This window comes from Klebsiella sp. HN106, assembly GCF_051209435.1.
Taxonomy (GTDB): Bacteria; Pseudomonadota; Gammaproteobacteria; order Enterobacterales; family Enterobacteriaceae; genus Klebsiella; species Klebsiella oxytoca.
Map to the genome: position 1 here is coordinate 635500 of NZ_JBLURD010000002.1, position 230686 is coordinate 866185.

The window sequence follows — 230686 nt, forward strand, 5'->3', positions numbered from 1 at the left end:
ATGTCGCCCGGCAGGCCGCGAGCGCTCAGTCGACGTTTTCAGCGCTATAGAGGATAAACTCGACCTTGCCGTCACGAAAGAGATGGGGCTGATAGCCGGTTTCCAGGTGGCGCAGGGCCAGCTCCACCGCCAGCCTGGCATGCTGATGAGGATTTTGATCGACCGTCAACGCCATCCCACCCTGCGCCAGCTGTTCGCGGGTGGTGCTATAGCGTTCATGAGTAATCCAACAGCACTTACCATAACGGCGATGGCGGGCCAGCGCCTGCGCCACCAGACTATTGCCCAGACCGGTATTGTAGATGCCCACCGCGTCGCGGTTACGGTTCAGAGCTTCTTCCAGCAAACGGTCGATCCGCTGCCGGTTATCCTCACCCGCCAGCACCTCACCAAGCTGCAGATGCGGAAAGCGCTGGCTTATCACCTCGCGAAATCCCTGAATCCGCGAGCGGTGGGCGCTGAAATCCTGACGACCGCTGAGCATCAACACTTCCCCGGGCTGATGGGCCATCAGCCCCATCATCATGCCCGCGGTACGTCCCGCCTGCTGCTGATCGATTCCCACGTGGCAAAGCCTCTGCGCGCCGGGCAGGTCGGTGACCAGCGTAATTACCGGTACGTTTGCTTCGCGACACTGGCGCAGGGCTTCGTAGACCAGCGGATGTTCGTTGCCGAAGACAATTATCGCATGGCGCTTTTTACTGCTGCGAAGAAGGCTTTTCGCCAGTTTTTCCGGGGAGGATTCCGCCACCAGCGTGCGGTGCAGCGTCAGTCGGCGATAGCCAAGGCTATCCGCCACGTCGGCGAAATCCTGCGTCAGGCGAGAGAAAAAGCGCGAGTCGTTAGCGCTCAGGAACACTTCGATTTGCCACGGCAGACGACGTTCTTCCGGCAAAATACGCTTTAAACCGGCTTCACGCGCCGCCTGCAGCACCCGGCGCGTGGTTTCCGGCGACACGCCGCCGCGTTCGTTAAGCACCCGGTCAACCGTCGCCACGCCCACGCCGATCCGTTTAGCCAGCGCCGCCAGTGAAATGCTTTTCATCGTTCCCCTCACCCATGATGGAAATCCATCAAAACGCCCGTGTTGGTCAGTGTAGCAAACAGATTAATTTGGCAACGCTAAATCCCTCTTTCTGGAGAACAAAATGACCTGCATTCGTTTTGCGTTATTAGGCAGCGGTTTTATAGGCCAGGTTCACGCCGCCAACCTCGCTCGCCATGAGCGAACCGTTCTGGCCATGGTGGCAGACGCCGAGCCCGAGCGGGCGAAAACGCTGGCCTCCCGCTACGGCGCGCGGGCAACCACCGTCGCCGAGGCCATCAGTAGCGATGCCATTGATGCGGTGCTCATCGCCAGCTCGACCCCTTCACATGCGGAACTGCTGGAGGCCGCCGCGCGCGCCGGGAAGGCCGTTTACTGCGAAAAACCGATCGACCTTTCGCTGGCCCGCGCGCGCCAGGTTGTCGACAGGGTTTTGCCGCTCGGCGTGCCGGTGACCGTGGGCTTTAACCGCCGCTTTGACGCCAGCCACCAGCAGCTGCGTCGCCAGGTCGAGGCTGGCGTTATCGGTAAAATTGAACTGGTGCAGATGGTGTGCCGGGCATCGGTTATGCCGCCGCTGGCGTATCTGCGCAGCTCCGGCGGCCAGATGCGCGACCAGGCAATCCACTTTTTCGATCTGCTGCGTTTTCTTACCGGCGATGAAGTGACAACGGTTGCCGCCATGGGAGAGGCGCTGGCGCTGCCGGAACTCGCCGGGATCGGCGATGTCGATACCTCCATTCTCATGCTGCGGATGCGCGGCGGCGCGCTGGCGCAGCTGGACAACACCCGGCGCACCGGCCACGGCTACGATGAACGCATCAGCCTGCTCGGCCCAGAGGGCGTGCTGGAGTCCGGCAGTCAGGCCTCGCGCGGCGTGACGCTGTGGCAGGGAGCGCGCTGCATTCAGCCCGGCCTCTATCCGGACTGGTTCAGCCGCGTCGAGGAGTCGTACTACGCGCATCTGGATGCTTTTGTCCGCTCGCCAGGCGGAGAAGAGGAGCCGGACCTGCCGGGGCTGCTGGACGGGCTGCGGGCGCAGGCTATCGCCGAAGCCGCCGTGCTTTCCCTGCAGCAAGGGCAATTTGTCAGCGTCGAACCGCTGGCGTAAAAAAGCCCCGTATGCGGTCGGCATACGGGGCAACGGCGCGCCGTTAACGCTCCTCGTTAAATATTACGCCAATCTGCCGCCGCACTTCATCCATGACGCTCAGGTTTTCCAGAACTCTGGTCAGCGGGCGAATCGGCGAATCCGTGAGCCCTTGCCCCACGCACCAGGCAAAATGTTCGGCCTGATAAAACAGCTGGTCGTAGCGGTTACGCGGCTCTTCCCAGCGCAGTACCTGTCCCCCCTGGCTGGCGGCGAGGGTAAAATTCCCCGGCGCATAGAATTGCCCGTCAAGGACCAGGGTCGCGTCGCGCCCGGCCACCACCGCGCCGCCCGGCGTATTGCTGAATAGCGTGGTGTTGAGCAATCCCTGTAAGCCGTTTTCCCAGTTAAACAGCATCGAAATTTGCCCATTGATGCCCCTTTGGGCGGGGCGCCCGCGGGCGACAATGTCCTGCGGCACGCCGCCGACCATCACGCTGAATGAGGTCAGATAGCTGCCGAGATCCATCATCGGTCCACCGGCAAGATCGGCATTAAAAATGCGATGATCCGGAGTAAAATATTCACCGTGATCGGCGAGCAGCGTATGCAGATCGCCCAGCACGCCGTCATCCAGCAGCTGGCGAATCACGTCATATTTCGGTGCGTAATCGCACCACATCGCCTCCATCGCCAGCTTCCCCTGTTTCAGGGCTTCTGCTTTTAGCGCCGCGCCTTCCCGCCGGTTCAGCGCAAACGGCTTTTCAATCAGTACATGTTTGCTCGCCTGCAGAACCCGCAGCCCGTCCGGGAAGTGGTGGTTATGCGGGGTGGCAACGTAAACCGCATCAATATCCGGCCGCGCCAGCATCTCATCCACCTGAGCGTAAGCCTGCGGGATCCCCCAGCGGGCGGCAAAGCTGTCGGCCTTTTGTTGCGTCCGCGAGGAGACGGCAACCACCCGCTGGCGGCTGAGCTCTTTTAACGATTTCACAAAGCGCTCGGCAATCCAGCCGGGGCCAATAATGGCCCAGCGCAGCGAGGGGATCGCCGCAGCGGCAGGATGGCGCGGTTTCGGTAACTGTGACGGGAACATAGCGGCTCCTTATTTTTATGGGTCTGGCGAGACACTATAAGCAGGCGCTGGAAGGACAAATATCGAATTGATGATGGAATTCCATCATCAATAAATTGCTTGTCAAAATAACGGGAGTCGCAGATAGTCCGCTGCGACTTATCACTCTCAAGGAATCAGAAATGATAAAAAGTTCGTGGCGTAAAATTGCAATGCTAGCCGCCGCCGTTCCACTGCTGTTGGCGAGCGGCGCACTGTGGGCCAGTACCGATGCTATCCATCAGAAGCTGACAGATCTCGAGAAGCGTTCAGGCGGCAGGTTGGGCGTGGCGCTAATCAACACGGCAGATAATTCTCAAATCTTATATCGCGGCGACGAGCGTTTTGCCATGTGCAGCACCAGTAAAGTGATGGCCGCCGCCGCGGTATTAAAACAGAGCGAAAGCAATAAAGAGGTGGTAAATAAAAGGCTGGAGATTAACGCAGCCGATTTGGTGGTCTGGAGTCCGATTACCGAAAAACATCTCCAGAGCGGAATGACGCTGGCTGAGCTAAGCGCGGCGACGCTGCAATATAGCGACAATACGGCGATGAATCTGATCATCGGCTACCTTGGCGGGCCGGAAAAAGTCACCGCCTTCGCCCGCAGTATCGGCGATGCCACCTTTCGTCTCGATCGTACGGAGCCCACGCTGAATACCGCCATCCCGGGCGATGAGCGTGATACCAGCACGCCGCTGGCGATGGCTGAAAGCCTGCGCAAGCTGACGCTTGGCGATGCGCTGGGCGAACAGCAACGCGCCCAGTTAGTCACCTGGCTGAAAGGCAATACCACCGGCGGGCAAAGCATTCGCGCGGGCCTGCCTGAAAGTTGGGTGGTCGGCGATAAAACCGGCGCCGGAGATTACGGCACCACCAATGATATTGCGGTTATCTGGCCGGAAAATCACGCTCCGCTGGTATTAGTCACCTACTTTACCCAGCCGCAGCAGGATGCGAAAAACCGCAAAGAGGTGTTAGCCGCAGCGGCAAAAATCGTGACCGAAGGGCTTTAAGCCGGGAACAGGCCCGTTCTGCAACACTCTGTACTCTGCTCCCGGGGGCGGCGCTCAACGCGCCTTGCCCGGGCTACGGGTTCATTACCGTCTGCGGGCCGGTAACCACCACGATTTACCGACGTCTGCCGTTGGGTAGCCCGGACAGATGCGCAGCATCGCCTCCGGGAAATTCAGCCACTCCGCACTCTGCTCCCGGGGGCGGCGCTCAACGCGCCTTGCCCGGGCTACGGGTTCATTGCCGTCTGCGGACCGGGAGCTTCCATGATTCACCGCCGTCTGCGGGCCGGTAACCACCACGATTTACCGACGTCTGCCGTTGGGTAGCCCGGACAGATGCGCAGCATCGCCTCCGGGAAATTCAGCCACTCCGCACTCTGCTCCCGGGGGCGGCGCTCAACGCGCCTTGCCCGGGCTACGGGTTCATTACCGTCTGCGGACCGGTATCCCCCATAATTCACCGCCGTCTGCGGGCCGGTAACCACCATGATTCACCGACGTCTGCCGTTGGGTAGCCCGGACAGGCGCAACGCGCCGCCTCCGGGACAGCCTGAACAGACAGCCGCCAAATATTAGTCGGTGATTTTAAACGTCAGCGCATAACCGCTGGTTTTACCTTCATCACGCGCGCCGCCCATCTGATAGACCCGCACCGTATATTGACCGCTGACGGCCAGACGCTGCTCAAAGGTATCTCCGCTCATTGAACCGTTATAAATGGCATTATTATCAGGCGCGATAACATTAAAATAAGGATGCGGCCACGGGCTCGTCATGCTGATATGCATCATCTGGCCCGCTTTCGCCACCAGCGTAAAATCATTGACATCGTTCCCGGTCACGGTACTTTTTATTATCGTACCGCTGCTGCCTTTATCAAAATGGACGGCATTACTGTTTATTTTATCACTTGCCATTGATAACACTGACGCTAATAAATAACTTGCACAGATCACGCTGCCAACAATTAGCTTTATTTTTTTCATTTAATTAACACCTTATGTTTTTTATGCGCGCTGTTATAGCATATAAGATGCATGGAGTAAGCTACTTCTAAATAGAGTCCCGTATTTAAGATTTAAAATCCGGAGCGGTATTTTAAAAAATCGCTATGCCTGTTCATCAGAAAAGGGGGGAAATTTCGTACGTAATACAGCCTCGGAGATCGCTGCGATAGTTTTCCTAATCGGAGTCCTGCTCCCTTATAACCTGCTGTAAGGCAGCGGGTTAACTCTTGATGAAATGCGAGTGCAGGATGAAAGTCGCTTTGTAAGTGCTAAAAAACCCCGGCAGGCCGGGGTTTTGCTTTCACGCCACGCAATCACTTCTGCGGGCGCATTGCCGGGAACAGGATCACGTCGCGGATGGTATGGCTGTTGGTAAACAGCATCACCATGCGGTCGATACCAATGCCCAGGCCAGCGGTCGGCGGCAGGCCATATTCCAGCGCGGTGACGTAGTCTTCGTCATAGAACATCGCTTCGTCATCCCCCGCCGCTTTGGCGTTGACCTGATCCTGGAAACGCTGCGCCTGATCTTCCGCATCGTTAAGCTCGCTAAAGCCGTTGCCGATTTCACGCCCACCGATAAAGAACTCGAAGCGGTCGGTGATTTCCGGGTTCACGTCGTTACGGCGCGCCAGCGGCGAAACCTCCGCCGGATACTCGGTGATAAAGGTCGGCTGGATCAGATGCGCTTCCGCGACTTCATCGAAAATTTCGGTGACGATACGCCCCAGTCCCCAGCTCTTCTCAACGTGAATACCGATGGATTCCGCCAGCGCTTTTGCCGCATCGAAGTTATCCAGATCCGCCATCTCGGTTTCCGGACGGTATTTCTTGATCGCTTCGCGCATGGTCAGTTTTTCAAACGGTTTGCCGAAGTCGAACACCTGGTCGCCGTACGGCACTTCGGTTTTACCCAGCACGGTCTGCGCCAGCGTGCGGAACAGAGACTCGGTCAGTTCGATCAGATCTTTATAATCCGCATAGGCCATATAGAGTTCCATCATGGTGAACTCTGGGTTATGACGTACGGAAATACCTTCGTTACGGAAGTTACGGTTGATCTCGAATACCCGTTCAAAGCCGCCGACCACCAGCCGTTTCAGATACAGCTCCGGCGCGATGCGCAGATACATATCCAGATCGAGCGCATTATGATGGGTGATAAACGGACGCGCGGAAGCGCCGCCGGGGATCACCTGCATCATCGGGGTTTCCACTTCCATAAAGCCGCGCGCAACCATGAACTGACGCATGGCGGCGAGGATCTGCGAACGCACCTTGAAGGTGTGGCGCGACTCTTCGTTGGAAATCAGATCCAGATAGCGCTGACGATAGCGCGCTTCCTGATCCTGCAGGCCGTGAAACTTGTCCGGCAGCGGGCGTAATGCCTTGGTCAGCAGGCGCAGCTCGGTACAGTGAATGGAGAGTTCGCCGGTTTGGGTTTTAAACAGCTTACCGCGGGCGGCGATGATGTCGCCGAGATCCCATTTCTTAAACTGTTCGTTGTAGACGCCTTCCGCCAGATCGTCGCGCGCGACGTACAGCTGAATGCGGCCGCCGACGTCCTGTAAAGTAACGAAAGAGGCTTTACCCATAATGCGGCGAGTCATCATGCGGCCAGCCACGGAGACCTCGACATTCAGAGAGGTGAGCTCGTCGTTTTCCTTACCATCGAACTCCGCATGAAGCTGGTCAGAAGTGTGGTCACGGCGAAAATCGTTCGGGAACGCCACGCCCTGCTCGCGCAGCGCGGCCAGTTTTTCACGACGGGTTTTCAGTTCATTATTAAGGTCAATTGCCTCATCGGCACCTTGTGCTTGTTGTTCAGACATGTTGGTTCCTCATAACCCTGCTTGCAAACTTGCTTCGATAATTGAACCAGGTGCTATCCAGCGCGGCCTGTCCCGGTGACGACACCAAAGAATAATCTTCAGGAGCCTGGCTTCAATTCCGGCTGATTTCACTCAGCCATCGCTTCAGTAACACTTTTTTATCTTCGGCTTCCGCGCTCGCCAGAATATCCTCCTCCTGTTCAGTAAAGGGTGCAAGGAGCGGCTTGTCGCTCCGCTGTTGAGGTTGCCGATCCCCGGCTCGCGGCGTAAACGCCTTAGCCGGGCTACCAGGCAGCACAATTTTGTCGCCCCGGTAAGCGCAGCGCGACCGGGGGGAGATTTCCCGCAAAGCCGCATCTGTCGCCAGCCGAAGGCTAGGCGCCGCCTCCGGGAAGCTCACCGGCGGCCGCGCGGCGTTTGCCAACGCTGAACGCGGCGGCGAAGGCGACGACGACAATGATCGCCACGCAGCCCAGCGTCCATTCGCCCATCTGCGCAAAGAAGTGCTGATACGCGGCAATTGCCGTATCGCTGATTTGCGACTCGGTGGTCTGCTGGGCGACGACGCCCGCCAGCCAGTTAGCGACCGCGCCGGTCGCCAGCATATAAATGCCGGTCAGCATGCCGGTAACGCCGGGCATATTGAGGCGGGTGATCTGCGCCATCGCCACCGGGTCAATAAACAGTTCGGCAAAGCCCATCAGCGCCAGTCCTGCCACCATCATGCCCATCGATGCCTGCCCTTGCGCCGCGCCGTGGCGTGCGTTAAGCGCCAGCAGCATAAAGCCGCAGCCCATCAGCACCAGACCAAAGGCGAACTTCAGCCATACGCGCAGCGCCGAGCGCACGGAACCTTCCGGACGCATCAACCACGCCAGTACGACGCCCGCCGCCATCACCGCCACGGCGTTAACCGACTGGAAGAGCGCGGTCGGCACTTCAATATTCAACAAGCGGCGGTTCACAAAGTGGTCGATGAACAGGCTAATCGAGCTCCCGCCCTGCTGCGCCAGAACCCAGAACAGGGTACCGGCCAGCATCAGCAGAACGATCTGCCACAGCGCGCGGCGATGTTCCGGGGATTTGACCATAATGCGGGCTACCATCTGGGCGGCGAACACGCAAACTATCGCCAGCAGATAGCCGGACCAGTTATTTTCCAGCAGCAGCGTAAAGAACACCGGCGCAACGCAGAGCATCACCACCAGCCAGCCCCAGGTCGGCAGCACAAACTTCACCGTCCGCAGCGCCTGTTTATCGACACCGCGGGTATCACGGAAGTAGCGGCTACCGCTGAGGAAGATCATCAGGCCGACAAACATGCCGATCCCCGCCAGCGCAAAACCGATATGCCAGCCGTACCACTGCGCCGCCAGCCCGCAGGCGATGGGCGCGGCGATGGAGCCGACGTTACCGGCGGCGTACAGCAGCGAGAAACCGCCATCGCGGCGCCGATCGTCAACGGCATAGAGTTCGCCCAGCAGGCAGCTAATGTTGGATTTGAACAAGCCGTAGCCGCAGATAATGATCGCCAGCGCGAGATACAGGCTCCAGGTGGAAGTGGATTCGACGCCCAGCACTACGTGGCCAAGCGTCATTAACAGCGCGCCGGCAATCACCGCCGTGCGGTTGCCGAGCAGGCGGTCGGCAAGCCAGCCGCCGAGAATAGGAGTGACGTACACCAGAGAGGCGTAAGCGCTGAACAGGCTGATGGCATGGCTGTCATCAAAGCCGAGCTGATGGGTGAGATAGAGGATAAGCAAGGCACGCATGCCGTAAAAGCTGAAATATTCCCAGATTTGGATCGCAACGATGTAATAAATCGCGCGCGGCTGTGAGGGTGTTTTCATATGTTCTCCTTGCAGCGTGAAAAAAAGGGAAGTGGCAAGCCACTTCCCTGTTGTGCATCGATTATTTGTTGTTTTCTTCTTTCAGCACTTTAACGGTGTAACGACCATCCGCCTGACGATAGGCGCCGTGGATATCGGTTTCGAAGCCCGGGTAGTGGGCGCCGATTTCGCACAGCATCTGCAGGAACTCCAGCACCGGACGGCTCTCTTCGGTGATCATTTCACCCGGCATGACCAGCGGCACTCCCGGAGGATACGGCAGGATCATGTTGGCGTTAACGCGACCCACCATCTCTTCGAGATACACCTCTTCGGTCTGACCGTGCAGCTCTTTCTGGAACGCGGCGTACGGCGTGATCACCATGGTCGGCAGCACTTCGAACGCGCGGAACATCAGGTCCGGCAGGTTGTGATGCTCAATCAATTTGTGAATGTTCTGCGCCAGTTCCTGAACGCGCATGTTTTCGTAGAATTCAGGATCTTCACGATACAGCGACGGCAGCATGTTTTTCACCCGCAGGTTCAGGTCGAACGCGCGTTTGAAATCGGTCAGCGCGCGCAGCAGGCTCAGCGCTTTGGTTTTATCGATACCGATACTGAACAGGAACAACAGGTTGTACGGGCCGGTTTTTTCGACCACGATACCGTGCTCGTCGAGATACTTCGCCACGATGCTGGCCGGAATACCGAACTCATCCATGGTGCCGTCTTTCTTCATCCCCGGGGTCAGCAAGGTGACTTTAATCGGGTCGAGATACATGTGCTCGTTGTCGATGTTTTTGAAACCGTGCCATGCGCTGTCGGAACGCAGCGGCCAGCATTCAGGACCATCGATATGTTCCGGCTGCCAGACGTCGAAGAACCAGCCGTCGGACTCGCCTTTCAGACGTTTGATCTCTTTACGGAACTTGATAGAACGTTCGATAGAGCCGTCGATCAGGCGCTTACCGGCGTTGCCTTTCATCATCGCCGCCGCGGTTTCCGTAGAAGCCACCACGCCGTAGTGCGGAGACGTTGTGGTGTGCATCATGTAGGCTTCGTTAAAGGTTTCTTCGTTAACGTCGCCTTTGACGTGGATCATCGAAGCCTGAGAGAACGCCGCCAGCAATTTGTGCGTGGACTGGGTTTCATAAATCACTTTGCCTTCAACGCGGCCGCCGCTCATCCCGCATTTGCCTTCATAAATCGGCGAGAAGTTGGTGTAAGGCACCCACGCGGAGTCAAAGTGGATGGATTTCACATCCAGGGTTTTCTTGATGTAGTCCGTGTTGTACAGCAGACCATCATAGGTGGAGTTGGTGATCACCGCGTGCACCGGCCAGGTCGCGTTCGGGGTTTCTTTTACGCGCTTCGCGATGGTCGCATGCTGGAATTCGCTCTGCGGAATACCGCCGAGGATACCGTAGGCGTTACGCGTCGGGCGGAAGTAGATTGGCGTAATGTCGCTCATCATCATCAGATGGGTCAGCGATTTATGGCAGTTACGGTCAATCAGTACGGTGCTACCTGCTGGCGCAGAGTACATCCCGACGATTTTGTTAGCGGTAGAGGTCCCGTTCGTCACCATGTAGCTGCGTTCCGCGTTGAAGACGCGAGCGATGTACTCTTCCGCTTCTTTGTGCGGGCCGCTGTGGTCCAACAGAGAACCAAGTTCAGATACCGAAATGGAGATATCGGATTTCATGGTATTGGAACCAAAGAAATCGTAGAAGATGCTGCCGACCGGGCTTTTCTGGAACGCGGTACCGCCCATATGGCCTGGCGTACAGAAGGTATATTTGCCTTCACGTACGTATTTAAACAGCGCTTTGGTCAGCGGCGGCAGAATGGTGTCGATATACTCGTCAGTATTCTGTTTGATTTTGTTCGCAATATCTTCCGCGGCGCCCAGCGCATATTCGAAGAAGCGAACCTGCATCCGCAGATCGTTGAGACTGACGTCCAGCGTTGAGTAAGTATTTGCAAAGGCATACAGCGGCATATATTCGTTCATTTTGCTGATGTCTTCGCACAGTTCGAGATTGTATTTATCCCAGTCGAAGATAACGCCGCACAGACGCGCATTGTTTTCGATAAGTTTTAATAAGTCTTCACGGTCGTTCGGGTAGACAATACGGAAGTCCAGGCGTTCGAGGGCGCGATGCAGTTCACGGATGGGTTCTTCTTTGAAGTAGACACCCATGTGATTCATGATTGCGATAACGTTCATAGTCAAATCTCCAGATAAAGAAAGCCCCTCCCGCCACGTCGTGACAGGTGATGGAAGGAGCCTCAGGAATAGGGTTGCTGATTAATGCGCGCTGGCGGTGTTGCTATCTGCTGAGTTGTCGTTGTTCTGGCGCTGGTGCATTTTGCGACCGTAGAACATCAGGATAATCAGGCTGACGATAAAGGTACCGGCCAGTTCGAAGGAGCTTGCCCCCATCAGGGCAATGAAGCAGAACGCGCAGCCGAGTACGGAGCAAATCAGGCTGACGAAGTTGCGTACATTGATGCCTTCGAAGCGAATCAGGTCAACGCAGGAGTAGAAGTAAGGCAGCATAGTCAGCAGTACCGCGATACCGGTCAACTCGCCGAACAGGTCAGAAGCTTTGCCGCCGGTAGAGTTCATCAGGGTAATCAGTACCATCAGCGCGGTCATTTTCACCGCGGCCAGCAGCAGGCCTTTTTTCGGGATCCCGTTGCTGTCGACTTCGCCATACACTTTCGGGAAGTTACCGTCATTGGCGGCACGTACGCCGGCCTGACCCACCAGCATCATCCACGAACCGAGCGAAGTCAGGCACGCAAAGGCGGTGAAGGCGGAAACCATCGGCGCAGCCCAGCCGCCGAGAATAGTGGAGGCGCTCACTGCAAACGGCGCACCGGATGCGGCCATCTGAGAAGCAGGATACATACCCGCAATAACCTGAGTCGCTGCGATGTAGACGATACCGGCCATCGCAGTGCCCAGCATGGTAGCCAGCGGCACGGTGCGTTTCGGGTTTTTCACCATTCCGGTACTGACGGCGGCGGATTCCACCCCGACAAAGGCCCACAGGCAGAGCAGAATACTTTTGATTACCGCATGACTGTCAGTGGTGCTGGAGGTGTTCCAGTTTGCCTGATAGGTTGCGGCATCAAACCAGTGCCAGCCGACCACGGCGGTCATAACTACCGGAATAAGTACCAGCACCAGGCCAATGGTTGTCAAGCGGCTAACCCAGGTCCCGCCGAGCATATTCACGAAGGTGAATATCCATACGATGGCAATACAGGCAATACCTGCCGGCACCGGGTTATTTAAAATTGGGAAGAACGTTGATAAATAAGAGACGGCGGTAATACCAATTGCCAGATTACCGATCCAGTTGGCGTGATAATAAAGCACACCGGTCTGGAAACCGAAGGCCGGAGATATTTCACCGGCGTAGGCAATAGGGCCGCCCTGCTGCGGGTTCTTGGTCGCCAGTCGGGCATAAACATAAGCCAGAGACATCGCGCCAATAATAGAAATCACCCAACCCCAGATGGCAATACCACCGATGCTAGCGAGGTTTGCAGGTAATAATGCGATACCGCTCCCCATCATATTACCGGCGACGACGCCGGTACAGGCAAATAGCCCGATCTTCTTGGCAGAACTCATGTTTGCTTTTCTCCTAAGTTTATTTGGGAGGTACAGATCATGATGATGAACCTTTTATTGACCCGACCAACTGCCAACAAGATTACGGATTAGTACGAGATAAGTCCTAAAGATAAAGTGAAATAACTGCAAACATCAGACAAATGATATTTTGACCTTTTTCGTGCAACATATCAGGATGACATGTTGATATCAGGAAAAGATAAATAAAGTTATTTTTCAATAAGTTGTGAACTCTAAATCGTGTTGAAAAGGTGTTACATGCGGGACCGGACTGGTTATAAGATATAACAATCTGGCGGCTCATGAGAAACATAATTTTAACCTCATCACGGCCAAAACCATGGCCGTGATGAGGGTTTACTTATTCTGAAGCGAGGAAATTATCGAGATACGGTACCACTCGGGTTACGGAGGTCTGGAATACCGCGTTTTCAATCCAGTAAAACGTATTTTCTCCCGGCCGTAAATTAAACGCCGTCAGATAGGCATCGGCAGCTTCCCGGTTCTGTCCTTTCATTTCGTACACTTTGCCCAGCAGCACATAGTTCATCCACGACATTTCCAGATCAATCCCGGAATTAATCGCGCTGTAGGCTTCATCGACTTTGCCTTTACCCAGCATGTCTACCGTTTTAATTTGATAAAATATTGCCATATCTTTAATCCCCGGCATATTACCCACCCGGGTTATTTCGCTGTAAAGATCGGCCAGTTGTTTATCATCTAACGGCTGTTGGGAATGGCGTAATACGTCCACCAGCGCCTTTTCCGCCCAGGCGTAGGTAAAGTCCGGCGACTGCTTATTCACATCGGCAAGCAGGCTACTGGCTTTGCCCAGCGAATCGACGTCTCCGTTCATTAATAACTGATGTGCCTGATAGAAATGCGTGAGCGCGATACTTTGCGACGGCTGATACTGCTTAAGCATCTCCTGCATTCGCGCCGGCCATGGCTGCTTAAGCGCGTCCGACAGGCTACTCAGCAGGTCGTTTTGAATCGACAGCTGGTTGTCGCTGGTCACGAAGTAGCGCTTGTCCATCATCGTCGATCCGTCGGCATTATCCACCACTTTGACCGACATAAAGCACTGCTGCGCGCGATAGTGCCGCTGGTTGACGAACTCGATGGTCAGGGTTTTTCCGGAACTGCTCGGCTCATTGATGTTGTAGTTGGTTTTATCATGCACCATAAAGGTGGAGAACGTGTTCAGCGAGGTGGTAATCAGGCTCCCCAGGCCGATGGCATAGGAGTGCTGCGATGACCAGTTGTTACAGGTATTGCCGCTGAGCAGGTGGATATCAACATCCCGCGGGTTGAGCAGTATGCGGGTTTTTGTGACCGGCGGGCGCGACTCCAGGGTGGATAATGCCACCAGCGCCACGCAGCTTGCGAGCGCCAGCAAAAACAGGCCCCAGACGATAAAGGTACTCAACCGCTTACGTTTTTCCGGCTTCGCCACCGGCGCCATCTCTGGCGCAGCCGCCTCAGGCTGCGGGGAAACCGATGGCGCGTCCACGGCGACCGTCGGCGTTTCTGCAGGAATAACCGGCGTCAGTTCCTCCCCCTCTTCCGTACACCAAATCACCGGCACCGTTAGCTTATAGCCGCGTTTAGGAACGGTAGCGATATATTCCATGCTGCTATCGTCGCCATCTTTCAGCGACTTACGTAGCTCAGAAACGCTTTGCGTGACGACGTGACTGGTCACAACGTTGCGGGTCCAGACGTTGTCGATAAGCTCATCCCGACTCAGTACTTCATCAGGATGGCGGGCAAAGAAAACCAGAAGATCGATTAAGCGCGGTTCGAGAGTTAGCTGACGCCCCTTGCGGCTAATTTGGTTAACAGAGGGAGTAACCAGCCATTCTCCAACGCGAACAACAGGTTGTTGCATAAAAAAGAGCCCCAGGACGAAAAGGGAAAGGCGGGATGATAACACATTTCCCCTACCTATTAATGATAGGGGTCATGACCATGAATGCAATATATTCTTCTCCGTTTTCGAAGCGTGACAAACTTTCATTTGCTAAAGACTTTCCTTTGATTCACCGCGATGTTCCCTGGGGATACGAAAGTCTGCCCTTTTTGACCTTATTTTCGCCGAATGTGTGACCTGAGCAAAGCTTAGGCACGACAATCGTCGCCCAACCGTGGGGATATGCTATTTTTAGGTCGCCCGGCACAGATCGGACCGCCGAACAGATGGCCGAAAAACAGCGCCTCACCCGCAGCGTAAAGGAATGTCGACGATGAACTACAAATTAGATAAGCAAATTGTGCACAATGACGTTTTAAGAAATAGCTTCATTGATCTTGCGATTAAAACCTTCGATCTCTCCTTTAAAGAGTGGTACCGCAAAGGATACTGGACCGACGCCTATATTCCCTACGCCCTCGTCAGCAACAATAAAGTGATTGCTAACGCCTCCGCCAATATTATCGATCTGGTCTGGCAGGATGAACCCCGCCGCTATATTCAAATCGGTACCGTGATGACCGATGTCGATCATCGTAATAAGGGCCTCGCCGGTCAGCTCGTGAATGCCATTCTGGCGGACTGGCAGGATAAAGCCGATGCTTTCTTTCTGTTCGCTAACCCAAACACCGTTGATTTTTATCCAAAATTCGGCTTCGAGCGCACCGAGGAGCATCAGGCTATCCTGCCGGTAATGCCGGCGGCGGGCGACTTCCGCAAGCTCGATATGGATCGGCCGGAGGATGTCGCGCTATTACAGCGGTATTATGAAAAATCGAATCCCTTTTCGCAGCTGCGCGTACAGAATAACTTCGGTTTATTGATGTTTTACTGTTCCGCGTTTATGAAGCACTTCGTCTTTTATTCCGAGAAAAATCAGGCTATCGCCATCGCGATGCAAAACGGACCGGCGCTGATCTGTTTTGATATTTTTTGCGACAGCGACCGTTCTTTGTCGGCCATTATTAATGAGCTCGCCGATGAAAATACCTATCAGGCCGTGCTGGGCTTTACTCCTAAGGAGAACCGGGTTGGTGAGTATGAAAAAATTGAAGGCGAAGATCTTCTGTTTATCTACGGACAAAAAGAAAATATCTTCAAAGCGCATAAGCTGATGTTCCCGCTTTTATCCCACGCCTGACCGAGACCAGGGCCCGCGTTCGGGCCTTATTGCGCCAGTAGCCACTGTTCAAACGCCTGTAGCGCCGATTCATTGATCCCGGGCTCCAGCGGTTTAACCAGACAAAAGCGCTTGCTCAGGCTGCGAGCCAAAGGCCAGGGCGCAACCAGCGTCCCGTTTTCAAGCTCTTTTTCAACGTACACGTGCGGTACCAGCGCAACGCCCTGCCCGGCCAGCGCGGCGGCTATCGCCATCTCATGCAGATCGTAGCGCACGCCCCGCGCCGGATGATCCAGCGCGATCCCACACTCTTCAGCATAGCGCGGCCAGGCGTCGGGGTTTTGCCGTCGGTGAATGCGCGGTAACAGGTTCAACTGGCTCAAGGCTTCGCCTCCCGTGAACAACGCAGAATGGCATACCGGCACCAGCCGCTCCTCAAACAGAAATTGCCGGCGCATTCCGGCCCATGCGGGATGCTCAAAGTGCACCGCCGCATCAAAACCACTGCCGGTAAGAATAAACGGCTCGGTTCTGACCGCGATGTTCAGCATGATGTCCGGGTAGCGGCGATGAAAATCCCCCAGACGGGGAATCAACCAACGGCTGGCAAAGGTCGGGGGGGAGGCGATTTCCAGGCTTCGGCTGCCGTCCGCGACGCCCATCAGATACTGAGCGTCGCGTTCCAGCCGCTCCAGCGTCTCGCGCACATGGTGCGCATAGCGCGCGCCGTTAGGATTCAGCCGCACCCGGCTTCCCGTCCGTTCAAACAGTTTGCAGTTCAGCAGCGATTCCAGGCGGGCGATTTGCCGACTTATCGCCCCTTCGGTAAGCGACAGCTCTTCCGCCGCGCGGGCAAAATTACCGTGCCTGGCGGCGGCCTCAAAGGCCTGCAGAGAGGCGCTGCTGGGGAGTTTTTTTCGCATACGGGTATCCGGTTTACGCGGTGCATTGATGACAAAAGATCATTGAAGGATGAAATAATATCGTTTCAGGCGGCTCAGTGCAGCACGTAGGATGATTAAACGTCAATATCACCCTTCAATCATGCAGAGGCTTGCCCATGCTATATATCGTTGAGTGCAGTTACGCCGATCCGGAAAGCGAAGCCAGCTGGAATACGTTTTACAGCCAGCACAAGCTGCCGGCGCTGGTTTCCGTCGGCGGTTTCCGCGCCTCGCAGCGCTTTCGCGCCCTTTCCTCCCGCAGCCCGCTGTATCTGGCGATTCATACCATTACCGATGCAGCCGTTATCGCCAGCGAAGAGTATCGGCTTAAAGGCGGCGGCAACTTTTCGCGTTGGCAGGCGCATATTTGCGACTGGCGCCGCAACCTGTATCGGTACGACGGTGTATTTCCGCAGGTCTCACAGGATGAGGTTCTGCTACTCAGCCCGGCGCCGCTGGACTTCATTGACGCAGAACTGGGGTATCCGCCGACAATACTGCACGCTGCCGGGCTGGATAACAATCCACCGCAGCGCGTGGCCTACATTCTGCCGCGTCGGGAGGCCAGGCTGCTTGCGGGACAGGAAAAATACCGCCTCTACGAGACCATGGGCGCTCAGCTGCTCAGCTCCCTTGATAATCAACCTGATGCACGCTAAGAGGCCATGATGCGCAATCCCGCTTTTATCTCCCGCCAGATTGGCGACTTTCAGGTGATGGCCCTTAGCGACGGCAGTATGGCCGCCAGCCTGACGCTGCTGTCCGGTATCAATAGCGATGATGCTCTGGAAATCCAGCGCCATGCCGGCATCATTGCGCCGGATGATATCGACATTAATGCCTATCTTATTCGCGGCCAGGGAAGGACGATTCTGGTCGATGCAGGTACAGGAGGCGGCACGCTTGCCGCGAGTTTGCAAGCGGCGGGGGTTGGAGCAGAAGAGATCGATACCGTACTACTGACCCACGGCCACCCGGATCACATTGGCGGCCTGTTGGATGCTCACGGCGCGCCATGCTTTCCCAACGCCCGTCTTCATCTGCATCCTCTGGAAGCGGAGTACTGGCAGGATGACGGTATGTTGAATCGGGCAAATGAGCGGGGACAGCGCAACTTCGCCCTCGCCCGCCGAACCCTGGGCGCGTGGGCCCGCCGCCTCAGCTTTCTCGATGAGAGAGAGGTCGTCCCGGGTATCCGCCCGCTTTGGCTACCCGGACACACGCCGGGCCATTGCGGGTTTCGCATCGACTCCGCTCCGCAAAGCCTGCTGATTTGGGGGGATATTGTCCATTTTCCGCATGTTCAGACCGCCCGGCCCGCCGCTGCCATCGCTTTTGATAGCGACCCCGCGCAGGCCAGAGCGACGCGGGAATCGCTCCTCGCCCGGGCCGCAAGCGAAAACCTGCTCGTCGCCGGTATGCATCTTGGCGGCTCGGGATTTGCACATGTGCTACCGACCTCCTGCGGCTATCGTCTCGATTATGCCGCGCAGTAACAGGAAATCTGGCCAGCGAGGTTTACTTCTGGCCGCGTTTCTCTTATCCAACCCACATTTATTTAGCATCTGCTGAAAGATTGAGCTGACTCGCGTTTATTTTCCAAAGCAAATATAAAATAGAATTTCACTATAAATGAATTATTGTTTTGTTTTCCCATGAGATATGACATTAAGGAAAATATATGCGCAATACCTTCCGACCTTCACGCCCTATGCTGGCGCTGACTATCGCCCTGGCCGGACTCGCAGGCGGCTGTAATGACAGCGGCGTAAACCGCGATAACCCGGCGGAAGCGCCCGCCTCCGCGCCGCAGAACGTCATGGTTCCCGTCCTGTCTGCTGATGAAAATAGCCTGGTGCTGGTTTGGGAAAAGCCGGAATCAGAGACGCAGCAGGTGGTGGACTACGCGATTTACCGCCAGGGCGAGCGGCTGGGTCTGGCGCGCGAAAATCAAAACCATTTTTCACCGGCCAAACCCTATATTGATAACTTCTATCAGCGGATTGCCAGCGACGGCTGGCAGCAGCCAATCGATTTGCGTACCTTTACGGTCACTCACCTGCAGCCGGATACGGAATATGCCTTTACGGTGCGCGCGGTCTACGCCGATGGCCAGGAATCTCCGGACAGCGCGGTGGTTAAAGCGCAAACCCGCAAAACGCCGCACGTCATCGAAGCCAGAACCTTTGGTGCAAAGGGTGATGGCACTACGCTGAATACCCAGGCGCTGCAGCAGGCGATCGATAACTGTACGGTCTCGCACTATCCTCAGGGCTGCAAGGTGCTGATTTCCGGCGGCATATTCAAGAGCGGCGCGCTGTTCCTGCACAGCGATATGACCCTGGAGATTGCGGCTGACGCCACCCTGCTGGGTTCAGACGATCCGGCCCAGTATCCGCTGGAAAAAGGCTATTACCTCTATCCCTACAGCGATCATCCGCAGCCCCGTCGCCCGCCATCATTAATTAACGTGCTGGAAGCGGACGATAAGGGCGAGTCTCCGGCCGGGACGTTTCGCAATATTCGCCTCGTCGGTCAAGGTACGATTGACGGCAACGGCTGGACCCGGGGCGTCAAAAGCGGCGGCGAGGCCACAATTATCGATGAAATGGGCAATGAACTGCCGCAGTACCGGGCCAGTAATGCCAATAAAGTTGGCGCAGACGGTATTCTGGCAAAGCATCAGACCGAAGCGGCTATTGCGGAAGGCATCGAAAGCAATAGCGCCTATAAAAATCGCCGCTCCAGCCTGATGACTCTGCGCGGCGTGCACAACCTCTATCTTGCCGGGCTGACAATCCGCAACCCCGCGTTCCACGGGGTAATGGCGCTGGAGTCAAAAAATATCACGCTCAATGGCCTGGTTCACCAGACCTTTGACGGCAATAACGCCGACGGCGTGGAGTTCGGCAATAGCCAGAATGCGCTGGTTTTCAACAACTTCTTTGATACCGGGGATGATTGCGTCAATTTCGCCGCCGGGTTTGGTAAAGGCGCGGAAACTTTTCATCAACAGCCGCAAAGCGGGGCGTGGATCTTTAATAACTATTTCCGTAAAGGCCACGGCGCCGTGGTGACCGGTAGCCATACCGGAGCATGGATCGAAAAAGTTCGCGCCGAGGATAACGTCATGTATATGACCGATGTCGGCCTGCGCATGAAAAGCCGCCCTTACTACGGCGGTGGCGTAAGGGATGTGCTGTTCCGCCATAATGCGATGAAAGATATCGCCAAAGAGCCGTTCGTTTTTACTATCAAATACAGCGCCGACGTGAATGATACGACCCCTGCCGACGAGCCCGCTCAGTTCCGCGACGTTCAGGTGCAGGACCTCACCGTCGATGGTACTTCGGCTAAGCACAGCATCCTGATTGACGGCATGACGGTAGCCGAAATGGCAGAATCATTTGGACTGACCTATTCTCGCGATGCCTACCACCAGAATCTGCGTTTTTCCAACGTCAGTTTCCGTAACACCAAAGCGACCAGTATCTCCTTCCTGCGCGACAGCCAGTTTGATGAGGTAACGTTCGCTAATACACCGCAGGCCTGGGCGTTTTTCGCCGTCAATGACGTGACGCTCGCTGACAGCCTGCATCAGCAGAGCATCACCCGGGGAGAAAAGGACAAACTTATCCTTGAGGGGGCAATAAAGTAATGGCGTTCCCGGCGGCGTCAGTCGCCGGGTTTTATCAGCGCTTCTGCCTCGACAGAGATCTGTCGCTCAGTGATCCAAAGTAAAGACGCAGGTCATAACCGGCGTATTCAGCGTTCCCCAGACTATATAATCCCGATTTTTAGCAAAGATAAAAATGGGTGATTTCCCGGATAAGCCCATGATATCATAAAGTGGCATTACAAGATCATCAGGAACATCTCCATATTTATTAGTACCTTGTTTACCTGGCAATAATTTATACCGGCCCTCACCCACCGCCATGTAGTCAAAGTTGATGTCCTGTGACAGATAGTAAGTCTCATCGCCATCGACTATTTTTCCGGACAAGGAAACATAACCAGTGTTATTATTCATATCAAATAAAACATGACCATCAAATGTATATGAATCATTTAAGGATGATATATTATAGTATACATTGGCCTCACATGTTTTCATTTTGCTTTTCTTACTGAATAAGCACAACACATAAATAATCAGAACAATGATAGCGCAGCCTAATAAACCGCAGGAACGGTAGAGCACGTTGTTAGTCATGCTGCCTCCATTGACTTACATAAACGTTATTACAATAAATTATTTTCTTATTTACACTATCCATAGGGCAAAAAGATGAAAATATCCCCCCAGACTTACCCTGCAAAACGTTTCTTTGTGCATATATTATCAACCTGGCTGGACTGCTTTGGCAATGTTCAAGTAACCCAGGATGGTGCCTAACCAAAATATTAAGTAATTTTTCCTGCATACTTTCAGGGATCTGAACATAAGATCTTATTTGACACTTACCGATTTCTTCCAGGTTATTTGAACTCTTAGCCAGAATCGATGTTGCGGCCACTTCATACCTGGCAAAAAAAACAATAATCAAACTGGCTATCAAAGCTACCACGCCTCCGTGTTTTAGGTAACGAAATCGTTGCTGACGTAATTTTTCTGAAGGTAGTCCTTCCTGGCTTGCGTCATCATACCGTTTGACCTTGATGTCTTTCGAGAGATAAAAACCAACGCCGGGGCTTGTCAATATGATATTATCTTTTCTTATCAGGAATGATAATTTCTTTCTGAGGATACTAATATATTGGTTTAAAGATGAATTTGATGCCTCGTGTCCACGGGATTCCCAGACTTGCTCTAAGAAACTTTGTCGAGAAACGACCTTCCCATGTGACGCCATCAGTATAGCCAGAATATGGTTAGCCGTTTTGGTTAACTGGTGTTTCTCCGTTACACCGATATCAATATAAATAAGCTCACCAGACTCAGCGTTATAAAACAATTTGCTTTCAATTAAGTACTTCATATGTTATCTGCATCCTGTGAATAGCAGGGTATGCTGATAAAAGGCAAGGAGCTATTGGGCCCTACAGCATCCCGGAGAAAGTGAAGTATTGTCAACACGTTGTGCCAGCTTTTTAGAGGCTTATAGCTCATCAGTGGAGCCCTGATGTTCGCTCTTCGACACCCGCTCATCCCTGCTAACGGCGCATACATCACAAAACTACTCTTTAGCAGTAAACCAATAGTAACAACAAAAACATAATAAATGTTATCACCATTTTTTATTTAATTGGATTCTGTGTGCCGTTTCAAATTCTTTGCGCCAAATGAAACAACAACCAATACTTTTGAATGAACTAGAAATAATCTATAACAAAAAATTACATCATGCATTAATTAACCATGCCCGATACCTATTAAATTTATTTAAAAAAACTTTAAATCTCGCACAAAAATCGCTTTTAAAGTTAAAACAATGGTTATAAGAAAATGATAATTAATTTCTTACGCCTGATATGTTTATAATTATTGATTAGTAAATCTTCCATTGCAGTAATCCTTGCCTCCTTATATATTTTAAAAAGTAGTTTCCCGGCACTCAAAGCGAATAATATGTAGATTTTAATTTAATGATTAAACAATAAGTAATAAGAGGCATATCATGTACAGCTATCGTTGGGCCAAATTCCTGGTTGCTGGCGCAAAATATAATGACAGTCATTTCCTGCTGGTAGAGTTTTATATTCATCACGAACTCGATGGCGTCATTAAACCAGGCATTTGCAGAAACAGACAATGGGTATTAAGCCAATTAGTTAATGGTTCTACTTTATTTACTTTAAATCAAAACAATAATAAATGGGAAAAGAAGGATAGAATAATTCTCAACCAAGTTGCTGGTAGATATTATATTAGGACGAATCCCTCTCCTCATCCCGGCGATGATATAGGCTATCATTTTACTCAAGGCTGTATGATATAAATGAAAAACTTGTTTTATCAACTACAGGTATAATGACAATGTGGAAAATATGTTCGATTCTGGATATTATTCGCAGTAGCAATGAGAAACCATTGATAATAATTGTTAACGACAGTATGCATCTCCGACTTATCAGACCCTCTCTCTCATGTGAGCAAATCAGGAAGATAAGCATCGAACAACTTGAGGAGATCATCATCAGAGAATTGTAACGTACTGGGCTGACGCTAAATTAGCGCATTAATCATTTTAATTCCTCATTTTCACTATCATTACGCTTACCAATACACCCGATATCGGGTGTATTGGTACCGCCAACGTGAAAGAGAACCAGCGGCCACATAATTTACATTTTTATACTAATCAATGTTCAAGGGCAAGCGCGCAGACATGCTCAACATGAGACAGATCGTGGTATAAGTCAGGTAAGGTCATTTTCTGGCGAATAACCATTTTCAAATTAACCTCAATCTTTCCCTTTTTAAGGTCTCTAATCGTAATATTCTCGATAATATTTTTTTGCTGATGGATACGGCTTATCAGCTTTTCAAGGGCCCCTCGTTCATCAAGAACCACCCGTACTTTCACTTTTCCGGGGAACTGATTTTTAGTTTGCAGGAATATAATGAACGGGCTTAATTTTATCGCCAATAAGAACAAACCCGTGGCGAAAAAAGCATGAAAATAAAAACCGGCGCCGCAGGTAATTCCAACCCCGGCTGATGCCCAGACAATGGCCGCCGTCGTCAGGCCTGAAATAGCATCGTCGTGTCGATGCAGAATCACTCCCGCCCCCAGAAAACCGACGCCGCTGATAATCTGGGCCGCCAGGCGCATCGGATCGCTACGAATGTTCATCGAAATTTCAGCATAGTATTCCGCCGACTGTATTGAAACGATGGTTAACACACAGCTGGCGACAGACAAAATGACGCAGGTTTTGAATCCGACAGGTTTCCCTTTCGATTCTCTTTCCAGGCCAATGATGCCTCCCAGAATAAACGCAATGCTGATTTTGACGATGGTCAATAACGGAAACCATCCGTGATCGACGATCGTGGCGGCCAGATTATTCATATCATTACCTTAATGAAAGATCCGTTATCAATCAGGAGTTCGCTTTCTTCAATGCGAGATCCGTTTTGCGTTTTGACAGATCGTCGCGGAAGAAAATCAGGAAGAAGACGCTCACTACCGCGGCGACACCGGCTGAAACTAACCAGAATGTTTCCCATTGCGGTAACGCTTCCGGCCCTTGCTCTGTCACGGTACTGTTAAAAATCTGCCCGCAAACGGTAGAAGCAAACAGCAGCCCGACGCCGTTGGAGACGATAAACCTCAAGCTTTGCGCCTGCGCTTTGATCTCTGGCGCGGCTTTGCGGTCAACATAAATATCGCCGACGGTAAAGAAAAAGTCCCAGCAGAATCCCTGTAACATCAGGCCAATCAGCACAAACATCATGTTGGCATCCAGCGAGGCATGAGCAAACAACAGCGTGCGGATGATCCAGCAAACGGCCCCCAGCATCAGCGTGATTTTAAAGCCGGCTTTTAGTAAGAAGAACGAAAGCAGGAACATGAAAATCACTTCGCAGGCAATCCCGATCTGCATCATTGATGCGGCATTTTCGAACCCCAGCGCTTTCAAAAAGACCGGAATATAGGCGGAATATGCGGTTTTGGGGATCATTAAGACAAAGATACTCAGCATCAGCACGCTGAAGCTACGATCTTTGAAGAGTGCCAGAGCATCGAGACATAACAGATCGCGCAGCACAAAAGCGTTTCCTTTTGCTTTTGGCGGCGTATTCGGCAATGTGAAGCAATATAAGCCCAGGACGACGCCGGAAGCTGCCGCAATATACCAGGTAACGGTGTTGCCGGAATAGCCCATTTCACCAATGATAAAGCCGATTGCCATAAAGCCGAAGGTGCCAAAAACGCGGATGAATGGGAAATATTTAACCCCATTGATATGGCTGAAACTGATACTGTTAGCCAGCGCCGTTGTCGGATAAAACAGCAGACCGACCAGGAAAATCATGGTCAGCGTCATGCCGGTATTTTGCGCTTCAATAAATTGCGGAACAAACAGCAGAACGCCAGCATTGACTAAGTGCAGGATCGCCATGACCTTTTGTGACGCAAAGAAGCGATCGGCCACCATACCAATAAATAACGGTGAAATAATTGTCGCTAATCCGAGCAAGGCATAGGATGAGCCGATTATGGTCGCCATTCCATAGGTACTTAATACCAGCCCCATGGTCATATTCCAGGCGCCCTGCATAAAGTACTGTATGAACATCATAATTAACAGGCGTGGTGTTTTATTAAGGTCCATATTGCATATCCTTTATTGGTTAATGCTCAGGTTAAGCCCGTCCCAGGCGACAAGAATGTTCTCTTTATCGCATGCTGCTACTAGCTCATCGTGCAGGAGACCGCCGCTGTGTGAAATATGCGAGACGATAAGTTGACTTGTTTTCTTCAGGCAGCCCAGTTCCGCCAGTCTGTCTCTGGCAGCGAACACCGTTTCCAGACTCATATGGTTATTGGTACGATTTTCTCCATTAAAGCCGTAAGTACACTCCAGAACGGCCAGATCGATTTTTTTGCCTTCCAGCCACTGCCAGGTGAGCTCAGGAAACCAGCCAGAGTCATGACCGTAAAATATTGACTGGCCCTCTTTTTCGATAAACCAGGTATAACAAAGCTCCCATTTAGCATGGTTAGCCAGCAGCGGAGTTATCCGATAACCACGGGTTTCTACGGTGACGAAGGGCACCAGGCAATGAAAGGCAAAGCGCTCTGCGCTAAAGCCCGGCAAAACCTCTGCCGCACCGTTAATCGCACGATCGTTACCAAAGATATTCAGCGGATGGGTAATCTCAAATCCGTAACCCTCCATTCGGCTGAAAAGATCGCCGACGTTGAAATGATCGGGATGAGTATGGGTAAACAGAAGCGACCTGATTTCAGTTGCGTCCATGTCGTCGCGCAGCAGCTGCTGGCTAAATTCCGGCGCGACGTCAATCAACAGTTGATCATCAATAATCGCGGAAGAGTGTGTACGAATGTCTTTTCCCTTACGTATACGGGCTTGCTGACAATGCTCGCAGCGGCAAAACGGGTTAGGTATCCCTTCAGACGCTGCCGTTCCCAGAAAATGGATCTTCATGATTTCCTCTTATCACTAACAGGTTGCTGTTTTTATCATCAGAAATGTAATCAAACGTAATTGGAACGTGTCAATTATGATTCTGCCGTTTAACAGGAACAACGATCTTTTTTCCCAGAAGTGATCCCCTTCAAAAACTTATTGTATTTATCTTAAATTTCAACAAATTGTCATTTCTACTACATGGTTACTCGTCTCAAGCCGGAAAAGATTAATATTTTTAATGTCTATAAATCACACAAAATTATTTTGTAACGTTCAAATAACACCGGCAACGATAGTTTTCAGCGGTATGCCGTGCTAGCATCAACGCATGAGGGTAAGGATTAAAATATGCCAACAATCAAAGACATAGCAAAGATAGCCGGTGTGTCACACGGCACTGTCTCGAACGTACTTAATGGCAGAGGAAATGTCAGCGTTGAGAAGATTGAAGCGGTTCAACGAGCGGCTAAGGAAGTGGGCTATCAGTTAAATGCGCAGGCGCAATCGTTAAGAGCCAGTAAAAGCCAGGGGGTGGCGCTGCTGCTGCCAGACATTAATGCGGAGCAGTATTACCAGCTTTACCGGGGCTTACATCAGGTGTGTCAGCCATCATTAAGCGAACCGCTGGATCTTTACCTGACCAACGATCTGCCCAACCTGGAACTGGAGATTCTGCAAACGCTGGCGGCAAAATCTTACCAGACCATTGTTACCGTCAGCTGCCTGAGCAATAGCCAACCTTATTATGAAATGCTCAAGCTGCCCGCGGAACAGATCCTTTTTGCGTACCGACAACCTGCCGGAGCTGACAACTATTTCAGCCTCGATTACGTCACTGCGGGTGAACACCTTGCGAGAAGAGCGCTCGCGCAGCGGCCGGGCCATATCGGTATCTTCTGCGAACCCCTTGAATATGCTCATAGCGCATGTTTTATTCAGGCGATACAGGAGACCTGCCGGACAGTCAGTCCGCAGACTAAGCTCACCGTTTTATCCTCGCAGGCGGGCGAGTCTAACACCGTAGCGTTTGATTTTTTCCGCGGCGTTGCCCCCGATATTTTCATCACTCAGGATAGTGATAAAACGCGAGCCGTGACGCAGGCAGCCTGGTTTGGTAGCGCGCAGTCATGTCCACCGATACTGCAGTTGAGTGATAATCTTCCGGCAGCCTTCGACGGCGTCACAAACTACCAGATGGACTATGGTCGCCTGGGTACCGCCATCGCTTCCCATATTCGCCAGCCTAAAAAACAGGTAACGCATCGAATTCTGACAAATAGCGGATTTTCATTAGATGGCCAATCCGTCCAGCCGCCTGAGACCGAGGCGACGCTGAATATGTTAATTTTGCCCAGCCCCTCAACCGATGCGCTGAAAAAACTGTTACCTCACTTTTATCGTCAGACCGGTATCAAGGTAAATCTTGCGGTTTATCCTTATGATGAAGTGTTTGAAATTCTTTCCCATCTTCATCTGCATCCCTATTACGATCTCCTGCGCATCGATATGGCCTGTTTTCCCTGGTTTGCAGAAAAAGCGTTATTGCCGCTGGAGTCGATTTCCCCTGCGCTGCCGCAGCTGCTGACTCATTTTTCTGACCAGATTCGACAGCACTTCAGCATGGTGAATGGCACCGCGTGGGCCATCCCCTTTGATGCCAGTATGCAGCTCCTGTTTTACCGACGCGATCTCTTTGAAGATGCGACGATAAAACGGATGTTCTACGAAACGACGGGAAAAGAGTTAACGCTACCCGAAAACTTTGCGCAATTTGATGAGTTAGCGGCTTTCTTCAGTCGCCAGCATCAGCCGGATAACAGACTGCGCCCGATGGGCACGGCGGTGACCTTAGGCAGCTCAGGGCTTATCGCCACGGAATATCTGCTGCGTTACTACGCGCTCGGCGGACGTCTGGTTCGCGAAGGCGAACCGGTTCAACTGGAGACTTCGCTTGCCGCTACGGCGCTTGAACAGTACCTGCAACAGCTCTCCGTCGCCGTGAATCTCTCAGGAGAATGGTGGAGTGACGCCGTTAAGCAGTTTGAGCGCGGCAACCTCGCCATGTTGATCATGTATCTCAATTTGTTCAATGACGTCGCGCATAGCCCTATCGCCCCCACTATCGGCTATGCTTCAGTCCCGGGACAGCTTCCACAGTTGGGAGGGGGATCCATTGGGATGTCCCGCTACAGCAAAAAGAAAAAACAGGTTGAGCAGTTCTTCAACTGGCTTTATTCCGATGAAATTGCGCGTCATCTGGTTCTGCTCGGAGGAAACTGCGCCTGGTCACGGGTTTGTCACGATCAGAACGTCCTTAACCTCTATCCATGGTTTAATTTATTGAATGAAAAGGGCATGGTCGGGATAAGAGAGTCGCAGGGTACGCAGGGTAAGCCTTTCAACCTGCGCCAGGCAGAAATTATTATCGGCCAGGGCGTGACGAACGCGATAAATGGGATTATGGATGTCTCTCAGGCCGTGGAATACATTAACAGGCGAATAAAAAATGAAACCGGCGCCTGAGGCCAGGAAAGCGAGCGTGCCTCTGCCCTTTTTCCAGAGAGTCTGCGTGTTGCTGGACTCTCTGAAACCAGATTCCAGCGCAAACTACCGTTGCGTTTCCAGCGGAGATAAATCTCTATATTTGTTGAGATTGACGCCAGCGTTTAATCATCTCTTGAGTGACTTCTTTCTTATAACATACTGGCGCATAGCCTCCTGCTTTACTCCAGGCACTGCGCCTGCCGCAGGCGCTGCCGTTTCTCGCCCGATTAAACGGACAAGCGCAAACACCGGGGTAAGAAGCGATAGAAGCCTCAATAATTTGCTGCTTAACTTGATCATCAGTTAATTGCGGTGTTTTAGCAGCAGCAGCGCCGACGATAAAAGTGCACAGCAACGCTAACACGGCGGTAACGGGTCGTTTAACGGCCATAATGATTGCTCTTGTGAGAGAGGACATCTCAAATTACGCGGCAGCAAGAAACAGCATATTGATCTTTCTCAATAGTGCCGAATATCTCTGAAAGTATTTTTGGTAACGTCACAAGAAATCGTTATGCAGTCGATCTGCCTGCAGCTTGCACGCAGATCCTGTACTAAAAAGTGCCTCAGCTCGAATCTTATTCCGCGCCTATTCATGGCCTTTAGCTTGAATATATTCGCCAATCGTCATTTTCGAATCGCGAATCCGATCGGAAATTTTACGGAAGCTATCTTTCCATTCTGCAGGTAATTTTTTTATCTGAGCTATCTTACAAGCTACACTATAAGGAGTGCGCCCAAGCTTTTCAGCCAGCCAGAAGAGATGCTCTCCTATCTCCTCCTCCGGAATAGGCTCTAATACTTCCCGTAGCATGGACTCATCATTGTCATTCCAGGGTATGCCAGCGTTTGGAAACCGTGGATCAATAACCTTTTCTTTCTTTTCTCCACTCTTTTTTATCGACGAAGATTTTTGTGAAGACACTATAGCAACACGTGCTTTCATCGCCCCGATGGCGGCAACAGCCCGGACCAAATCAAGGCGTTCCGTGCGTGTTAACAAATTTTCATCGCAAATTAAATCATTCAGCAAATCAATTATTTCATTGAGATTATCTTCAGTTATCTTCATATTCTGTCCTTAGCGGCATGTTCCATGATTGAATGCTATAGCATCCTCATAGTTTCATATATTTCATCCGACCCGGCATGTTATGTGATTCAATGGCGAATATACTAACTCAAATATTTTAGACTGTATCTGCTTATATTACTGCGCATCCCTCAATCAACGAAAGACCTACTGCTGTAGCCAATCGATGCAATTCGCCACCATTAATGAGTTGGTATTATCTCTCATTTGGCTCTGCCGATCCTTTCTTTGGTGGATTGAGGGCTATGAGCCCCTATTCGCCTGCATGAAATAAGCCTGTAAAAGTCCTCTGCACCGCCCTGATTCGTTTACACCTGCGTCGGTTTCGATAAAGCCAGTGATAGAAAAGGACTCATTCCAGGGAGTAAAAAGGTAAGGGAAGAGGATTGGGCAGAGGATGCTTAACGAAAAAAATGGTACGCCCTACAGGGTTCGAACCTGTGACCTACGGCTTAGAAGGCCGTTGCTCTATCCAGCTGAGCTAAGGGCGCATTGAGAAGCGGGAGCTTCGTGATGTGCAATCGCCGGAATTATACGGTCCACGCCTGATGAGTCAATGTATTTTGCCGCGAAACTGCGGTTGTCTGCGCAACCTGCCTGGTTTAGCTGCGAAAGGAGTATAAAGTTTATTCAACCTTATGTTTATGCACGCTAACTTTGCTTTCGACTCCATGCGCTTTTTGGCTCCGCTCGCGGCAGGATTATGCAGGGATTGCAGCGGTCGCCTTACCAAAGCAAGATAAAATCTTAAACGAAGACTGACAGCGAGGCTGGCTTCTGACAAAATATCGCCATCCCCCTTTCGTAAAGATACAGATGGAATCCTCTCTCTGATGGCAGCAAAAATTATTGACGGTAAAACGATTGCGCAGCAGGTACGCTCTGAGGTTGCGGAAAAAGTGAAGGCTCGCGTGGCGGCCGGATTTCGAGCACCAGGCCTGGCCGTCGTGCTGGTCGGCAGCAACCCGGCATCGCAGATTTATGTCGGCAGCAAGCGCAAAGCGTGTGAAGAGGTAGGCTTCGTCTCCCGCTCGTACGATCTCCCGGAAACCACCAGCGAAGCAGAGCTGCTGGAACTTATCGACACCCTGAATGCGGATAGCGCTATCGACGGCATCCTGGTTCAGCTGCCGCTGCCCGCCGGCATTGATAATGTCAAAGTGCTGGAGCGCATTTCGCCGGACAAAGACGTTGACGGTTTCCACCCGTATAACGTTGGCCGCCTGTGCCAGCGCGCCCCGCGCCTGCGTCCATGCACGCCGCGCGGGATCGTCACGCTGCTCGAGCGTTACAACATTGATACCTACGGCCTGAACGCGGTGGTCATTGGCGCCTCCAACATCGTCGGACGCCCGATGAGCATGGAGCTGCTGCTGGCAGGCTGTACTACCACCGTAACCCACCGTTTTACCAAAAACCTGCGTCATCACGTTGAAAACGCCGATCTGCTGATTGTGGCTGTAGGTAAACCGGGCTTTATTCCGGGCGAGTGGATTAAAGAAGGCGCGATCGTGATCGATGTCGGGATTAACCGCCTGGAAAGCGGCAAAGTGGTTGGCGATGTCGTTTATGAAGATGCCGCCGCGCGCGCGTCGTACATTACGCCGGTTCCCGGCGGCGTCGGCCCGATGACCGTAGCCACGCTCATTCAGAACACGCTGCAGGCGTGTGAAGAGTATCACGATATTCAGGAGGCCTGAGATGGCGAATTTTTCTTTAGGCAAACACCCGCACGTTGAACTGTGCGATCTGCTGAAGCTGGAAGGCTGGAGCGAAAGCGGCGCGCAGGCTAAAATCGCTATCGCCGACGGTCTGGTCAAAGTCGACGGTGCGGTGGAAACCCGTAAACGCTGTAAAATCGTCGCCGGTCAGACGGTCAGCTTTGAAGGTCAGAGCGTTACCGTTACCGAGTAAAACGTTCAGGCGCCGCAACCGGCGCCTGTCCCCCCATCCCGACAGATGGTCTCTCGTTTTCCTGCACTTCAGTCAGCGCCGCCATCTTCCGATACCACGTCCTTTGTAGCACAGCCGGTCCCCTGGCGGCCTCCGGCAACCTGCACTTCCGCCTGACACCACTTCTCCCCGACGAACGCTTCAGCCGCTGGTTGGGAGCGTGCGAAGGCGAAATCAGGACCGCGCTTCGTTTCTTAGCCTGAGTCAGGGCAAAAAAATGCCGGGGATGGCCCCGGCTAAAAAGAGAGAATGAGACTACTTACGGCGCCAGGTGGTACCCTGCGGGCCATCTTCCAGCACGATGCCCATCTCATTGAGACGGTCACGCGCGGCATCCGCCGCCGCCCAATCTTTCGCTTTACGCGCGTCCAGACGTTGCTGAATCAAAGACTCGATTTCCGCCACTTCCCCGTCGTCCGCCTGCGCGCCGCTCTGCAGGAAGGCATCCGGCTCCTGTTCGAGCAGACCGAGCACCGCAGAGAGCTTACGCATATGCGCCGCCATCGCGTTGGCCGCGGCGGCATCTTCGGTTTTCAGGCGGTTAACCTCACGCGCCATATCAAACAGCACGGAATAAGCCTCCGGAGTATTAAAATCGTCGTCCATCGCTTCAATGAAGCGCGCTTCAAACGCTTCGCCGCCGGCCGGCGCTGCGGTTTTATCGGTTCCGCGCAGCGCGGTATACAGACGCTCCAGCGCGGAACGCGCCTGTTTTAAGTTCTCTTCGCTGTAGTTCAGCTGACTGCGATAGTGGCCGGACATCAGGAAGTAGCGAATGGTTTCCGCGTCATAGAACTTCAGGACGTCGCGCACGGTAAAGAAGTTGCCCAGCGATTTTGACATCTTCTCGCGGTCAACCATCACCATCCCGGAGTGCATCCAGTAGTTCACGTACTCGCCGTCGTGGGCGCAGGTGGACTGGGCGATTTCGTTTTCATGGTGCGGAAACATCAGATCCGAACCACCGCCGTGAATATCAAAATGGTTGCCCAGCTGTTTGCAGTTCATCGCTGAACACTCAATGTGCCAGCCTGGACGGCCCGCGCCCCACGGCGACGGCCAGCTTGGCTCGCCCTCTTTCGACATTTTCCACAGCACAAAGTCCATTGGATTATGCTTGACGTCAACGACATCAACGCGCGCGCCGGCCTGCAGCTGGTCGAGATCCTGACGCGACAGCTGGCCATAGTTCGGATCGGTTGGGACATCGAACATAACGTCGCCGTTGTCGGCAACATACGCGTGGCCTTTAGCGATCAGCTGCTCGGTAATCTCAATAATTTCCGCAATGTGATGAGTCGCTCGCGGCTCCATATCCGGGCGCAGGATATTCAGCGCGTCGAAGTCTTTGTGCATCTCGGCAATCATGCGGTCCACCAGCGCAACAAAGCTCTCGCCGTTTTCATTGGCACGCTTGATGATTTTGTCGTCAATGTCGGTGATGTTGCGCACATACTTTAGCTTGTAGCCTAAAAAACGCAGATAACGCGCAACCACGTCGAAGGAGACGAAGGTACGGCCATGGCCGATGTGACAGAGGTCGTAAACGGTAATACCACACACGTACATGCCAACTTCCCCGGCATGGATAGGTTTAAATTCTTCTTTTTGGCGCGTCAGTGTATTAAAAATTTTTAACATCGAAGATTCCGTGTAGACGTGTGTGGATATAAGTCGCGTATTCTAACCTTAATTCAACCCCGAAGCAGCACACATTGCAAGGTGATCCAACCTCGCGGTTATGCTATAACAGCCCCCTATATCTCACCCGACACCGGGTGCAGGCACCACAATCATCGGAACAGGATGCAAAAATGGTTACTTTCCACACCAATCATGGCGATATCGTAATCAAGACGTTTGACGACAAAGCGCCGGAAACAGTTAAAAACTTCCTGGACTACTGTCGTGAAGGTTTCTACGACAACACCATTTTCCACCGTGTCATCAACGGTTTTATGATTCAGGGCGGCGGTTTTGAGCCGGGCATGAATCAGAAAACCACCAAATCTCCTATTCAGAACGAAGCTAACAACGGTCTGAAAAACACCCGCGGCACCCTGGCAATGGCCCGTACTCAGGCGCCTCACTCCGCCACCGCGCAGTTCTTCATCAACGTCGCCGATAACGACTTCCTGAACTTCTCCGGCGAAAGCCTGCAGGGTTGGGGCTACTGCGTATTCGCAGAAGTCGTTGAGGGTATGGACGTGGTCGACAAAATCAAAGCGGTCGCCACCGGCCGCAGCGGCATGCATCAGGATGTGCCGAAAGAAGATGTTGTGATCAAAAGCGTCACCGTCAGCGAATAATTCGTGGCGACACTTTTTATTGCGGATTTACATCTGCAAACGGAAGAACCGGCGATTACCGCCGGTTTTCTGCGCTTTTTACAGGGGGAAGCCCGCAAGGCGGACGCCCTGTATATCCTCGGCGACCTGTTTGAAGCCTGGATCGGCGATGACGATCCCAACCCGCTGCATCGGCAAATCGCTTCAGCGCTGAAAGCGCTGGTCGATTCCGGCGTCCCCTGCTACTTCCTTCACGGCAACCGCGATTTTCTCGTCGGTCAGCGCTTTGCCCGCGAAAGCGCCATGACCCTGCTGCCGGAAGAGAAGCTTCTCGACCTCTACGGGCGCAAGGTGCTGATTATGCACGGCGACACCCTCTGCACCGACGATGCAGGCTATCTGGCGTTTCGCGCGAAAGTGCACAATCCCTGGATCCAACGCCTGTTTCTGGCCCTACCGCTGTTTATCCGCCGCCGTATCGCTGCCAGAATGCGCGCCGACAGCAAAGCGGCTAACAGCAGCAAGTCGATGGAAATTATGGATGTGAATCCGCAGGCGGTCGTTGACGTTATGGAAAAACATCACGTTCAATGGCTAATTCACGGGCATACGCACCGTCCTGCCGTCCATCCGCTAGAAGCCAACGGTCAATCCGCATATCGCGTGGTTCTGGGCGCATGGCATCACGAAGGCTCCATGGTCAAAGTGACGGCCGAAAAGGTCGAACTGATTCAGTTCCCCTTCTGAGTTCCAGCAAGCACTATTCCGAAAATACTCTTCAGGCAGCAGAATGGCTGTCCTGACGTTTAACCCCAGGTTAATTTTCCAGCAAACCACACTCAAGGAACGAGCATGCAAAAATGGAGTCAGCCCCTAATTTGGGGCATGGTTATCGCCGTCATCGGCCCGATTACCGCCAGCTATTTTGGTCTGGTGTTTATCTACTTCGGTTCGCTGACCGTGCTGGGAATCGCAGCGCTACTTTGGATCCTCTATTTTTACGCAATTTATCTGCTTTGTACGCGGCCGCACGATGAGCGCTTTGTGCAAATCTACATGCTGGTCATGAGCATTCTTATGCTGCCCTGGGGAGTGGTGCTGGTTTTTACCTTTTTTGCCAGCGCGACCACCGCCCATAACCGGCGCGTTGCCCCCAGTCACGACGAGACAAAAGAGGGCTAGCCATGCGCACGCAACCGTTTTCCTTGCCGGGAGTTCATGCTATTCTCTGTGGCCTCTAAAGCAGTGTGCAACACACCCACAGGAGTTTTAAGACGCATGTCTTCCCGCAATAATTCGGCGCGTATCGCCATCGTGATGGGGTCCAAAAGCGACTGGGCTACCATGCAGTTTACCGCAGAAATCCTTGATGCCCTGAACGTTCCGTACCATGTCGAAGTGGTCTCCGCCCACCGCACCCCCGATAAACTGTTCAGCTTCGCCGAAGGCGCGCAAGGCAATGGTTTTCAGGTGATTATTGCCGGTGCGGGCGGCGCGGCGCATCTGCCGGGCATGATTGCGGCGAAAACGCTGGTGCCGGTGTTGGGCGTGCCGGTGCAGAGCGCAGCGCTGAGCGGCGTAGACAGCCTCTACTCCATCGTTCAGATGCCGCGCGGTATCCCGGTTGGTACGCTGGCTATCGGTAAAGCCGGTGCCGCCAACGCCGCCCTGCTGGCGGCGCAGATCCTCGCCCAGCACGATGCGGAACTGCACCAGCGCCTCAGCGCCTGGCGCCAGGCGCAAACCGATGAAGTGCTGGATAACCCGGATCCGCGGGGTGCGGCATGAAACAAGTTTGCGTTCTCGGTAACGGCCAGCTAGGCCGAATGCTGCGCCAGGCTGGCGAACCGCTGGGTATTGCGGTCTGGCCGGTCGGTCTCGAAGCCGACCCGGAAGCGGTGCCGGTACAGCAAAGCGTGATTACCGCAGAGATTGAACGCTGGCCGGAAACGGCGCTGACCCGCGAGCTGGCGCGTCATTCCGCCTTCGTCAACCGCGACGTTTTTCCGGTTATCGCCGACCGTCTGACGCAAAAGCAGCTGTTCGATAAGCTGGAGCTCGCTACCGCGCCGTGGCAGCTTCTGGCGGAGAAAAGCGAATGGCCGACGGTATTCGCCCGTCTCGGCGAGCTGGCTATCGTTAAGCGCCGCGTCGGCGGCTATGATGGCCGCGGTCAGTGGCGTTTGCGGGAAAATGAAACCGCGCAGCTGCCGGATGATAACTACGGCGAGTGTATCGTTGAGCAGGGGATTAACTTCTCCGCCGAAGTGTCGCTGGTCGGCGCACGCGCCCGGGACGGCAGCACGGTCTTCTATCCGCTGACCCGCAACCTGCATCAGGACGGTATTTTACGCGCCAGCGTCGCCTTTCCGCAGGCCAACGCCCGTCAGCAGGCGCAGGCCGAGCAGATGCTGTCGGCGATCATGAATGAGCTGGGCTACGTTGGCGTGATGGCGATGGAGTGTTTTGTCACCGCTGATGGTCTGCTGATTAACGAACTGGCGCCGCGCGTGCACAATAGCGGCCACTGGACGCAGAACGGCGCGTCCATCAGCCAGTTTGAGCTTCATCTGCGGGCGATTACCGATCTGCCGCTGCCGCCGCCGGTAGTGAACAGCCCGTCGGTGATGATCAACCTGATCGGTACCGATCTCAACTATGACTGGCTGAAGCTACCGCTGGTGCATCTGCACTGGTACGACAAAGAGGTGCGTCCGGGACGTAAAGTCGGTCACCTGAACCTGACCGACAGCGATACCGATCGCCTGAGCGCGACGCTGGAAGCGCTGAAGCCGCTGCTGCCGCCGGAATACGCCAGCGGTGTATTCTGGGCGCAGGCGCAGCTGGCGTAATCCAGCTCTCCATAGTCCCGGAGGCGGTGCTGCGCACCTGTCCGGGCTACCTCTCTGGCATAATCCTTCGCCAGAATCCCGGCTTGCGGCGCGCTTCGCCTTAGCCGGGCTACCAGACCAACCATCATTTGCCCCGTAGCCATTCAACCAAATCCGCAAACCGCACGAACATGTAGCCCGGGCAAGGCGCGTCGAGCGCCGCCCCCGGGGAAAGAGCGCAGGATATTTCAGCGTCTGCTTCGCCGCGTGATTTTATCTGTGCATCAGGGCTTAATGCAGGTTCCCGCCAGCCCGGCAAGGGTGTCATCGATACGCGACAGCGCCCCAATCCACGCCCGCTTGCCCCGACGGCGCACGTAGCCGCTTACCGCCGCGATTTTCGGCCCCATCGCGCCGTCGTCGCGGACAAAAGGCGCCAGCTCTTCCGGCGTCGCTTCGCGGATCGGTCGCTGCATGGGGGTGCCCCAATGTTCATATACCGCATCCGCGTCGGTCAGGATCGCCAGGCCATCGGCATCAATCTGCTCCGCCAGCAGCGCGGCAGCGAGGTCTTTATCAATCACCGCCTCTGCGCCATGCCCGCTCTCAAGCACCGGAATTCCGCCGCCGCCGCAGCATATCACCACGTGCCCCTCACCCAGCAGACGCTCAATCGACTCGCTCTCCTCAATCCTCACCGGCGTCGGCGAAGGAACCACCCGACGCACATATTTACCGTCGCGCTTCATCCTCCAGCCGTACTCATCTTCCAGCCGTTTTTGCAGCTCCGGATCGTAAACCGGACCAATAAACTTCTCCGGCGCCGAAAAGGCCGGATCGTTTGACGAGACTGTAATGCGGGTCATCACCGTCGATACCGGCGGCATGAGTGATTCCTGCGCCAGGCGCTGGGCCAGCATATAGCCAATCATGCCCTGGCTCTCCGCGACCAGCACGTCCAGCGGATAGGGCTCAACGTCGCCGTAGGCCAGATTTTGCAGCGCCAGCAGACCCACCTGCGGCCCGTTGCCGTGCACAATGGCCAGCCGATACGTCTGCGCCAGACGCGCCAGCGCGGGAACCGCGCTATCGATATTGCGGTACTGATTTTCTACGGTCAGCGCTTCCCCGCGCTGTAATAAAGCGTTGCCGCCAAGGGCAACAACCAGCGTTTTCATAAAAAGTCCTTAGATAAGATGTTGCGCCAGCCAGAATCCCAGAAGCGTGTCGGCGCCGGAGGTATGCCCCATCGCCAGCAGCGCTTCGACGGCGGGCTCGAGACGTCGTCCACGTTGCAGGGCGCAGGCAAAATGCATCAGCGGCGAAGCGAAGCGCCCCTCGCTGGCATAGCGTAAATAGTTGACGCTCACCTGAGTGGTGGCCGCGCGCAGATCGCCGGAGGCGCGAAAAAATGCCCTTCCGCCGCAGGGTGACATACGCCCCGAGCGCCACGCCGCCAGCATCATGCCGATCAGCATGTCGTCCAGGCTGGGCGTCAGGCCCGGCCCCTTGCCCAGCCACAGCCGCCAGTCGACGGCGTTGCCGGCCAGCGCGGAGGCAAAACAGTGGCGAAGCTGGCGCAGCTCGGGATGCTGCCGCAGCTCAATAGCCTGCGACAGCGGCCCGAACAGCCCGGTCTCCTCCGGTCGACTCATCAGCGCTGGCGGGAGATAAGCGTTTACGGATTGACAGCGGAGCCGCAGGGAGCAGCGCCTGCGCGGCGGCATCAGCAAAAGATCGCCGACCTGAATACCGTCATTCCGCGCTATCGGCGACGCCCCCGTCCGCAGCGCCGCGTGCAGCCGGATAAAATCGCGATGACGAACAACCCATCCGCCGGGGCTCACGCCCTGCCCCCGATGATGCAGCGTCAGCAGCGCGCCGCCTGCAACGTAGAGGTTAATGGTGCGCCGCCAGAGGCCGCCGGTTCGCCACGGTTGGCGATGATCCGGCGCATCGACGCTGCCTATCAGCGGACGAATCCTCTCCATCGCGCTACCTCAGCTCACGCCCAGTTCGTCCGCCAGCGCTTCCAGCGCCTGCTCGAAACAGGCCAGCGGCGCTCTGACGGTTCCGGCGCCAATCTGGCCGATCCCCGCTTCTTTATGGGCGATCCCGGTGTTAATGAGCGGCGTAATGCCGGTTTCAACCACCCGGCGAATATCCAGTCCGAGACAGGCGCCCTGGAAATCCCAGCCAGGAATCTGCAGCTGCATATTGCGCTCAAGGAAGATTTCCGCCATCTCCTCCGAAACGGATTTTGCCGCCTCCATTCCGCCAGCGCCGACAAAGCGGGTCACCCCCGGCGCCGCAATCATCGCCGCGCCGCCGATGCCGAAGGTTTCGGTAATGGCGCTGTCGCCCATATCCGGGTTGGCCTGTTCCTGAGAGAAACCGGTAAAGAACAGCCCCTGCGGCGTATTCACCGGTGCGGTAAACCAGCGGTCGCCCAGTCCGCTAACGCGAATACCGAACATATCGCCATTGCGGGTCATCGCGGTGACAATACTGCCGGCGCGGATCTGCGCCCCGGCATCCATCGCTGATTTGCAGTAGGCCATCGCCAGGTTGAGGAAGAACTGATCGGTGATGGCGAGAAAATCCATCACTTCGGCGATCTGTTGTTTGTCGTGGTCGAGTCGCGCCAGATGCGGTGCCAGCGTGCGCATCAGCAGCGCGGAGGTGGCGATATTGCGCTGGTGGAACTCATCGCCCATGGTGATGCCCTGCGCCATCATCGCGGTGAGATCAATGCCGCGCGTCATCTGTTTCAGCGCCGCACTGAGAACGGGCATCAGCACATCGCGCATCCAGCGCAGGCGCTGCTGCACATCTTCGCCGTAGGCGCCGAAACGCATCACCTTGCCAATGCCTTCGTTCAGGTTGCAATACGCGCGGTTACCTTCGGCGATGTTCTCCACGACCAGCATCGGCATATTCGGCGAAGTAATACCGCCCATCGGCCCTACGGCATTAACGTGGTGGCAGGGAATAAAGGTAATCTCGCCGTTTTCCAGCATCGCGTGGGCCGTTTTCTCATCCTGCGCCCAGCCTTCGAACAGGCAGGCGCCAATGCAGGCCCCTTTCATCGGACCGGTCATCTCCTGCCAGCGCATCGGCGGCCCGGCGTGGAGCAGCGTTTTGTTTTGATTCAGCGCCCCGATTAAAGAACCCGCCGGCTTCACATCCAGCCAGTGCGGACGTGCATTACGAATTCGTTCTATTACTGCGTCATTGGCCTGCGCCACTGATGTAAACATAGAGACCTCTTATTGCAAACGTTCTAATAAACGAGCCAGTTTCTTATTCCCACCGGCAATCGGCGCCCACTGATAGTGAACAACCGGCGTTCCGGCGGTCTGTAAATCGAGCGCAAAGCTGCGCAGGCCAGCATTAATCACCGACACGCCGTCCAGCAGGCCGGCGCGCGGGGCAGGAGCGGCTTTCCGCGGCGGGCTAATCAGCGCGGCGGCAAGCAAGGTGGCTTCAGGCAGGCTATCGACCACGGCGATCCCCGCATCTTCAAGGACTGAAATCTGACGGGAGCGGCACTGCGGATCGCTTTCGGTTCCGGTCACCGTCGCGATAACGTGCAGCGGACTATCGTCGGCTCTGGTCGCCCACGCCCGCTGGCATGCTTCGACCAGCGAGCCGGCCGGATCGGCGGTGGCGCCGTAGCCAATCACCACGTCCAGCAGTAGTACGCCAACCTGAGTTTCCGCGCCAAGTTCGGCAATCAGCTGGTTGCGCAGGGAGGGGTCGATCATCGGATGCGGACGGCCGACAGTGTAAAAATCGTCACCAAGATCGACGACCCGGTGCCCCTGCGCGTCGAGCATCATGCCCTGCGGGTGATGCGCATCAGGGGTAATGTTCAGCCGTTCTGCCAGCAATCCTGCGGATTCAGCAGCCAGCGTACCGCCGGTGTATAAGCCGCGAATCTGCTTGCCCGCCACCGCGGGAAGGCTTGCCTGACGCCGCCCCACTCGCGCCAGCAGGCAGGCCAGACGCCCGGCCTCGTCAAGCGTGCGGGCGAACCAGACGTTTTCATCGCGGGCGATCGGCGGCGTATAGCCGAGAAATAGCGCCACCACCGGTTTCGCGCTGCGCTTCATGGCGGCGATGATCTTCAGACGCACCGCTTCGGCGGGAGGTTTAGAAACAAAGGCCAGCACCTGGCTCTGCGCATCCTGGGTCAGCATTTCCAGCGCCGTTTGCGCGCTGATGCCGCCCACTTCGGCGCTCAGATCGCGGCCGCCGAGACCGATCGCATGGCTGATCCCTTCGCCGCCGAGGACAATCTGCGAGACCAGCTCCTGAATACCGGTGCCGGACGCGCCAATAACGCCGATGTTGCCTTCCGGCGTAACGTTGGCGAAAGCCAGCGGCGTGCCGGCAATCATGGCGGTGCCGCAGTCCGGCCCCATGACCAGCAGCCCTTTGTCGCGGGCGCGGGTTTTGAGCGCGATTTCATCTTCCAGCGTGACGTTGTCGGAGAAGATCATGACGTTTTTCTCGCTGCTGAGCGCCTGATGGGCAAGCTCCGCGGCGTACTCCCCGGCAACGGAAATTAAGGTCATATTGGCCTGCGGTAGCTTCTGCGTTGCGCTTTGCCAGCGGCGAACCACGCTCAGGCTCTGACTTTGCCCGCTCCCCTGCGCCAGGGCGGTAAGGGCCTCATCAAGACGGGCGGCGATCATTTGCGTAACCGACGCATCCGCGCAATCGGTGCGGATCGCCACGCAAATGTCATTTGGCGTCGCGCTGGCAAAATCGTCGTGCCAGAACCCGGTCGTTTCCAACAGCGATTTATTTGCCGGTGTGCCCATCATGACTGAAACATCATCGACATTTTCCGACTCGCTCAGCTTGCGTGAAATAATCCTTAAGCTGACCGAATCCTGGAAACAGCCCTTTTTAATAAAGGCATGGATCATAATAACTCCCCAATAATTGCACCCATTGCAATTGAATGAGCATGGTTAATCTGCCATCAGGCTAACGGGATAAAATTATCGACGGCGTGACCGGAATCACATGAGAATTATTACAAGACGCTTTCAAATAAAGCCGAAGGCATTAGCCCGAGTTTTTTAATGAATAGATTAACCGGGTCCCTTCTGACAAACCCACGGTGATTATTAAATAAAATCTAACTAACTATTTTTACCAATACAGATCACAATTTAAGTTTATTTTCCCCGTATTTTATTTGGCAGTCAGGCTCTACACCGTCGTTAAAAGGAAGACAGATGAAAGTCAGTCGGGAAACACTTCATCAGCTTATTGCCAATAAGCTGAATACAGCAGGGCTTACTCGCAATCATGCGGATATCATTGCCGATGTACTGGTTTATGCCGATGCCAGGGGTATTCATTCGCACGGCGCGGTTCGCGTTGAATATTATGCGGAACGTATTTCAAAAGGCGGAACCAATCGTCATCCCACCTTCACCTTTGAAAAGAACGGCCCCTGCAGCGGTATTTTGCATGCCGATAATGCCGCCGGTCAGGTGGCCGCCAAAATGGGCATGGAGCACGCGATAGAATTGGCCAGGGAAAACGGCGTGGCCGTGGTCGGCATCCGGCGTATGGGCCACAGCGGAGCGATCTCTTACTTCACCCGGCAGGCCGCCCGCGCCGGGCTAATCGGGATTTCGCTGTGCCAGTCAGACCCGATGGTCGTGCCTTTTGGCGGGGCGGAAATCTATTACGGAACCAACCCGCTGGCCTTTGCCGCGCCCGGCGAGGGCGATGATATCATCACCTTCGACATGGCCACCACGGTGCAGGCATGGGGGAAAATTCTCGACGCCCGCTCGCGCCATGAAACCATTCCCGATAGCTGGGCGGTGGATAAAAACGGCGCGCCGACCCGCGATCCTTTTGCCGTTCACGCCCTGCTTCCGGCAGCCGGCCCGAAAGGCTACGGCCTGATGATGATGATCGACGTCCTCTCCGGCATTTTGCTCAATCTCCCCTTCGGCCGCCAGGTCAGCTCTATGTACGACAACCTGAGCCAGGGACGCGAGCTGGGCCAGCTGCATATCGTCATCAACCCGGCATTTTTCTCCTCCAGCGCGCTATTCCGCCAGCATATCAGCGACACCATGCGTGAATTAAACGCCATTACGCCAGCGCCCGGATTTAACCAAGTGTATTACCCCGGGCAGAACCTGGATATCAATGAGAAAAACAGCGCCGTCAACGGTATCGAGATCGTTGATGAGATTTATGACTATCTGGTTTCGGACGCTTTATATAACCGCTCTTATGAAACCAATTCCCCGTTTGCTCAATAAATTAAAATACAGGAGTTGCGTATGGCTCATTATTTTCGACAGGCAATAGAAGAGACATTGCCCTGGCTTTCCTCTTTCGGCGCCGACCCGACCGGGGGCATAACCCGCCTGCTCTATTCGCCAGAATGGCTGCAGGCGCAGCAGGCATTCAAACAAAGAATGAGCGAAAGCGGACTGGAAACGCGCTTTGATGAAGTGGGCAATCTCTATGGTCGCCTGCCCGGCACGCGCTTTCCCGATGAGGTTATCCTCAGCGGTTCGCATATTGATAGCGTCGTTAACGGCGGCAATCTTGACGGCCAGTTCGGCGCGCTGGCGGCCTGGCTGGCGGTTCGCTGGCTAAAAGAGACCTACGGGGCGCCGCTGCGCACCGTGGAAGTGCTGGCGTTAGCGGAAGAAGAAGGTAGCCGCTTCCCTTACGTCTTCTGGGGCAGCAAAAATATCGTCGGCATCGCTAATCCAGCGGACGTACGCGAAATTAAAGACGCTAAAGGCGTGGCGTTTATCGATGCCATGAAGCAGTGCGGTTTCAGCCTACCTGCCGCTCCGCTGGCGCCGCGCCGGGATATTAAAGCCTTCGTAGAGCTGCATATTGAGCAGGGTCGCGTGCTGGAAACCAACAAGCAGTCTATCGGCGTGGTCAACGCCATAGTCGGACAGCGTCGCTACACCATCACCCTCACCGGCGAGTCTAACCATGCCGGCACGACGCCAATGGGCTACCGTCGCGATACCGTCCACGCCTTTAGCCGTATCTGCTGCGAATCTATCGCCAAAGCAAAAGCCCACGGTGACCCGCTGGTGCTCACCTTCGGTAAAGTCGACCCGCAGCCGAATACCGTCAACGTGGTGCCGGGCAAAACCGTCTTCACTATGGACTGCCGCCATACCGATGCTCTGGAGTTAACGGCATTTACTGAGGTCATTGAGGCCGATATGCGGCGGATCTGTCAGGAGATGGATATCGGCATTGAGATCGACCTGTGGATGGATGAGGCTCCGGTTCCCATGGATAAGAAGCTGGTGGCCCAGCTCACCGCGCTTTGTGAAAAAGAGAAGGTGAATTTCCGCGTGATGCACAGCGGCGCGGGACACGACGCGCAGATATTCGCTCCCTGCTTCCCGACCTGCATGATCTTTATGCCGAGCATCAAAGGCATCAGCCATAACCCGGCGGAAAGTACGCATATCGAGGATCTGGCGGAAGGCGTAAAAACGCTCGCCTTAATGTTGCATCAACTGGCCTGGACTGAATAAGGAAACGATCATGGGTTATTTAAATAATGTGCTTGGCTATCGCGATGATTTACTGGCCAGCCGTTCCATCGTGCGCCACGGCAATTACGCGCTGCTGACGCCGGACGGTCTGGTCAAGAACGTTATTCCGGGTTTTGAACATTGCGATGTGACTATTTTGTCAACGCCGAAATTAGGCGCCACCTTTGTTGATTATCTGGTCACGCTGCATGAAAACGGCGGTCATCAAAGCGGTTTTGGCGGCGAAGGCATCGAGACCTTCCTGTATGTGATTAAGGGAGAAATCATCGCCGGGGCTCAGGGTAAATCCTTCGCGCTGACCGAAGGCGGTTATCTTTACTGCCCGCCGGGTGAGCGGATGACTTTCAGTAATAACCATTCAGCCGATAGCCAGCTCTTCCTCTATAAGCGCCGCTATATTCCGACAGAGGGCCATGCGCCTTATCTGGTCACCGGCAACGTCAGCCAGCTGGAGCGTATTCATTATGAAGGAATGGAAGACGTTATTCTGATCGATTTCCTGCCAAAAGAGCTGGGCTTCGATATGAATATGCATATTCTCTCTTTCGCACCGGGGGCCAGCCACAGCTACATTGAAACCCACGTCCAGGAGCATGGCGCCTATATTCTCTCCGGCCAGGGAGTGTATAACCTCGACAACAGCTGGGTTCCGGTCAAGCAAGGCGATTATATCTTTATGGGCGCTTACTCCCTGCAGGCGGGATACGGCGTCGGACGGGAAACGTTCAGCTACATCTATTCAAAAGACTGCAACCGCGACGTTGAGATCTGATGGCTGACAAGCTGCAAACCTTACTATTGCCCGCTGGCGCGGGCCTACGGATTCAGTACAACTTTTTGCTATCGTCAATTTCGTAGGCCGGGTAAGGCGCCAGCCGCTAAAACGCGGGCGCAGTGTTCAAAACAGGTTGGTTATCAAACGCCCAGAATTCACTTTTTTGTTTAGCTATGTTGGATTTTGCCACGGTGTGAACCGTGGCATTTTTTATTCAGGCAGGCAGCGTCTGGCCAAGCTTGATGGCGCAGGCGATATTGCGCGCGCAGGCGTAAAGATTCTGCTCGCCGCGATCCAGCACCTCGGCCAGCGGCGCCAGCGCGGGAAGAATGCTAAAGACCGCATCAATACCATGCTGATGCACCGCTTCGACGCCGTCACCCAGCACGCCGGCGATGCCGATAACCGGAATGCTGTGCTTTTTGGCGATCCGCGCCACGCCAACCGGCGCTTTGCCGCCGACGGTTTGCGAATCCATACGCCCTTCGCCGGTGATCACCAGGTCCACATCGCGCAGCGCCTCCTCCAGATGAACCGCCTCCAGCACAATATCGATGCCCGATTTCAGCGTGGCGTTAAGGAATACGCGAGCCGCCGCGCCCATCCCGCCGGCCGCGCCGCCGCCGACCATCGCCGTCACATCCTGACCGGTTGCCGCCAGCAGCACCTGAGCGTAATTTTCTAAACCGCGCTCCAGAACGGCGACCATGCCTGCGCAGGCCCCTTTTTGCGGGCCAAAGACCGCCGCCGCGCCGCGTTCGCCGAGTAGCGGATTATCCACATCGCAGGCTACGTCAATCCGGCACTCGCGAAGTCGCGGGTCGAGATCGCGTAAATCAACGTTGACCAGCCGCTCTAACGCTCCGCCGCCGAGGCCGACGCTCTCGCCGCGTTCATCAACAAAGCGTGCTCCCAGCGCCTGAGCCATCCCCATTCCGCCGTCCACCGTGGCGCTGCCGCCAATACCGAGAATTATGTGACGGACGCCGGCGTCCAGCGCATGGCGAATCAGCTCACCGGTGCCGTAGCTGGTGGCCTGCAGGGGGTTGCGTTCGTCGGGGGGAACCAGCATGAGTCCGCTGGCCGCCGCCATCTCAATAAACGCGGTGTGTCCGTCGCCGCTCAGGCCATAGAAAGCGCCGACAAAATCGCCCATCGGCCCCATGACCGGCAGCATCACCATTTTACCCTCGGTGGCCTCAACCATTGCCTCCACCGTCCCCTCGCCGCCGTCCGCGATCGGCAGACAGATGCACTCCGCCTGCGGGAAAATAGAGGTAAAGCCCGCCTTAATCGCCTGGGCGCAGCGGCTGGCGCTTACGCTTTCTTTGAAAGAGTCCGGTGCAATAATTATTTTCATGGTTCATCCTTTTTAATGTCATTACTTAATACGATCCCAGGGAATGAGATTTTCCATCACCACCGCCAGCAGCACGCCGATTAATAAGCCGTTGCCTAATAGCGGTCGAATTGTCAGGGGCAGCGTCTGGAGATAGACCGGCGGCAGGCCCATTAAAAAGATGCCGATAAATAACGGCAGCGCCAGCCGGTAGATATTTCGTGCGGTGAAGGTGATTTGTTTACTGAAAGATAAGCTGGAATATAACAACGGAAGATAGGAGACCAGCATGACCGCGCTGCTAATCGGCAAAGGCAGCGTGGTAAAAAAGTGGGTCAGCGGCGTAAATAGTCCCACCAGCAGACAGCACAGGCAGCCGATAATAAATGGCTGGCGCGAAGTCTCTCCAGTTTGGGTTAATAAACCTATCGATGAAACAAAAGGCGAAAACGGCACCACGCTGAGCGGAACCGTTATTAAGGTCATCAGGCCGGAGATAATAAAGCTTCGTCGGTAGCGGGTATTGCTGGCGCCCTGCTGGGGATAAAAAACGTCGCTACCGCGAATTGCGCCGTAGGTATTCGTAATATTCACCAGCCCCGCCAGCAGCGCCGTCAAAATAATGCCGGGGCGTAACTCCCCGCCGTAGCCAAGTGGAAACCACTGCCAGTGAATCGGCCCGGATGCCATCGTGGCGGGCGGAGTGCGAAACAGCAGGTACCAGCCAGCCCAGCCTACGAGGGTGCCAAACAGCAGGGCATAGCGAGCAATGCCGTCCGGAAGAAAAATGATCATCCCCAGCACCAACAGCATCACCGCCAGCGCCAGGCTAAACGGCGCCAGCTGAACGCCCACGTTAGCCTGGGTCGAACTGAAAGGCAGCCCGAGCATGCCTTTAAAAAAGATCGTGGTGAGCTGCGCGCCGAGCAGCAGCATAAAAAAGACCATGACCGTCGGGCTGAAGAGCTTCGCCAGACGGTGACCGATGCCGCTCACGCCGATGATGATGGTGAATATCGCCGACAGAGAGATGCCAACCGCCAGGCTTGACGCAATGCTGGCAAATGGAGTGCCGCGCGCGGCTTCACCGACGGTGACGGTCAGGATAGTGCTCCACCATAGTCCCGTAGGCCCTTCCATAATCGCCCGACGATGGCCCAGCAGCGCCTGCGCCAGGCAGGCCAGCCCGGTGGTGATAAAACCGTACTGAGTCAGCGTAATCAGCGCGCTGGCGGGCAGCTGAAAAGCAGACTGTAACGTCGGCGGTACCACGACGGTGTTGCAGAAAATAAAGAAGAACCATTGAAATCCCGCCAGGGTGTTTCGTTTATTGAGCGGAAATACCACCATGATTGAATCCTGAAAAAGCGCCTGCCGTTAAACAGGCGCTGAGCATGGAATGGGGCAAGTGATTCCCCGGGTCGCTGCTTGCGCCTTATCCGGGCGACAAATCGGCTCGTAGACCGGAGAAGGCGTTTACGCCGCAAGCCGGGAATTCACCGGATCCCCGTTACTGCTGATGCTTAAGGATAAATTTCCCCTTCGGCGCGTGCGAGAAGCCCTGCTCGCTGTCATAGATCACATCGCCGCGCAGGAGGGTTCTGGCGATCCGCGCGCCAATCGTACGGCCGACGTAAGGGCTGACTTTATGGCGATATTCAAGGTCTTCCGCCTGCAGAACGTAGCTGCTGTTCGGCTGAATAAACACCAGGTCAGCGTCTTTGCCCGGCGCGATGCGACCCTTATGCTTCAGGCCGAAAATATCCGCGGCGTTGGTCGCCATCAGGCGAGCAAACTGCGGCAAAGGCATACCGCGCTTCTGCACCGCTTCATCGAACATGACGTCCATACAGTTTTGCAGACCGGCAATCCCGCCCCAGGCCTGCATGATATTGCCCGCCTTCATTTCCGGCGGGCACGGAGAGTGGTCGGACACCAGGCAGTCGATCTCACCGTTGAATAGCTTTTCCCACAGCCCTTTCTGATTTTCCGCGTCGCGGATCGGCGGAGAGCATTTCGCCAGGGTGCCAATCTTTTCAAACTGTTCGGTATCCAGTACAAAGTAGTGCGGGCAGGATTCGCAGGTGACATCCTGACCTTCCTGACGGGCGCGCGTCACTTCGGCGACCCCTTCCGGGCTGCTGACGTGGCACACGTGCAGGCGGCAACCGGCGACCTTCGCCAGATACAGAACGCGGCGGATCGCCTCAACTTCGGTGAATACCGGACGGGAGGCGACGTAATCATGGGCGGTCACGCGCCCTTCTCTTTTCGCCTCTTCGCCCAGCTCATCGCAGATCAGCGCGTTTTCGCAGTGCACCAATACCGTCTGCTTCATCTCGGCCAGCTTTTGTACGCCTTTGAAGAACTGCCAGTCGTTAACGTCGCGGAAGTCATTGTCAATCCCGCGATCGCCGCAGGTTGCGACGAAGCATTTGAACCCCACCACGCCCACTTCATCCAGCTCGTGCAGCCGGTCAAGGTTATAGGAGACCAGGCCGCCAAGCTGCGCGGCATCGATGGTCAACTTGCCTTTCGCGGCGTCGAATTTCAGCTCAATGGTCTCTCGATCGACGGTGGCCGGCAGCTGGTTCAGCGGCATTTCGATCATCGTAGTGATGCCCCCTTTTGCCGCCGCGCGGGTACCCGTTTCGTATCCTTCCCAGTGGGTACGACCCGGCTCAGAGATGTGCGTATGCGCATCGACCATCCCCGGCGAAACGATCAACCCCGTGGCATCCATGATCTGCTTCGCGTCCCCCAGGTTTTCACCGATAGCGGCAATTTTGCCGTCAGCAACCGCGATATCGACCACCCGGGATTCGTTTTCCAGAATGACGGTGCCGTTTTTAATGATTAAATCAAAAGACATATAAAACTCCTTGTATGTGTACAGACGATTAAGCCGCCATACTTCTGTTTGCAGCCACGTACACCGCAATACCAATGGCTTTGGCTCTTGAAGCTTCATCCATGAAATAAACTTTCCTGGTTGTAATAAAATCAATTCACAGCATTGGGGCGCGCCAGGTTATTCGGCTGGGCCCGTTTTTTCAGCAAGGCGTAGGCGGCAAAAGCGACAATAACACCAACAAACCACGACACGCGGGAGAACGGTTCGAGCAGCGGGATAAATTTTCCGCCGAGCGATAAAATAACCGCCACAATCGTTACCAGGAATGCGGTAACGTTAAATCCATTATCGAAATATTTATAATCTCCAGGCGCGGTGTAAAGTTCATCAAGATTAATTTGCCCACGCATGACGATAAAATAGTGCGCCATCATTACGCCAATAACCGGACCCAGCATGCCGCCGATAATATCGAGAAAAAGATAAATACTGTCCTGATTTTCCATTAATTTCCAGGGGCAGATCAGCAGGCTAATAATACTGGCAATCAGCACGCCGTTTTTATAGGTCAGTTTCGTGGGAGCAATCGCCGCAATTTGATAGCCCGCAGGAATAATATTACCGGTGGCGTTGGTGGAGATCGTGGTCATTAATATCACCAGCACCGCAAAGAACGAGGCAAACAGGCTGTCCCATTTCTGCACAATATCCAGTACGTTCCAGGTATCCATACCGTAATGGATACTGGCGCCGGCGATAATGCACACTCCGGCCACCGCGAACAGAATATAGGCCACCACTAAGCCAAGGGTTTGCCCAACGGCCTGCTCGCGAAACGAACGCGCGTTCTGGGTAAAGTCCGAGGCGCTCACCGCCGGCGCGGCCCAGACGGCAACGACCGCATTGATAACGACCAGGAACAGGAAGCCGGTATGCTCCGCTTTCGCCACCCCGGTCGGCAGATAGTCTAGGATCGGACCGATCCCGACCAGCGAGATAGCCCAGATAGCCATGCCGCCGAAGACAATATAGATGCAGGGATTGAGGATTGCGGTAAATTTATTGAGAACTTTTCCGCCGCCGAAACCAATCGCCACATTAATCAGCCAGAAAACCAGAAAGGCGATCATCCCCGGCAACGACAGTCCCAGCAGCTTAAAATCACCGCCGAGCGTCAGAAACTCGGGCCACAGTTTGCCTAATAAGATCAGGAATGCCAGCGAGCCGGCATAGCATTGCAAACCAAACCACATAATTGCCGCAATGCCGCCTCTGAGCAGGCCGGGTAATAATGCACCACGCACACCATAAGAAGCTCTTAATATCATTGCGAAGGGGACACCGTATTTACTTCCGGCAGCACCATTAAACACCATAACCAGGGCAATAATAAAAGCACTCAATATTATCGCCATCATTATACTAAACGTTGATAGCCCGAGAATAAAAAAACCACCAACCATTACATAATTAGGCACGTTGTGTACGGAGCCCATCCATAAGGTAAAATAGTTAAATGTTTTCCAGTTACGCTGCGAGGCTACTTTGGGCAGCAGATCGTCGCTGTAACCCCTGGCTTTGTACAGGTCTTGAGTTTGTTCCATAATTCCCTCTTAATACGCATCGGATTACGTTTGTAGGTTTAGCTATGTGGAACAACAAATTTTAATTATTTATTTTTTATTATACTGGGATTGTCTTTGACTGTATTTTGTTCTTACGCAAGGTAATTAGCGCAAACAGTATCGTTCCGGTAATAACCAACCCGGCAGACATCACAAAACTAATTTCTTTTGAACCGGTCAGGTCGGAAATAAAACCGGTGAGCGTCGGTGCGACCACCGCCGAACTCATGCCAAAGAAATTAAACAAGCTAAAGGCGCGGCCTAATGTTTTCGCTGACGCCTGCTCGGAAACGAACGAGATAAGAATCGGGTCAACGGCCATTTTGCCCAGTAGTCCGTACAGCACCAGGCTAATCATCAGCATGGTGGTATTCGGCGAGAGAACGGTAAACATCAGCATGGCCGCAGCGACAATCTCCAGCCCGAGAATCACTTTGACTTTACTGTCGCGGAACTTATCCGAGAGATGGCTGAAGAACAGCGCGCCCGGCACCCCGACCACCGCCACCAGCGCGGAAGCAAAACCAATGGCGCCGCCGTCAAAGCCGCGTTCGGTCTGAAGATAAGAAGGCAGCCAGGTGACGATCAGGTAGTAGCCGTAGCAGGTGCAGAAATAGAGAAAGTAGACGCTGCACAGCAGCGGCGAAAACAGCGGCGCCGATTTCTCTTCAGCGACCGGAGCGGCAGTCGCTGCGCCAGGCTTATTCTCCGCTACGGCGGGCTCTTTTAGCTTGCGGCGAATCACCAGGGTAAACACGCAGAGCATCACCACCAGGATCGCGGCGACGATAAACAAGACATTTTGCCACGCCATATGCATGCTTTTGACCAGAATGCTTGAGCCAATCAGGCCAATCCCCATGCCGATGGCGGAGCCGCTGTTGATGATGGCGTTCGCCAGCGCCCGGCGTTCCTGCGGCACATTGGCCGAGGAGAGCGAATAGGCGGAGCTAAAAAACGACGCGCAGCCAGCGCCGGCCAGCAGCGAGCCGATATAAATCAGCGTCAGGTTTCCCGCATTAGCAATACTCAACGTACCAATAATAAACAGCGAGAAACCGCACATCAGCATAATTTTTTGTCCCAGCTTATCGACCAGAATGCCGCAGGGGATCTGCATTCCGCAATAGGCCAGAAAATAGAAGCTGGCAATCGCGCCGATTTCAGCATTACTGACGTTACCTAAGGACGCCTGAATTTCCGGATAAATAGGTGTTAATACGGTACGATAAATCCATATTGCCACCCAGCCCAGACTCATGACCACGACTATTTTCTTCCAATAGTCGATACCCGTTTTATTGATAGTATCCATAAATTCACCCGTGAGGTTTAAAAAACGCTGCCGGAACCGGCAGCATTTTCTTATTACGATATTTTATGATTGGCCATTAATTCCAGCGCCTGAACTAAAGACGAGTGGTCTAATTCACTACCACCGTTGGCGGCACAAGTGTTAAATAACTCCTGACAGGTTGCCGTATTCGGTAAATTAAGCGCCAGTGCTTTCGCGCTCTGCAATGCCAGATTAAGATCCTTCTGGTGCAGGGAAATTTTAAAGCCGGGATTAAACGTCCGGTTCAACATTCTTTCGCCATGCACTTCCAGAATACGCGAGGAGGCAAAGCCGCCCATCAGCGCCTGACGCACGCGAGCGGGATCGGCTCCGGCTTTAGACGCGAAAACCAGCGCCTCGGACACTGCTTCAATATTCAGCGCGACGATAATCTGATTGGCGACTTTACAGGTCTGACCGTCGCCATTACCGCCTACGAGGGTGATGTTTTTACCCAGAATATCAAACAGCGGTTTCACGCGGGCAAAGACGTTTTCATCGCCGCCGACCATAATTGAGAGCGTGCCTTCACGCGCGCCGATTTCGCCGCCGGATACCGGAGCATCCAGATAATCCGCGCCCAGGTCGCGCACCTGCTGCGCAAACCGCTTAGTTTCAATCGGCGAGATAGAGCTCATATCCACGATGGTTTTCCCCTTCAGCGCCGCTTTGGCGCAGCCGCGCTCGCCAAACAGAACGTCGGCAACCTGTGGGGTATCCGGAACCATGATGAAAATAATCTCCGACTGCGCCGCAACCTGCTCGGCGGTAGCCAGATGCTGCGCGCCTTGCTTAAGCAGGTCGTCAGCAACCGGGCCGATGGTAGTAACGTGCAGAGCGTGGCCTGCCCTGGCAAGTCGGAGCGCCATCGGGGTGCCCATAATACCCAGACCAATAAATCCCAGTTTCATAAGTTTCCTCTCAGAATTTCTGTTTCGATTTACCCGGGCAATAGTTATCCCTTCCTGTTGTCAGGAAATAAAACCCCTGCGTCTGGAATAATAAATACTGCCCAAAGATAAATTAAAAATTAGCGGTAGTGATTAAACCATGTCAAACCCGCTTCGGTGGTGGTCAGCGGTTTATATTCGCAGCCCACCCAGCCGTCATAGCTTGATCTATCAATAAATTTAAAAAGATAATCGTAATTAATTTCACCGGTCCCCGGCTCACCGCGATTCGGATTATCAGCAATCTGTAAATGACCAATACGGTTAGCATAAGTTTGCATCGTATGGGTTAACTCTCCCTCCATCCGCTGCATATGATAAATATCGTACTGAATTTTCAGATTATCGCTGCCGACCTCATCAATAAGCGCCAGCGCCTGATGAGTGGTATTCAGATAAAAGCCCGGCATATCGAAGTAATTAATCGGTTCGATCAGCAGCAGAATACCTTCCTGCGCCAGTGCGGCAGCGGCAAAACGTAAATTCGCCACCAGCGTGGAACGAATATGATCCTCGCGGTAGCCAGGCGGGGTTTTACCCACCAGGCAGTTGATTTTGCGATTGCCCAGCGCTTTGGCATAGCGGATTGCAGCATCCACGCCTTCGCGGAACTCCGCTTCGCGACCGGGAATACAGGCTATGCCGCGCTCTCCCGCCGCCCAGTCGCCGGCGGGTAAGTTATGTAAGGTATGCTCCAGCCGGTTGTCGCTCAGCTTTTGCTTTAATACCTCGGGCGCATAATCATACGGGAACATAAACTCAACGGCGCGAAAACCGCAGGCCGCCGCTTTCTCAAAACGATCCAGAAAATCATATTCCAGAAATAACATCGAAAGGTTGGCTGAAAAGCGCAACATAGGTTCACCTCATTTATTCATATTTCATAAAGCAGGTTTCGGTTGGCGCATCGATGGCGCTATCGGCAACATCTTCAAACTCCATCACGTTATCCAGCTCGCTACCCATGGAGATATTGGTGACCCGCTCAAGGATCACTTCCACAACAACCGGTACGCGATACTCTTTCATCCAGACATTCGCCTGCGCCAGGGCGGGCGCGATATCCTCCGGCTTGAAGACGCGAATCGCTTTGCAGCCGAGACCCTCGGCAACCTTGACGTGATCGACGCCGTAGCCGTTCACTTCGCTGGAGTTGATGTTTTCGAACGCCAGCTGGACGCAGTAATCCATATCGAACGCGCGCTGCGACTGACGAATCAGGCCCAGATAGGCGTTGTTTACCAGCACGTGGATGTAAGGAATATTGAACTGCGCACCCACCGCCAGCTCTTCAATCAGGAACTGGAAGTCAAAGTCGCCGGAGATGGCCACCACGTTACGCTCCGGATCGGCGGTGCAAACGCCCAGCGCGGCAGGAAGCGTCCAGCCCAGCGGCCCGGCCTGGCCGCAGTTGATCCAGTGGCGATCTTTAAATACGTGCAGCATCTGTGCGGCGGCGATTTGCGACAGCCCGATGGTGGTGACGTAGCACACGTCGCGACCAAAGGCTTTATTCATCTCTTCATAAACGCGCTGCGGTTTGACCGGCACGTTATCGAAGTGGGTTTTACGCAGCAGCGTACGCTTGCGCTCCTGACACTCGGCAACCCAGCGCTCGCGACGCGGCAGCCGGCCCTCTTTTTGCATCTGCTGCGCGATATCCACCAGTTGAGCCAGCGCCGCTTTCGCATCGGACACAATGCCTAAATCCGGGCACAACACGCGGCCAATCTGCGTCGGTTCGATATCGATATGGATGATTTTGCGACCTGCGGTGTACTTCTCAACGGAACCGGTATGACGGTTAGCAAAGCGGTTACCGATGCCGAATACCAGGTCGGAGGCCAGCAGCGTGGCGTTACCGTAGCGATGCGCGGTTTGTAGGCCGACCATCCCGGCCATCAATTCGTGGTCATCCGGGATGCAGCCCCACCCCATCAGCGTTGGGATGACCGGAACTTGCGTAATCTCAGCAAATTGCTGCAGCAGCGCTGCGGCATCGGCATTAATCACCCCGCCGCCGGCGACAATCACCGGACGCTCCGCCATCAGCAGCATCGCCAGCGCGCGTTCGATCTGCGGACGAGTCGCCACGGGTTTATAAGCCGGGAGCGGCGCGTACAACTCGGGGTCAAATTCGATTTCCGCCACCTGAACATCATAAGGCAGGTCGATCAATACCGGTCCCGGTCTGCCGGAACGCATCAGATGGAAAGCCTGCTGCAGCACGCCCGGTACCAGCGCCGCTTCGCGCACGGTAACCGCCATCTTGGTCACGGGCTTAGCAATGGATTCAATATCGACCGCCTGGAAATCTTCTTTATGCAGACGCGCGCGCGGCGCCTGGCCGGTGATGCACAAAATAGGTATCGAGTCCGCGGAGGCAGAATAGAGCGCGGTGATCATATCCGTTCCCGCCGGGCCCGATGTCCCCAGGCATACGCCGATATTACCGGCTGCGGCACGCGTATAGCCTTCGGCCATATGGGACGCGCCTTCCACGTGGCGAGCCAGAATATGGCGGATCCCGCCGTGCTTACGCATGGCGGAATAAAAGGGGTTAATCGCCGCGCCAGGCACGCCGAATGCGGTGGTAATCCCTTCTTTTTCGAGTACATACATTGCCGCGTCGACGGCTCTCATTTTTGCCATTTTTTACTACCTCACTATATTGGAAAATTTTTCCAAACTTGAACAAAGCCTAAAAATTCCCGCTCCTCAGAGCGGGTCGGTTCGGCGATCACTCTGCCTGGGGTTTCAGTCCCAGCGCGGTGCTGATATTCCTTGCCGTCTCCCTCACCAGCTCTCCCTGGCTGACAAAACGGTCCGGGGTTAAGCGGGACGCTGGCCCGGAAATCGAAATTGCCGCCACTACGGATCCGACATCATCGTAAACCGCTGAAGCAATACAGTTTAATCCTGTCACGTGCTCCTCCTGGTCAATGCTGTAGCCGCGGTCGCGCGCCTCATCCAGGTTTCGCTGCAGGACCGGTAAATCGACGATCGTCGACGGCGTAAAGCGCTGCAGCCCGGTCTTCACAATCACATCCACCAACTCATCCGGGGACAGCGGGTACAGCAGCGCCTTTCCGGCCCCAGAAGCATGCAGCGGCAGCCGGCTGCCGAGCGGCGCGCACATCCTTACCATCGATTTGCACTCCTGCTGGCCAATCAACACCGCTTCGTTGCCGTTACGAATCGCCACGTTTACCGTTTCCCCTGACATCAGCATCAGCCGCCGCATGAAAGGTCCGCCGACGGATAAAACATCCCGGTTATGGATGTACGCCGAGCCGACATTGAATGCGCCAAGCCCGATGTGCCACCAGCCTAGCTGCGCGTCCTGATAGACAAAATCCGCGCCCTCCAGCACTTTAAGCAGGCGAAAAGTGGTCGATAACGGTAAGTCCAGATTCAGGGAAATATCGCTGACCGACGAGCTGCCGCCGCTCTTTTCAAGGTATTGCAGTATCGCGATCCCTCTCTCCAGCGCCTGTGCGCCTTTTTGCGCGGAAGGCTCCTGCTGGCCCGGCCTTCCCCGCCTTCTCACTTCTGTCATACCTCGATTATCTCCGGCTCAAAACCTGAGCATAAATAGTGTGTAAGCGCCCACATGTTATGCAAGATAATCGACAGCGTCACGTGCAACCTCACGCAAAGCTCAGCTCCACGGTCGGGATCTCCACGACATCGCAGTTATCTTTTCCACCGCGATCGACGGTTAAAAAATCGGTTTCGCTCTGCCAGGCAAACAGCGGGTGATGCCAGACATTGCGATGATAATTTACCCCCTGGCGGCCATTGGAGATAAACGCGCGCAGCGTGGTCATGTCCGGCTCATCGCCTCCTGCCGCAACCACCACCACAAAGGCTTCGCCGTTCATCGGCACAAACGCCTGGGTGCCCAGCGGATGACGTTCCAGCTCGGTGACGACAATCGGCAATACCGCCGGCTGGGCCCGATTAATGCTGATTAGCGTGCGATCCTGCTGCAGGGTCTCCACCATGGCCAGATCGTGAAAACGCTGCACTTTGCCATCATTAATATGAAAAAAATCCTGCCCTTCCGTTTCGATAACGTCCCCATAGGGGCGGAATGCTTCGCGCGTCAGCGGCAATACCTCTAGCTTCATTGCAATATTCCTTAGTCATTAAAAACCGTCGCCCTCCTCATACCTTGAGGGTGATCGATGTCCCGGTCAATTCATGGCCATCTCAAAGTGGTATCAACTATAAGTTGGAATAATTTTCCAAAACCTGATTTAAGCCACATAATTGAGAAGGTTATTATGAAAAAATACTTAAAAATCATGGGCGAATTATTAAATTACGAGGAATAAGGCGATGCTAGACCCCGAAACACTACGTACCTTTGTCAGCGTCGCGGAGACCGGCAGCTTCTCCAGAGCAGCGGAAAAACTCTATAAAACGACCGCCACGATTAGCTATCGCATCAAACTGCTGGAAGACAACACCGGCGTCGCGCTCTTTTCGCGCACTACGCGCAGCGTCCTGCTGACTCCTGCCGGAATGCATCTCCTGGCGCAGGCCAGAGAGTGGCTGGGCTGGATTGACAGTATGCCCGGCGAGCTGCAGCAGATTAACGACGGCGTGGAGCGCCAGGTGAATATTGTGGTGAATAACCTGATGTATGACCCTCAGGCTATTGCGCGGCTACTGGCCTGGCTCACCCAGCGTTACCCTTTTACGCAATTTCATTTTTCACGACAAATTTACATGGGCGTCTGGGATACGCTCCTGCACGATGACTTTTCGCTGGCCATCGGCGTCACCGGCACCGAACCGTTAGCGGAGAATATTGCCGTCGCCCCGCTGGGTGAAGTCACCTGGCTGTTCGTGATGTCGCCGAATCATCCGCTAAGCCAGCAAACCGACCCCCTGTCGGAGGCCCAGCTACGCCGCTATCCTGCGGTCAACATTGAAGACAGCGCGCGGAGATTAACCAAACGTGTTGCCTGGCGCCTGCCGGGTCAAAAAGAGATCGTGGTTCCCGATATCGAAACCAAAGTCGCCGCCCATATCGCCGGCGTCGGCATCGGCTTTTTACCCGAGCCGCTGTGTCAGCCGCTTATCGCGCGCGGCGAGCTGGTTTCCCGGCAGATACCGACCATGCGTCCTCCCTCTCCTCTGAGCCTCGCCTGGCGTAAAGATCATCATGGTAAAGCGGTGCAGGATATCACCTCGCTATTCGGTCACTCCGCCCCGGAAATCCAGGGATTCCTGACGCTATTCAGCGATACACCGTGAAAAATCAATCCAGCCTGCCGCTCACCGCGTACAATAGGAGGATTATCGCGTCGAGCGACGCGTCTGAATGGCTTAACGGTTTAAATGATGGAATTAGTCCCACAAAATATTCGGCAGATTCTTGCCAGCGATACGCCGCTGATTGACGTCCGTGCCCCGGTTGAATTCAGGCAAAGCGCCATGCCCGCAGCGATCAACCTGCCGCTGATGAACGATGACGAGCGCGCTGCCGTCGGTACCTGCTATAAGCGTCAAGGGCCGGAAGCCGCTCTCGCACTGGGCCATCAGCTGGTGAATGGTAAGATTCGCGCCAGCCGCCTCGCCGCCTGGAAAGAGGCCTGCGCGCGTTATCCAGAAGGCTACCTGTGCTGCGCTCGCGGCGGCCAGCGTTCGCATATCGTCCAGCAGTGGCTGAAAGAAGCTGGCGTGGATTACCCTCTGATCGTCGGGGGCTATAAAGCGCTGCGCCAGGCCGCCATACAGCTTACCGAAGAGCTGGTACAGCGCCCTATCGTGCTGATCGGCGGCTGTACCGGCAATGGCAAAACTCAGCTGGTCTGCGCTCAACCTGACGGTATCGATCTCGAAGGGCTTGCCCATCACCGCGGCTCTTCATTCGGTCGCACCCTCCAGGAGCAGTATCAGCAGGCTACCTTTGAAAACCATCTGGCCGTGGCGATGCTTAAAAAGTCCGGGCAGCAGACGCGCTGGGTGCTGGAGGATGAGGGGCATATGATCGGCGCCAATCACCTGCCGGAGTGTATGCGTCTTCGCATGGCGCAGTCGCCGCTGGCGGTAGTGGAAGATCCGTTTGCTATCCGTCTTGAACGACTGCGGGAAGAGTATTTTGCGCGCATGCATCGCGATTTCCTGGCGGCCTACGGCGAAGAACAAGGCTGGCAGGCGTATAGCGAATATCTGCATCATGGCCTGTTCGCAATCCGCCGCCGCCTCGGGCTACAGCGTTTTGCCCAGCTCACCGCCAGGCTTGATGAAGCGCTGCTTGAACAGCAGCGAACCGCCGACACCGAAGCGCACTTCAGCTGGCTGGTTCCCCTGCTGAATGAGTATTACGATCCGATGTACCGCTACCAGCTCGGCAAAAAAGCGGAGAAAATTATTTTCCGCGGCAGCTGGCAGGAAGTTGCCGCCTGGCTGGCGAAGTAATCACATCCTCTCTTGTCCCGGCTTGCGGCGTAAACGCCTTAGCCGGGCTACGGGTCCGCAGACGGCGGTGAACCTGTAGCCCCGGCAAGCGCAGCGTCACCGGGGAATGGTTACCGCTTAGAAGTCGTAGCGCAGACGCACCAGGTTCATATCGCCCAGGTTGTCGGTGCTCGACGTGAAGACGTGTTCATAGTCAACGCGGAAACCATAATCCAGCTGGAAACTCACGCCGACGCCGTTATCGATACGCTGATAGTTGCGACCGTTCACGTACTGCAGGCGGTCGCCCATAAAGTATGGCTGAATAGATTTCACCGCATACTGGCCAATCGGGAATTTATAACCGGCAAAGTACTCAATCCCCCAGGCATCGCCCGCGAAGTAGTTATGGACATCGGTTTTTTTGGTGGTCAGGAAGTTCTGATACCAACCGCCGCCCAAGGAGAAGGTCCAGTTATCCGGCGTCCAGCTAAGCGCGGTACCAACGATATTCTGATCGTATGATTTGCTGTCAGAACTGGACGGGTTACGCATATCGGCGCGGGTATAGTTCCACGCGGCGCCCCAGGTCAGATCTTTCATAATGTGATAATCCGCGCCGATGGAACCGCCGCCTTTACGTTTATAGCGCAGACCGTTGCCCGGCAGATATTCGCTGTCCTCAAACAGATAAGAGGCATAGAGATCGACATCGCCAACGGTTTTCTTATATTTCAGCATATTACGTGAGCGATAGGAGCCATCGTAGTCGCCGTTAATGCCGTTACCCGGCGCCTGGCCAATCATGTCGTAATCCCAGATATCGGTTTTTACCCCGACCACGTCGTAATAAACGCTGTTCTGCTGACCGTAGGTTAACGTCCCCCAGGTATCGCTTTTCAGGCCGGTATAGAGCATACGGCGGCTGGTGTTATTCGCGCCTTCGGCATAGTGGTTATCCCAGTCGAAAAGTGCCGGAATATTGACGCCCAGCTCGTAATAGCTGATCCAGCTGATATCATCAAACAGATAGTAGTCGGCCGCGAAGCGGAAACGGGTTCCGCCATCGAAACCGTTACGTTTATATGAGCCTTTGTCGCCATCGCCGGACATCATGTTGAACTGGGGACGGATACTCCCGCCGACGGTAAAATTAAGCCGGCTTAACGGATCGCCCGCCTGCGGATCTTGTTTTAAAAGCGTAATTTCCGCCTGGGATGCAAAAGAGGTTAACGCCAGGGCTGCACCGATCGTTATCGCCAGCGCTTTTATTTTATGTGCCATACTTTTTCCTTGATTAATAAGCAACCTTATATTTTCCAGTTGAATATTAACTGCGATTGAGTATGGCGTGTTGCTGAGTTTTTAATGTTTTGTGCGGTTAAAAATCAGCAACTTATCATTTTGTGCCCTTAAATAATCTGTGGTTATCTTTTCATCGCCATGTCATTAAAATGGTCTATTACCGCGCAAACATCATCCATGGAGGAAGTATGTCGAAAAAACTACTGCAGCTGCACTTTGCTTTTAACGGTCCCTTCGGCAGCGAGATGTCCCGTCAGCTCGTGGAGCTGGCCGAGTCCATCAATCAGGAACCAGGGTTTATCTGGAAGGTCTGGACAGAAAACGAAAAAAATCAGGAAGCGGGCGGGATCTACCTTTTTGAGAATGAAGAAACCGCGCTCGCTTACCTCAACAAGCACACCGCGCGCCTCAAATCGCTTGGCGTAAACGAGGTTATCTGTAAAGTTTTCGACGTTAATGAGCCGCTCACCGCGCTGAACCACGGCCATTTGTAATAGCAACTCGCATCCGTGGCCCGAAGCCCTCCCGGGTTGCGGCTAACGCCTTACCCGGGCGACTTTCCCGCAGACGGCTGAGAAACGGTAGCCCGGCTAAGCGCAGCGCGAGCCGGGTGAAAACCCCGGGTTGCGGCTGACGCCTTACCCGGGCTACATAACTCACTCTATCCCTGGCTAAACTGGCGGAACAGCGCTTTACCTTTCAGCAGACGCAGCCCCAGCCAGCCGCCGCACAGCGACAGCAGTATCGCCCCGCACAGCGGCAGCATCACCCACAGCCGCCAGTCCGGAGACCACGGGAAGTCAAAGATTTTGCTTTGCAGCAGCGCCAGCGCAACCTCTGCGCCAATCGCCGCCACGACGCCGGATACCACGCCCAGCAGCGCGAACTCCGCCCACAGCGTGGTGCGCAGCAGAGACTTACCGGCACCCAGCGTGCGCCAGACCACCAGCTCCTGGTAGCGCTGACGCATCCCGACCTGTACCTGCGCCAGCAGCAGCAAAACGCCGCAGGCGGTGACCAGAATCACCATCACCTCAAGCGCGCGGCTTACCTGGGTCAGCACCTGGCCAATCTGTTGCAAAATCGCGCCGATATCCAGCAGGCTGACGGTGGGGAATTCGCGGTTGAGCTGCGTGAGCATCCCGTTGCCATTATCCCAGCGGAAGCTGGTCAGCCAGCTTTGCGGCTGGCCGTCGAGCGCCCCCTGCGGGAAGATAAAGAAGAAGTTCGGCCGCAGACTTTCCCAGTCGACTTTACGCACGCTGGACACCTTCGCGCTAAAGTCCTGAGTATCCCCGGTAAAGGTCACGCTATCGCCGAGCTTCACGCCCAGACGCTGCGCCAGCCCCTCTTCAATCGACACCTCACCCGCTTTTGGCGGCCAGCTACCGGCAACCAGCGGATTATGATCCGGACGCTCGCGGCTCCAGGTGAGGTTAAGCTCCCGGTTCAGGGCTTCATCTTTATTGCCCTCCGTTGCCTGGCCGTTAATTTGCGTCAGGCGCGCGCGCACGATGGGATAGAACTCGGTGGCGCGGGTCTGATGCTCGGCGAGGAAGGTTTTCACCGGCACCACCTGCTCCGGTGCGATGTTAATCAGGAAATAGTTAGGACTTTCCGGCGGCAGCTGCTGCTGCCAGCGGTCAAGCAGATCGCCGCGCAGCACCAGCAGCAGAGCCAGCAGCATAAACGACAGCGAAAAGGCCGCCAGTTGGCTCAGGGTCGACCACGGCTGGCGCAGCAGACGGTTCACTGCCAGGCGCAGCGGCAGCGCTTTTAACGTCAAACGCTTCAGTAACCACAGGACGCCCCATCCCGCCAGGCCGCACAGCAGCGCCAGCACTACGGCACCCGCCAGAACCGCCCACAGCAGGGGGCTGCCGCCCATCAGCAGCGCCAGCAGCGTCACCACCACCGCGCACACGATCGGGATGTAGAGCTTCAGCGGCCAGACGTTGGCGACGACGTCCTGGCGCAGCACCCGCAGCGGCAGCGTCGCCAGCAGTAGCCGATAGGGACGCAGCCCGACCAGCAGGGAAATCACCACCATCGCGCCGATCGCCCACAGCCACGGCCAGCCGCTCGCCGCCGGCAGCGCCGCAGGGAGCACCGGCTTAAGCATCGCCAGCAGAATATGCTCCAGCCCGACGCCCATCGCCCCGCCGGCAATCACCGCCAGCGCCAGCAGCATCAACCACTGGCCGACAATCAGTTTGCGCAGCTGCGCCCGTCCGGCGCCGAGGGTTTTGAGGATCGCCACCAGATCGTAACGACTGCGGCAGTAATGGCTCATCGCCACCGCCACCGCGGCGACCGCTAACAGCAGCGTTAACAGCGCCGACAGCAGCAAGAACTGCTGCGAACGTTGCAGCGATTTACCCAGCGCGCTGTCGTCCTGCTCCATGCCAATCCAGCGGTGCTCAGGCCCCAGCTTCGGCAGCAGCCACTTTTCGTAGTCCGCCAGTTGCTGCGGGGTTCCGGCATACTTATAGCGCCAGGAGACGCGGCTCCCGGGCTGCACCGCGCCGGTTTTCGCCACATCGGCGGTGTTCATCATCAGCCGCGGCGCCATCTGGAAGGGATTAAATCCGGCATCCGGCTCCTGTATTACCTCTCCGGCAATGCGCAGCGTGGCGTCGCCCACGTCGATGGTGTCGCCGGTTTTCAGATTCAGCAGCGCCATTAATCGCGGCGCCAGCAGCACGGTGCCGGCGTGCGGCTTCAGCCCCGGCGGCTGAGTTTGCAGCTGGCCATATAGCGGATAGGTGTCGTCAACCGCTTTGACATCCGCCAGCTGCGGCGTATCGCCGGAAAACGTCATGGTGGCAAAGCTCAGCTGCTCGCCGACGGTTAAACCAAGGCGGCGCGCTTCATCAATCCATGCGCCAGGGACGTCGCGCGAACTGCGCAGCGTGCGGTCGCCGGCCATAAATTCCCGGCTTTGCTGGCTAAGTCCTTTCTCCATGCGGTCGCTTATCGAGCCCAGCGCCAGCACGCAGGCCACCGCCAGGCTCAGCGCCAGCCAGACGATCAGCAGCGACGGCGAGCGCCATTCGCGCCAGAACCAGCGGGCAATCATGCTTCCTCCCGCAGCTGGCCATCAACCAGCCGCAGCCGTCGGTCGCAGCGCGCCGCCAGCAGCGGATCGTGAGTGACGAGGATCAGCGTGGTGCCGTGCTCACGGTTCAGCGAAAACAGCAGGTCGGCGATTTTATCCCCGGTGTGACGGTCGAGATTGCCGGTGGGTTCATCGGCAAACAGCAGCTCCGGGCGGCCGTTGAACGCGCGCGCCAGCGCGACCCGCTGCTGCTCGCCGCCGGAAAGCTGTACCGGCAGATGGTGCAGGCGCTTACCCAGCCCCAGTTGCTCCAGCAGTGCCCGGGCGCTGCCGCGGCTCTGGCTATCGCTTTCGCCGCGCAGCAGCGCCGGAAGCTCGACATTTTCCAGCGCATTGAGGGTGGGTATCAGCATAAAAGATTGAAAAACAAAGCCGACGTGCTTAGCGCGCAGCTTAGCCCGCGCCTCTTCGTCCATCTGATGCAGCGGTTGTCCGAGCAGCGAAACCTCCCCGCTGCTGCCATCGTCCAGCCCGGCGAGGATCGCCAGCAGCGTCGATTTACCGGACCCCGACTCGCCAATCAGGGCGATGGTCTGCCCCTGTTTGACAACCAGCTCAACTCCGGTAAGGATGGAAAGCTGATGCTCACCCTGACCGACGGATTTCTTAAGATGATGAACTTCAAGTATGTTTTCCGCTGGCATTTGCCTTTCCTGTTTCTGGTCCTGTTTACCTGCCGCGCCATGGCGGCCGACACGCTGTTGGTTCTCGGCGACAGTCTGAGCGCCGGTTATCGTATGGCGGGCAATACCGCCTGGCCTGCGCTGCTAAACGATAAGTGGCAGACAAAAACGCCGGTAGTTAACGCCAGCATCAGCGGCGATACCTCGCAGCAGGGGCTGGCAAGGCTGCCGGCCCTGCTTAAGCAGCATCAGCCGCGCTGGGTGCTGGTTGAGCTCGGCGGTAATGACGGGCTACGCGGTTTCCCGCCTCAGCAGACGGAACAGACGCTGCGTACCATTATTGAGCATATCAAAGCGGCGGACGCCCAGCCGCTACTGATGCAAATTCGCCTGCCCGCCAACTATGGCCGCCGTTATAATGAAGCCTTTAGCGCTATTTATCCGGCACTGGCCAAAGAGTTTGATATTCCTCTGCTGCCCTTTTTTATGGAAGAGGTTTATCTGAAACCGCAGTGGATGCAGGATGATGGAATTCACCCGAATCGCGACGCTCAGCCGTTTATTGCCGACTGGATGGCGACGCGCCTGGCTCCCTTAGTTAATCATGACTCCTGATAACAGCGAGTCATTTGCAGGTAAAGTTATGCAAAAATCGGTTTTAGTTACAGGATGTTCCAGCGGAATTGGTCTTGAAAGCGCCCTGGATTTAAAGCGCCAGGGCTTTAACGTGCTGGCCGCCTGCCGCAAAGCGGAAGATGTCGCACGGATGCAGGCGCTGGGGCTGACCGGTGTGTTGCTGGATCTTGACGATCCGCAGAGCGTTGAACGTGCCGCCGCCGAGGTGATTGCCCTGACCGACAACCGCCTGTACGGCCTGTTTAACAACGCGGGCTACGGCGTCTACGGCCCGCTGCCGACCATCAGCCGCCGGCAGATGGAGCAGCAGTTTTCCGCCAACTTTTTTGGCGCTCATCAGCTAACGATGCTACTGCTTCCGGCCATGGAGCCGCACGGCGAAGGGCGTATCGTGATGACCTCATCGGTTATGGGGATTATCTCCAGCCCGGGACGCGGCGCCTATGCCGCCAGCAAATATGCGCTGGAAGCCTGGTCCGATGCGCTGCGTATGGAGCTGCGCCACAGCGGCATTAAGGTCAGCCTGATTGAGCCGGGCCCCATCCGCACCCGCTTCACCAACAATGTCAACCAGACTCAGGCCGATAAGCCGGTGGAAAATCCCGGTATCGCCGCCCGCTTCACGCTCGGACCGGAAGCGGTGGTGGAAAAAGTGCGTCACGCTTTTGTCAGCGATAAACCGAAGCTGCGCTATCCGGTAACCCTGGTGACGCACGCGGTCGCCCTGCTTAAGCGGCTGCTGCCGACCCGCGCGATGGACAAAATTATCCAGGGCTGAGTTGAAGCACCTGCCGCCGTCCCCATATATCTATACAAATATCGATTAAAGAGACTTGCTCATGTCCGCACAGAATATCGTCAATATTACCGAAGCTAATCTACACCAGACGCTGCAGCAATCCGCGACAACGCCGGTGCTGTTTTATTTCTGGTCCGCGCGCAGCCAGCATTGCGAGCAACTGACGCCGGTACTGGAGAGCCTCGCCACCCAGTACAACGGCCTGTTTACCCTCGCTAAAGTTGACTGCGATGCCGAACAAATGCTGGCTTCGCAGTTTGGCCTGCGCGCTATCCCTACGGTTTACCTGTTCCAGAACGGTCAGCCGGTCGACGGCTTCGAAGGCCCGCAGCCGGAAGAAGCGGTTCGCGCGCTGCTGGATAAGTTCCTGCCGCGTGAAGAGGAGCTCAAAGCGCAGCAGGCGCTGGCGCTGATGGAGGAAGAGAACTACGCCGAAGCGCTGCCGCTGCTGAAAGACGCCTGGCAGATGTCGAATCAGGAGAGCCAGATCGGCCTGCTGCTGGCGGAAACGCTGATTGCCCTCCATCGTTCCGATGAAGCGGAAACGGTACTGAAAACCGTGCCGCTGCAGGATCAGGATACCCGCTATCAGGGGCTGGTGGCGCAGATCGAGCTGCTGAAAAAAGCCGCCGACACGCCGGAAATTCAGCAGCTGCAGCAGCAGGTTGAGCAGAACCCGGAAGATGCGGCGCTGGCCTCCCAGCTGGCATTACAGCTGCATCAGGTGGGGCGTAACGAAGAAGCCCTGGCGCTGCTGTTCAGCCATCTGCAAAAAGATTTAGGCGCCGGAAACGGCGAGGTTCGCAAACTGCTGCAAGAGATCCTTTCCGCACTCGGCACCGGCGACGCGCTGGCCGCGAAGTACCGCCGCCAGCTCTATTCTCTGCTTTATTAATGATAATCACCCGGCTCGCGCTGCGCGTAGCCGGGCTACAGGATGGATGTTCTCGTGGCCCGGACAGGCGCGTTCAGCGCCGTATCCGGGAAAAAATCTTACGCGCGTTTTTTCAGCTGCGTCACCACCAGCTGATGGCGCGCATTGAAGAACTTCAGGTAGGTCAGATACCCGGCGATAATCGTTGACAGGCTGGCGGTCGACAGCAGCATAAACGTCACCATAATCTGATACTTTATCGCTTTTACCGGATCAATCCCGGCGAAAATCAGCCCCGACATCATCCCCGGCAGGCTCACCAGCCCCACCGTTTTCGCCGAATCTACCGTTGGGATCAGCGCGGCGCGAATGCTATCGCGAATAAGCCTTGCAGACGCCATCTTCGGCGTTGCGCCCAGGCTCAGCTTTTCCTGAATCTGCTGCTGCTCGCTGCTAAAACGCTGCCCCATATTGTTGTAGCAAAGTCCAACCGCCACCATCGCGTTGCCGGCTACCATCCCGGCAATCGGAATCACCTGCATCGGCACAAAAGCAATCGATCCGGAAACAACCAGCACCGCCAGGGTTAACCCAGCGCCGGTCGTTATCGCGATAAACGAGGAGACAAAGGCTTTGTCGATATATTTGCTACGCTTTTTCGCATTCCACGCGGCGTTAAAGCAGATAAACAGCACCATCAGCAGCGTCAGCACGGCGTGATTAACGTTAAAGATATATTTCAGCACATAGCCGACAATAATCAGCTGCACTATTGCCCGACAAATGCTCCAGATAATCTCTTTTTCCAGCGCCAGCTTTTCCCGGTAGCTAACCACGATCGCTACCAGTACCAGAACCATAGATAACGCCAGCGACTCATTGGTAATATTATGCCCGTTCATTTTTTTTCTCCTCCTGCGCTCTTCCGCCAGCAGGCTTTAGCGTAATCACTTCATCCGCATGGGCAATTTCATTGCTATCGTGAGTGACCCACAGAACGGCGATGTCTTTTTCGCTGGTGTAGCGATGAATAATCTCATTCACATTGGTTTTATTGCTTTCATCCAGCGCGCTGGTAATTTCATCCAGCAGCAGCACCTGCGGCAAAAACTGCAGATTGCGAATCAACGAAACGCGCTGCTTTTCCCCGCCCGAAAGTTCATTGATTGACTTTTCCAGCGTATTTTCCGCCAGCCCAAAGCGCAGCAGATCGGCGACCAGCGCTTTGGGTTCAGGCTGTTTATTACGAATCTGCCACGGGAAGATCAGATTGTCATACACCGAATCGCCAAACAGCGCCGGGGTTTGCGCGCAGTAGGAAACCTGCTGGCGATAGGTTTCCGGCGTCAACGTGTTGATATCTTTACCCGCGAAGAGAATTTTTCCCGACGTCGGGCTCAGCAGCGAAGCGATTATTTTTAATAAGGTGCTTTTCCCGCACCCGGAAGGACCGGTAATTAGCTTAAATTCCCCTGCCCTGAGCTGAAAACTTATCTCATTAAGGATGGTGACATCATCGGCCTGAAACCCCACGTTCTCCAGGCGCAAAATAGCGTTACTTTCGGTCATTATTATTCCCAGTTTTTCAACAACGCCTCTAGTTTACTCCACTTTCCTTTCACCCGGATGCGCGGAAAGATATACTCTGGTTAAACGCGCGCCACTCTCCCGGCGCATCAACAGGCAACAAGACAGGAGGTTTTTGATGCTGATTTTTATCCCCATTCTTATTTTCGTCGCGCTGGTTATCGTCGGAGCGTCGGTAAAAATTGTTCCTCAGGGCTACCAGTGGACGGTAGAGCGCTTTGGCCGCTATACGCAAACGCTGCAGCCGGGTATGAGTCTTGTGGTTCCCTTTATGGATCGGATCGGGCGCAAAATTAATATGATGGAGCAGGTGCTCGATATCCCTTCACAGGAGGTGATTTCGCGCGATAACGCCAACGTCACCATTGATGCGGTGTGCTTTATTCAGGTTATCGATGCGCCGAAAGCCGCCTATGAAGTCAGCAACCTCGAGCTGGCGATCATCAACCTGACCATGACCAACATTCGTACCGTGCTGGGCTCCATGGAACTGGATGAAATGCTCTCCCAGCGCGACAGCATCAACACCCGTCTGCTGCATATTGTCGATGAAGCGACCAACCCGTGGGGCATCAAAATTACCCGCGTCGAGATCCGCGACGTACGCCCGCCGGCGGAGCTGATCGCCTCAATGAACGCCCAGATGAAAGCCGAACGAACCAAGCGCGCCTATATTCTGGAAGCCGAAGGGATACGTCAGGCGGAAATTCTCAAAGCCGAAGGCGAGAAACAGTCGCAGATCCTCAAAGCCGAGGGCGAACGCCAGTCGGCATTTTTACAGGCAGAGGCGCGCGAACGTTCTGCGGAAGCGGAAGCGCGCGCTACCCAGATGGTGTCGTCCGCTATCGCCTCCGGCGACATTCAGGCCATCAACTACTTTGTCGCGCAGAAATATACCGATGCGCTGCAGCAAATTGGCGCGGCGAACAACAGTAAAGTGGTGCTGATGCCGCTGGATGCCAGCAGCCTGATGGGCTCCATCGCCGGGATCAGCGAACTGATTAAAGAAGGGGCTGGCGCCCAGAAAAAATCATGATCGCGCTGATTCTCACCCACCCGCATATTTTCTGGCTCAGCCTTGGCGGGCTGCTGCTGGCGGCGGAAATGCTCGGCGGCAACGGCTATCTGCTGTGGAGCGGCATTGCCGGCGTCGTAACCGGGCTGCTGGTCTGGATGCTACCGTTTAGCTGGGAGTGGCAGGGCACGCTGTTCGCCGTGCTGACCCTGCTGGCGGCCTGGCTGTGGTCGCGCTGGCTGCGTAACCGCGTAAAACGCCAGAAGCCGGCGGACGCTCAGCTTAATCAGCGGGGACAGCAGCTGCTTGGCCGCCGCTTTACGCTGGAAACGGCGCTGGTTAACGGCCGAGGACACGTCCGCGTGGGCGACAGTTCATGGCCGGTAATAGCCGATGACGACCTCATGGCGGGCAGTAAGGTTGAAGTCGTCGCCGTCGAGGGGATTACGCTGCGGGTCAGGGAGCTCCCTAACGGCCGCTAGGCCTGGACTTTGCGGTGACAGCAGCCCGAGAGATTATCGATGATCGGGCAGTCCGCGCTGTCATCGCCTGGACAGGAGTCCGCCAGCGCCAGCAGCTGCGCGCGCATCCCCTGCAGCTCGCTGATGTGGCGCTCAATCTCCGCGACTTTCTCCAGCGTCCGGCGCTTCACGTCGGCGCTGTGCCGCGACGGATCGTTGAACAGGAATATCAGCTCGCGACACTCTTCCAGATTGAACCCCACCTGACGCGCCTGGCGCAGCAGGGTCAGTTCATCCAGATGCTGTTGGCTGTAGCTGCGGTAGCCGTTTTCGCTACGCAGCGGCGGCGTTACCAGTCCCTTCTCTTCGTAAAAACGGATCGCTTTACTGGTTAAGCCGGTTTTTTTCGCCACATCGCTAATATTCATGTTTCCCCCTTGACCTTCCCCTTGCTGGAAGGTTTAACCTTGCTAATACTCGATGAAAGAGTGTGTTCGGTCAATCATTAACCGGAAATTTATTCAGGAGTTATTTATGTCTAACACTATCGACCTCGCGCTTGATGGCCTCTCCTGCGGCCACTGCGTTAAACGGGTGAAAGAGAGCCTGGAGCAGCGTCCCGACGTTGAGCAGGCGGAAGTTACCGTTACCGAAGCCCACGTCACGGGCAGCGCCAGCGCGGAAGCGCTGATTGAGACCATTAAACAAGCCGGATACGGCGCGGAGCTCAGCCACCCAAAGGCTAAACCGCTGGCAGAATCATCAATCCCGCCGGAAGCACTGACAGCGGCCACCACTGAGCTTCCGGCAGCCCGTGACGAAGATGACAGCCAGCAGCTGTTAATCAACGGCATGAGCTGCGCCAGCTGCGTATCCCGGGTACAAAACGCGCTCGCCGCGGTGCCGGGCGTCTCGCAGGCGCGGGTCAACCTGGCGGAACGCACTGCGCTGGTATTGGGCAGCGCGTCCGCCGCAGAATTAGTCCAGGCCGTAGAGAAAGCGGGCTACGGCGCGGAGGCTATCGAAGACGACCTCGAACGCCGCGAGCGTCAGCAGGAAACCGCCATCGCCACGATGAAGCGCTTCCGCTGGCAGGCTATCGTCGCCCTGCTGGTCGGGATCCCGGTGATGGGTTGGGGGATGATCGGCGACAACATGATGGTCAGCGATGATAACCGTACCCTGTGGCTGGTTATCGGCCTTGTCACGCTGGCGGTGATGGTATTTGCCGGCGGCCATTTTTACCGCAGCGCGTGGAAAAGCCTGAAAAACGTCACCGCGACGATGGATACGCTGGTGGCGCTGGGTACCGGCGTCGCCTGGCTCTATTCGATGAGCGTCAATCTGTGGCCGCAGTGGTTTCCGCTGGAAGCCCGCCACCTTTATTATGAAGCCAGCGCGATGATTATCGGTCTGATTAACCTCGGCCATATGCTGGAAGCCCGTGCACGTCAGCGCTCTTCAAAAGCGCTGGAAAAACTACTCGATTTAACCCCACCGTCAGCGCGGGTGGTCACCGACGAAGGCGAAAAAGATCTGCCGCTGGCGGAAGTTCAGGCGGGAATGACCCTGCGTTTGACCACCGGCGATCGCGTTCCGGTCGATGGCATCATTAGCCAGGGCGAGGCCTGGTTCGATGAAGCGATGCTCACCGGTGAGCCGGTGCCGCAGCAAAAAGGCGACGGTGACGCCGTGCATGCCGGGACCGTAGTGCAGGACGGCAGCGTACTGTTTACCGCCAGCGCCGTCGGCAGCCAGACCACCCTGGCGCGTATTATCCGCATGGTGCGTCAGGCGCAGAGCAGTAAACCTGAAATCGGCCAGTTGGCGGACAAAATCTCCGCCGTGTTCGTCCCGGCGGTCGTGGCGATAGCCCTGTTCAGCGCCGCGATCTGGTACTTTTTCGGTCCGGCGCCGCAAATTGTCTATACCCTGGTGATCGCCACCACGGTGCTGATTATCGCCTGTCCATGCGCCCTGGGGCTGGCAACGCCGATGTCGATTATCTCCGGCGTGGGCCGCGCGGCGGAGTACGGAGTTCTGGTGCGCGATGCCGATGCGCTGCAGCGCGCCAGCACCCTGGATACGCTGGTCTTTGATAAAACGGGTACCCTCACCGAGGGTAAACCGCAGGTGGTGGCGATAAAAACCTTTGCCGCCATCGATGAAACCACCGCACTGCGTCTGGCGGCGTCACTGGAGCAAGGCTCCAGCCACCCGCTGGCGCGCGCCATCCTCGACAAAGCCGCAGATCAACGCCTGCCTGCGGTAGATAATTTCCGCACCCTACGCGGACTGGGGGTCAGCGGTGAAGCCGAAGGCCACCGTCTGCTGCTCGGCAACCAGGCGCTGCTTAATGAGCAAAAGATAGCAACGGCTGAAATAGAAGGCGAAATGAACGCCCAGGCGTCACAGGGCGCGACGCCGGTGCTACTGGCGGTAGATGGTCAGGCGGCGGCGCTGTTCGCCATCCGCGATCCGCTGCGTGAAGATAGCGTGGCGGCATTAGCCAGGCTGCACCGCCAGGGTTATCGTCTGGTCATGCTGACCGGCGATAACCCAACCACCGCCAACGCTATCGCTAAAGAGGCGGGCATTGATGAGGTGATTGCCGGGGTTCTGCCGGACGGTAAAGCCGATGCGATTAAGCGCCTGCAAGGCCAGGGACATCAGGTGGCGATGATCGGCGACGGTATCAACGATGCGCCCGCGCTGGCGCAGGCCGATGTGGGGATCGCCATGGGCGGCGGCAGCGATGTCGCTATTGAGACAGCGGCGATTACCCTGATGCGCCATAGCCTGAACGGCGTCGCCGATGCGCTGGAGATCGCCAAAGCCACGCTGCGCAACATGAAGCAGAACCTGCTGGGGGCATTTGTTTATAACTCGCTGGGCATTCCGATTGCCGCCGGGATCCTGTGGCCGCTAACCGGAACGCTGCTCAATCCGGTGGTGGCGGGCGCCGCCATGGCGCTCTCTTCGATTACCGTCGTGAGCAACGCCAACCGCCTGCTGCGCTTTAAGCCAAAATCCTAAGCCGGAAGCCTAAGCTCCTGTCGTTTCAGCCGCCGTGCGGTTGGATTCCCGGCTGGCGGCGTCAACGCCTTAGCCGGGAGCACAACCGCAGATGACCGTGTACCCGTGCGAGAAAATAACCAGACGCCGACGTTCAGTCATTCTGCTCGTTCCGGTGAGTGCTCCAGCCGATAAACCAGTGCCTGCGCGCAGACGCTTTCCCTGGACTTTCCTTGCGCCGTTCTTCCCCAGGCGCTAGCATGAAAGCTTCACACTACGGAGCACGTATGGGCCTGTTAAACCGAATAAAAATGCTGTGGCAAGCCGCCCTCGGCTCGTCTTATTCCTGGCCCGCGCTGGATATCACCCTTCCCGGGGAACGCTATCTGCACCTGGTCGGCAGTATTCATATGGGCACCCGCGATATGTCGCCGCCGCCCGCCCGGCTGTTAAAAAAGATCCGTCAGGCCGATGCGCTGATTGTGGAAGCGGATATTAGCGGCAGCGAAACGCCATTCAGCAACCTCCCCTCCTGTCCGCCGCTGGCGGAACGCCTGAACGCCCCCCAGCTTGCTGCACTGCAAGAGCGAGCGGCAGAAATGGGCCTGTCTGTCGCGCTGTTCGACAGTCAACCGCTGTGGCAGGTAGCGATGGTACTGCAGGCAACTCAGGCGCAAAAACTGGGGCTCAGGGCGGATTACGGCATTGATTATCAACTGCTGATGGCGGCGCGCGAGAGCCATATCCGCGTGATGGAGCTGGAGGGAGCCGACAGCCAGATTGCGCTGCTGCGGGATCTGCCCGATGGCGGTCTGGCGCTGCTGGAGGATACCCTCACCCACTGGCGCACAAATGCGCGTCTGCTGCAGGTGATGATCGGTTGGTGGCTCGATCAGCCGCCGTCAAGAGGGGCTACCTCGCTGCCGACAACCTTTAGCCAGTCGCTGTATGACGTTCTGATGCACCAGCGCAACCTCGCCTGGCGGGAAACGCTGCTGGCGCTGCCGCCGGGACGCTACGTGGTTGCCGTCGGGGCGCTGCATTTATACGGCGAAGGGAATCTGCCGGACATGCTGACGTAAAAAAATGGCCAATATTGCTATTGGCCCGTCAAAGAGGAATTTCATCATTATTATTATTCCGGGGTTCGCGCCCCGGATCGTCTGATTGTCGCTCAAAGTGACCATCACTGCCAATACTATTGCGCAAGATGATACTATTTTTTAGACAGCCGTCGGGCGTATGCTTATGTCACATTTAATCGGTTGGTAAGAAGGATAACGATGACTCCCGCCGTAAAATTACTCGAAAAAAACAAAATTAGTTTTCAAATCCACAGCTACGATCACGATCCGAACGAAACCAATTTTGGTGACGAAGTGGTGCGTAAGCTGGGACTGAACGCCGACCAGGTCTACAAAACGCTGCTGGTTGCCGTTAACGGCGACATGAAGCATCTGGCCGTTGCAGTGACCCCGGTTGCGGGTCAGTTGGATCTGAAAAAAGTGGCGAAGGCCTTAGGCGCAAAAAAAGTGGATATGGCAGACCCGATGGTCGCGCAGCGGGTTACCGGCTATCTGGTGGGGGGTATCAGCCCGCTCGGGCAAAAAAAACGTCTGCCGACGGTGATTGACGCACCGGCCCAGGCGTTTGCCACCATCTATATTTCCGGCGGCAAACGCGGGCTGGATATTGAGCTGGCGGCCAGCGATCTGGCGAAAATCCTTGAGGCAAAATTCGCCGATATCGCGCGGCGCGATTAATTGACGGTTTTGCGTCAGAGGATAATCCCGGAGGCGGCGCTGACGCGCCTTGTCCGGGCTACAAAATCCAAAACCGCTGAGACCTGTAGCCCCGGTAGCTACGCAACCGGGGTTTGGCTCAAACGTTACTGCCAGCTTACCTCGCCTTTCGGTTCATAAGCTGCCGCATCCAACGGTGAGTTTTTCTGGATATACTCTTTCAGCACTTCGGCATCGATAAAGCCGGTATTAACATAGCCGGGCTTCGTATCGATATGCGGATAGCCGTCGCCGCCGGTGGCGTTAAAGCTCAGGGTCGCCATACGATAGGTCTTTGCCGGATCGACCGGTTCGCCTTTGATGGTCAAATTATTGAGCTTGCCGTCTTTAGCCACAAAACCGACGTTGGCAAACTGCGGATAGGCGCCGGAATCGGGCTTCATCTGCGCCACGGCGGTCAGATACTCGGTCACTTCCTTACCGCTCATATCGACATAGACCAGCACGTTGCCGAAGGGTTGCACCTTCATCACATCTTTATAGGTGATATCACCCGCTTCAATCGAATCACGCACTCCGCCGCCGCTCATCACCGCGAAATCAGCATTGCTGCGCGCCATCTGCGCCGCCAGCAGCAAACGTCCCATATTGGTTTGCACGAAACGAACTTTGCTGCGATCGCCCTCCAGATGCGCGTTTACGCTACCGATTTTCACCTGTAGCTGCGCTTTGCCTTTATTCTGGAAAGGCGTCAGCAGGGAGAGCATCTGCGGATTTTCGGGGATTTGCGGCGTATAGAGCACGCGCTCGCTCTCGCCGTTGTCCCAGGTGACCTTTTTCTTCAGGTTGACCGGGATCAGCTGATAGCGCACCAGCTTCATGTCGCCGTTGCGGAATTCAAAATCGGCGCGGCCAACATATTTACCCCACTCATGGGCCTGCACAATCCAGATACCGTTCTGCTTGTCCGGCGCGCACGGGCTACCCGGAACGTAATCCACCTGCTTCTTGTTCTCCGACGCCATGCATACCGGGTCCTGCGAGTGACCGCCGACGATCATCGCCAGCGCTCCCGCAGGCATGCTGCGTGCCATCTCAACATCGCCCGGCGCGTTCGAACCGTGAGCGCCATTGTCATAATGGCCCATGTGGGTAGTAGCCAGAATCACGTCCGGCTTTTCATTCTGCTGCAGCTCCTGGATAACGAGTTTGGCCTCTTCCGCCGGTTTACGGAACTCGATATCGGTAAAGAACTCGGGATTACCAATTTTAGCCGTATCGTCGGTCGTCAGACCGATAACCGCAATATTCAGCCCGCCGCGTTTGAACAGCGCCCACGGCTTAAACAGACGCTCGCCGGTGCTTTTCTGATAAATATTCGCCGAAAGGAAAGGGAACTTCGCCCATTTTTCCTGCTGACGGAGTACGCTAAGCGGATTATCAAATTCATGATTACCCACCGCCATTGCATCGTAGCCAATCAGGTTCATCCCGCGGAAATCAGGTTCCGCGTCCTGTAAATCGGATTCCGGCACGCCGGTGTTGATATCGCCGCCGGATAACAGCAGCACGCTGCCGCCTTCTGCCGCCACCTCTTTGCGAATACCGTCAACCAGCGTTTTTTGTGCGGATAGCCCATATTCGCCGTAGTCGCTACGCCAGAAGTGGCCATGATGATCGTTAGTATGCAGGATGGTTATTTTGTAAGTTTTATCCTGCTCATAAGCCTGCGCTGACAGGCTCCCCAGCGATAGCGCCGTAAATAGCGCCAGCGCAACGCCTTGCTTCATAAAGTGCATATTTCTCTCCCTGACGAAGTGACAACTGCCGAAAGTATAGCGAGTTGGCCGATTAGACAAATATGTTTTCAGAATTGCGACTTCCTTCAAACCTTAGGGGCAGGTATGTTAGGCAGATAATAATTCCACCTGCATCCTCTATAAAAAACACTTAAGTGAACCTATGGCAATGAATCAGACCGCACAACCCTTATCCGGCCCTGCTGCTGCGCCGCAAAAAGCACGCACCTCGTTTCGCATTCTCGGCGCCATCAGCCTCTCCCATTTGCTAAACGATATGATCCAATCGCTTATTCTGGCTATCTACCCGCTGCTGCAGGCCGAGTTTTCGCTGACCTTTGTGCAGATAGGTATGATTACCCTCACCTTCCAGCTGGCCTCATCGCTATTGCAGCCGGTCGTCGGCTATCTGACCGACAAACATCCGATGCCGTGGTCGCTGCCGATAGGCATGTGCTTTACCCTGAGCGGTCTGGTGCTGCTGGCGATCTCGGGGAGCTTTGGTATGGTTCTGCTGGCAGCCGCGCTGGTCGGCACCGGGTCTTCGGTCTTTCATCCGGAGTCTTCACGCGTGGCGCGTATGGCTTCCGGCGGTCGCCATGGCCTGGCGCAGTCGATATTTCAGGTCGGCGGCAACTTTGGCAGCTCGTTAGGCCCGCTGCTTGCGGCCCTGATTATCGCTCCTTACGGTAAAGGTAACGTTGGCTGGTTTGTCCTGGCAGCGCTGTTGGCGATCGTCGTGCTGGCGCAAATCAGCCGCTGGTATGCCGCTCAGCATCGGATGAATAAAGGTAAACCGAAGGCGCTGATTGTAAATCCGTTGCCAAAAAACAAAGTTATTCTGGCGGTCAGTATCCTGTTACTGCTGATTTTCTCGAAATACTTCTATATGGCGAGCATCAGCAGCTATTACACCTTTTATCTGATGCAAAAATTCGGATTGTCGGTGCAAAATGCCCAGTTTCATCTATTTGCCTTTCTTTTTGCCGTCGCGGCAGGAACGGTGATTGGCGGGCCTGTCGGCGATAAGATTGGGCGCAAATATGTTATTTGGGGCTCTATCCTTGGCGTAGCGCCGTTCACCCTTGTTTTACCCTATGCATCCCTGGAATGGACCGGGATTTTAACGGTGATAATTGGTTTTATCCTTGCCTCAGCCTTTTCCGCCATTCTGGTCTATGCCCAGGAGCTATTACCGGGGCGGATCGGCATGGTTTCTGGTTTGTTCTTCGGTTTTGCTTTTGGCATGGGTGGCCTTGGCGCCGCGGTACTGGGGCTCTTAGCTGACCATACCAGCATCGAACTGGTCTATAAAATCTGCGCTTTCCTGCCTCTAATCGGCATCCTGACGATATTTCTACCTAACAACCATCAAAAGTCATGATTCTTCGGTAGCCAAAGTGTAACTTTGGCTACCACAATCCCTTACCCCACCAGCATTACCCCGCATAAGCTGCTGCCATTTTGCGCTCCGTGCTTTTTTGCACGTCAATTGCATTTTTCTGCAAAATTCAACGATTATTCATAAACAAAACCGCTGAAAGTGTCATAAACTATTATTCGGTTTTTTGGTTTTATACCCTAATTCATTCAAGTTGCAGGACAAGCCACTTGTGCCTTGAACAGCGCTGGCGCTGGCCCCCAAGGGCGAGGCTCATGGATGAGCTAAGTAATAAAGCCTACGCCCATGCAAATTGAAGCATGACGGGTATGTACCGAAAATGGATCAGCTCACCACTGCAAGGAGACGGAATGCACCACGCAACACCGCTAATCACCACCATTGTCGGCGGCCTTGTGCTCGCCTTTATTCTCGGCATGATTGCCAATAAGCTACGTATTTCTCCTCTGGTGGGATATCTATTAGCGGGCGTGCTGGCCGGACCTTTTACCCCAGGTTTTGTTGCTGATACCAAGCTGGCACCGGAACTGGCCGAGCTCGGCGTGATCCTGCTGATGTTCGGCGTGGGTCTGCATTTCTCCTTAAAAGATCTGATGGCGGTTAAGGCCATCGCCATCCCGGGCGCTATCGCCCAGATAGCCGTAGCGACCCTGTTGGGTATGGCGCTCTCTGCCATGCTGGGCTGGTCGTTAATGACCGGTATCGTTTTTGGTCTGTGTCTTTCTACCGCCAGTACCGTGGTGCTGCTGCGCGCGCTGGAAGAACGGCAGCTTATTGATAGCCAGCGGGGGCAAATCGCCATCGGCTGGCTGATTGTTGAAGATCTGGTGATGGTTCTGACGCTGGTGCTGCTGCCGGCGGTTGCCGGCATGACCGAGAAAGGCGACGTGGGCCTGGCTTCTCTGGCCCTCGATATGAGTATTACCATCGGCAAAGTCGTCGCCTTCATCGCCATTATGATGCTCGTCGGCCGCCGCCTGGTGCCGTGGATTATGTCGCGCAGCGCGGCAACCGGTTCACGCGAGCTGTTTACGCTGTCGGTACTGGCGTTAGCGCTCGGCATCGCTTTCGGCGCCGTTGAGCTATTTGACGTCTCCTTCGCCCTCGGCGCCTTTTTCGCCGGTATGGTGCTCAATGAATCCGAGCTCAGCCATCGCGCGGCCCACGATACGCTGCCGCTGCGCGACGCCTTCGCCGTGCTGTTCTTTGTCTCCGTCGGAATGCTGTTCGACCCGATGATTCTGCTTGAGCAGCCGCTGGCGGTACTGGCGACGCTGGCTATCATCATTTTCGGTAAATCGGCTGCCGCCTTCTTCCTGGTGCGGATGTTCGGCCACTCGCCGCGCACTGCCCTGACCATTGCCGCCAGTCTGGCGCAAATCGGTGAATTCGCCTTTATTCTTGCCGGTCTGGGAATGGCGCTGGATCTGCTGCCGCAGGCCGGGCAGAACCTGGTGCTTGCCGGCGCCATTATCTCCATCATGCTCAACCCGGTCCTGTTTACCCTGCTGGAAAAATACCTCGATAAAACGGAGACGCTGGACGAACAGACGCTGGAAGAAGTGCTGGAAGATGAGAAACAGATCCCCGTTGATATCTGTAACCATGCGCTGCTGGTCGGTTTCGGTCGCGTCGGGAGCCTGCTTGGTGAAAAACTGATGGCTCAGGGGATACCGCTGGTAGTTATCGAAACGTCGCGCACCCGCGTTGACGAACTGCGCGCGCGGGGTATTCGCGCAGTTTTAGGTAACGCCGCCAATGAAGAGATTATGAATCTGGCGCATCTGGACTGCGCGCGCTGGCTACTGCTCACCATCCCTAACGGTTACGAGGCCGGAGAGATCGTGGCCTCAGCGCGCGAGAAGTGCCCGAATATCGAGATCATCGCGCGCGCGCATTACGACGATGAGGTGGAATATATTGTTGAACGCGGCGCCAACCAGGTAGTGATGGGCGAACGAGAAATCGCCCGCGCCATGCTTAAGCTGCTTGAAACGCCGCCAGCCGGCGAGCTTATTACCGGTTAATGCTTCCGGCCCCGACTCCCCGGGGCCGACTTTATTTACCGGCTTAACGATCCCAGTAGGCCTCTTCCAGACTATCTTCACGCTCCGGCAGGCCGCGGGTCAGACGCGGTGAATGCTGGTTCAGCACCTGATAGCTCACGCGGTTAGCGTATTTACACACCTGCGCCAGCGAGGAATAGGTCAGCCATTTGCATTTGTGCTTGCTGGAGTTCGGCACGTTATTGCGATGATAATTATTAGCGGTGATGTCGTGCAGCAGTGCCGCCAGCGCGCCGTCGCCGGCGCCGTTGGTGTTCATGATCTTCTCCGGCCCGCCCATATAGGGTGCGATATGCGAATAAATACGCAGCGGATTCTCGCAGTCCTGGTGGCGCATCGCGCGGCTGAATTCATACTGGTTAAACTCGGCAATCGCGCCCGGCAGCAGCGGATGCTGCGTTTTGCGCTTAGCCTCATCCTCGGTAAAACTGGCCATATACAGCCCGGCGGGCCCGGCGGTGCACAGTACCAGGTCAACCCACTCCAGCGCTTTGTCGGAAGCCAGCAGCGGATCGGATAGGCCGGTCAGCGCTTCCGCCTCCTCTTCGTTCATCGCCAGAATAGAAACGTGTTCTTTGAGAAACGCCTGCCACCACGCCGGATTATCAGCGATAACGTATTTAGTCCCCAGGGTCAGGACCACCGGTACATCGTGCTTTTTCGCATATTTGATGGCCTGCATCGTCGCATCCGGCATCGGCTCACCCGGCTTGCAGCGGACGAGGTAGGAGGTCAGCACCAGCGCGGAAGCGCCGGCGATCACGCTTTCCGGAATGCTTTCCGGGCGGAGCTTATTCATATGACCGGGGCTGATCGCAAAGGTGCGCTCGCCGGAGTCGCTAATAAGGGTAAAGCAGCGACCAATCGCGCCATCCACGCCTTGCAGGTAGTTCAGATCGGTACGGCTGGAGGTGTTGCACAGGTAGCGATAGGCGTAGCCGCCGATTTCAATATTGCTGCACATGACGCCAAGCAGAACCGAGCGGTCATCCGCCAGCACCGAGTAGTTGTGCATGGTGTTTCCGATGGTACCACCGGCAAACTGGTGGGTAATCAGATCGTTGCGGACCAGTTCCTGGTACAACGCTTCGGCGACATCATCCTCAATCACCAGCGAATGCCCGGCGCTCAGGCCGTAGCGTACGATAAACGCCTCATCCACTTTCGCTTCGATATCGACCAGGGTTTGATCGATGCCGACAACCCAGGCGACGTTAGACTCATTGTCCGGCTGAATTTGTTGCAGCAGCGGATCGCGAGCGTTGACGGGAAAATAGTGTTTGGATTTGCGTTTACCGGGAAATTTCATAGTGGCGATTTATTGACAGTGAACAAGCGGGGAATAGTAGCATACTCCCCGCCGCACGCGCGATCAGCGATATTTCGCCGTCAGGTTGACCATCATTTCAATATGCGCGGTGTCCGCATTAAGCGCCGGTATGTACTCATATTGCTGGCCGCCGGCTTCAAGGAAGATTTCCCGGTTTTGCACCGCGATCTCCTCCAGCGTCTCCAGGCAATCGGCAGCAAAGCCGGGGCAGATAACCTGAATATGCTTCACCCCTTTCTCACCGAGCATTTTCAGCGTTTCGTCAGTATAGGGCGTCAGCCACGGCTCACGACCAAAGCGCGACTGAAAAGTCATCATGACCCGGTCAGGCGACAGGCCAAGGGCTGAAACCAGTTCACGAGTGGTATCGCGACAGCGCTGAGGATAGGTATCCCCTTGCTGAGCGTAACGCTGTGGAATCCCATGATAGGAGAGCAGCAGTAAATCCGGCTCGCCGTGCACCGCAAACGAAGCGCGTACGCTGGCGGCCAGCGCGTGAATGTAGTCCACATCATCGGCATAGTCGCGAATAAAAGAGATGCCGGGAATCGCGCGCTTTCTGGCGAGGATACGCCCCAGCTCATCCCAGACCGCCGCCACGGTAGAGCAGGAGTATTGCGGATAGAGCGGTAGCACCACGATGTGGTCCACACCCTGCGCCAGCAGTTCATCCACCGCGCTCTCCAGCGACGGCGAGCCGTAGCTCATCCCCAGCGCCACCGGCGTATCCGGAAGCCGCGCGGCCAGCGCCTGCCGCTGCTGCTGGCTATAGACCATCAGCGGCGAGCCGTCTTCCATCCAGATGGACTGATAGAGCTTAGCGACCCTGGGGGCGCGCAGGGGCAGTATCACGCCGCGCAGCAACGGCCACCACAGTAGACGGGAGGTATCCACCACGCGCCGATCGCTAAGAAACTGTCGTAGATAGCGCTTAACCGCGTCGGGCGTGGGCGCATCGGGAGTGCCTAAATTGGCTAATAAGATACCTGTTTTCGTCTGATGCATTACCGCCTCTTAACCATTTGAATCGCTGACAATTGTAGCTGAAATGGCGCTAAACGGAACCAATCATAGAAAAAGGTAAAATGAGAGGAGTTCTCACCCCGCCGCTGCGGGATGAGAACTAACGGAATTAACCGAGGATTTTTTCCAGTTCGGCGCGAACGTCCGCCACCGCTTTGGTGCCATCAACTTTCGCGTATTGGGTATTGCCCGCTTCGGCTTCTTTCTGATAATAGCCGATCAGCGGAGCCGTCATCTGATGATACTCAACCAGACGCTTACGCACGGTCTCTTCCTGGTCGTCTTTACGGGTGGTCAGCTCTTCGCCGGTCACATCGTCTTTGCCTTCGACTTTCGGCGGATTAAATTTGATGTGATAAACGCGGCCGGAAGCAGCGTGAACGCGACGGCCGATGATGCGGTCAACGATCAGTTCATCAGGAACATCGAATTCCAGTACGTAATCTACGGCAATGCCCGCTTCTTTCATGGCGTCAGCCTGAGGAATGGTGCGCGGGAAGCCGTCCAGCAGGAATCCGTTGCGGCAATCTTCCTGAGTGATACGCTCTTTCACCAGGGCGATAACCAGTTCGTCGGTGACCAGCTTACCGGCGTCCATAATATCCTTCGCCTTTTTGCCCAGCTCGGAGCCTGACTTCACCGCGGCACGCAGCATGTCGCCGGTGGAGATTTGCGGAATACCGTATTTCTCCATGATGAACTGAGCCTGAGTTCCTTTACCCGCGCCCGGAGCGCCAAGCAGAATAATACGCATTACGAAAATCCCCTCAAAAGTTGATTCAATATTTCAAAAAACGCTAAACCATACCACCAGAACGCGGATGGCTCAAGGAAGGCGGGGCGGCTGAAACGGTTAATGGTGAGATATTTTACGTAGAGTGCGTTTTGTTGCCCTCATTCCGCTCCTCTCCCGCAGGGCAAGGAAGAAAACACGCGCCGGAGCCAGCAGGGGAACAGGGAGAAGCAGGCTAAACGATGACAGCCTCCGCGCCAGCATGTCAATGCCGGGCAAGTCCCCTCTCCCTGACAGGGAGAGGGTGAGGCTGAGGGGAAAGATTACGACGCCAGCAGCTGGTTCATGCGGCGAATAAACTGGTTCGGATCTTCCAGCGTACCGCGCTCGGCCAGCAGCGCCTGATCGAGAAGCAGCTCAACCCACTCGCCGAATTGCGCATCATCCTGAGTGTCCGCCGCGCGTTTTACCAGCGGATGCAGCGGGTTCAGTTCGAAGATGTACTTCACTTCCGGCGCGGCCTGGCCCGCAGCGGCAAACAGTTTCGCCATTTGGGTGCTCATTTCATCCGCGTCGGTGGTAACGATGGCCGGCGTATCGGTCAGACGATGGGTCAGGCGAACCTCTTTCACCCGGTCGCCGAGCAGCGTTTTGGCTCGCTCAACGAACGGCTCCAGCGCCTTCTCAGCTTCTTTTGTGGTTTCATCCACTTCGTCCGTCAGCTTATCCAGCGACTCATCGGCTTTCGCCACCGACTGGAACGGCTTACCGTCGAACTCGGTCAGATAGCTCATCATCCACTCGTCGATGCGATCGGAAAGCAGCAGCACTTCAATGCCTTTCTTACGCAGCAGTTCCAGATGCGGGCTGCTCTTCGCGGCGGCGTAGCTGTCGGCGGTAATGTAGTAAATCTTCTCCTGCCCTTCTTTCATGCGGGAGACGTACTCTTCCAGCGACACGGTCTGCGCGGCGGAATCGGTATGGGTACTGGCGAAACGCAGCAGTTTAGCAATGGTCTGTTGGTTAGCGTGGTCTTCCGCCGGGCCTTCTTTCAGCACCAGGCCAAACTGCTGCCAGAAGGTCTGATATTTTTCCGCGTCGTCTTTCGCCAGTTTTTCCAGCATCTGCAGGGCGCGCTTGCTCAGCGCAGTGCGCAGATTGCGGGTCACGCTGCTGTCCTGAAGGATTTCACGCGACACGTTCAGCGGCAGATCGTTGGAGTCGACCAGGCCGCGGACGAAGCGCAGGTAGTTCGGCATAAACTGCTCAGCGTCATCCATGATGAAAACGCGCTGTACGTACAGCTTCAGGCCGTGTTTATGGTCGCGATTCCACATATCCCATGGCGCCTGCGACGGGATATACAGCAGGCTGGTGTACTCCTGCTTGCCTTCAACGCGGTTGTGGCTCCAGGTCAGCGGATCGCTGTAGTCATGGGCAATATGCTTATAAAACTCGTTGTACTCGTCGTCTTTGATTTCCGACTTATTGCGCGTCCACAGCGCCTGGGCTTTGTTAATTTTCTCCCAGGTAATGACGGTTTCACCGTCCACTTCTTCGCGTTTTTCAATTTCCACCGGCAGCGCGATGTGATCGGAGTATTTGCTGATAATCGAACGCACGCGCCAGTCGTTGAGGAAATCATCCTCGCCTTCGCGCAGGTGCAGCGTGATCTCGGTACCGCGATCGGCTTTGTTAATGTCGGCAACGGTATATTCGCCTTCGCCAGCGGACTCCCAGAATACGCCATTTTCTGCGCTGTCTCCCGCCGCGCGGGTACGTACGGTGACTTTATCGGCGACAATAAACGCTGAATAGAAGCCCACGCCGAACTGGCCAATCAGTTGGCTGTCTTTCGCCTGGTCAGAGCCCATGGACTCAAGGAATGCTTTGGTGCCGGACTTAGCGATGGTGCCGAGATGGTCAATCACTTCATCGCGGTTCATACCAATGCCGTTATCGGCAATGGTCAGGGTGCGGTTGTCTTTATCAAATGAAACACGCACGCGCAGTTCGCCGTCGCCTTCATACAGATCCGGCTGGGACAGGGCGCGGAAGCGCAGCTTGTCGGCCGCATCGGAGGCGTTGGAAATCAGCTCACGCAGGAAAATTTCTTTGTTGGAATAAAGAGAATGGATCATCAGGTGCAGAAGCTGCTTAACCTCTGACTGAAAACCACGAGTTTCTTGTCCTTTCATCTAAATCAACCTCAACAATGCCATTGTTAATGGTAAAAAAACCGTTGAGGGTGAGATGGGGACAGAGGAAGACGTTTTCAAGCGGAGGCCCCGAAAAGCGCCTCCGTTTGATTAAAAACGAATCTTATGCCGTCCGGCAAGAGAGTGTGACAGCGTTGTGCCGTCAACCATTTCCAGCTCGCCGCCGACCGGTACGCCATGAGCGATACGGCTCGCCTCTACGCCATACTGCGCGCAAAGCTCGGCGATATAGTTCGCGGTCGCCTCCCCTTCAACCGTTGGGTTGGTTGCGAGGATCACTTCCTGCATCGATTCGTCACGCAGACGCTGCTCCAGGCGATCGAGCCCAATGTCATCCGGCCCGATGCCGTCAAGCGGCGACAGATGGCCCATCAGCACAAAATAACGACCGGAAAACTGCCCGGTCTGCTCGATAGCGTAGATATCCGCTGGGCTCTCTACCACGCAGATCTGGCCGTTTTCCTTCCGCCGAGGGTTGCTGCAAATATTGCATACCTCCTGCTCGGTGAATGTGCGGCAATCGGCGCAGTGGCCGATTTCCGACATCGCGCGCGTCAGCGCCTGCGCCAGGCGCATCCCGCCGCTGCGATCGCGCTGCAGCAGGGTAAACGCCATGCGCTGCGCCGACTTCGGGCCGACGCCCGGCAGGCAGCGCAGTGCTTCCATAAGCTGCGTTAACAGCGGACTGGTTTGCATCAGAACGGCATCTTAAAGCCTGGCGGCAGCTGCATACCGGCGGACACAGACGCCATTTTTTCTTTCTGCGTCTCTTCGATGCGGCGGGCGGCATCGTTAAACGCGGCGGCCACCAGATCTTCCAGCATCTCTTTGTCGTCTTCCAGCAGGCTCGGGTCGATCTCAACGCGGCGGCAGTTATGCGCACCGTTGATGGTGACTTTGACCAGGCCTGCGCCGGATTCACCGGTCACTTCCAGTCGAGCGACTTCTTCCTGCATCTGCTGCATTTTTTCTTGCATCTGCTGGGCCTGCTTCATCAGGTTACCCAGACCGCCTTTTCCACCAAACATAGGCTTCTCTCTCAGTAGGTCATCGTTAAGGATGCTGACCACAAGTCAGACTTGCAATCAAATGGGGCGAATACTCTCTTCATCCAGGTCCGCATCGAAAAATCGACGCAGCGTCTGAATGTTATTATCCGCAATAATCGCTTCACGCGCCTGCGCGAGCTTTTCTTCATAAATTGCCTGCCGCCACTCAAGCGGCGTGCGCATCGCGGGATTATCATCTTCCACGATGGTCAATTCAACCGGCGTACCGTACAAAATACCGAGCGCTTCCGCCAGCTTTTGCTGCGCGCCCGCCGAATTCAGGTGCCGCTGGCTCGGGCGAAGATGCAGGCAGACGCGGTTGCCCTCCTGCTCTTTCCAGGCATTGAGGGCGACCTGCTCCACCAGCTTTGGCACCGCAAGCCGGCTGACTTCCGCCGCCCAGCTATCGCGCTCGACCGCTTCAATAGCCAGTTTTGCCGCCAGTTCCGGCGTTTTTTCATGCTCCAGCGCTTTTTTCAGCGCCTTCGGCGTCGCCACTTCTTCTTTCACGGTTTCAACAACCGTCGTCGATTTCCAGCGATAAGCTTCTTTTTTCGCTGGCGCTTTTTCCAGCGCAGCAGCAGGCGGACGCGCCTGTACGCGTTCAGTAATCGAACTCAGTCGTTCCAGCGCAGCGTTATTCACCGGCCGCGCGCGGGAAGCGGCTGCCGGTTCACTCTTTTTTGGGGTGGGCGCTCCCTGGCTGCGCTGCAGTTGGCTGCGTGCCGCCAGCACCTGGCTGGTGGTCTGCGGCAAATTCTGCGGCGGCGGCGGCGGTGGAGCGGATGCCGGGGCGGACTGCTGTGCAGGGGCGGCCTGAATAGCCTGCGCCGGCGGCGCCTCCGGTTCCGGCAGCGGCATACGCGGATGGAACGCCAGCGCACGCAGAAGCGTCATCTCAACGCCCATCCGGCGATCCGGCGCGTATGGAAGCTCTTTACGGCCAATTAATAACGTTTGATAGTACAGCTGAACATCGGTAGGCGGCACCGTCCGCGCCAGCTCGCGCATGCGTAGCTCTATCGCGGCCATATCCGCCCCCAGCGCCGACGGCGACAGCTGAACCATTGCAATGCGGTGCAACAGGCTCTGCATTTCCACCAGCAAAGCCTCCCACTCCACGCCGCGAGCGGCAGCTTCATTGACGCCGGCCATGACGCGTTCGCCATCGGCGGCCACCAGCGCTTCAATCAGCGAGAGCGCCTGATCGTCGTCAAGCGTACCGAGCATGGTGCTAACGGATTCAGCCGTCAGACGGCCGTCGCCGCTGGCGATAGCCTGATCGGTCAGGCTTAATGCATCGCGCAGGCTGCCATCCGCCGCGCGCGACAGCAGCTGCAGCGCGCGCGGTTCGAAAGCGATCTGCTCGACGCCGAGGATATGCTCAAGCTGATGGCGAATCTGTTCGACATCCAGCGCCTTAAGATGGAACTGCAGGCAGCGGGAAAGAATGGTCACCGGCAGCTTCTGCGGATCGGTGGTCGCCAGCAGAAATTTTACGTGCGCCGGCGGCTCCTCCAGCGTTTTTAACAACGCGTTGAAGCTGTGGCGCGAAAGCATATGGACTTCATCGATCAGATAGACCTTGAAGCGACCACGGGCCGGCGCGTACTGAACGTTATCCAGCAGATCGCGGGTATCTTCGACTTTGGTGCGCGAAGCGGCATCGATCTCTATCAGATCGACAAAGCGCCCCTGTTCTATTTCACGGCAGTTATCGCAGACGCCGCATGGCGTGGCGGTAATACCGGTTTCACAGTTTAATCCTTTTGCCAGCAGGCGTGCGATAGAGGTTTTACCCACGCCGCGGGTGCCGGAAAAGAGATAGGCATGATGAATGCGCCCTAACGACAAGCCGTTCGCCAGTGCGGTCAGCACATGTTCCTGGCCGACGACGTCAGCAAAGGTTTGTGGGCGCCATTTACGGGCTAAGACCTGATAACTCATGGGCTGGCTCTGAAACGCTGGAAGGTGAAATCACGAGGGGGTCATGCTATCACAGCCCCGCTCAATCAGCGAGGCTATGTGGAGGGATTTGCTTAGTGACCCGGGAAAGGGACCAGGCTATAGCAGTTAATTCCCAGTTTTTCCAGACGCTGCTCGCCGCCCAGATCGAACAGATTGATAATAAAAGCCGCATCGTGCACTTCACCGCCCAGGCGACGGATAAGCTTCACGGTGGCGTCGATGGTGCCGCCGGTTGCCAGCAGATCGTCAACCACCAGGACTTTATCGCCTTCTTTGATCGCATCGACATGGATTTCCAGCTGATCGGTGCCGTACTCAAGCTCGTAGCTTTCTGCGATGGTCTCACGCGGCAGCTTACGCGGCTTGCGTACCGGAACAAAGCCTACGCCCAGCGCCAGCGCAACCGGTGCGCCAAACAAGAAGCCACGCGCTTCGGTGCCCACCACTTTGGTAATACCCGCGTCTTTATAACGCTCGGCCAGCAGTTCAATGCTGAGCGCATAGGCCTTCGGGTCTTCCAGCAAGCTGGTGACATCACGGAAAAGGATGCCAGGTTTCGGATAGTCCTGGATGCTTTGGATGCTGTTCTTCAGATATTCAAGCTGCTGTGCTGTTGCGGTCATAAGTGTATGCCTGATTAAAACGGTATTACTCACGGGCATGCCAAATGGGCCAAAGAAACATTTGTTTAACCTTTGACCAGGCTTACCCGCGCTCGAAAACGCCAGAATTTACTGGCTGTCAGCGACAATTGCAACCATCATTATTGCGCATCAGTGCTTTTGTTGCTTTGCATCAACCACCGGAATGCGCCACATAAATATCAGCAGACAGGCCAGAATGATCAGCAGCAAGATGCGCACCCAGGTAAGATTAACCAGCCACAGGGAAATAGCAAAGGTCAGCAAAATCATCGCTATCGCGCGCGGCTTCGCTCCCGGCGGCATGGCGCGGTATTTCTGCCAGTGACGCAGGTAACCGCCAAACCATGAGCGGTACAAAAGCCAGTGGTGAAAACGCGGCGACGAGCGCGCAAAGCACCAGGCGGCAAGCAGGATAAAAGGCGTCGTCGGCAGTAGCGGTAAAAATACGCCCAGCGTTCCCAGCGCTACCGCCAGCCAGCCAATGATGATCAAAATAATACGTGGCATAATGCGAATCGTTATCAAGAAGATAACGCTAATGTAGCACAGTTGCTTATCAGGGGATGGAGGAGTTATTTGAAAACCACCCGGCTTTTACATTCGCTGGAAAATCAGCTTGCGGAGCTGGCCGCCCGGGTAGCGCCAATGGCGAATCACGCGACCCTCAGCCCGCGTTTCGATCGCCAGCTGTTTCGGACCCGCAGCACGCAGATGCAGGCTTATCTCAATGAGGCCAGCGATCGTTTAACGGAATTAAAGCTGGCGGTCGAACGCCAGCAGCTCCCCCAGGTTGCCTGGCTGGCGGAACATCTTGTGGCCCAAATCGCCGCCATTAGCAGGGAAACGGCCACCTGGTCGTTACGCGCCTGGGATAGCGCTTCGCCGACGCTTAGCCGCTGGCAGCGCCGGCGTATCCAGCATCAGGAATATGAGCGGCGTCTGCTGGCCATGCGCAACGATCGCCAGAGACAGCTGGCGCAAGCCACCTCTCTTGAGGAACAGCAGCGGCTGGCAAAAGAAGTTGACGCCTACGCCGCACGCCTTGCCCGCTGTCGCGACGCGCTGGAAAAAATTGAAAACAGGCTGGCCCGATTAACACGTTAAGTGGAGGAAGAAAGATGTCGCTGGAAAATGCGCCTGACGAGGTCAAGCTGGCCGTCGATTTAATCATGCTGCTTGAGGAAAATAATGTCCCTGCGCAAACCGTGCTAGCTGCGCTGGAGATTATCCGTCGCGATTATGAAAACAAAGTAAAAAGTGCGGAAGAGGCCTCGCAAAACGCGCCGGAGTAGCCTGTTGCCGGATCGTTGGGGGTGGCAGAGTCATCGCCTGCCCTTACCAAAACGGATAAATGCTCATGGAAATATTCTCACGTACGCCGCACGATGCCATTTTTCGTCAAATGTTGACTCAGAAAGAGGTCGCCCGCGATTTCTTACAGCTTTACCTCCCGGCGCAGTTTTTAAGTATCTGCGATCTTAGTACGCTGCAGCTGGATTCAGGCAGTTTTATCGAAGAAGACCTGCGCTCCAGCTACTCGGATATACTTTACTCTCTGCAAACGCGGCACGGCGCCGGATATATCTATGCGCTGATTGAACATCAAAGCTCTCCGGACAAGCTCATGGCTTTTCGCCTGATGCAATATACGCTCGCAGCCATACAGCGTCACCTTGATGCTGGCCACGATACGTTGCCCCTTGTGGTCCCCATTCTGTTTTATCACGGCGCCGTCAGTCCCTGGCCGCATACGCTCAACTGGCATCATCTCTTTGACCATCCTGAGCTTACCAGCGCGCTGTACGGCGGTGATTTTCCACTGGTGGACCTGACCGTTATGCCAGTTAATCAATTCATCCTCCACCAGCGTATGGCGATGCTGGAACTGTTGCAGAAGCATATCCGCCAGCGCGATCTGGCCGAATTGCAACCGATACTGATTGCGCTGCTGGCGATTGCCGAATGGCTGGAAGAGAAAGGTCGTAAAAAAGGGAGAAGAGAAGGCAGACTGGAGAGTCGACAGAAAGGCCGTAAAGAAATCTCGCACAGCATTGCGCTGAAAATGCTCGCCAGCGGGCTGGATCCTAAGATGGTGATGGAGCTGACGGGTCTGAGCCCGGAAGAACTCTCCTCGCTCAGCCGTTAAAATCTGCGGGGCGGGTATTTACCGCCCCGCCATGCTTAGCTCATCGCCGGAGTGGCATCGTCGCCTTTATCCCGCTTCACCTCGGTGACTTCATCGCCCTTCTCATTGCGAAGATGAACCTCCAGCTGGTTAAAGGCGATATCAATATTGTTCTCACGACACAAACGATCGATCGCCCGGTTAAGCTCATCCACTGCATAGCTGCGATCGCGAAGTTCGCGCACGTATAGTCGTAGTTCATGATCGAGCGTACTGGCGCCGAAAGTGGTAAAGAAAACCGACGGCGCGGGCTCCTGCATCACTTTCGGATGCTCGTGCGCGGCCTTAAGCAGTACTTCTTTAACCTTATCCAGGTCAGAACCGTACGCGACGCCAAGGCGGATGACAACGCGGGTGACGGTATCGGAGAGCGACCAGTTAATCAGACGCTCAGTCACGAAGGCCTTATTGGGGATAATCACCTCTTTACGGTCAAAATCGGTGATGGTCGTGGCGCGAATGCGGATTTTGCTGACGGTGCCGGAGAAGGTGCCAATGGTCACCGTATCGCCAATGCGCACCGGGCGCTCAAAGAGAATAATCAGACCGGAAACAAAGTTACCGAATATTTCCTGTAAGCCGAAACCTAAACCAACCGACAGCGCCGCTGCCAGCCACTGTAGTTTATCCCATGAGACGCCCAGAGCGCCAAATACCGTCATCGCGCCAATAACAATAATGGCGTAATTAAGGATTGTCGTAATGGCATAAGACGCACCCTGGCGCATATTTAGTCGGGACAGCACCAGCACTTCCAGCAGTCCCGGCAGGTTGCGAATTAACGCCCAGGCAACCATCGAAGCGACAATCGCGAACAGCAGGCTCCCCATGGTAACGCTTTTCACGGCGCTGACCCCGGCTTCGGTACCGTTGTAATGCCACAGCGTAATACTATCGAGATAGGCGAAGACGGTGATGAGATCCGACCAAATCGCCCAGAACAGGACCGCAAACAGCGCGATCATCACCAGCATCGTAATACGCAGCGTTTGCTGGTTAACCTGCTCCAGAGCAATTGTCGGTTCTTCCTGCGGCTCGGCTCCTTCAGCCCCCTCTTTAACCAGATGCTGACGACGCGCCAGCGCGCGGCGCCAGGCAATACGCCGCGCGGCCACGCTCAGGCCGCGCAGCACGGTCTGATACAACAGGTTCCACAGCATCACCAGATAAACGGTTTCAATCCAGCGGCCGGCCAGACGCAGCGTCGTATAGAAATAGCCGGTTGCCGTCAGCACCATCAGGGCGATGGGAACGATCGATAGCACGGTAACGGTGATAAGGCGCAGGCTGTGAGATTCTTTATCACGCCAGCTTTCGCGGCACATCGGCAAGACCAGCACCGCGATCAGCAACAGGTTGAGGAAAATAACGAACTGCCCGAGAACGTCATCCATCAGGTGCAGCGGCGACAGTTCCGACATCACCGACCAGAAGTTGAGCGGCAGCAGCGCAAGGCTCACGCGAACAATCTGCCGCCGCCAGTGGCTGGTCAGCTGTGACGGCATATTAAAGTGGCTCACCGCCACGCCGTCTTTTTCCAGCACTTTCCAGCACAGGCCAAACACCAGCCAGAATAGCGCCAGCTTCTTGCTATAGGCCCACAGAAGGTCGCTAATATTCAGCTGCATCGTCAGCAGAATCAGACCGACGGCGAGTATGACCAGCACCACAGGCAGCGCCCGAATCAGATCGATAAGAATCGCTTTCGGCGTGTGGAGCTGCGTATCGTTGCGCAGTTGCCCCACCTGCGACGCCAGCTTAGCCTGATACGCTTTCAGCCAGTTCAGACGCCAGCGAATCAGACCGGCAATCAGCAGCAGCGGCAGGCCGGCCAGAAAAGCGATAAATACCGCAGGCCAGGCCTTTTCCCAGTTTACGGTGATTTTCATCGCCTTAAACTGTCCTTTCAGCGCCTCCGGGAAGGCTTTAAACCACTCCCAGTCCATCGGGCGGTTGCTATTTACCCAGAAAATCTGCTGCGTCAGGATGGCTTTCAGGTTGGTTGACACGCTCATTAGCTGCTGCTGATTGATTTGCAGGTTAATCGCCATCATCAGCTGGTTGCCGAGCTGTTTATTAAACTGATCGAGCAGTTCCCGGCGCATATCAACAATCTCAAGAAGTGCATCATGCACTTCGGGATTCACCTCGCTGCTATGCCCCTCCTCCAGCTTCGCGACATACGCATCGCTCTGGAATAGCGCATCGCGCTGCTGGTTGACCTCGAACTGCTCAAGGCGCAGGTCGGCGATGCGGTTGGTCATGTCGCTTAGCTCCTCCGCAGAGGGCAGCGTTTGCTGTTGCTGATAAAGGATACGCGACAGCAGCAGGCTGCCTTTCAGCACGGAAATCTGCTCTTTAATATCGCGCTCGGATTGCAGAGCACGATCGAGCCAGGTCTTCACTTTAATGTTGCGCTGAACCAGCTGATTACCCGTTTCCGTTGCCGAAATGAGCCTTTCGCTCAACTGGTGATTAATGTCCAGCTCCTGCTTGACCAGCGGGTTTGCCTGAATACGGGCCGTTTCGTCCGGAGAAACCGCTTCCTGAGCCGTCTTTTCCGTCAGCGTCAGGCGCTTGCTATTCACCGCTTCCTGCAACAGCTGAAGCTGATGCTCCAGTCGATTGCTGTAAGCGGTGATGTAGTCACGCTGCTTTTGCAGGGTATCCTGCAGCACCGTGTTGCCTTCCAGGCTTTTACGCTGTTGATCTATCTGTGCATTCAGCAAGGCCTGCTGCGCCAGCAGCAAATTCTGCTGGGTAGGACGTAGCGCCTCTTCGCCCGTAGTCGTGCCATTCAGACGATTACGGATCTGCTGCAGCTGCTGAGAGGCGGAATACATCGCATTCTGCACGCGTTCCGGCTGCGTCTGTAGCGAAACAAGCTGACTATTATAAGTCGCCAGATCGTTTTGCGCGTTTTGCAAATCGTCCAGAGTCTGAGAGACGCGCGATTCCAGCTGGCGCAGCGACAAGGTGCTCAGCGTTTTACGCGTCGCCTCGTCGTTGGGGACATCGCTTAGCGCGTTCAGGCTATCGATAGCCTGATTCATTTTCGCAGGCGCCTGAGCGACCTGCTGGCGCAGCTGCGTCGTTTCCGACTTTATGCGCTCAATTTTATCGAGCGTTTCCAGCGTCTGAGTCAGGTCCTGCTGAACCAGCTTATCCTGGGGAGTCAAATCTTTTTGCTTGTTCAGGGTCGTGAGCTGGCTCTGGACCTCGGAGCGTTCAGGTAAATCAGCCGCCAGCGCCGAATTAACGCTAATACAGCCGATAAAAAGCATCAGGGTAAGAACTACAGCAGAGAGGGCATTTCGCCAACGGATAGTATGCAGCATAGTGTTAACATGAGTGATTGCAAAAGCCGGAGAATACCGGGGGTCGTCGCAGCGCGAAGAATAGCACTTCTGTTATCACTAAAATAGCGGCGGACAGCAGGAATCATTCCTCTGGTGTCCGCTAGCCGGGTTAAGCGTCCAGTCCTTCAGAACTGCGCAGAGAGGGGCAAAATTGATACATTTCCAGCAGGACTTCGACATAATCCCGCGCTTCTTTTTGCAGATCAAAGGCGTTCGGCGCCAAAAGCCAGTTCTCCATCAGGCCGGAAAGATAGCTGCGCATGAGGATCGCCGCCCGGCGGGTTAATAAATTGGCGGGTAGCATCTTCGCGACAATGCACTCCTTTAATGTTTGTTCGATACGGTCGTAGCTCTCAAGGCAAAGAATGCGCTGCGCTTCTTGCAGCGTGACCATCTCACCGACGAATTCACATTTATGAAAGATGATTTCCATCATCAGCCGTCTGCGTTTTTCTGTCACAGTGGCTTCAAGGATATACACTAAGATCTCTCGCACAACTGACAGTGGATCGTTGGGGAATTTTGCCCGATACTCAACTTCGAGATCGTTAATATTGGCTTCTGACAGTACCCATATTTCATTAAATAAGTCCGATTTATTTTTGAAATGCCAATAGATAGCCCCCCTCGTCACACCGGCAGCTTTTGCAATTGCGGCCAGCGAGGTGGATGATACGCCTTGCTGCGAAAACAAACGCAGAGCAACATCCAGAATATGTTGCCGGGTCTCAAGCGCCTGTTGTTTGGTTTTTCGTGCCATAGGTCGATGAGTTTACAGAGGTTACGTTTACATACATTTGTGAATGTATGTACCATAGCATGACCATAATAGAAACACAGCAGTGGGTTTGTGGTCGATTGAGCCACTGAACAATTTGAAATTGGACACTCGAGGTTTACATATGAACAAAAACAGAGGGTTAACGCCTCTGGCGGTCGTTCTGATGCTCTCAGGCAGCTTAGCGCTAACAGGATGTGACGACAAACCGGCTCAGCAAGGAGCCCAGCAAATGCCGGAAGTCGGTATTGTGACGCTCAAATCCGCTCCTCTACAAATTACTACTGAACTGCCGGGCCGTACCAGCGCCTATCGCGTTGCGGAAGTTCGTCCTCAGGTCAGTGGCATTATTCTGAAACGTAACTTCACCGAAGGCAGCGATATCCAGGCTGGCGTGTCTCTTTATCAAATCGATCCGGCAACCTATCAAGCCACCTATGAAAGCGCGAAAGGCGATTTAGCCAAAGCGCAGGCTGCCGCCAATATGGATCAGCTGACGGTTAAACGTTACCAGAAACTGTTAGGCACTAAGTACATTAGCCAACAGGATTACGATACTGCCGTAGCCACGGCCCAGCAGAGCAACGCTGCCGTCGTCGCCGCTAAAGCCGCGGTTGAAACCGCGCGCATCAATCTGGCCTACACTAAGGTGACCTCCCCGATCAGCGGCCGCATTGGTAAATCCGCGGTCACGGAAGGCGCGCTGGTGCAGAACGGCCAGACTACTGCCCTGGCGACCGTGCAACAGCTTGATCCTATCTACGTGGATGTGACTCAATCGAGCAACGATTTTCTGCGTCTGAAACAAGAGCTGGCTAACGGCAAACTGCAGCAGGAGAACGGTAAAGCGAAGGTTGAACTGGTCACTAACGACGGTTTGAAATACCCGCAGAACGGTACGCTGGAGTTCTCCGACGTTACCGTTGATCAGACCACCGGTTCTATCACGCTGCGCGCGATTTTCCCGAACCCGGATCACACTCTGCTGCCCGGCATGTTCGTTCGCGCGCGCCTGGAAGAAGGCGTAAATCCTGATGCGATTCTGGTTCCGCAGCAGGGCGTAACCCGTACCCCGCGCGGCGATGCCAGCGCGATGGTTGTCGGCGAAGGCGATAAAGTCGAAGTTCGCCAGATTACCGCCACTCAGGCGATTGGCGATAAATGGCTGGTCACCGAAGGGCTGAAAACTGGCGATCGCGTCATTATTAGCGGTCTGCAGAAAGTCAAGCCAGGCGTACAGGTAAAAGCGCAGGAAGTCGTTTCTGATGAAAAACAGCAAGCCGCAGGCAACGCTCAGTCAGAACAAACCAAGTCTTAACTTAAACAGGAGCCGTTAAGACATGCCTAATTTCTTTATCGATCGCCCCATCTTTGCCTGGGTGATCGCCATCATCATTATGCTGGCTGGGGGGCTCTCGATCCTCAAGTTGCCAATAGCGCAATATCCGACGATTGCGCCGCCGGCAATTTCCATCACGGCCATGTACCCCGGTGCCGACGCAGAAACCGTGCAGAACACCGTGACTCAGGTTATCGAACAGAACATGAACGGTATCGATCACCTGATGTACATGTCTTCAAATGGCGACTCCACCGGTACAGCAACCATCACTCTGACCTTTGAATCCGGTACCGATCCGGATATTGCTCAGGTACAGGTTCAAAACAAACTGGCGCTGGCGACACCGCTGCTGCCGCAGGAAGTACAGCAGCAGGGTATTAGCGTTGAAAAGGCATCCAGCAGCTTCCTGATGGTTGTCGGCGTTATTAATACTAACGGCACCATGAATCAGGATGACATTTCTGACTATGTTGCCGCCAACATGAAAGATGCGATTAGCCGTACCAGCGGCGTTGGTGACGTGCAGTTGTTTGGTTCCCAGTACGCTATGCGTATCTGGATGGACCCAAACAAACTTAATAACTTCCAGTTGACGCCAGTTGACGTTATCAGCGCCCTGAAAGCGCAGAACGCCCAGGTTGCAGCAGGACAGTTAGGCGGTACGCCCCCGGTGAAAGGCCAGCAGCTGAACGCCTCCATCGTGGCGCAGACTCGTCTGACCAATACTGAAGAGTTTGGCAACATTCTGCTGAAGGTTAACCAGGATGGCTCCCAGGTTCGTCTGCGCGATGTCGCGCGCATTGAGCTGGGTGGTGAAAACTATGACGTTATCGCGAAGTTTAACGGTCAGCCAGCTTCTGGTCTGGGTATTAAACTGGCGACCGGCGCGAACGCGCTGGATACCGCAAACGCCATTCGCGCCGAACTGAAGAAAATGGAGCCTTTCTTCCCTTCTGGCCTGAAGATTGTTTATCCGTATGACACCACTCCATTCGTGCAGATCTCCATTCACGAAGTGGTAAAAACGCTGGTTGAAGCCATCATCCTGGTGTTCCTGGTAATGTATCTGTTCCTGCAGAACTTCCGCGCCACCTTGATTCCGACGATTGCCGTGCCGGTCGTACTGCTGGGGACGTTCGCCATCCTTGCGCTGTTCGGTTTCTCGATAAACACGCTCACCATGTTTGGTATGGTGCTCGCCATAGGCTTGCTTGTGGATGACGCCATCGTGGTGGTGGAAAACGTCGAACGTGTAATGGCAGAGGAAGGGCTACCGCCGAAGGAAGCCACGCGTAAATCGATGGGCCAGATTCAGGGCGCGCTGGTAGGTATCGCGATGGTGCTTTCTGCGGTGTTTATCCCGATGGCCTTCTTTGGTGGTTCCACCGGTGCGATTTACCGCCAGTTCTCGATCACCATCGTCTCCGCGATGGCGCTGTCGGTGCTGGTCGCTCTGATTCTCACCCCGGCGCTTTGCGCCACGATGCTGAAGCCAATTCAAAAAAGCAGCCATGGCGCAACCACTGGCTTCTTCGGTTGGTTTAACCGCATGTTTGATAAGAGCACGCATCACTATACCGACAGCGTAGGCAACATCCTGCGTAGTACCGGTCGCTATCTGGTGCTGTACCTGATCATCGTTGTGGGAATGGCCTGGCTGTTCGTTCGTCTGCCAAGTTCGTTCCTGCCAGACGAAGACCAGGGCGTATTCCTGAGCATGGCGCAGCTGCCTGCAGGCGCAACTCAGGAGCGTACCCAGAAAGTACTGGATGAGATGACCAATTACTATCTCACCAAAGAGAAAGATAACGTTGAATCGGTATTCGCCGTAAACGGTTTTGGTTTCGCTGGTCGTGGACAAAACACCGGTATCGCGTTCGTCTCTCTGAAGGACTGGAGCCAGCGTCCAGGCGAAGAGAACAAAGTTGAGGCGATTACCGGCCGCGCGATGGGCTATTTCTCGCAGATCAAAGATGCAATGGTCTTCGCCTTTAACCTGCCGGCAATTGTTGAACTCGGTACCGCAACGGGCTTTGACTTCCAGCTGATCGACCAGGCTGGCCTGGGCCATGAAAAACTGACCCAGGCACGTAACCAGCTTTTTGGAATGGTTGCGCAGCACCCTGACGTATTGAGCGGGGTTCGTCCAAACGGCCTGGAAGATACTCCGCAGTTCAAAGTGGATATCGATCAGGAAAAAGCGCAGGCGCTTGGCGTGTCTATCAGCGACATCAACACGACGCTTGGCGCGGCATGGGGTGGTAGCTACGTCAACGACTTCATTGACCGTGGCCGCGTGAAGAAAGTGTATATCATGTCCGAAGCGAAATACCGCATGCTGCCGGAAGACATTGGCAACTGGTACGTACGCGGTAGCGATGGACAGATGGTACCGTTCTCCGCCTTCTCAACCTCGCGCTGGGAATACGGCTCGCCGCGTCTGGAGCGCTACAACGGTCTGCCATCGATGGAAATCCTCGGCCAGGCGACACCGGGTAAGAGTACCGGTGAAGCGATGAACCTGATGGAAGAGCTGGCGGGTAAACTGCCTGCCGGTATCGGCTATGACTGGACGGGTATGTCATATCAGGAACGTTTGTCAGGTAACCAGGCGCCAGCGCTGTACGCTATCTCGCTGATCGTCGTCTTCCTGTGTCTGGCGGCGCTGTACGAGAGCTGGTCAATTCCATTCTCGGTCATGCTGGTCGTTCCGCTCGGTGTTGTGGGGGCGCTGCTGGCTGCCACCTTCCGAGGATTGACTAACGACGTTTACTTCCAGGTTGGTCTGTTGACCACTATCGGCCTGTCGGCGAAGAACGCGATACTGATCGTTGAATTCGCCAAAGACCTGATGGATAAAGAAGGCAAAGGCCTGATTGAGGCAACGCTTGAAGCCGTTCGTATGCGTCTGCGTCCGATTCTGATGACCTCCCTGGCGTTTATCCTCGGCGTAATGCCGCTGGTTATCAGCTCCGGCGCAGGCTCCGGCGCGCAGAATGCCGTAGGTACTGGCGTAATGGGCGGGATGATTACCGCGACGGTTCTGGCGATTTTCTTCGTGCCGGTATTCTTCGTGGTCGTGCGTCGCCGCTTCAGTAGGAAAAATGAGGATATTGAGCACAGCCATCCGGTTGAGCATCATTAATCTCTCCATTAAGGGCCGCATTCGCGGCCCTTTCACTTTGTCTCACTTTAAAACGCACGGATTGTGATTGTTTATTTTATAACCTGAGATATAATATTTAATGATGATTACCGCTGCTTATCTATGACCTTTTTTCACTGACTTTACTCCCTCAACTCCACACTAAGAATATTCTCAATCACTGACATTATGTATGGTTGTATCAACGTATCAGCTAAACGCACGGGCTAACCCGATGATATATAAGGTCAGTCTTCGATTTTTCCGTTGTAGTTAAAGGCACGATATAATAAAGACCGAGGCATTTAAGATAAATTGACCGCGTTAATTGTAATTTTTCGTAATAGCACGATGAAATCTTTTTAAGAGTGGATTATAGTTAAAGAGCAAGATTACAATGTATGTGTCAGGTCTGTTAGTCGTGTTCATCCCACAACGGTGTCGATAGTCGTCGTTAAACCACTAAAAAGGGGGATGCGTTATGGACGAATACTCGCCAAAAAGACATGATATTGCGCAGCTTAAATTTCTCTGCGAAACCCTGTATCATGACTGTCTTGCAAACCTGGAAGAGAGCAACCATGGCTGGGTTAATGACCCAACCTCTGCTGTCAATCTTCAGCTTAATGAATTGATCGAGCACATTGCCGCGTTCGCACTTAATTATAAAATTAAGTATGCTGAGGATAATAAGCTGGTGACTCAGCTTGACGAATATCTGGATGACACTTTCGTGTTGTTCAGCAACTACGGCATTAACACTGCAGATCTGCAGAAATGGCGTAAATCAGGCAACAGGTTATTCCGCTGCTTTGTGAACGCCAGTCGGGAAAACCCGGCCAGTCTTTCTTGTTAATATTATTACAATCAAAAGGTGAATTTATGTCTGATAAAACATTAACCAAAATAGACTATTTGATGCGCTTACGACGTTGTCAGACAATTGATACGCTGGAGCGCGTAATTGAAAAAAATAAATATGAACTTTCTGATAATGAACTGGCGGTATTTTACTCAGCAGCCGATCATCGTCTTGCTGAACTGACGATGAATAAACTGTATGACAAGATCCCGCCATCGGTCTGGAAATTCATCCGCTAATTATTTCAAATGAAAGCCCGAACTCTTGTGCCGAAAACGCCCTTCCCTCATGCTGCTAATAAATGCGACACCGGTCACAGAAGCTGTTTCCGTACCTATATGAAACCGGTTTCTTTTTTATACTGTGGCGGCCTACAATGAGGAAATAAGGGAAGCCTCCATGAGTGAAGAAAAACAAAAAATGATTGCCGGTGAACTGTATGTGTCAGGTGACGCTGAGCTAAAGGCCGACCGTCTACTGGCCAGACAACTGTTGCATCGTTACAATCATTCAGCGCCTGAAGAGCGTGAATTAAGAAAAGCATTACTGACGGAACTGCTAGGCCACGCAGGCGACGCTTATATCGAACCCACTTTTCGCTGCGATTACGGCTACAATATCTTCCTCGGGAAAAATTTCTACGCCAACTTTGATTGCGTGATGCTGGATGTGTGTCCGATACATATTGGCGAAAACTGCATGCTGGCGCCGGGTGTGCATATTTATACCGCAACGCATCCCCTTGACCCTGTTGAACGAAATAGCGGTAAAGAGTACGGAAAACCCGTCACTATTGGCCACAATGTATGGATTGGCGGCCGGGCCGTAATTAATCCTGGCGTGACTATCGGCGACAATGCCATCGTGGCTTCCGGTTCCGTAGTGGTGAAAAATGTGCCAGCCAACGCCGTCGTCGGCGGAAACCCGGCTCAAATCATAAAAATGGTGGAGAGCGAAAAACGGTAACTGTTATGCTTTTCCGCAACCAATCTGTTACTTTTCCCACGGATTTACGCAACATAAAATAGCCTTCAGGCTGAGCCCAACGCGCATCTGTTCGTCGCGTCTGCATAGGGGCTCATGGCAGAATTTGGGGAATAAAATGACAGAAATACAGCGGCTGCTGAAAAGCACCATTGATGAGCTTAATGTGCAAGAGAAGCGCGATAACCGTCCGCGCTTTAGCATAAGCTTTATTCGCAACCATCCATGGCTTTTTGTCGCGATGTATGCGGCTTTCCTGGCAACACTCATCGTGATGCTGCGTTCTGAAACGCTGGTAGATTCGGTCTGGCTATTAATCGTACTATTTGTTCTGCTGAACGGCTTCTTTTTCTTTGACGTTTACCCGCGCTATCGCTATGAAGACATTGATGTTCTGGACTTCCGCGTTTGTTATAACGGGGAGTGGTACAACACTCGATTTGTTCCCGGTCAGCTCATCGACCGAATCCTGCAGTCGCCGCGCGTCGATGGCGAGCAGAAAGCTCAGTTGCAAAAAATGATCGCCACCAAAGGCGAACTCTCATTTTACGATGTCTTTTCCCTTACCCGCATCGGTGCTGCGCAATAAGGCGATCCAGCGTCCGTATCGCAGAAGGAAAGCGTGATGCGGACGTATTACCGTAGCCCAGAACAAAGCCGCTTCTCGCCTTTTTTTCATTCAGATAAAAACGGCTTAATGCGCCGGGCGCGAGCTGAAACCGCCGGGCCTGCTGCACAATAGCTTCATCATCAACGTCTTCGACGACGACAGTCAGGTGTAACCCCCCCTCGCCGCCTGATATTTCATAAGGGTGAGTAAGCTCTGCCGCCAGCGTTTCCCGCAGCTGCTGCTGGCGTTTGCGATACAAGCGGCGCATAGCGGCAAGATGACGCGCGTAGTGCCCCTCTTCGATAAACAGCGCCAGCGCCCGCTGTTCAGCACGATGACCGCCGCGTAACAGTGAACCAATCGCGCCTCTTGCGGCATCCGCCAGCCCCTCCGGCATCACCATAAAGCCAATACGCAGCGCGGGAAAAAGCGTTTTGCTGAATGTCCCCAGATAAACTACCGGCGCCTGCCTGACCATTCCCAGCATGGCGGGAATCGGTTCGCCGCTATAACGAAATTCACTATCGTAATCATCCTCGATAAGCCAGGCATCATGACGGCGGGCATATTCCAGTAAAGCCAGTCGCCGCCCGGCGCTCATCACCGAACCGCAGGGGTATTGATGGGACGGTGAAGTAAAGATTAATCGCGGTGCTGCGCTATCATCATCGGTATCGAACCGCATACCCTCTCGATCGACGGGTATACCCTTGATGTGAAGCCCGGCTTTAATAAACATGCTTTTTGCCCCTAAATAGCCGGGTTCTTCCACCCATGCCGTCTCCCCGGCAACGCTCAGCAGATGCGTACATAAATCAACGGCTTCCAGCGCTCCTTCCGTAATCACAATTTGCCCGGCTTCGCAGCGAATGCCCCGGGAGAGCGCCAGATGACGGGCAATCGCTTTGCGCAATGCAAGTTCCCCCTGCGCATCGCCGTAGCCCAGCAATGCGCTTCTCTCCTCGCGCAATACCCGGTCAAGGAGTCGACGCCAGATAGCAAGAGGAAAGTAGTTAACCGCAGGCATTCCCGGCGTAAAGAGCAGCGTGGGCGAATCACGACGCGTGGCGGCGGGTAATCCCTGAAGGTACTCAGGGAGCACAATCACGCGCGCCGCAACCTCCTCTTCACCCTGCGACTTCAAAAGCGCGGCGTATGTCCCCTGGCGGCTACGCAGCAGATACCCCTCCATCGCCAGCTGCTCCAGCGCGCCGTTGACGGTATTGCGCGATAGCTTCAGACGCTGCGCTATAGCCCGTGAACCTGGCAGGCGGCTACCGCCCGCCAGCGTACCTTGCAAAATGGCCGCTCGCAGACGGAGATAGAGCGTGCGCTGCAGGGTTTCACGCCCTCTGTCGCACAGCGCCTGCTCCAACAGAGTAAAAAAAGCATCATCAGGAATATTCATTTTGGCTCCTCGTGGTACTACGAGAACATACTCTGATGGCCCTTTTTATGGAACCAATAAGCGCTTAATCTCACAGCATTCGTCCATAGAAGGAAATCCTGATGAGCCATCTTAATCAATACGATCAGCCCGTTGGCACCGCCCTGCCCGACTGGCAGCCCTGTCCACATCCTGAAAGGGTGAACCTGCAGGGCCGCTTTTGTCGGCTAGAGCCTTTGCGCTCCACGCATGCCGGCGCGCTGTTTGACGCCCACCGCTTAGCCCCGGATACCCGAAGCTGGACATGGCTGCTGCGTGAACCGGACAGCAGCGTAGAGGAGTACCGCGCATGGATTGAGAGCGTTTCCGGGCAGAACGACCCCATTCACTTCGCGGTGATCGATAAGCAAACAGACCAGCCCGTGGGCTCACTGGCGCTGATGAGAATTGACGCTAACAACGGCGTTGTTGAAGTCGGCCACGTTCACTTCTCGCCTTTACTGAGCCGGACCGCAATGGCCACCGAGGCCCACTGGCTGCTGATGGATTACGTCTTTGATACGCTCGGCTATCGGCGCTACGAGTGGAAATGTAACAGTCTCAACGAACCGTCACGCCGGGCGGCGCTGCGGTTGGGATTTCAGTATGAGGGGCAATTTCGTCAGGCGCTGGTGATAAAGGGCCACAACCGCGATACCGACTGGTTTTCCATTATTGATTCCGAGTGGCCACAGATAGACAGGGCAATGCAGCAATGGCTGGCCGCCGACAACTTCAGCGCCGACGGCCAGCAGTTACGTACGCTGGGGAGCTTTCGTTAACGTCTTTTCTTGCGTCCCTGTACGGCTTTAAAGCGGGGATTGCTTTTGCAAATCACGTATAGCCGCCCCTTGCGCTTCACGATCTGGCAATCCGGGTGGCGTTGTTTCGCGCTACGCAATGAGTTTAGCACCTGCATTATTTGTCCCTCTTCGCATCAATAAAGCCGCCAAAGCGCTGACGGAAACGCGCGGTACTACCTTCGTTGTTGAAGGCCTTCTGCTTACCGGTGTAATACGGATGCGATTTGGACGATACATCAAGCGTCACGTAGGGGTACGTCTCGCCCTCCAGTTCGATCTCACGCTCGGTTCTGATAGTAGAACCGACCTTAAAGTATTCGTCGGCGCTGGTATCGTGAAAAACCACCGTACGATAATGCGGATGAATATTGGGTTTCATAGCGACCTCAATCATTATGTTATAACATAACAATACCGTACACCGTGTAAAGACAAAGATCAACCCTGAGAATGAGAAGGATGAAAGGGCGGCGAGAGCGCCCTTTGCAGATTAAGGACTTAGCTGATGCGCCAGAGCCCGGAGCTGCTCAGCAATAGACTGCAGATTTTTGCCAGGCTCCTTTTTTGGCCCGGTAGAATGGCGTACAACCAGACGAGCCGGAAGGATAGAAGACGTATGTGATGTTTCGTTATCGCCGCTGTCGAGAATGCGCCGAACGGCCTCCTTCCCTTGCAGATCAAGATCCAGCGAAACCGTGGTTAGCGCCGGGTAGAAGAACGAACTCTCATAAGTGTCATCATAACCAATAACCGACTTTTCTCCCGGAATCGGTACCTGGTGCTGGTGAAATGCGCTCAGTACGCCCAATGCCATCTGATCGTTACCTACCAAAACGGCGGTAAAGTTTGGCGTCTCCCGCAGCATTTGCAGCGCGCCAGCGTAGCCGCTTTGCGCGTCCCAGTTGCCGCGAATCACCGTTACCGGCTCCAGCCCGTAACCCTCCAGGGTTTCTATCCAGCTTTTCAGACGCAGTTTGGCCGATACCGAACTTTCAGGGCCGGCCAGCAACGCGATTTCCCGATGGCCCATCTCATAGAGATACTTGACGCTGGCCCGTGTACCGTCCGCCGGATTAAACGAAACGTTAAACACCGAGCTGTAGGGGTCGACATCTAAAAAAAGACAGACGATGTCATCGTTATCAGCGGCTATTTTTTGGGCCTGTTCAGTCTCCAGCGGCACGTTGATGATGACCTTATCCACCAGTTGAGACTTCAGTTCATTAATAGAGTCCTGGATACTTTGGTTGACGCTCTCATCAATCATGGAGATGAGCACCTGATAACCTTCCACGTTCGCATAGCGTTTTACCGCCGCAGCCACCTGGGATGGGGCATGCAATGCAAGGGAAATTGTGACCAGGCCCACGGTACGACTTTGCTTACCTACCAGCTGTTGCGCCAGGCGGTTCGGGACATAGCGCAGCTCCTCAATGGATTTCTCCACCTTGCTGCGCGTGGCTTTGGATACATTAGCAGATTTGTTCAGTACCCTGGACACGGTCTGATAGGAGACGCCCGCATGGCGTGCAACGTCTTCTAAGGTCGCGCTTTTAGACTTCATGGTCCGGTTCCTTGTGTTGTTATCCCTGAATTGTAACAGGGGCAATGTGAAAAAACGCTCATTGCCGTATTCCTCCTCCAACCATAGCCATAAAAAGTATTACGCTCACAATACTACAAATTGTGAATGGACTCACTTTGCGTAACAAAACTCGCCTTTTTATTTGCAGTTAATCACACTATGGCGATCATTCAATTGCCTGATTTCAGGTTTAGGCATTTTATGACATCGGTTATGTGAACGTAATACAAAACAATAAGAGGATAGACATGAACACTACGCTGCGCACACTTTCCGTTGCGTTGGCCGCTGCGCTGATTTCACCATCCGTGTTTGCTGCTTCCGCCACCCTCCCGGGTATCGACTTTCATGGCTATATGCGCGCCGGGGTTGGGGTCTCCGGCGACGGTAGCCAGGCCGAATGGCAAAAAAATAAAATTGGCCGTCTGGGTAACGAATCTGATACCTACGGCGAGCTGGAGCTGGGATCGGAGGTCTACAAGAAGAATGACGTTAGCTTCTACCTCGATAGTATGGTCAGCATGGTATCTGACGGCTCAAACGATAATGAAACCACGCTTGATGACGATGCGCAGTTCGGCCTGCGGCAGCTAAACCTGCAAATTAAAGGTCTGATCCCCGGCGATCCAAATGCAGTCATCTGGGGCGGCAAACGCTACTATCAGCGCCACGATCTGCACATTATCGATACGAAATACTGGAATATTTCCGGATCCGGCGCCGGGATCGAAAACTATACGCTCGGTCCGGGCGCCGTTTCATTTGCCTGGATCCGCGGGGATGCCAATGACGTCGACTACCGCGTCGATGGCGATAGCAACGTCAATATTAACTATCTTGATTTGCGCTATGCGGGCTGGAAGCCGTGGGCCGGATCCTGGACCGAATTTGGTATCGACTACGCGATGCCGAATACCACTAAAAAGCAGGATACCTACGGCGGACTCTATGATGCTGAAAACGGCGTCATGCTAACCGGTGAAATCAGCCAGGATATGCTGGGCGGTTACAACAAAACGGTTCTGCAATACGCAAACAAAGGACTGGCGCAGAACATGGTGTCCCAGGGGGGCGGCTGGTATGACATGTGGAACTACGTCAATGACGCCACCGGCTACCGCGTTATCAATACCGGTTTAATTCCGATTACTGAAAAGTTCTCTATTAACCACGTCCTGACCTGGGGCTCCGCGGATAACATCACCGATTACACGGATAAAACACGCATGCTGTCGCTGGTGGCGCGCGGGCAGTATCAGTTCACCGAATATGTGCGCCTGATTGGCGAAGTGGGCGGCTTCTACCAAAAAGATAGCTACAAAAATAATACCGATTACAAACAAGCCGGTGAGAAATACACCATTGCGCTGGGCCTGGCCGATGGACCTGACTTTATGTCGCGCCCGGAACTACGAATTTTCGCTTCATACCTGAATGATTCCGAAAATGGTAAGCCGTTCGAAGATCGGACCGCCAATAATACGTGGAACTTTGGTGTACAGGTCGAAGCCTGGTGGTAATAGCCGTTTAACTGTTTTATCGCCAACTGTAAAGTTATTAATTACCCTCCGGTAATGATTATTGCCATTGAATGCCTGTTATATTTTCGGGATAACTCATTATTGCGTTATCCCGTTTTATTTTATTTCCGGCTGGCAAAGTGCTCATCAAGTAATTGCCGTAAAGCATCCGACTGCTTACCGAAAATAGCATGCACCTGTTGCCCCAGAATAATAACCCCAAGCGCTCCCTGCTGCTGTAAGGCCTGAGAATCAACTATCGATAGATTATTGACCGTGACGCGTAAGCGGGTAATGCAGGCGTCAACGTTAATAATATTCCCTTCACCACCAAACGCCTGAATTAAATAATCAATCTGTTGTTGCTCCGCATGACTTAAAGGTACCGCCGCACGAGGCTGCGAGAAGTAATTCAGAAAGGATTTTAAACTCACCATACCAGACTCCTGATTAGCAGATAAAAAAACGCCTGCTCGCAGGAGCAGGCGCGGGGAGAGAAAAATTACGCGCGACGACTGAGGATACGGCAATCCCATGCATTTAAGACCAGCGGCGTATTCAGCGCCGTACCGGTGAGACAGTCCAGATAGCCTTGCGGCAAAACCACGCTATGCTGCTGCGCGCTGTAGTTTTGCAGGAAAACGTAGGCGGTTTCACCGTCCGTGCGTGCGGTCGCTACTACGCCCGGCGGGAAATCAGCCTCAACCGCGCGCGGCAGAGAGAGTTCTTTCATCAGGCTGCAGAAGAAGTCCCGCTGGAAGGCCAGATCGTTGCGCGACGCAACGTGCCATGCCTTGCCATTACCAAAGTGATTGACGGTGACCGCCGGTCTTCCTGCATAAAAATCATCGCGATAGGTAGCCAGCGGCTGCGCGCTTTCAGCATGAATCAGTTCACACAAATGGCGTACCTGGTACGGCCCCTGCAAGCCAGCTTCATTACCCGCCAGCCCCTGTACCAGGTTGCGTTCGCCGTCGTTCAGGCAGTCAATTTCTTCCGCCCAAATGCCCAGCAGTTTACGCAGCGGGCCCGGGAAACCGCCGAGATGGCAGAGGTCGGACTCGTTCACTATCCCTGCCCAGTATGTTGTAACTAAATGACCGCCGTTAGCCACAAACGCTTCGGCGCGTTCGGCAAATCCCTCACGAACCATATACAGCATTGGCGCAATGACCAGTTGATAAGGACTCAGGTCAACGTCAGCATCGATAACATCAACCGCAATCCCCTGCTCCCAGAACGGACGGTAATGTTCGTTGACGGTATTTTCATACTCCATGCCGAGATTACGCGGCCCCTGAGCATCATCCAGCGCCCAGCGATTTTGCTGATCGAAGATAATCGCCACTTTCGCATCCGTCCGGCAGCCCACGACGCCAGGCAGCTGGCTTAACATCTCGCCGAGCTTCGTCACTTCGCGGCCCACGCGCGTATCCAGATGACCGACATGATCGATAATCGCGCCATGGAACTTCTCCACCGAACCGCGGCTTTTACGCCACTGAAAATACTGCACCGAATCCGCGCCGTGCGCCACCGCCTGCAAAGAGGAGAGAATATGCATTCCCGGCTTCTTAAGCTTACTGGTTGGCTGCCAGTTAGTCGCACTGGGAGTGGATTCCATTAATACAAACGGCTTACCGCCCTTCAGGCTGCGCATCATGTCGTGATACATCGCGGTATAGCAGGCCAGCGTGGTTTCATCTCTATCGCGATGCCACATGGGGTAGCTGTCCCACGAGATAAAGTCCAGCGTCTGCGCCAGCTGCCAGTAGTCGTAATCGTAGAAATACTCCATGAAGTTGGTGGTCACCGGCAGTTCGGCATTCGCCGCTTTCAGCGGAGCAATCTCATGGCGGCAGAAGTCGGTCACCTGGGCGGTATTAAAGCGATGCCAGTCAAGGTTGAGACCATGAATTGAGACTTCTCCCTGCGGCGCCGGAGATTCGATCTGCGACCAGTCGCTATAGGTGTGGCTCCAGAAGGTACTCCACCAGGCGTGATTGAGATTATCCAGCGTTTCATAGCGCGCTTTCAGCCAGTCGCGGAAACGCTCCTGACACAGGCTACAGTGACACTCCCCGCCGTATTCGTTGGAGATATGCCAGCCCAGCACCGCCGGATGCTGCGCGTAACGTTCCGCCAGCAGGGTATTAATCTTCAGGGTTTTCTCACGATAGACCGGCGACGACATACAGTGGTTATGCCGTCCGCCGTGCAGGGCTGGCACCCGATCGCGACCAACGCGCAGCACCTCAGGATATTTCTGCGACATCCACGCCGGGCGCGCACCGCTTGGCGTAGCAAGAAAGACATGAATTCCGGCGGTATACAGTTTTTCCAGAATACTGTCCAACCAGCCAAACTCAAATACGCCCTCCTGAGGTTCAAGCTTCGCCCAGCTGAATATTCCTACCGACATCACATTGCATTTTGCCTGCTGCATCATGGCAATATCTTTGTCGATAATATCCGGATAATTCTCCCATTGCTCCGGGTTATAGTCGGCGCCATGCAATAGCGTATTAACCTTCGGACTCAAAGGCGCAAATTTTTTCATAATAAACATCCTGAAGTGTAAAACTGAATAATTAATTAAATACCTTCATCGACGGCAATGCTTTTCCCTGGCAATCAAACAGCGCCTGATTTTCCCGGGCATTACCCTCTTTCCACTCATCGTGGATATATTTCATTCCGGCAGGCGTCGCCCAGGTATTTCCCGGCACGGCAATCCACGTCGGCTCCCAATAAAAAATACCTTTACCGCGATGCTGCGGAACATCGGCAACGGCCTGCATTAAGTCGTGAATATAATTATATTGTCCCTGGACGGTGGCGGGGTAACCACCATCTTTTTCTTCTTTCGCCTGGAAGCTATTTTCCGCATTGTCGCAGTTATCCAGGGTATAAGCGTAAGCGGCCTCCACCACTATCACGTCTTTGTTATAGCGTTGGCTGATATCGTCCATATTGGCTTTCAGCGCGCTAATCGGGCCATTCCAGTAGGTGTACATCGACAAACCAATGATGTCGTAAGGGACGTTACGCTTGCTGATTTCATCAAACCACCAGCGGAAGGTGTCGTTTTTCGTGCCTTCGGCCAGATGAAGCATAATTTTAACCTGCTCACCGCCGGTGAGATTTTCCTTCAGTCCATCGATGGCGGCATTCAGCAGCCCAGCAAGACGATCGAACTCGCCGCCGCCCTGCCCCCAGCTTTTACCTTCCGGCCACAGCATACCGCCGTTGATTTCGTTGCCGATCTGCACCATATCCGGCAGCACGCCCTCCTGCTTAAAGCGGGCAATCGTGTCGCGGGTATAATCGTGGATCGTGGTTTTCAGCTGCGGATAGTCCAGCTTCTCCCAGGCTTTCGGTTTGAACTGCTTACCCGGATCGGTCCAGAAATCGCTGTAGTGGAAATCAAGCAGCAGCTTCATCCCCTGCGCTTTTGCCCGCTTCGCCAGCGCCAGCGTCGTCGCCAGATCGTTATCGCCGCCGCCGTAGCGCTGGCCTTTAGCATCTTTGGGATCCACCCACAGGCGCAGACGAACGTAGTTCACGCCATCGGCCTTGAGGATCGCGATCGGATCCTGCTGCTGATTGTTGTGATTAAAGAACTTCGCGCCGTGTTTTTCCGCATCCAGCAGCGTAGAGATATCCGCGCCTTTAATAAAATCAGCGGGCATATTGCTAAACGCCTGCGTTTGCAGCGCATCTGCCGCCAGCGTACCGGCGGAAAAACAGCATGCCAGAGAAACAGCAAGCCACGCGGGTGTTAATCTTTTCATGGGGTTATCCTTTTGTACTGCCTGAGGTGAGGCCGGAAACAAAGTATTTTTGTAGCGCCAGATAGAGAATCGCCACCGGGACGGCAATCAATACCGCTCCCGCCGCGTAGGTGGTGTAGCTGGCGCCCATCTTCTGTGCGACCAGGTTATACAGGCCAATCGGCAGCGTGTACTTATCCGGGGTACGCAATATGGTGCTGGAGAGAATGAAATCCCCCAGCGGACCGGTAAATGAAAACAGCGCCACCACCGCCAGAATAGGCTTCGACAACGGCATAATGATCTCGAAAAAGATACGGAAGCTGCTGGCACCATCCATCCGCGCGGATTCATCCAGATCTTTGGGGATCGCGTCCAGATACCCCTTCATGAGCCAGGTATTCATCGGGATCATGCCGCCCACGTAGATCAGTACCAGCGCCAGATGACTGTTGATTAGCCCCAGCAGCTGAGAAAGGACAAAGATCGCAATCAGCGCCGAGAACTGCGGAATCATCTGCAACAGCAGGAACAGCATCAGTCCGTTCTGCCGCCCTTTGAAACGAAAGCGGGAGAACGCATAGGCGGTGAAGCTCACGCTGACTAGGGTCAGAAGCATGGTCATGAAGCTGATTTTCATCGAGTTCCAGTACCAGGTGAGATAATTCACATTGCCGTTGAACAAATCCGCGTAATGCTGGAACGACAGGTTTTCAGGAATAATCGACGTACTCAGCAGACTGTTCCCGGCGTTCAGCGACGCCCCTACCGTCCAGACCAGCGGGTAAATAATGATCGTCGAGACAAAGATGACCACCAGCCAGGTGAGTGACAGGCGAATCCACTTTTCGCGTTTAATACTCGGTGATTTAGCCATGTTGCTTCCCTTACGCCATATCGTCATTTTTAAAGGATTTTGTGGCGCGGAACTGCCACAACGCCAGGCCGACGACGAAAATCGACAGCAGGATCGTAATAGTGGCCGCGATAGCGTATTGCGAAGACGACATGGTGAGTTTGTAGATCCACGACACCAGAATATCCGTACCGCCGGCATTCGACCCCGCCACCGCAGGCCCGCCGTTGTTGAACAGATAGATGATATTGAAGTTATTAAAATTGAAGGTGTACTGAGTAATAATAATTGGCGCAATCGAGTACAGCACCAACGGCAGAGTAATGGTCCGCAGCCGGGTAAACGCGCTGGCACCATCCATCGTGGCCGCTTCATAGAGATCGTCCGGAATCGCCTGCAGTACGCCGGTGGTCATGGCGAAAACAAACGGGAAGCCCAGCCAGGTTTGCATCATGATCAGCGCCGTCTTAGTCCAGAACGGGTCGGTCAGCCAGGCCTTCGGACTGATGCCGAAGAAAGACAAAATGGCGTTGTTAATGACCCCGAATGAATCATTGAACATCCCGGCAAAAACCAGAATCGTCACAAACCCCGGCACCGCCCACGGCAGAATAAAAATCGTGCGGATCATTGGCTTGAAACGCAAATCCTTCTGGTTAACCAGAATCGCCAGCAGCACACCAACGGTGCATTGCAGGGTTGTCGCCAGCAGCGTCCACACCACCGTCCACTGCAGGACATCAAAAAAGGTCGAGCGCCAGATGGATAATGTGAAGATGTTGATGAAGTTTTTGAACCCCACCCAATCGACCAGCTTCGCGGGCGGCGTGTGGTAAAGGTTGTAGTTAGTAAAGGCGATCGCAAAGCCAAACAGAATCGGGAAGATGACCACAAACACCAGCAGAATAAAGCCCGGCGTAATCATCAAATAGGGAAAACCGTCGCTGAGCAGCATCTGATATTGCTTGCGTACGCTGTTCAGCGCCATACCCTCATCGCGCTTTTTACCGTTAATCCAGGCATCGCGCAGCGAGAGGAAATAGACTAACAAACCAAAAGCGATAATCAGCACGCTGATTATTCCTTCCGCCAGCAGGAAGATAGAGTTATCCCGCGGGACTTCTTCGCCTAAGGTGTATAACCCCCACAGGCCTTCGCTGAGAAAGTCATAGAAAATGCTCATAAAACTGCTCAGCAGCACCAGGAAGACAATCCCCTTCAACCACTGGCGGTGATAAAACTGACCAAAACCCGGCACGATAGCCAGCAGCAGGCCGCACCACGCGTGGCGTCCTGCGCCACGCGCTTCGGCAATATTTTCGCTGGGATTGATAATCACACACGACTCCTTCTGAAAACGGGAGGGCCTCCTCCCGTTCTGTTACTTCACCTGATTACTGATTGCTGGCCTGCATGGCTTCGATCTGCATCTTGATCTGCTTCTCGGCGTTATCCAGCGCTGCCTTCGGCTCCTGTTTACCGGTCAGGCTCAGCTCCAGGGCTGCGTTCGCCGGGCCCCATACCTCCCCCATTTCCGGTATTCCTGGCATTGCCGTCGCCCGTGCTGACTGCACCGCCACCGCGCTGGCCTTCTCGTCATTCTTAATCAGCGGATCGTCAATCATTGCCTTCAGCGGCGGGATTTCGCCGGTCGCCACATAGCGTGCTTTCACATACTGAGGCTGGTTAATAAACTCAATAAACTGCTGCGCCAGCGCTTTATCTTTACTCCACGTCGAAACCACGTAGCCTTTCACGCCGAGGAAGGAGCTCATCGGTTTGCCGTCCGGCAGCGTCGGCAGAGGCGCAACACCATAATTAATGCCTGCCGCTTCGTATGGCTGGAAAGCCCACGGGCCGTTAATCACCGCCGCCGCTTTCTTCTCGGTGAACAGGGAATCGATGGCGTTCAACCCGTTGTCACCGAGGATCCCTGCCGGGAAAACCTTATCGGTATAGAATTTTTTCAGGAAAGTGACTGCTTCCACTGCGCCGGGTTTGTTGAGACCGACATCCTGCGGGTTGAAGCCCCCTTTATCGTTTTTGCCAAAGATATAGCCGCCCATTGGACCGATAGCGCCCCAGCTGTAATAAATCTGGTCGAACTTCGCCAGCAGACCGTATTTCCCCTCTTCGCGCTGCTTCTTCGAATAGTCGAACCACGCCTGCAGGCTATCCAGCGGCTGGTCGATCAGATCTTTGTTGTAAATCAGTACCAGGGTTTCCACCGCTTTAGGTACGCCGTAAAGCACGTTATCCATATGGAAAGCGCTGATTGACGCAGGCGTAAACGCCTCCTGCTTCTCCTGATCCAGAGTCAGTGGAGATAGCAATCCCTGGACAACCGCTCCGCCTAGCTGGTCATTAGGGATCACCAGGACATCCGGGCCGATGCCCGCCGGACCATCAAGACGCAGCTTTTCCAGCTGTTGGGCGTACGGCATCTCCTGCACGTTCACCTTAACGTTGAACTGCTTTTCAAAATCACCGACTGCGGCTTTGATGCCAGCGGATTTTTTGATGTCTTCCCAAACGTTGAGCTGCCCGGCCGCGTGCGCCTGCAGGCTCGTTAGCTGCCCGGCAGCCAGAGTGGTAAGGATCAGTGCAGCAAGAGTGTTCTTTTTCATTATCAACCTCATGTGAAGGTATAACAATTTAATGGTTTTTATTAAGTAATGTGACTTCAGCAAATCTCTTAGCAAGTTGATTAACGGCAGTTCATAAACAAAACATCCGTCATGTTTGATTTGTTATACGCTACGCTTTGAAGGCTGATAAAACTACTGGAAGCTACTCGTTGTGTGATCATCATTGCAGAAATGAAACATCGTTGTATGGCGCTAAAACCGTGGAAGTTATAGTCGCTGCATGATTTTAGTGTCGTTGAGCATCGTTCGGCTGAATTGTTACACGTTATACAAATTCCGCATCGCAGCCCAAATCCCAACGGCAAAAATGGCTAACAATCCGGGGAGTGTTGATGTCCAATATACGACTGAGGAATGTCACCAAACGGTTCGGCAGTACGGTGACGCTGCATCAGGTAAATCTTGATATTGAAGATGGTGAATTTGCGGTGTTCGTCGGCCCGTCCGGCTGCGGTAAATCGACGCTACTGAGGATGATTGCCGGTCTTGAAGAGGTCAGCGAAGGTGAAGTGCTAATTGGCGATGAGGTGATGAATGATGTCGTTCCTGCCCATCGCGGCGTCGCTATGGTATTCCAGTCCTATGCACTCTATCCGCATATGACGGTGGCGGAAAATATGGGCTATGGCCTGAAAGTGAACAAAGTACCAAAAGATGAAATTCGCCGTCAGGTTGAAATGGTGGCGAAAACGCTGCAGCTCTCTCATCTGCTGGATCGTAAGCCTAAGCAACTTTCCGGCGGTCAACGTCAGCGCGTTGCCATCGGCCGCGCTATTGTACGTAATCCACGGGTGTTTATGTTTGATGAACCCCTTTCTAACCTCGATGCCGAACTGCGCGTTGAGATGCGCCTGCATATCGCCAAACTCCATCACGAGCTCAAAACGACCATGGTTTATGTTACTCATGACCAGGTTGAAGCGATGACTCTCGCCGATAAAATCGTGGTGATGAACTACGGCAAAGTTGAGCAGATGGGATCGCCGATGTCGCTGTATTACAACCCGGTGAATAAATTCGTCGCGGGATTTATCGGTTCGCCGAAAATGAACTTCCTTCCCGCGACGGTTACCGCATGGCAGCCGGGCCAGCTTAGCGTGAAGATGGCGCAAGATCATAATCTGACGCTCAATATCACCACCTCACCGCTGCAGCCCGGCGCTGCCGTCACCCTCGGTATTCGTCCTGAACATCTCTCTACCGATGTGAATATCGGTACCGTGGTTGAGTTTCAATGTGAAGTGGTCGAGAGACTGGGTAATAATACCTATCTATTTGGCCAGTGCTACGGCCACGATAACGTCAAAATTCTGCTGCCAGGCGACGTTCACTTTCGCCCCTGGCAGAAAATCAGCGTTGCCTTCGACGATCGCTACTGCATGGTGTTCGACGAAAACGACCTGCGGATTAGCACCGACATCGCCGCGCCGGATGCCCACTAAACGCAACATCTGGCTGTCATGATTGCGCTTTAGAATATGAACCTGTGCTGGCGATGCTTATTGGCTGCCAGCATACCAGCCCTCGTTTTTCTCCGCGCCGTTTACAGCTTCGGGCGTCGCGGATCATCCACTGTTAGCCCGAATTCGCTGCTCTCTCGCGGTTCGGGCCTTTTTATCCCGTTTACCTAATCGTCCTTTTTATCTTTCGCGTATACTCATCGCACCCCTTAATAAATTTAGGAAATGCTCATGACGACCCGGCATCAGGTGAGCCTGGTTACAGGGGTACTGATACTGGCCATTATTTTGCCGGTGGCGCTGAGTATTTGGTTGGCAATGCAGCAGGCCAAAGCGCAGTTTTATACCGGACTGGACAACTTTTCCGTTCGGGTACTGGCTCGCGTTCAGCAGGTAGCCGATCAGGCAAGAGAGGCGCTGAACGAAGCGGATGCCGATACCGCCGCGACCTGCAGTCCGCAGCATCTGCTTAATATGCGGCGGATTGCCTACACCCACCGCTACGTGCAGGAAGTGTTGTGGTTACATGGAGGTATTCCGCAATGCTCTTCTCTTGAAGATCATCGGGTATCAGTAACGTTTCCTGCTCCCGACCATATTACTGCCGACGGCTATCGTACCTGGCTCACCTCGGTTAGCGATCTCGGGCTACAGCATAAAATGACGGCAATGGGCAGCGAACATCATGTGGTGATGATCGATCCGGTTTCATTTATTGATGTGATTCCGTCAGGCCAGGAAGAGATTCACACACTCTTGTTTGGCACGAAGCGCGATCAAATTATCATCAGCAGTAAACCGCTCGACGCCGCCGCCTGGGAGCACATTAAGCGTCTGGATGTCGAAACCTTGACGCTTGATAGCACCGTTTATCGCCTCCGCCGCATCCCTGAACTAGGGCTGGCGATCGCAGCCTGGTCATCAACATTACCGCTCCAGCAAAAACTACATCAACAGCTAATGCTGTGGTTGCCGATTGGTTTATGCACCAGCCTTCTGGCCTCATTCCTGCTTCTTCGCCTGCTGCGAAGGCTGCGCTCTCCGCGTTACGGGATGCTGGACGCGCTGAACTCCAATGCTATACAGGTCTATTATCAGCCTATTATTTCGCTACAGACTGGCAAAATCGCCGGCGCGGAAGCACTTGCCCGCTGGAGGCAGCCTGACGGTAGTTATTTATCGCCGGATATTTTTATCCCGCTTGCCGAACAGACCCGGCTGATAACCCGGTTAACCGAAGATATCGTGCGGAAAATTTTCGCCGATCTCGGAACCTGGCTGCGCCAGCGCCCGGAAGTGCATATTTCGATCAATTTATCTGTCGATGATTTGCGTTCGCCAACGCTGCCGATACTCCTGCAGGAGCAGCTCCAGCACTGGGGTATCAGCGCTCAGCAGATCATCCTTGAAATTACCGAGCGCGGCTTCGTTGACCCGCAAACCACTCTGCCCGTCATCGCCGGCTATCGTCAGGCCGGACACCGTATATCTATTGATGACTTCGGCACCGGCTACTCCAGCCTGAGCTATTTACAAAAACTGGACGTCGACACTCTGAAAATCGATAAATCGTTTGTCGATACGCTGGAGTACAAACCGCTGACGCCGCATATTATTGACATGGCGAAAGCGCTTAATCTGGCGACCGTCGCCGAAGGCGTCGAAACCGAAAGCCAGCGCGACTGGCTGCGCGTTCACGGCGTGCAGTACGCCCAGGGTTGGCTTTATAGCAAAGCGCTGCCAAAGGAGAAATTTATCCTGTGGGCTGAAAACAACCTGAAAGCGTATTCAACGCCGCCTGCGAAAAATACCTACTGAGCCTATTTCAGATAAGATTTAATCACCTGCATGACCACTTCAAGGTCAGCTTCACGCTGGCCTTCTTCCGGCTCTTTGACGACATGATCCGTTAAATGCCCCTGAATAACCTGCATCATCATGCCGTTTACCGCACCGCGAATGGCGGCCAGCTGCTGGAGAACCTCTGCGCATTCATGTTCGCGGTTGAGCATTTTTTCCAGCGCAGCGCTCTGCCCTTGAATTTTCTTCAGTCGGGTCAATAACATCTTCTTGTGACGAACAGTATGTGACATTACGCGCTCCACTCTTTGATGACTCGATCGTTTCCATTAACGACCCCCGTATGTAACAAGGCCAGCATACCATGCTCTACTCCCCGGGAGTATTTTTCTACCAGGGGGTAGTATTTATATACTAGGGGGGAGTAGCATGAGATCACTTTTGGCAAGGGACCACGTTATGAACGATTTCACTTCACTGCTGCAACAGGGGAATGCCTGGCTATTCATTCCCAGCGCGATCCTGCTCGGCGCGCTGCACGGTCTGGAGCCCGGACACTCGAAAACCATGATGGCGGCATTTATTGTGGCAGTGCGCGGAACGTTGAAGCAGGCTGTACTACTGGGGCTAGCGGCGACGGTATCGCATACGGCCGTGGTCTGGCTGGTAGCGATGGCAGGCCTGTGGTTTGGCCGCGGTTGGGATGCGCAAACGTCAGAACCCTGGTTTCAGCTGATCTCAGGGATCCTTATTGTGCTGATTGCCTGCTGGATGCTGCGGCGTACCTGGCTCGAATCTCGTACACACCAACGCGATCGTGATCATAACCATAACCATAACCATAACCATAACCACGACCACGACCACGACCACGACCACGACCACCATCATGCACACCATCATCCGCATCAACACCATCCTCACGCGCATCCGCTGGTGGCCACCGCAGAGTGGCAGGACGCCCATCAGCGCGCGCATGCGGAGGAGATCAACCGCCGCTTTAACGGACAGCGGGTCACCACCGGACAGATCGTTTTGTTTGGGCTGACGGGCGGGCTAATCCCCTGCCCGGCGTCAATTACCGTATTGCTTATTTGCCTCCAGTTGAAAAAGGTTTCGCTGGGAGCCACGCTGGTGATGAGTTTTAGCGTTGGGCTGGCGCTCACCTTAGTGGCTTCAGGCGCAATTGCCGCCCTGAGCCTGAAGCACGTCGCCAACCGCTGGCCGGGACTAAACGATCTCTCACGGAAAGCGCCGTGGATTTCCGGTGCGCTGATTATTGTGGTGGGTTGCTATATGCTGCTGCACGGCTGGCGTAATCTGTAGGGCTTCTATCGCCATCCCCACCGACTATGGGGATGGCAAAGATGCATTACTCATCGAGGAGCGGGGAAAACCCGCCGTATATCATTCGTTTTCCATCAAATGGCATATTTTCGCCAAACTCTTTCATCCGCGGGTCAGCCATCATTTTAGCGTTGGCGGCATCGCGCGCCTCTTTAGAGGGGTATTCAATCCAGCTGAATACCACCTCTTCATTATCTTCAGCTTTTACCGCCAGACGAAAATCGGTCAGCTTGCCATCCGGGACATCATCCGCCCAGCACTCGACCACGCGTAGGGCGCCAAACTCTTTAAATAGCGGCAGCGCCTTTGCCGCCATCGCGCGGTATACCTCCTTATTTTCCGCCGGTACGGCAACAACAAAACCATCAACGTACTTCATGAGTATGCTCTCCGAAGTGAACAGTACCGCCGGACAATCCGGCCGTATCTGCAGTGATAAGTTTAGTCTCCAGCGCGGATAGCAGCTTAATATCAGGAGATGGCCTCGCCCGGTTTCGCCAGCGCCTTACGTGCAGCCGACTGATGAAACCACGGCAGGCAGAGCTGAATCAACGGCCCAATGGTTATCGCATAGAGTACGGTTCCCACGCCAAATTTGCCGCCCATCATCCAGCCAATCAGCAGAACGGAAAGTTCAATCGCCGTGCGAATGCCGCGCAGCGACCATCCGGTACGTGCATGCAGTCCGGTCATCAGCCCATCGCGCGGACCGGGGCCGAAACCTGCGCCAATATACATTCCCGTCGCCAGCGCATTCAGTACGATAGCCCCAGCCAACAGCAGGCTACGCGCCACCAGCGATTCTAACGGCGGCAGGATAGCCAGAGTGGCGTTTGCCGCCAGGCCCAGCACAATCACATTGCTTACCGTGCCCAGCCCCGGCATTTGTCGTAGCGGGATCCACAGCAGCAGCACCGCCGCGCCCGTCAGAATCATCACCGTTCCGAAATCAAGATTGAACTGTTTGCCGATCCCCAGATGAAAAACATCCCACGGATCGGCCCCCAGATTGGCATGAACAAACAGCGCGGTCGACACGCCGTACAGGACCAGACCAATATAAAGTTGCAGCAAGCGACGTACCATTTTCCACCTCAGGACAATTGCGATTCCCCTCATCATCAGTAAAAATGGATTGATAATTAATGGCCAGTTTTAAAAAAGTGGATTGCTATGTCATCTCGTCGCTTTGGTTCACAATCGCTGGTGCGCCTGCTCGGTCACTGGCAGGAATCCGGTTCCCGCATGCCGCTCTGGCGTCAGCTGGCGGAAGCGCTGCGCCTGCTGATTCTCGATGGCCGCCTTGCGCTGGAAACCCGTTTGCCCGGCGAACGGGAGCTGGCGGCGGCGCTGAATATCAGCCGTACTACGGTTGCCAGCGCGCTTGGACAGCTACGGGAAGAAGGCTATCTCTACAGCCGTCAGGGAAGCGGTTCGCGGATCGCTTTGCCGGAGCGGACGGTGGAGATCAAGACCAATAAACCGGACTCGCCGTCGGTCAATCTGGCCGTCGCCGCGCTCAGCGCCGGGCCTGAAATTCATCAGGCTTTCAGCCAGGCCCTGAAAATCATGCCGCAGCACTTAGCCAATACCGGTTACGATCAGCAGGGTCTGCCGCTTCTGCGTGAAGCGATCGCCCACCGCTATAGCGAACGCGGCCTGCCAACCCGAAGCGATGAAGTAATGATTGTTAACGGGGCACTTAGCGGCCTGGCATTGGTTTTGCGCTTATTTACCGGGCCCGGCGATCGGGTGGTGGTGGATGCGCCGACTTATCCTATGGCGATTAGCGCGATTCAGGGAGCATCATGCCGCCCGGTCAGCGTGGCGTTACCGCAGCAGGGATGGGACTGCGACGGTTTAGCGGCGACAATTGCCCAAACGGCGCCGCGGCTGGCATGGCTGATGCCGGACTTTCATAACCCTACCGGTCGCTGTATGGATAGCCCCACGCGCCAGCGGGTAGCAGAGATCGCCGCGCAAACCCGCACCACGCTGGTAGTAGATGAAACGATGGTCGACCTATGGTACGACGCCCCGCCGCCGCCGCCTTTAGCATCGTATAATCCTGATGCTCCGGTGATAACCATCGGCTCTGCGGGAAAAAGCTTCTGGGGCGGTTTGCGCATAGGTTGGATCCGCGCATCCTCGCGCACCATTGCATCTCTGGTTCAGGCGCGGGACTCCCTCGATCTCGGCTCCCCGCTGCTGGAGCAGCTGGCCTGCTGTTGGCTGCTGGAGAATGAGAAAATGCTGTTGCCGTCGCGGCGCGCCATGCTGGCAACCCGTCGGGATATGTGCGGCGCGCTGATGGCGGAGTATTTTCCCCACTGGCGCTTCACGCCGCCGGAAGGAGGACTCTCTTTTTGGGTTGAGTTACCCGGGATGCTGGCAACGCTGTTTTCCGTTCGCGCGGAAAGCCGGGGAATTCACATCGGAACAGGAACGCGATTTGGCCTGGCGGGCGCCTTTGACCGCTATTTACGCTTACCGTTTACGCTTGCGGATGATGAACTACGTCACGCTTTTAATATATTGCAGCCGTTATGGCATAGTCTTACGGAGCAGAAAGAGAGCTTCCGCCCACGGAAAATTATTTAATAAAATATCGACGGGCTGGAGCCAGCCCGTCAAAAGCCATCATCCGTGATGCATATGAGATGTTTTTATAAAATTGCGCTTCAAGTTTGTCTTCGTGTTGTGTCAGTCCGATGACAAAAATGAAATATTTTCATTAATGCTGTCGCGGAATCGGAAAACCTTTAAGGGAAATAATAAAACCGTCTTCGTCTTTTTTAATTTTTGCGCCCGTATCACACCAGTCGGAGGCAATGCGAAAGAACTCATCACTACCGATATTCCAGTTCAGGCGTACATGCTTCACATAGCCGGAACGCAGCATGGCGCACGCTTCGCTATAGTTGCTGGCTGTAGAGAGTTGTTGTTTCATTTTTTCTTCTTCAGGAGTTTACGTAATGCTTTGATTTCTTTAGGGGTTAATGGAGATGCTTCCTCTTCGGTGTGCTGGCTATCAATATCTTCTTCCGAAACCCCCACCTCGTCTGCTGATTCCGCTACCTGGAAGGCCAGCAGCAGCAGTTTCTCCGTAGCTGTTCCTAAATTTTCGTTATTTTCTTCCGCATACTGACGCAGCTTTTCTTTTAACTCACTATCAATTTTGACGTTCAGAACCACAGTAGTCATAGTCACGCTTCCCGTGAAATATAATCATCATATAACTAATACACGAACTTAACATGCTGATCCAGAGATATATTTTTGGCTTATATCTAACAACAGTTTCCCATCAGTAATCTGCACCTGATATATGACATTAAGATGACAATAATATTTCACTTAAATTTCAAATTTATGACGTAGTGAATTTTTAGCATAAAAAAATGGAGTTTTAGAAACGAAATAAATTCACACTTTAATTAAGGATATTAACCATGAAGGGGATATGAAGCAGCTGATTTGTGCGAATCGCGCCAGGGATACGCTGAAATGGGTGGGGGCCCTGCCAGCTACATCCCGGCACACACGTCGTCTGCTCTGGCTGCTTCCTTCCGGACCTGACCTGGTAAACAGAGTAGCGTTGCGGGAGAACCAACAGAGCCCCCATTGAGAGCGCTAGTTACCTAACGCGCTGGCGCATTATCCCTGCTGAATCCTTGAATTGCAAGCCACCGCCGATCGGGTGCTGGTTTATTGTGCAAAGTCGCGTCTCCACAGGCTTTTCACGGTAAATGATCCCGCGCCCCTCAAGAGATTGCGAGCACACTCTCAGCGAAAATCCTTTCCGGCAGCCATAATGTGGATTATTCACCGCCCCTTTTATCATCAAGGCACGATCTCAACGGAATATAAATGAGTGAATCACCGCGTTCATCACCACCCTGACAATGCCGCCCATTCCTGAAGTGTCTGTGCCCTTCCACGGTTTACATTTTTTGCGTCCGGGACTGCTCATTGATTTTGTCACGATTAGCGCTAATCAGCTGCTGGCCGTCCCCCCGGTTGCGCTGCTCTACTCAACTTCTGGCGTCCTTCAGCACGCTGAATTACGTAAACTTCCCATCGAAGCCAGCGGTCTCGTGGTGTATCCGATATCACCCCTTAAGCTCCCGGCCACGCGCGCCAAACTGATGATTAACGCCCAAAGTTTCTTGAAGCCTTGCTAACCAATACGCCGCATGAAAATGCCCATAGTATGCTAGGTCTGGCGCTGGAATTCACCGTAGTAAACCCGGCTTAATCCACCCGCTGTACAGCCCATGATGTAACGCTTATTCTGAACTTTTACCGGCAACAGGACCTTCCATGGATTCTCACGATACTTTTCCGCAGCGCGTCTGGCAAATTGTCGCCTCAATACCAGAAGGATGCGTGGCGACCTACGGCGACGTTGCTCAGCTGGCGGGTTCACCGCGCGCGGCGCGTCAGGTTGGTGGGGTATTAAAACGTCTGCCGGAAGGTTCCACTCTCCCCTGGCATAGGGTGGTCAACCGTCACGGCGATATCTCTCTCACCGGGCCGGACCTGCAGCGTCAACGCCAGGCGCTATTAGCGGAGGGAGTCCAGGTGTCAGGCAGTGGGCATATTGATCTACAGCACTACCGCTGGATTTATTGAAGACAAAAAAATGCCCCTGAGAAGGGGCATGATGTGGAGTTACTGCACGGGCGGAACGTTGTTGTTCGCCACCGGTACCGCCGTTTGTTGGACCGGCACCAGCACCAGATCGGCACGGTTGCCGCCCTGGTTAATCACCGTCTGTACGGTATCGGTAATGAACATCAGCTGACCGTTAACGGTAATCGCCGCGCTGAGAAGAATGCGGGCATTAGGCTGGATTTGCGCCTGGTTATAGGGCAGAACAAAATTAAACGGCGCCTGCTTCCCTTCGGTCCTGACCGCTTTTTGCGCCAGCACGTGCGCAGGCGCATCGGCCAGCGACGCATCCGACAGAGTTACGGTCAATACTGCGTCCGGCGGTAACGCCACGCGCTGGCGAATATTGATAGTCCCGGATACGTTAGGCTGCTGCTGCGAGGAGCTTAGTGAAGCAATGCCATAAGGATCGGGCGCCGCCTGGTTCGCTGCATTGCTGTTGTGATTATTCGCACAGGCAGACAACGTAGCCGCTACGGCTATAGCACTTAACATATAGGCAAATTTCATTCTTTTCTCCTTTCATCCCTTTGAGCATGTTCGACCGCAATGCAATGCGGCGAAACATTTTCACCATGAATAAGTGTGGCACAGTTCTCAATTTTCGCCCGGAAAAGCGCCATATTCAGATTATTACTGCCTGCAACGTCCCGGCAGCAAAAGTGATACGGTGAGCATAATGCCGCTTTCTGGGGATCCTCTGTCGGCCGGAAACAGGGGTTATTACCACCTGCCGGAAGCAGTTAAAAGCAAATGAATCATCTCGTCTGGCGCGTAGCCTCGGCTCACAAGAGTGAAGATGGCGCCTCTTCCCCGTTTACGGGTTGGCCGCCACGAAAGCTCGCGCGGGGTTCTGAAACCAACAGGCGATGAATAGTTGCAACCATCCATAACTAACAATCCCGCAGCCTGGGAGATTTACGTCGGAAAAAACGTCCCTATTCAGTTTATTGCACCCATCGGACCACTTACGATTCCAGGTTATACTTTGCCTCAATAACGCGCTGCGCAAGGCAGTCATCATTGATTGAGGGTAATTATGAGTCAGGCATTAACCAATCTGCTGGCATTGTTAAATCTGGAAAAAATCGAAGAGGGATTGTTCCGCGGGCAGAGCGAGGATCTGGGATTACGTCAGGTCTTTGGCGGCCAGGTGGTCGGTCAGGCACTATATGCGGCAAAGGAGACCGTCCCCGCAGAACGCCTGATCCATTCGTTTCACAGCTACTTCCTGCGTCCCGGCGACAGCCAGAAACCCATCATCTATGATGTTGAAGTCCTGCGTGACGGCAATAGCTTCAGCGCCCGCCGGGTGGCGGCGATTCAGAACGGGAAGCCGATTTTCTACATGACCGCCTCATTTCAGGCGCCAGAACCCGGCTACGAACATCAGAAAACCATGCCAGCAGCCCCCGCGCCGGATGCGCTGCCCTCTGAAACGGACATCGCCCGCAAGCTGGCCCATCTGCTGCCGCCGCAGGTCAAAGAGAAATTTCTTTGCGATAAGCCGCTGGAGATTCGCCCGGTTGAATTCCACAACCCGCTGAAAGGTCACGTTGCAGAACCGACGCGTCAGGTCTGGATCCGCGCCAACGGCGCTGTACCGGAAGATCTGCGCATCCATCAGTCTCTACTGGGCTACGCTTCTGACTTCAATTTCCTTCCCGTTGCGCTGCAGCCGCACGGCGTCGGTTTTCTGGAACCGGGAATGCAGGTGGCCACCATCGATCACTCAATGTGGTTCCATCGCCCGTTCAACATCAACGACTGGTTGCTTTACAGCGTAGAAAGCACCTCCGCCTCCAGCGCGCGCGGTTTTGTCCGCGGCGAGTTCTATACGCAGGACGGTACGCTGGTGGCGTCGACAGTACAGGAAGGTGTCATGCGTAACCGAAGCCTTTTCCCAGCAAAATAGGCGCTTCCGCTGGTAAGCGCCAGGCTTAGCGTAAACCGCCAGCTTACTGGTCCGCCGTACATTGCGCTGACTGGTACTGCTGGCGGCCGGTAAGGTCCCGGGTATAGTTTATAAATCCGCGTAAAAGGTTATTTTGAGTATGCCGCCGCCAGCACAAGGTTAAGGTGGTTGTTGCATACGCTTCTTCCAGCAGACAGTAGCTCACGTCCGGCATGAGTACAGAGCTCTGCGTTTCAGGCACCAGCGCAACGCCCATGCCCATTGACACTAAACCGATAGCTACCGATACATCACGCGTATACTGAATTTTCTGAGGAGTGAACCCGGCCTCCCGGCAGGCGCTAACCGCCGACCAGCCTAACCCTACGCCGTAGGGATCCTTTTGCACAAAAAATTGCTCTTCGCGCAGCGATGCCAGAGAAATTTTTCGGCGATTGCCCAGTTCATGATTACGCGGCAAGACGGCAATAAGTGAACGAGTAGCGATATTCATATATTCCAGCTGTTCATATTGCGGTATCGGTGAGCGAACAAAAGCAATATCCAACCGTTTATCCAATAATAATGTTAATAAATCATGTGCGTTATGTTCTTCAATTATCAGATCGGTCTCGGGTTTCTTATATCGGTAATTTTTAATTAACAAAGTTAATGCCGGATCGAGAATAGATGAGCCAACATAACCCACTTTTAACTGTCCTTGATGCCCGCGACGCAAACTGTTTACACTTTCAAGAAACCTGTCGCAGTGGCCCAGAATAATCCGCGCTTCGTCAAGCAAAAATAGTCCCTCCGCGGTCAGTGAAACATGCCGCCGATCGCGAACAAACAGCATTATGCCGAGCGTGTTCTCAAAGTTTTTAATCTGCTGCGTGAGCGCAGGCTGCGTCACGTTCAGCCTCAACGCCGCCTGCCCAAAATGCAGCTCTTCAGCCAGAACCACAAAGGCATGTAGTTGCCGATAATCCATAGCGTCCTCCTTGAAGTCACTAATAATAGATCCTTATTAAAACAATGGGTAATGTTATTGGACTCTTATTTCTATTTATCGAAAATTAAACCTGTCACGATGATTAAAAATCAGGGTCGGCGCTATATAGCCGCCGCTATCATCGTTTAGTAATACTTAAAGGAGAATTTAATGGTTAAGGAACAGCAAAAAGTGACCGATCTGCGTTCCGCATTGGCTGTATTAAGCCACTACGATGATGAACTGATCTATACCGATGAACCCGTTGATCCAATCGCAGAATTATCTGGCGTATATCGCTACGTCGGCGCACATGGCACCGTTCAGCGCCCCACACGAGTTGGCCCGGCCATGATTTTTAACAAAGTCAAAGGATACGATGATGTCAAAGTCTTGATCGGCTTGCTTTGCTCGCGCAAGCGCGTCGCCCGCCTTTTTGGCACCACGCCTGAAAACCTGGCTTTTATGCTTAAAGATTCCGTCGCCAATCCTATTGCGCCGATTGTTATTCCACGCGACCAGGCCGTATGTCAGGAAGTTATCCACCTGGCGACCGATCCTGACTTTGATATCCTGAAAATCTTGCCCGCGCCAACCAATACCCCGGAAGATGCTGGCCCGTACTTTACGCTGGGCATGTGCTACGCCGCTGATCCAGAAACTGGCGAGCATGACGTCACGATCCATCGCTTGTGCGTCCAGAGCAAAGATGAAATCTCAATGTATTTCGTTCCGGGACGCCACCTTGATACTTTTCGCCAGAAAGCGGAAGCCGCCGGAAAAGCCCTGCCTATCTCCATTAGTATTGGCGTCGATCCGGCAATTGAAATCGGTGCCTGCTTCGAGCCCCCGACAACGCCTTTAGGTTTTGACGAGCTATCAATTGCCGGTAGCTTGCGCAACCAGGCAGTAGAACTCACCGATTGTGTCAGCGTGAATGCACTGGCTATCGCTAATGCCGAAGTCGTCATCGAAGGCGAGCTCTTGCCTGACGTGAGGGTTCGTGAAGATCAGAACACTGATACAGGTAAAGCCATGCCAGAGTTTCCTGGCTATACCGGCAGCGCCCAGGCGCAGGTGCCGGTCATCAAAGTCAAAGCCATTACTCATCGCCGTCATCCAATCCTGCAAACCTGCATCGGGCCAAGCGATGAGCACACCAATCTGGCCGGTATCCCAACGGAAGCCAGTATTTTACAAATGGTTGAAAAGGCACTGCCCGGCTTCGTGCAGAACGTTCATTGCCCCTCGCCGGGCACGGGCAAGTATCTCGCCGTTTTACAGGTAAAAAAACGCGGACCAGCAGATGAGGGCAGGCAGCGTCAAGCCGCACTTCTCGCATTTTCAGCTTTCTCAGAATTGAAGCATGTCATGTTGGTTGATGAGGATGTTGATGTATTTGATATTAACGATGTGATGTGGGCAATGACAACGCGTTACCAGGGGGATGTCAGTACTATTTTTATTCCCGGAGTACGCTGTCACCCGCTCGATCCTTCATCCGACCCAGCATTCAGCCCGTCAATACTCGGCCACGGAATCGCCTGTAAAACAATTTTTGACTGTACCGTTCCCTGGAACCTGAAAGAGAATTTTCAGCGCAGCAAATTCCTTGAAGTGGATGTCAATCGCTTTATTCCCGGCTTCAAAAAATAGTCGCTCACTTTTGGCAGGTTCGCAATCCGCAAAACCTGCCGGAAAGTGAGTGCGTTTGCGGTCCGACAACAGCAAGCGATATTTAGCAAATACTAACAAGGAAAAACAATGATTGGGCCAATCATTAACTCTACTTCAACGCTTATCGGCGGGATCGTCGGCGGCTTAATTGGGGATCGATTAAGTGATAAATTCCGTACCGCGCTGCCTCTGACTTTTGGCGCAGCCTCCATGGGAATGGGGATTACGGTTATTATCAAATTACATGCACTACCCGTTGTTGTCGCCTCGTTACTCTTCGGCGCAATTATCGGTGAAATATTTTCTATCGAGAGAAACATTGGCCGTGGCGCATCAAAACTACGTTTTATCATTGATAAAATTGCCCCACAGAAAAGCGGCAGCACGTTATCGCAAGAGGAGTATCTCGACAAATTCGTTGGAATTCTGGTGCTCTTCGTGGCTTCGGGAACGGGCATCTTTGGCGCTATGCAGGAAGGAATAACCGGCGACATATCGATACTGTTAACTAAATCATTTCTCGATATCCTGACTGCCGGTATTTTTGCCACCCTGCTTGGTCTTTCGGTCGCCACTATCGCGATCCCGCAATTTATCGTCCAAATGATTCTGCTCTTAATCGGGCAATCAATAATGCCAATGCTAACGCCTGATATGGTTGCTGATTTCTCCGGGTTAGGCGGATTTATTATGTTTGTGACGGGTTTGAGAATTTGCGGTATTAAATCATTCCCGGTCGCCAATTTACTGCCAGGTCTGATCATCGTCATGCCCCTCTCCTGGCTTTAGGTCTCAACGCTATTGCCCTGGATCCAATCGATTAGCTAACCATGCAAAAAGCGGAGCCTGGCTCCGCTTTTACGATTAACAAGGTAACGATGAATCAGGCGTTGTAGGCGTTTTCGCCGTGGCTGTTGACGTCCAGACCTTCACGCTCTTGATCTTCCGGTACGCGCAGGCCAACGGTCATATCGGCGACTTTGTAACCAATAAAGGCGACCACGCCGGACCAGACGATGGTGATACCGATACTTTCCAGCTGTACCAGAACCTGGTGGCCCATGGTCACGCCTTCCGCATAACCGACGCCGCCCAAAGAAGTCGCGGCGAAGATACCGGTCAGGATGCATCCGACGATACCGCAGACACCGTGGACGCCAAACACATCGCACGGGTCATCAACGCGCAGCCAGCGCTTCAGTACGGTGACACCCCACAGACCCGCCAGACCCGCGGCAATCCCCACGATCAGAGACCCGCCGACGCCGATGTAACCACAGGCCGGAGTGATGCCGACCAGACCGGCAATCGCCCCTGAACAGGCGCCCAGCAGAGACGGCTTGCCGCGGGTTGCCCACTCGCCGAAAGTCCACGCCAGGATAGCCGCCGCTGTGGCAACCACGGTGTTAACGAAAGCCAGACCGGCAATTTCGTTCGCCGCGCTAGCTGAACCCGCGTTAAAGCCAAACCAGCCAACGTAGAGGATAGCGGTGCCGGTGAATACCATCGGCAGATTATGCGGTTTGAACGCTTCTTTACCAAAGCCCACGCGTTTACCCATCATATAAGCGCCCACCAGCCCGGCAACCGCGGCGTTAATGTGTACAACCGTTCCGCCGGCGAAATCAAGCGCGCCGTGGGTAGCCAGCAGACCACCGCCCCATACCATATGGGCGATCGGGATATAAGAAAGCGTCATCCACACCACAACAAAAATCAGTACCGCAGAGAAACGAATACGTTCCGCCAGCGCGCCGACGATCAGGCCGACGGTGATACAGGCAAACGAGCCCTGGAAAGCAACGTGGATGTATTGATAGAAGCTGCCCATCAGCGCTTTCAGCTCAATATTCTTCAGCAGCACCCAGTCGAAGTTGCCGAAGAAGCTGCCGCCGGTACCGAAAGCCAGCGTGTAGCCATAAACCACCCACAGCACGCAGACCAGTGCAAAGGTGACGATAACCTGCGTCAGCATGGAAAGAACGTTTTTACCGCGGATTAGCCCGCCGTAGAACAGCGCGATGCCCGGAATGGTCATAAACAGCACCAGCGCGGTGCAAATCATCATAAAGGCGTTGTCGGCTTTATCCGCTACCGCCGGTGCGGCCATCGCCAGCCCCGGAAGAAGAGCCAGCGCTCCCAGACCTGTCTTCATTGTTGCTATCTTCATTGTTTCGTTCCCCATCACTGTGTGGTCTGAAAGTTACAGTGCCGCTTCGTCAGATTCGCCGGTACGGATGCGAATGACGCGCTGCAGCTCGGCGACAAAAATTTTGCCGTCGCCAATCTTTCCGGTGTAAGCCGCTTTACTGATGACATCGACGACTTCATCCAGCTGATCGTCGGCAATCGCGACGTCAATCTTCACTTTCGGCAGAAAATTGACGCTATATTCGGCGCCGCGATAGAGCTCCGCGTGGCCTTTCTGACGGCCGAACCCTTTAACCTCAGTGACCGTCAGGCCCTGAATCCCCATTGAAGATAATGCTTCACGCACGTCTTCCAGTTTGAATGGTTTGATTACCACGGTAACCAGCTTCATAAGTCCCCTCCAGTCAGAATTCGGTAATGGCCGCAGCTAACACGAATCTAATAAAGCAAGGGCTATGCCAGAAATGAAAAAGGGCCGCCAGGCGGCCCTTTTTGAGGAGGAAAAAGAAGAATCAGGCGGAAACGAAGCGGCAAAACGCCGCTTTAGCCTTAAATTGCACCATTTCAGTGCGCGTTCTGTGACGTTTTTGCACCACCGGAAACCGCAAAGCAGAAGCTGCCTGTTTATGGTGCATCAGGCGATAAGCGACTCTTCCTGCGAGCTGGCGGCCAGTTCTTCGCCCGCCAGCTGCAGCTGATACATCTGCCAGTAGCGGCCTTTGGCCGCCAGCAGCTGCTGATGGTTGCCGCGCTCGACGGCCTGCCCCCGATGCAGCACCAGGATCGTGTCAGCCTCAACGATAGTCGATAAGCGGTGCGCAATGACCACCAGCGTCGTATGCTCGCGCACCCGTACAAGCGCCTGCTGAATCGCCTGTTCGGTGCCAGAATCAATATTAGCCGTCGCCTCATCAAGTATCAGCACCTGCGGCGTATCGACAAGCACCCGCGCCAGCGCAAGCAGCTGTTTCTGCCCAACGGAGAGATTGTTCCCCTGCTCGCCCAACTGAGTATAAATACCGTTTTCCATTTCACGGGCCAACTCCGCCAGCTGTACCGCCTCCAGCGCCTCCCAGACCTGCTCTTCGCTGATGTCTCGACCGAGGGTAACGTTGGCATAGAAGGTGTCAGCCAGCACCACCGGATCCTGCTGCACCATCGCAATCCCCTGACGCAGCGCGCTGTGGCTTAAGGACGACAGCGGACGACCATCGATGCGAATCTCTCCCTGAGTTAACGGGTAGTAGCCCATCATCAGGCTGGCCAGGGTGCTTTTACCGCTCCCGGTATGGCCGACCAGCGCCACAAAGCTGCGCGACGGTATGTCGAGATTGATATCCTGCAACACCAGGCTATCGTCACGGTAGGCAAAAGAGAGATGCTCGATAGTAATCGAGCCGCTGCGCAACGGTTCGCTATCGTCGCCCCACGCCTGACGCGGTTTGTCCATCAGTTCGAAAACGCGCTCGCCCGCGACGACCGCCTGCTGCAGCATTGATTGCTGGGTCGTCAGTTCGATCAGCGGCTCGTTTAGTCGTCCAAGATAGCTAATAAAAGCGTACAGAACCCCAACCTCAATCGTTCCGCTGCTGCTGAAACCAAACAGCATCAACAGACCGCAGAGAATTAACGAAGAGAACAGGCTCAGCAGCGGGCGCAGCAGGAAACCATCAAGGCGCAGAGTTTGCATACGCGCCAGATAGTGCGCGTAGCTGGCCTCGCGCATCCGTTCGCCGAACCGCGCCTGCTGACGGAACTGCTGAATAACGCCCATTCCGTTAATCACTTCATTAAAACCGTCGTTGATATCCGCCAGCCACGCGCGAACCCGCCTGACGATGGGCGTACTGTAGCGTTGATAAATCATCATCACGATCAGTACTGCCGGGAAAATAGCGATAGCCACCAGCGCCATTCGCCAGTCAAGGCTGAACATCGCCACCAGCATCGCGCCAATCAAAGCCGCGCTACGCAGGACGGTAGCCACGACGGTCACATAGAGATCGCGAATCACTTCGGTATCGTTGGTCACCCGCGAGATGAGCTGCCCGACCGGCTGGGTATCAAACTCGCTGAGCGGCTGACGCAGGGCGGCGTCCATGACGTCGCTGCGAAGCTGTTGCACCACGCCCACCGCCGCGCGGTTAAACAGCAGCGCCTGGCAGTAATGCAGACCCGCGGCGAGGAGTTGCAGGCCGATGTAGGCTGCGGCCAGGCCGCAGACCAGCTTCAACGGCAGCGAGTTCTTCGCTACCATATTGTCGATAAAGTAGCTGATCAGCAGCGGGCCGCTCACCTCCGCCACCGCCGCGACCCACATGATAGCAACCGCTATCGTTAACGGTTTACGCCACGGAGAGCCGTAGGCCAGCAGGCGCTTTAATGTCGGCCAGAGTTCAGTAAAACTACGCACCGGCGACCTCCTCATCTTCCAGCGGAACATCATCCAGCGCCGCTTCCAGCTGCTGATAACGGTACATATCGCGATACCAGCCCGGCTGCGTCGCCAGCGCCTCATGACGACCGCGCTGGGCAACATGCCCATGCTGCATTACCAGAATTTCGCTGGCCTCGGTCAACGCCGACAGGCGATGAGCGCTGATAATTACCGTCCGCCCCTCACCCCACTGGCGCAGGTTGTGCAATATCTGATGCTCCGTTCGACCATCCACCGCCGACAGCGCATCATCCAGGATCAGGATCTCCGCCTCCAGCAGCAGCGCGCGGGCGATGGAAATACGCTGTTTTTGCCCCCCGGAAAGCATAACGCCGCGCTCGCCGACTTCGGTGTTATACCCCTGCGGCAGGCGCAGGATATCCTCATGCACGCTGGCGAGCCGGGCAACGCGTTCGATTTGCTCCTGCGTGGCGTCCGGTTTACCGAGAGCAATATTGCTGGCGACGGTATCGGAGAACAGGAACGGCGTCTGATTGACTACCGCCAGCCTGGCGCGCCAGCTATCCAGCTGCAGTCGGGTCAGGGGAACGTCATGAAAGCGGATATCGCCATCGGTAACGTCAAAATGACGCTGAATCAGTGCCAGAATCGTACTCTTACCGGAGCCGGTTGGGCCGCAAATTCCCAGCATTTGCCCGGGCTGGAGCGTAAAGTTAACTTTTTCCAGCGAGGCCTTGTTCGCCTGCGGATAGATAAACTCGCGCACGGCGACGCTAAGCGTACCGCGCCCTTCCGGCGTCGGCTCGCTGCCGTCGTTCACTACCGGCGCCTCCTCCAGCATGGTGCGAATACGCGCGTAGGCCGCGCTGCCGCGCTCCACGATGTTAAACATCCATGCCAGAGCCAGCATTGGCCAGATCATCAGGCCGAGGTACATCACAAAGCTGGTGAGCTGACCCAAGGTCAGGCTGCCCTGGATCACCATCCAGCTGCCGCCGCCGATAGCCAGCAGGTTAGCGGTCCCGATAGCGATATAAATCGTCGGATCGAAGCGAGCATCAATGCGCGCCACGCGCATATTTTTCGCCCCGGTATCCGCAGCGTCGGCAGCAAACTGCGCCGACTGTCGGTCTTCAAGACCAAAAGCTTTGATCATGCGAATGCTGGTCAGGCTCTCCTGGGTGCGGTCATTGAGGCTGGAGAAGGCCGCCTGAGCGACGCGAAAACGCTCGTGTAATGCATCGCCGTTACGCTTAATCGCCAGCGCCATCAGCGGCATCGGCAGCAGCGCCAGCAGAGTGAGCTGCCAGCTGATTTGCGTCGACATCACAATCAGCACCGCGCAGCCCATCACCAGTGAATCCACCAGCGTCAGCACCCCCTCACCGGCGGCGAACACCACCCGATCCACGTCGTTGGTTGCGCGAGCGATGAGATCGCCGGTACGGTGGCGCAGGTAAAAGGCCGGATGCTGGCGGCTGAGCTGGCGATAGAAATCCTCACGTAGCTCGACGGCCAGCTGATACGATGCGCCGAACAACAGCACGCGCCAGACGTAGCGCAGCAGATAGACCATCACCGCAATAACGACCAGCAGGCCAATCCACATCCACACCTTTTCCGCGGTGTAATGTTGTTTTGTTACGCCGTCAACCACGATGCCCACCACTTTCGGTGGCACCAGTTGCAGGATGGCAATAATAATCAGCAGAGCAATAGCGCCGAGGTAACGGCGCCACTCCCGGCGGAAATACCAGCTAAGTTGGGCAAATAATCGCAAGCAGTTAAATCCTGAGTGTGTAATTCGTAGCGGCTGCTGCCGTTAATCAATAGGCAAGGCTGTAGTGTATTTTATCTGTTCCATGGCAAAACTCGAAGTGACATCCGAGAGTCCCGGCACGCTGTTAACCAGACGTTTATAAAAATCATCATAGTTCTTCATATCCGCCACCTGGACCCGCAGCAGATAGTCATACTCGCCGGCCATACGCCAGAAGCCGAGGACTTCCGCCATCTGCGAGACCTCGCTGACAAAGCGGCAATACCAGTCGCTACTGTGGTGCTGAGTCTTAATCAGTACAAACGCCGTCAGCCCAAGCCCGACCTTTTCCGCATCCAGCAGCGCGACGCGCCCGCGAAGAATACCTTCGTCTTCCAGCCGCTTCAGCCGCTTCCAGCAGGGCGTGGTGGTCAGATTAACGGCATCGGCCAATGCCTGCAAAGAGAGGGTGCAGTCGGTTTGCAGTAAAGAAAGCAGCTTACGATCAATTTTATCTAACATTGGGCGCCTCAGGAGAAAAATTTACTCCTTTTATTGTAATTGAAAGGCTAAATGGCAACAATTTTTCCTTCGATTTCCGCTAAGCTGGGCACAAAATGACAAACAGGAATTTGAGATGAACAGCGCCTGGGTAAAACACGCGATTAGTGAAATTAATGCCGATTATCAGCGTTCCGCCGACACGCACCTTATACGTCTGGCGCTGCCGGCGTTCCCTGGGATCCAACTCTATCTGAAGGATGAAAGCACCCATCCAACCGGTAGCCTGAAGCATCGCCTGGCCCGCTCGCTGTTTCTGTATGGCTTGTGCAACGGCTGGATTAAAGAAGGAACGACGATTATCGAATCCTCTTCCGGTTCGACCGCCGTCTCTGAAGCTTACTTCGCTCGTCTCTTAGGCCTGCCGTTTATCGCCGTGATGCCTTCCTGTACGGCAAAGCGTAAAATTGAACAAATTGAGTTTTACGGCGGTCGCTGCCATTTCGTCGACAGCGCCTGTGAAATCTATGCCGCCTCCGAAACGCTGGCGCGCGAGCTGAACGGTCATTATATGGATCAGTTTACCTTTGCCGAACGGGCTACCGACTGGCGAGGGAATAATAATATCGCCGACAGTATCTTCCGTCAGATGAGCCATGAGCCGCATCCGCAGCCGTCGTATATTGTGATGAGCGCGGGCACCGGCGGTACCTCTGCGACTATCGGACGCTACATTCGCAGTCAGGGTTACGATACGCAGCTGCTGGTGGTTGATCCGCAAAACTCCGTGTTTTTGGACTACTGGCAAAGCCGCGACGCCAGCCTGCGCAGCCCGGTCGGCAGTAAAATTGAGGGCATTGGCCGGCCGCGCGTCGAACCATCGTTTATTCCCGACGTGGTCGATGAGATGCTGCGGGTACCGGATGCCGCCAGCGTCGCCACCGCGCTATGGCTGGAAACGCTGCTTGGGCGCAAGGTCGGCGCCTCAACCGGCACCAACATGTGGGGCGTACTGCAGCTGGCCGTACGGATGCGCGAAGAGGGACGCACCGGCTCTATCGTCACGCTGCTGTGCGACAGCGGCGAACGTTATCTGGAAAGCTACTACAACCCGCAGTGGGTGGCGGCCAATATCGGCGACGTCTCTCCCTGGCAGGCGCAAATTGCGCAAATGCTGCAGGCAAAATAAAAAAAGCCAGATATCACAGGATATCCGGCTTGCTGGCAGGGTCTCTTTATTCGGGGGAATAAGGAAGATCAGGATAATCCAGCCAATGAGTCAAAAAATGGGAAACGGCCTGATGACGGCAGTCGCCAATAACCGGTAGATGCGGAAGTTCAAATTTCAGCTGATCCATCGCGTTGCCCATGATCACGCCGTGCCCGACGCTGCCAAGCATTTCCCGATCGTTCATGGCGTCGCCGAACGCCATGCAATCCTGCAACGTCAGGCCCAGATGCTGGCTTAATACCGCCAGCGCCGCGCCTTTGTTACAGCCCCCGGGCAAAACTTCCAGACAATCCATCGCTGAAAAACAGAGATCCGCTCGGCCGCCGAGCGCTTCACTTAGTTGCAGCCTTAGCCGCCGGAGATCGTCATGATCGCCGCAGAAGCAGATTTTGGTGACCTGATGCGCCGGCATTCGCTTTGGATCGTATAGCTGATAGCGAAAGCCGCTAAAGACGTGCGCTTGCAGAATTTCTGGAATCTCCTGCCCGGTATACCAGCCGCCGTCGTTGAAAAAATGCATACTCGCCGCGGTATCCCAGGCGCTATGCAGCACCTCTTCCGCCACATCAGGGGCCAGATCGCGACGATACAGCTCTTCACCTTCCAGGGAGTGAATGCGCGTCCCGTTGCCGGTAATTAAAAACGCATCCAAAGAGAACTCGCCGATAACGTGGCGCATCTCCAGAGCATGACGGCCGGTAGCAAATGTCAGGGTGATGTCGCGATCGCGCAGGCGTTTTAGCGTCGAAAGCGTTTTTTCTCCCAGACGATGGTCAGGCATCAGTAGCGTACCGTCCATATCGAATGCAGCCAGTCTGGCCATGTCCTGTTCCCCCTATCGTGGTGGATTTTGCTTGTGTTGCAGTATTGCCTGAGATATACGGAAGTAATAGTGAATAGATAAATTTTATTGTTCCGGGTTTATCATCTACCGCAGGACTAAACAGCGATGAGGCTATTAAACCGTCTGCATCAGTATCAGCGACTCTGGCTACCCTCTTCCGGCGAGCCGCAGCAGGTGACCGTCGGCGAGCTGGCCGAGCGCTGCTTTTGCAGCGAACGACATATCCGAACCCTGCTGCGCCAGGCGCAAGAATCCGGCTGGCTAAGCTGGAAGGCTAGCTCCGGTCGCGGAAAGCGCGGGCTACTCCAGTTTTACAAAGCGCCGGAAACGCTGCGCAATGAAATGATGGAGCAGGCTCTAAATAAAGGACAGCAGCAGAATGCCCTCGAACTGGCGCAGCTGGCGCCTGTAGAGCTTAAAGCGCTGCTTTCCCCCTTTCTCGGCGGCCAATGGCAGAACGATACGCCTACCCTGCGTATTCCTTATTACCGTCCGCTGGAGCCGCTGCGCCCGGGTTTTATGCCGGGACGCGCGGAGCAGCACCTGGCAGGGGAGATATTTTCCGGCCTGACCCGTTTCGATGCGCAAAGTACCTGCCCGATAGGCGATTTAGCCCATCACTGGGAGGTGTCGCCTGACGGTCTGCGCTGGCACTTTTATATTCGTTCCACCCTGTTCTGGCATAACGGCGATCCGATAAAAACCTCACAGCTGCAGCAGCGCCTTCTGATGCTGTTGCAGCTCCCCGCGATGCGTACGCTGTTCGCCAGTATCAGCGAGATTAGCGTCACCCACTCTCAGTGCCTGACTATCACCCTGCACCGCGCCGATTACTGGCTACCGTTCCGCCTTGCCAGCTACTGCAGCGTGCTGGCGCATCCGGACGATCCGGCGATCGGCAGCGGGCCATTTCGCCTGAAACTATTTACTCAGGAACTGGTGCGGCTGGAAAACCATCAGCGTTATCATCTCACCCATCCGCTGCTGCAGGCCGTTGAATTCTGGATCACGCCGCAGCTGTTCGAACAGGATCTGGGCACCAGCTGTCGTCATCCGGTACAGATAACCATTGGCGACCCTGATGAGCTGACCAGACTGCGCCAGGTCAGCAATAGCATCAGTCTTGGATTTTGCTATCTGACGCTACGCCAGAGCCCCCGCCTGAATAAAGCGCAGGCCCAAAGACTGGTTTCGCTGATTCATCGCTCCGGTCTGTTAGAAACGCTGCCGCTGGATGAAGACCTGATCGCGCCGAGCAACGAAGTATTGCCGGGATGGACTATTCCGCAGTGGCCAGAAAATGGTGATACACCGCTGCCCGAACGGCTAACTCTGCTCTATCACCTTCCCGTAGAGCTACACGCCATGGCGGAGCGCCTTCGGCAACGGCTGGCAGAACTCGGCTGCGAGCTGACGATAATTTTTCATGACGCGAAAAACTGGGATGGTTGCCAGCAGTTTGCGAAGGCGGACCTGATGATGGGCGATCGCCTGATTGGCGAAGCGCCGGTTTATGCGCTGGAGCAGTGGCTACGCTGCGATGCCCTGTGGCCTAATTTGTTGACCGGGGCGCAATATGCGCATCTTCAGGCAACGCTGGATGCCGTTCAGGTATTACCGGACGAACGCAGCCGCAGCGAAGCTTTGCGCAACGTCTTTAACACACTGATGGACGATGCCATCATGACGCCGCTGTTTAATTATAATTATCGCATCAGCGCACCGCCTGGCGTCAACGGGCTGCGCCTGAACGCGCGAGGCTGGTTTGATTTCGCCAGCGCCTGGCTACCGGCTTCGACGCCGTGACGGGGCTGGTGGTCATCTTCATCAGGCGCTACCATATGCGCTTCACTTCGATTGTCAGGAATTACCATGAAACGCGCCGTAGTTGTCTTCAGTGGAGGACAAGATTCGACGACCTGCCTGGTGCAGGCTCTGCAACAGTATGATGAAGTGCATTGCGTCACTTTTGATTATGGCCAACGTCATCGCGCGGAGATTGACGTTGCTCGCGAACTGGCGCTAAAGCTGGGCGCCGTTGCCCACAAAGTCCTTGATGTCACGCTGCTTAACGAACTGGCGGTCAGCAGCCTGACACGCGATAGCATTCCGGTTCCGGATTATGAACCGGACGCCAGCGGCATCCCCAACACTTTCGTGCCCGGTCGCAACATTCTGTTCTTAACCCTGACGGCCATTTACGCGTATCAGGTTAAAGCGGAAGCTATCATCACCGGCGTTTGCGAGACCGACTTTTCGGGCTACCCGGACTGCCGCGATGAGTTCGTCAAAGCCCTGCACCAGGCCGTCAGCCTGGGAATGGCGAAAGATATTCGCTTTGAGACGCCGCTGATGTGGCTGAATAAAGCCGAGACGTGGGCCCTGGCCGATTATTGGGGCCAGTTGGACCTGGTACGCCATGAAACCCTGACTTGCTATAACGGCATTAAAGGCGACGGCTGCGGGCAGTGCGCCGCCTGTAACCTCCGCGCCAACGGGCTGCGCCAGTATCTGGGCGATAAGGTTGGGGTGATGACTGACATGAAGCAGAAAACAGGACTGCAGTAGCCGGTTATTTCCCGGCGGCGTGGCGGGATCGCAGGCGGCTCACGATGCATAGCCTGGTCTGATACGCAGCAGCGCCTTCGGGGATAGTTCTGCCCCTTTCTGTGCGCTTGCTCCCGGGGGCGGCGCGATGCGCCTGCCCGGGCTACCGGATCGCAGGCTGCTGAGGACGCGTAGCCCGCGTTACCAGATCGCAGGTGGTTGTGGAGAAGTAGCCCGGACAGGTGCGCAGCACCGCCTCCGGGACATCCCCCTCCGGCTGGCCTGTTAGCGAGGCTCCAGCTGCTCCAGCTTTTCGCGCAGTTCGCCCTCAAGCGGCAGCGCTTTCTGCGTTTTTAGATCAATGCAGACAAAAGTGATAAGCGCATCGGCGACCACCTCGCCGTTAGGGTTAAGGGTAACCACCTGGCTTAGCGTCCCGCTTTTTCCGTTCAGCTGTTCGAGCTTGCTGGTGACGGTTAATACATCGCCCAGTACCGCCGGTCGGCGATAGTTGATATTGATATTGACCACCACAAAGGCGATGTTGCGAGCGGTCATCCAGTGAAAGGCCGGGCTGCTTTCCAGGCCATCCCAGCGCGCCTCTTCGAGAAACTCCAGATACCGCGCGTTATTGACATGCTGATAGACGTCGAGATGATAGCCGCGAACTTTGATTTGTGTCTGCATAGCGCAAATGCCTTATCTTTAATTGTTGTTTTGAGGTCAGAGGTCACACCACTGGTGTGACCTCTTCAGTCTGGCAAATAATAACGACTGTGCAAACTTGTGAAGAAAATTTACAGCTTCAAATGTGACAGATTTCTCTCTACCAGCGAATTGCCCATCCCCGGCACCTGCTTAAGATCGTCAACGGTTTTAAATGGCCCATATTCTTCACGATAGCTGACAATAGCCTGCGCCTTCTTCAGGCCAACGCCGTTCAGCCCCTTCGCCAGTTCTTCGGCGCTGGCGTTATTGATACTCACCCTGGTACCTTCGCTATCGGGCGCGTTCAACGCATCAGGTGCCTTTGCCTGCGGCGTCTGCACGCTCTCCTTTGTTGCCGGCGACGTTTTCCCGCTGGAAGGCGCGGCAAAAGCGCCCTGACTTCCCGCTGCGCAAACCAGTACGGCGACGGTAAGAAGCGTTTTCAATCCTCGTTTCATGCTGTTATCTCCTTGTTTGTAGACAGCAAGGTCACGATAGCGATGAGGGAAAAAGAGTACAAAAGGCAAAATGCAGAAATGGAAAAGGCCGCGAAAGCGGCCTTTGATAATTGCATCACGTTACTTGCTTTTGCGAAGCAGCACGTAATTATTGTTGCTGATCGATAATGTCGCCGAGCTTAATTTTCGCCGCTTTACGCAGGTTACTCATCAGCGCTTCGAAGGCGATCTGTGCGTTATTCTGGGTGATGCCCTGAATCATCGCCTTTTTCTGCTCTTCCGGCATCGTACCCGCTTTCACTTCATCCAGCGCCAGCAGTACTACATTACCCTGCATGTCCGTGCCCACGCCGTAGCTGGGCTTACCCGCCTGCGGCAGCGGTAGCGCAAAGACAGACTGGATCAACGCTTCCTGACCGGTACGCGACAGCGTCTGCGGCGCTCCGAAGCTCAGGCCCGCCGCTTTCATCGCTTCATCGCCTTTACCCTCTTTCAGGGCCGTCAGCAGCTTATCGGCATCCAGCTTCGCCTGCTGCTCCGCTTTGTTGTGCTTAACAATATCGCTCACCTGCGCTTTCACCTCCGCCAGCGGTTTGACCGCTTCCGGTTTATGCTCGCTGATGCGTAGAACAAACGCGCGATCGCCGTCGACGGTGATGATATCGGAGTTGCTGCCCGGCGTACCGTTTTCGCCAACCAGACCGCCGTTGAAGATAGCGTCAGAAACCGGTTTGAAATTCAGCTCCTGCGGCAGGTTATCGCGACCAAACCAGCCGGTTTCAACCACTTTCAGACCGGCAACCTGAGCCGCGCCAGCCAGGGATTCGTTATCGTTGCTCGCCGCGTCGCTGACTTTTTGCTGCAGCGCATAGTAAGCATCCAGAGCTTTCTCCTGCTTCACTTTCGCCGCGATATCATTGCGAACGTCAGCCAGCGGTTTTACCTGAGCGGGCTGAACGTCATCCAGACGCGCCACCAGGAAACCGACGGAAGATTTAATTACGCCTGAAAGCTGGCCTTTTTCTTTCAGACCGGCCTCTTTCAGTTCCGGCACAGTAGCCGCATCTTCCAGCCAGCCCATATCACCACCGTTGCGGGCAGAGATGATATCGGTTGATTTTTCTTTGGCCAGCGCAGCGAAATCAGCGCCTTTTTTCAGTTCATCAAGCACCGCCTGAGCATCCGCTTCGGTTTTGGTCTGGATGATGCTGTAGCGATTACGCTGCGGCTGAGTGAACTGATCCTGATGCTGGTCGTACCATGACTGAATTTCCTGGTCAGAGACGTTTTCCTGCATGCTCGCAGCATCCATCTTGATGTAGCTGACGCGGAACTGCTCAGGCGCCATAAAACGCGCCTGGTTCTGCTGGTAAAACGCGTTGATTTCATCGTCGGTGGCGGTTTGCTTCGCCGCCAGCGCGTTTACGTCAATCGTCGCTTCACGGACGACGCGCTGTTGCGACACCAGCGCCGCCAGCTGGTCGGATTCGCCCGGCAGCATAAAATCGGTACCGGCAACGGCGTTAATCAGTTGCTGAGTCGTCAGCTGATTACGTAATGCCTGAGCGTACTGGTCCGTCGTCATCCCCATTTGATTAACGATACGGCTGAAGCGCTCGTTATCAAATTTGCCATCCGCCTGGAAAGCCTGGGTCTTGAAGATAGCCTGCTTGACCTGGTCGTCGCTGATATTAAGGCCCAGTTCACGGGCGTACTGATCGAGCAGCGCCTCGTCAATCAGACGGTTCAACACCTGCTGACGCATGGTCTTCATGTAATTTTCATTGGCCGCCAGTTCAGAAAACTGATCGCCAAGCTGCTGCTGCATGCGGTTACGCTCGCTGGCAACGGCATTTTCAAACTGTGCGCGACCAATCTCCTGGTCATTAACTTTTGCGGCATAGTTGTTTCCACCGCCAATCAGGTAACCACTCACCCCGGTCAAAATGAACGAGACGATAATGATACCGAAAATAATCTTGAGCACGACGCTGTTGGCGGCCGTGCGTAGGTTGTCCATCATGGTGTAACAACGCTCCGCTGTAGATGACTTTTGCTCGCGCAGCATAGCATGTGATGGCCGCCGCGCGTGAGGACGTATTTTGACAAGAAAACGGGGTGATTGTCAGCCCACAAGTGCGTATAAAGTCACATTAAGTCTCATTCTGGCAAATAAAAAAGGCACATCTTGCGATGCGCCCTTGTACTTCGTCACAGACCCCAGTGGGGAAGTCGATCAGTTTACCGCGTCTTTCAGCGCTTTACCTGCACGGAAACCCGGTACTTTAGCAGCAGCGATGGTGATTTCTTTGCCTGTTTGCGGATTGCGACCGGTACGGGCAGCGCGCTCTTTAACAGCAAAAGTACCAAACCCTACCAGCGCAACGTCATCCCCAGCCTGCAGAGATTCAGTAACAGAAGCGATTAAAGCATCTAACGCACGTCCAGCTGCGGCTTTAGAAATGTCCGCACCGGCAGCAATTTTGTCAATCAGTTGAGATTTATTCACTGTTCTCTTCCTCTCTTTATAATTTATATCGCACCAGAATCCTTCGTGGCGCGACCGCGCAGCAGTTATATCAGGACTGTCATGCCCTTACAACAGAGTTGTAATTGACCCCCCTGCCAGCGATCTAAGTTAGCTACACAAAAAAAGGCTGGCAAGTACGAATTTACTTACCAGCCCTATTTTTCTTAGCGCTATTTGCGCGAAATCACTATTTTGCCGTGACGACTTCCATACCAAACGGCTCGTTCTGCAGTGCAAGTGCCAGAACTTCCTCGATTCGTTTCACCGGATGGATATCTAAATCGGCGATAACGTTATCTGGAATTTCTTCAAGGTCACGTTTATTTTCATCAGGAATCAGAACAGTCTTAATGCCGCCACGGTGTGCAGCCAACAGTTTTTCCTTCAGACCACCGATTGGCAACACCTGACCGCGGAGGGTGATTTCCCCGGTCATCGCCACATCGGCGCGCACCGGATTACCCGTCAGGCAGGAAACCAGTGCGGTACACATCGCAATACCGGCGCTTGGGCCATCTTTCGGCGTTGCGCCTTCCGGTACGTGCACGTGGATATCGCGTTTTTCATAAAAGTCTGAGTTAATACCCAGCTTATCCGCACGCGAACGCACCACGGTCAGCGCAGCCTGGATAGATTCCTGCATAACCTCACCCAGTGAACCGGTATAGGTCAGCTTGCCTTTACCCGGAACGCAGGCGGTTTCAATGGTCAGCAGATCGCCGCCCACTTCCGTCCACGCCAGGCCAGTCACCTGACCCACGCGATTTTCACTATCCGCACGGCCATAGTCGTAGCGCTGCACGCCCAGGAAGTCATGCAGGTTGTCGCCGTTAATCTCAATATGCTTCAGCGACTTATCCAGCAACAGCTGTTTGACCGCTTTACGACACAGTTTCGAGATTTCGCGCTCCAGACCACGCACGCCCGCTTCACGAGTGTAGTAACGGATAATGCCGATAATCGCGCTGTCATCAACCGTCAGCTCGCCTTTTTTGAGCGCATTACGCTCTATCTGTTTTGACAGCAAATGGCGTTTGGCGATGTTCAGCTTCTCATCTTCGGTGTAGCCGGAGAGGCGAATCACTTCCATACGATCCAGCAGCGGCGCCGGAATATTCATGGAGTTAGAGGTCGCGACGAACATCACGTCGCTGAGATCGTAATCCACTTCCAGATAGTGGTCGTTGAAAGCCACGTTCTGTTCCGGATCCAACACCTCCAGCAGCGCCGATGCCGGATCGCCCCGCATGTCCGAAGACATTTTGTCGATCTCATCCAGTAAGAACAGCGGGTTTTTAACGCCCACTTTGGCCATTTTCTGGATCAGTTTGCCCGGCATTGAGCCAATGTAGGTACGGCGGTGACCGCGGATTTCCGCTTCGTCACGCACGCCGCCCAGCGCCATACGCACGTACTTACGTCCGGTTGCTTTGGCGATAGATTGACCCAGCGAGGTTTTACCAACCCCCGGAGGCCCAACCAGGCACAGGATTGGCCCTTTGAGCTTGTTAACACGGCTCTGCACCGCGAGGTACTCAAGGATGCGATCCTTCACGCGCTCCAGACCGTAGTGATCGGTGTCGAGGATCTCCTGAGCCTGACGCAGGTCTTTTTTAACCTTGCTGCGGGCGTTCCATGGTACCTGCACCATCCAGTCAATGTAGCCGCGAACGACGGTTGCTTCCGCCGACATCGGGGACATCATTTTCAGTTTTTGCAGTTCCGCTTCGGTTTTCTCTTTTGCCTCTTTCGGCATTTTCGCCGCGTCGATCTTACGCTTCAGCGCTTCGTTCTCGTCAGGGGCGTCGTCCATCTCGCCGAGCTCTTTTTGAATGGCTTTCATTTGCTCATTCAGGTAGTACTCGCGCTGAGATTTCTCCATCTGCTTTTTCACGCGGTTGCGAATGCGCTTCTCAACCTGCAGCAGATCGATTTCTGACTCCATCATCGCCATCAGATATTCCAGACGTTCGTTAACGTCGGACATCTCCAGCACGGACTGTTTGTCCGCCAGCTTCAGCGGCATATGGGCTGCGATGGTATCCGCAAGGCGCGCCGGATCGTCGATGCTATTCAGCGACGTCAGCACTTCCGGTGGGATTTTCTTGTTCAGCTTGATGTAGCCTTCAAACTGGCTGATAGCGGTACGAACCAGCACTTCCTGCTCGCGTTCGTCAATCGCCGGCGATTCGAGATATTCAGCTTTCGCCGAAAAATGCTCGCCGTTATCAGATAGCGCAGAGATGCGCGCGCGCTGCAAACCTTCGACCAGCACTTTGACAGTACCGTCCGGTAGCTTCAGCATTTGCAAAATAGACGCCACGGTCCCGACGGTGAAAAGATCGTTTACACCCGGCTCATCCGTCGAGGCTTCTTTCTGCGCAACCAGCATGATTTTTTTATCATGATCCATGGCTGCTTCGAGACAACGGATAGATTTTTCCCGCCCTACAAACAGGGGTATGACCATGTGCGGATAAACCACCACATCGCGCAACGGCAATACGGGGATTTCAATGCGTTCAGAACGCTCAGGATTCATAGAGCTCTCTCTTAGTTTAAAGTCCGCCAGGTAGCCGACGACGCAACTCAACGACGCGTCGCCGTTAATATGTAAACCAGTATATGGGGATGTATTCCATACATTCAACGGCGGGAATGCAGGAAAAATAAAAGGGGAGATAAAATCCCCCCTTTTTGTTAACTGCTTGAGCAAATTGGTTAATTATTCACCAGATGCCTGCTGCGCTTCCGGTTTGCCGTAAATCAGCAGCGGCTTGCTCTGACCATCGATAACCGAGGCGTCGATGACCACTTTTTCCACATCTTCCATTGACGGAAGATCGTACATGGTATCGAGCAGCGCAGCTTCAACGATAGAACGCAGGCCGCGAGCGCCGGTTTTACGCGCCATCGCTTTCTTAGCGATAGCATCCAGCGCTTCGTCGCGGAACTCCAGCTCAGCGCCTTCGAGGCTGAACAGCGCCTGATACTGCTTGGTCAGGGCGTTTTTCGGCTCTTTGAGGATTTGAATCAGCGCTTCTTCGCTCAGCTCGCTCAGGGTCGCCACCACCGGCAGACGCCCGATGAACTCAGGAATCAGACCAAACTTAATCAGATCTTCCGGTTCAACCTGAGACAACAGCTCGCCTTCGCTGGCCTTGTCGGATTTAGCCTTAACCGTCGCGCCGAAACCGATACCAGAACCGGTTTCAACACGGTGAGAAATGACCTTATCCAGTCCTGCAAAGGCGCCGCCGCAGATGAACAGGATCTTAGAGGTATCAACCTGCAGGAACTCCTGCTGCGGATGCTTACGCCCGCCCTGCGGCGGAACCGCGGCAACGGTGCCTTCAATAAGCTTCAACAGCGCTTGCTGCACGCCTTCGCCGGAGACATCGCGGGTGATCGACGGGTTATCCGATTTACGGGAAATTTTGTCGATTTCATCAATGTAGACGATACCGCGCTGGGCTTTCTGTACGTCGTAGTCGCACTTCTGCAGCAGCTTCTGGATGATGTTTTCAACGTCTTCACCCACGTAACCGGCTTCGGTCAGAGTGGTGGCATCCGCCATGGTGAAAGGCACATCCAGCAGGCGCGCCAGCGTTTCCGCCAGCAGCGTTTTACCGGAACCGGTCGGTCCGATCAGCAGAATGTTGCTTTTACCCAACTCTACGCCGTTGCTGGTGTCGCCATTGCGCAGACGTTTGTAGTGATTGTATACCGCCACCGCCAGCACTTTTTTCGCCGGCTCCTGGCCGATAACGTAATCGTCCAGATGGTGGCGAATTTCGTGCGGAGTCGGCAGCGCGCTGCGCTCGCGATGCGGCGCGACTTCTTTAATTTCTTCGCGAATGATGTCGTTACATAAATCAACGCATTCGTCGCAGATATACACGGATGGCCCGGCGATTAGCTTACGCACTTCATGCTGGCTTTTGCCGCAAAAAGAGCAGTACAACAGTTTGCCCGAACCATCTTTGCGTTTATCTGTCATGAGTCCAAACCTCTTATTAAGTTCTTTGTGCCGCACACGACGACGCAAATGCCATTCTCAGGCGCAAACCGCTATGAAGCGTTGTGCCGCCCTCTTACAACCAAGTATAGCGGCACCCTTGCGCCAGGGGCATCAATTACGATGAGTCAAAATGGAGTCGACGAGGCCGTATTCCACTGCTTCTGAGGCAGACAGGAAGCGATCGCGCTCGGTGTCACGCTCGATCTGCTCAAGAGATTGACCCGTATGATGTGCCATCAGTTCATTCATGCGACCTTTCACCTTCAGGATTTCGCGGGCGTGGATTTCGATATCCGTCGCCTGGCCCTGGTAGCCGCCCAGCGGCTGGTGAATCATCACGCGTGAGTTCGGCAGGCAGAAACGCTTGCCTTTCGCCCCGGCGGTGAGCAGGAATGCGCCCATAGAGGCCGCCTGGCCCATACAAATGGTGCTCACGTCTGGTTTAATGAACTGCATGGTGTCATAGATAGACATCCCGGCGGTAATCACGCCGCCCGGAGAGTTAATGTACAGATAGATATCTTTTTCCGGGTTTTCCGCTTCCAGAAACAGCATCTGCGCCACGATCAGGTTAGCCATGTGATCTTCTACCTGGCCGGTCAGAAAAATGACGCGCTCCTTGAGCAGACGGGAGTAAATATCAAATGAACGTTCGCCGCGTGAGGTCTGTTCAATGACCATCGGCACCAGGGCCATATGGGGTGCAAAGTTGTCTCGTTCGCCACTGTATGACATTTCCGTCTCCTGGATTAATTTGAAAAAAACCGCTGCACTGATTGTAACCTTACGGACGGATTATCAGCCAGAATTTCTGCTGTCGGGCAGAAGTGCATAGATGCACGCTTCATTACGGCGCATGATTATGCCAATGCAGTTACGTCTCCCGGTTATGGGGATGACGTCGCCATAATTCAAGCATAACAATCTTTTGCCGTAACGCTATCACTGAAATCGCCTTTTCGCACTCATCCTAAGGCTATCATTGCAATAAAAAAACCCGCAGCCTTTCGGCAACGGGTTTTTACTCAAACCTTAAACCTGGAGGCGAAATTACGCCTGCTGGTTCATCAGTTCGCTGAAGGAAGTGGCTTTTTCAGACACTTTAGCTTTCGCCAGCACGGCTTCAACGGCCTGCTCTTCCAGCGCAACGTTGCGCATGTTGTCCATCAGCTCTTTGTTCTTGCTGTAGAACTCGACCACTTCTTTCGGATCTTCGTAAGCGGAAGCCATCTCTTCGATCAGACCTTTTACGCGATCTTCGTCAGCTTTCAGCTCGTTGGTACGAATCACTTCGCCCAGCAGCAGACCAACAACAACGCGGCGTTTAGCCTGCTCTTCGAACAGCTCACGCGGCAGTTCCAGAGCCTGTTTCTCGTTACCGCCAAAACGCTGAGCAGCCTGACGACGCAGAACGTCGATTTCGCTGTCGATCAGTGCAGCCGGTACGTCGATATCGTTAGCTTTTACCAGGCCTTCGATAGCCTGAGACTTAACGCGGTTACGCACGGCGCCTTTCAGCTCGCGCTCCATGTTTTTACGCACTTCAGCGCGCAGACCGGCTACGGAACCATCTTCAACGCCGAAACGTTTGATGAACTCTTCAGTCAGTTCTGGCAGTTCACGTTCTTCAACTTTTTTCAGGTTGATAACGAACTTCGCCGCTTTACCTTTCAGGTTTTCAGCGTGGTACTCTTCCGGGAAGGTCACGTCGATGGTGAACTCTTCGCCAGCTTTGTGGCCTTTGATACCCTCTTCAAAACCCGGGATCATGCGGCCCTGGCCCATCGCCAGGACGAAGTCGGAGGCTTTGCCGCCTTCGAACTCTTCGCCGTCAACGGAACCAGTGAAGTCAACGGTAACGCGGTCTTCAGCATCAACTGCGCCGTCTTTTTCTTTCCAGTTAGCCTGCTGCTTGCGCAGAGTATCCAGCATGGTATCAACGTCGGCGTCGGTCACTTCAACAACCGGTTTTTCAACTTCGATCGCTTCCAGACCCTGCAGCTCAACTTCCGGATAAACTTCGAACTCTACCGCGTAGGTGAAATCTTCACCCAGCTTGTATTCGCCCGGAACATAGTTCGGCGCGCCGGCCGGATTAATTTTTTCTTTGATGATCGCGTCAACGAAGTTGCGGCTCATCAGATCACCCAGCACGTCCTGGCGAACAGATGCGCCATAACGCTGAGCAACAACATTCATCGGCACTTTGCCTTTACGGAAGCCGTCAATGCGAACTTTTTTCGCTACGTTGACCAGCTCGCTTTTGACAGCATTCTCGATGCTGTCAGCGGCGATAGTAATCGTTACACGGCGCCCAAGGCCCTGAGTGGTTTCAACTGAAACTTGCATCTTGTTACCTCAAAAAAATCACAGTGCTCGGTCAACTCTGGAAGCGCGAACTGGTTGCTTCGCAGAACCGGGATGCCCTCTTCAAATCAGAAACACATTCCCTGTCGTCAGAATCATCCCGAAGACATTCATAATAAAAGACGCGGCATTATAGCGGCATCACTTTTGTGAGTCGAGAACGGTTGTCGCCCACTGCTGCGGCTTTTTTCACATTTCCCGAGCAAATTTGCCTGCCAAAATGCGCGCATCGCACAATTTTCAGGCAAAACAAAACGGCCCGCAGGCCGTTTTCTCATAAATCTCCACGCAACATACTGGAAAAGCTCCAGCGGTTGCAAATGTGATTTCTACGCGATACTTCCAGCTCCGCGACAAGGAGGAGAAGCAAAGACGGTATCCTGTAGCCCTTCCCACTCTTTGATTGTGTAGGTATGCAACGCCAGAGCGTGCACGGTGCTTGATAGTTCCTCAGTCAACGTTCCGTAAATCATACGGTGACGATTAAGAAAACGCTCGCCAAGGAAGCGATCGCTTACCAACACCACTTTAAAATGACTTTCAGAGCCCGCAGGAACGTTGTGGCGATAGCTTTCATCCACGACTTCAAGATACACCGGGTCGAACGCTGCCCTAAGTTTTGCTTCGATCTGTTCACGTATCATCATGAATTTTCTCCTCCGACAACGCTGTATTGCCGCCATTCCCTTTAAATGTTAGCCGCTTTTACCGCTTCCATTGGGCGAAAACAACAAAAAATTAGCATTCCTCTGATATTTTGCGGCAAAAGTATCAGGTTTACTGATTCTGTCTCGCTGAAGCCCCGTCCGGATGGCGATAACCGATATGGCAAGGCCAGAAAACGCACAAGACGATGAATTTACATGCGTTGCCACTTCCCCTTGCCGTTGGCGATGTTATGATGGCGGGAATTTTCCTCATTACCACTCCACCATGCGTTGAGACCCTGAACATGTTTAAGAAAATTCTCTTTCCTTTGGTCGCGCTGTTTATGCTGGCCGGATGCGCCACTCCGCCGACCACTATTGAGGTATCGCCGAAAATCACGCTGCCGCAGCAGGATCCGAGCCTGATGGGCGTGACCGTCAGCATTAACGGCGCCGATCAGCGTCCGGATCAGGCGCTGGCGAAAGTCACCCGTGATAATCAGCAGGTTACGCTAACCGCCTCCCGCGATCTGCGTTTCTTGCTGCAGGAAGTGCTCGAGAAGCAGATGACCTCGCGTGGCTACATGATTGGTCCAAACGGCGCGGTTGACCTGCAAATCATCGTCAACAAACTGTACGCCGACGTTTCTCAAGGCAACGTACGCTACAACATTGCGACCAAAGCGGATATTGCGATTATCGCGACCGCCGCCAACGGCAATAAGATGACGAAAAACTACCGTGCCAGCTACTCTGTTGAAGGCGCCTTCCAGGCCTCGAACAAAAATATTGCCGATGCGGTTAATAGCGTCATGACCGACACCATCGCCGACATGGCGCAGGACACCAGCATTCACGATTTCATCAAGCAAAACGCGCGTTAATTTGAGTTGCAGACCCGGCCTCGCGTCGGGTCTGCACGATATGCTATGTCCAATCATTATTTACGCATTTTCACGCAGCCAAAATCAGCTATCCTGCTGATTCTCGGTTTCGCCTCTGGATTACCGCTAGCCCTGACCTCCGGCACGCTACAGGCGTGGATGACCGTTGAAAACATCGATCTCAAAACCATCGGTTTTTTCTCGCTCGTCGGGCAGGCCTACGTCTTTAAATTCCTCTGGTCGCCGGTAATGGACCGCTATACGCCGCCGTTTCTTGGTCGTCGACGCGGCTGGCTGCTGGCGACTCAGATCCTGCTACTTATTGCCATTGCGGCGATGGGATTCCTTGAACCTTCCACGCAACTACGCTGGATGGCGGCGCTGGCGGTCGTTATCGCCTTTTGCTCCGCCTCGCAGGATATCGTGTTTGACGCGTGGAAGACCGACGTGCTGGCCGCTGAAGAGCGAGGCACCGGGGCGGCAATCAGCGTGCTGGGCTATCGTCTGGGGATGCTGGTTTCCGGCGGGTTGGCGCTATGGCTGGCCGATCGCTGGCTGGGATGGCAGGGAATGTACTGGCTGATGGCCGCCCTGCTAATCCCCTGCATTATAGCTACTCTGCTGGCCCCGGAACCCAGCGACGTCATTCCGGTGCCGAAGACGCTGGAGCAGGCCGTCGCCGCACCGCTGCGCGACTTCTTCGGCCGCAATAATGCCTGGCTTATTCTCTTGCTTATCGTCCTTTATAAGCTTGGCGACGCGTTTGCCATGAGTCTGACCACCACCTTCCTGATTCGCGGCGTCGGTTTTGATGCGGGCGAAGTGGGCATGGTCAATAAAACGCTCGGCCTGTTCGCCACGATTGTCGGTGCGCTTTATGGCGGCGTGCTTATGCAGCGCCTGACGCTTTTCCGCGCGCTGCTGATTTTCGGCCTGCTGCAGGGGGTATCCAACGCCGGGTATTGGCTGCTCTCAATTACCGATAAACACCTTTTCTCCATGGCGACGGCGGTGTTTTTCGAAAACCTGTGCGGCGGAATGGGCACGGCGGCATTCGTTGCGCTGCTGATGACGCTGTGCAATAAGTCATTTTCAGCCACCCAGTTCGCTTTGCTCTCAGCGCTCTCCGCCGTTGGGCGCGTATATGTGGGGCCTATCGCCGGCTGGTTTGTCGAAGCTCACGGATGGCCTGCTTTCTATCTCTTTTCCGTTGTTGCTGCGGTTCCGGGGATTTTGCTGCTGTTAATTTGTCGCCGTACGCTTGAACATACTCAACGTTCGGAGAGCTTTATGCCGCGCACGCTTTTTCCTCAGGCCTACGGGCTGGCATTAGTTATTCTGGCGATTGGCTGCCTGATACTGGCGATATGGCTACTGCTGCTGGTCCTCAACGCGCTGGATTACACCACCTTTTCCTTCCTCGCGGGCCTGCTTGAGGTTGCCGTTCTTACCGCCGTTGCGGGTATTTTGCTCGGCGCGTTCCTTGACTACCTCGCATTGCGCAAAACCGAGTTGATTTAAATCAGCGCAAGAACGTAAATGGACGTTGTAATTACTAAACGTAATTATAACGTCTTATTAACGATTCTATATTCAATGTACCTGATTTGTTGTTTTGTGCGTTTTAGATTTCTGGAAATTATTGACAATTTTTATGCGAATCTATAAATAATTTAACCGATTCAGCTCAGCTGGTTTTATTTTCGGCTTTTATGATGTCTTTAATTTGATAATTAATTGTTAATTATTTGTGTTGTTTTGCAGGTGGTTATGCTCATTCTCTTATAAACCCTTTCATTCTTATCCCTTTCGTTATCAATCCCGCGTAAATCAAGGTTTGCAAGCTATAATGTCACACTCCGTAACATATGTGACAAGGCAAGCAGAAGCCGCTAACATAGAACAGACACAGCTCCAACTATGTTTACAGTAATGCAACCTTCCCGTAAAATGCCCGTACACTTTAAGCGCCACCAGATTCCGTGGAATTGAGGTCGTTCAATGAGACTTAGGAAATACAATAAAAGTTTGGGATGGATGTCATTAATCGCAGGCACTGTATTACTCAGTGGTTGTGATTCTGCACTCCTCGACCCAAAAGGACAGATTGGACTGGAGCAACGCTCTCTGATTCTGACGGCCTTTGGCCTGATGATGATCGTCGTTATTCCAGCCGTCTTGATGGCAGTAGGATTTGCCTGGAAGTATCGTGCGAGCAATAAAGATGCGAAGTATAGCCCGAACTGGTCACACTCCAACAAAGTTGAAGCTGTGGTCTGGACGGTTCCTATTCTGATCATCCTGTTCCTGGCCGTTCTGACCTGGAAAACAACTCACGCATTAGAGCCGAGCAAACCGCTTGCTCACGATGAAAAACCTATCACCATCGAAGTCGTTTCGATGGACTGGAAATGGTTCTTCATCTATCCGGAACAAGGCATTGCTACCGTCAACGAAATCGCCTTCCCGGCGAACGTACCGGTACACTTCAAAGTGACCTCCAACTCCGTGATGAACTCGTTCTTTATCCCACGTTTAGGTAGCCAGATTTACGCAATGGCCGGGATGCAAACTCAGCTGCACCTCATCGCGAACGAACCTGGTACTTACGACGGTATCTCCGCCAGCTATAGCGGCCCGGGCTTCTCAGGAATGAAGTTCAAAGCTATCGCCACGCCGGATCGTGCAACCTTCGATCAGTGGGTAGCGAAAGCCAAACAGTCTGCGAACGCTATGGACTCCATGGAAACGTTCGACAAACTGGCTGCGCCTAGCGAATACAACAAAGTGGAATACTTCTCTAACGTGAAACCTGATTTGTTTAAAGATGTGGTGAACAAATTTATGTCTCACGGTAAGAGCATGGATATGACCCAACCCGAGGGCGAGCATGCAGCGCACGAAGGAATGGAAGGCATGGACATGAGCCACGCGGAAACCGCTCACTAAGGGGCCGAGGAAGAAAACGATGTTCGGAAAACTTACACTGGATGCAGTGCCCTACCATGAACCCATTATTGTGGTTACGGTGGCTGCAATTATCATTGGGGGGCTGGCGCTTCTGGCTGCCATCACTTACTTCGGTAAGTGGTCCTACCTTTGGAACGAGTGGCTGACTTCGGTTGACCACAAACGTCTCGGTATCATGTACGTTATCGTAGCAATCGTCATGTTGCTGCGTGGCTTTGCTGACGCCGTTATGATGCGTAGCCAGCAGGTGCTGGCCTCGGCCGGGGAAGCAGGCTTCCTGCCGCCTCATCACTACGATCAGATCTTTACCGCCCACGGCGTTATCATGATCTTCTTCGTAGCGATGCCGTTTGTTATCGGTCTGATGAACCTGGTGGTTCCGCTTCAGCTCGGTGCACGCGACGTTGCCTTCCCATTCCTTAACAACCTGAGCTTCTGGTTCACCGTTGTGGGCGTGATTCTGGTTAACCTTTCTCTGGGCGTCGGTGAATTCGCGCAGACCGGTTGGCTGGCCTATCCGCCGCTATCGGGAATTGAGTACAGTCCGGGCGTCGGGGTCGATTACTGGATCTGGGCTCTCCAGCTATCCGGTATTGGTACAACGTTAACCGGTATTAACTTCTTTGTTACGATTATCAAGATGCGTGCCCCTGGCATGACCATGTTCAAGATGCCGGTATTTAGCTGGGCATCTCTGTGCGCCAACATCCTGATTATCGCCTCTTTCCCAATTCTGACCGTCACCGTCGCGCTGCTGACCCTGGACCGCTACCTGGGCACCCATTTCTTTACCAACGATATGGGTGGCAACATGATGATGTACATCAACCTGATTTGGGCCTGGGGTCACCCGGAAGTGTACATTCTGGTTCTGCCGGTATTCGGCGTCTTCTCCGAAATCGCCGCAACCTTCTCGCGTAAGCGTCTGTTTGGCTACACCTCGCTGGTATGGGCAACAGTATGTATTACCGTTCTGTCGTTCATCGTTTGGCTGCACCACTTCTTTACTATGGGTGCGGGCGCGAACGTAAACGCCTTCTTCGGTATTACGACCATGATCATCGCTATCCCGACCGGGGTTAAGATCTTCAACTGGCTGTTCACCATGTACCAGGGCCGCATCGTCTTCAACTCAGCAATGCTGTGGACGATTGGCTTTATCGTTACCTTCTCCGTAGGCGGTATGACCGGCGTTCTGCTGGCGGTACCGGGCGCAGACTTCGTGCTGCACAACAGCCTGTTCCTGATCGCGCACTTCCATAACGTCATCATCGGTGGCGTGGTGTTCGGTTGTTTCGCAGGTCTGACCTACTGGTGGCCGAAAGCCTTTGGCTTCACGCTGAACGAAACCTGGGGCAAACGCGCTTTCTGGTTCTGGATCATCGGTTTCTTCGTGGCGTTTATGCCGCTGTACGTGCTGGGTTTCATGGGTATGACCCGTCGCCTGAGCCAGCAGATTGACCCGCAGTTCCATCCGATGCTGGTTGTTGCAGCCTGCGGTGCGGCGCTGATCGCCTGCGGTATCCTCTGCCAGCTGATTCAGTTCTACGTGTCTATCCGCGATCGCGAGCAGAACCGCGACCTCACCGGTGACCCATGGGGCGGCCGTACGCTGGAGTGGGCAACCTCTTCTCCTCCGCCGTTCTACAACTTCGCTATTGTTCCTGTCGTTCACGAGCGTGACGCGTTCTGGGAAATGAAAGAAAAAGGCGAAGCGTATAAGAAACCGGCTGGCTATGAAGAGATTCATATGCCGAAAAACAGCGGCGCGGGCATTGTCATTGCAGCTTTCGCAACGTTGTTTGGTTTCGCAATGATCTGGCATATCTGGTGGCTGGCGATTGCAAGCTTCGTCGGCATCCTGGCGACCTGGATCATTAAGAGCTTTGACGAGGACGTGGATTACTACGTGCCGGTTGCAGTAGTCGAAAAACTGGAAAATCAGCATTTCGATGAGATTAACAAAGCAGGGCTGAAAAATGGCAACTGATACTCTTGCGCATAACGCCCACGCGCACGAACACGGGCACCATGATACAGGACCGATGAAGGTATTCGGTTTCTGGATCTACCTGATGAGCGACTGCATTATCTTCGCCACTCTGTTCGCTACCTATGCCGTTCTGGTGAACGGCACGGCGGGCGGTCCGACCGGTAAAGATATTTTTGAACTGCCGTTCGTTCTGGTTGAAACCGCGCTGCTGCTGTTCAGCTCCATCACCTACGGCATGGCGGCTATCGCCATGTACAAAAACAACAAGAGCCAGGTCGTTTCCTGGCTCGCGCTGACCTTCCTCTTCGGGGCAGGATTCATCGCGATGGAGCTCTATGAATTCCATCATCTGATTGTTGAAGGTATGGGTCCGGATCGCAGCGGCTTCCTGTCAGCGTTCTTCGCGCTGGTCGGCACCCACGGTCTGCACGTGACTTCAGGTCTGATCTGGATGGCGGTGCTGATGGTTCAGGTTTCCCGTCGTGGGCTGACCAGCACTAACCGCACCCGTATTATGTGCCTGAGCCTGTTCTGGCACTTCCTGGACGTCGTGTGGATCTGCGTGTTCTCTGTTGTTTATCTGATGGGGGCGATGTAATGAGTCATTCTACCGATCATAGCGGCGCTTCTCACGGCAGCGTGAAGAGCTACATGACAGGATTTATTCTGTCGATCATTCTGACGGTTATCCCGTTTGCAATGGTGATGAGTGGCTCCGCATCGCATGCGGCAATTCTGGGAACCATCCTGGTTACTGCAGTTGTGCAGATTGTGGTACACCTCGTGTACTTCCTGCATATGAACAGTAAATCGGACGAAGGTTGGAACCTGACCGCATTTATCTTCACCGTAATCATCATTGCTATCGTAGTCGTTGGCTCCATCTGGATTATGTGGAACCTGAACTACAACATGATGATGCACTAAGAGCGGCGAGTATGTTTAAGCAATACCTGCAAGTAACGAAACCAGGCATCATTTTTGGCAACCTGATCTCCGTGATTGGCGGTTTCCTGCTGGCCTCCAAAGGCCACATCGACTATCCGCTATTTCTCTGGACGCTCCTCGGAGTATCCCTGGTGGTCGCCTCGGGTTGTGTTTTCAACAACTATATCGACCGTGATATCGATCGTAAGATGGAACGGACGAAAAACCGGGTGCTGGTCAAAGGGCTGATCTCGCCAGAAGCTTCGCTGGTATACGCCACCGTGCTGGGTATTGCTGGCTTCATGCTCCTGTGGTTTGGCGCTAATCCCCTGGCCTGCTGGCTGGGGGTGATGGGGTTCGTGGTTTATGTCGGCGTTTACAGCCTGTACATGAAGCGCCACTCCGTCTACGGCACGTTGATTGGTTCTCTCTCCGGCGCTGCGCCGCCGGTGATTGGCTACTGCGCGGTTACCGGTGATTTTGACAGCGGTGCCGCGATTCTGCTGGCGATTTTCAGCCTGTGGCAGATGCCCCACTCCTACGCTATCGCGATCTTCCGCTTTAAGGATTATCAGGCAGCGAATATTCCGGTTCTGCCGGTGGTGAAAGGCATTTCAGTCGCCAAAAATCATATTACCGTTTACATCATCGCCTTCACCGTGGCTACGCTGATGCTCTCTCTGGGCGGCTACGCCGGATATAAATATCTGGTTGTCGCTGCGGCCGTGAGCGTCTGGTGGCTCGGTATGGCGCTGCGCGGCTATAAAGTGGCGGATGATAAAGTCTGGGCGCGTAAGCTGTTCGTCTTTTCGATTGTCGCCATTACCGCGCTGTCGGTGATGATGTCCGTTGACTTTATGGTGCCGGATTCACATAGCCTGCTGGCAATGGCGAGATAACTCGCAGGTCAGCTATCGTTCTACAGCCTCCGTTCGTAAGATCGGGGGCTGTTTTTTTTATCTACCCTTCCTTCTAATTCACATTATTTAAAGAAACTGGCCATTCGCTTCATTTTCTAACAGGTGAATGATGTACATCATATGTATTAGATTCATTAAAAATTGATAGAAAAATAAGCATATCCCTCAGCCTGGCATCTGGTTTCTCTCTTTCCCATGGTGTTAGCCTTTCGCTCGAGCAAGTAGCTCGCAATTTACAATATGTCCAATAAGGGAATAAAAAATGAAAGAATTAAATATTTGCGAAATGGAATGCGTTTCCGGTGGTTTCAACCTCGTCGATGCTGCCACGAGCTTTACCAATTTCGTGGTCAACTCGGGAGTTGGTTTCAGCTCTTTTGTCGCGACCTCCGGCGCAGCCTTCGCTAACTTCGTGATCGATAGCACGGTACAGTTTGGCAAATTCCTCAGCGGTCAAGTGGACTGGAACGCTTTTGTCTCCGCAGGTCTGGATAACTGGAATGGCTTCGTTAATACGGCCTCTAACAGCTGGTCAACCTTCGTTAACAACGCAGGTTCCGACTGGAACAGCTTTATCGACGTCGCGAAAGCGTAATTATGCGGGCAGGCTATCAGCCTGCCCATTTCTACTCCGCGCTGCGACGCGGGTTAGCCCACCAGCATCGCCTGGGCGCTATAGAGTAAATCCAGATGATCGCGACACAGCGCCTCCAGCGAGGTTCTCGACTGATGGCTGGTTAAGCTCAGCGCCCCCCAGTAGAGCCCTTCCCTGTCGGACAGCGGCACCGCCAGCACCAGCATGCCAATTTCAAACTCCTGCTCAATCGCGGCATAGCCCTGCCGACGCACCTGAGCGATCTTTTCCATTAAAGCCGCTACGTCCGTTACCGTATAGGGCGTGCGCTGTTCGCGGCGGATCCGCTGCAAAACGGTTTCACATTCATCTTCCGCCAGCGAAGCCAGCCAGAGCCGCCCTCCGGCGGTACAGTAAATCGGCACCCTTTCTCCCAGACGCACTGAAGTCGAGTTAAACGGCGTATGCTTGCTGCGGGCGATATAAACCAGCTCATCGTCATCAATCACACCTACCGAAGCATGCTCTTCCGTTCGGCTGGCGATGTACTCCACGATCGGTCGCACCATCCGCGGAAACTGCGCCGAATCCACATACGCCTGCCCCAGCCTTAACGCTTTGGGCGTCAGCCAGTAGTGACGTCCGTCGGTCTGCAGATAGCGCTCATGCAGCAGCGTGAGGAAAAAACGGCGTGCGGCGCTAGGCGTCAGACCGCTCATTTTCGCCGCCTGCGGCACCGTGAGACGCGGAAACTCTTTCGAAAATAGCTGGATCAGCGCCAGCCCCTTTTGCAGGCCGACGATTAGATCGCGGGAATGAATCTGGTTTTGCATAGCTGTTCACACTTTCGCAACAATATGATCAGTTTAGCGCGATTATCGCAGTGGTGGTGCGATTAACAACCAGTATGGCCGAATTCTGCGTTGTCGCTCTCAGCTTCCGCTGAAATACTTTCACAACATTCATTTAACAAAATGAGGTTGGAAATGGTCAGTGGATTCACTCAGGTCGTCGCCGTTATCGGCCACCCGATTACCCAGGTTAAATCGCCGGAGAACTTCAACCGCTACTTTGCCGAACGACAGATGGATAGCGTCATGATCCCGGTGGATATCGCTCCGCATGCCGTTGCTGATTATCTCAATACGCTACGCGGCTGGCACAACATGAGCGGCGTGCTGGTTACCGTTCCGCATAAACAGCGTGCCGCTGCCCTGGTTGATGAGTTAACGCCGCGAGCCCGACACCTGAATGCCGTCAATGTCATCCGTAAGCTGGCCGATGGCCGTTTGCAAGGCGATATGCTGGATGGCGTCGGCTTCCAGCTTGCCGCAGAGGCGCATGGATTTAATGCCGCGGGTAAAAAGGCGCTGCTCTCCGGCTGCGGCGGCGTCGGCAGCGCAATTGCCTGGGGATTATGCGAAGCGGGCATCCTTCAGCTGGCCCTGCATGACCAGAATCCCGCTACCCTTCAGCAACTGCATAACCGACTGGCAGCCCATTTTCCCCACGTTCAGCTCAGCGACCTGCCCGCTACCCTTACTGGTCTGGATTTAGTGGTGAATGGCTCTCCGGCGGGAATGACCGGTTTCGCTTCTTTACCGCTGCCGCAGGCGCTGCTGGAAACCCTTCCCGCAGCAACGCATGTCGCTGACGTGGTAACCGCGCCGATCGTCACCCCGCTTCTGGCCTTCGCCCGCGATCGCGGCTGCACTATCCAGACCGGGCCGGAGATGGCGCTGGCGCAGATGAAACTCATGGGGCAGTTCATTGGCGCCATTCCGCAGGAACAAGGAGCGGCAGCATGAAAAGCTGGGATGTCATCGTTATCGGCAGCGGCGCAGCAGGCTTTGCCGCGGCGGTGACCGCCTGCTGTAAAGGACTGTCGGTGCTGATGCTGGAAAAAGCACCGCAGTTTGGCGGCACCTCCGCCATTTCCGGCGGCGCGGTATGGATCCACGATAGCGATCAGGCGCGAACAATGACTACAGACGATAGTCAGCAGGCAATCAAAACCTATCTGCGGACCATCATCGGCGAGCCCAACTATCGTCAGGATCTGATCGAAGCTTTTATCTCTTCGGGACGCGAAGCGCTGGCGTTTCTTGAAAAAGAGGGGGCGGTGAAATATAGCCTGCGTCCGCTTTCTCCGGATTATTACCCGGATGAACCCGGTGCCGTCGACGTCGGCCGGGCGCTGGAGGTGGTGGAGTTTGACGGGCGCAAGCTAGGCGAATATTTCCGCGATCTCCGTTCTCCTCCGCCGGGGATGCTGCTATTTGGCGGAATGATGGTTAATCGGGTCGATATCCAGCACTTTCTCGATCTGCGCCGCTCCCTGCGCTCTATCACCCACTGCGGCAAGCTGCTGCTGCGCTACGGCCGCGATCGGCTCAAATACCCTCGAGGAACACGGCTGGCGATGGGTAACGCGCTGATAGCGCGCATGGCGACGCTCGCCTTTCGCAAAGGAATGCAGCTCAGGCTCAACGTGAATGTGCTTTCGCTAAGCGAACGCAATGGCGAAATAACCGGCGTGGAAATCGAGAACGATGGGCAGCCACAGCTCCTCAAAGCCCGCTGCGGCGTGGTGCTGGCGGCGGGAGGTTTTGCCGCAGGCAAACTGGCTGAACGCTATCGCCCTGCTACTCGCGAGCACTACACCATGTCGCCCGCCGCCAACGACGGCGCCGCGCTGCGCCTTGCCGCCGCGGTCAATGCCCGCGAAGGCGCCGATCTGCCGTCTAACTTTTTCTGGGCGCCGGTCTCGGTTTTACGGCGTCCCGACGGCACGCAAGAGCGCTTCCCTCACCTGGTCACCGACCGCGCGAAACCCGGCGTCATTGCCGTTAACCAGCGAGCGGTTCGCTTCGTGAATGAATCAAATTCTTATCACCATTTCGCCAGCGCCATGCAAAGCCGGGCAGAAAACGCCCCCTGCTTCCTGATTTGTGATGCTCTGGCCATGAAGCGCTATGGCCTGGGCCTTGCGCGCCCTGCTCCGGTGAATAACGACGCGCTGGTGAAGGCGGGCTATCTGCACCAGGCCGAAACGCTGGCGGAACTGGCGCAACAGCTCGGGCTGGACCCGCAGACGTTGGCAGAAACGGTGGCACGCTATAACCGCGATGCCGCCCAAGGCCACGACCCGGAGTTCGCCAAAGGCGGCAACAGCTATAACCGCGCGATGGGCGATCCCGGCCATCGGCCAAACGCCTGTAACGCTCCGCTGACCAGCCCGCCGTTTTACGCCATTACCCTCTATACCGGCGATCTCGGCACCTCGCGCGGCCTGGTCACTACCGCCAATGCTCAGGTCATTAACCAGCAGGGGCGCCCCATTAAAGGGCTCTATGCCGTCGGTAACGATATGGATTCGATTATGGCAGGCACCTATCCCGGTCCAGGCATTACTCTCGGCCCGGCGCTCACCTTCGGCTATCTCTCAGCCAGCCATATGGCGCAACAACACGCACTCTCAACAGGAGAAAATTATGATCTATGAAAAACGTACCTACACCATTAATCCGCTGAAAATGGCCGACTGGCTGGCGTTATATAAAAGCGATGCTTACGCCGTACAAACCGAACATCTCGGCAAACTCATCGGCTTTTTCTTTACTGAAATTGGGGTGGTTAATCAAGTGGTGCATATCTGGGCCTATGAAAGCCTGGACGATCGCCTGGTGCGTCGGGCGCGCATGGCGCAGGACGAACGCTGGCTGACGTTTTCACGCAAGAACCGCGAACTGGCCGCCGTTGAGCGCCTGGAGTCGGTTCTTCTGCGCCCTACTGATTTTTCACCGCTGCAATAAGGAGTCGGTTATGAGCGGGCAGATGAACGTGGATGTTCTGGTGGTCGGCTCCGGCGCGGCGGGGCTCTCCGCCGCCGTCACTGCCGCCATTGGCGGCGCCAGCGTGCTGGTTGCGGAGAAAGAGTCGGTGATTGGCGGCACCAGCGCCTGGTCCGGCGGCTGGCTGTGGATCCCGCATAATCCGCTGGCGCGTGAAGAGGGGATTAAGGAAGAGCCCAACGCACCGCTGGTTTATTTGCAGCATGAAATGAACGGTGAACCGGCCGATGCGCGCCTGCTTGCCTACTTACGGCACGGACCGGAGATGATTGACTTTTTCCGCCGCCATACTGCCGTGCAGTTTCTTTCCGGCAGCAAAATGCCCGATTTTCATCATTCGCCGGGATCGGCCGCCGGAGGGCGCTCGGTCACGGCGCAGCCTTTCGATGGGCGGCTGCTCGGCGACTGGCTGCATCGCCTGCGCCCGCCTCTGGAGACTATCAGCCTCGCGGGGATGGGCATTGCCGGCGGCACGGATATGGCACACTTTTTCAACGCCACTCGCTCGCCGCGATCGGCGCTGTATGCCAGCCGTCGCCTGCTGCGCCACGGCTGGCAGCGACTGCGCGCCGGACGCGGACAGCATCTGGTTAACGGCAACGCTTTGGTTGCCCGGCTGCTGCGCTCGGCGCTGGATGCAGGAGTGACTTTTCAGCTTAATGCGCCGGTTGAACGGCTGCTCGCATCCGGAAACGGAGTAAAGGGCGCGATATTACGCAGCGACGACGGCCGGATAGAGGTTCGGGCCGGTGCGGTGATCCTCGCCTGCGGCGGCTTTCCTCACGACAGACAGCGCCTGGCCGAAAACGTGCCGCACGCCGCCAGCGGCTATGGCCACTTCTCCGCCGCGCCTCCGGGTAATCAGGGGGAGGGCATCCGCCTTGGCGAAACGGTCGGCGGCCAGTTTGATACCACGCTCAGGCATGCGATGGCCTGGGCGCCCGTTTCGCGCGTGACGCAGGCCAGCGGTCTGCAGCTGGTCTTCCCACATCTGGTTGAACGCGCCAAGCCCGGCTTTATTGCCGTACTGCCCAACGGTAAACGCTTTACCAATGAGGCTGATTCCTACCACGATTTTATCGCCGCGCTGCTGGAGGCCACGCCGCCTGGCGAAGCGCCACAGGCGTGGCTGATTGGCGATAGCCGTGCGCTTCGGCGCTATGGGTTAGGCCATGCCCGCCCTTTTCCTTTTGCCCCGGAGTCCTGGCGACGCACCGGCTATCTGTACGTCGGCGAGACGCTGGAAGCGCTGGCGAAAGCATGCGCTATCGATTCGCAGCAGCTGGCGGAAACGATCGCCCGTTTTAACGGTTTTGTAGACCAGGGAGAGGATAAGGATTATCAGCGCGGCGCGTCGGCATACAACCGCGCGCAGGGGGACGCCAGCCGTTCCCCTCACCCTACGCTTGGGAAACTCAGCCGCGCGCCTTTTTATGCGGTACGCATTCTGCCCGGTTCGCTGGGCTCCTTCAGCGGTTTAATTACCGATGAGAATGCGCGGGTTCTCAACGCGCAGCAGCAGCCGATTCAGGGCCTTTACGCCATCGGCAACGATATGTCGAGCGTGATGCGGGGATTCTATCCCAGCGGCGGTATCACGCTTGGTCCGGCCATGACCTTTGGCTACATGGTCGGTAAAAAACTGGCAGAAAACATTAATAAAGCAACGCAGTAAAGCATTTTACCAGGGACGGCAATACGCATAACAACAATCACCTGCAACTGTACTGGAGTCCTTTATGAACATGCGAACCCTGTCACTCGCCGCGCTTACCCTACTCGACGTCCCGCCACCGCAACAGGTGCGGATCGCGGCCCAAACCGGATTTACTCACGTCGGCCTGCGCCTGCTTCCCGCCACGGCGACCGACCCTGACTATGGCATGCTGGGCGATACTGCCGCTGTCCGCGATACCCTGGCAGCGCTGATAGAAACCGGTATTCGCGTCTCGGACGTTGAGATAGTCCGCCTGACGCCAGATTTTTCGCTGGACGCTCGTTTGCAGCTCTTTCTCCATACCGCCGCGCGTCTGGGCGCCAGACAGGTTTTAGTCGCCGGAAATGATGACAACCGCGCTCGCAGCGCGGAAAATCTGGCCCGGCTTGCCGAAGCTGGCCAGGAGTATGGTTTAACCATGAACCTGGAGCCCATGCCCTGGACACAGCTGCGCACCATCGCCGAAGCCCAGGCGCTTATCGCCGCCAGCGGCCGCCAGGATATCGGTATTTTGATCGACGCGATTCATTTCTGGCGCTCAGGCGAGTCGCTGTCTACGCTCGCCGCGCTGCCGAAAAACTGCCTCAACTATATGCAGCTTTGCGATGCCTCGCCGCAGATCCCAGCAGATGAACAGGAGCTGATTTACCAGGCCCGCGCCGCGCGTAAGGTGCCCGGCGAAGGCGGGCTCGATCTGCATGGACTGATGGCGGCGCTTCCGGCGACGCTGCCGGTTTCTATCGAGGTTCCGCTAAGCGGCGAACGCGGCGCGCTGCCGGCACTCACTCGCGCTCAGTTGCTGTTTAACGCCGCGCAGTCCTACCTGCGCCCTTGCGCATAAGGAGCATCCCATGACACAGACTCAACGCCTGGACGTCAGGGAGTTAATCAACGCCAATCCGCTCAGCCGCTTTCAAAAACTGGTGGTGTTTTTAGGCTTCTGCGTGATTGCGCTGGACGGCTTTGATATCGCCATCATGGGATTTATCGCCCCGACGCTGAAGCAGGAATGGGGAGTAAGCAACCATGAACTCGGTTTTGTCATCAGCGCCGCGCTGATAGGCCTTGCGCTGGGCGCTATATTCTCCGGGCCGCTCGCCGACTGGCTGGGGCGGAAAAAAATCATCATCAATAGCGTCTTCTTCTTCGGCTTCTGGACCATTGCCACCGCCCTTTCGCAAAACATCGAACAGATGGTGCTTTTTCGTTTTCTGACCGGGCTCGGATTAGGCGCCGCCATGCCGAATATCGGCACTCTGGTGTCGGAGTATGCGCCTGAGCGTCAGCGCTCGTTTCTGATTACGATTATTTTTTGCGGCTTCACCTTTGGCGCCGCGGCGGGAGGATTCTCCGCCTCATGGCTAATCCCGAAGTTTGGCTGGCACTCGCTGATGCTGCTCGGCGGCATCCTCCCGCTGCTGTTCGCGCCGCTCCTGATCTGGCTGTTACCGGAATCGGTGCGTTTTCTGGTGGTTAAGCGCGCGCCAGCCCGACGTATTCGGCTGATTTTGCAGCGCCTCTATCCGGGCCAAATCGCCGATGATGCCGAGTTCACTCTCCCAGCCCAGCCCGTGCAGGCAAATGCGATGCGTATCGTTCTCTCCCGCCAGTATCGCTTCGGTTCGATGATGCTCTGGCTGGTCTATTTTATGGGGCTCTTTCTGGTCTATCTTCTCGGTAGCTGGTTACCGACGCTGGTGAAAGAGGTGGGATTAACGGTTGGCCAGGCGGCGGTGATGACCGCAATGTACCAGGCGGGAGGAACCATTGGCTCGCTGTTTGCGGGCTGGTTGATGGACCGGATTAATCCGCATCGGGCGCTCGGAATGATTTACGCCGTTGGCGGCCTGTTTACGATGGCAATGGGATATGCAGCGGCAAGCTTTGCGCTCATCTGCCTGCTGGCGTTTATCAGCGGAGCCTGTTTAAACGGCGCCAATACCGGTATGAATGCGCTTTCCGCCCGCTACTATCCTACCGAAGCGCGGGCTACAGGTTCCAGCTGGATGCACGGCGTGGGCCGCATGGGCGCCATCCTCAGCGCTTTTGCCGGAGCTGAGATGCTGGCGCTGAATATTAGCTTCGAAAGCGTTTTTCTGATCCTTGGCATCCCCGCCGCGATCACCGTCGCCGGGCTCGCGGCCAAAGGAATTTTCGCGGCTGATTCGGCGCCAAAATCCACCTCCTCCACCGCCGCGTTCGGCAATACCGGTTAAATGCGTTAATCAGTCGGGCATGCTGCAGCATGCCCGACCACAAAAAAAGAAAAATTAATTTCAATTTACATTAATAATGAAAAATAAAAACCTGATGCCTTATCGATTCACTTCACAAAATCAGCACTCAAAATCACAAATGGCATATACAAGATGAATCAATGAGCGTCAAAAAAGGCAGCAAATAACCTTATTAATCAGAATGACTTGATGATTCCCCGAGCCACATCGGACGCACAATCTTTTCTATTTTTCGATCCGCCTCTCATATACAGAAGTTAAATTTCATATAACCATTGAAACGAAACAAACATTTCCTTATGTTCTGGCTGACATCAGGATAAGGTAGTGCCGGTGGAACTGGCGCTGAGGTCCTTACTTGTCCCCCCGACAAAGGAATAGACCATGAGTGAACAGCAGATCCTTATTTCTCCCGTAGCATCACGCGGCGATAAGTTAACCTGGACAACCCGAATAGCCTATGGTGGAGGCGATACCGCCTGTAACGTCGTTTTCGGCATGATCGGCACAGTTTTAACGCTTTTCTATACGGATTATGTCGGCATTAGTATCGCCACGGTCGGTCTGGTAATGCTGATCTCACGTCTGTTTGACGGTGTTTCCGATGTCATTATGGGTCTGATGGTTGAGCGCACAAACTCTCGCTGGGGAAAATCACGCCCCTGGCTGCTGTGGATGAGCGTCCCCTACGCCGTATCGGCGATTCTGCTGTTTACCGTGCCCCAAACCACCGGAACGCTGCAGTTTCTCTACCTGCTGGTAGCCTATAACTTCTGTACCACCGTGTGCTACACCGCGATCAATCTCCCCTATGGCAGCCTCTCCGCGATGATGACCCGGACCTCCTGGGAAAGGGATATGCTTAGCATCACCCGCATGTCGATGTCGCCATTTGGCCGCATCCTCGCCGTAGCTTGTACGTTGCCGCTGGTGAAATATTTCGGCGACGATCAGGCAGCATGGATTAAAACCATGGCCATCTGGGCTTTTCTGGCGCTGTTGTTACTGCTGTTTTGCTTCTACAAATGTGAAGAAAAAGTGGTTATCAAAGCGCGTGAAAAGCAGGGAAACGTAGCGGTAAAAACGCAGCTTTACGCCCTCTTCCGTAACCAGTACTTCTGGGCCAGTGCGATCCTCTGGACAGCCCAGAGCGTTTATTACACCGTGGTTGGTATCGCGCTACCTTACTACTGCCGCTACGTGCTAGGCGACGATACTTTCTACAGCTCCATTTTCGTGGCCGAAACCGCCTGCATCATTATTTTCACCTTCCTGAGTTCCGTCCCCATTCGAAAATACGGTAAACGCAATGTGGCCCTTTGCGGCATTGTGCTGGCGACCATAGGCCAGGTGCTGTTTATGTTTAATTCTGACGACTACCACTGGGCGCTGGCCAACGCCATTATTCGCGGTATCGGCTTCGCGCCGCTGAATGCCGTGCTATTCGGCTTCTGCGGCGACGCCGTCGAATACGGCCAGTGGAAAACGCGCGTCCGCCAGGAGGGAATGATCTTCTCTGCGGGGTCTGTCGGTACGAAGCTCGGCGCAGGCATTGCCGCCGCGGTTATCTCCGGCCTGTTAAGCCTCTCGGGCTACGTCAGTTCCAGCAGCGGATCCGGCGTTCAACCGCAAAGCGCTATCGACATGATTAATAACGTTTATCTCTACGGCTCGTTCTTCCTGTGGATTGTGGTCATCATCACCCTGCTGTTTTATCGGCTGGATAAACAGTACCCACAGATTATGCAAGAGCTGAAAGAGCGCGAGGCGCGTGGAGAAATGTAAAGCCCGAAACCCGGTCCGCGCTCTCCGGGTGCGGGCTATCCAGAAGAACATCTGAAATCCGAAGTCTCTATTTAGAGGAGTGCATCATCATGTTAAACGGCATGAAACCCTTATCTCGCTCCCTGCGCTGGGGAATGGTCGGCGGCGGCGGCACCAGCCAGATTGGCTACAGCCACCGCTGTGCAGCGCTGCGCGACAATGTCTTTACCCTGCTGGCCGGCGCGCTCGATATTGATGCCGAACGCGGCCGTCAATTTGGCGAGCAGCTCGGAATCGCCCCCGAGCGCTGCTACGCCGACTATCAAACGCTATTTGCAGAGGAAGCCAAACGCCCTGACGGCATTGAAGCCGTTTCGGTCACTACGCCGAACAATACCCATTTCGCGATCACCAAAGCAGCGCTGGAAGCGGGGCTGCACGTTATCTGCGAAAAACCGCTGTGCTTTACCGCCGCCGAGGCCCGCGAGCTGCTGGCGCTGAGCAAAAAGCAGAACAAAATAATCGGCGTTACCTACGGCTACGCCGGGCACCAGATGATTCAGCAGGCGCGGCAGATGATCGCGGAGGGTATGCTCGGGGAGATCCGCATTATCAATATGCAGTTTGCCCACGGTTTTCATAATGAAGCCGTTGAACTGCAGGCTGAATCTACCCGCTGGCGGGTAACGCCCAAATATGCCGGCCCTAGCTACGTGCTGGGGGATCTGGCGACTCACCCGCTATTTATTGCGGAAACCATGGTGCCAAATCTGAATATCACCCGGCTGATGTGCGCACGTCAGAGCTTCGTCAAATCGCGCGCGCCGCTGGAAGATAACGCCTTCGTGCTGATGGAATATAATAATGGCGCCGTCGGTTCACTGTGGACCAGCGCAGTCAACAGCGGCGCTATGCACTCACAAAAAGTCCGCGTCATTGGCGAAAAAGCCAGCCTTGAGTGGTGGGATGAGCGCCCAAATCAGCTCAGCTATGAGGTGCAGGGCGAACCCGCGCGCGTTCTGGAACGTGGAATGCCCTATTTAAGTCCGCAGGCGCTGGCAGACGACCGCATCGGCGGCGGCCACCCGGAAGGGCTGTTTGAGGCATGGGCCAACCTTTACCGCCGTTACGCCATCGCTATCGATGCAATGGATCGCAGTGACCAGGCGTTTCTGGATAACTTCTGGTATCCGGACGTCGAAGCCGGGCTCCACGGGGTCTACTGGGTTGAGCAATGCGTCAAATCCGCCGATGCAGGCGGCCAATGGGTTGATTTTAACTGCCAATAATCTCCGCTAGCCGGCGGAGCCCGCTCCGCTGGTTTCTTTTTGTCTACCGCCCTCACCTCATCGTGCAACACAGCAGTAATATCTGTTAAACAAACATCTATTTACGCTTCTGGCTCCCCCCACTACACTAGGCGCAGTTTTTAGATTGAGGTGGTAATGAACGATAACAAAATGACGCCAGGCGAACTGCGCGCAACCTGGGGTCTGGGGACCGTTTTCTCTCTGCGCATGCTCGGCATGTTTATGGTCCTGCCGGTTCTGACCACTTATGGCATGGCGCTCCAGGGCGCAAGTGAAGCCCTTATTGGCCTGGCTATAGGCATCTATGGACTGGCGCAGGCAATATTCCAGGTTCCTTTTGGCCTCCTCTCCGATCGCATTGGCCGTAAACCGCTTATCGTCGGCGGCTTGTTAATCTTCGTTCTCGGCAGCATTATCGCCGCGCTTTCCGAATCGATCTGGGGCATTATTCTTGGCCGCGCGCTGCAAGGCTCCGGAGCGATTGCCGCAGCGGTAATGGCGCTGCTTTCCGACTTAACCCGCGAACAGAATCGCACTAAAGCCATGGCGTTTATCGGCGTCAGCTTTGGTATTACCTTCGCCATCGCCATGGTCCTCGGACCTATTATCACCCACCAGTTAGGCCTGCACGCCTTATTCTGGATGATTGCCGCTCTGGCGATGCTCGGGATTCTGCTTACGCTGTGGGTTGTGCCAAATAGCCATAATCACGTGCTTAACCGTGAATCCGGTATGGTGAAAGGCTGCTTTAGCAAAGTGCTTGCCGAGCCAAAACTACTGAAGCTCAATTTCGGCATTATGTGCCTGCATATTATGCTGATGTCCACCTTTGTTGCCCTGCCGGGTCAGTTGGAAGCTGCCGGTTTTCCCGCAGCTGAGCACTGGAAAATCTATCTGGTCACCATGCTGGTCTCTTTTGTTGCCGTGGTGCCGTTTATTATTTACGCCGAAGTAAAGCGCAAAATGAAGCGCGTTTTTCTGCTCTGCGTTGCCATTTTACTGATCGCCGAGATCGTACTTTGGGGAGCGGGAGGCTATTTCTGGGAACTGGTTGCCGGCGTTCAGCTATTTTTCCTCGCGTTTAACCTGCTCGAAGCGTTACTGCCTTCGTTAATCAGTAAAGAATCACCTGCCGGCTACAAAGGAACAGCGATGGGGATTTACTCTACCAGCCAGTTTCTTGGAGTCGCGATTGGCGGTTCGCTAGGCGGCTGGGTAGACGGCTTTTTTGATTCACAAACCGTTTTCCTGCTTGGCGCCCTGCTGGCAATGCTGTGGTTACTGGTGGCCAGCACCATGAGCGAACCGCCTTACGTTAGTAGCCTGCGGGTCGAGATCCCTGCCGACGTGGTGGCGGATGAAATGCTACAGCAACGGCTACAGGCTCAAGCAGGAGTTAAAGAGGTACTGGTAGTTAACAACGAACGTTCGGTGTATATCAAAATCGACAGTAAGGTGACTAACCGCTTTGAGATTGAGCAGGTGATTAAGCAGGGGGCAGTTCAGACCGTTCCCGCGTAAAGTGGTTAAGCAGCCAGGGACATGGTACGTGGCAGGTATGATGTCCCTGCTGCGTACTGGCGAAAGCTTGCGTGACGGTCTCCCCTCCCAATTATCTTCGCCGCTTTAAGCGTTGGTTTAGCGTTATCCCTCTCATCTTCTTTAAGCTAACGCTACGTTTCAAATCCCCACTTCACCTCCCCATAAGAGGGCTGAGCCCAGGCAGACAAGCAGAAAGCGGCATGAGATGCTTCGCAATAAACGCACCGGGAGGATAGCAGCGCCGCTCAGTCTCTGGGATTATCACCGTGCAGCTGTTCTGACCTGGTGATAAACATCAAAAACAACTTTTTTGAAATAGGTAAAGGACAAACATGAACTGCCTGAGGGATTATCTATATTAGAACGAAGAAAGCGACGGTGAATTATAGATAGCTTATTTTTATGGATAGCAGTATAGGGCCATTCACATAAAACAATCTAACATCACTATGTGAATTCATAATACCCGCAGCATAAAATTTAAAAATTACGTTCTAAAAATGCCACATAGCGATTACTTTCAGTAAGAGAGATAAAAGATTGGTAGTAAACCCATATCCATAAAATATAAAATCAATCAATTATAAAAAACGCAATTATTCGGAATTTTTATTAGAAGCACGAATTTATCATCACGTTAACTATTCATAATGAATTACCGGTTCATTTAAATATTCACTATTATCAAAACAAAGCCCTGGTTAATATTTACGAGGGTGTACTCAGCTTGCCCGCAACTAAGTAATTATAAATAGTAATAGCACAGGAATAAAAAATGAAAGAATTAACACAATATGAAATGGAAAATATCTCGGGTGCTGGCCTCTTTGACCTGCCTTGTGCCCTGGTTGATTTCACTATTCAATCCGCACTTGGACTGATGAAAGTCGGCTTTGATGGCTCCCTTACCATTGCCAAAACGGCGCTGGAAACCTCTCTGGATATGCTTAGCAACTTGCTGAGTGGCTCCCCATCCAGTATTGGTAGCATACTGGCAGATCACCTGAATTCAATGATGTATGAAAAATCAGGTATCTGGTCAAACTTCGTCTATGATGCAGCGACGAACTGGGGCGACGTAGTTTCTTCTTTACAGAAATAAAAAACCAAGCCAGTCAGGGAACTGACTGGCTTTATCCATTCAACAATACATCTTTTCAGATTAACATTCACATATAATCTACATCCGCTCATTCAGGATTGTAAACTGCAATGCTGTCGTGCATATCTCCTTAGTAAGTTTTATTTCATTTTAACGTTCAATTCGATCGCAACGAAAATACATATCACATGCGACGATATAATCATTATGCCAATGCCAGTAAGCATGTAGATAGAAATAAAAAAATGAAGGCAGAGAGCAGGATAAAAAATAAAATTCAAAATAAATACTCAATCCCGAAAATGCCAAAATGACATTGAGCAATACAATCCAAATAAACTGAGTGATTAAAACCATGAATAATCTAAGCCACATCGCTTTATTATAGAGCCATGGCCAGGGGATTGACTTTGATAGATGGAAGTCAAATTCCCTCAGGAACAATCGCCCGAGAAAAATGTAGCGTTTCGATGGACGGATGAAGATCATATCTAAAAACAAAACAATAACGCAAAGAATAAACATCGCTATCATTAATCTGGCTGAAAAAAAACCATCCGCCAAAGAAAAATCATCCTCATTTGCTAACGGGCTGACTATCAAGCTATTCATTAAAAAGGTGATAAAAAGATTAAAACCGACGTAATGATGTAGATTGCGCCAGACTACCTTTTGGGCAGTAAAATCCTTCATTCGCTTCACATAGCTATAACGTGCATATTTAAACGCCAGGTAAATAGCCAATGGCGAAATAATAGCAATACAAAGTAGTGCATGACCCGATGACATAAACGACAGGCAGCTCGTAATGAGAAGATAAAAGATCGCAAAGTATGAGAAGGTAACCACTGCCGGATGCCACAAAAACGCCTCATACGAGGATATAGCTTTCCCCTGAAAACAGGAAAAATCTATATGCTTCATGACACATTTATAACCCCAATAGTTTTTCAGCTCGTAAATAAAAGAAAAGACAATTAATGCCAGGATAACGCTCAGGCTCAATACATTACTTGGCAGTAAGTTATAACCATTGTTTTTCCAGAAAAGGAAAAGTAAAAACATAGTTAAAAGATAAAGATAAATAATCACTCGTTTATCCTGATAACGAGTAAATGTTAAATAGTCAGGGATCATAGCGCCTCCATTACAAGCCAATCAGCTTTCTACAATGCACGACATTTTCTGGCGCGAAACGCCGGAAGTCATAAAGGAGTTGTCCTAAATAAGCTTTATTGCTGAACTCCAGAAAAGTTACCGGCTGAGAATTCTGTAAATGAGCCGTAAGAGATTTTGACCATTGCACCGTATGCGTCAGATGTAGAGCCAGATTTTCTTTGATCTGCTCAGGAAGGAATTCTGCTTGCCCGGTAACATTCATCAGCACGCTGTATTTAGGCGAACAAATATCGATTTTTTGCAAAAAATCGCGCATCATCTGAACACCATCGGCCATCAGACGCGTATGCCATGCGCCGCTAACCCCCAGTTTAACCGCCTCTAAACCGGCACCATAAAGGATCTGTGAGATACGGCCCAGATCAGCAGTCGTGCCACCGATAACCTGCTGACGACAGCTGTTATCACAACTCACCTCGACAGGTATACCAGATGCGGAAATCATGTTAGTTAAGGTTTCAAAATCAGCGCCCTTAACCGCGAGCATAGCTCCTTTATGAATTTTACTTAAATCATTCATAATCTTTGAACGGGTATGTATCATCCTAAAAAGCGCCTCCAGGTTAAATGCACCCGCAGCGAAAAGCGCGCTGTACTCGCCAACGCTATGCCCGCAAGAACCCACGATTGGCAAATCAGGCATTTTTTCCAGACAGAGGCAATAGAGCGTCACGTTAATAGCCGTAACGGCAACTTGCTGAGCCGTTGTCTGGACCAGGCGACTCATCGGCCCGCGCTCGCATAAACGGCGAATATCAATTTGGGTAATATCGCTCGCGCAGTCCCAAATATTTTTTGTGACTGCATTCAGATCCCACAAATCAGACCCCATTCCAATAACAGGGTTACCTTGTCCTGCAAAGATAAGAGCGACAGAAGGTGTTGATAGCTGTGATACCATAAAATATCCTTATAAATAGTATTTAAAACCGACATAAATGCTTAGTGTTTCACCAAATAGCGCAAACTCTGATTCAGAACCTCCCAGGGAGCTGTATGCGCCGGCATATAACTCAAACGGCGCCCACTTACCTTGCAAGGGTTTAATAAAATGGGCCCCAAATAATACGCTGCCATCCGCTATATTTATCATTGCATAGGGTTGCAGGGTGGACTGGTCATTATTACGCAGACTAAAATAGGTATTAAAGTAATGTTTGGATAACAGCATGCCTTTATTTGAAGTGTTACCAATCTCTGAGGCCATAAGATACTTATAGCTATCAAACGCCCGGTCTAAAAAATCGTAGCCAGTCCTGTATCCCATCAAGCGAATGAAATCAATCTGCTCCTGCCAGGCCTTTTTCGAATATCCCTCACTCTGAAAATAGTATTCTAAGCCGAATACGCTAAAGCTATCAGTTGTATACTGCCCGCCAAGCGCAAACTCAACGCCTTGTTTATCCTCCACAGAATAGAGTGAGGATGGAAATGAGCCAGCCAGTACGGCCTCTTTTTTATCATTTGAGAAGTGACGCCACTGCTGGCCTTTATGCCAGGAAAACTCAGCATTAATTAAAAACTGTGATGTATAATTATATAGTTCTGATAATGAAAACGCCGGATTATCGCCTAATAGTAAATTAGCGGACAGGCGATGACTAGCTAGTCGGTAATCATTATAAGTTAATAGGTAACGCTCTTCACTATTTGAGCGTTGTGCTGCAGACCAGTTGCCTGATGATTCATAGTACTTATCGATACTGCTCAATCTGGGAGCTAGCGTAAGTAAAAAATTATAATCCTGATACTCTTTAGATAATGTGCCCCCCCAAAATGATTCGCTATAAGCTGATTCCATTGCTGGCCCATATATTCGGTTTGTTTTAAAACCGGAATAATAATTTGTCAGCAATGTAGCGGGGGATCTTAAGAAAAAGGCCCCTTTTGAAGGTCTCAGCTTCCCTCCTTCCAGGCGTGTTGTATCAGATAAAGCATAGGTAAAACGCAGTCGATCTATCATTATCCTTGCACGATTTTTATCTTTTTCAAAGACTCCGGGACTGCGAATCGGATAATAACCTAAAGAATAAAATGAAAAATCCATATTGAGATTATTATCCACTAGATCGCACTGACCTTTTATGCCTAACGCAATATCATTATAAACATTGTCGGCCACGTACGGATTGCGACCATCAATTTTCCAGATTGACGGTTCTTTATTTACATATGAAATCTGCGCTGCCAAAGTAACATCCATATTATCTTGCAACACACTTGCGGACAGACAGTGTCCCTGAACCAGGGTAGAGACTAAAGTAAAAAAGGGAATAAGGACGTAGAGAGATATTTTCATTGCCCCCCCCTTAACATCGCCTCTTTTGTAAAAAAATACTCAGGTAATTTTTCCAGTCTTACGTTACTATATTTCATCACTGAATAGCCTTTTGCATATCGAGCACTCTGTACGACAATTTCAGATGGCCGATATTTACCTAAAATTTTCTGGTAATTTTTATAGGAGACTTTTTTGAGCAATTGGTTATCAAGGGAGTAATAAGATGCCTGGTAAGGCCTGAAATCATCTCCTTGTTCTACAAGGTATATCACCTTTGGATAAGTTACCTTATCCGATTTGCGTATCAGTGATAGTCTATAACAGACTTTCTGTCCGCAAGGTTCAGTACCTTCGATTGTAGAATCGTAGGCGTACTCAAAATTAGTGACGATAACGTCTGCATTTGAGATTTGCCCACTCAGCCTTTGTGCCGGTGAAATAGGTATCGGTTTTCGTAGTTCAGGTGTATAAAACCAGAGATCGTACCAATCAGAAAGCATAATCTTCCCTTTATCCCGTGGAGGATAAATAAACCGGACTAAAGAACGCGCATCTGCCCGCGAGCCATTTTCAGGTTTCATAAAACGCATTGACACATCGAGAATTTGTTTACTCTCCGGCTGCTCGCCACCCTCTTTATATTCAAGAACAGTTACCGTATAGCGGAAAGGTACATTAGGCGAACGTATATCATCAGCCAAACGTATAATATCTATAGCCTGAGGTGCCGGAGTCTCGGCTATTACCCAGGATGAAGAAAAAAAAGTAATAAGAATAAGTAAGCGCAGTTTCAGGTGTTTCATACTCATTCCTCAGGAATATTTAAACGCCGCAGAAATATTGAGCCGTGATGCGCGATACGAAGGAAGAACAGACGCAAGAGCTGACGTTAAAATCGGTAAAACCAGCGTAGTCCAGAAAAGCTCGACATTATCAATCTTAATAAACGCAGTATATCCTATCGATTGACCCGGGGATGGCGGCATAGCAATCCCATAAACATTGATCATCGCAGCTAAACAATATCCCACCAAAACACTCCCCATGGCACCAAACACGCCAATAAAAACACCTTCCAGCCAAAATAATAATGTCACATGGGAGGCCTCAAGACCAATGGCTCTCAGGGTGGCTATTTCACGCGTTCTCTCAGCAATATTCATCGTTATTGAATTACCAATCATAAACACGACAATAAGCGCGACAATAAGTTTGATAAAGAAATATATGCCTGAGAGCATTCCCTCGACCTGTTGATAAAAAATAGATGTTTCTTTCCAGTCCTTCACAACCAGCGGCAACTTATTGTCAACAATATATTTATTCAACTTAACTATAAATTCATCAACATTATTATTATTCAGCAATATAAGTACTTTACTCACGCCATCTGTGCCCATAATCCTTTGTGCTGTATCTAGCGGAACCTTCAATGCTACATCATCATAATCTTTAATACCGGATGCAAATATCCCACGCAATTTTAACGATAAAGCTCCCTGGCCACCTGATGTATTAACTACCATCACATCAAGCCAGTCGCCATAACCCGCGGCAAGAGTTTTTGCCAGCCCGCTGCCTATTGTGATTTCATTACGTTTTGCGCGCGATAAATCACTGCCTAAAATGATTTTATCAAAGGCACCCAGTTTCAAGGCAGGTAAAGGCTCGACCCCCTGAGCAGAAAAATAGCTTGAGGTTTCATTTTCATATTGAGAAATAACTCCTGTAAACTCAAGCTGCCCTGAAAGGGTGGATATATCATTAGCTAGCGAAGAATTATGCATAATATCATTTTTTAGAGCAGCATAATTATTGATGAGATGTTTACTCTTGTTTGCAGTATCAAAGTACTCCTTGTTATAAACTTGTACATGACCAATGTTTGTGCGGATTGTTTGCTGCTGGAGAATCCAGAAAGAATAATTAATAAAGCCGCCATATAAAAATATGGCAACACCACCAAGAATTATCGCACAAATTGTTGACAAAGTTCTTCTGCGATGCCTTAATAAATTCAAAAAAGAAAACTTAGCATCACGGAAGCGGAAAACGACACAATAGATGATAAATAAAACAATTATAAGCACAAAACCATTTACAAAGATCATATTCATTGACATTTATTTGGCCCTCATAAGGGGTATAATAATTTGCGTAACTTCATCAAGTTCCCAGGTAGATGAACCGTTATAAGCCATATCAATTTTTTTATTTGGATTATCCACCTGTAATATTGATAATAATTGGCCAGCCTGTTGATAAAGTTTACAGTTATAAAATGCTCTGTAGCGCATATCATTGACGTTATCTCGAATTCTGCTACTTAATTCTTGTTTTAGCAGTATGTCTGTGTCCTCGAGGGTAATAACGCAGCGTCCCAACTCGGCGGGTAGGTACGCATCGACCTTGGCACGCAGATATCTGATGAGTGGTATGTTTTGATTTAAATCCACAGCTTCATCGAGATAAAAGAAGCCTGTTTTAGCATACTCTGAAGCCTTAATAATATCATTAGTGGCCAAAAAATAGTTTGCTTGCCTCAACATCCCGTAGGCATAAAAAACCAGCGAAGCAATATTTCCGGTCTTTTTGAACTCATCGGATAGAGATTGAGTAGTTTTTGCTAACACGTCAGGCTGAGTTGGAAACCCATTATGGAGTATGCTTTCAACTACAGGCGTATAAGTGGGAGCCGCCGTGGCGGCTACAATAACCAGAGACAGGCTCAGGCACAGTAACCTGAAGAAATTATTCATATGAATCATAAGCTAATTCTCCATCACGGATTTCCACCACTCGGCGCGCACGTTCCGTTAGCTGGGTGGAGTGGGTCGATATAATAAAAGTGGTGCCCGTTTGATGATTGATATCTAGTAAAAGATCCAGAATTGCGTCTCCCGTCGCCAGGTCGAGATTTCCCGTAGGTTCATCTGCAACGACAATCTGAGGTTCATGTGCGAGTGCTCTTGCTATGGCGACACGCTGTTGTTGCCCGCCAGATAGCTGCCCCGGTTTCCGGTCTTCCAGGCCGGATAAACCCACGCTATTCAGAAAATGGAGGGTTCGCTCCTTTGCAGTTCTGGCATCGAAATGGCCATTAAGTATCAATGGATAAAAAACATTATCAAACACGTTAAGTACCGGGATTAAATTAAAGAACTGGAAAATAAATCCCAGATGCTTACTACGTATTGCTGCCAGATTTCTCTCTGACAATGCATTCATATTTTTATTGAGAAAGAAAACATGCCCTGCGGAGGGTTTATCAATTCCGGATAATATATTTAACAATGTGCTTTTACCACTCCCAGAAGGCCCACATAAAGCCATAAACTCGCCAGCAGCGATATCAACATTGATATTTTTAAGTGCAACAACCTCGTTCTCGCCCATTCCATAATTTTTATAAATACCATGCAAAGAAATAGCTGGCAATTCTTTAATATTAGCTCTCACTGTGGCCTCATGGTTAATACCAGGTATCAAAATAAGTTAAGCCGCCATTATAATCGGGCAAGATTGTTCTCATGCGACCACCCTTAAAAGCGTGCTGAAAAATATGATGCCAGCTCAAAGCAGGCGTTATGCAACCACTAGAACCATATTTCTTTTCAAGATCGAGTAATTTTACAGGATGGTTAAAAAATGGCGTTATCGAACTGGCCCTGCCGGAAAATGCAACCAGATCAATATCTGATGCATAATTTTTTTGATACTGTGATGAGTCTGCGCTAAAATAGGGCCCGCAGTTTACTTTTAGATCACCAGTTGTTTGACTGAAAATAAAACATCCTACGCGTTCGATTGATAAATTCATCCCAGGAATTTTTCGAGATTCTTTCATTTTACTACGAGGATTAATATTTGTTGCGGTAAACGCTAACAATGGTATGGCACGATAACCACCACAAACAATGACAAAATCAAAGATATCCCAGCTTAAATAGTCTTGCGCCAGGCGCATTGCCTGAATCAGCGCATTTTTTTCACCGCGGATTTTGCATGTCACATTATCTACAGAAAACTTTTTTACTAAATTTTTTGGTAGTGTATCAATGGTAGATAAATGCAGCGTACTTATATCATATTCAAAGCCAGCCGCTTCTCCCCATGAGTCAACATAGATAAAAGCAGTTCGTGATTTCATCAATAGCATACGTTCCTTCTGAGGCAACGCCTGCATTGCGACATCGGATACTTTTTCTAACGCAGAGATATACGCCATGTAATTAGTTCTGTTCACTACTTCTTTGTCATAGGCATCTGCGCGAGTACCAAATCGTTTAAAAGCCCAGCTATTTGTATCGGTATTTTTCAAAGCTATATCATAGGAATGTGCTTCCCAAACATTTAGCCAACTGGGACTGTATAAAAATAAAGGTGCCTCGGGCTCCATAAGAGACAACGATAATAAATGCATAGCATCATCCATTTAGCTAGCTTCCCTGGCGGTATTGGACAGCAAAGCTGCGATAATAGAACCATCTACCCCTAAGCCGGTTTTAAGCAAATGACTCTTGTGATGTTTTATTACTCCCGGCCCGGTAAGAAAGTGGTGAGCTATACCATTAACAATGGGTTCATTAATTACCGGTTTTATTAACTCATGACAACTTACTGAATGATGACCAATTATTAAATCTACCAATCCTGAACCAGTAGCGGTATAACCTATTTGCCCTTTGTAAGCGAGGACTGGTAGCATATTCTCCCCTGCCAGAATAGCAATAGCTTTCGCTTCAATGCTGTCACTGAACGCTGTACCATTACCATGAGGGATAAAAGCGCACACGTCCTCAATTTTAACTCTCGTATCATTCAAGAGTTGGTTGACTAGTTTTAATATACAGGTACTCTGCCAGTAAACATCGTTACTTCTACTGGCATTAATCTGTTTATAAGCCGTCTTGATACTCACTCCATCAACAAGTTGTCGAGCCAGGCGATGATGGTCACTTTCAAGTACCAGAACGCTATAACCTTCAGCAAAGATCACCCCTTTGCTATTTACACCAAACGGTTGAACAAGATCCGTATCCAACATTGATTGAGTTGAGAGAAACCAAATATCCTGAGATTTTACCTGGGATATATTAATAATGAGAGCAAGCTCTATACCACCGCGCTCAATTGCATGGCTTGCCAGATGAACGGCTGTAAGCCCGGAGTTACTGGTGCAATTAATATTCGGTGGTAGATACCGCAAACGATATTTTTTAGCCAAAAGCTCTGCAATTATATCCTGAGACATATTTTTGGCGCATAAATTGGTTATTGAAGGAGTCAGCGCGAGATCTTCAATATCATTATAAGTAGCGAAAGAACGATAATCTATAGCATCAACTCGAGGCCCTATACCAGTAATATAGACTCTGATATTATCTTCTCGAAGACAATTCTCATCCAGCATTGACTGCCTTAAGGCCTCATCAATTAGGCGATAGAGTAATTCAGGAATGCTATCATTACTATATTTCATCTTTGCAACATTGACATTACCACGAAGCCCACATTTAATAGCTTCATCATTCGACTTGAACCAAGGCGCGGTTTTGACACGCTTTCCCTGTTTCAGATTTGCAATGAGCTGTGAACCATCATCGGCAAATGGTAAATGAACGCTATAACCAGAAATAATAGACTTCCTGTCCATCGTATTATCCTTTGATAATAATTGCGTAATAGTTGCCGCCTTCCGTCGCCCCTACCAGCAATACATATTTAATTTTGATATTCAGAGGCTGACGCACAAAATTTATACGCTGATCAACAAAGTCACTGGTATACGGTATAGCAGGAACTGCCTGCTTTTTAATACAATCAAGAAGTATGATCAGATTCAACAAGCCTGCACACGAAGCCACGAAGCCAAAAAAGGCGTTGTAGTTGACTACCGGGACTATTGGATTAACCTGACGAAATGATTCATATATGGCATTCAACTCAATTGTTGAATTCTCAATGCTTCCGTTGCTGGTGCCACACACCAAATCGATATCTCTGGCACAAATTCCTGCATCATTTAGCGCGCGTTCGATGGCTAAGGCCATTGCGCTGGATTTTTCATCAATTTGAGTAACATCAAAATAGCTGTTGTTGCATGATTTACCATACCCGACAACTTCCGCTAAAACCTCAGCGCCGCGCGCAGCGGCCGCAAGCGGATCTTCGAGCATTAACATACAGGCGCCTTCGCCAGGTACGTAGCCCTTCGCTTCTTTAGCATAGACCTGATAGTCCCTGACATCAGATGCCGCGTGAATCTTCTGCGTCACCCCATCCATGTATAGAGACATGGAAGGGAAATACTCATCAGCGCCCCCGACAATAACTTGCGGCTGAAGCTGCTGGCGAATGATCTCATAACCATAAGTTAATGCGCCAAGAGCCGCATTTTCACCGGTTGCAAGAGTAGTGGTGTACCCTTTTACCCCTTCAGAAATACCGCAAAAAGTTGCAATCGCATTCATCAGTGAACCAGGAAACTCCGACGTACGTACCTTTCCAGGGTCTGGCTTCAGACTCTGCAAATATTTATAAGTTGTCTCTTGTGGCCCGCGCGCCATGCCCATAACCAGACCGAGTTCTTCTCCATCGCGCTTAATACGTCGCTTAGCCATATTTAGCGCTTCCGTAAGCGCAATTAGCGCGAAGGTACCGCCGCGAGTAGCCTTACGCGAATCGAAGCGACGCAGGTGTTTACGCGGCTCAAGCCCTTTGACCTGGAAAGTTTTAAAGGTGGATGGTTCATGCGATGCTTCACAGCTGGCAATGCCATAATTTGCCCCAAAAAGCTCCTCAAACTGCCTGCTCTTTATTAAAACATGCAGCAGCTCTTCAGCTTCAATTAATACATCTTGAGGGAAAATGATCTCCTCAAGCTCGACGGCGCTGCTTTCAATTTGACTAATATTCGTAAGTATTTCATTGATACGATGCCCAATAGCGGATACAGCTCCTATGCCAGTTATCGCTACCCTTTTGGCCTCATATGAAGTCACCGGAACCGAGCCCGGCCTGGTGCTTACAATCATGCAGCAGTTGTTACCCCCGAATGCATAGTTATTCTTCATAAAGATATTAATATCTTTTTTTACGAACTCATTCGGGACGTAATCCAGATCGCAGTTAGGCCGTGCCTCAGTGAAATTAAGGGTAGGTAGTACCTGTTGGTCAGGCAAAGTGACCAGGCAAGCTATAAGTTCAACGATTCCGGCAGCGCCAATATTATGGCCAAAGTAGGATTTCGTAGAACTGATCGGAATATTTTCAATGTCGCGAAACACTTTTTTCATCGCCAACGTTTCGATTTGATCGTTAGCTTCAGTACCTGTTCCGTGCGCATTAATATAATCAACCTGATCGGGTGTAATCCCCGCATTAGCCATGGCCTTTAACATAACTTGTACTGCTCCGCTGGCTCGCGGATCGGGCCCTGTTTCGTGGTAAGCGTCGCAGGATGTGGCATAAGAAAGAATCTCGCCATAGATGGTAGCGCCGCGTGCAATGGCGTGTTCATACTCTTCCAGTACAATAGCCCCCGCCCCCTCGCCAATTGACATACCGGATTGGCCAGAGAAAGGTGAACAGGATACGGGATGCATGACATTGAGAGCATAAAAGCCAGCAAAGGTCGGTAAATAGATCGGCTCCGTCCCAACTGCCAGCATAGCGCTACTCTTGCCATTCTGAATATAATCGAATGCCATACCTACGGCATTAGGGCTTGCTGTACAGGCCGTGGCAACAAGTTCGACTCCACCTTTCAGCCCTAACAATGTCGAAACGCTGGAACAGCAGGAAGAGAAGCCACCGGAATACATCGCCTTACGTAAGGAAAAATCCTGAATTCGCTGCTCAAAAAGCGGCAGGAAGGCTTCTGTACCCGCAGAGGAAACGCCAACTATTAAGCCCATCTCATCAAGGCAACGAGGGCAGTTAACCAGGCCGGCCTGTATCAACGCGTCCCTGCCAACCTTATATGCCCACAGCGCAGCGTTATCGAGCGAGGCAATAATCTCCTCAGATAATTCAGGACAATCGATTTCATGTAGTACTTCGGCCGCCCGTGCGTTTTCAAACCATTCTGAAAAACGTGCGCTATCAGTAATACCATTTTCCTTCTGTAGCAGGGCTAGCCTGAAATCCTCAATATTATCCGCAAGAGATGACAGGATGCCCATCCCTGTAATAACTACTCTTTTCCTGTTTGTTTTCATAATATCCGGAAAACCCTTGATTTAAACAGCAAATAAAAAATAACGACCGTGTTTAGCAAGTTAACTTTAATACTCTATGCTTTATAAAACACTTTTCGCTTTCGATGGATCAATATAGCTATGCGTTGTCGGGTTAACCAGCAAACTGAAATTATATATAAATGGTAAAGTTTTAGTTTTTGCCGCAATATCACCGTGCGCTGTTTTTATTATGTAACCGTCGATGTCTGATAGTGCATAAGGGGTATTAATAAACGCCAACGCTATCCAACTTTGCGCAGCCGGAGAATATACAGCATTAATAATAAACCCAACGGTCTGCCCATTAACAAGGATTTTATCATCCTTGCTAAGCGACGCGCAATTAACGCACGGAACAATGCCAACAACTTTGCGAGCAGCACTCTGGGCAGACATCAGCTCAACAGCAGCTTTGCCGATGAAATCTTCCTTGTCATACTGGATAGCCCACTGCAATTGTAATTCGACAGGGTTTGTTGAATATTCTGCGTAAATGCTTTGATCCCAGCCAGGATTTTCTACGCGAACTATACGCTGGTAATCCAAACCGCCAGTTTTAAGTAAGTACTTAACTCCTATCTTTTGTAATTTAACCCATAGTTCAACGAGTAAACTTTGAGGGCCAATTACTTGATAGGCAAACTCCCCATGCTTACCGCAGCGGAAGACAATTAAGTCATCTTCAGTATTCATGTATTCGCAATAAGGAAGACCGATGATATCATATCCATAGATCTCGGACATCAACTCCCAGGAATATGGCCCTTCAAGCATGATAGCCCCCCAGTTATCGTCTTCCATGGATTTTATTTCCGGGTTCTCCTGAATACCTAAATCATCATATTTTTCCGCTGCGAACTTAAGGACTTCTATAATCCTGGCAACAGAAATATTTTCAGACAATATATAATAACCATCCATGGCACACAGCACATACATATCACCAAGGATAGTCCCGTCGTCATTCAAGACGAGTGAATAAATTCCTTGTTCATCTCGTACAATTGAAATGTCAGCAGAGGCAATGTGATTTACAAGAATCCATGCATCTTCACCTGTTACGCTAACAATGGCCATATGAGAGTAGTCGACCAGCAAAGCATTCTCTCTCACCGCTTTATATTCATCTAAAATATCATGATAGGATGAAGGTATGCTCCGGTTGTTATAATTGCCCATCACAGCATTATCTTTTAAATGTAAATCGAAAAGCGAGCTCATAAAACACCTTTATAAATTAACATGATTGACATCAGGAATGTTTTTTCTGAATAATAAATGAAGCAAGGCTATTAATACTTCTCATATATGATGGATCATCCCCTTCTTGCACTTGAATGTTAAAAGCCTTATCAAGCATGACGATAATCTCCGTCGCATCAACAGAGTCCAGCTTCAGTCCATTGCCAAACAAAGGAGTATCGTCATCAATTTGATGCTCTTCACGTTGAATATTAAGCCGATGAATAAGCTCCGCTTTTATAGTCACAAGTATTGATTTTCTTTGATCGATCTTCTCATTAATATCAGTCATAACATTCCCTTACGATAAATTATAAAACTTCCCGAAAATTGATAATGGTGCCCTGGCTTATAATTTTCTTACCTACATTGGCAATAACCGAGTAATGTTTAAAGCCATTATTATCAGAAAACGCGAGTTTACTTACCACTTCAATAGTATCCCCCGGATAAGCTGAGGCTTTAAACTTCAAATTTTGCGCAGCCAGTACTCCACGAACCTGTGCCCGACGCTTATGTATAACTTCAAGCATATCAGGTTGATCTATATATGTGTGGATATCACGCAGAGACAGAAATTCTCGCCCTGTGCGTAGTTGATAAATATCGCAAATGTCACACAAAAAAGAGAAATATTCACTAGCCTGGCCAAATATCTCCGAAATAATAGCCCCTGGCATGATAGGATCTTCAGGAAAATGGCCAAGAAGATACGGTTCATTATAAGTGACATGCTTTATCACTTTAACATACCCATTCTCGCCATACTTAAAATCATCGATTCTATCTACCATTAACAATGGCTGGCGCCACCCACCCATAGCCAGAAAAACTTTTGTCGGGATCTTAAATTTTGACATATATCACCGCATAACCATACCACCATCAATGACGATGGTTTGCCCGACAATATAACTTGAAGCAGAAGAGCTCAAATAAACAATAGTATTTGCAACTTCTTCACATTTCCCAAGGCGCTTAAGCGGAATTGAATTAGTGACTTCACGCACTACCGTACGAGACACTTTTTTAACCATTTTTGATTCGATCATTCCCGGCGCAACGGCATTTACTCGTACGCCCCGCGGCGCAAGCTCAGCGGCCAGCGTTCGTGTGAAACTTAAAATGGCACCTTTGGAAGCGCTATAATTAACCTGACCAATACTCGGAACAATAGCAGCAATAGATGCAACATTAATGATTGTAGGGTTCTGGGCCGAACGTAACAAAAGTAAGACCTCTTTAGTCAAGCGAAAAAGCCCCAGAAGATTAGTATTAATAACAGAGCTAAAATCATCAAAAGTCATAGCAGCAAAGAGGTTATCTTTCACTATTCCTGCATTGTTCACTAAAACATCCAGTTTTCCTTTATCACTGGATAATTGTGCACATATGGCCGCAACATCTTCCTGATTCGATAGATCCCCCTGCAGGAGATGAAGTTTTTTTCCAGCAGGATGATGTGATTGAAGCTCCTTCAACTGCGTTTTATTGGTGCAGTAAAGTGCATAAACGACGCATCCTTGCTCAAGAAATTTGCCGCAAATGGCGTGACCGATATCACCGCTGGCGCCTGTGACTAATACGGTTTTATCAACGAGGTCATTATAATTATACATATCTATTGATCACCTTAATTAACAAAGAATAGTCACTGCGATTGCATGAGTACGGCAATGAGAGATACTTAAGGAGATATTAGCAACTCCTTGCTCATCGAGGATTTCCTTCAGTCTTCCGGTTATCAAAAACGCTGGCTTTCCATATTCATCATGCGTGACCTCAATATCATGAAAGCGGATTTTATTGTTAAACCCATAACCTACTGCTTTTACAATTGATTCTTTTGCCGCCCAGAACCCAGAAGCGCGCTCATAATTTGGGTCGTGCGGGTTAATTTTATTAATCTCAGCATGAGTAAACACTCTCTGTAAAAAGCAAGAATTGCTGTTCGTCAAGGCCTGAATAATTCTTTCCACTTCAACAATATCCGTACCAACACGCATGATTTATCGCTACGATAGTTATAATTGGTAATTAAAGTTAAACTTAACTTTATACTTATCTACATTTAAATTATCGGGGTAGACAAAAGGGCTCGATAAGGATAAATCGTACTCCAAACCATAAACAACTCCTTTTAAACCGGTTATGCCGCCCATTATTTTTTTACTCTCAATCTCCTGCACCGGGACCTTACCGATGATTTGGCCATAATCCAGACCAAAATAGGGAGTTATGTTTTTATAACCTGTAATAAGATTGAGCGTGTTCTGTATATAAAATCCCTTATTACCATAAATTCCTCCACTATCATCAAAGCCACGAACACTCCAACGGTCGCCTATAGTAAGCTGATCCTGTAGAGTAAGATTATCCGGCGTATACTGTACACCGAGATTAAGTTCATAATAAGCATCAACAGGTAATGAAGTTAGCCATTTCATATAATTCACATTCAGATTCATGATCTGACTCTGGCGACTTACATCTCCGTTACGCATATCCGGCGTTTCTGTACTTCCTAAGGCCTTGATAAAACGTTGCCAGCTTAAACTGGAATCTAATACGGCCCCGGGGAAATTTTTCTTGTAATTTACCCCGAGCTTCAAATTACTCATATCGCGTTTTTGTAAAACTAATTCTTCCCCCCCTAATGTATAATCATACTTGCGTCTGATAAGTTCTGCATTGGCGGAAAGCTTTGAACTCGCATCACGATGCAGCATTCGTGATCCCTTAAGGCTGAAGTACTGCGTCTTCCCCACATAGTCAAAATCATAGGGGCCAACATCAATACTCTGTTTTGATTTACTACTACTATAAAAAAGGCTTAATTCAGAGTATCCAAAAGGGATACTATAGTAGGTGCTAACATTTTTATACCCTCCTGTCTGACTACTGGTACCGGCCAAATAAAAAAGATCGCTAGATTTCGTTAAATTATAAAGATAACCGGTTGTCCCTAAGAGTTGGTTGCCAGTACTTTTATCACCAAAATTGTTATATGTTGTTCTTAAATTCCATCTTTTAGTACGCTGAGGTTTAATCTCAACTTCACTGGTACCGTTGTTAACGCCAGGTATGATATTTATCTTAACATCAACCCAAGGCGTCCTCTGTATATTTTCCAGCCCCTGCTCAATATCCCTGACATTCAGAATATCTCCTTCCTTAAAGGGCAACCCCCATGTACTTATATCATTATCAGATATAATAACTTGTGATATTCGCCCAGGAATAACTCGCAGCTTTAGTTTTTTAGTCAAAAGATCCTGAGAAGGTATCTCGACTCGGGTTGTTATGTACCCGGAATTTATAAAGTGATCCTGCAAAACGACAGCTGCTTTTTGTAATCCTTTGACCCCCAAACACTTACCGGTGATTCTTTTTTTAATTTTTTGGATCCAGCGATCGTTCAGGAAGTCATTTTCGAGAATAAGCTCGTCAATATCATAGCATGGCGTCTCTTGTGGAAAATCGCTATCCACCGCTATTTCCTGTACGGCTTGCGAAAAAACATCTTTTTTTTCAATCTTCCGTTCTTTGATTGATGTATTATCATTACTCTGCTGTTCTTTTATCATACGCCCGAGCGGCATGTCTGCAAACGTCTTCGAGCTGAAACTCATTAATATCAAGGCCGCGCTGAAAATATATCGAATATCCATTTCGTTTCCTGACAGGTAAAAGCAGCAATCCCTTGCTGCCTTTACCTTATATTTAGCGTTCTATCTATTTACCAACCACAGTACCAAATATATTTGTTATATTTGCAGCTGTCTGAAGTCCTTGAGCCCCACCAAAGACAGCCCAAAAGCCAGTATTGATAACTTTTTTGGCATTGATTACTGCTTTTCCTTCGGTATAGATATTCAAATAATTATAGATATTATTTGCCACATTCAGATTGAGTTGGGATGAAGCAACCAGGTTACCCATATTAGAGACATTATTAGCATCGACCCTGGTCGTATACCCAGTGATATTACCATTAGCATTGTTGGTCAAGTCAGTATTGGTAGTAATTGTCAATGCCTTCCCAGAAACGATATCTTTATTGTTAGCTATAGTGTATCCACTAACGTTAAGATTCCCGTCAGCATTAATGGTATGAGAATTTCTTAAATAGCCGGTGCTTTTTACAGTCACATCCCCCTTGCCACTAATCCAGCCATTATTGAAATAATCACCATTAACATTTATGAAAATATCTCTATCTGAGGAAATAATACCAGTTGCGGTATTTTTAGCGATAGAACCGTTACCTTCTAAAGACAGCGAGTCAACATTAATATTCATGTTGCCTGCACTGTAAACGGTTGAATAATCTGCAGCAACATGTTTGGCAGCGATGTTCATGTTGCCAGAATTAGCAACCACCTGCCCTTTGTTGTTTGCCAGGTTACCAGAAAGGTTAATGTTAGCATCTCCCGACTGAGAGATAATACGTCCAGAAGTATTGTTGACATTTTTTGCGGTAATATTCAGATCTTTACCGGCGATTACACCGCCTTCCTGGTTGATATAACCGAAATATTGTCCAGCATAAGCTCCAAACATGTTACTAGAACTAACATTAATGTCGCCTTCCGCCTTTAACGTCAGGTTTTCATCGGAGACCATCATTGAATACTTGCTGTCCAGATATGAGCCTGATTCAACGTTGATATTTTTGGCGAGAATCAATGAGCTGTCGTTAATAATTTTGTTAGCTTTAATCGATACGTCACCCTCGGTAGACGTTACCATAGCAAGACGGCTATCAAATTTGTCGCTAAGCTCGATATTAACACCTTTTATACCATTGATTCCTGCCTGGCTGGTCCGCAGCTCACGACCTTCGATTGAAATATTCTGACTACTTTCAATTTTCCCCTGGTAGTTATCGATATCTCTAGTGGTCTTTAATTTAATATCACCAGCTGAGGCGATTGTTCCAGCATTATTAAAGACATAATCTGCCGAGATGTCTGTGCCGCTTCCAGAAATTATACCTTTGGCCTCAGCACCGGCCGGATCGAGTGATTTATTATTGTTATTTTTAATAGCTTTAGTAGTTGTTATTTTCACATTAGCTGCACTGGAGCGAATCAAGCCAGTTATATTTTCTATATTACCAGTACTATTAATCTCTACGTTTCCATCGGCATCAATAACGCCAGAGTTATTAGCCATAGAGCTATTCTTTAGATTAATATAATTGCCATGTATTTGACCATTACTATTGCTGAGTTCTCCGCTCTCGATAAGTACTATTGCCGCTTCGATACCAGCGTTTTTGCTTCTTCCGGAGTTGTTCAGCTTATTATTGTTGGTATTAACCGTTAACATTCCTCCAGATGCAATCTTACCATTGGCATTATCCAGTGCACCGCTTAGAATGTTAATATCTGATGCAGCAGAAATATTTCCCCCAGTGGTATTATTGATGCTGCTTTTGGCAGTATCAATTGTAATACTTCTACCGCTGTTAATTTTACCGTTTATATTATCCAGAGCACCATTGGTATTTACAGCTATGTCGCCACTAGATTGAATCATAGCGCTGTTATTTATTAGCTTACCGTTGCTAGTGATATTAAGGCCACTGGCACCGCCGGCAATAGTCCCTTCGTTACGTACCCCAACGCCGCCTTCAGTGCTAATCAAATTAATGCGGTTGGCATACATACCGCCGAGTTTAGAGACATCCACGCCATAGGAAGCAGCTTTATCGATGGCCTCCACTGTGCCGGTGATAGAACCATCGACATCGATAACGTTGTTGCCTGCGGTGACTGATAGCTCATCAACTCTTAGACTTCCGTTCACTTTGACGCTGCGGGCTAAAATTTCTGTGGGTGATTCACTTTGGAAGTTACCAACAGTAATATTGCCGCCCTTCACGGTATAACCGGTTAATGCACCATCTTTTACATTTGGCGTACCGGTCGTCAGCGTCCCTTTTTCCGCATTGATGAAACCACCCCCTTGGGTGGTAATCCCATTTGGGTTAGCAATGATCAGATGAGCAGAATCGCCGGCCACTTCCATCATCCCGTTGATGGTACTTGCATTTTTTGAAGTTACTTCATTCAGAATAACTTTCGCGGTTCCACCCGCGAGATTAGCATTACCTTCAATCTGCCCGGCCAGAGTCGTTTGCACAGCGCTGGCGGAGTTATTGAAAATCACCCCTTCTTTGCCCACGTTCAGTGTTTCGTAAACGTTATGTGAAAGTCCTTTGCTATTTGCTTCTTTAATATTCACAACAGGAACACCGTTTGCTGACGTGACGTTCCCATTAATGATTGAGATATCAGCCTGGGCCATTACCGGTAAAAGCAGTAATATTGAAGCAGCAACAGGATTTAATTTTAGCATTCTTTTTTTATTCGCGTAATGTTTCATATAAACCTTTTCAGATAGTATTGATAGAGCACAGCCTGATGGAATTACACAATGTGCAAGCATCATCATTCACATCAGGCCATTTTTAGCACACTAATTAGTGCACCGATCCTTGTGTATAAATCACATCCAATTCATCAACATCTTGTATACAGCAACTAATATGATTTATGAAATATATGAAGCATAAACTTTAGTATTTTTAAGCAAAATATTTAGTCGATTATATTTTTAATTTACGAATTTTACCCTCTGCAGAGGTTGTATCCGCGTAAGCTTATCTCTGTTCTGCACCTTATGGTTTAGGCCGCTGATATTATCCCTGCCGGCCACAACTTTCATACAACACTTAACTGACTTCGCTATACTTTCCTCGAATAGTTTCATAAACAAAAGTGAATTATTACCCATTATATCAACTTCCAGACCTTCATGATGAAGATCAAGAATGAATATTATCTTTAAATTAAATCGGAAGATTTCTAATATCCTCAACTTTGTGTTTACTATTGTTTCATGCGAAATCAAAAAGAATAACACCGCTCAAATCCGGGCTTCAACAATCTGATTTTATTGGATTTTAGCAGCAACCTCAGATAAACACACCATTCAGACAGGCGCTATTCGTTCGAAAACTCATTTCACAATATTAATAAAGTGAGGGTTCTGGTAAACATCCGGATGTTAGTGTTACCTATCTGAAATCGCTTTAATTTTATTTTCATCAATTTCTGATACCTTATGCGATGTGTTATTGAACATTAAATTATAAAAATACCAGGCAGGTAAATAATAAGTACGATGAATAAAAACATCTCCATATTCCCCTACCAGACAAATTTTATATGGTGGCAACATAGTGAAATTCGAATAATTCAACCGACTCTTTGATGAGTAAAAGCGCTAATACGTCAATGAATAGTCTATTAAGGAATTAGTATGGCAAAACATGAAATATATTTGAATGCAAGCTCAAGGACATAACCTTGCCGGCTATCGCCAGTATTATGCAACTGGCGTGCTGTACCGCTTACCAGTCATAATCGATATGCGGGTTTAATGTCTGAGAGCAAGCCGCTGTTGCAAGGCTGAAAGGAGATTGATTAACTAAAGGGAATATTATTGTGTAGTTGAACTCATTAATTTCACATTTAAAATGTCATGATTCAGAACGTGAGTGAAAATGGGCGACGGCTTATCCGACCGTTCTAATGGGCCGGATAAGCGTGTACTATCTGAGCATACTGGCTAATCGCGGAAATTTTTGAACTGGAACGGCTGACCTAAATCACCGCCGCGTACCAGAGCCATAACCGCCTGCAGATCGTCACGAGATTTTCCAGTAACGCGAATTTCTTCACCCTGGATCTGCGCCTGCACCTTCAGCTTACTGTCCTTGATAAGCTTAACGATTTTCTTCTGCGTCGCGCTCTCAATTCCCTGCTTCAGCTTTGCATCGACAAACCAGGTCTTACCGCTGTGCACGAACTCATCCGGAACTTCAATAGAACTGCCTTCAATTCCGCGTTTAAGCAGCTTGGCGCGCAGAATATCCAGCAGTTGATTAATCTGGAAATCAGACTCACTGAGGACCTTGATGGACTCGTTCTTTTCGTTCAGTTCAAAGCTCGCTTCGACGTTACGAAAATCAAAACGCGATTCAACTTCACGGGTCGCGTTCTCTACGGCGTTTCGAACTTCCTGAAGATCGACTTCAGAGACAATATCGAAAGATGGCATCTTTTCCTCTCCTTCAGTTTCTTTTGCGTTGCATAATACCTGCAACGCGACATAACTCAACTTGTTATCCCGAAAGGATAACTGATAACGCTATACTTTAGCCATGAGCACCTGATGCAGCACTCACAGGTGAGGAGGAATAATGAAAGTAACCGTACTCGGATGCGGTGCACTGGGACAGTTATGGCTAACTGCGCTGTACAAACACGGGCATGAAGTCCAGGGCTGGTTACGCGTCCCCCAGCCATTCTGTAGCGTCAATGTCATTGATACCGACGGTAGCGTGTTTAATGAATCATTTATCGCTAACGATCCTGATTTTCTCGCCAGTAGCGACCTGTTACTGGTCACGCTGAAAGCCTGGCAGGTCTCCAACGCGGTGAAAAATCTGAGCGCAATTTTGCCCTCATCATCGCCTGTTTTGCTCATGCATAATGGTATGGGAACCGTGGATGAGCTTAAAAGCATCAGACAGCCGCTGCTGATGGCTTCGACAACCCAGGCTGCTCGCCGCGACGGCAACGTCATTGTCCATGTTGCCAATGGCACCAGCCACATTGGTCCAGCGAAAAATTATCCGCAGGACTACAGTTATCTTGCCGATGTGCTCCAGGGCGTGCTACCTGACGTTGCCTGGCATAATAATATCTACCCCGCAATCTGGAGTAAGCTGGCTGTTAACTGCGTGATCAACCCGCTGACGGCGTTGAAGAACTGCCATAACGGCGCCTTACGCGAATATCCTCAGGAGGTCGCTGACATCTGCTATGAAGTTGCGGCGGTTATGGAGCGCGAGGGGATGCATACCTCGCCGGAAAACCTGTTATTCTATGTTCATCAGGTTATTGAAAGTACGGCAGAAAATACTTCTTCAATGCTGCAGGATATTCTCGCCCAGCGCCATACGGAAATCGACTATATTACCGGTTTTCTGCTAAAGCGTGCTCGAGCCCACGGTATAGCCGTACCTGAAAATACCCGTCTGTTTGAACTGGTTAAGCGTAAGGAGAATGAATATGAGCGCGTCGGCACTGATTTGCCTCGCCCCTGGTAGCGAAGAGACCGAAGCGGTCACCACCATAGATTTACTCGTTCGCGGCGGCATAAAGGTCACAACCGCCAGCGTCGCCAGCGATGGCGATCTGACGATTGTCTGCTCGCGCGGCGTCAAGCTGCTGGCCGATGCGCCACTGGTGGAAGTGGCCGATGGCGACTTCGATATCATCATTCTTCCTGGCGGCATTAAGGGCGCCGAGTGCTTCCGCGACAGCCCTCTGCTGGTTGAGACCGTGCGTCAGTTTCACCTTTCCGGGCGTATCGTCGCAGCGATCTGCGCCGCGGCGGCCACCGTACTGGTGCCGCATAATCTGTTCCCCATCGGCAATATGACCGGATTTCCCGGGTTGAAAGATCGCATTCCTGCCGGGCAGTGGCAGGACAGGCGCGTCGTCTGGGATGCTCGCGTTAAGCTACTTACCAGCCAGGCGCCCGGGACGTCCATTGATTTCGCTTTAAAGATAATTGATCTGCTGGTTGGGCGTGAAAAAGCCCATGAAGTCGCATCACAGCTGGTCATGGCGGCGGGAATTTATAACTACTACGAAGCGTGAGCCAACGGCGGAAATTTCCGCCGTTACCTTCACATATGACGTTCAATAAACCTGAATACCTGCGCTCGCGGATACGCATCTAAATCAACGGGGATCCACAAAAATCCTAAGGTCCCTAAATCTAAATAATCCATTTTTCCGTGAGTTACGATCCCCTTAACGTGTCTCCACGCCAGAAAAGCCCGGTAATTTTGATTAGAGTGATCCATCCAGCTTACGCCCTCCTCCCACAGCTGAAGGCAATATCCGCTGCGAATAGCTTCATTGGCGTCATAAAAGCGACGGGACCAACATCTCTGAAATCGGCGATAAAGAAGCCGGATGGTCAACACGCCGACAATGTAGCATCCCAGAAAAACGGCTATCACCTTTGAATTGCGTAACCTGAAAAGATACTCGCCCGCCCCATCGCTAATGGACCAGGCGCTTAATCTGAACTGATAATGACCATCGCTCAATGACGCAAAAAAGGCAAAAATCAGCCACATAATAAGTGTGCTAATAAGAAATGCGGGTACAGGAGCTAAACGGCGGCGACGTTCTGGCAATGCGAGCCGGGCCAGCCTCGCTCCCCACTGGTATTGGGAAAACGACAAACACTGTCCCGGAATATAAATCGTCAACGGCACGCCATCCTGGCCTGCGGGTTGTTCAGGAATCATATAACATCCTTGTTATCAATTTGTTATGGGCGATACACCTTCACGTTCTGGAAGCCCTGCTCGCGCAGATACAGCGCCTGCAGGCGGCTCATCACGCCGCGTTCACACCACAGCAGCCAGGTTTTATTCTGGTCGAGATCGCCAAATTTGGTGCTGAGCTTATAGAACGGTAGAGAGACCACATCCACGCCTTCCACCTTTAACGGCCTGTCATCCTGTTCGTCGACAGAACGAATGTCGAGGATTACGTCGTTCGGGCCAAAGCCGCTGACGGTTTCCACTTCCACCACGTCCTGTTCTGTCTGCTGAGCAATATCGCGGATATCGATATTCGTCGCTTCCGCTACCACTCTTTCCAGGATGTCGAAATCGAAGTGCTCTTCTTCCGCCTCGATCTTCGCCTTTACCGCTTTAATGGTCGGGCTCTTCGAGATAACCCCGCAGTATTCCGGCATGGTACGGGCAAAATCTTCGGTACCGATTTCACGCGCCAGATTAATAATGTGCTCTTTATCGTGTGAAATCAGCGGACGCAGAATCAGGGTATCCGAGACGTTGTCGATCAGACGCAGGTTGGTCAGCGTCTGGCTGGAGACCTGTCCCAGCGCTTCGCCGGTAACCAGCGCCTGCACGCCGTAGCGCTCGGCGACTTTTGACGCCGCGCGAACCATCATACGCTTGAGCACCACGCCCATCTGGCCATCATCGACTTTTTCCAGAATCTCGCCAACCACGGGTTCGAAGTTAATCGCCACGAAACGTACCCGGTGGGAACTGCCGAAACGGTTCCACAGGTAGTGCGCCACCTGACGTACGCCGATTTCATGCGCAGCGCCGCCGAGATTAAAGAAGCAGTAGTGCACGCGACAACCGCGACGCATCAGCATATAGCTGGAGACGCCGGAGTCGAAACCGCCGGAAATAAGCGACAACACGTCTTCCTGGGTGCCTATCGGGAAACCGCCAATACCTTCATAGCGCCCTTTAACCAGCAGCAGGCGATCGTTTTCAATCTCGAGGTTCACCGTCACATCGGGGTCGGTTAACTTCACGCGCGCCGTTTCAATATGTTGGTTCAAACCGCCGCCAACGTAGCGCTCGACTTCGATTGAGGTAAACTCATGCTTACCGCGGCGCTTAACGCGCACGCAGAAGGTTTTACCTTCCAGCGCTTCACGCCACAGCGGCAGCGTCTGCTCGAAAATATCGTGCAGGGAAGTATAAGGAACGTCCTCGACTTCAAGAATATGGTGAATACCGGGGATACGGGTCAGGGCATCGCGAATAGCCAGGCGCTGGTTTTCATCCTTTGCCCGAACCTCGATATGATCCCAATGACGAACGACGGCAAGCGTCTCATCATAGTTTTTGAGAACGTTACGAATGTTCCCGGTTAAAATTTTAATGAAGCGCAATCGCACAGATTGGCTTTTGATGGTGATTTCCGGGAACAATTTAATGATAAACTTCATGGCGACAATATTCGTTGGCAAGCCCGACGGGGCTTTAAGCATAAAAAGTTGTACAGGCGCGATCGGCGTCTGCATCCAGGGCGCGGAGTATACCACTATTGGACGCTTTTCACCTGGCATTGCGCGTTATTTGATTAACCGCGCGACTTCGTTACCATATTGATAGCCATCGAGACATAACAAGAGTCTATATTCACTATGCCAAAGAAAAATGAGGCCCCGGCCAGCTTTGAGACCGCCCTGGGCGAGCTGGAGCAGATTGTTAATCGTCTGGAAAGCGGCTCGCTGCCGCTAGAAGAAGCGCTCGGCGAATTCGAGCGCGGCATACAGCTTGCGCGCCAGGGGCAGGCAAAGCTGCAGCAGGCCGAGCAGCGCGTGCAAATTTTGCTGGCGGATAGCGAAGATGCGCCGCTGACGCCTTTTACGCCGGACGCTGAATAAATGGATTTTCCGCAACAGCTACAGTCGTGCGTTGAGCAGGCTAACGAAGCGCTGCGTCGTTTTATCGCTCCGCAGCCCTTTCAGAACACTCCGCTGGTCGAAGCCATGCAGTACGGCGCACTATTGGGCGGCAAGCGCCTGCGCCCGTTTCTGGTTTACGCGACCGGCGACATGTTTGGCGTTAGCCGCGCTACGCTGGACGCTCCCGCCGCCGCCGTCGAATGCATCCATGCCTATTCGCTAATGCACGACGATCTTCCGGCAATGGACGATGATGATTTGCGCCGTGGACAGCCGACCTGCCATATAAAATTCGGTGAGGCGAACGCAATTCTTGCTGGAGACGCCCTACAAACGCTGGCGTTTTCTATACTGAGTGATGCGCCGATGCCGGAAGTACCGGATCGCGATCGTCTGGCGATGATTTCTGAACTGGCGCAGGCCAGCGGCATCGCCGGGATGTGCGGCGGTCAGGCGCTGGATCTGGAAGCGGAAGGTCATCAGGTTGACCTGCCGTCGCTGGAGCGTATTCATCGCCATAAGACCGGTGCATTGATTCGCGCAGCGGTACGAATGGGCGCACTGAGCGCAGGTGAAGCCGGACGCAGAGCGTTGCCCGCTCTCGATCGATACGCAGAAAATATCGGTCTCGCCTTCCAGGTCCAGGATGACATTCTCGACGTGGTAGGGGATACTGCCACCCTTGGCAAACGTCAGGGAGCCGACCAGCAGTTGGGCAAAAGTACCTACCCCGCCCTTCTGGGACTTGAGCAAGCCCGGAAAAAGGCCCATGACCTGATTACCGACGCCCGCCGGTCGTTAAACGAGCTGGCCGCGCAATCTCTGGATACCACGGCACTGGAAGCGCTCGCGAATTACATAATTCAGCGTGATAAATAAACAATAAATGAGTCTCTGATGAGTTTTGATATTGCCAAATACCCGACCCTGGCGCTGGTGGACTCCACCCAGGAGTTGCGTTTGTTGCCGAAAGATAGCCTGCCGAAACTGTGCGACGAACTGCGGCGCTACCTGCTGGACAGCGTCAGCCGCTCCAGCGGGCACTTTGCCTCCGGCCTCGGCACGGTAGAGCTAACCGTGGCGCTGCACTACGTCTATAACACGCCTTTCGATCGCCTTATCTGGGACGTCGGCCACCAGGCTTACCCGCATAAAATTCTGACCGGACGCCGCGATCAAATCGGGACTATCCGTCAGAAAGGCGGACTGCACCCCTTTCCCTGGCGCGGGGAGAGCGAGTATGACGTTCTTAGCGTCGGCCACTCGTCCACTTCTATCTCCGCCGGCATCGGCATAGCCATCGCCGCAGCCAAAGAAGATAAGCAGCGTCGCGCGGTCTGCGTGATCGGCGACGGGGCGATCACCGCCGGGATGGCGTTTGAAGCAATGAACCACGCTGGTGATATCAAACCCGACCTGCTGGTAGTGCTCAACGATAACGAAATGTCGATCTCTGAGAACGTCGGCGCGCTAAACAATCATCTGGCGCAGCTGCTTTCCGGAAAACTCTACTCCACGCTGCGCGAAGGCGGCAAAAAGGTCTTCTCTGGCGTACCGCCGATTAAAGAGCTGCTCAAACGCACCGAGGAACATATCAAAGGGATGGTGGTTCCGGGGACGCTGTTTGAAGAGCTGGGCTTTAACTACATTGGGCCGGTGGACGGCCACGATGTTATCGGTCTGGTTAACACGTTGAAGAACATGCGCGACCTGAAAGGTCCGCAGTTCCTGCATATCATGACCAAAAAAGGCCGCGGCTATGAGCCCGCCGAAAAAGACCCGATTACCTTCCACGCGGTGCCGAAGTTCGATCACACCAGCGGCGTGCTACCTAAAAGCAGCGGCGGCCTGCCAACTTACTCGAAAATCTTCGGCGACTGGCTGTGCGAAACCGCCGCAAAGGATGACAAGCTGATGGCCGTTACCCCCGCGATGCGCGAGGGTTCAGGAATGGTCGAGTTTTCGAAAAAGTATCCCAGCCAGTATTTCGACGTGGCTATCGCCGAACAGCATGCGGTCACCTTTGCCGCTGGCCTGGCGATTGGCGGCTATAAGCCGGTGGTGGCGATTTATTCAACCTTCCTGCAGCGCGCCTACGACCAGGTGATTCACGATGTCGCTATCCAGAAGCTGCCGGTGCTGTTCGCTATCGACCGCGCAGGAATCGTTGGCGCTGACGGTCAGACCCATCAGGGCGCATTTGATATCTCCTTCCTGCGCTGCATCCCGGATATGGTTATCATGACGCCAAGCGACGAGAACGAATGTCGCCAGATGCTCTATACCGGCTATCACTACAACGACGGCCCGAGCGCAGTGCGCTATCCGCGTGGCTCCGGTACCGGTGCTGCCTTTGAACCGCTGGCATCGCTGCCTATTGGTAAAGGCGTGGTGAAACGCGAAGGCGAGAAGATCGCCATCCTTAACTTCGGCACGCTGCTGCCGCAGGCCGCTAAAGTCGCGGAGAAGCTTAACGCCACTCTGGTGGATATGCGCTTTGCCAAACCGCTGGATGAAGCGCTGGTGCTACAGCTGGCCGCAGAACACGAGGTGCTGGTTACGCTGGAAGAGAATGCCATTATGGGCGGCGCGGGCAGCGGCGTGAATGAGCTGCTGATGTCTCGCCGTCGCGCGGTGCCGGTGCTGAATCTCGGCCTGCCTGATTTCTTCATCCCGCAGGGAACCCAGGAAGAAGCGTATGCCGATCTCGGCCTCGACGCCGCAGGAATTGAAGCCAAAATCCACGCCTGGCTAGCATAATTGCCGTCACCGCTCCTGCTATGCTTAAGGGATACTTTTATCCGTAGCAGGAGCGCACTATGCACTATATCCCTCTTGGCGATACCGATCTCCGCGTTTCCCGGCTCTGCCTTGGCTGTATGACCTTCGGCGAACCGGACCGCGGCAACCATGCATGGACCTTACCGGAAGAGAGCAGCCGCCCACTCATTAAATACGCCCTCGAAGGCGGGATTAACTTTTTCGACACCTCCAATAATTACTCTGACGGCAGCAGCGAAGAGATCCTCGGCCGCGCGCTGCGCGAATATGCCCGACGCGATTCCGTGATTGTCGCGACCAAGGTTTATCATCAGGTGGGCGATCTGCCGCAGGGACTGTCGCGGGCGCAGATCCTGCGATCTATTGACGACAGCCTGCGCCGTCTCGGTATGGAGTATGTCGACCTGCTGCAGATCCATCGCTGGGATTACACCACGCCCATTGAAGAAACCCTCGAGGCGCTCAACGACGTCGTCAAGGCGGGTAAAGCCCGCTATATCGGCGCATCGTCGATGCATGCGCGCCAGTTCGCGCAGGCGCTGGCATTGCAGGAGCAAAATAACTGGGCTCGCTTCGTCACCATGCAGGATCATTACAATTTGATTTACCGTGAAGAAGAGAATGAGATGCTACCGCTGTGCAGCCGCGCAGGGGTCGCGGTAATGCCCTGGAGCCCGCTTGCGCGCGGTCGTCTGACGCGTCCCTGGGGAGAAACCACCGCCCGCCTGGTATCGGATGAATTCGGTAAGTCGCTCTATAATGCCATGGATGAGAATGACGAGCAGATTGCCGCAAACCTTGCTGAGGTCGCGGAAGAGCTTGATGCCGAGCGCGCTCAGGTCGCGCTGGCCTGGCTATTGAGCAAGCCCGGCGTGGCCGCGCCGATTATCGGCGCGTCAAGGCAGGAACAGCTGGATGAACTGCTGCATGCGGTCGATTTAACGCTGACGCCAGAGCAGATTGAGAAGCTGGAAGCACCGTATAAACCTCACCCGATCGTGGGGTTCAAGTAACCCGCCGTCCCTACCAGATTCCCGGCTCGCGCTGCGCTTAGCCGGGCTACAGATTCACCAATATCTGCGGACAACGGGTTGACCACCGCCTCCGGGAAATTATGCCACTCTGCGCTTTGCTCCCGGGGGCGGCGCAAAGCGCCTTGCCGGGCTACGAGTTTTCCACCGTCTGCGGGACAGTAGCCCGGACAGGTGCGCAGCACCGCCTCCGGGAAACGCCGGCTTGCACGATCTACGGGCGGTACACGTCAGGCGGGCCGCACGGCCTTTAGAAAAGCCCAATTGGCCAGTGGTGGCCAATGACGTACAGCACCCCGGCGGAAATCACCCCGGCGACGATATCATCCACCATGATCCCCATCCCGCCGTGGATATTGCGGTCGAACCAGCGGATAGGCCACGGCTTCCACATATCAAAGATGCGAAAAATCACGAACCCGGCGGCAACCCACTGCCAGTCCATCGTCGGCAAAGCCATCAGCGTAATCCACATCCCGACAAACTCGTCCCAGACGATACTGCCGTGATCGTGGGTACCCATATCTTTCGCCGTACGGTGACAAATATAGACGCCGATGCAGATACTCATCATCACCACCAGCGAATAGAGCTGCCAGGGAATAAAGGTCAGCAAGTACCAGAAGGGAATCGACGCCAGCGACCCCATCGTGCCGGGGACCACGGGGCTAAGACCGCTGCCAAATCCCGTTGCCAGCAGATGCCAGGGGTTGCTCATCTTCAGCCGGCTTTTCGCCACATCTCTACTACGCGCCAAAATGGTCATACCCCTTAACGTCCAGCGTTACCGGCTTGCCCTCTCGGGTGAATTGCAGGCCTTCCGATTCAGGAACGATCTGTCCAATACAGGTAAAACGCGCGCCGAGATTGGCAAGCGCCACGTCCAGCGCCCCGCGGTTGAGTTCAGGTACGGTAAAGCACAGTTCATAATCCTCACCGCCGGCGAGCGCCCAGCGCAGCGCCTGCTCCTTATCCACCTGGCGCAGCATCGCATCCGAGAACGGCATTGCATCAAGGTCGATGCGCGCGCCGCAGCCGCTGGCGTTGAGAATATGCCCCAGGTCGGAAATCAGGCCGTCGGAAAGATCGATGGCCGAATTCGCCAGATCGCGCAGCGCCTGACCCTGCAGAACCCGCGGCAGCGGGCGCAGATGACGCGCCAGGAGGTAATCCGCGTCGGTGGCATCTTCCACCTGCAGCCGATCCTGCAAAATCGCCAGGCCAGCAGCGCTGTCTCCCGGCGTGCCGGTGACGTAAATCCAGTCGCCATGCTTTGCCCCGGAACGCTTCAGCGCGCGTCCCGTTGGCACATAGCCGTGAATACCCAGCGTCATCGCCAGCGGTCCGCGAGTAGTATCGCCGCCAATGAGCTGCATATCGTAATAGTTAAGCTGTACGAACAGGCTGTCGCTAAAGGCTTCAAGCCAGGCTTCGTCCGCTTCCGGCAGGGTCAGAGCCAGCGTTAACCATGCCGGTTCGGCGCCCATCGCCGCCAGATCGCTTAAATTTACCGCCAGCGCTTTATAGGCGAGGTCGGCAGGGTCGATGTCGGGTAAAAAATGGTTTCCCGCCACCAGGGTGTCGGTGCTGATTGCCAGCGTTTTTTTCTCGGGGATATTCAGGAGCGCGCAGTCGTCGCCAATGCCGGTTTCAACATCAAGACGTGCGCTTTTTACGCGATCAAAATAACGGGCAATCAGGGAAAATTCGCCGCATGCCATACGTTATGCCTCAGAAAAAGAAAAGAATAAGGCCGGTTTGCAGAAGTGAGACTCTGCAAATCCGGCCCTGGAGTTTACTTTTTGTTGGGACGAATTACCGGGGCAGCTTTGTCCAGCACGCCGTTGACAAACTTGTGGCTATCTTCAGCGCCAAAGGTTTTCGCCAGTTCAATGGCTTCGTTAATCGCAACTTTGTACGGTACATCGCTACGCTTTGACAGCTCAAACAGCGCGATACGCAGGACCGCCTTTTCCACCTGACCCAGCTCATCCAGCAGACGAGAAAGGTACGGCTTCATCAGGCCGTCGAGATACGCGCTGTTAGTCGCCACTCCGGACAGCAGCTCGCGGAAATACAGAACGTCGACATCTTTTACATCCTGTTCCGCCAGGAACTGGTATTCGACATCAGCAATGTCGTTTTTGGACAACTGCCAGGAGTAGAGCGCCTGGACAGCACACTCACGGGCGCGGCGACGAGCAGCAGGTTTCACGGAATTCCCCTTACAAAAATCAGGCCTTGATGGCTTTCAATACGTTAATCATTTCCAGCGCGGTCAGCGCTGCTTCAGCGCCTTTGTTACCGGCTTTGGTGCCAGCGCGTTCGATGGCTTGTTCAATACTTTCTGTGGTCAGAACACCGAAGGCTACCGGGATTCCGCTGTCCTGAGCGACGTGCGCCAGGCCATTGCTTGCACCGCCAGCCACATATTCAAAATGCGCAGTGCCGCCACGGATAACGGTACCCAGCGCAATCACCGCGTCATACTTACCGGTTTTCGCCAGTGCGTCAGCCGCCAGCGGCAGTTCGTACGCGCCTGGAACCCAAACAACGGTAATGTTTTCATCTTTAACCTGGCCAATACGCTTCAGGGCGTCAATCGCACCTTCCAGCAGGCTGTCGTTGATAAAGTTGTTGAAACGCGCAATGGTGATGGCGACGCGAGCGTCCGGGGTAGCAACGTTAGCTTCAATAATGTTCATACTCTTCCTTCGGGTTCAGTTCATTTGGCCCCGCAAGGGGGGCGGATTCTATCATAATAATCGGCGCACTGCTTTCCCTTTTGACCAGGGAAATCAAGCGTTCACTAAATGCAGGCAAATATCCGGGCCTACATGACGTATCTCGTTGAATTTGAAATGGGGTGCTTGCGCTAGTTTCTCAAGCCCCGGCAGCGCGCATAATCCGCGCGCATCGCTGCCTAACAGTTTAGGCGCAATATAGACGATAAGCTCATCCACCAGCCCGGCTTGCAACAGCGCGCCGGCAAGCGTTGGCCCGGCCTCCACCCAGATCGAGTTAATTTGCTGTTTGCCCAGCTGCATCATCAATAAAACCAGATCCAGCCGACCGTTATGCTCCGGCACCAGCAGAGTACGTACGCTCTCCGGCCACTGCCGTTCATCTTCACGGGTGCGGGCAAACAGCGTTTCGCCCGCCTGCTGCACGATACGGTGCTGCGGCGTGACGCGATTGTGGCTATCAATAACGATGCGTAAAGGCTGGCGCAGATTTTCCTGCGGGTACAGCGCCTGGGTTTCAGCGTTGAGCTCGTCCCAGCGTACGGTCAGCGCCGGATCGTCCGCCAGCACCGTCGCGCTGCTGGTCAGAATAGCGTGGCTTTGCGCGCGCAGGCGCTGGACATCACGCCGCGCCTGCGGTGAGGTGATCCACTGGCTCTCTCCGCTGGCCATCGCCGTGCGGCCGTCCAGCGATGCGCCCATTTTTAGCTGGATCCACGGGAAGCCGGTGCGCATGCGCTTGAGAAAACCTTTATTCAGCGCTTCGGCTTCATTCATCATCAGCCCGTGGCTGACGTCAACGCCCTCCTGCTGCAAGCGGTACAGACCGCGCCCCGCGACCTGGGGATTGGGGTCCTGCATTGCGGCAACGACGCGGGTTACCCCTGCGGCAATTAGCGCTTCGCAGCACGGCGGCGTACGCCCGTGATGGCTGCAGGGTTCCAGCGTCACGTACGCCGTCGCGCCCTGGGCTTTTTCGCCCGCCATGCGCAGCGCATGCACCTCCGCGTGCGGTTCACCGGCGCGATAGTGAAAACCTTCGCCGACGATCTCGCCATCTTTGACAATCACGCAGCCGACATTCGGATTTGGGTGAGTCGTGAAGCGTCCGCGCGCAGCCAGCTTCAGCGCTCGCGCCATGTATATTTCGTCCTGCATGGATCAGTCCTGTAAGCGGGCGATCTCTTCGCCAAACTCTTTGATATCTTCGAAACTGCGATAGACGGAAGCGAAGCGGATATAGGCCACTTTATCGAGCTTTTTCAGCTGTTCCATCACCAGATTGCCGATCATTTTGCTCGGCACTTCACGTTCGCCGGTTCCGCGCAGGTGGGTTTTAATGTGGTTAAGCGCCATTTCGACGTCATCTGAGCTGACCGGACGCTTTTCCAGTGCTTTAAGCATGCCGCTGCGCAGTTTGTCCTCATTAAAAGGCTCGCGCACGTCGTTGCTTTTTACGACTCGCGGCATCACCAGCTCCGCCACTTCAAACGTCGTAAAGCGTTCGTTGCAGACCAGACACTGGCGGCGACGACGCACGGAAGAGCCTTCGCCCACCAGACGTGAGTCGATAACCTTGGTATCTACGGCGAAACAGAAAGGGCAATGCATAGCGCGTCCTGACAAGTAGTTAAACTAACAGGTAGTTTACCGCGAAGTGACCCGACAACAAAGAAAGAGCTTTTGAGACAAAGGATCTATAGTGCGTTTAGCCGAACGATCTACCATTAAGCATCCTCTGTTAACGGAATCTCGACTATGACAAGACGTTATTTAAAGCTGGCCATTGTGGGTAGCATTTTCACCCTTAGCGCCTGCGCGCAGCAAAGCGAAATTCGCCAGATGAACCAGAGCGTGAGCACTCTGAGCAAAGAGATGACCCAGCTCAATCAGCAAACGGTAAAAATTACTCAGCAAAACGTTCTGAACGCGAAATCTAACAGCGGCGTATACCTGCTGCCGGAGGCGAAAACGCCAGCTCGCCTGAAAAGCCAGATTGGTACCCTGCGCATGTCGCTGCTCAATATCGCCCCGGATGGCGACGGTACCCGCCTCACCCTGCGCATTCAGGGGGAATCAAACGATCCGCTGCCGGCCTTTAGCGCGACGGTCGCCTCCGGGCAGATCAGCGGCACAACCGATAGCTACCAGGAGGTTAATGTACAAAATCAGCTCATTAGCGCTCCGGCAAGCGTCCTGGCGCCGAGCGATGTCGACATTCCGCTGCGCCTGAATGGCGTGACGCCAGAGCAGGTTGGCTTCGTTCGCATCCACGATATTCAGCCCGCCAGTATGCAGTAATGCCGTCTGCCGGATGCGTTCAACATCCGGCTTTTTTTCCGCTGTGCAAATCCACTTACAGATTTCCCGATCGGTTCACTAAAAATTGACAGGAATTATGAATTTCGGTGGCATTTCGTCAAGAAATGCATAAAATCGTGAACGCAATCGATTACCTATGTCTTCGTTATGTGAAACAACACATATTTTTGTGAGCAATGATTCCTATAATAGACGCCACAGAAATACGAAATATTTAGAAACGCTACGGCGATTCTTTTAACGCCTTCAGGCTTAATTTAAACAGTGGCATCATTATGAAAAAAACATTACTGGCAGCTGGCGCAGCTCTGGCGCTCTCCGCATCTTTCTCTGCCAGCGCGGCAGAAAACGACAAACCGCAATATCTGTCTGATTGGTGGCACCAGAGTGTGAACGTGGTGGGCAGCTACCACACTCGTTTTGGGCCGCAGATTCGTAACGATACTTATCTGGAATATGAAGCGTTCGCTAAGAAAGACTGGTTTGATTTCTATGGCTATATGGATGCGCCGGTATTCTTCGGCGGCAACACCGACGCGAAAGGTATCTGGAACCACGGTTCTCCGCTGTTTATGGAAATTGAGCCGCGCTTCTCTATCGATAAACTGACCGGTACCGACCTCAGCTTCGGCCCGTTCAAAGAGTGGTATTTCGCCAACAACTATATCTACGACATGGGCCGCAACAAATCCGGTCGTCAGAGCACCTGGTATATGGGTCTGGGTACCGATATCGATACCGGCCTGCCGATGAGCCTCTCCCTGAACGTCTATGCAAAATATCAGTGGCAAAACTATGGCGCATCTAACGAGAACGAATGGGACGGTTACCGTTTCAAAGTGAAATACTTTGTGCCCCTGACCGATCTGTGGGGCGGTTCACTGAGCTATATCGGCTTCACCAACTTTGACTGGGGCTCCGATCTGGGCGATGACAACTCTTATGATTTGAACGGTAAGCATTCACGCACCAGCAACTCCATCGCTTCCAGCCATATCCTGGCGCTGAACTACGATCACTGGCACTACTCCGTCGTGGCGCGTTATTTCCACAACGGCGGCCAGTGGGCGGATGACGCGAAACTGAACTTCGGCGACGGCGACTTTAACGTCCGCTCTACCGGCTGGGGTGGTTATTTCGTGGTCGGTTACAACTTCTAATCGGCTCGATTATCCCCGGCAAATGCGCCGGGGATAATTAAAGCTAACGCTCTTCGCACCTCACCTTACGCAAGAAATCACTCAATGAACGATCGGCTCGTTCGCTGAAATGACGCCCGGTGGCGGAAATCTCCAGACAGCGGTCGAGACGGAAACAGCGATAATCCTCACGCAGCTCGCACCAGGTCACCAGCAGCCAGCGCTCGCCCCAGAAAAAAAGCCCCAGCGGCAGCACTTCTCGCTGCGACTGATTTCCCGCTTCATCACGATAGCGCAGCGCGAGCGCCTGCTGAGCGGAGACCGCCCGATGCACCAAATCAAACTGATCTTTGCTATAGCCCTGGGAACCAAAGTCCGGTGCGAACAGCCGCGACTGCTCGGCCTTACGTCGGCTCTCCGCGGGCAATATCGCCAGCACCTTTTCCTGCGCCGATTCCAGCGCCCGGGACAGCGACGCGCCGCCCCAGGTTTGCAGTAGCCGAATAGCGGCTATCAGCGCTTCCGATTCCTGGGTTGTCAGCATTAACGGCGGTAGATCATAGCCCGCCAGCAGCCGATAGCCGCTTCCGGCCTCTCCCTCAACCGGAACCCCGGAAAGCGAGAGATCGCGAATGTCGCGGTAAATAGTGCGCTCTGACACGCCAAGCCGCTCGGCCAACAATCCGGCGGTGGTTAATCTCCTCCCCCGCAGGATCTGCACGATTTGAAAAAGACGGTCGGCGCGTCGGCTCATTTTTGTTATCTCATTTATGCGGGTTGATGCAAACCAATCCGATTCCCCTCACTATCGATAAACAGGGCAATCGTGCCGATATCGTCCGCCAGCTCAAAGGGGCCAAAAACGCAGCTTCCGCCCGCAGAGTTGACGCGTTCTAGCGTGGCCGTCAGATTATCGGTATGCAGATAGATAATGCATCCCTGATCGGAGGGCTTTACGCTATCAAACTTTGCCAGCGCGCCGCCGGGAGCCGGGTCCTGATAAGGAAATACGGCCATTTCGGCACACTCCATATTTTCCCGTTTCAGCGTGACCTGCATCACCGGCTCGTAAAACGCCACGGCACGATCCATATCGGCAACCGGGATCTCAAACCAGTTAATGACGTTGTTCATACTTCCTCCTGTCCATTGTTTGGGTTCAGGAGGAGTGTATGACAGGCCTACTGACAGCATTGTGTCAGCATGGTGCGCAGACCAGCGCGCGCTCCGGGCTAAGCAGCCACGGACGCAGGTAGCCGACGGTACTGGAGAAAGGCAGCACCTCTTCAGGAAGCGCAATGCCAAGCCGATTGCCGATATACGATCGTCTGGCGACAATGCGCTGCCAGAGCTCGGGGTAACTTTGCGCCAGCTCCCGACGCAGCGCGCTGTCGGCAAGCGCCACGGTATCTTCAATGCTTGCGCCGCCGTAGCCCGCTCGGGAAGGAATAATGTCGATCTGCAATATCATTCCGCTTTGCAGACAGGCGGCTGAATGGGGGCCAATGGGCGAGCAGAGCCACTCTTCATCCGCGACCAGATGCCCCGGATTCAGGTGCCAGTGATATTCCGCCTTCGGCAATACTCGCTCGATCAGGGCATACATATCGCCGCCGCGCATGCCGATGCGCAGATTTTCCAGCCAGTTCACCACCGCGTTGAAATAGGGCTTCGCCACTACGTCCAGATAATCAGCCACCTCAGGCGCCAGTTCACTCTCATCGGCCACCACGTAGGCGGCGCGGCTGCTCAGGCCGCCTTTAAAACTGGTGGTGAGCGAGAATTTATCTCCGCGCTGGATAGCTTTATCGCTGGGGTAGAGATTCGCTCCGGCAAAGCGATCGCCGGTGGCGGCAATCATCACCACGCTATTCGCTTGCCCTTCCGCCGCCAGCAGCGCGCCGATTTGCTTTTCCGTTTTTCCCGGCGCAATGGCGTTAAGCGCGGTCAGAATCGCGGTTGAGGCGAGATTAGCACCGTACTCATAGTGCGCCAGCTCGTTGGCATTATTGGTGATTCGCGCTCCGCTTGCCGGGTCGATAAAAATGCCGGTGGCGTTGGTTATACTTGCCTGCGGCCCGGCTGCCTCGCGAATAGCGTCAACGATAAAGGCGGGCAGATCGAACATCCGCGCGCGGTCATCAACCGCGCCGGTAAAGAGCTTCCAGCCCGCGAGGCCAACTCTTTTTCCCCCCGCAACGCCCGCCTCCTGAAACAGCTGAGCCAACGTTTTGCGGGGTTCCATCGGTTGATTGGGCAGCGAAAACCACGGGGCGTGAATCACACGATTTTCCAGCCGCGCGTAGCTTGCCAGCTTCAGGTTCTCGTTACCCAGTACCAGCACCGCCTCACCGTCCCGATGCACTACCAGTAGCGCCTCTTCGAAACGGGGAATAAAACCGGTGAGATACTCAAAGTTGCCGCCGTGCTCTTTATCGGCATAGATGATAAGCGTATCCAGCCCTTGCTGCCGCATATTCGCCAGCACCTTCGCTTTGCGCTGGCGCAGCGTGTCGTCGTTAAGCGTGACGGAAGGCACATCGTACCAGAGCGGGGGTTGAGGAACGGTGGAAAGAGTTACGACAGCCATCGGCATTTCTCCATGTCATTTAGCGCTGATACAGGAGAGTAACCAAAATCCGGCCGGTTGTAATAAAAAAAATCCCGGCCTTGCGACCGGGATTCGTTTATCAATGCACGATTGCCTTACGGCAGAATTGACGGCTGATCCGCCCCTTCTTTCTCGACTTTCTGCTGCAGCATGTGCTCGCGCTTCATGCCCAGCTTGAGCGCCAGCGCGGACGCAACGTAGATAGAAGAAGCCGTACCGATGGAGACACCGATCAGCATGGTCAGCGAGAAGCCTTCCAGAATCGGGCCACCGAAGAGATACAGCATCAGGATAACCATCAAGGTCGTCCCGGAGGTGATCAAAGTACGGTGCAGGGTCTGCGTCAACGACACGTTAAAGATTTCGTACGGCGTACCGCGGCGAATCTTGCGGAAGTTTTCACGAATACGGTCAGATACCACGATACTGTCGTTCAGCGAGTAGCCGATAACCGACATCAACGAGGCCACAATGGTCAGGTCGATCTCTATATGCAGTAGCGACAGCACACCCATGGTGATCACCACGTCGTGCGCCAGCGCGATAACAACCCCTGCCGCCAGGCGCCACTCAAAGCGGAACCCTACGTAGATCAGGATACACACCAGCGCGGCTATCAGCGCCAGCGCGCCGGTCTGCGCCAGGTCTGCGCCGACGCTCGGCCCCACAAACTCAATACGCTTGACCGTCGCATTCTGGCTGGTCGATTCGTTAATCACGTTAACGACCTTGCTGCCCAGCTCCTGGCTGCCGTTGGCGTCATGTACCGGCGGCATACGCACCATGATGTCGCGGCTGCTGCCAAAGTTTTGCAGCTGCGGCTCTTCGAAGCCCGCCTTCTGCAGCGACTGGCGCACCTGATCCATATCAACAGGCTTTTCGAGGGTGATCTCAATCACCGTACCGCCGGTGAAATCCAGACCCCAGTTAAACCCGCGCACGCCAATGATAATAATGGACAGAATCAGCAAAAAACCTGAAATGCCGAAGGCCCAGTAGTCCCAGCGCATAAAGTCCCAGACTTTACGGCCGTGGTTCAATTGTTCAACAGTATATTCCTGTGCCACAACGCACTCCTCAGATAGACAGCTTTTTAACGCGCTTGCCGCCGTACAGCAGGTTCACGATGGCACGGGTGCCGACGATAGCGGTAAACATTGAGGTCGCAATACCGATACCGGTGGTAATCGCAAACCCTTTAATGGCACCGGTACCGACCGCGTACAGGATAATGACTTTGATAAGCGTCGTAATGTTGGCATCAAAGATGGAGCTAAACGCGCCGCGATAACCTTCGTCAATCGCCTGCTGCACGGAACGCCCGTTGCTCAGCTCTTCTTTAATACGTTCGTTAATCAGAACGTTCGCATCGACCGCTACCGCAAGGGTTAACACAATCCCCGCAATCCCCGGCATAGTCAGCGTCGCCCCCGGAATCAGGGACATAATGCCGACAATCAGCACGAGGTTGGCAATCAGCGCCGAGGTCGCAATCAGGCCGAACTTCTTGTAGAAGAAGATCATGAACAGGATAGAGACCACCAGACCGGCCAGACAGGCTTCCAGGCCCTGTTTGATGTTCTGCATCCCCAGGGTTGGGCCGATAGTCCGTTCTTCAACAATCTGAATCGGCGCAATCAGCGCACCTGCACGCAGCAGCAGAGAGAGCTGACGCGCTTCGGTCGCATTGCTGATGCCGGTAATACGGAAGCTGTTACCCAGACGAGACTGGATATTGGCGATGTTAATCACCTCTTCCTCTTTCGCCAGAATCGCACGACCGTTGGCATCTTTCTTACCGCTGTCTTTGTACTCCACGAACAGGGTCGCCATCGGTTTACCGATGTTGTCCTTGGTGAAGTTAGACATGATGTTGCCACCAGCGCTATCGAGGGAGATGTTAACCTGCGCCTGGTTGTACTCATCCATGCTCGACGTCGAGTCGGTGATGTGGTCACCGGTGAGGATCACGCGCTTGTACAGCACAACCGGCTGGCCTTCGCGGGTATATTTCACTTCAGAGTCGCCCGGAACGCGACCGGAAGCCGCTGCGGCGCTATCAACGTTAGTGTTAACCAAACGGAACTCCAGCGTCGCGGTCGCGCCAAGAATCTCTTTGGCTCGCGCCGTGTCCTGGATACCCGGCAGTTCAACCACAATACGGTCGGCGCCCTGACGCTGAACCAGAGGTTCGGCAACGCCCAGCTGGTTTACACGGTTACGCAGGATATTGATGTTCTGCTGTACGGCGTATTCGCGGGCTTCTTTCAGACGGTCGTCGGTCATCACGGCTTTCAGGCCAGTGCTGCCCTGAGCGGAAATAACCAGATCGCGATGACGAGGGCTAAGGTAGGAGATAGCCTGGTCGCGCGCGGCGCTATCGCGGAAGGCGATGCTCAGGCCGTAGTTGTCTTCTTTACGCACGGTCGCGTAAGGAATGCCTTTATCACGCAGTTCGCTGCGCAGGCTGTCGATGTTTTGTTCCTGCAGCTTGCTCAGTGCGGTATCCATGTCGACTTCCATCAGGAAGTGCACGCCGCCGCGCAGGTCAAGACCCAGCTTCATTGGCTCGGCATACAGGGCCGCCAGCCAGCGCGGGGTTGCCGGAGCAAGGTTAAGCGCCACGACGTATTTGTCACCCAGCACGCCCATCAGCGCTTCGCGCGCGCGCAGCTGGATATCAGTGGTGTCGAAGCGCGCAAGAATTGCGCCCTCTTCCAGTGCCACAGACTTCGCGGTAATTTTTTCTTCTTGTAGTGTTTTCTGGACCTGGATCAGCGTTTGCTCACTGGCGGCGACGCCGCGCGCGCCAGTGATTTGAACGGCCGGATCCTCACCATACAGGTTGGGAAGCGCATACACTAAGCCGACGACAATAACGACGACCAGCATGACGTACTTCCACAAAGGATAACGGTTTAACACGGCAGTTCCCTTAGGGAAAATGGGTAATTACAGCGCCTTCATGGTGCCTTTCGGCAGAACGGCAGCTACGAAGTCACGTTTGATAACCACTTCAGTGGTGTCGTTCAGTGCGATAGCGATGTATCCGCTTTCGGCAACTTTAGTGACGCGCCCAACCAGGCCACCGTTCGTCAGCACTTCATCGCCTTTAGCGATGGAGTTCATCAGGTTTTTATGTTCTTTGGTGCGTTTCTGCTGTGGACGCAGGATCATGAAGTAAAAAATCAGACCAAACACCACCAGCATCAGGATCAGAGACATCGGGCTGCCCTGCGCCGCGCCACCGGTTGCTGCTACCGCATCAGAAATAAAAAAGCTCATTGAAATTCCCTCATTATTAAAATTAGTCAACGTTCAAAGGTGGAACGGTTCGACCCTGACGTTGGTAAAAATCGGTCACGAAGCTCTCTAATTTACCCTCTTCGATAGCCTTGCGTAAACCAGCCATTAAGCGCTGATAGTATCGCAGGTTATGAATGGTATTGAGACGCGCGCCCAATATTTCGTTGCAACGGTCGAGATGATGCAAGTAAGCGCGTGAATAGTTGCGACACGTGTAGCAATCGCACTCCGCATCCAGCGGCGAAGTATCGCTCTTATGCTTCGCGTTGCGGATTTTCACCACGCCGTCGGTGACGAACAGGTGGCCGTTGCGCGCGTTGCGCGTCGGCATGACGCAGTCGAACATATCGATCCCGCGGCGCACCCCTTCGACCAAATCTTCCGGCTTACCGACGCCCATCAGGTATCGCGGTTTGTCGGCCGGGATTTGCGGGCAGACGTGCTCCAGAATACGATGCATATCTGCCTTCGGCTCACCGACAGCCAAACCGCCGACAGCGTAGCCATCAAAGCCTATCTCTACCAGACCTTTAACAGAGATATCACGTAAATCTTCGTAAACGCTGCCCTGAATGATACCAAACAGCGCGTTTTTGTTGCCGAGGCCGTCAAAACGGTCGCGGCTGCGCTTCGCCCAGCGCAGGGACATTTCCATTGAGCGCTTAGCGTAGTCCCAGTCCGCCGGATATGGCGTACATTCGTCGAAGATCATCACGATGTCGGAGCCGAGATCGTACTGAATCTCCATTGATTTTTCCGGATCGAGGAAAATCGGATCGCCGTTGATCGGGTTACGGAAGTGCACGCCCTGCTCGGTGATTTTGCGAATATCGCCAAGGCTGAAGACCTGGAAGCCGCCGGAGTCGGTGAGGATCGGTCCTTTCCACTGCATAAAGTCGTGCAGATCGCCGTGCAGCTTCATGATCTCCTGACCAGGACGCAGCCACAGATGGAAAGTATTACCGAGGATGATTTGCGCGCCTGTCGCTTCGACTTCCTCCGGCGTCATCCCTTTTACGGTGCCGTAGGTGCCAACCGGCATAAAGGCTGGCGTTTCAACGACGCCGCGCTCAAACACAAGACGGCCGCGACGCGCGCGACCATCGGTAGTATCTAACTCAAATTTCATTATCACTCCTGCGTCAGAAAAACAGTCTGACGTTTAACGATTCGCTACGGAATGATTCCATAGCTAATAAATTCCTGAAGGCGTCATCGGCGCAGCCAGTTTGCAATCGCTCAGCGCACAGCCACCGGAGCGTACGCCGTGTCCGTGAGAATGGCGATTACTGCCTGGCGTCAAAATGGCGAGTGAGATCGCCTTCTTAGGGACGCTCAAAAATAGCCTGCGGATTGTACGTGATAAACATCGCGTCCCCGTAGCTAAAAAAGCGATATTTTTGTTCTACCGCAGCCTTATAGGCGTTCATCGTATGCTGATAGCCGGCAAAAGCAGAGACCAGCATAATCAGCGTCGATTCAGGCAGATGGAAGTTGGTCACCAGCGCATCAATGACTTTGTACTGATAGCCCGGGTAGATGAAAATCTGCGTATCGTTGAAGAAAGGCTCAATCAGGTCGTTTTTTGCCGCCTGCGCCGCGCTTTCCAGCGAACGCACCGACGTCGTCCCGACGGCAATCACCCGGTTGCCGCGCGCTTTTGCCGCCAGCACCGCATCGACCACCTCCTGCGGCACTTCGGCATATTCAGAGTGCATGATGTGATCTTCAATGCTGTCTACGCGCACCGGCTGGAAGGTTCCGGCCCCAACGTGCAGCGTGACGAAGGCCATCTCCACGCCTTTTTCACGAAGCTTCGCCAGCAGCGGCTCATCAAAGTGCAGGCCGGCGGTTGGCGCGGCAACGGCCCCCGGTTTTTCGCTATAGACGGTCTGATACAGCTCGCGGTCGGCGTCTTCGTCAGGACGATCGATATACGGCGGCAGCGGCATATGGCCGATAGCGTTGAGAATATCCAGCACGCTGCGCGCGTCATCGAACTCAACTTCAAACAGCGCGTCGTGACGTGCAACCATGGTCGCTTTAATACTTTCATCGTCGCCGAGCAGCAGTTCTGCGCCCGGTTTCGGCGCTTTCGAAGCGCGAATATGTGCCAGAATACGCTTATCATCGAGCATGCGCTCAACCAGCACTTCAATCTTGCCGCCGCTGGCTTTACGGCCAAACAGACGGGCCGGGATCACGCGGGTATTATTAAATACCAGCAGATCGCCAGGGTTGAGCTTATCGAGTAAATCAGTGAAAGTACCGTGCGTCAGCGCGCCTGTCGGCCCGTCTAATGACAGCAAGCGGCAGCTGCTGCGCTCAGGCATCGGATAGTGGGCAATCAGGGATTCAGGTAATTCAAAGGAAAAATCGGCAACGCGCATGACGGTAACTCAGACTTAATAAAGAGGCGGGTAGTCTAGTGCCGGGAGGTTATCCCTGCAACCTTTACCCCTCGGGATGAATAACATAATCTATACACAAAATCATTCAAGATGCATCGAAACAGCAACTGAGTGAGTGACAAATCTGCCAGGAACAGATTTGAACGCCGCGCAGCGGCGGCCCGTAAGGGCCAGTCTCATGGATGAGACGAGTAACTCAGCAGCCAACAAAGAGGCAGTTTGAAGGATGAAGTTTATATGAATTTTCTCGCGCACCTGCATCTTGCTCATCTCGCCGATAGCTCCCTTTCCGGCAATTTGCTGGCCGATTTCGTTCGCGGCAACCCCGCTGATGAGTGGCCGGCTGACGTCGTGGAGGGCATCTTTATGCACCGCCGGATCGATGTGCTGACCGATAACCTGCCGGAAGTCACCGAAGCCAAAGCGTGGTTCCGCGCCGAAACGCGCCGGGTTGCCCCCATTACGCTGGATGTGATGTGGGACCATTTTTTGTCACGCCACTGGGCGCAGCTGTCGCCGGAACTGCCGCTGCCGGAGTTTGTCCGCTACGCTCACGCCCAGGTCACGCAGATCCTCCCAGCCTCCCCGCCGCGCTTTATCAATCTCAATGACTATCTGTGGTCGGAGCGCTGGCTTGAACGTTACCGGGATATGGATTTTATTCAGCGCGTGCTGAACGGGATGGCCAGCCGCCGCCCGCGACTCGATGCCCTGCGCGACTCCTGGCAGGATCTGGATACCCACTACGATCGCCTTGAGCGGCAGTTCTGGCGCTTTTATCCGCAGATGATGACGCAGGCGGAAAAACGCGAACTATAAATGATTGCGCTTTTGGCGGAAAAGGCTATTCTGAAAAGCGCTTTTAAATAACGATTGATAGGCAAAAACTATCTCAGCGATTGTCAGCGTCGCGTTGAGTTCCCCCGCCCCTCTCCCTATACTTGCCCGCGTTGCGTTCCAATTAACCTTAGTATTAACAGGAGAATCATATGGTTCTGGTTACTCGTCAGGCTCCGGACTTCACCGCGGCAGCAGTTTTAGGTAACGGCGAAATCGTTGAGAAATTCAACTTCAAACAGCACACCAGCGGTAAAGCGACCGTCCTGTTCTTCTGGCCGATGGACTTCACCTTCGTTTGCCCGTCCGAACTGATCGCTTTTGACAAACGCTACGAAGAATTCCAGAAACGCGGCGTCGAAGTGGTTGGCGTTTCTTTTGACTCCGAGTTCGTCCATAACGCATGGCGTAATACTCCAGTGGACCAGGGCGGCATCGGCCCGGTGAAATACGCGATGGTTGCGGACATCAAACGCGAAATCCAGAAAGCGTACGGTATCGAGCACCCGGACGAAGGCGTTGCCCTGCGCGGTTCCTTCCTGATCGATGCCAACGGCGTTGTTCGCCACCAGGTCGTTAACGACCTGCCGCTGGGCCGTAACATCGACGAAATGCTGCGCATGGTTGACGCACTGCAGTTCCACGAAGAGCACGGCGAAGTTTGCCCGGCGCAGTGGGAAAAAGGAAAAGAAGGGATGGCCGCTTCTCCGGAAGGCGTGGCTAAATACCTGACCGAGAACGTTTCCAGCCTGTAATCGGCAAACGTTCAGTAAAAGGCTCGCAGATGCGGGCCTTTTTTGTTTTTACCGCCTGGAGTTACCCGCTCGCCACAGCTTTTTAACTCATCAGCATACAAATATTGATGTCACGAATAAGTAAGATCCTCCGTCAGGGCTTTTTTTGGTATCTCGTTCAAACTTTGTAAAAAAAACCGCCCAATATTTGTGATGAGTATTACATTTCTTCATTTTAAATTCAGCGATTTAACCATTAGCTCCTGCTCCCATTTTCTTACCGGCAAAAAGAAAAAACACAACCAATTGATATTAAACAAGATAATAAAAAACCTCAGAACCGATAAAGTAATTCACTTTTGCCGTCAGTGTGATCTACTTCAATATTTAAAAATCCATCTGTGATCTAACCCATAATTTTTATTGATATATTTGGTCATGATCGAGTTCAAGAATATGAACCCAGTAAGGATCGGATGATGGATATTATTTTTAACGCTGAACTGGTTGCGCTTAAGCAGGATATTTCCAACGCCGTACAGGGTATCGAATTCGCCGGAAAGCTGCTGACTCAACAAAATATATGTCATCCGGAATATGTGAATGAAATGGTCGAGGTCTATCAGGATTTTGGTCCCGCCATTGTTATCGACTACGGCCTGGCGATGCCTCATGCCCGGCCAGAAAAAGGCGCCTTGCGCACGGGCTTCTCTTTAGTCACCAGCAGGCAGCCAATCGTCTTTGGCCATGAGGAGTTTGATCCGGTTAACGTCATCATCGCCATCGCCGGCGCGGATGCCGATAGCCACATAAAAATGATTCAGCTAATAGCCTCGCTGATTGAGTCTGACATTGTGACCTTCCTTCAGCAGGCCAATGATATCGATTCAGTATTACATTTCATCCAACAACAAATGGAGTAGTCATTATGTTAGTTATCAGAACAGTTTGTGGTAACGGTATTGGCAGTTCATTAATGGCTGCGAATAATGTCAAAAAGATCTGTGATGAATTGGGTATTAAAGCCGACGTCGCCTCCGTTGATTTTGCCAACGCTGTTGGAGAAAAAGCTGACCTTTACGTCACAATTAAAGAGCTGGCAAACCAATTTCCTGCGCATTGTAATGTCGCCATTATTCGCAGCTACGTGCATAAAGCGAAAATCGCCGAGGATATTACCGAAGCACTCACCAAAATTGCTGCGACTCACTCTTAATCATTATTGAGGGAACGATCATGCAGGCTATTCTTAGTTTCTTATCGGAAATATTTAGTCAACCCGCATTTCTGATGGGGATTATCGCATTTGTCGGTTTAGTGGCGCTGCGCTCCCCCGGAAATAAATTACTCACCGGCACCTTAAAGCCTATCCTGGGCTATTTAATGCTAAGCGCCGGCGCAGGGGTTATCGTTGCTAACCTCAATCCGCTGGGTGGGATTATCGAAGCCGGGTTTAATATCCGTGGCGTTATTCCTAACAACGAGGCCATTGTCTCCGTCGCCCAGAAGGTGCTGGGCGTAGAAACCATGAGTATTCTGCTGTTAGGTTTTATTTTTAACCTGCTTATTGCCCGCTGCACTAAGTATAAATATATCTTCCTTACCGGCCATCACTCTTTCTTCCTCGCCTGTCTGTTCTCAGCGGTGCTACAGGCGGCGGAATTCCGCGGCTGGATGCTGGTGCTCATCGGCGGATTCCTGCTCGGCTCATGGTCGGCGATTTCTCCGGCCATTGGCCAGCGCTATACCAAGCAGGTCACCGAAGATGGCGGTATTGCGATGGGACATTTTGGTTCTCTGGGCTACTACATTTCAGCGTGGATCGCCACCAAAACCGGCAACCCGGCGAACTCGTTCGCCGATACCGAAATCTCAGAGAAATGGGGCTTTCTGCGCGATACCACGGTCACCACCGGGATCGTCATGTTCGTCATCTACTTTGTATGCAGCGCCGTCGCCGGTAGCGAGTATCTCAGCACCATTACGGATCAAAATATGCTGATCTTCTCTGTCCTGACCGGCCTGCAGTTTGCGGTTGGCGTCGCTATCGTCTACAACGGCGTGCGGCTGATCCTCGGCGATCTGGTACCGGCGTTCCAGGGAATTAGCCAGAAGCTGATCCCCAACTCCATCCCCGCCGTTGATTGCGCGGTATTCTTCACCTTTAGCCCAACCGCGGTCGTCGTCGGCTTTATCAGCTCGTTCATTGGTGGACTGGTCGGCATGCTTTTTCTTGGCGGATTGGGTATGGCGCTGATTATTCCGGGCATGGTGCCGCACTTCTTCTGCGGCGGCACCTCCGGTGTTTTCGCCGATAAGCTGGGCGGTAAACGCGGCTGCATCATCGCCTCATTTATCGGCGGTATCTTCCTTGCATTCCTTCCGGCGATGCTGCTGCCGGCGCTGGGTAATCTGGGCTTTGAAAATAGCACCTTCGCCGACTTCGACTTCGCGGTTTGGGGCATCATCATCGGCAACGCTTTCACCCAGTTTGGCCAGATTACTATCTATTTGATTTGTCTGGCACTGATCGTCGCACTGCTGGTGCCATTCTGCTTTCGTTCAGTTCGCGTGGTCGGTGACACGCTCAGCTATGAGGAGCTCACTGCGGATAAGAAAAATGAATAAGCGGTTTCATTTTTCCCTGCGGGAAGGAACCTCTCTTCCCGCAGCTGACAAAATAATCAGGAGTGGTTATGGCTATCTTGTCCATCGGGTTTTCATGTTTTGATCAGTTTTTCTTTTTAAATGAATGGCCGCAGGAGAATACCAAAAATTTCTGTCACGATTTTATTGAAAGCGGCGGCGGGCCGGCAGCGAATGCGGCATGGCTGTTGGGGCTATGGGGGGAGGATGTCTATTACATCGGCCATCTGAATCAGGATCTTTACGGCCAGCGAATTATTGCTGAATTTGCCGAAGCGGGCGTTGATACCAGTCAGGTGGTCTTTTCTGATGAAATGATCACCCCCCTGGCTTCGGTGCTGGTCAATCGCCTGACGGGTTCGCGGACGATCATCACCCGTAAAATGCAGACGCCGCCGTCGCTGACCTACGATCAGAAGCTCAAGCTCGATGATTTAGCCGAACGGCTCATCGCCGCTGAAGAACCGGTAACGCTATTAGTGGATGGCCATGAAGCCGAGATCAGCGAGTATTTAATTAAGAAACTGCCAAACGCTCGGGTAGTCATGGATGGCGGCTCACTACGCGCCAGTAATATTAAGCTGGCGGCCTGGACCGATTATTTTGTGGTCAGTGAACATTTTGCCCGGGACTATATGGGATATCGCGCCCTGAGTACAGAAGCAGAAATTAAGGCGGCGCTCATTGAGCTTAATAAAATTTGCCGCGGCGAAGCCTTTATTACCCTTGGTGAAAAAGGCTGCGCATTTTTAAAGAGCGGGATGCTGCAAATAGTTCCCTCCTGGCTGTGCAATGCTGTTGATACCACCGGCGCGGGAGACGTATTCCATGGCGCTTTTACCTACGGCGTTCACTACTCCTGGCACATTGACAATATTATTTTATTCGCCAGCCTCACCGCCGCTATTTCTATTGAGAAAAAAGGTGTACGTGAATCGATGCCGGATCTTGCCGTCGTTCACAATTCTTTAAATAGCTATGAAAGAAACTTAAAGCAATATTTTGATGAATGATTGCTATTAATTAATAACACGAGGTGACTATGTTAGTTTCTATGAAGGACATGCTTCAGCATGCCCTACGGGACGGTTATGCCGTAGGGCAATTCAATATTAATAATCTTGAGTGGGTCGGCGCTGTATTAAGTACCGGACAACAACTGCGATCGCCCATTATTTTAGGCGTTTCCGGCGGTACGGTGAAACATATGCTGGGATTAAAATGTATTCATGACATCGTGGTCAATGCCATGGATTATTTACATATTGATATTCCGGTGGCTTTGCATCTGGACCACGGTACCACCCGCGAGGCCTGCGAGGCGGCTATCGAGGCCGGATTCAGCTCCATTATGTTTGACGGCTCGCATCTGCCGTTCAGCGAAAACCTCGCCATCACTCGCCATCTGGTTGCGCTGGCGCACAGCAAAGGCATCTCCGTCGAGGCGGAGCTGGGGACGATTGCCGGAAGCGAAGATGGCATCGTCAATTCGGCGGTCATCTACGCCGACCCTGAGGAGTGCTACACCCTGGTGAAAGAAACTCAGGTTGACTGCCTGGCGGCGGCGCTGGGTTCGACCCATGGACTGTATAAAGGCAAAGCCAAACTGGGTTTTACGGAGATGAAAGCCATTTCTGAGCGAGTCAATGTTCCGCTGGTCCTGCACGGCGGTACCGGTATTGCCGATGACGACATGCGTAAAGCCATCGCCTGCGGTACGGCCAAAATCAACGTCAATACCGAAAATATGTACGCCTGGTGTCAGGAGGTGAAAGCCCTGTTTGCCGCCGATACCGGTCATGACGTGAACGACCCGCGCAAAGTGATTAATCAGGGACTGAAACCAGTACGCGAAATGATTGCGCGGCGCATCGCGCTTTTTGGTTCACAGAACCGCTATTAAAAAACGGAAAGACAAGCGCTTTCGTCAGGAAGGGAACCCGCCGCCGGACAATACCGGGGCGGGTTGAGCTGGTGCTAAAACGCAAAGCAGGAGCAGCCGAGTACGCCCCAGAACGCCTGCTCATCGGCAACCGGAATCGCCGACTGGCGCGCAATATCATGCTGATGCCCGTGTACGCCGCAGCTGCCGCAGCACTGGTGCATCTGAACTATCGCGCCGATTTTCGCGGCGGTCGGCGGCGCGGAACGGTAATGACCCGGCACCTTCACCACCGGTGACCACTCTGGCAGCACCGGAATGGGCGGCGGCGCCAGCGGCGAAAAGTGTCCGGCGGCGTACACCACCTTGCCGTCAACGACCGTCAGTACCGACTCGATCCCCTTAATTTCCTCTTCCGCGACGCTGAAATAGTCTTTCGACAGCACCACCAGATCGGCAAGCTGGCCTTGCTCAATGCGCCCTTTCTTACCCTGCTCGCTTGAGAACCACGCGCTTCCCGCCGTCCACAGCTCCAGCGCCACGTCGCGCGGCAGGCGGTTGCTGTCGTCGTACATCGCCATTCCGCCGACGGTACGTCCGGAAACCAGCCAGTAGAGCGCGGTCCACGGATTGTAGCTCGCCACGCGGGTAGCATCCGTCCCCAGCCCTACCGGAACGTCCAGCTCGAGCATTTTCGCCACCGGCGGCGTATGTTTGACCGCATCTTTACCGTAGCGGTCGACAAAATATTCGCCCTGGAAAGCCATACGGTGCTGAACCGCTATGCCGCCGCCCAGCGCTTTGACGCGTTCGATATTGCGTTCGGTGATGGTTTCCGCATGATCGAAGAACCAGTGCAGACCATTGAACGGAATTTCGCGATTTACCTTCTCGAAGACGTCGAGCATCCGGCTGATGGATTGATCGTAGGTGGCGTGCAGGCGGAACGGCCAGCGGTGCTCTACCAGGTGGCGCACCACCCGCTCCAGCTCATCTTCCATTCCCTCCGGGAGGTCCGGACGCGGCTGCAGGAAATCTTCAAAATCCGCCGCCGAGAAAACCAGCATCTCCCCGGCGCCGTTGGCGCGGTAAAAGTCGGTGCCCTGTCCCGGCTTGAGCATATCGGTCCAGCGCTCAAAATCTTCCAGCTCCTGCTTAGGTCGCTGGGTAAACAGGTTATAGGCGATCCGCACGGTCATCTGCTCTTTGGCGTGCAGCTGTTCAATAATTTCATAATCTTCCGGGTAGTTCTGGAAACCGCCTCCGGCATCGATAGCGCTGGTTAGCCCCAGACGATTCAGCTCGCGCATAAACTGGCGCGTTGAGTTGACCTGCAGTTCCAGCGGTAGCTTCGGCCCTTTGGCCAGCGTTGAGTAGAGGATCATCGCGTTGGGTTTGGCAATCAACATGCCGGTAGGATTACCGTTGCCGTCGCGAACGATCTCGCCGCCCGCCGGATCCGGCGTCTCTTTGGTGTAGCCCACCGCCTTCAGCGCCGCGCGGTTCAGCAGCGCGCGATCGTACAGGTGCAGGACAAATACCGGGGTATCCGGCGCCGCATCGTTAAGCTCCTCGAGCGTCGGCATCCGCCGTTCGGCGAACTGAAATTCGCTCCAGCCGCCGACCACCCGCACCCACTGCGGCGACGGCGTGCGATCGGCCTGATCTTTCAGCATCCGCAGCGCATCCGCCAGCGAGGGAACCCCCTCCCAGCGTAGCTCCAGGTTGTAGTTCAGACCGCCGCGGATCAGGTGCAGGTGGGAGTCGTTAAGACCGGGGATCACCGTATGACCTTTAAGATCGATAATTTGCGTCCCTTCCGCGGCAAAACTCATGATCCGATCGTGACTACCGGCGGCGAGGATTTTACCGTCAGCGATCGCCACCGCATCGGCCAGGGGATTTTGACGATCGAGAGTATGAACCCGACCGTGAGTCAGGATCAGTGTGGCAGTTTGCGACATAACGTTCTCCTTCAGGAGGCTGGCTCAGTTTTTCTTTAACCAGCCAGCAAACAGACGGGTCACGATGGGCATCCAGAACCAGACCACCAGCGCGACCACACAGGCATCATTGATGAGGTGCAGCAGCAGGCTTCCCTTCAGCGAGGGCAACAGCATTCCGGTTATCGACGGCACCAGGTTAGTACTGGGGAAAATCACCAGCAGGGTGATTAAAAATTGCTTCCAGCGTCGCGGCTGGCGCACGTTCGCCGCAGGCGGCGTAAACCAGAAGGCCGGTTCAGTCCGGACTTCGGTACGATCGCCTTCGCTCAGCAGCGGTGCGATTTCCGCCACCAGTTCGCGCCGGGTTTCCGACTGGGTCCAGGCGTAAAGATGCTCAATGGTGTCGAAGCGAATGATAATGCTCCATAAATTCTGCCCGGGAGCCGGGCGAATCACGTTTGCGCCAAGATGACCGGGAAATTCAGCCGCAATCGGCATAATTTTGCCCAGCCACGCTTCATACCGTTGGCCATGCTCCGGGTCGAGCACATGACTGATAACCAGGGTCACCGATTTCTGCTGCGCCATTAAGAGTTCCTTGCTTCAGGGGAATGGCGGGATATCCCCGCCATTAGCCATAAACAACAATGCACAAAATCGTTCATGCTGCCTCGAGGCGGGCAAACGAAGCCAACAAAGAGGCAGCCTGAAGGATGAAGTGTATTTAAGCTTTACGCTCTGGCGCGCCATGCACCATCGTATAAGCGTAATCCACGCCCATGCCGTAAGCGCCGCTATGCTCGCGCACCAGATCCATCACCGCGTCATAGGTCTCTTTACGCGACCAGTCGCGCTGGTACTCAAGCAGCACCTGCTGCCAGGTCACCGGCACCGCACCGGCCTGCACCATACGGTCAATGGAGCGTTCGTGGGCATCAACCGAGGTGCCGCCGGAGGTATCGGTCACCACGTAAACTTCATAGCCCGCATCCAGCGCCATCAGCGCCGGGAACGTCAGGCAGACTTCAGTCCACAGAGCAGAAATAATCAGTTTCTTGCGTCCGGTCGCCTTTACCGCTTCAACAAAAGCCGCGTCTTCCCAGGAGTTCATCGAGGTACGTTCAATGGGTTTCACATCAGGATGTACGGCCAGCAATTCCGGCCAGATATAGCCGCTGAAGCTTTTGGTTTCGACGGAAGTATAAATTACCGGGACATTAAAAATTTTGCCTGCTTTGGCTAAAGCAACCGTATTATTTTTCAGGGTCTGGCGGTCAATATTTGCCACACCAAAAGCCATTTGTGGCTGGTGGTCAATAAAAATAAGCGCCGAGTTAGAGGGATCGATCAGTTCACGAATAGACATAACATATCCTGTTAATCAATGAGTTAAAAAGATACTACCGTTGCCGTTGAGCTGTCTGGATCCTGACTGATAAAGCATGGTGAGTATAGTCAGTAATTTCTAACGAGTTATTAAAGATTTTTTTCTAATTTATTTCCAAAGCGAAAAGTTATGGCGATTAGATTAACCATTACAAAACGAGCAAAATTATGTTTATCAAATTTTTACGGTTAACCGTTCTAAATTATTCACTGGAATTGAACAGGGCGCTCCGGTAAAACGGAGGCACTCATTTTTACCGGAATCTGACGCATGCGCCTGAATCTTGATGTCCTGTTAATTCTCGACGCGCTGGACAAACATGGCTCTTTTGCCACCGCCGCCGAATCGCTATTTAAGACCCCAGCTGCGCTGAGCTACATGATCCAAAAGCTGGAAAACGATCTGAATATCACTCTGCTGGATCGCTCCGGCCACCGGGCTAAATTTACCGATACGGGCAGAATGATGCTGGAGAAGGGTCGATTGCTGCTGAATGCCGCTAAGGATCTGGAAAAGCAGGCAGTGCAGCTCAGCGCCGGTTGGGAGCGGGATCTGGCTATCGCGCTGGATGACTCTTTCCCGTTTAGCGCGCTGCTGCCGCTGATCGATGCTTTCTACGCCCAGCACCCGCAAACCCGGCTTAACTTTACCCACCATACCCTCGCGGGCTCGTGGGAAGAGCTCACCCACAACGGCGCGGATATTATTCTTGGGGCGATCAATGAACCGCCAACCTCCGCCGAGTGGTCGTGGAAAATGCTCGGCGCCATGGACAATATTTTCGTCATCGCGCCGGGGCACCCGCTGGCGCAAACGACCCAACCGCTGACCAACAAGCAGCTCAGCCTGCACCGCGCGGTCGTGATCAGCGACAGCGCCCGCTACTGTCATCCGCTCAACAGCAACCTGCTCGACGAACAGCCGCAAATCCGCGTGGATGATTTCGCCAGTAAAGTTGAACTCTTGCGCGCCGGGCTGGGCTGCGGCTTTTTACCGCGCCATATTGCCCGGCGGTGGCTGGAAAGCGGCGAGCTGGTCGAAAAGGCCGTCATCTCGTGCCGCGAGAAAGATATCACCTATATGGCCTGGCGCAGCGGTAATGACGGACTGGCCCAGCGCTGGTGGCGCGAGGCCATTTTGCAGAGCGAGAGCCTGAGCCAGCTCTATGACTAACGGCTAAACCACACGCTGGCGGAGATCGCTGGCAGCGTCAGCACGCTCTCGTGCAGATCACCGGCGCCCTCTTTCAACTGCCAGCCGTGAACGTCAAGCAGCGGCGAATCTTCTACCACCACCTCGCAGGCCGCGCCGCGGTTAATCGCCACCAGCACGCGCTGTTGCTTATAGACTCGCACGAACACCACCACGTTCTCTTCGGCATAGATCACCTGACAGCCGCCGTAGCGTAGCGCCTGATTAGCCTTACGCAGTTTGCTCATGCGCTTGTACAGGTCGAGCAGTTCGCCATCCTGCAAAGCCGGATCCCACGGGAAGGGTTTACGGCAGAACGGATCGTTATTGCCATCCACGCCCACTTCATCGCCGTAGTAGATGCACGGTACCCCAGGCCAGCTGAACAGCCACACCACCGCCAACGGCAGACGCGCAACATCTTTACCCAACAGAGACTTAAAGCGCGCGGTATCGTGGCTATCAAGCTGGTTGAACATCCGCAGCTGCTGCTGATGCGACAGTCCGGCACGATAGTTGTCCATCCACGCCATGCAGGTTTGCGCATCGATTTTCTGCGGGTCGTAGGAGATATCGGTATTGGCGAGAAAGCCCCATAGCGGGAAGGTAAAGCCGCGGTAGTTCATCGCCGAGTCTTCTACGTCGGCCTGTAGCCACTGGCGCGCGTCGCCGAAATGCTCCCCGAACACGAAGGCTTCCGGCCGCTCCTGCTTCGCTGCCTGGGTAATGCCGGCGATATGGCGCAGGTTATTACGCGCCCCGCCGTCTTCACCGAGCATATGCACGACATCCAGCCGCCAGCCGTCCATGCTCCACGGCGCTTTCAGCCAGTGGCGCACCACGCTATCTTCTCCACCATAGATCTCATCGATCAGCGTCGCCGACCGGTAGTCGAGCTTAGGCAGACTGGCGTATCCCAGCCAATCGTGGGCAATGCCCTCGGGAGAAAAATTATACCAGTCGCGCCACGGCGAATCGGCGTTGTGGCAGGCGCCGCCGCTACCGCGCTGATGGCGGTCGAACCAGGCATGCGAATCGCCGCTGTGGTTGAACACGCCGTCAAGGATCAGGCGCATCCCCTCTTTTTGCGTGTTGTGACGCAGGCGCAGCAGCGCCGCATCGCCGCCAAACTGCGGGTCAACGCGACGGTAATCCTCGGTATCGTATTTATGCACGCTGGGAGCGACAAATATCGGGTTCAGATAAAGCGCCGTGACGCCAAGCTGCTTCAGGTACGGCAGTTTTTCGCTGATCCCATCGAGATTGCCGCCGTAGAAGGTAGAGCCGCCCGCCTCGCCGGTTAGCGGCTCATCCCACGCCTTGCGCACAATATCGTGACCGGCGGCATGGTGGTAATAAACGTTATCCTGCCCGGCGTCGCGTGACTGGCTGCGGGCGAAGCGGTCAGGGAAGATTTGGTAAAACACCTGATCGGCCACCCACTGCGGCCCGCTGTCCGGCATATCAACCGCAAACTGCTCCAGCCGCGCCGGCGGAAAACGATTGAACCCCTGCGGAGTGAACCACAGCTGGCGGTCGGCCCACAGCAGCTTGAAGCTGTAGCGGCGACGCGGTAGCCCGTTGACGAGGCTGATTTCCCCGCGCCATGCCACCACGCCCGGATGCGGTTCCTGCCGCAGGCGGCGCATCGGCAGCGACAGCTCCTCGTTATCTTCTTCCGCGCGTAGCGTGACCCGCGGCGGCAGATCCTCGCCGCTTAACCATAGCGTGATAATCAGTCGTTCCGGCTGCTCCTTAATAAACGGAGCAACCGGGAGGTGCCATGCCTTCAACATCATTATTCCTCTCTTTGCAGAATGGGCACACCTTGCCATAGCGTACTGGCGTATGACTCATCGTCGGCAGAATTATTGGGGGAGGATGGCGGGGGTGGAGGAACGGCTTGCCGGATAGCCCGTGCGTATCCGGCAAGAAGAGAACGAAAAGGACTAGGCTTTCGCCAGCTTACGCTCGCGGCGAGTTTTAAACTGCCAGCCAATCAGTAACAGAATAATCCACGCAAAGCCCACGTACAGCGAGATGCGCGTGTCAGGATGGTAGCCAATCAGACCGATAATAAAGACCAGGAATAGCAGGCCAATCACCGTGGTCGTTACTCCACCTGGCACCTTAAACTTCAGCGCCTTCGCCTCTTCCGGCGGCAGACGGCGACGGAAGGCGATCTGCGACAGCAGGATCATAATCCACACCCAGACGGTGGCGAATGTCGCCAGGGAGGCGATCACCAGAAAGACGTTCTCCGGCATAATGTAGTTAAGGTAAACGGCGAACAGCAGCGCGATAGTCATTACCATCACGGTTACCCACGGCACCCCGCGACGGGACGTTTTGGTAAACATCTTCGGTGCGCTGCCCTGCTCCGCCATACCGTGCAGCATACGCCCCACGCCAAAGACATCGGAATTAATCGCCGACAGCGAAGCGGTCAGCACCACAAAGTTCAGGATGCTGGCGGCAAAGGTAATACCCAGATGCTGGAAGGTCAGAACGAAAGGACTGCCGTTGGTTCCGACCTGGTTCCACGGATAGATAGACATAATCACGAATAGCGTACCGACGTAAAACACGAGGATACGCATCGGCACCGAGTTAATGGCGCGCGGAATGGATTTCTCCGGATCTTTCGCTTCACCGGCGGTGATGCCGATGATTTCAATCCCACCGTAGGCGAACATCACCATCTGCAGCGACATCACCATCCCCAGCCAGCCGTTGCTGAAGAAGCCGCCGTTGCTCCACAGGTTGTGGATACCCGTCGGCTGCCCGCCGTTGCCGATCCCCCAGATAATGATGCCAAAACCGGCGAGGATCATGATGATAATAGTGGCGACTTTGAAGAAGGAGAACCAAAACTCCAGCTCGCCGAAGACCTTGACGCTCAACAGGTTGACGGCGCAGATAATCAGCACCACGCTGAGTACCCAGATCCAGTGCGGCACCGCCGGGAACCAGACCCCCATATAGATGCCGAAGGCTGTGACGTCGGCTATGGCGACAATCAGGATTTCAAAACAGTAGGTCCAGCCGGTGATATAGCCCGCCAGCGGGCCAAGGTAATCCTGGGCATAGCGCGAGAACGAACTGGCGGCCGGGTTGTGTACCGACATTTCGCCCAGCGCGCGCATAATAATGTAGGCCGCGACGCCGCCGATAATATAAGCCAACAGAACGCTCGGCCCCGCCATTTTAATCGCGTCAGCCGAACCATAGAAAAGGCCGGTACCGATTGCCGACCCCAGCGCCATAAAACGAATATGCCGGGTACTTAGCCCGCGCTTAAGCTTGTTACTACTTTCCATCGTGTTCCATGCCGTTTTTCTCCTCTGGCCTTCGCGGGGGCAAAGCACCGGGGAGGATGACCAAAAAAACAAAAAACCACGGGACCTGAAGTCCCGTGGTTAAACACCTGTGTAAAGCGTCGGTTAGTGCGCGCTGGAGGCCACCTGACGCCCTGCTGCGCGATCCCAGATAACGGCCAGAATCACCATCACGGCGGTTGGCATCAGCCACGCCAACCCTTGCTCCGCCAGCGGCAGGCGCGCGGTCCAGGATGGCAAAATCTCTGCAAACGCCGACGCTTTAATGCCGTCAATGATACCAAACATCAGGCTGATAAACATTGCCGGGGCAATAACGCGGGACGAATTATGCCACCAACTACGGGTAAAGCTTAATACCACGAGTGCGATACACGGCGGATAGATAGCCGTCAGCACCGGAATCGAAATCTGAATCAGGTGGCTCAGGCCAAGGTTGGAAACCGCCATCGAAAACAGGCCAAGGATAAAGACCAGCGTACGATAGGAGAACGGCAGATACTGGGCAAAAAACTCCGCACAGGCGCAGGTCAGGCCTACCGCCGTCACCAGGCAAGCGATGAAGATCAGCGCTGCCAGCAGGAAGCTCCCCGCGCCGCCGAAGGTGTGCTGGACATAAGCGTGCAGAATCGCCGCGCCGTTAGCGGACTGCTCCACCAGCGTGCCGCTATCGGAACCTAAACGGAACAACGCCAGATA

Annotated in this window: 210 protein-coding genes, 1 tRNA gene, 1 other RNA gene and 1 other annotated feature (1 of these 213 cut by a window edge); of the genes, 87 read left to right on the forward strand and 125 right to left on the reverse strand. The window is 53.5% G+C overall.

The features are described from left to right. Positions 1-25: 25 nt before the first annotated feature. A complete protein-coding gene (locus ACSIPU_RS09585; protein ID WP_004111094.1) occupies positions 26-1045 on the reverse strand; it encodes a LacI family DNA-binding transcriptional regulator in 1020 nt (339 codons plus the stop codon). Positions 1046-1148: 103 nt separating this feature from the next. Between ACSIPU_RS09585 and ACSIPU_RS09590 the strand changes: the two genes are divergently transcribed. Then, entirely contained in the window at positions 1149-2156 is a 1008-nt protein-coding gene (locus tag ACSIPU_RS09590) for a Gfo/Idh/MocA family oxidoreductase (protein WP_115239862.1), read from the forward strand. A gap of 43 nt (positions 2157-2199) precedes the next feature. Here the strand turns inward: ACSIPU_RS09590 and ACSIPU_RS09595 are convergent, their stop codons facing one another. Beyond that, positions 2200-3231 carry a Gfo/Idh/MocA family protein gene (locus ACSIPU_RS09595; RefSeq protein WP_196557722.1) on the reverse strand — a complete coding sequence of 344 codons (1032 nt, stop codon included), beginning with the start codon at positions 3229-3231 and terminating at the stop codon, positions 2200-2202. 161 nt (positions 3232-3392) lie between these two features. On the opposite strand from ACSIPU_RS09595, the gene ACSIPU_RS09600 reads away from it, so the two are divergent. Next, positions 3393-4265: an extended-spectrum class A beta-lactamase OXY-2-12 gene (locus ACSIPU_RS09600; protein ID WP_063864548.1), complete on the forward strand. Its 873-nt coding sequence runs from the start codon at positions 3393-3395 to the stop codon at positions 4263-4265. Positions 4266-4837: 572 nt separating this feature from the next. Here ACSIPU_RS09600 and ACSIPU_RS09605 read toward each other — a convergent pair. The 6 genes from ACSIPU_RS09605 to cadC form a co-directional block, all read right to left on the reverse strand. Beyond that, positions 4838-5251: a hypothetical protein gene (locus ACSIPU_RS09605; protein ID WP_032727904.1), complete on the reverse strand. Its 414-nt coding sequence runs from the start codon at positions 5249-5251 to the stop codon at positions 4838-4840. Positions 5252-5586: 335 nt separating this feature from the next. Further along, on the reverse strand, positions 5587-7104 hold the full coding sequence (gene lysS / locus ACSIPU_RS09610; RefSeq protein ID WP_016808758.1) for a lysine--tRNA ligase: 1518 nt from the start codon (positions 7102-7104) through the stop codon (positions 5587-5589). 374 nt (positions 7105-7478) lie between these two features. After that, positions 7479-8954 (reverse strand): dipeptide permease DtpD, encoded by a 1476-nt coding sequence (gene dtpD, locus ACSIPU_RS09615; protein ID WP_004099848.1) that lies wholly within the window; start codon positions 8952-8954, stop codon positions 7479-7481. Positions 8955-9015: 61 nt separating this feature from the next. Further along, the gene (gene cadA, locus ACSIPU_RS09620) at positions 9016-11163 is read right to left on the reverse strand and encodes a lysine decarboxylase CadA (RefSeq protein WP_004099846.1); all 2148 of its coding nucleotides are present in this window, start codon (positions 11161-11163) and stop codon (positions 9016-9018) included. Positions 11164-11244: 81 nt separating this feature from the next. Further along, positions 11245-12582 (reverse strand): cadaverine/lysine antiporter, encoded by a 1338-nt coding sequence (gene cadB, locus ACSIPU_RS09625; protein ID WP_004099844.1) that lies wholly within the window; start codon positions 12580-12582, stop codon positions 11245-11247. Between the two features lie 364 nt (positions 12583-12946). Further along, on the reverse strand, positions 12947-14479 hold the full coding sequence (gene cadC / locus ACSIPU_RS09630; protein ID WP_016808755.1) for a lysine decarboxylation/transport transcriptional activator CadC: 1533 nt from the start codon (positions 14477-14479) through the stop codon (positions 12947-12949). Between the two features lie 355 nt (positions 14480-14834). Between cadC and ACSIPU_RS09635 the strand changes: the two genes are divergently transcribed. After that, positions 14835-15701, forward strand: a complete 867-nt coding sequence (locus tag ACSIPU_RS09635) for a GNAT family N-acetyltransferase (RefSeq protein WP_049593431.1) — start codon at positions 14835-14837, stop codon at positions 15699-15701. Between the two features lie 26 nt (positions 15702-15727). Here ACSIPU_RS09635 and ACSIPU_RS09640 read toward each other — a convergent pair whose 3' ends face one another. Then, positions 15728-16603: a LysR substrate-binding domain-containing protein gene (locus ACSIPU_RS09640; protein WP_004099840.1), complete on the reverse strand. Its 876-nt coding sequence runs from the start codon at positions 16601-16603 to the stop codon at positions 15728-15730. 137 nt (positions 16604-16740) lie between these two features. Here ACSIPU_RS09640 and ACSIPU_RS09645 point away from each other — a divergent pair, with 137 nt between their 5' ends. The 3 genes from ACSIPU_RS09645 (at position 16741) to ACSIPU_RS09655 (ending at position 20282) form a co-directional block, all read left to right on the forward strand. After that, positions 16741-17283, forward strand: coding sequence for a hypothetical protein (locus ACSIPU_RS09645; RefSeq protein WP_032727901.1), 543 nt, complete (start codon positions 16741-16743; stop codon positions 17281-17283). 9 nt (positions 17284-17292) lie between these two features. After that, the gene (locus ACSIPU_RS09650) at positions 17293-18120 is read left to right on the forward strand and encodes an MBL fold metallo-hydrolase (RefSeq protein WP_004099837.1); all 828 of its coding nucleotides are present in this window, start codon (positions 17293-17295) and stop codon (positions 18118-18120) included. Positions 18121-18305: 185 nt separating this feature from the next. Continuing rightward, positions 18306-20282: a glycosyl hydrolase family 28 protein gene (locus tag ACSIPU_RS09655; RefSeq protein WP_004099836.1), complete on the forward strand. Its 1977-nt coding sequence runs from the start codon at positions 18306-18308 to the stop codon at positions 20280-20282. A 66-nt stretch (positions 20283-20348) separates the two neighbouring features. Here the strand turns inward: ACSIPU_RS09655 and ACSIPU_RS09660 are convergent, their stop codons facing one another. Together ACSIPU_RS09660 and ACSIPU_RS09665 are read right to left on the reverse strand one after the other, a co-directional pair. Continuing rightward, positions 20349-20840 carry a hypothetical protein gene (locus ACSIPU_RS09660; protein ID WP_024273862.1) on the reverse strand — a complete coding sequence of 164 codons (492 nt, stop codon included), beginning with the start codon at positions 20838-20840 and terminating at the stop codon, positions 20349-20351. After that, positions 20833-21606, reverse strand: coding sequence for a winged helix-turn-helix domain-containing protein (locus ACSIPU_RS09665; protein WP_004099833.1), 774 nt, complete (start codon positions 21604-21606; stop codon positions 20833-20835). The genes ACSIPU_RS09660 and ACSIPU_RS09665 overlap by 8 nt, the downstream gene beginning before the upstream one ends. A 639-nt stretch (positions 21607-22245) precedes the next feature. Here ACSIPU_RS09665 and ACSIPU_RS09670 point away from each other — a divergent pair. Continuing rightward, complete coding sequence (locus ACSIPU_RS09670) at positions 22246-22566, forward strand: hypothetical protein (RefSeq protein WP_004099830.1); 321 nt, start codon at positions 22246-22248, stop codon at positions 22564-22566. A gap of 363 nt (positions 22567-22929) precedes the next feature. Here ACSIPU_RS09670 and ACSIPU_RS09675 read toward each other — a convergent pair whose 3' ends face one another. The 3 genes from ACSIPU_RS09675 to ACSIPU_RS09685 are packed head-to-tail and all read right to left on the reverse strand — an operon-like array spanning position 22930 to position 25747. Then, on the reverse strand, positions 22930-23643 hold the full coding sequence (locus ACSIPU_RS09675; protein ID WP_004099822.1) for an MgtC/SapB family protein: 714 nt from the start codon (positions 23641-23643) through the stop codon (positions 22930-22932). 31 nt (positions 23644-23674) lie between these two features. Continuing rightward, on the reverse strand, positions 23675-24910 hold the full coding sequence (locus ACSIPU_RS09680; RefSeq protein ID WP_004099821.1) for an MFS transporter: 1236 nt from the start codon (positions 24908-24910) through the stop codon (positions 23675-23677). A 12-nt stretch (positions 24911-24922) separates the two neighbouring features. Continuing rightward, entirely contained in the window at positions 24923-25747 is an 825-nt protein-coding gene (locus ACSIPU_RS09685; RefSeq protein WP_004099819.1) for an MBL fold metallo-hydrolase, read from the reverse strand. A gap of 333 nt (positions 25748-26080) precedes the next feature. Here ACSIPU_RS09685 and ACSIPU_RS09690 point away from each other — a divergent pair, with 333 nt between their 5' ends. Further along, on the forward strand, positions 26081-28255 hold the full coding sequence (locus ACSIPU_RS09690) for an extracellular solute-binding protein (RefSeq protein ID WP_196557717.1): 2175 nt from the start codon (positions 26081-26083) through the stop codon (positions 28253-28255). A 115-nt stretch (positions 28256-28370) separates the two neighbouring features. Here the strand turns inward: ACSIPU_RS09690 and ACSIPU_RS09695 are convergent, their stop codons facing one another. From ACSIPU_RS09695 to ACSIPU_RS09705, 3 genes are all read right to left on the reverse strand, one after another. Then, the gene (locus ACSIPU_RS09695) at positions 28371-28667 is read right to left on the reverse strand and encodes a hypothetical protein (protein WP_072031392.1); all 297 of its coding nucleotides are present in this window, start codon (positions 28665-28667) and stop codon (positions 28371-28373) included. 198 nt (positions 28668-28865) lie between these two features. Next, positions 28866-29348, reverse strand: coding sequence for a hypothetical protein (locus ACSIPU_RS09700; RefSeq protein WP_004111080.1), 483 nt, complete (start codon positions 29346-29348; stop codon positions 28866-28868). Between the two features lie 435 nt (positions 29349-29783). Then, positions 29784-29860 (reverse strand) — tRNA-Arg (locus ACSIPU_RS09705). Between the two features lie 342 nt (positions 29861-30202). Here ACSIPU_RS09705 and folD point away from each other — a divergent pair. Then, positions 30203-31069 (forward strand): bifunctional methylenetetrahydrofolate dehydrogenase/methenyltetrahydrofolate cyclohydrolase FolD, encoded by an 867-nt coding sequence (gene folD, locus ACSIPU_RS09710; RefSeq protein ID WP_004099791.1) that lies wholly within the window; start codon positions 30203-30205, stop codon positions 31067-31069. A gap of 1 nt (position 31070) precedes the next feature. Beyond that, positions 31071-31283, forward strand: a complete 213-nt coding sequence (ybcJ, locus tag ACSIPU_RS09715; protein WP_004099787.1) for a ribosome-associated protein YbcJ — start codon at positions 31071-31073, stop codon at positions 31281-31283. Positions 31284-31577: 294 nt separating this feature from the next. On the opposite strand, the gene cysS is transcribed toward ybcJ, so the two are convergent. After that, positions 31578-32963, reverse strand: a complete 1386-nt coding sequence (gene cysS, locus ACSIPU_RS09720; RefSeq protein WP_004099777.1) for a cysteine--tRNA ligase — start codon at positions 32961-32963, stop codon at positions 31578-31580. A 173-nt stretch (positions 32964-33136) separates the two neighbouring features. On the opposite strand from cysS, the gene ppiB reads away from it, so the two are divergent. From ppiB to purK, 5 genes are all read left to right on the forward strand, one after another. Beyond that, on the forward strand, positions 33137-33631 hold the full coding sequence (ppiB, locus tag ACSIPU_RS09725; protein ID WP_004099775.1) for a peptidylprolyl isomerase B: 495 nt from the start codon (positions 33137-33139) through the stop codon (positions 33629-33631). Between the two features lie 3 nt (positions 33632-33634). After that, positions 33635-34357 (forward strand): UDP-2,3-diacylglucosamine diphosphatase, encoded by a 723-nt coding sequence (gene lpxH, locus ACSIPU_RS09730; RefSeq protein ID WP_024273860.1) that lies wholly within the window; start codon positions 33635-33637, stop codon positions 34355-34357. Positions 34358-34462: 105 nt separating this feature from the next. Continuing rightward, on the forward strand, positions 34463-34792 hold the full coding sequence (locus ACSIPU_RS09735) for a hypothetical protein (protein WP_004099771.1): 330 nt from the start codon (positions 34463-34465) through the stop codon (positions 34790-34792). 96 nt (positions 34793-34888) lie between these two features. Continuing rightward, positions 34889-35398, forward strand: a complete 510-nt coding sequence (gene purE / locus ACSIPU_RS09740; protein WP_024273859.1) for a 5-(carboxyamino)imidazole ribonucleotide mutase — start codon at positions 34889-34891, stop codon at positions 35396-35398. Further along, positions 35395-36462: a 5-(carboxyamino)imidazole ribonucleotide synthase gene (gene purK, locus ACSIPU_RS09745; RefSeq protein ID WP_004111076.1), complete on the forward strand. Its 1068-nt coding sequence runs from the start codon at positions 35395-35397 to the stop codon at positions 36460-36462. Before purE ends, purK begins: the two co-directional genes overlap by 4 nt. Before the next feature lie 263 nt (positions 36463-36725). On the opposite strand, the gene ACSIPU_RS09750 is transcribed toward purK, so the two are convergent. The 4 genes from ACSIPU_RS09750 to ACSIPU_RS09765 are packed head-to-tail and all read right to left on the reverse strand — an operon-like array spanning position 36726 to position 41378. Then, entirely contained in the window at positions 36726-37619 is an 894-nt protein-coding gene (locus ACSIPU_RS09750; protein ID WP_004099766.1) for a carbamate kinase, read from the reverse strand. A gap of 9 nt (positions 37620-37628) precedes the next feature. Then, complete coding sequence (locus ACSIPU_RS09755) at positions 37629-38432, reverse strand: DUF2877 domain-containing protein (protein ID WP_004099764.1); 804 nt, start codon at positions 38430-38432, stop codon at positions 37629-37631. 9 nt (positions 38433-38441) lie between these two features. Next, a complete protein-coding gene (locus ACSIPU_RS09760) occupies positions 38442-39701 on the reverse strand; it encodes a YlbE family protein (protein WP_004099762.1) in 1260 nt (419 codons plus the stop codon). Positions 39702-39710: 9 nt separating this feature from the next. After that, entirely contained in the window at positions 39711-41378 is a 1668-nt protein-coding gene (locus ACSIPU_RS09765) for an acyl-CoA synthetase FdrA (protein WP_435321919.1), read from the reverse strand. 315 nt (positions 41379-41693) lie between these two features. On the opposite strand from ACSIPU_RS09765, the gene allD reads away from it, so the two are divergent. From allD to allE, 3 genes are read left to right on the forward strand one after another with little or no spacing between them, the layout of a single operon-like run. Further along, positions 41694-42743: an ureidoglycolate dehydrogenase gene (gene allD, locus ACSIPU_RS09770; RefSeq protein WP_004099759.1), complete on the forward strand. Its 1050-nt coding sequence runs from the start codon at positions 41694-41696 to the stop codon at positions 42741-42743. A gap of 21 nt (positions 42744-42764) precedes the next feature. Further along, entirely contained in the window at positions 42765-44000 is a 1236-nt protein-coding gene (allC, locus tag ACSIPU_RS09775; protein ID WP_004099758.1) for an allantoate deiminase, read from the forward strand. A gap of 10 nt (positions 44001-44010) precedes the next feature. After that, entirely contained in the window at positions 44011-44793 is a 783-nt protein-coding gene (allE, locus tag ACSIPU_RS09780; RefSeq protein WP_435321921.1) for a (S)-ureidoglycine aminohydrolase, read from the forward strand. Positions 44794-45010: 217 nt separating this feature from the next. On the opposite strand, the gene glxK is transcribed toward allE, so the two are convergent. From glxK to allA, 10 genes are all read right to left on the reverse strand, one after another. Further along, a complete protein-coding gene (gene glxK, locus ACSIPU_RS09785) occupies positions 45011-46156 on the reverse strand; it encodes a glycerate 3-kinase (protein ID WP_196557714.1) in 1146 nt (381 codons plus the stop codon). A gap of 21 nt (positions 46157-46177) precedes the next feature. Then, positions 46178-47485, reverse strand: coding sequence for a uracil/xanthine transporter (locus ACSIPU_RS09790; RefSeq protein ID WP_004099755.1), 1308 nt, complete (start codon positions 47483-47485; stop codon positions 46178-46180). A gap of 160 nt (positions 47486-47645) precedes the next feature. Continuing rightward, a complete protein-coding gene (gene allB, locus ACSIPU_RS09795) occupies positions 47646-49007 on the reverse strand; it encodes an allantoinase AllB (protein ID WP_196557712.1) in 1362 nt (453 codons plus the stop codon). A gap of 131 nt (positions 49008-49138) precedes the next feature. Continuing rightward, the gene (locus tag ACSIPU_RS09800) at positions 49139-50593 is read right to left on the reverse strand and encodes an allantoin transporter (protein ID WP_004099750.1); all 1455 of its coding nucleotides are present in this window, start codon (positions 50591-50593) and stop codon (positions 49139-49141) included. Positions 50594-50672: 79 nt separating this feature from the next. Then, positions 50673-51929, reverse strand: a complete 1257-nt coding sequence (locus ACSIPU_RS09805; RefSeq protein WP_004099748.1) for an MFS transporter — start codon at positions 51927-51929, stop codon at positions 50673-50675. Positions 51930-51982: 53 nt separating this feature from the next. Then, entirely contained in the window at positions 51983-52861 is an 879-nt protein-coding gene (gene glxR / locus ACSIPU_RS09810; protein WP_016808721.1) for a 2-hydroxy-3-oxopropionate reductase, read from the reverse strand. A gap of 119 nt (positions 52862-52980) precedes the next feature. After that, positions 52981-53757 carry a hydroxypyruvate isomerase gene (hyi, locus tag ACSIPU_RS09815; RefSeq protein WP_004099744.1) on the reverse strand — a complete coding sequence of 259 codons (777 nt, stop codon included), beginning with the start codon at positions 53755-53757 and terminating at the stop codon, positions 52981-52983. Between the two features lie 13 nt (positions 53758-53770). Further along, positions 53771-55552, reverse strand: coding sequence for a glyoxylate carboligase (gene gcl / locus ACSIPU_RS09820; protein WP_196557710.1), 1782 nt, complete (start codon positions 55550-55552; stop codon positions 53771-53773). An 88-nt stretch (positions 55553-55640) separates the two neighbouring features. Continuing rightward, the gene (gene allR / locus ACSIPU_RS09825; protein ID WP_004099742.1) at positions 55641-56459 is read right to left on the reverse strand and encodes an HTH-type transcriptional repressor AllR; all 819 of its coding nucleotides are present in this window, start codon (positions 56457-56459) and stop codon (positions 55641-55643) included. A 91-nt stretch (positions 56460-56550) separates the two neighbouring features. After that, positions 56551-57033 (reverse strand): ureidoglycolate lyase, encoded by a 483-nt coding sequence (gene allA, locus ACSIPU_RS09830; RefSeq protein ID WP_004099741.1) that lies wholly within the window; start codon positions 57031-57033, stop codon positions 56551-56553. A 211-nt stretch (positions 57034-57244) separates the two neighbouring features. On the opposite strand from allA, the gene allS reads away from it, so the two are divergent. Further along, the gene (gene allS / locus ACSIPU_RS09835; protein ID WP_004111061.1) at positions 57245-58168 is read left to right on the forward strand and encodes an HTH-type transcriptional activator AllS; all 924 of its coding nucleotides are present in this window, start codon (positions 57245-57247) and stop codon (positions 58166-58168) included. Between the two features lie 87 nt (positions 58169-58255). Then, positions 58256-59335, forward strand: coding sequence for a tRNA 2-selenouridine(34) synthase MnmH (mnmH, locus tag ACSIPU_RS09840; protein WP_105889829.1), 1080 nt, complete (start codon positions 58256-58258; stop codon positions 59333-59335). A gap of 117 nt (positions 59336-59452) precedes the next feature. Here mnmH and ACSIPU_RS09845 read toward each other — a convergent pair whose 3' ends face one another. Further along, positions 59453-60598 (reverse strand): porin, encoded by a 1146-nt coding sequence (locus tag ACSIPU_RS09845; protein WP_004111059.1) that lies wholly within the window; start codon positions 60596-60598, stop codon positions 59453-59455. A 209-nt stretch (positions 60599-60807) separates the two neighbouring features. Here ACSIPU_RS09845 and ACSIPU_RS09850 point away from each other — a divergent pair, with 209 nt between their 5' ends. Beyond that, entirely contained in the window at positions 60808-61113 is a 306-nt protein-coding gene (locus ACSIPU_RS09850) for a monooxygenase (RefSeq protein ID WP_004099728.1), read from the forward strand. Positions 61114-61280: 167 nt separating this feature from the next. Here the strand turns inward: ACSIPU_RS09850 and ybbP are convergent, their stop codons facing one another. Both ybbP and ybbA read right to left on the reverse strand, forming a co-directional pair. Then, complete coding sequence (ybbP, locus tag ACSIPU_RS09855) at positions 61281-63698, reverse strand: putative ABC transporter permease subunit YbbP (RefSeq protein ID WP_134882949.1); 2418 nt, start codon at positions 63696-63698, stop codon at positions 61281-61283. After that, positions 63695-64381 carry a putative ABC transporter ATP-binding protein YbbA gene (gene ybbA / locus ACSIPU_RS09860; protein ID WP_004099723.1) on the reverse strand — a complete coding sequence of 229 codons (687 nt, stop codon included), beginning with the start codon at positions 64379-64381 and terminating at the stop codon, positions 63695-63697. Before ybbA ends, ybbP begins: the two co-directional genes overlap by 4 nt. On the opposite strand from ybbA, the gene tesA reads away from it, so the two are divergent. The 3 genes from tesA to ACSIPU_RS09875 all read left to right on the forward strand — a co-directional run bounded on the left by tesA (position 64352) and on the right by ACSIPU_RS09875 (position 66690). Beyond that, positions 64352-64975 (forward strand): multifunctional acyl-CoA thioesterase I/protease I/lysophospholipase L1, encoded by a 624-nt coding sequence (tesA, locus tag ACSIPU_RS09865; RefSeq protein ID WP_032692296.1) that lies wholly within the window; start codon positions 64352-64354, stop codon positions 64973-64975. The two genes, ybbA and tesA, sit on opposite strands and share 30 nt — an antisense overlap. Further along, positions 64965-65774: an SDR family oxidoreductase gene (locus ACSIPU_RS09870; RefSeq protein ID WP_185939791.1), complete on the forward strand. Its 810-nt coding sequence runs from the start codon at positions 64965-64967 to the stop codon at positions 65772-65774. Before tesA ends, ACSIPU_RS09870 begins: the two co-directional genes overlap by 11 nt. A gap of 61 nt (positions 65775-65835) precedes the next feature. Next, positions 65836-66690 carry a co-chaperone YbbN gene (locus ACSIPU_RS09875; RefSeq protein WP_004099714.1) on the forward strand — a complete coding sequence of 285 codons (855 nt, stop codon included), beginning with the start codon at positions 65836-65838 and terminating at the stop codon, positions 66688-66690. Positions 66691-66788: 98 nt separating this feature from the next. Here the strand turns inward: ACSIPU_RS09875 and fetB are convergent, their stop codons facing one another. Continuing rightward, positions 66789-67571, reverse strand: coding sequence for an iron efflux ABC transporter permease subunit FetB (gene fetB / locus ACSIPU_RS09880; RefSeq protein ID WP_004111055.1), 783 nt, complete (start codon positions 67569-67571; stop codon positions 66789-66791). Next, positions 67558-68238 (reverse strand): iron efflux ABC transporter ATP-binding subunit FetA, encoded by a 681-nt coding sequence (gene fetA, locus ACSIPU_RS09885; protein WP_032727892.1) that lies wholly within the window; start codon positions 68236-68238, stop codon positions 67558-67560. The genes fetB and fetA overlap by 14 nt, the downstream gene beginning before the upstream one ends. 136 nt (positions 68239-68374) lie before the next feature. Between fetA and ACSIPU_RS09890 the strand changes: the two genes are divergently transcribed. Further along, the gene (locus ACSIPU_RS09890) at positions 68375-69292 is read left to right on the forward strand and encodes an SPFH domain-containing protein (protein ID WP_004099702.1); all 918 of its coding nucleotides are present in this window, start codon (positions 68375-68377) and stop codon (positions 69290-69292) included. After that, complete coding sequence (locus ACSIPU_RS09895; protein ID WP_004111053.1) at positions 69289-69753, forward strand: NfeD family protein; 465 nt, start codon at positions 69289-69291, stop codon at positions 69751-69753. Before ACSIPU_RS09890 ends, ACSIPU_RS09895 begins: the two co-directional genes overlap by 4 nt. Here ACSIPU_RS09895 and cueR read toward each other — a convergent pair. Beyond that, positions 69750-70160, reverse strand: a complete 411-nt coding sequence (cueR, locus tag ACSIPU_RS09900) for a Cu(I)-responsive transcriptional regulator (RefSeq protein ID WP_032727891.1) — start codon at positions 70158-70160, stop codon at positions 69750-69752. The two genes, ACSIPU_RS09895 and cueR, sit on opposite strands and share 4 nt — an antisense overlap. A 106-nt stretch (positions 70161-70266) precedes the next feature. Between cueR and copA the strand changes: the two genes are divergently transcribed. The 3 genes from copA to ybaK all read left to right on the forward strand — a co-directional run bounded on the left by copA (position 70267) and on the right by ybaK (position 74510). Next, a complete protein-coding gene (gene copA / locus ACSIPU_RS09905; RefSeq protein ID WP_142471905.1) occupies positions 70267-72768 on the forward strand; it encodes a copper-exporting P-type ATPase CopA in 2502 nt (833 codons plus the stop codon). A 266-nt stretch (positions 72769-73034) separates the two neighbouring features. Then, complete coding sequence (locus ACSIPU_RS09910; RefSeq protein ID WP_004111051.1) at positions 73035-73829, forward strand: TraB/GumN family protein; 795 nt, start codon at positions 73035-73037, stop codon at positions 73827-73829. A gap of 201 nt (positions 73830-74030) precedes the next feature. After that, entirely contained in the window at positions 74031-74510 is a 480-nt protein-coding gene (gene ybaK / locus ACSIPU_RS09915) for a Cys-tRNA(Pro)/Cys-tRNA(Cys) deacylase YbaK (RefSeq protein WP_004099690.1), read from the forward strand. A 125-nt stretch (positions 74511-74635) separates the two neighbouring features. Here the strand turns inward: ybaK and ushA are convergent, their stop codons facing one another. Next, entirely contained in the window at positions 74636-76288 is a 1653-nt protein-coding gene (ushA, locus tag ACSIPU_RS09920; RefSeq protein ID WP_435321927.1) for a bifunctional UDP-sugar hydrolase/5'-nucleotidase UshA, read from the reverse strand. Between the two features lie 163 nt (positions 76289-76451). Between ushA and ACSIPU_RS09925 the strand changes: the two genes are divergently transcribed. Both ACSIPU_RS09925 and ybaL read left to right on the forward strand, forming a co-directional pair. Beyond that, a complete protein-coding gene (locus tag ACSIPU_RS09925; RefSeq protein WP_004111050.1) occupies positions 76452-77672 on the forward strand; it encodes an MFS transporter in 1221 nt (406 codons plus the stop codon). A 368-nt stretch (positions 77673-78040) separates the two neighbouring features. Continuing rightward, positions 78041-79717, forward strand: a complete 1677-nt coding sequence (gene ybaL / locus ACSIPU_RS09930; RefSeq protein WP_004099684.1) for a YbaL family putative K(+) efflux transporter — start codon at positions 78041-78043, stop codon at positions 79715-79717. 43 nt (positions 79718-79760) lie between these two features. On the opposite strand, the gene ACSIPU_RS09935 is transcribed toward ybaL, so the two are convergent. The 9 genes from ACSIPU_RS09935 to ACSIPU_RS09975 form a co-directional block, all read right to left on the reverse strand. Further along, positions 79761-81065, reverse strand: a complete 1305-nt coding sequence (locus tag ACSIPU_RS09935) for an inosine/guanosine kinase (RefSeq protein ID WP_004099683.1) — start codon at positions 81063-81065, stop codon at positions 79761-79763. Between the two features lie 63 nt (positions 81066-81128). After that, entirely contained in the window at positions 81129-82091 is a 963-nt protein-coding gene (gene hemH / locus ACSIPU_RS09940) for a ferrochelatase (protein WP_004099681.1), read from the reverse strand. Between the two features lie 127 nt (positions 82092-82218). Next, positions 82219-82863 carry an adenylate kinase gene (gene adk, locus ACSIPU_RS09945; protein ID WP_004099679.1) on the reverse strand — a complete coding sequence of 215 codons (645 nt, stop codon included), beginning with the start codon at positions 82861-82863 and terminating at the stop codon, positions 82219-82221. 302 nt (positions 82864-83165) lie between these two features. Then, entirely contained in the window at positions 83166-85040 is a 1875-nt protein-coding gene (gene htpG / locus ACSIPU_RS09950; protein ID WP_004099677.1) for a molecular chaperone HtpG, read from the reverse strand. Positions 85041-85151: 111 nt separating this feature from the next. Next, on the reverse strand, positions 85152-85757 hold the full coding sequence (gene recR, locus ACSIPU_RS09955; RefSeq protein WP_004099675.1) for a recombination mediator RecR: 606 nt from the start codon (positions 85755-85757) through the stop codon (positions 85152-85154). Beyond that, complete coding sequence (locus ACSIPU_RS09960) at positions 85757-86089, reverse strand: YbaB/EbfC family nucleoid-associated protein (protein ID WP_004099673.1); 333 nt, start codon at positions 86087-86089, stop codon at positions 85757-85759. The genes recR and ACSIPU_RS09960 overlap by 1 nt, the downstream gene beginning before the upstream one ends. A 57-nt stretch (positions 86090-86146) precedes the next feature. Beyond that, positions 86147-88057, reverse strand: a complete 1911-nt coding sequence (gene dnaX / locus ACSIPU_RS09965; RefSeq protein WP_196557708.1) for a DNA polymerase III subunit gamma/tau — start codon at positions 88055-88057, stop codon at positions 86147-86149. Continuing rightward, positions 86750-86814: a sequence feature (DnaX frameshifting element), on the reverse strand. Its footprint overlaps the gene before it by 65 nt. Before the next feature lie 92 nt (positions 88058-88149). Next, positions 88150-88701: an adenine phosphoribosyltransferase gene (gene apt, locus ACSIPU_RS09970; RefSeq protein WP_004099669.1), complete on the reverse strand. Its 552-nt coding sequence runs from the start codon at positions 88699-88701 to the stop codon at positions 88150-88152. Between the two features lie 150 nt (positions 88702-88851). Continuing rightward, positions 88852-89229, reverse strand: a complete 378-nt coding sequence (locus ACSIPU_RS09975; RefSeq protein ID WP_004099668.1) for a DUF454 family protein — start codon at positions 89227-89229, stop codon at positions 88852-88854. A gap of 69 nt (positions 89230-89298) precedes the next feature. Between ACSIPU_RS09975 and priC the strand changes: the two genes are divergently transcribed. The 3 genes from priC to ACSIPU_RS09990 all read left to right on the forward strand — a co-directional run bounded on the left by priC (position 89299) and on the right by ACSIPU_RS09990 (position 90868). Next, positions 89299-89826 (forward strand): primosomal replication protein N'', encoded by a 528-nt coding sequence (priC, locus tag ACSIPU_RS09980; RefSeq protein ID WP_004111045.1) that lies wholly within the window; start codon positions 89299-89301, stop codon positions 89824-89826. Positions 89827-89840: 14 nt separating this feature from the next. Next, a complete protein-coding gene (gene rsmS / locus ACSIPU_RS09985) occupies positions 89841-90014 on the forward strand; it encodes a pleiotropic regulatory protein RsmS (RefSeq protein WP_004099661.1) in 174 nt (57 codons plus the stop codon). A 65-nt stretch (positions 90015-90079) separates the two neighbouring features. Then, positions 90080-90868: an Rpn family recombination-promoting nuclease/putative transposase gene (locus ACSIPU_RS09990; RefSeq protein WP_053064665.1), complete on the forward strand. Its 789-nt coding sequence runs from the start codon at positions 90080-90082 to the stop codon at positions 90866-90868. A gap of 35 nt (positions 90869-90903) precedes the next feature. Here the strand turns inward: ACSIPU_RS09990 and mscK are convergent, their stop codons facing one another. Both mscK and acrR read right to left on the reverse strand, forming a co-directional pair. Beyond that, the gene (gene mscK, locus ACSIPU_RS09995; RefSeq protein ID WP_004111041.1) at positions 90904-94245 is read right to left on the reverse strand and encodes a mechanosensitive channel MscK; all 3342 of its coding nucleotides are present in this window, start codon (positions 94243-94245) and stop codon (positions 90904-90906) included. A gap of 130 nt (positions 94246-94375) precedes the next feature. After that, the gene (gene acrR / locus ACSIPU_RS10000) at positions 94376-95026 is read right to left on the reverse strand and encodes a multidrug efflux transporter transcriptional repressor AcrR (RefSeq protein WP_004099655.1); all 651 of its coding nucleotides are present in this window, start codon (positions 95024-95026) and stop codon (positions 94376-94378) included. 142 nt (positions 95027-95168) lie between these two features. Between acrR and acrA the strand changes: the two genes are divergently transcribed. The 5 genes from acrA to maa all read left to right on the forward strand — a co-directional run bounded on the left by acrA (position 95169) and on the right by maa (position 101359). Then, positions 95169-96362, forward strand: a complete 1194-nt coding sequence (acrA, locus tag ACSIPU_RS10005; protein WP_004111040.1) for a multidrug efflux RND transporter periplasmic adaptor subunit AcrA — start codon at positions 95169-95171, stop codon at positions 96360-96362. 22 nt (positions 96363-96384) lie between these two features. Then, a complete protein-coding gene (acrB, locus tag ACSIPU_RS10010; protein WP_196557707.1) occupies positions 96385-99531 on the forward strand; it encodes a multidrug efflux RND transporter permease subunit AcrB in 3147 nt (1048 codons plus the stop codon). 481 nt (positions 99532-100012) lie between these two features. After that, complete coding sequence (tomB, locus tag ACSIPU_RS10015) at positions 100013-100387, forward strand: Hha toxicity modulator TomB (protein ID WP_004099648.1); 375 nt, start codon at positions 100013-100015, stop codon at positions 100385-100387. A 26-nt stretch (positions 100388-100413) separates the two neighbouring features. Then, the gene (locus ACSIPU_RS10020; protein WP_004099646.1) at positions 100414-100632 is read left to right on the forward strand and encodes an HHA domain-containing protein; all 219 of its coding nucleotides are present in this window, start codon (positions 100414-100416) and stop codon (positions 100630-100632) included. A 160-nt stretch (positions 100633-100792) separates the two neighbouring features. Next, a complete protein-coding gene (gene maa, locus ACSIPU_RS10025; protein ID WP_004099644.1) occupies positions 100793-101359 on the forward strand; it encodes a maltose O-acetyltransferase in 567 nt (188 codons plus the stop codon). On the opposite strand, the gene ACSIPU_RS10030 is transcribed toward maa, so the two are convergent. After that, positions 101328-101465, reverse strand: coding sequence for a hypothetical protein (locus ACSIPU_RS10030; RefSeq protein WP_224226720.1), 138 nt, complete (start codon positions 101463-101465; stop codon positions 101328-101330). The two genes, maa and ACSIPU_RS10030, sit on opposite strands and share 32 nt — an antisense overlap. Positions 101466-101495: 30 nt before the next feature. Here ACSIPU_RS10030 and ACSIPU_RS10035 point away from each other — a divergent pair, with 30 nt between their 5' ends. Next, entirely contained in the window at positions 101496-101966 is a 471-nt protein-coding gene (locus tag ACSIPU_RS10035; RefSeq protein ID WP_004111038.1) for a YlaC family protein, read from the forward strand. On the opposite strand, the gene ACSIPU_RS10040 is transcribed toward ACSIPU_RS10035, so the two are convergent. Next, the gene (locus ACSIPU_RS10040) at positions 101941-103395 is read right to left on the reverse strand and encodes a MocR-like pyridoxine biosynthesis transcription factor PdxR (RefSeq protein WP_196557705.1); all 1455 of its coding nucleotides are present in this window, start codon (positions 103393-103395) and stop codon (positions 101941-101943) included. The two genes, ACSIPU_RS10035 and ACSIPU_RS10040, sit on opposite strands and share 26 nt — an antisense overlap. A 101-nt stretch (positions 103396-103496) precedes the next feature. Between ACSIPU_RS10040 and ACSIPU_RS10045 the strand changes: the two genes are divergently transcribed. After that, positions 103497-104195, forward strand: coding sequence for a GNAT family N-acetyltransferase (locus tag ACSIPU_RS10045; RefSeq protein WP_004099639.1), 699 nt, complete (start codon positions 103497-103499; stop codon positions 104193-104195). On the opposite strand, the gene ykgO is transcribed toward ACSIPU_RS10045, so the two are convergent. The 3 genes from ykgO to ACSIPU_RS10060 form a co-directional block, all read right to left on the reverse strand. Then, complete coding sequence (ykgO, locus tag ACSIPU_RS10050) at positions 104192-104332, reverse strand: type B 50S ribosomal protein L36 (protein ID WP_003859006.1); 141 nt, start codon at positions 104330-104332, stop codon at positions 104192-104194. The genes ACSIPU_RS10045 and ykgO overlap by 4 nt on opposite strands. After that, positions 104332-104595, reverse strand: a complete 264-nt coding sequence (locus ACSIPU_RS10055) for a type B 50S ribosomal protein L31 (protein ID WP_123830207.1) — start codon at positions 104593-104595, stop codon at positions 104332-104334. Before ACSIPU_RS10055 ends, ykgO begins: the two co-directional genes overlap by 1 nt. Positions 104596-104706: 111 nt before the next feature. Then, positions 104707-105780 (reverse strand): LacI family DNA-binding transcriptional regulator, encoded by a 1074-nt coding sequence (locus ACSIPU_RS10060; protein ID WP_196557702.1) that lies wholly within the window; start codon positions 105778-105780, stop codon positions 104707-104709. Positions 105781-106049: 269 nt separating this feature from the next. Between ACSIPU_RS10060 and ACSIPU_RS10065 the strand changes: the two genes are divergently transcribed. Then, positions 106050-107321, forward strand: a complete 1272-nt coding sequence (locus ACSIPU_RS10065; protein ID WP_004099631.1) for a maltoporin — start codon at positions 106050-106052, stop codon at positions 107319-107321. A 122-nt stretch (positions 107322-107443) separates the two neighbouring features. Here the strand turns inward: ACSIPU_RS10065 and ACSIPU_RS10070 are convergent, their stop codons facing one another. The 6 genes from ACSIPU_RS10070 to ACSIPU_RS10095 form a co-directional block, all read right to left on the reverse strand. Further along, positions 107444-107758, reverse strand: coding sequence for a glucose PTS transporter subunit EIIB (locus ACSIPU_RS10070; protein ID WP_004099629.1), 315 nt, complete (start codon positions 107756-107758; stop codon positions 107444-107446). A 65-nt stretch (positions 107759-107823) separates the two neighbouring features. Beyond that, entirely contained in the window at positions 107824-109881 is a 2058-nt protein-coding gene (locus ACSIPU_RS10075) for a beta-galactosidase (protein WP_196557700.1), read from the reverse strand. A 31-nt stretch (positions 109882-109912) separates the two neighbouring features. After that, complete coding sequence (locus tag ACSIPU_RS10080; protein ID WP_004099623.1) at positions 109913-111115, reverse strand: glycoside hydrolase family 53 protein; 1203 nt, start codon at positions 111113-111115, stop codon at positions 109913-109915. Between the two features lie 4 nt (positions 111116-111119). Next, positions 111120-111971, reverse strand: a complete 852-nt coding sequence (locus ACSIPU_RS10085; RefSeq protein ID WP_024273851.1) for a sugar ABC transporter permease — start codon at positions 111969-111971, stop codon at positions 111120-111122. A gap of 10 nt (positions 111972-111981) precedes the next feature. Further along, positions 111982-113289, reverse strand: coding sequence for a carbohydrate ABC transporter permease (locus ACSIPU_RS10090; protein ID WP_004099614.1), 1308 nt, complete (start codon positions 113287-113289; stop codon positions 111982-111984). Positions 113290-113344: 55 nt separating this feature from the next. Continuing rightward, complete coding sequence (locus ACSIPU_RS10095; protein ID WP_004111035.1) at positions 113345-114577, reverse strand: maltodextrin ABC transporter substrate-binding protein; 1233 nt, start codon at positions 114575-114577, stop codon at positions 113345-113347. A 353-nt stretch (positions 114578-114930) separates the two neighbouring features. Here ACSIPU_RS10095 and ACSIPU_RS10100 point away from each other — a divergent pair, with 353 nt between their 5' ends. Both ACSIPU_RS10100 and ACSIPU_RS10105 read left to right on the forward strand, forming a co-directional pair. Further along, positions 114931-116040 carry an ABC transporter ATP-binding protein gene (locus ACSIPU_RS10100; protein ID WP_023320456.1) on the forward strand — a complete coding sequence of 370 codons (1110 nt, stop codon included), beginning with the start codon at positions 114931-114933 and terminating at the stop codon, positions 116038-116040. A gap of 249 nt (positions 116041-116289) precedes the next feature. After that, the gene (locus tag ACSIPU_RS10105; protein ID WP_017146483.1) at positions 116290-117876 is read left to right on the forward strand and encodes an EAL domain-containing protein; all 1587 of its coding nucleotides are present in this window, start codon (positions 116290-116292) and stop codon (positions 117874-117876) included. Between the two features lie 2 nt (positions 117877-117878). On the opposite strand, the gene ACSIPU_RS10110 is transcribed toward ACSIPU_RS10105, so the two are convergent. Beyond that, entirely contained in the window at positions 117879-118151 is a 273-nt protein-coding gene (locus tag ACSIPU_RS10110; RefSeq protein ID WP_004099606.1) for a metal/formaldehyde-sensitive transcriptional repressor, read from the reverse strand. Between the two features lie 166 nt (positions 118152-118317). Here ACSIPU_RS10110 and ACSIPU_RS10115 point away from each other — a divergent pair, with 166 nt between their 5' ends. Further along, a complete protein-coding gene (locus ACSIPU_RS10115) occupies positions 118318-119184 on the forward strand; it encodes a nickel/cobalt efflux protein RcnA (protein WP_204746160.1) in 867 nt (288 codons plus the stop codon). Between the two features lie 46 nt (positions 119185-119230). On the opposite strand, the gene ACSIPU_RS10120 is transcribed toward ACSIPU_RS10115, so the two are convergent. Together ACSIPU_RS10120 and ACSIPU_RS10125 are read right to left on the reverse strand one after the other, a co-directional pair. Then, positions 119231-119584, reverse strand: coding sequence for a DUF1428 domain-containing protein (locus ACSIPU_RS10120; RefSeq protein ID WP_017146485.1), 354 nt, complete (start codon positions 119582-119584; stop codon positions 119231-119233). 92 nt (positions 119585-119676) lie between these two features. Then, positions 119677-120291 (reverse strand): membrane protein YczE, encoded by a 615-nt coding sequence (locus tag ACSIPU_RS10125; protein ID WP_017146486.1) that lies wholly within the window; start codon positions 120289-120291, stop codon positions 119677-119679. Positions 120292-120378: 87 nt separating this feature from the next. On the opposite strand from ACSIPU_RS10125, the gene ACSIPU_RS10130 reads away from it, so the two are divergent. After that, entirely contained in the window at positions 120379-121806 is a 1428-nt protein-coding gene (locus ACSIPU_RS10130; protein WP_004099599.1) for a MocR-like transcription factor YczR, read from the forward strand. Positions 121807-121939: 133 nt separating this feature from the next. Here the strand turns inward: ACSIPU_RS10130 and ACSIPU_RS10135 are convergent, their stop codons facing one another. From ACSIPU_RS10135 to ffs, 3 genes are all read right to left on the reverse strand, one after another. Continuing rightward, a complete protein-coding gene (locus tag ACSIPU_RS10135; protein ID WP_004099598.1) occupies positions 121940-122155 on the reverse strand; it encodes a hypothetical protein in 216 nt (71 codons plus the stop codon). Then, the gene (locus tag ACSIPU_RS10140) at positions 122152-122409 is read right to left on the reverse strand and encodes a hypothetical protein (RefSeq protein ID WP_196557698.1); all 258 of its coding nucleotides are present in this window, start codon (positions 122407-122409) and stop codon (positions 122152-122154) included. The genes ACSIPU_RS10135 and ACSIPU_RS10140 overlap by 4 nt, the downstream gene beginning before the upstream one ends. Before the next feature lie 314 nt (positions 122410-122723). Continuing rightward, positions 122724-122820: signal recognition particle sRNA small type (ffs, locus tag ACSIPU_RS10145), an RNA gene on the reverse strand. 708 nt (positions 122821-123528) lie between these two features. Here ffs and ACSIPU_RS10150 point away from each other — a divergent pair. Then, complete coding sequence (locus ACSIPU_RS10150) at positions 123529-123840, forward strand: MGMT family protein (protein ID WP_004099584.1); 312 nt, start codon at positions 123529-123531, stop codon at positions 123838-123840. 39 nt (positions 123841-123879) lie between these two features. On the opposite strand, the gene ACSIPU_RS10155 is transcribed toward ACSIPU_RS10150, so the two are convergent. Beyond that, on the reverse strand, positions 123880-124389 hold the full coding sequence (locus ACSIPU_RS10155; RefSeq protein WP_004099583.1) for a YbaY family lipoprotein: 510 nt from the start codon (positions 124387-124389) through the stop codon (positions 123880-123882). 529 nt (positions 124390-124918) lie between these two features. Here ACSIPU_RS10155 and tesB point away from each other — a divergent pair. Next, positions 124919-125794 (forward strand): acyl-CoA thioesterase II, encoded by an 876-nt coding sequence (tesB, locus tag ACSIPU_RS10160; protein ID WP_004099582.1) that lies wholly within the window; start codon positions 124919-124921, stop codon positions 125792-125794. Positions 125795-125837: 43 nt separating this feature from the next. Here the strand turns inward: tesB and ACSIPU_RS10165 are convergent, their stop codons facing one another. Then, on the reverse strand, positions 125838-126764 hold the full coding sequence (locus tag ACSIPU_RS10165) for a LysR substrate-binding domain-containing protein (RefSeq protein WP_196557696.1): 927 nt from the start codon (positions 126762-126764) through the stop codon (positions 125838-125840). A 171-nt stretch (positions 126765-126935) separates the two neighbouring features. Here ACSIPU_RS10165 and ACSIPU_RS10170 point away from each other — a divergent pair, with 171 nt between their 5' ends. Together ACSIPU_RS10170 and ACSIPU_RS10175 are read left to right on the forward strand one after the other, a co-directional pair. Next, positions 126936-128420 carry a UbiD family decarboxylase gene (locus tag ACSIPU_RS10170; protein ID WP_004099579.1) on the forward strand — a complete coding sequence of 495 codons (1485 nt, stop codon included), beginning with the start codon at positions 126936-126938 and terminating at the stop codon, positions 128418-128420. Positions 128421-128528: 108 nt separating this feature from the next. Beyond that, the gene (locus ACSIPU_RS10175) at positions 128529-129230 is read left to right on the forward strand and encodes a DUF554 domain-containing protein (protein ID WP_196557694.1); all 702 of its coding nucleotides are present in this window, start codon (positions 128529-128531) and stop codon (positions 129228-129230) included. A gap of 94 nt (positions 129231-129324) precedes the next feature. On the opposite strand, the gene amtB is transcribed toward ACSIPU_RS10175, so the two are convergent. The 5 genes from amtB to ACSIPU_RS10200 form a co-directional block, all read right to left on the reverse strand. Next, entirely contained in the window at positions 129325-130611 is a 1287-nt protein-coding gene (gene amtB, locus ACSIPU_RS10180) for an ammonium transporter AmtB (RefSeq protein ID WP_004099575.1), read from the reverse strand. A gap of 33 nt (positions 130612-130644) precedes the next feature. Continuing rightward, the gene (gene glnK, locus ACSIPU_RS10185; protein WP_004099573.1) at positions 130645-130983 is read right to left on the reverse strand and encodes a P-II family nitrogen regulator; all 339 of its coding nucleotides are present in this window, start codon (positions 130981-130983) and stop codon (positions 130645-130647) included. A gap of 243 nt (positions 130984-131226) precedes the next feature. After that, the gene (locus tag ACSIPU_RS10190; protein ID WP_004099570.1) at positions 131227-133005 is read right to left on the reverse strand and encodes a SmdB family multidrug efflux ABC transporter permease/ATP-binding protein; all 1779 of its coding nucleotides are present in this window, start codon (positions 133003-133005) and stop codon (positions 131227-131229) included. Further along, a complete protein-coding gene (locus tag ACSIPU_RS10195) occupies positions 132998-134770 on the reverse strand; it encodes a SmdA family multidrug ABC transporter permease/ATP-binding protein (protein ID WP_017146492.1) in 1773 nt (590 codons plus the stop codon). The genes ACSIPU_RS10190 and ACSIPU_RS10195 overlap by 8 nt, the downstream gene beginning before the upstream one ends. 42 nt (positions 134771-134812) lie before the next feature. Further along, positions 134813-135271 carry an Lrp/AsnC family transcriptional regulator gene (locus ACSIPU_RS10200; RefSeq protein WP_004099567.1) on the reverse strand — a complete coding sequence of 153 codons (459 nt, stop codon included), beginning with the start codon at positions 135269-135271 and terminating at the stop codon, positions 134813-134815. 115 nt (positions 135272-135386) lie between these two features. Here ACSIPU_RS10200 and ACSIPU_RS10205 point away from each other — a divergent pair, with 115 nt between their 5' ends. Next, positions 135387-136439: a PLP-dependent cysteine synthase family protein gene (locus ACSIPU_RS10205; RefSeq protein WP_004099565.1), complete on the forward strand. Its 1053-nt coding sequence runs from the start codon at positions 135387-135389 to the stop codon at positions 136437-136439. A 46-nt stretch (positions 136440-136485) separates the two neighbouring features. Here ACSIPU_RS10205 and cof read toward each other — a convergent pair whose 3' ends face one another. Beyond that, positions 136486-137304: an HMP-PP phosphatase gene (cof, locus tag ACSIPU_RS10210; protein WP_004111026.1), complete on the reverse strand. Its 819-nt coding sequence runs from the start codon at positions 137302-137304 to the stop codon at positions 136486-136488. Positions 137305-137430: 126 nt separating this feature from the next. Between cof and ACSIPU_RS10215 the strand changes: the two genes are divergently transcribed. Then, positions 137431-139131 (forward strand): SgrR family transcriptional regulator, encoded by a 1701-nt coding sequence (locus tag ACSIPU_RS10215; RefSeq protein ID WP_053064658.1) that lies wholly within the window; start codon positions 137431-137433, stop codon positions 139129-139131. A 66-nt stretch (positions 139132-139197) separates the two neighbouring features. After that, on the forward strand, positions 139198-139893 hold the full coding sequence (gene queC / locus ACSIPU_RS10220; protein ID WP_024273846.1) for a 7-cyano-7-deazaguanine synthase QueC: 696 nt from the start codon (positions 139198-139200) through the stop codon (positions 139891-139893). A gap of 264 nt (positions 139894-140157) precedes the next feature. Here queC and ACSIPU_RS10225 read toward each other — a convergent pair whose 3' ends face one another. From ACSIPU_RS10225 to bolA, 9 genes are all read right to left on the reverse strand, one after another. After that, positions 140158-140559, reverse strand: coding sequence for a YbgC/FadM family acyl-CoA thioesterase (locus tag ACSIPU_RS10225; RefSeq protein WP_004848264.1), 402 nt, complete (start codon positions 140557-140559; stop codon positions 140158-140160). A 110-nt stretch (positions 140560-140669) separates the two neighbouring features. Next, entirely contained in the window at positions 140670-141038 is a 369-nt protein-coding gene (locus tag ACSIPU_RS10230; RefSeq protein WP_004099556.1) for a helix-hairpin-helix domain-containing protein, read from the reverse strand. 148 nt (positions 141039-141186) lie between these two features. Next, a complete protein-coding gene (ppiD, locus tag ACSIPU_RS10235) occupies positions 141187-143061 on the reverse strand; it encodes a peptidylprolyl isomerase (protein ID WP_023320447.1) in 1875 nt (624 codons plus the stop codon). A 213-nt stretch (positions 143062-143274) separates the two neighbouring features. Continuing rightward, positions 143275-143547: a nucleoid-associated protein HU-beta gene (hupB, locus tag ACSIPU_RS10240; RefSeq protein ID WP_002444653.1), complete on the reverse strand. Its 273-nt coding sequence runs from the start codon at positions 143545-143547 to the stop codon at positions 143275-143277. Between the two features lie 208 nt (positions 143548-143755). After that, positions 143756-146110 carry an endopeptidase La gene (gene lon, locus ACSIPU_RS10245; protein ID WP_004099539.1) on the reverse strand — a complete coding sequence of 785 codons (2355 nt, stop codon included), beginning with the start codon at positions 146108-146110 and terminating at the stop codon, positions 143756-143758. 183 nt (positions 146111-146293) lie between these two features. Beyond that, entirely contained in the window at positions 146294-147568 is a 1275-nt protein-coding gene (gene clpX, locus ACSIPU_RS10250) for an ATP-dependent protease ATP-binding subunit ClpX (RefSeq protein WP_004099538.1), read from the reverse strand. A gap of 132 nt (positions 147569-147700) precedes the next feature. Beyond that, positions 147701-148324, reverse strand: a complete 624-nt coding sequence (clpP, locus tag ACSIPU_RS10255) for an ATP-dependent Clp endopeptidase proteolytic subunit ClpP (RefSeq protein ID WP_003021624.1) — start codon at positions 148322-148324, stop codon at positions 147701-147703. Positions 148325-148639: 315 nt separating this feature from the next. Then, complete coding sequence (gene tig / locus ACSIPU_RS10260) at positions 148640-149938, reverse strand: trigger factor (protein WP_004099537.1); 1299 nt, start codon at positions 149936-149938, stop codon at positions 148640-148642. Between the two features lie 347 nt (positions 149939-150285). Beyond that, positions 150286-150603, reverse strand: a complete 318-nt coding sequence (bolA, locus tag ACSIPU_RS10265; protein WP_004133447.1) for a transcriptional regulator BolA — start codon at positions 150601-150603, stop codon at positions 150286-150288. A 305-nt stretch (positions 150604-150908) separates the two neighbouring features. On the opposite strand from bolA, the gene ACSIPU_RS10270 reads away from it, so the two are divergent. The 8 genes from ACSIPU_RS10270 to ACSIPU_RS10305 all read left to right on the forward strand — a co-directional run bounded on the left by ACSIPU_RS10270 (position 150909) and on the right by ACSIPU_RS10305 (position 158892). After that, on the forward strand, positions 150909-151487 hold the full coding sequence (locus tag ACSIPU_RS10270) for a lipoprotein (protein ID WP_004111021.1): 579 nt from the start codon (positions 150909-150911) through the stop codon (positions 151485-151487). A 45-nt stretch (positions 151488-151532) separates the two neighbouring features. Beyond that, positions 151533-153008, forward strand: a complete 1476-nt coding sequence (ampG, locus tag ACSIPU_RS10275) for a muropeptide MFS transporter AmpG (RefSeq protein ID WP_004111020.1) — start codon at positions 151533-151535, stop codon at positions 153006-153008. 480 nt (positions 153009-153488) lie between these two features. Further along, complete coding sequence (gene cyoA / locus ACSIPU_RS10280) at positions 153489-154436, forward strand: cytochrome o ubiquinol oxidase subunit II (protein WP_004099529.1); 948 nt, start codon at positions 153489-153491, stop codon at positions 154434-154436. A 19-nt stretch (positions 154437-154455) separates the two neighbouring features. Further along, the gene (gene cyoB, locus ACSIPU_RS10285) at positions 154456-156447 is read left to right on the forward strand and encodes a cytochrome o ubiquinol oxidase subunit I (RefSeq protein ID WP_004099527.1); all 1992 of its coding nucleotides are present in this window, start codon (positions 154456-154458) and stop codon (positions 156445-156447) included. After that, a complete protein-coding gene (locus ACSIPU_RS10290; RefSeq protein WP_004099525.1) occupies positions 156437-157048 on the forward strand; it encodes a cytochrome o ubiquinol oxidase subunit III in 612 nt (203 codons plus the stop codon). The genes cyoB and ACSIPU_RS10290 overlap by 11 nt, the downstream gene beginning before the upstream one ends. Next, positions 157048-157377 carry a cytochrome o ubiquinol oxidase subunit IV gene (locus tag ACSIPU_RS10295; RefSeq protein WP_004099523.1) on the forward strand — a complete coding sequence of 110 codons (330 nt, stop codon included), beginning with the start codon at positions 157048-157050 and terminating at the stop codon, positions 157375-157377. Before ACSIPU_RS10290 ends, ACSIPU_RS10295 begins: the two co-directional genes overlap by 1 nt. Before the next feature lie 11 nt (positions 157378-157388). Then, positions 157389-158276 carry a heme o synthase gene (gene cyoE / locus ACSIPU_RS10300; protein WP_004099521.1) on the forward strand — a complete coding sequence of 296 codons (888 nt, stop codon included), beginning with the start codon at positions 157389-157391 and terminating at the stop codon, positions 158274-158276. Between the two features lie 283 nt (positions 158277-158559). After that, on the forward strand, positions 158560-158892 hold the full coding sequence (locus ACSIPU_RS10305) for a hypothetical protein (protein ID WP_004099519.1): 333 nt from the start codon (positions 158560-158562) through the stop codon (positions 158890-158892). Between the two features lie 53 nt (positions 158893-158945). Here the strand turns inward: ACSIPU_RS10305 and ACSIPU_RS10310 are convergent, their stop codons facing one another. Beyond that, on the reverse strand, positions 158946-159704 hold the full coding sequence (locus ACSIPU_RS10310; RefSeq protein ID WP_004099518.1) for an IclR family transcriptional regulator domain-containing protein: 759 nt from the start codon (positions 159702-159704) through the stop codon (positions 158946-158948). A gap of 153 nt (positions 159705-159857) precedes the next feature. Here ACSIPU_RS10310 and ACSIPU_RS10315 point away from each other — a divergent pair, with 153 nt between their 5' ends. From ACSIPU_RS10315 to ACSIPU_RS10360, 10 genes are all read left to right on the forward strand, one after another. Continuing rightward, positions 159858-160679: a shikimate dehydrogenase family protein gene (locus ACSIPU_RS10315; protein ID WP_017146498.1), complete on the forward strand. Its 822-nt coding sequence runs from the start codon at positions 159858-159860 to the stop codon at positions 160677-160679. Then, positions 160676-162376: an FAD-dependent oxidoreductase gene (locus tag ACSIPU_RS10320; protein WP_024273843.1), complete on the forward strand. Its 1701-nt coding sequence runs from the start codon at positions 160676-160678 to the stop codon at positions 162374-162376. Before ACSIPU_RS10315 ends, ACSIPU_RS10320 begins: the two co-directional genes overlap by 4 nt. Further along, positions 162366-162686 carry an NIPSNAP family protein gene (locus ACSIPU_RS10325; RefSeq protein ID WP_004099512.1) on the forward strand — a complete coding sequence of 107 codons (321 nt, stop codon included), beginning with the start codon at positions 162366-162368 and terminating at the stop codon, positions 162684-162686. The genes ACSIPU_RS10320 and ACSIPU_RS10325 overlap by 11 nt, the downstream gene beginning before the upstream one ends. A 10-nt stretch (positions 162687-162696) precedes the next feature. Beyond that, positions 162697-164400, forward strand: a complete 1704-nt coding sequence (locus ACSIPU_RS10330; RefSeq protein ID WP_017146500.1) for an FAD-dependent oxidoreductase — start codon at positions 162697-162699, stop codon at positions 164398-164400. Positions 164401-164464: 64 nt separating this feature from the next. After that, the gene (locus ACSIPU_RS10335) at positions 164465-165283 is read left to right on the forward strand and encodes a sugar phosphate isomerase/epimerase family protein (RefSeq protein ID WP_017146501.1); all 819 of its coding nucleotides are present in this window, start codon (positions 164465-164467) and stop codon (positions 165281-165283) included. A 10-nt stretch (positions 165284-165293) separates the two neighbouring features. Continuing rightward, entirely contained in the window at positions 165294-166658 is a 1365-nt protein-coding gene (locus ACSIPU_RS10340) for an MFS transporter (RefSeq protein ID WP_004099507.1), read from the forward strand. A gap of 405 nt (positions 166659-167063) precedes the next feature. Beyond that, positions 167064-168464: an MFS transporter gene (locus ACSIPU_RS10345; RefSeq protein ID WP_017146502.1), complete on the forward strand. Its 1401-nt coding sequence runs from the start codon at positions 167064-167066 to the stop codon at positions 168462-168464. 89 nt (positions 168465-168553) lie between these two features. Then, the gene (locus ACSIPU_RS10350; RefSeq protein ID WP_017146503.1) at positions 168554-169732 is read left to right on the forward strand and encodes a Gfo/Idh/MocA family protein; all 1179 of its coding nucleotides are present in this window, start codon (positions 168554-168556) and stop codon (positions 169730-169732) included. A gap of 156 nt (positions 169733-169888) precedes the next feature. Further along, positions 169889-171274, forward strand: a complete 1386-nt coding sequence (locus tag ACSIPU_RS10355) for an MFS transporter (protein WP_004099503.1) — start codon at positions 169889-169891, stop codon at positions 171272-171274. Between the two features lie 796 nt (positions 171275-172070). Next, a complete protein-coding gene (locus ACSIPU_RS10360; protein WP_004099502.1) occupies positions 172071-172397 on the forward strand; it encodes a hypothetical protein in 327 nt (108 codons plus the stop codon). Positions 172398-172547: 150 nt separating this feature from the next. Here ACSIPU_RS10360 and ACSIPU_RS10365 read toward each other — a convergent pair whose 3' ends face one another. The 18 genes from ACSIPU_RS10365 to ACSIPU_RS10450 all read right to left on the reverse strand — a co-directional run bounded on the left by ACSIPU_RS10365 (position 172548) and on the right by ACSIPU_RS10450 (position 193475). After that, the gene (locus ACSIPU_RS10365; RefSeq protein ID WP_004099501.1) at positions 172548-173534 is read right to left on the reverse strand and encodes a hypothetical protein; all 987 of its coding nucleotides are present in this window, start codon (positions 173532-173534) and stop codon (positions 172548-172550) included. 10 nt (positions 173535-173544) lie between these two features. Continuing rightward, positions 173545-174477, reverse strand: a complete 933-nt coding sequence (locus ACSIPU_RS10370; RefSeq protein ID WP_004099500.1) for an ACP S-malonyltransferase — start codon at positions 174475-174477, stop codon at positions 173545-173547. Positions 174478-174486: 9 nt separating this feature from the next. Beyond that, complete coding sequence (locus ACSIPU_RS10375) at positions 174487-175875, reverse strand: hypothetical protein (RefSeq protein WP_004099499.1); 1389 nt, start codon at positions 175873-175875, stop codon at positions 174487-174489. Beyond that, complete coding sequence (locus tag ACSIPU_RS10380) at positions 175872-176660, reverse strand: outer membrane lipoprotein-sorting protein (RefSeq protein ID WP_004099497.1); 789 nt, start codon at positions 176658-176660, stop codon at positions 175872-175874. Before ACSIPU_RS10380 ends, ACSIPU_RS10375 begins: the two co-directional genes overlap by 4 nt. A gap of 9 nt (positions 176661-176669) precedes the next feature. After that, positions 176670-177980, reverse strand: a complete 1311-nt coding sequence (locus tag ACSIPU_RS10385; RefSeq protein WP_196557687.1) for an ABC transporter permease — start codon at positions 177978-177980, stop codon at positions 176670-176672. Continuing rightward, the gene (locus ACSIPU_RS10390) at positions 177981-178625 is read right to left on the reverse strand and encodes a hypothetical protein (RefSeq protein WP_004099495.1); all 645 of its coding nucleotides are present in this window, start codon (positions 178623-178625) and stop codon (positions 177981-177983) included. It lies immediately after the preceding gene. Next, entirely contained in the window at positions 178609-179253 is a 645-nt protein-coding gene (locus tag ACSIPU_RS10395; RefSeq protein ID WP_371297964.1) for an ABC transporter ATP-binding protein, read from the reverse strand. The genes ACSIPU_RS10390 and ACSIPU_RS10395 overlap by 17 nt, the downstream gene beginning before the upstream one ends. Before the next feature lie 76 nt (positions 179254-179329). Continuing rightward, complete coding sequence (locus tag ACSIPU_RS10400; protein WP_004099493.1) at positions 179330-180292, reverse strand: hypothetical protein; 963 nt, start codon at positions 180290-180292, stop codon at positions 179330-179332. Next, positions 180293-181513 (reverse strand): beta-ketoacyl synthase N-terminal-like domain-containing protein, encoded by a 1221-nt coding sequence (locus ACSIPU_RS10405; RefSeq protein ID WP_004099492.1) that lies wholly within the window; start codon positions 181511-181513, stop codon positions 180293-180295. A gap of 4 nt (positions 181514-181517) precedes the next feature. Further along, on the reverse strand, positions 181518-184079 hold the full coding sequence (locus tag ACSIPU_RS10410; RefSeq protein ID WP_029496866.1) for a beta-ketoacyl-[acyl-carrier-protein] synthase family protein: 2562 nt from the start codon (positions 184077-184079) through the stop codon (positions 181518-181520). An 81-nt stretch (positions 184080-184160) separates the two neighbouring features. Next, positions 184161-185321, reverse strand: a complete 1161-nt coding sequence (locus tag ACSIPU_RS10415; protein ID WP_017146507.1) for an aminomethyltransferase family protein — start codon at positions 185319-185321, stop codon at positions 184161-184163. 31 nt (positions 185322-185352) lie between these two features. Further along, a complete protein-coding gene (locus ACSIPU_RS10420; RefSeq protein WP_004099489.1) occupies positions 185353-185634 on the reverse strand; it encodes an acyl carrier protein in 282 nt (93 codons plus the stop codon). 19 nt (positions 185635-185653) lie between these two features. Then, entirely contained in the window at positions 185654-186202 is a 549-nt protein-coding gene (locus ACSIPU_RS10425) for a 3-hydroxyacyl-ACP dehydratase FabZ family protein (protein WP_017146509.1), read from the reverse strand. A gap of 3 nt (positions 186203-186205) precedes the next feature. After that, positions 186206-186961 carry an SDR family oxidoreductase gene (locus ACSIPU_RS10430; RefSeq protein ID WP_142478342.1) on the reverse strand — a complete coding sequence of 252 codons (756 nt, stop codon included), beginning with the start codon at positions 186959-186961 and terminating at the stop codon, positions 186206-186208. An 18-nt stretch (positions 186962-186979) separates the two neighbouring features. Next, positions 186980-187348 carry a holo-ACP synthase gene (gene acpS, locus ACSIPU_RS10435; RefSeq protein ID WP_004099485.1) on the reverse strand — a complete coding sequence of 123 codons (369 nt, stop codon included), beginning with the start codon at positions 187346-187348 and terminating at the stop codon, positions 186980-186982. A gap of 18 nt (positions 187349-187366) precedes the next feature. Further along, complete coding sequence (locus ACSIPU_RS10440; RefSeq protein ID WP_017146513.1) at positions 187367-189013, reverse strand: ShlB/FhaC/HecB family hemolysin secretion/activation protein; 1647 nt, start codon at positions 189011-189013, stop codon at positions 187367-187369. 64 nt (positions 189014-189077) lie between these two features. After that, positions 189078-191735, reverse strand: a complete 2658-nt coding sequence (locus ACSIPU_RS10445; RefSeq protein WP_024273834.1) for a two-partner secretion domain-containing protein — start codon at positions 191733-191735, stop codon at positions 189078-189080. Between the two features lie 1248 nt (positions 191736-192983). Further along, positions 192984-193475, reverse strand: coding sequence for a YajQ family cyclic di-GMP-binding protein (locus ACSIPU_RS10450; RefSeq protein ID WP_004099480.1), 492 nt, complete (start codon positions 193473-193475; stop codon positions 192984-192986). A gap of 142 nt (positions 193476-193617) precedes the next feature. On the opposite strand from ACSIPU_RS10450, the gene panE reads away from it, so the two are divergent. Both panE and yajL read left to right on the forward strand, forming a co-directional pair. Further along, a complete protein-coding gene (panE, locus tag ACSIPU_RS10455; RefSeq protein ID WP_017146517.1) occupies positions 193618-194529 on the forward strand; it encodes a 2-dehydropantoate 2-reductase in 912 nt (303 codons plus the stop codon). Then, positions 194492-195085, forward strand: coding sequence for a protein deglycase YajL (yajL, locus tag ACSIPU_RS10460; protein ID WP_004099475.1), 594 nt, complete (start codon positions 194492-194494; stop codon positions 195083-195085). Before panE ends, yajL begins: the two co-directional genes overlap by 38 nt. Before the next feature lie 29 nt (positions 195086-195114). On the opposite strand, the gene ACSIPU_RS10465 is transcribed toward yajL, so the two are convergent. Then, entirely contained in the window at positions 195115-195747 is a 633-nt protein-coding gene (locus ACSIPU_RS10465) for a hypothetical protein (RefSeq protein WP_004099473.1), read from the reverse strand. A 23-nt stretch (positions 195748-195770) separates the two neighbouring features. Then, positions 195771-197219, reverse strand: coding sequence for a tRNA uracil 4-sulfurtransferase ThiI (gene thiI / locus ACSIPU_RS10470; protein ID WP_024273832.1), 1449 nt, complete (start codon positions 197217-197219; stop codon positions 195771-195773). 198 nt (positions 197220-197417) lie between these two features. Here thiI and xseB point away from each other — a divergent pair, with 198 nt between their 5' ends. Genes xseB through ACSIPU_RS10490 form a run of 4 tightly spaced genes read left to right on the forward strand, consistent with a single transcriptional unit; the run spans position 197418 to position 201475 of the window. Next, positions 197418-197660: an exodeoxyribonuclease VII small subunit gene (xseB, locus tag ACSIPU_RS10475; RefSeq protein ID WP_004099468.1), complete on the forward strand. Its 243-nt coding sequence runs from the start codon at positions 197418-197420 to the stop codon at positions 197658-197660. Continuing rightward, entirely contained in the window at positions 197661-198560 is a 900-nt protein-coding gene (gene ispA / locus ACSIPU_RS10480; protein WP_004099466.1) for a (2E,6E)-farnesyl diphosphate synthase, read from the forward strand. 18 nt (positions 198561-198578) lie between these two features. Next, positions 198579-200441 (forward strand): 1-deoxy-D-xylulose-5-phosphate synthase, encoded by a 1863-nt coding sequence (dxs, locus tag ACSIPU_RS10485; RefSeq protein WP_016808654.1) that lies wholly within the window; start codon positions 198579-198581, stop codon positions 200439-200441. 59 nt (positions 200442-200500) lie between these two features. Next, positions 200501-201475, forward strand: a complete 975-nt coding sequence (locus ACSIPU_RS10490) for an aldo/keto reductase (RefSeq protein ID WP_004110982.1) — start codon at positions 200501-200503, stop codon at positions 201473-201475. A gap of 268 nt (positions 201476-201743) precedes the next feature. Here ACSIPU_RS10490 and pgpA read toward each other — a convergent pair whose 3' ends face one another. From pgpA to nrdR, 6 genes are all read right to left on the reverse strand, one after another. Continuing rightward, a complete protein-coding gene (gene pgpA / locus ACSIPU_RS10495) occupies positions 201744-202259 on the reverse strand; it encodes a phosphatidylglycerophosphatase A (RefSeq protein WP_004099462.1) in 516 nt (171 codons plus the stop codon). Beyond that, the gene (thiL, locus tag ACSIPU_RS10500) at positions 202240-203214 is read right to left on the reverse strand and encodes a thiamine-phosphate kinase (protein ID WP_004099460.1); all 975 of its coding nucleotides are present in this window, start codon (positions 203212-203214) and stop codon (positions 202240-202242) included. Before thiL ends, pgpA begins: the two co-directional genes overlap by 20 nt. A gap of 74 nt (positions 203215-203288) precedes the next feature. Then, positions 203289-203708, reverse strand: coding sequence for a transcription antitermination factor NusB (nusB, locus tag ACSIPU_RS10505; RefSeq protein ID WP_004099457.1), 420 nt, complete (start codon positions 203706-203708; stop codon positions 203289-203291). Between the two features lie 19 nt (positions 203709-203727). After that, a complete protein-coding gene (gene ribH, locus ACSIPU_RS10510) occupies positions 203728-204198 on the reverse strand; it encodes a 6,7-dimethyl-8-ribityllumazine synthase (protein WP_003021575.1) in 471 nt (156 codons plus the stop codon). A 93-nt stretch (positions 204199-204291) separates the two neighbouring features. Continuing rightward, positions 204292-205395 (reverse strand): bifunctional diaminohydroxyphosphoribosylaminopyrimidine deaminase/5-amino-6-(5-phosphoribosylamino)uracil reductase RibD, encoded by a 1104-nt coding sequence (gene ribD, locus ACSIPU_RS10515; RefSeq protein ID WP_016808652.1) that lies wholly within the window; start codon positions 205393-205395, stop codon positions 204292-204294. A 3-nt stretch (positions 205396-205398) separates the two neighbouring features. Then, complete coding sequence (nrdR, locus tag ACSIPU_RS10520; protein ID WP_004099449.1) at positions 205399-205848, reverse strand: transcriptional regulator NrdR; 450 nt, start codon at positions 205846-205848, stop codon at positions 205399-205401. A 147-nt stretch (positions 205849-205995) separates the two neighbouring features. On the opposite strand from nrdR, the gene ACSIPU_RS10525 reads away from it, so the two are divergent. Together ACSIPU_RS10525 and ACSIPU_RS10530 are read left to right on the forward strand one after the other, a co-directional pair. Beyond that, on the forward strand, positions 205996-206538 hold the full coding sequence (locus tag ACSIPU_RS10525; RefSeq protein WP_004099446.1) for a DUF3251 domain-containing protein: 543 nt from the start codon (positions 205996-205998) through the stop codon (positions 206536-206538). Between the two features lie 296 nt (positions 206539-206834). Beyond that, complete coding sequence (locus ACSIPU_RS10530) at positions 206835-207719, forward strand: nucleoside-specific channel-forming protein Tsx (protein WP_004099436.1); 885 nt, start codon at positions 206835-206837, stop codon at positions 207717-207719. A 43-nt stretch (positions 207720-207762) separates the two neighbouring features. Here ACSIPU_RS10530 and ACSIPU_RS10535 read toward each other — a convergent pair whose 3' ends face one another. The 8 genes from ACSIPU_RS10535 to queA form a co-directional block, all read right to left on the reverse strand. Next, positions 207763-208452 (reverse strand): helix-turn-helix transcriptional regulator, encoded by a 690-nt coding sequence (locus tag ACSIPU_RS10535; protein ID WP_004099434.1) that lies wholly within the window; start codon positions 208450-208452, stop codon positions 207763-207765. 14 nt (positions 208453-208466) lie between these two features. Next, positions 208467-208832 carry a VOC family protein gene (locus ACSIPU_RS10540; protein WP_004099432.1) on the reverse strand — a complete coding sequence of 122 codons (366 nt, stop codon included), beginning with the start codon at positions 208830-208832 and terminating at the stop codon, positions 208467-208469. Positions 208833-208896: 64 nt separating this feature from the next. After that, positions 208897-210288 carry a M24 family metallopeptidase gene (locus ACSIPU_RS10545; protein ID WP_023320428.1) on the reverse strand — a complete coding sequence of 464 codons (1392 nt, stop codon included), beginning with the start codon at positions 210286-210288 and terminating at the stop codon, positions 208897-208899. A gap of 116 nt (positions 210289-210404) precedes the next feature. Next, the gene (secF, locus tag ACSIPU_RS10550) at positions 210405-211376 is read right to left on the reverse strand and encodes a protein translocase subunit SecF (protein WP_004099428.1); all 972 of its coding nucleotides are present in this window, start codon (positions 211374-211376) and stop codon (positions 210405-210407) included. Between the two features lie 10 nt (positions 211377-211386). Then, on the reverse strand, positions 211387-213234 hold the full coding sequence (gene secD / locus ACSIPU_RS10555; RefSeq protein ID WP_071530320.1) for a protein translocase subunit SecD: 1848 nt from the start codon (positions 213232-213234) through the stop codon (positions 211387-211389). 27 nt (positions 213235-213261) lie between these two features. Further along, on the reverse strand, positions 213262-213594 hold the full coding sequence (gene yajC, locus ACSIPU_RS10560; RefSeq protein WP_004099423.1) for a preprotein translocase subunit YajC: 333 nt from the start codon (positions 213592-213594) through the stop codon (positions 213262-213264). Positions 213595-213616: 22 nt separating this feature from the next. Further along, complete coding sequence (gene tgt, locus ACSIPU_RS10565) at positions 213617-214744, reverse strand: tRNA guanosine(34) transglycosylase Tgt (protein WP_004099421.1); 1128 nt, start codon at positions 214742-214744, stop codon at positions 213617-213619. A 196-nt stretch (positions 214745-214940) separates the two neighbouring features. Then, the gene (gene queA, locus ACSIPU_RS10570; RefSeq protein WP_023320427.1) at positions 214941-216005 is read right to left on the reverse strand and encodes a tRNA preQ1(34) S-adenosylmethionine ribosyltransferase-isomerase QueA; all 1065 of its coding nucleotides are present in this window, start codon (positions 216003-216005) and stop codon (positions 214941-214943) included. Positions 216006-216263: 258 nt separating this feature from the next. Between queA and acpH the strand changes: the two genes are divergently transcribed. From acpH to fba, 7 genes are all read left to right on the forward strand, one after another. Beyond that, positions 216264-216845: an ACP phosphodiesterase gene (acpH, locus tag ACSIPU_RS10575; protein WP_196557683.1), complete on the forward strand. Its 582-nt coding sequence runs from the start codon at positions 216264-216266 to the stop codon at positions 216843-216845. Positions 216846-217015: 170 nt separating this feature from the next. Continuing rightward, positions 217016-217618 (forward strand): peroxiredoxin, encoded by a 603-nt coding sequence (locus ACSIPU_RS10580; protein ID WP_004099418.1) that lies wholly within the window; start codon positions 217016-217018, stop codon positions 217616-217618. 458 nt (positions 217619-218076) lie between these two features. After that, positions 218077-218520: a PTS sugar transporter subunit IIA gene (locus ACSIPU_RS10585; RefSeq protein WP_004099417.1), complete on the forward strand. Its 444-nt coding sequence runs from the start codon at positions 218077-218079 to the stop codon at positions 218518-218520. Between the two features lie 5 nt (positions 218521-218525). Beyond that, positions 218526-218813, forward strand: a complete 288-nt coding sequence (locus ACSIPU_RS10590) for a PTS sugar transporter subunit IIB (protein WP_004099415.1) — start codon at positions 218526-218528, stop codon at positions 218811-218813. A 20-nt stretch (positions 218814-218833) separates the two neighbouring features. Continuing rightward, on the forward strand, positions 218834-220225 hold the full coding sequence (locus ACSIPU_RS10595) for a PTS ascorbate transporter subunit IIC (RefSeq protein WP_004099414.1): 1392 nt from the start codon (positions 218834-218836) through the stop codon (positions 220223-220225). A gap of 68 nt (positions 220226-220293) precedes the next feature. Next, positions 220294-221256 (forward strand): carbohydrate kinase family protein, encoded by a 963-nt coding sequence (locus tag ACSIPU_RS10600; RefSeq protein ID WP_004099413.1) that lies wholly within the window; start codon positions 220294-220296, stop codon positions 221254-221256. A gap of 29 nt (positions 221257-221285) precedes the next feature. Continuing rightward, on the forward strand, positions 221286-222146 hold the full coding sequence (gene fba, locus ACSIPU_RS10605; RefSeq protein ID WP_004110975.1) for a class II fructose-1,6-bisphosphate aldolase: 861 nt from the start codon (positions 221286-221288) through the stop codon (positions 222144-222146). A 74-nt stretch (positions 222147-222220) separates the two neighbouring features. Here the strand turns inward: fba and ACSIPU_RS10610 are convergent, their stop codons facing one another. The 3 genes from ACSIPU_RS10610 to ACSIPU_RS10620 form a co-directional block, all read right to left on the reverse strand. Further along, positions 222221-224089 carry an amidohydrolase gene (locus ACSIPU_RS10610; RefSeq protein WP_004110974.1) on the reverse strand — a complete coding sequence of 623 codons (1869 nt, stop codon included), beginning with the start codon at positions 224087-224089 and terminating at the stop codon, positions 222221-222223. 24 nt (positions 224090-224113) lie between these two features. Then, positions 224114-224659 carry an antibiotic biosynthesis monooxygenase gene (locus ACSIPU_RS10615; protein ID WP_004099408.1) on the reverse strand — a complete coding sequence of 182 codons (546 nt, stop codon included), beginning with the start codon at positions 224657-224659 and terminating at the stop codon, positions 224114-224116. A gap of 136 nt (positions 224660-224795) precedes the next feature. Then, entirely contained in the window at positions 224796-225437 is a 642-nt protein-coding gene (locus ACSIPU_RS10620; protein ID WP_004099407.1) for a hydrolase, read from the reverse strand. A 291-nt stretch (positions 225438-225728) separates the two neighbouring features. Between ACSIPU_RS10620 and ACSIPU_RS10625 the strand changes: the two genes are divergently transcribed. Continuing rightward, positions 225729-226631, forward strand: coding sequence for a LysR family transcriptional regulator (locus ACSIPU_RS10625; RefSeq protein WP_004099406.1), 903 nt, complete (start codon positions 225729-225731; stop codon positions 226629-226631). Here ACSIPU_RS10625 and malZ read toward each other — a convergent pair. The 3 genes from malZ to brnQ form a co-directional block, all read right to left on the reverse strand. After that, entirely contained in the window at positions 226628-228445 is a 1818-nt protein-coding gene (gene malZ, locus ACSIPU_RS10630) for a maltodextrin glucosidase (RefSeq protein ID WP_196557755.1), read from the reverse strand. The genes ACSIPU_RS10625 and malZ overlap by 4 nt on opposite strands. Positions 228446-228598: 153 nt before the next feature. After that, positions 228599-229969 (reverse strand): proline-specific permease ProY, encoded by a 1371-nt coding sequence (gene proY / locus ACSIPU_RS10635; protein WP_004099404.1) that lies wholly within the window; start codon positions 229967-229969, stop codon positions 228599-228601. A 123-nt stretch (positions 229970-230092) separates the two neighbouring features. Further along, positions 230093-230686 carry the 3' end of a branched-chain amino acid transporter carrier protein BrnQ gene (gene brnQ, locus ACSIPU_RS10640; protein ID WP_004099403.1) on the reverse strand. It continues 726 nt past the right edge of the window, so 594 of the gene's 1320 nt are visible here — the last part of the coding sequence; the start codon falls outside the window, past its right edge — the gene reads right to left on this strand; the stop codon is at positions 230093-230095.

Excerpts from the sequence above, each read along its gene's own strand:
- ACSIPU_RS09585 (WP_004111094.1), bottom strand. The coding sequence starts at position 1,045 with ATGAAAAGCATTTCACTGGCGGCGCTGGCTAAACGGATCGGCGTGGGC.
- ACSIPU_RS09590 (WP_115239862.1), top strand. The coding sequence starts at position 1,149 with ATGACCTGCATTCGTTTTGCGTTATTAGGCAGCGGTTTTATAGGCCAG.
- ACSIPU_RS09595 (WP_196557722.1), bottom strand. The coding sequence starts at position 3,231 with ATGTTCCCGTCACAGTTACCGAAACCGCGCCATCCTGCCGCTGCGGCG.
- ACSIPU_RS09600 (WP_063864548.1), top strand. The coding sequence starts at position 3,393 with ATGATAAAAAGTTCGTGGCGTAAAATTGCAATGCTAGCCGCCGCCGTT.
- ACSIPU_RS09605 (WP_032727904.1), bottom strand. The coding sequence starts at position 5,251 with ATGAAAAAAATAAAGCTAATTGTTGGCAGCGTGATCTGTGCAAGTTAT.
- lysS (WP_016808758.1), bottom strand. The coding sequence starts at position 7,104 with ATGTCTGAACAACAAGCACAAGGTGCCGATGAGGCAATTGACCTTAAT.
- dtpD (WP_004099848.1), bottom strand. The coding sequence starts at position 8,954 with ATGAAAACACCCTCACAGCCGCGCGCGATTTATTACATCGTTGCGATC.
- cadA (WP_004099846.1), bottom strand. The coding sequence starts at position 11,163 with ATGAACGTTATCGCAATCATGAATCACATGGGTGTCTACTTCAAAGAA.
- cadB (WP_004099844.1), bottom strand. The coding sequence starts at position 12,582 with ATGAGTTCTGCCAAGAAGATCGGGCTATTTGCCTGTACCGGCGTCGTC.
- cadC (WP_016808755.1), bottom strand. The coding sequence starts at position 14,479 with ATGCAACAACCTGTTGTTCGCGTTGGAGAATGGCTGGTTACTCCCTCT.
- ACSIPU_RS09635 (WP_049593431.1), top strand. The coding sequence starts at position 14,835 with ATGAACTACAAATTAGATAAGCAAATTGTGCACAATGACGTTTTAAGA.
- ACSIPU_RS09640 (WP_004099840.1), bottom strand. The coding sequence starts at position 16,603 with ATGCGAAAAAAACTCCCCAGCAGCGCCTCTCTGCAGGCCTTTGAGGCC.
- ACSIPU_RS09645 (WP_032727901.1), top strand. The coding sequence starts at position 16,741 with ATGCTATATATCGTTGAGTGCAGTTACGCCGATCCGGAAAGCGAAGCC.
- ACSIPU_RS09650 (WP_004099837.1), top strand. The coding sequence starts at position 17,293 with ATGCGCAATCCCGCTTTTATCTCCCGCCAGATTGGCGACTTTCAGGTG.
- ACSIPU_RS09655 (WP_004099836.1), top strand. The coding sequence starts at position 18,306 with ATGCGCAATACCTTCCGACCTTCACGCCCTATGCTGGCGCTGACTATC.
- ACSIPU_RS09660 (WP_024273862.1), bottom strand. The coding sequence starts at position 20,840 with ATGACTAACAACGTGCTCTACCGTTCCTGCGGTTTATTAGGCTGCGCT.
- ACSIPU_RS09665 (WP_004099833.1), bottom strand. The coding sequence starts at position 21,606 with ATGAAGTACTTAATTGAAAGCAAATTGTTTTATAACGCTGAGTCTGGT.
- ACSIPU_RS09670 (WP_004099830.1), top strand. The coding sequence starts at position 22,246 with ATGTACAGCTATCGTTGGGCCAAATTCCTGGTTGCTGGCGCAAAATAT.
- ACSIPU_RS09675 (WP_004099822.1), bottom strand. The coding sequence starts at position 23,643 with ATGAATAATCTGGCCGCCACGATCGTCGATCACGGATGGTTTCCGTTA.
- ACSIPU_RS09680 (WP_004099821.1), bottom strand. The coding sequence starts at position 24,910 with ATGGACCTTAATAAAACACCACGCCTGTTAATTATGATGTTCATACAG.
- ACSIPU_RS09685 (WP_004099819.1), bottom strand. The coding sequence starts at position 25,747 with ATGAAGATCCATTTTCTGGGAACGGCAGCGTCTGAAGGGATACCTAAC.
- ACSIPU_RS09690 (WP_196557717.1), top strand. The coding sequence starts at position 26,081 with ATGCCAACAATCAAAGACATAGCAAAGATAGCCGGTGTGTCACACGGC.
- ACSIPU_RS09695 (WP_072031392.1), bottom strand. The coding sequence starts at position 28,667 with ATGGCCGTTAAACGACCCGTTACCGCCGTGTTAGCGTTGCTGTGCACT.
- ACSIPU_RS09700 (WP_004111080.1), bottom strand. The coding sequence starts at position 29,348 with ATGAAGATAACTGAAGATAATCTCAATGAAATAATTGATTTGCTGAAT.
- folD (WP_004099791.1), top strand. The coding sequence starts at position 30,203 with ATGGCAGCAAAAATTATTGACGGTAAAACGATTGCGCAGCAGGTACGC.
- ybcJ (WP_004099787.1), top strand. The coding sequence starts at position 31,071 with ATGGCGAATTTTTCTTTAGGCAAACACCCGCACGTTGAACTGTGCGAT.
- cysS (WP_004099777.1), bottom strand. The coding sequence starts at position 32,963 with ATGTTAAAAATTTTTAATACACTGACGCGCCAAAAAGAAGAATTTAAA.
- ppiB (WP_004099775.1), top strand. The coding sequence starts at position 33,137 with ATGGTTACTTTCCACACCAATCATGGCGATATCGTAATCAAGACGTTT.
- ACSIPU_RS09735 (WP_004099771.1), top strand. The coding sequence starts at position 34,463 with ATGCAAAAATGGAGTCAGCCCCTAATTTGGGGCATGGTTATCGCCGTC.
- purE (WP_024273859.1), top strand. The coding sequence starts at position 34,889 with ATGTCTTCCCGCAATAATTCGGCGCGTATCGCCATCGTGATGGGGTCC.
- purK (WP_004111076.1), top strand. The coding sequence starts at position 35,395 with ATGAAACAAGTTTGCGTTCTCGGTAACGGCCAGCTAGGCCGAATGCTG.
- ACSIPU_RS09750 (WP_004099766.1), bottom strand. The coding sequence starts at position 37,619 with ATGAAAACGCTGGTTGTTGCCCTTGGCGGCAACGCTTTATTACAGCGC.
- ACSIPU_RS09755 (WP_004099764.1), bottom strand. The coding sequence starts at position 38,432 with ATGGAGAGGATTCGTCCGCTGATAGGCAGCGTCGATGCGCCGGATCAT.
- ACSIPU_RS09760 (WP_004099762.1), bottom strand. The coding sequence starts at position 39,701 with ATGTTTACATCAGTGGCGCAGGCCAATGACGCAGTAATAGAACGAATT.
- ACSIPU_RS09765 (WP_435321919.1), bottom strand. The coding sequence starts at position 41,378 with ATGATCCATGCCTTTATTAAAAAGGGCTGTTTCCAGGATTCGGTCAGC.
- allD (WP_004099759.1), top strand. The coding sequence starts at position 41,694 with ATGAAAGTCAGTCGGGAAACACTTCATCAGCTTATTGCCAATAAGCTG.
- allC (WP_004099758.1), top strand. The coding sequence starts at position 42,765 with ATGGCTCATTATTTTCGACAGGCAATAGAAGAGACATTGCCCTGGCTT.
- allE (WP_435321921.1), top strand. The coding sequence starts at position 44,011 with ATGGGTTATTTAAATAATGTGCTTGGCTATCGCGATGATTTACTGGCC.
- glxK (WP_196557714.1), bottom strand. The coding sequence starts at position 46,156 with ATGAAAATAATTATTGCACCGGACTCTTTCAAAGAAAGCGTAAGCGCC.
- ACSIPU_RS09790 (WP_004099755.1), bottom strand. The coding sequence starts at position 47,485 with ATGGTGGTATTTCCGCTCAATAAACGAAACACCCTGGCGGGATTTCAA.
- allB (WP_196557712.1), bottom strand. The coding sequence starts at position 49,007 with ATGTCTTTTGATTTAATCATTAAAAACGGCACCGTCATTCTGGAAAAC.
- ACSIPU_RS09800 (WP_004099750.1), bottom strand. The coding sequence starts at position 50,593 with ATGGAACAAACTCAAGACCTGTACAAAGCCAGGGGTTACAGCGACGAT.
- ACSIPU_RS09805 (WP_004099748.1), bottom strand. The coding sequence starts at position 51,929 with ATGGATACTATCAATAAAACGGGTATCGACTATTGGAAGAAAATAGTC.
- glxR (WP_016808721.1), bottom strand. The coding sequence starts at position 52,861 with ATGAAACTGGGATTTATTGGTCTGGGTATTATGGGCACCCCGATGGCG.
- hyi (WP_004099744.1), bottom strand. The coding sequence starts at position 53,757 with ATGTTGCGCTTTTCAGCCAACCTTTCGATGTTATTTCTGGAATATGAT.
- gcl (WP_196557710.1), bottom strand. The coding sequence starts at position 55,552 with ATGGCAAAAATGAGAGCCGTCGACGCGGCAATGTATGTACTCGAAAAA.
- allR (WP_004099742.1), bottom strand. The coding sequence starts at position 56,459 with ATGACAGAAGTGAGAAGGCGGGGAAGGCCGGGCCAGCAGGAGCCTTCC.
- allA (WP_004099741.1), bottom strand. The coding sequence starts at position 57,033 with ATGAAGCTAGAGGTATTGCCGCTGACGCGCGAAGCATTCCGCCCCTAT.
- allS (WP_004111061.1), top strand. The coding sequence starts at position 57,245 with ATGCTAGACCCCGAAACACTACGTACCTTTGTCAGCGTCGCGGAGACC.
- mnmH (WP_105889829.1), top strand. The coding sequence starts at position 58,256 with ATGGAATTAGTCCCACAAAATATTCGGCAGATTCTTGCCAGCGATACG.
- ACSIPU_RS09845 (WP_004111059.1), bottom strand. The coding sequence starts at position 60,598 with ATGGCACATAAAATAAAAGCGCTGGCGATAACGATCGGTGCAGCCCTG.
- ACSIPU_RS09850 (WP_004099728.1), top strand. The coding sequence starts at position 60,808 with ATGTCGAAAAAACTACTGCAGCTGCACTTTGCTTTTAACGGTCCCTTC.
- ybbP (WP_134882949.1), bottom strand. The coding sequence starts at position 63,698 with ATGATTGCCCGCTGGTTCTGGCGCGAATGGCGCTCGCCGTCGCTGCTG.
- tesA (WP_032692296.1), top strand. The coding sequence starts at position 64,352 with ATGAACTTCAAGTATGTTTTCCGCTGGCATTTGCCTTTCCTGTTTCTG.
- ybbA (WP_004099723.1), bottom strand. The coding sequence starts at position 64,381 with ATGCCAGCGGAAAACATACTTGAAGTTCATCATCTTAAGAAATCCGTC.
- ACSIPU_RS09870 (WP_185939791.1), top strand. The coding sequence starts at position 64,965 with ATGACTCCTGATAACAGCGAGTCATTTGCAGGTAAAGTTATGCAAAAA.
- ACSIPU_RS09875 (WP_004099714.1), top strand. The coding sequence starts at position 65,836 with ATGTCCGCACAGAATATCGTCAATATTACCGAAGCTAATCTACACCAG.
- fetB (WP_004111055.1), bottom strand. The coding sequence starts at position 67,571 with ATGAACGGGCATAATATTACCAATGAGTCGCTGGCGTTATCTATGGTT.
- fetA (WP_032727892.1), bottom strand. The coding sequence starts at position 68,238 with ATGACCGAAAGTAACGCTATTTTGCGCCTGGAGAACGTGGGGTTTCAG.
- ACSIPU_RS09890 (WP_004099702.1), top strand. The coding sequence starts at position 68,375 with ATGCTGATTTTTATCCCCATTCTTATTTTCGTCGCGCTGGTTATCGTC.
- ACSIPU_RS09895 (WP_004111053.1), top strand. The coding sequence starts at position 69,289 with ATGATCGCGCTGATTCTCACCCACCCGCATATTTTCTGGCTCAGCCTT.
- cueR (WP_032727891.1), bottom strand. The coding sequence starts at position 70,160 with ATGAATATTAGCGATGTGGCGAAAAAAACCGGCTTAACCAGTAAAGCG.
- copA (WP_142471905.1), top strand. The coding sequence starts at position 70,267 with ATGTCTAACACTATCGACCTCGCGCTTGATGGCCTCTCCTGCGGCCAC.
- ACSIPU_RS09910 (WP_004111051.1), top strand. The coding sequence starts at position 73,035 with ATGGGCCTGTTAAACCGAATAAAAATGCTGTGGCAAGCCGCCCTCGGC.
- ybaK (WP_004099690.1), top strand. The coding sequence starts at position 74,031 with ATGACTCCCGCCGTAAAATTACTCGAAAAAAACAAAATTAGTTTTCAA.
- ushA (WP_435321927.1), bottom strand. The coding sequence starts at position 76,288 with ATGCACTTTATGAAGCAAGGCGTTGCGCTGGCGCTATTTACGGCGCTA.
- ACSIPU_RS09925 (WP_004111050.1), top strand. The coding sequence starts at position 76,452 with ATGGCAATGAATCAGACCGCACAACCCTTATCCGGCCCTGCTGCTGCG.
- ybaL (WP_004099684.1), top strand. The coding sequence starts at position 78,041 with ATGCACCACGCAACACCGCTAATCACCACCATTGTCGGCGGCCTTGTG.
- ACSIPU_RS09935 (WP_004099683.1), bottom strand. The coding sequence starts at position 81,065 with ATGAAATTTCCCGGTAAACGCAAATCCAAACACTATTTTCCCGTCAAC.
- hemH (WP_004099681.1), bottom strand. The coding sequence starts at position 82,091 with ATGCATCAGACGAAAACAGGTATCTTATTAGCCAATTTAGGCACTCCC.
- adk (WP_004099679.1), bottom strand. The coding sequence starts at position 82,863 with ATGCGTATTATTCTGCTTGGCGCTCCGGGCGCGGGTAAAGGAACTCAG.
- htpG (WP_004099677.1), bottom strand. The coding sequence starts at position 85,040 with ATGAAAGGACAAGAAACTCGTGGTTTTCAGTCAGAGGTTAAGCAGCTT.
- recR (WP_004099675.1), bottom strand. The coding sequence starts at position 85,757 with ATGCAAACCAGTCCGCTGTTAACGCAGCTTATGGAAGCACTGCGCTGC.
- ACSIPU_RS09960 (WP_004099673.1), bottom strand. The coding sequence starts at position 86,089 with ATGTTTGGTGGAAAAGGCGGTCTGGGTAACCTGATGAAGCAGGCCCAG.
- dnaX (WP_196557708.1), bottom strand. The coding sequence starts at position 88,057 with ATGAGTTATCAGGTCTTAGCCCGTAAATGGCGCCCACAAACCTTTGCT.
- apt (WP_004099669.1), bottom strand. The coding sequence starts at position 88,701 with ATGACCGCAACAGCACAGCAGCTTGAATATCTGAAGAACAGCATCCAA.
- ACSIPU_RS09975 (WP_004099668.1), bottom strand. The coding sequence starts at position 89,229 with ATGCCACGTATTATTTTGATCATCATTGGCTGGCTGGCGGTAGCGCTG.
- rsmS (WP_004099661.1), top strand. The coding sequence starts at position 89,841 with ATGTCGCTGGAAAATGCGCCTGACGAGGTCAAGCTGGCCGTCGATTTA.
- ACSIPU_RS09990 (WP_053064665.1), top strand. The coding sequence starts at position 90,080 with ATGGAAATATTCTCACGTACGCCGCACGATGCCATTTTTCGTCAAATG.
- mscK (WP_004111041.1), bottom strand. The coding sequence starts at position 94,245 with ATGCTGCATACTATCCGTTGGCGAAATGCCCTCTCTGCTGTAGTTCTT.
- acrR (WP_004099655.1), bottom strand. The coding sequence starts at position 95,026 with ATGGCACGAAAAACCAAACAACAGGCGCTTGAGACCCGGCAACATATT.
- acrA (WP_004111040.1), top strand. The coding sequence starts at position 95,169 with ATGAACAAAAACAGAGGGTTAACGCCTCTGGCGGTCGTTCTGATGCTC.
- acrB (WP_196557707.1), top strand. The coding sequence starts at position 96,385 with ATGCCTAATTTCTTTATCGATCGCCCCATCTTTGCCTGGGTGATCGCC.
- tomB (WP_004099648.1), top strand. The coding sequence starts at position 100,013 with ATGGACGAATACTCGCCAAAAAGACATGATATTGCGCAGCTTAAATTT.
- ACSIPU_RS10020 (WP_004099646.1), top strand. The coding sequence starts at position 100,414 with ATGTCTGATAAAACATTAACCAAAATAGACTATTTGATGCGCTTACGA.
- maa (WP_004099644.1), top strand. The coding sequence starts at position 100,793 with ATGAGTGAAGAAAAACAAAAAATGATTGCCGGTGAACTGTATGTGTCA.
- ACSIPU_RS10030 (WP_224226720.1), bottom strand. The coding sequence starts at position 101,465 with ATGCAGACGCGACGAACAGATGCGCGTTGGGCTCAGCCTGAAGGCTAT.
- ACSIPU_RS10035 (WP_004111038.1), top strand. The coding sequence starts at position 101,496 with ATGACAGAAATACAGCGGCTGCTGAAAAGCACCATTGATGAGCTTAAT.
- ACSIPU_RS10040 (WP_196557705.1), bottom strand. The coding sequence starts at position 103,395 with ATGAATATTCCTGATGATGCTTTTTTTACTCTGTTGGAGCAGGCGCTG.
- ACSIPU_RS10045 (WP_004099639.1), top strand. The coding sequence starts at position 103,497 with ATGAGCCATCTTAATCAATACGATCAGCCCGTTGGCACCGCCCTGCCC.
- ykgO (WP_003859006.1), bottom strand. The coding sequence starts at position 104,332 with ATGCAGGTGCTAAACTCATTGCGTAGCGCGAAACAACGCCACCCGGAT.
- ACSIPU_RS10055 (WP_123830207.1), bottom strand. The coding sequence starts at position 104,595 with ATGAAACCCAATATTCATCCGCATTATCGTACGGTGGTTTTTCACGAT.
- ACSIPU_RS10060 (WP_196557702.1), bottom strand. The coding sequence starts at position 105,780 with ATGAAGTCTAAAAGCGCGACCTTAGAAGACGTTGCACGCCATGCGGGC.
- ACSIPU_RS10065 (WP_004099631.1), top strand. The coding sequence starts at position 106,050 with ATGAACACTACGCTGCGCACACTTTCCGTTGCGTTGGCCGCTGCGCTG.
- ACSIPU_RS10070 (WP_004099629.1), bottom strand. The coding sequence starts at position 107,758 with ATGGTGAGTTTAAAATCCTTTCTGAATTACTTCTCGCAGCCTCGTGCG.
- ACSIPU_RS10075 (WP_196557700.1), bottom strand. The coding sequence starts at position 109,881 with ATGAAAAAATTTGCGCCTTTGAGTCCGAAGGTTAATACGCTATTGCAT.
- ACSIPU_RS10080 (WP_004099623.1), bottom strand. The coding sequence starts at position 111,115 with ATGAAAAGATTAACACCCGCGTGGCTTGCTGTTTCTCTGGCATGCTGT.
- ACSIPU_RS10085 (WP_024273851.1), bottom strand. The coding sequence starts at position 111,971 with ATGGCTAAATCACCGAGTATTAAACGCGAAAAGTGGATTCGCCTGTCA.
- ACSIPU_RS10095 (WP_004111035.1), bottom strand. The coding sequence starts at position 114,577 with ATGAAAAAGAACACTCTTGCTGCACTGATCCTTACCACTCTGGCTGCC.
- ACSIPU_RS10100 (WP_023320456.1), top strand. The coding sequence starts at position 114,931 with ATGTCCAATATACGACTGAGGAATGTCACCAAACGGTTCGGCAGTACG.
- ACSIPU_RS10105 (WP_017146483.1), top strand. The coding sequence starts at position 116,290 with ATGACGACCCGGCATCAGGTGAGCCTGGTTACAGGGGTACTGATACTG.
- ACSIPU_RS10110 (WP_004099606.1), bottom strand. The coding sequence starts at position 118,151 with ATGTCACATACTGTTCGTCACAAGAAGATGTTATTGACCCGACTGAAG.
- ACSIPU_RS10115 (WP_204746160.1), top strand. The coding sequence starts at position 118,318 with ATGAACGATTTCACTTCACTGCTGCAACAGGGGAATGCCTGGCTATTC.
- ACSIPU_RS10120 (WP_017146485.1), bottom strand. The coding sequence starts at position 119,584 with ATGAAGTACGTTGATGGTTTTGTTGTTGCCGTACCGGCGGAAAATAAG.
- ACSIPU_RS10125 (WP_017146486.1), bottom strand. The coding sequence starts at position 120,291 with ATGGTACGTCGCTTGCTGCAACTTTATATTGGTCTGGTCCTGTACGGC.
- ACSIPU_RS10130 (WP_004099599.1), top strand. The coding sequence starts at position 120,379 with ATGTCATCTCGTCGCTTTGGTTCACAATCGCTGGTGCGCCTGCTCGGT.
- ACSIPU_RS10135 (WP_004099598.1), bottom strand. The coding sequence starts at position 122,155 with ATGAAACAACAACTCTCTACAGCCAGCAACTATAGCGAAGCGTGCGCC.
- ACSIPU_RS10140 (WP_196557698.1), bottom strand. The coding sequence starts at position 122,409 with ATGACTACTGTGGTTCTGAACGTCAAAATTGATAGTGAGTTAAAAGAA.
- ACSIPU_RS10150 (WP_004099584.1), top strand. The coding sequence starts at position 123,529 with ATGGATTCTCACGATACTTTTCCGCAGCGCGTCTGGCAAATTGTCGCC.
- ACSIPU_RS10155 (WP_004099583.1), bottom strand. The coding sequence starts at position 124,389 with ATGAAATTTGCCTATATGTTAAGTGCTATAGCCGTAGCGGCTACGTTG.
- tesB (WP_004099582.1), top strand. The coding sequence starts at position 124,919 with ATGAGTCAGGCATTAACCAATCTGCTGGCATTGTTAAATCTGGAAAAA.
- ACSIPU_RS10165 (WP_196557696.1), bottom strand. The coding sequence starts at position 126,764 with ATGGATTATCGGCAACTACATGCCTTTGTGGTTCTGGCTGAAGAGCTG.
- ACSIPU_RS10170 (WP_004099579.1), top strand. The coding sequence starts at position 126,936 with ATGGTTAAGGAACAGCAAAAAGTGACCGATCTGCGTTCCGCATTGGCT.
- ACSIPU_RS10175 (WP_196557694.1), top strand. The coding sequence starts at position 128,529 with ATGATTGGGCCAATCATTAACTCTACTTCAACGCTTATCGGCGGGATC.
- amtB (WP_004099575.1), bottom strand. The coding sequence starts at position 130,611 with ATGAAGATAGCAACAATGAAGACAGGTCTGGGAGCGCTGGCTCTTCTT.
- glnK (WP_004099573.1), bottom strand. The coding sequence starts at position 130,983 with ATGAAGCTGGTTACCGTGGTAATCAAACCATTCAAACTGGAAGACGTG.
- ACSIPU_RS10200 (WP_004099567.1), bottom strand. The coding sequence starts at position 135,271 with ATGTTAGATAAAATTGATCGTAAGCTGCTTTCTTTACTGCAAACCGAC.
- ACSIPU_RS10205 (WP_004099565.1), top strand. The coding sequence starts at position 135,387 with ATGAACAGCGCCTGGGTAAAACACGCGATTAGTGAAATTAATGCCGAT.
- cof (WP_004111026.1), bottom strand. The coding sequence starts at position 137,304 with ATGGCCAGACTGGCTGCATTCGATATGGACGGTACGCTACTGATGCCT.
- ACSIPU_RS10215 (WP_053064658.1), top strand. The coding sequence starts at position 137,431 with ATGAGGCTATTAAACCGTCTGCATCAGTATCAGCGACTCTGGCTACCC.
- queC (WP_024273846.1), top strand. The coding sequence starts at position 139,198 with ATGAAACGCGCCGTAGTTGTCTTCAGTGGAGGACAAGATTCGACGACC.
- ACSIPU_RS10225 (WP_004848264.1), bottom strand. The coding sequence starts at position 140,559 with ATGCAGACACAAATCAAAGTTCGCGGCTATCATCTCGACGTCTATCAG.
- ACSIPU_RS10230 (WP_004099556.1), bottom strand. The coding sequence starts at position 141,038 with ATGAAACGAGGATTGAAAACGCTTCTTACCGTCGCCGTACTGGTTTGC.
- ppiD (WP_023320447.1), bottom strand. The coding sequence starts at position 143,061 with ATGATGGACAACCTACGCACGGCCGCCAACAGCGTCGTGCTCAAGATT.
- lon (WP_004099539.1), bottom strand. The coding sequence starts at position 146,110 with ATGAATCCTGAGCGTTCTGAACGCATTGAAATCCCCGTATTGCCGTTG.
- clpX (WP_004099538.1), bottom strand. The coding sequence starts at position 147,568 with ATGACAGATAAACGCAAAGATGGTTCGGGCAAACTGTTGTACTGCTCT.
- clpP (WP_003021624.1), bottom strand. The coding sequence starts at position 148,324 with ATGTCATACAGTGGCGAACGAGACAACTTTGCACCCCATATGGCCCTG.
- tig (WP_004099537.1), bottom strand. The coding sequence starts at position 149,938 with ATGCAAGTTTCAGTTGAAACCACTCAGGGCCTTGGGCGCCGTGTAACG.
- bolA (WP_004133447.1), bottom strand. The coding sequence starts at position 150,603 with ATGATGATACGTGAACAGATCGAAGCAAAACTTAGGGCAGCGTTCGAC.
- ACSIPU_RS10270 (WP_004111021.1), top strand. The coding sequence starts at position 150,909 with ATGTTTAAGAAAATTCTCTTTCCTTTGGTCGCGCTGTTTATGCTGGCC.
- ampG (WP_004111020.1), top strand. The coding sequence starts at position 151,533 with ATGTCCAATCATTATTTACGCATTTTCACGCAGCCAAAATCAGCTATC.
- cyoA (WP_004099529.1), top strand. The coding sequence starts at position 153,489 with ATGAGACTTAGGAAATACAATAAAAGTTTGGGATGGATGTCATTAATC.
- cyoB (WP_004099527.1), top strand. The coding sequence starts at position 154,456 with ATGTTCGGAAAACTTACACTGGATGCAGTGCCCTACCATGAACCCATT.
- ACSIPU_RS10290 (WP_004099525.1), top strand. The coding sequence starts at position 156,437 with ATGGCAACTGATACTCTTGCGCATAACGCCCACGCGCACGAACACGGG.
- ACSIPU_RS10295 (WP_004099523.1), top strand. The coding sequence starts at position 157,048 with ATGAGTCATTCTACCGATCATAGCGGCGCTTCTCACGGCAGCGTGAAG.
- cyoE (WP_004099521.1), top strand. The coding sequence starts at position 157,389 with ATGTTTAAGCAATACCTGCAAGTAACGAAACCAGGCATCATTTTTGGC.
- ACSIPU_RS10305 (WP_004099519.1), top strand. The coding sequence starts at position 158,560 with ATGAAAGAATTAAATATTTGCGAAATGGAATGCGTTTCCGGTGGTTTC.
- ACSIPU_RS10310 (WP_004099518.1), bottom strand. The coding sequence starts at position 159,704 with ATGCAAAACCAGATTCATTCCCGCGATCTAATCGTCGGCCTGCAAAAG.
- ACSIPU_RS10315 (WP_017146498.1), top strand. The coding sequence starts at position 159,858 with ATGGTCAGTGGATTCACTCAGGTCGTCGCCGTTATCGGCCACCCGATT.
- ACSIPU_RS10320 (WP_024273843.1), top strand. The coding sequence starts at position 160,676 with ATGAAAAGCTGGGATGTCATCGTTATCGGCAGCGGCGCAGCAGGCTTT.
- ACSIPU_RS10325 (WP_004099512.1), top strand. The coding sequence starts at position 162,366 with ATGATCTATGAAAAACGTACCTACACCATTAATCCGCTGAAAATGGCC.
- ACSIPU_RS10330 (WP_017146500.1), top strand. The coding sequence starts at position 162,697 with ATGAGCGGGCAGATGAACGTGGATGTTCTGGTGGTCGGCTCCGGCGCG.
- ACSIPU_RS10335 (WP_017146501.1), top strand. The coding sequence starts at position 164,465 with ATGAACATGCGAACCCTGTCACTCGCCGCGCTTACCCTACTCGACGTC.
- ACSIPU_RS10340 (WP_004099507.1), top strand. The coding sequence starts at position 165,294 with ATGACACAGACTCAACGCCTGGACGTCAGGGAGTTAATCAACGCCAAT.
- ACSIPU_RS10345 (WP_017146502.1), top strand. The coding sequence starts at position 167,064 with ATGAGTGAACAGCAGATCCTTATTTCTCCCGTAGCATCACGCGGCGAT.
- ACSIPU_RS10350 (WP_017146503.1), top strand. The coding sequence starts at position 168,554 with ATGTTAAACGGCATGAAACCCTTATCTCGCTCCCTGCGCTGGGGAATG.
- ACSIPU_RS10355 (WP_004099503.1), top strand. The coding sequence starts at position 169,889 with ATGAACGATAACAAAATGACGCCAGGCGAACTGCGCGCAACCTGGGGT.
- ACSIPU_RS10360 (WP_004099502.1), top strand. The coding sequence starts at position 172,071 with ATGAAAGAATTAACACAATATGAAATGGAAAATATCTCGGGTGCTGGC.
- ACSIPU_RS10365 (WP_004099501.1), bottom strand. The coding sequence starts at position 173,534 with ATGATCCCTGACTATTTAACATTTACTCGTTATCAGGATAAACGAGTG.
- ACSIPU_RS10370 (WP_004099500.1), bottom strand. The coding sequence starts at position 174,477 with ATGGTATCACAGCTATCAACACCTTCTGTCGCTCTTATCTTTGCAGGA.
- ACSIPU_RS10375 (WP_004099499.1), bottom strand. The coding sequence starts at position 175,875 with ATGAAAATATCTCTCTACGTCCTTATTCCCTTTTTTACTTTAGTCTCT.
- ACSIPU_RS10380 (WP_004099497.1), bottom strand. The coding sequence starts at position 176,660 with ATGAAACACCTGAAACTGCGCTTACTTATTCTTATTACTTTTTTTTCT.
- ACSIPU_RS10385 (WP_196557687.1), bottom strand. The coding sequence starts at position 177,980 with ATGTCAATGAATATGATCTTTGTAAATGGTTTTGTGCTTATAATTGTT.
- ACSIPU_RS10390 (WP_004099495.1), bottom strand. The coding sequence starts at position 178,625 with ATGATTCATATGAATAATTTCTTCAGGTTACTGTGCCTGAGCCTGTCT.
- ACSIPU_RS10395 (WP_371297964.1), bottom strand. The coding sequence starts at position 179,253 with ATGGGCGAGAACGAGGTTGTTGCACTTAAAAATATCAATGTTGATATC.
- ACSIPU_RS10400 (WP_004099493.1), bottom strand. The coding sequence starts at position 180,292 with ATGGATGATGCTATGCATTTATTATCGTTGTCTCTTATGGAGCCCGAG.
- ACSIPU_RS10405 (WP_004099492.1), bottom strand. The coding sequence starts at position 181,513 with ATGGACAGGAAGTCTATTATTTCTGGTTATAGCGTTCATTTACCATTT.
- ACSIPU_RS10410 (WP_029496866.1), bottom strand. The coding sequence starts at position 184,079 with ATGAAAACAAACAGGAAAAGAGTAGTTATTACAGGGATGGGCATCCTG.
- ACSIPU_RS10415 (WP_017146507.1), bottom strand. The coding sequence starts at position 185,321 with ATGAGCTCGCTTTTCGATTTACATTTAAAAGATAATGCTGTGATGGGC.
- ACSIPU_RS10420 (WP_004099489.1), bottom strand. The coding sequence starts at position 185,634 with ATGACTGATATTAATGAGAAGATCGATCAAAGAAAATCAATACTTGTG.
- ACSIPU_RS10425 (WP_017146509.1), bottom strand. The coding sequence starts at position 186,202 with ATGTCAAAATTTAAGATCCCGACAAAAGTTTTTCTGGCTATGGGTGGG.
- ACSIPU_RS10430 (WP_142478342.1), bottom strand. The coding sequence starts at position 186,961 with ATGTATAATTATAATGACCTCGTTGATAAAACCGTATTAGTCACAGGC.
- acpS (WP_004099485.1), bottom strand. The coding sequence starts at position 187,348 with ATGCGTGTTGGTACGGATATTGTTGAAGTGGAAAGAATTATTCAGGCC.
- ACSIPU_RS10440 (WP_017146513.1), bottom strand. The coding sequence starts at position 189,013 with ATGGATATTCGATATATTTTCAGCGCGGCCTTGATATTAATGAGTTTC.
- ACSIPU_RS10445 (WP_024273834.1), bottom strand. The coding sequence starts at position 191,735 with ATGAAACATTACGCGAATAAAAAAAGAATGCTAAAATTAAATCCTGTT.
- ACSIPU_RS10450 (WP_004099480.1), bottom strand. The coding sequence starts at position 193,475 with ATGCCATCTTTCGATATTGTCTCTGAAGTCGATCTTCAGGAAGTTCGA.
- panE (WP_017146517.1), top strand. The coding sequence starts at position 193,618 with ATGAAAGTAACCGTACTCGGATGCGGTGCACTGGGACAGTTATGGCTA.
- yajL (WP_004099475.1), top strand. The coding sequence starts at position 194,492 with ATGAGCGCGTCGGCACTGATTTGCCTCGCCCCTGGTAGCGAAGAGACC.
- ACSIPU_RS10465 (WP_004099473.1), bottom strand. The coding sequence starts at position 195,747 with ATGATTCCTGAACAACCCGCAGGCCAGGATGGCGTGCCGTTGACGATT.
- thiI (WP_024273832.1), bottom strand. The coding sequence starts at position 197,219 with ATGAAGTTTATCATTAAATTGTTCCCGGAAATCACCATCAAAAGCCAA.
- xseB (WP_004099468.1), top strand. The coding sequence starts at position 197,418 with ATGCCAAAGAAAAATGAGGCCCCGGCCAGCTTTGAGACCGCCCTGGGC.
- ispA (WP_004099466.1), top strand. The coding sequence starts at position 197,661 with ATGGATTTTCCGCAACAGCTACAGTCGTGCGTTGAGCAGGCTAACGAA.
- dxs (WP_016808654.1), top strand. The coding sequence starts at position 198,579 with ATGAGTTTTGATATTGCCAAATACCCGACCCTGGCGCTGGTGGACTCC.
- ACSIPU_RS10490 (WP_004110982.1), top strand. The coding sequence starts at position 200,501 with ATGCACTATATCCCTCTTGGCGATACCGATCTCCGCGTTTCCCGGCTC.
- pgpA (WP_004099462.1), bottom strand. The coding sequence starts at position 202,259 with ATGACCATTTTGGCGCGTAGTAGAGATGTGGCGAAAAGCCGGCTGAAG.
- thiL (WP_004099460.1), bottom strand. The coding sequence starts at position 203,214 with ATGGCATGCGGCGAATTTTCCCTGATTGCCCGTTATTTTGATCGCGTA.
- ribH (WP_003021575.1), bottom strand. The coding sequence starts at position 204,198 with ATGAACATTATTGAAGCTAACGTTGCTACCCCGGACGCTCGCGTCGCC.
- ribD (WP_016808652.1), bottom strand. The coding sequence starts at position 205,395 with ATGCAGGACGAAATATACATGGCGCGAGCGCTGAAGCTGGCTGCGCGC.
- nrdR (WP_004099449.1), bottom strand. The coding sequence starts at position 205,848 with ATGCATTGCCCTTTCTGTTTCGCCGTAGATACCAAGGTTATCGACTCA.
- ACSIPU_RS10525 (WP_004099446.1), top strand. The coding sequence starts at position 205,996 with ATGACAAGACGTTATTTAAAGCTGGCCATTGTGGGTAGCATTTTCACC.
- ACSIPU_RS10530 (WP_004099436.1), top strand. The coding sequence starts at position 206,835 with ATGAAAAAAACATTACTGGCAGCTGGCGCAGCTCTGGCGCTCTCCGCA.
- ACSIPU_RS10535 (WP_004099434.1), bottom strand. The coding sequence starts at position 208,452 with ATGAGCCGACGCGCCGACCGTCTTTTTCAAATCGTGCAGATCCTGCGG.
- ACSIPU_RS10540 (WP_004099432.1), bottom strand. The coding sequence starts at position 208,832 with ATGAACAACGTCATTAACTGGTTTGAGATCCCGGTTGCCGATATGGAT.
- ACSIPU_RS10545 (WP_023320428.1), bottom strand. The coding sequence starts at position 210,288 with ATGGCTGTCGTAACTCTTTCCACCGTTCCTCAACCCCCGCTCTGGTAC.
- yajC (WP_004099423.1), bottom strand. The coding sequence starts at position 213,594 with ATGAGCTTTTTTATTTCTGATGCGGTAGCAGCAACCGGTGGCGCGGCG.
- tgt (WP_004099421.1), bottom strand. The coding sequence starts at position 214,744 with ATGAAATTTGAGTTAGATACTACCGATGGTCGCGCGCGTCGCGGCCGT.
- queA (WP_023320427.1), bottom strand. The coding sequence starts at position 216,005 with ATGCGCGTTGCCGATTTTTCCTTTGAATTACCTGAATCCCTGATTGCC.
- acpH (WP_196557683.1), top strand. The coding sequence starts at position 216,264 with ATGAATTTTCTCGCGCACCTGCATCTTGCTCATCTCGCCGATAGCTCC.
- ACSIPU_RS10580 (WP_004099418.1), top strand. The coding sequence starts at position 217,016 with ATGGTTCTGGTTACTCGTCAGGCTCCGGACTTCACCGCGGCAGCAGTT.
- ACSIPU_RS10585 (WP_004099417.1), top strand. The coding sequence starts at position 218,077 with ATGGATATTATTTTTAACGCTGAACTGGTTGCGCTTAAGCAGGATATT.
- ACSIPU_RS10590 (WP_004099415.1), top strand. The coding sequence starts at position 218,526 with ATGTTAGTTATCAGAACAGTTTGTGGTAACGGTATTGGCAGTTCATTA.
- ACSIPU_RS10595 (WP_004099414.1), top strand. The coding sequence starts at position 218,834 with ATGCAGGCTATTCTTAGTTTCTTATCGGAAATATTTAGTCAACCCGCA.
- ACSIPU_RS10600 (WP_004099413.1), top strand. The coding sequence starts at position 220,294 with ATGGCTATCTTGTCCATCGGGTTTTCATGTTTTGATCAGTTTTTCTTT.
- fba (WP_004110975.1), top strand. The coding sequence starts at position 221,286 with ATGTTAGTTTCTATGAAGGACATGCTTCAGCATGCCCTACGGGACGGT.
- ACSIPU_RS10610 (WP_004110974.1), bottom strand. The coding sequence starts at position 224,089 with ATGTCGCAAACTGCCACACTGATCCTGACTCACGGTCGGGTTCATACT.
- ACSIPU_RS10615 (WP_004099408.1), bottom strand. The coding sequence starts at position 224,659 with ATGGCGCAGCAGAAATCGGTGACCCTGGTTATCAGTCATGTGCTCGAC.
- ACSIPU_RS10620 (WP_004099407.1), bottom strand. The coding sequence starts at position 225,437 with ATGTCTATTCGTGAACTGATCGATCCCTCTAACTCGGCGCTTATTTTT.
- ACSIPU_RS10625 (WP_004099406.1), top strand. The coding sequence starts at position 225,729 with ATGCGCCTGAATCTTGATGTCCTGTTAATTCTCGACGCGCTGGACAAA.
- malZ (WP_196557755.1), bottom strand. The coding sequence starts at position 228,445 with ATGTTGAAGGCATGGCACCTCCCGGTTGCTCCGTTTATTAAGGAGCAG.
- proY (WP_004099404.1), bottom strand. The coding sequence starts at position 229,969 with ATGGAAAGTAGTAACAAGCTTAAGCGCGGGCTAAGTACCCGGCATATT.